180 protein-coding genes, 1 pseudogene and 1 riboswitch (1 of these 182 running past the window's edge) are annotated in these 217530 nt (G+C 43.9%); of the genes and pseudogenes, 100 read left to right on the top strand and 81 right to left on the bottom strand.

Annotated features, from left to right (window positions below):
* Positions 1-281: 281 nt before the first annotated feature.
* From KI742_RS10175 to KI742_RS10105, 15 genes are all read right to left on the bottom strand, one after another.
* Positions 282-512: a hypothetical protein gene (locus KI742_RS10175; protein ID WP_017820907.1), complete on the bottom strand. Its 231-nt coding sequence runs from the start codon at positions 510-512 to the stop codon at positions 282-284.
* Positions 513-641: 129 nt separating this feature from the next.
* Positions 642-1280 (bottom strand): DJ-1/PfpI family protein, encoded by a 639-nt coding sequence (locus tag KI742_RS10170; protein WP_206959177.1) that lies wholly within the window; start codon positions 1278-1280, stop codon positions 642-644.
* Between the two features lie 165 nt (positions 1281-1445).
* On the bottom strand, positions 1446-1844 hold the full coding sequence (locus KI742_RS10165; RefSeq protein ID WP_213907226.1) for a VOC family protein: 399 nt from the start codon (positions 1842-1844) through the stop codon (positions 1446-1448).
* 205 nt (positions 1845-2049) lie between these two features.
* Complete coding sequence (locus tag KI742_RS10160) at positions 2050-2688, bottom strand: hypothetical protein (protein ID WP_054865570.1); 639 nt, start codon at positions 2686-2688, stop codon at positions 2050-2052.
* A gap of 126 nt (positions 2689-2814) precedes the next feature.
* Positions 2815-3264: a nuclear transport factor 2 family protein gene (locus KI742_RS10155; protein ID WP_005377826.1), complete on the bottom strand. Its 450-nt coding sequence runs from the start codon at positions 3262-3264 to the stop codon at positions 2815-2817.
* A gap of 163 nt (positions 3265-3427) precedes the next feature.
* Positions 3428-3817, bottom strand: coding sequence for a lysozyme inhibitor LprI family protein (locus KI742_RS10150; protein WP_213907259.1), 390 nt, complete (start codon positions 3815-3817; stop codon positions 3428-3430).
* A 405-nt stretch (positions 3818-4222) separates the two neighbouring features.
* Entirely contained in the window at positions 4223-4474 is a 252-nt protein-coding gene (locus tag KI742_RS10145) for a TIGR03643 family protein (RefSeq protein ID WP_005377824.1), read from the bottom strand.
* A 98-nt stretch (positions 4475-4572) separates the two neighbouring features.
* On the bottom strand, positions 4573-5073 hold the full coding sequence (locus KI742_RS10140; protein ID WP_137281925.1) for a GNAT family N-acetyltransferase: 501 nt from the start codon (positions 5071-5073) through the stop codon (positions 4573-4575).
* A gap of 150 nt (positions 5074-5223) precedes the next feature.
* The gene (locus KI742_RS10135) at positions 5224-5604 is read right to left on the bottom strand and encodes a hypothetical protein (protein WP_258659223.1); all 381 of its coding nucleotides are present in this window, start codon (positions 5602-5604) and stop codon (positions 5224-5226) included.
* Positions 5605-5757: 153 nt separating this feature from the next.
* Positions 5758-6162 carry a DUF1801 domain-containing protein gene (locus KI742_RS10130; RefSeq protein WP_285385913.1) on the bottom strand — a complete coding sequence of 135 codons (405 nt, stop codon included), beginning with the start codon at positions 6160-6162 and terminating at the stop codon, positions 5758-5760.
* Positions 6163-6303: 141 nt separating this feature from the next.
* Complete coding sequence (locus tag KI742_RS10125) at positions 6304-6636, bottom strand: YnfA family protein (RefSeq protein ID WP_005377819.1); 333 nt, start codon at positions 6634-6636, stop codon at positions 6304-6306.
* Positions 6637-6700: 64 nt separating this feature from the next.
* The gene (locus KI742_RS10120; protein WP_005385757.1) at positions 6701-7168 is read right to left on the bottom strand and encodes an Sbal_3080 family lipoprotein; all 468 of its coding nucleotides are present in this window, start codon (positions 7166-7168) and stop codon (positions 6701-6703) included.
* 419 nt (positions 7169-7587) lie between these two features.
* Positions 7588-8271 carry a DUF4336 domain-containing protein gene (locus tag KI742_RS10115; protein WP_086046699.1) on the bottom strand — a complete coding sequence of 228 codons (684 nt, stop codon included), beginning with the start codon at positions 8269-8271 and terminating at the stop codon, positions 7588-7590.
* Between the two features lie 248 nt (positions 8272-8519).
* A complete protein-coding gene (locus tag KI742_RS10110) occupies positions 8520-9995 on the bottom strand; it encodes a Na+/H+ antiporter NhaC family protein (RefSeq protein ID WP_005377816.1) in 1476 nt (491 codons plus the stop codon).
* An 18-nt stretch (positions 9996-10013) separates the two neighbouring features.
* On the bottom strand, positions 10014-11357 hold the full coding sequence (locus KI742_RS10105; RefSeq protein WP_017820915.1) for a glutamine synthetase family protein: 1344 nt from the start codon (positions 11355-11357) through the stop codon (positions 10014-10016).
* Positions 11358-11697: 340 nt separating this feature from the next.
* On the opposite strand from KI742_RS10105, the gene KI742_RS10100 reads away from it, so the two are divergent.
* From KI742_RS10100 to KI742_RS10060, 9 genes are all read left to right on the top strand, one after another.
* On the top strand, positions 11698-12444 hold the full coding sequence (locus KI742_RS10100) for a gamma-glutamyl-gamma-aminobutyrate hydrolase family protein (RefSeq protein ID WP_169628436.1): 747 nt from the start codon (positions 11698-11700) through the stop codon (positions 12442-12444).
* Positions 12445-12462: 18 nt separating this feature from the next.
* Complete coding sequence (gene puuR / locus KI742_RS10095) at positions 12463-13020, top strand: HTH-type transcriptional regulator PuuR (RefSeq protein WP_005377813.1); 558 nt, start codon at positions 12463-12465, stop codon at positions 13018-13020.
* Between the two features lie 35 nt (positions 13021-13055).
* Positions 13056-14540, top strand: a complete 1485-nt coding sequence (locus tag KI742_RS10090; protein WP_285385910.1) for an aldehyde dehydrogenase — start codon at positions 13056-13058, stop codon at positions 14538-14540.
* A gap of 37 nt (positions 14541-14577) precedes the next feature.
* Complete coding sequence (locus KI742_RS10085; protein WP_025766732.1) at positions 14578-15855, top strand: FAD-binding oxidoreductase; 1278 nt, start codon at positions 14578-14580, stop codon at positions 15853-15855.
* Between the two features lie 17 nt (positions 15856-15872).
* The gene (gene aguB / locus KI742_RS10080; protein ID WP_132936616.1) at positions 15873-16739 is read left to right on the top strand and encodes an N-carbamoylputrescine amidase; all 867 of its coding nucleotides are present in this window, start codon (positions 15873-15875) and stop codon (positions 16737-16739) included.
* A 12-nt stretch (positions 16740-16751) separates the two neighbouring features.
* Positions 16752-17834, top strand: a complete 1083-nt coding sequence (gene aguA / locus KI742_RS10075) for an agmatine deiminase (RefSeq protein WP_213966575.1) — start codon at positions 16752-16754, stop codon at positions 17832-17834.
* A 54-nt stretch (positions 17835-17888) separates the two neighbouring features.
* Positions 17889-19316 carry an NAD-dependent succinate-semialdehyde dehydrogenase gene (locus KI742_RS10070; RefSeq protein ID WP_285385909.1) on the top strand — a complete coding sequence of 476 codons (1428 nt, stop codon included), beginning with the start codon at positions 17889-17891 and terminating at the stop codon, positions 19314-19316.
* 14 nt (positions 19317-19330) lie between these two features.
* Complete coding sequence (gene gabT, locus KI742_RS10065) at positions 19331-20602, top strand: 4-aminobutyrate--2-oxoglutarate transaminase (protein WP_154204640.1); 1272 nt, start codon at positions 19331-19333, stop codon at positions 20600-20602.
* 345 nt (positions 20603-20947) lie between these two features.
* On the top strand, positions 20948-22444 hold the full coding sequence (locus KI742_RS10060; protein ID WP_239938553.1) for an EAL domain-containing protein: 1497 nt from the start codon (positions 20948-20950) through the stop codon (positions 22442-22444).
* A gap of 132 nt (positions 22445-22576) precedes the next feature.
* Here the strand turns inward: KI742_RS10060 and KI742_RS10055 are convergent, their stop codons facing one another.
* Positions 22577-23464 (bottom strand): DMT family transporter, encoded by an 888-nt coding sequence (locus tag KI742_RS10055; RefSeq protein ID WP_213966577.1) that lies wholly within the window; start codon positions 23462-23464, stop codon positions 22577-22579.
* A 110-nt stretch (positions 23465-23574) separates the two neighbouring features.
* Here KI742_RS10055 and KI742_RS10050 point away from each other — a divergent pair, with 110 nt between their 5' ends.
* From KI742_RS10050 to KI742_RS10035, 4 genes are all read left to right on the top strand, one after another.
* Entirely contained in the window at positions 23575-24057 is a 483-nt protein-coding gene (locus KI742_RS10050; RefSeq protein ID WP_053350391.1) for a MarR family winged helix-turn-helix transcriptional regulator, read from the top strand.
* Positions 24058-24080: 23 nt separating this feature from the next.
* A complete protein-coding gene (locus tag KI742_RS10045) occupies positions 24081-24434 on the top strand; it encodes an MmcQ/YjbR family DNA-binding protein (RefSeq protein ID WP_017633985.1) in 354 nt (117 codons plus the stop codon).
* A gap of 119 nt (positions 24435-24553) precedes the next feature.
* Positions 24554-24988, top strand: a complete 435-nt coding sequence (locus tag KI742_RS10040) for a DUF962 domain-containing protein (RefSeq protein ID WP_005377800.1) — start codon at positions 24554-24556, stop codon at positions 24986-24988.
* Between the two features lie 202 nt (positions 24989-25190).
* The gene (locus KI742_RS10035; protein ID WP_005377799.1) at positions 25191-25502 is read left to right on the top strand and encodes a hypothetical protein; all 312 of its coding nucleotides are present in this window, start codon (positions 25191-25193) and stop codon (positions 25500-25502) included.
* Positions 25503-25648: 146 nt separating this feature from the next.
* On the opposite strand, the gene KI742_RS10030 is transcribed toward KI742_RS10035, so the two are convergent.
* The 7 genes from KI742_RS10030 to metA form a co-directional block, all read right to left on the bottom strand.
* Positions 25649-26740 carry a sulfate ABC transporter permease gene (locus KI742_RS10030; protein ID WP_213876487.1) on the bottom strand — a complete coding sequence of 364 codons (1092 nt, stop codon included), beginning with the start codon at positions 26738-26740 and terminating at the stop codon, positions 25649-25651.
* 1 nt (position 26741) lies between these two features.
* Positions 26742-27218: a hypothetical protein gene (locus tag KI742_RS10025; protein WP_017633987.1), complete on the bottom strand. Its 477-nt coding sequence runs from the start codon at positions 27216-27218 to the stop codon at positions 26742-26744.
* Between the two features lie 9 nt (positions 27219-27227).
* On the bottom strand, positions 27228-30404 hold the full coding sequence (locus KI742_RS10020; RefSeq protein WP_080276910.1) for a response regulator: 3177 nt from the start codon (positions 30402-30404) through the stop codon (positions 27228-27230).
* Positions 30405-30560: 156 nt separating this feature from the next.
* A complete protein-coding gene (locus KI742_RS10015) occupies positions 30561-32717 on the bottom strand; it encodes a GGDEF domain-containing phosphodiesterase (RefSeq protein WP_285385905.1) in 2157 nt (718 codons plus the stop codon).
* Positions 32717-33646, bottom strand: a complete 930-nt coding sequence (locus KI742_RS10010; RefSeq protein ID WP_137281932.1) for a phosphate/phosphite/phosphonate ABC transporter substrate-binding protein — start codon at positions 33644-33646, stop codon at positions 32717-32719. The genes KI742_RS10015 and KI742_RS10010 overlap by 1 nt, the downstream gene beginning before the upstream one ends.
* 267 nt (positions 33647-33913) lie before the next feature.
* On the bottom strand, positions 33914-34639 hold the full coding sequence (gene pilW / locus KI742_RS10005; protein ID WP_017820928.1) for a type IV pilus biogenesis/stability protein PilW: 726 nt from the start codon (positions 34637-34639) through the stop codon (positions 33914-33916).
* 179 nt (positions 34640-34818) lie between these two features.
* The gene (metA, locus tag KI742_RS10000) at positions 34819-35760 is read right to left on the bottom strand and encodes a homoserine O-succinyltransferase (protein ID WP_005377792.1); all 942 of its coding nucleotides are present in this window, start codon (positions 35758-35760) and stop codon (positions 34819-34821) included.
* A 340-nt stretch (positions 35761-36100) separates the two neighbouring features.
* Between metA and KI742_RS09995 the strand changes: the two genes are divergently transcribed.
* The 3 genes from KI742_RS09995 to KI742_RS09985 all read left to right on the top strand — a co-directional run bounded on the left by KI742_RS09995 (position 36101) and on the right by KI742_RS09985 (position 38317).
* Complete coding sequence (locus KI742_RS09995) at positions 36101-36487, top strand: DUF6559 family protein (RefSeq protein ID WP_005377791.1); 387 nt, start codon at positions 36101-36103, stop codon at positions 36485-36487.
* A gap of 123 nt (positions 36488-36610) precedes the next feature.
* Positions 36611-36946, top strand: a complete 336-nt coding sequence (locus KI742_RS09990; RefSeq protein WP_069593657.1) for a multidrug efflux SMR transporter — start codon at positions 36611-36613, stop codon at positions 36944-36946.
* A gap of 420 nt (positions 36947-37366) precedes the next feature.
* The gene (locus tag KI742_RS09985) at positions 37367-38317 is read left to right on the top strand and encodes an LpxL/LpxP family Kdo(2)-lipid IV(A) lauroyl/palmitoleoyl acyltransferase (RefSeq protein WP_258496407.1); all 951 of its coding nucleotides are present in this window, start codon (positions 37367-37369) and stop codon (positions 38315-38317) included.
* 70 nt (positions 38318-38387) lie between these two features.
* Here the strand turns inward: KI742_RS09985 and KI742_RS09980 are convergent, their stop codons facing one another.
* Positions 38388-39860, bottom strand: coding sequence for a carboxypeptidase M32 (locus KI742_RS09980; protein WP_285385902.1), 1473 nt, complete (start codon positions 39858-39860; stop codon positions 38388-38390).
* A gap of 216 nt (positions 39861-40076) precedes the next feature.
* Here KI742_RS09980 and KI742_RS09975 point away from each other — a divergent pair, with 216 nt between their 5' ends.
* Together KI742_RS09975 and KI742_RS09970 are read left to right on the top strand one after the other, a co-directional pair.
* The gene (locus KI742_RS09975) at positions 40077-40712 is read left to right on the top strand and encodes a LysE family translocator (protein ID WP_017820932.1); all 636 of its coding nucleotides are present in this window, start codon (positions 40077-40079) and stop codon (positions 40710-40712) included.
* Positions 40712-41278, top strand: coding sequence for a hypothetical protein (locus KI742_RS09970; RefSeq protein WP_005385713.1), 567 nt, complete (start codon positions 40712-40714; stop codon positions 41276-41278). The genes KI742_RS09975 and KI742_RS09970 overlap by 1 nt, the downstream gene beginning before the upstream one ends.
* Before the next feature lie 117 nt (positions 41279-41395).
* Here the strand turns inward: KI742_RS09970 and KI742_RS09965 are convergent, their stop codons facing one another.
* A complete protein-coding gene (locus KI742_RS09965) occupies positions 41396-42772 on the bottom strand; it encodes a sodium:alanine symporter family protein (protein WP_005377785.1) in 1377 nt (458 codons plus the stop codon).
* A 122-nt stretch (positions 42773-42894) separates the two neighbouring features.
* A riboswitch (glycine riboswitch) is annotated at positions 42895-42994 on the bottom strand.
* Positions 42995-43521: 527 nt separating this feature from the next.
* On the opposite strand from KI742_RS09965, the gene KI742_RS09960 reads away from it, so the two are divergent.
* Complete coding sequence (locus tag KI742_RS09960; RefSeq protein ID WP_005377784.1) at positions 43522-43680, top strand: hypothetical protein; 159 nt, start codon at positions 43522-43524, stop codon at positions 43678-43680.
* A 31-nt stretch (positions 43681-43711) separates the two neighbouring features.
* Positions 43712-44446, top strand: a complete 735-nt coding sequence (locus KI742_RS09955; RefSeq protein WP_025998562.1) for a chromosome partitioning protein ParA — start codon at positions 43712-43714, stop codon at positions 44444-44446.
* A gap of 89 nt (positions 44447-44535) precedes the next feature.
* Here the strand turns inward: KI742_RS09955 and KI742_RS09950 are convergent, their stop codons facing one another.
* From KI742_RS09950 to proV, 6 genes are all read right to left on the bottom strand, one after another.
* Entirely contained in the window at positions 44536-44919 is a 384-nt protein-coding gene (locus tag KI742_RS09950; protein WP_005377782.1) for a hypothetical protein, read from the bottom strand.
* 99 nt (positions 44920-45018) lie between these two features.
* Entirely contained in the window at positions 45019-45384 is a 366-nt protein-coding gene (locus tag KI742_RS09945) for a VOC family protein (protein WP_005377781.1), read from the bottom strand.
* Positions 45385-45530: 146 nt separating this feature from the next.
* Entirely contained in the window at positions 45531-47480 is a 1950-nt protein-coding gene (locus KI742_RS09940; RefSeq protein WP_213905930.1) for an LTA synthase family protein, read from the bottom strand.
* 194 nt (positions 47481-47674) lie between these two features.
* The gene (gene proX / locus KI742_RS09935) at positions 47675-48682 is read right to left on the bottom strand and encodes a glycine betaine/L-proline ABC transporter substrate-binding protein ProX (protein ID WP_054865582.1); all 1008 of its coding nucleotides are present in this window, start codon (positions 48680-48682) and stop codon (positions 47675-47677) included.
* Entirely contained in the window at positions 48675-49760 is a 1086-nt protein-coding gene (gene proW / locus KI742_RS09930) for a glycine betaine/L-proline ABC transporter permease ProW (protein ID WP_005377778.1), read from the bottom strand. Before proW ends, proX begins: the two co-directional genes overlap by 8 nt.
* 4 nt (positions 49761-49764) lie before the next feature.
* The gene (gene proV / locus KI742_RS09925) at positions 49765-50952 is read right to left on the bottom strand and encodes a glycine betaine/L-proline ABC transporter ATP-binding protein ProV (protein WP_005377777.1); all 1188 of its coding nucleotides are present in this window, start codon (positions 50950-50952) and stop codon (positions 49765-49767) included.
* A gap of 438 nt (positions 50953-51390) precedes the next feature.
* On the opposite strand from proV, the gene KI742_RS09920 reads away from it, so the two are divergent.
* The 7 genes from KI742_RS09920 (at position 51391) to KI742_RS09890 (ending at position 59926) form a co-directional block, all read left to right on the top strand.
* Positions 51391-53271 (top strand): DUF294 nucleotidyltransferase-like domain-containing protein, encoded by a 1881-nt coding sequence (locus KI742_RS09920; protein ID WP_222712222.1) that lies wholly within the window; start codon positions 51391-51393, stop codon positions 53269-53271.
* On the top strand, positions 53268-54017 hold the full coding sequence (locus KI742_RS09915; protein WP_137281941.1) for a 3'-5' exonuclease: 750 nt from the start codon (positions 53268-53270) through the stop codon (positions 54015-54017). Before KI742_RS09920 ends, KI742_RS09915 begins: the two co-directional genes overlap by 4 nt.
* A 192-nt stretch (positions 54018-54209) precedes the next feature.
* On the top strand, positions 54210-55868 hold the full coding sequence (locus KI742_RS09910) for a BCCT family transporter (protein WP_005377772.1): 1659 nt from the start codon (positions 54210-54212) through the stop codon (positions 55866-55868).
* Between the two features lie 315 nt (positions 55869-56183).
* On the top strand, positions 56184-56717 hold the full coding sequence (gene ectA, locus KI742_RS09905) for a diaminobutyrate acetyltransferase (RefSeq protein WP_005393379.1): 534 nt from the start codon (positions 56184-56186) through the stop codon (positions 56715-56717).
* Positions 56718-56751: 34 nt separating this feature from the next.
* Entirely contained in the window at positions 56752-58017 is a 1266-nt protein-coding gene (gene ectB / locus KI742_RS09900; RefSeq protein WP_025766718.1) for a diaminobutyrate--2-oxoglutarate transaminase, read from the top strand.
* Positions 58018-58031: 14 nt separating this feature from the next.
* On the top strand, positions 58032-58418 hold the full coding sequence (locus tag KI742_RS09895; RefSeq protein WP_005377769.1) for an ectoine synthase: 387 nt from the start codon (positions 58032-58034) through the stop codon (positions 58416-58418).
* Positions 58419-58504: 86 nt separating this feature from the next.
* Positions 58505-59926: an aspartate kinase gene (locus KI742_RS09890; RefSeq protein WP_005377768.1), complete on the top strand. Its 1422-nt coding sequence runs from the start codon at positions 58505-58507 to the stop codon at positions 59924-59926.
* A 187-nt stretch (positions 59927-60113) separates the two neighbouring features.
* Here the strand turns inward: KI742_RS09890 and KI742_RS09885 are convergent, their stop codons facing one another.
* A complete protein-coding gene (locus KI742_RS09885) occupies positions 60114-61679 on the bottom strand; it encodes an arylsulfatase (RefSeq protein ID WP_005377767.1) in 1566 nt (521 codons plus the stop codon).
* 388 nt (positions 61680-62067) lie between these two features.
* On the opposite strand from KI742_RS09885, the gene KI742_RS09880 reads away from it, so the two are divergent.
* Positions 62068-64398, top strand: a complete 2331-nt coding sequence (locus KI742_RS09880; protein WP_285385900.1) for a tetratricopeptide repeat protein — start codon at positions 62068-62070, stop codon at positions 64396-64398.
* Between the two features lie 35 nt (positions 64399-64433).
* On the opposite strand, the gene KI742_RS09875 is transcribed toward KI742_RS09880, so the two are convergent.
* Positions 64434-65222 carry an SUMF1/EgtB/PvdO family nonheme iron enzyme gene (locus KI742_RS09875; RefSeq protein ID WP_033905216.1) on the bottom strand — a complete coding sequence of 263 codons (789 nt, stop codon included), beginning with the start codon at positions 65220-65222 and terminating at the stop codon, positions 64434-64436.
* Between the two features lie 178 nt (positions 65223-65400).
* Here KI742_RS09875 and KI742_RS09870 point away from each other — a divergent pair, with 178 nt between their 5' ends.
* The 3 genes from KI742_RS09870 to KI742_RS09860 all read left to right on the top strand — a co-directional run bounded on the left by KI742_RS09870 (position 65401) and on the right by KI742_RS09860 (position 69038).
* The gene (locus KI742_RS09870; protein ID WP_285385895.1) at positions 65401-66726 is read left to right on the top strand and encodes an anaerobic sulfatase maturase; all 1326 of its coding nucleotides are present in this window, start codon (positions 65401-65403) and stop codon (positions 66724-66726) included.
* A gap of 53 nt (positions 66727-66779) precedes the next feature.
* Positions 66780-67877, top strand: a complete 1098-nt coding sequence (locus KI742_RS09865) for a hypothetical protein (protein ID WP_213966586.1) — start codon at positions 66780-66782, stop codon at positions 67875-67877.
* Between the two features lie 162 nt (positions 67878-68039).
* Entirely contained in the window at positions 68040-69038 is a 999-nt protein-coding gene (locus KI742_RS09860; RefSeq protein ID WP_285385894.1) for an HAD family phosphatase, read from the top strand.
* Between the two features lie 107 nt (positions 69039-69145).
* Here the strand turns inward: KI742_RS09860 and KI742_RS09855 are convergent, their stop codons facing one another.
* A complete protein-coding gene (locus tag KI742_RS09855; RefSeq protein WP_285385893.1) occupies positions 69146-70663 on the bottom strand; it encodes an arylsulfatase in 1518 nt (505 codons plus the stop codon).
* Between the two features lie 247 nt (positions 70664-70910).
* Between KI742_RS09855 and KI742_RS09850 the strand changes: the two genes are divergently transcribed.
* The 11 genes from KI742_RS09850 to KI742_RS09800 all read left to right on the top strand — a co-directional run bounded on the left by KI742_RS09850 (position 70911) and on the right by KI742_RS09800 (position 95125).
* Complete coding sequence (locus tag KI742_RS09850) at positions 70911-72347, top strand: arylsulfatase (RefSeq protein ID WP_250156075.1); 1437 nt, start codon at positions 70911-70913, stop codon at positions 72345-72347.
* A 152-nt stretch (positions 72348-72499) separates the two neighbouring features.
* Positions 72500-84640, top strand: a complete 12141-nt coding sequence (locus KI742_RS09845) for an Ig-like domain-containing protein (RefSeq protein ID WP_285445298.1) — start codon at positions 72500-72502, stop codon at positions 84638-84640.
* A complete protein-coding gene (locus KI742_RS09840; protein WP_285460356.1) occupies positions 84637-86808 on the top strand; it encodes a type I secretion system permease/ATPase in 2172 nt (723 codons plus the stop codon). Before KI742_RS09845 ends, KI742_RS09840 begins: the two co-directional genes overlap by 4 nt.
* Positions 86805-88118, top strand: a complete 1314-nt coding sequence (locus KI742_RS09835) for an HlyD family type I secretion periplasmic adaptor subunit (protein ID WP_285386045.1) — start codon at positions 86805-86807, stop codon at positions 88116-88118. Before KI742_RS09840 ends, KI742_RS09835 begins: the two co-directional genes overlap by 4 nt.
* 15 nt (positions 88119-88133) lie before the next feature.
* Complete coding sequence (locus tag KI742_RS09830; protein WP_285386043.1) at positions 88134-89447, top strand: TolC family outer membrane protein; 1314 nt, start codon at positions 88134-88136, stop codon at positions 89445-89447.
* Positions 89440-90060, top strand: coding sequence for an OmpA family protein (locus KI742_RS09825; protein ID WP_054574113.1), 621 nt, complete (start codon positions 89440-89442; stop codon positions 90058-90060). The genes KI742_RS09830 and KI742_RS09825 overlap by 8 nt, the downstream gene beginning before the upstream one ends.
* Positions 90050-90892, top strand: a complete 843-nt coding sequence (locus KI742_RS09820) for a phosphate ABC transporter substrate-binding protein (RefSeq protein WP_285386042.1) — start codon at positions 90050-90052, stop codon at positions 90890-90892. The genes KI742_RS09825 and KI742_RS09820 overlap by 11 nt, the downstream gene beginning before the upstream one ends.
* Before the next feature lie 217 nt (positions 90893-91109).
* Positions 91110-91844: a DeoR/GlpR family DNA-binding transcription regulator gene (locus KI742_RS09815; protein WP_285386048.1), complete on the top strand. Its 735-nt coding sequence runs from the start codon at positions 91110-91112 to the stop codon at positions 91842-91844.
* An 11-nt stretch (positions 91845-91855) separates the two neighbouring features.
* Entirely contained in the window at positions 91856-92896 is a 1041-nt protein-coding gene (locus KI742_RS09810) for an oxidoreductase (RefSeq protein ID WP_285386041.1), read from the top strand.
* Complete coding sequence (locus KI742_RS09805; protein ID WP_005389124.1) at positions 92893-93363, top strand: heme-degrading domain-containing protein; 471 nt, start codon at positions 92893-92895, stop codon at positions 93361-93363. Before KI742_RS09810 ends, KI742_RS09805 begins: the two co-directional genes overlap by 4 nt.
* A 184-nt stretch (positions 93364-93547) precedes the next feature.
* Entirely contained in the window at positions 93548-95125 is a 1578-nt protein-coding gene (locus tag KI742_RS09800) for a sensor domain-containing diguanylate cyclase (RefSeq protein WP_005389121.1), read from the top strand.
* A 51-nt stretch (positions 95126-95176) separates the two neighbouring features.
* Here the strand turns inward: KI742_RS09800 and KI742_RS09795 are convergent, their stop codons facing one another.
* The gene (locus tag KI742_RS09795; protein WP_031781286.1) at positions 95177-95734 is read right to left on the bottom strand and encodes a DUF3750 domain-containing protein; all 558 of its coding nucleotides are present in this window, start codon (positions 95732-95734) and stop codon (positions 95177-95179) included.
* 480 nt (positions 95735-96214) lie between these two features.
* Between KI742_RS09795 and KI742_RS09790 the strand changes: the two genes are divergently transcribed.
* The 5 genes from KI742_RS09790 to KI742_RS09770 all read left to right on the top strand — a co-directional run bounded on the left by KI742_RS09790 (position 96215) and on the right by KI742_RS09770 (position 100546).
* Positions 96215-96577, top strand: coding sequence for a hypothetical protein (locus KI742_RS09790; protein ID WP_017634013.1), 363 nt, complete (start codon positions 96215-96217; stop codon positions 96575-96577).
* A gap of 35 nt (positions 96578-96612) precedes the next feature.
* The gene (locus KI742_RS09785; RefSeq protein ID WP_017820619.1) at positions 96613-97077 is read left to right on the top strand and encodes a GNAT family N-acetyltransferase; all 465 of its coding nucleotides are present in this window, start codon (positions 96613-96615) and stop codon (positions 97075-97077) included.
* Between the two features lie 249 nt (positions 97078-97326).
* Positions 97327-98745: a DASS family sodium-coupled anion symporter gene (locus tag KI742_RS09780; RefSeq protein WP_017634015.1), complete on the top strand. Its 1419-nt coding sequence runs from the start codon at positions 97327-97329 to the stop codon at positions 98743-98745.
* Positions 98746-98748: 3 nt separating this feature from the next.
* Positions 98749-100086, top strand: a complete 1338-nt coding sequence (locus KI742_RS09775; RefSeq protein ID WP_285386039.1) for an ATP-binding protein — start codon at positions 98749-98751, stop codon at positions 100084-100086.
* Positions 100073-100546, top strand: coding sequence for a response regulator (locus tag KI742_RS09770; protein ID WP_285386038.1), 474 nt, complete (start codon positions 100073-100075; stop codon positions 100544-100546). Before KI742_RS09775 ends, KI742_RS09770 begins: the two co-directional genes overlap by 14 nt.
* A gap of 107 nt (positions 100547-100653) precedes the next feature.
* Here KI742_RS09770 and KI742_RS09765 read toward each other — a convergent pair whose 3' ends face one another.
* Positions 100654-102357 (bottom strand): bifunctional diguanylate cyclase/phosphodiesterase, encoded by a 1704-nt coding sequence (locus KI742_RS09765; protein ID WP_258470154.1) that lies wholly within the window; start codon positions 102355-102357, stop codon positions 100654-100656.
* Between the two features lie 487 nt (positions 102358-102844).
* Between KI742_RS09765 and KI742_RS09760 the strand changes: the two genes are divergently transcribed.
* The 4 genes and pseudogenes from KI742_RS09760 (at position 102845) to KI742_RS09745 (ending at position 107548) form a co-directional block, all read left to right on the top strand.
* Positions 102845-104062, top strand: coding sequence for an HD-GYP domain-containing protein (locus tag KI742_RS09760; RefSeq protein WP_025766705.1), 1218 nt, complete (start codon positions 102845-102847; stop codon positions 104060-104062).
* Positions 104063-104264: 202 nt separating this feature from the next.
* A complete protein-coding gene (locus KI742_RS09755; RefSeq protein ID WP_005377741.1) occupies positions 104265-104888 on the top strand; it encodes a LysE family translocator in 624 nt (207 codons plus the stop codon).
* A 212-nt stretch (positions 104889-105100) separates the two neighbouring features.
* The gene (locus KI742_RS09750) at positions 105101-106645 is read left to right on the top strand and encodes a YjjI family glycine radical enzyme (RefSeq protein WP_213901120.1); all 1545 of its coding nucleotides are present in this window, start codon (positions 105101-105103) and stop codon (positions 106643-106645) included.
* A gap of 22 nt (positions 106646-106667) precedes the next feature.
* A pseudogene (locus tag KI742_RS09745) lies at positions 106668-107548 on the top strand (YjjW family glycine radical enzyme activase).
* Positions 107549-107567: 19 nt separating this feature from the next.
* On the opposite strand, the gene KI742_RS09740 reads toward KI742_RS09745, so the two are convergent.
* Complete coding sequence (locus tag KI742_RS09740; protein WP_005377737.1) at positions 107568-108506, bottom strand: LysR family transcriptional regulator; 939 nt, start codon at positions 108504-108506, stop codon at positions 107568-107570.
* A 411-nt stretch (positions 108507-108917) separates the two neighbouring features.
* Here KI742_RS09740 and KI742_RS09735 point away from each other — a divergent pair, with 411 nt between their 5' ends.
* Both KI742_RS09735 and KI742_RS09730 read left to right on the top strand, forming a co-directional pair.
* Positions 108918-109688 (top strand): TerC family protein, encoded by a 771-nt coding sequence (locus tag KI742_RS09735; protein ID WP_262658925.1) that lies wholly within the window; start codon positions 108918-108920, stop codon positions 109686-109688.
* Between the two features lie 160 nt (positions 109689-109848).
* Positions 109849-110451, top strand: coding sequence for a 2OG-Fe(II) oxygenase (locus tag KI742_RS09730; protein ID WP_005377733.1), 603 nt, complete (start codon positions 109849-109851; stop codon positions 110449-110451).
* A 54-nt stretch (positions 110452-110505) separates the two neighbouring features.
* On the opposite strand, the gene KI742_RS09725 is transcribed toward KI742_RS09730, so the two are convergent.
* Entirely contained in the window at positions 110506-111771 is a 1266-nt protein-coding gene (locus KI742_RS09725) for an HD domain-containing phosphohydrolase (RefSeq protein ID WP_262658924.1), read from the bottom strand.
* Between the two features lie 659 nt (positions 111772-112430).
* On the opposite strand from KI742_RS09725, the gene KI742_RS09720 reads away from it, so the two are divergent.
* The 8 genes from KI742_RS09720 to KI742_RS09685 all read left to right on the top strand — a co-directional run bounded on the left by KI742_RS09720 (position 112431) and on the right by KI742_RS09685 (position 123077).
* Positions 112431-113624, top strand: coding sequence for an iron-containing alcohol dehydrogenase (locus KI742_RS09720; RefSeq protein WP_248487578.1), 1194 nt, complete (start codon positions 112431-112433; stop codon positions 113622-113624).
* A 161-nt stretch (positions 113625-113785) separates the two neighbouring features.
* A complete protein-coding gene (locus tag KI742_RS09715) occupies positions 113786-114991 on the top strand; it encodes an aromatic amino acid transport family protein (protein WP_248487580.1) in 1206 nt (401 codons plus the stop codon).
* 274 nt (positions 114992-115265) lie between these two features.
* Entirely contained in the window at positions 115266-116390 is a 1125-nt protein-coding gene (locus KI742_RS09710; protein WP_054574122.1) for an HD-GYP domain-containing protein, read from the top strand.
* A gap of 87 nt (positions 116391-116477) precedes the next feature.
* Positions 116478-116696 (top strand): hypothetical protein, encoded by a 219-nt coding sequence (locus tag KI742_RS09705; protein ID WP_005377723.1) that lies wholly within the window; start codon positions 116478-116480, stop codon positions 116694-116696.
* 324 nt (positions 116697-117020) lie between these two features.
* On the top strand, positions 117021-117785 hold the full coding sequence (locus KI742_RS09700) for an ABC transporter ATP-binding protein (protein WP_005389081.1): 765 nt from the start codon (positions 117021-117023) through the stop codon (positions 117783-117785).
* Positions 117786-117796: 11 nt separating this feature from the next.
* Positions 117797-118681, top strand: a complete 885-nt coding sequence (locus tag KI742_RS09695; RefSeq protein WP_005377718.1) for an iron-siderophore ABC transporter substrate-binding protein — start codon at positions 117797-117799, stop codon at positions 118679-118681.
* Positions 118678-120654, top strand: coding sequence for a Fe(3+)-hydroxamate ABC transporter permease FhuB (gene fhuB, locus KI742_RS09690; RefSeq protein WP_005377716.1), 1977 nt, complete (start codon positions 118678-118680; stop codon positions 120652-120654). The genes KI742_RS09695 and fhuB overlap by 4 nt, the downstream gene beginning before the upstream one ends.
* A gap of 200 nt (positions 120655-120854) precedes the next feature.
* A complete protein-coding gene (locus tag KI742_RS09685) occupies positions 120855-123077 on the top strand; it encodes a TonB-dependent siderophore receptor (protein ID WP_262596313.1) in 2223 nt (740 codons plus the stop codon).
* A 42-nt stretch (positions 123078-123119) separates the two neighbouring features.
* Here KI742_RS09685 and KI742_RS09680 read toward each other — a convergent pair whose 3' ends face one another.
* The 6 genes from KI742_RS09680 to KI742_RS09655 all read right to left on the bottom strand — a co-directional run bounded on the left by KI742_RS09680 (position 123120) and on the right by KI742_RS09655 (position 131054).
* A complete protein-coding gene (locus KI742_RS09680; RefSeq protein ID WP_005377712.1) occupies positions 123120-123668 on the bottom strand; it encodes a hypothetical protein in 549 nt (182 codons plus the stop codon).
* A 251-nt stretch (positions 123669-123919) separates the two neighbouring features.
* Entirely contained in the window at positions 123920-125695 is a 1776-nt protein-coding gene (locus tag KI742_RS09675) for an ABC transporter transmembrane domain-containing protein (protein WP_005377709.1), read from the bottom strand.
* A gap of 3 nt (positions 125696-125698) precedes the next feature.
* Positions 125699-127438 carry an ABC transporter transmembrane domain-containing protein gene (locus KI742_RS09670; protein ID WP_285386033.1) on the bottom strand — a complete coding sequence of 580 codons (1740 nt, stop codon included), beginning with the start codon at positions 127436-127438 and terminating at the stop codon, positions 125699-125701.
* A 271-nt stretch (positions 127439-127709) separates the two neighbouring features.
* Complete coding sequence (locus tag KI742_RS09665) at positions 127710-128201, bottom strand: type II secretion system protein (protein WP_005377704.1); 492 nt, start codon at positions 128199-128201, stop codon at positions 127710-127712.
* A 204-nt stretch (positions 128202-128405) separates the two neighbouring features.
* Positions 128406-129749, bottom strand: coding sequence for a sodium/glutamate symporter (locus KI742_RS09660; protein WP_222712238.1), 1344 nt, complete (start codon positions 129747-129749; stop codon positions 128406-128408).
* A 426-nt stretch (positions 129750-130175) separates the two neighbouring features.
* A complete protein-coding gene (locus KI742_RS09655; protein WP_025998568.1) occupies positions 130176-131054 on the bottom strand; it encodes a LysR family transcriptional regulator in 879 nt (292 codons plus the stop codon).
* 103 nt (positions 131055-131157) lie between these two features.
* On the opposite strand from KI742_RS09655, the gene KI742_RS09650 reads away from it, so the two are divergent.
* Positions 131158-131445: a putative quinol monooxygenase gene (locus KI742_RS09650; RefSeq protein WP_025766691.1), complete on the top strand. Its 288-nt coding sequence runs from the start codon at positions 131158-131160 to the stop codon at positions 131443-131445.
* Positions 131446-131456: 11 nt separating this feature from the next.
* Positions 131457-132434 carry a Gfo/Idh/MocA family protein gene (locus KI742_RS09645; protein WP_285386030.1) on the top strand — a complete coding sequence of 326 codons (978 nt, stop codon included), beginning with the start codon at positions 131457-131459 and terminating at the stop codon, positions 132432-132434.
* Between the two features lie 83 nt (positions 132435-132517).
* On the opposite strand, the gene KI742_RS09640 is transcribed toward KI742_RS09645, so the two are convergent.
* Positions 132518-133204, bottom strand: coding sequence for a DNA-3-methyladenine glycosylase I (locus KI742_RS09640; RefSeq protein ID WP_005377694.1), 687 nt, complete (start codon positions 133202-133204; stop codon positions 132518-132520).
* Positions 133205-133290: 86 nt separating this feature from the next.
* On the opposite strand from KI742_RS09640, the gene KI742_RS09635 reads away from it, so the two are divergent.
* Positions 133291-133485, top strand: coding sequence for a hypothetical protein (locus KI742_RS09635; RefSeq protein ID WP_005377692.1), 195 nt, complete (start codon positions 133291-133293; stop codon positions 133483-133485).
* 85 nt (positions 133486-133570) lie between these two features.
* On the opposite strand, the gene KI742_RS09630 is transcribed toward KI742_RS09635, so the two are convergent.
* From KI742_RS09630 to KI742_RS09620, 3 genes are read right to left on the bottom strand one after another with little or no spacing between them, the layout of a single operon-like run.
* Positions 133571-136381: an Hsp70 family protein gene (locus KI742_RS09630; protein ID WP_176310951.1), complete on the bottom strand. Its 2811-nt coding sequence runs from the start codon at positions 136379-136381 to the stop codon at positions 133571-133573.
* A gap of 55 nt (positions 136382-136436) precedes the next feature.
* A complete protein-coding gene (locus tag KI742_RS09625) occupies positions 136437-138401 on the bottom strand; it encodes an Hsp70 family protein (RefSeq protein WP_239932149.1) in 1965 nt (654 codons plus the stop codon).
* Complete coding sequence (locus tag KI742_RS09620; protein ID WP_149191808.1) at positions 138401-139033, bottom strand: DUF2760 domain-containing protein; 633 nt, start codon at positions 139031-139033, stop codon at positions 138401-138403. The genes KI742_RS09625 and KI742_RS09620 overlap by 1 nt, the downstream gene beginning before the upstream one ends.
* A 291-nt stretch (positions 139034-139324) precedes the next feature.
* Here KI742_RS09620 and KI742_RS09615 point away from each other — a divergent pair, with 291 nt between their 5' ends.
* Positions 139325-140866: a sensor domain-containing diguanylate cyclase gene (locus KI742_RS09615; RefSeq protein WP_005377686.1), complete on the top strand. Its 1542-nt coding sequence runs from the start codon at positions 139325-139327 to the stop codon at positions 140864-140866.
* 83 nt (positions 140867-140949) lie between these two features.
* Complete coding sequence (locus tag KI742_RS09610; protein WP_005377684.1) at positions 140950-141480, top strand: 3'-5' exonuclease; 531 nt, start codon at positions 140950-140952, stop codon at positions 141478-141480.
* A 238-nt stretch (positions 141481-141718) separates the two neighbouring features.
* Here KI742_RS09610 and KI742_RS09605 read toward each other — a convergent pair whose 3' ends face one another.
* The 3 genes from KI742_RS09605 to KI742_RS09595 all read right to left on the bottom strand — a co-directional run bounded on the left by KI742_RS09605 (position 141719) and on the right by KI742_RS09595 (position 144643).
* Complete coding sequence (locus KI742_RS09605; RefSeq protein WP_276441759.1) at positions 141719-142159, bottom strand: TerB family tellurite resistance protein; 441 nt, start codon at positions 142157-142159, stop codon at positions 141719-141721.
* 189 nt (positions 142160-142348) lie between these two features.
* Positions 142349-144289, bottom strand: a complete 1941-nt coding sequence (locus tag KI742_RS09600; RefSeq protein ID WP_285386025.1) for an alkaline phosphatase D family protein — start codon at positions 144287-144289, stop codon at positions 142349-142351.
* A gap of 9 nt (positions 144290-144298) precedes the next feature.
* A complete protein-coding gene (locus KI742_RS09595) occupies positions 144299-144643 on the bottom strand; it encodes a hypothetical protein (RefSeq protein ID WP_017820645.1) in 345 nt (114 codons plus the stop codon).
* A gap of 235 nt (positions 144644-144878) precedes the next feature.
* On the opposite strand from KI742_RS09595, the gene KI742_RS09590 reads away from it, so the two are divergent.
* Positions 144879-146183, top strand: coding sequence for a MipA/OmpV family protein (locus KI742_RS09590; RefSeq protein WP_154204608.1), 1305 nt, complete (start codon positions 144879-144881; stop codon positions 146181-146183).
* Positions 146184-146245: 62 nt separating this feature from the next.
* On the top strand, positions 146246-146635 hold the full coding sequence (locus KI742_RS09585) for a hypothetical protein (RefSeq protein ID WP_236147214.1): 390 nt from the start codon (positions 146246-146248) through the stop codon (positions 146633-146635).
* 94 nt (positions 146636-146729) lie between these two features.
* Here KI742_RS09585 and KI742_RS09580 read toward each other — a convergent pair whose 3' ends face one another.
* Complete coding sequence (locus KI742_RS09580) at positions 146730-147314, bottom strand: FMN-dependent NADH-azoreductase (protein ID WP_115385963.1); 585 nt, start codon at positions 147312-147314, stop codon at positions 146730-146732.
* 185 nt (positions 147315-147499) lie between these two features.
* On the opposite strand from KI742_RS09580, the gene hrpA reads away from it, so the two are divergent.
* The 5 genes from hrpA to KI742_RS09555 all read left to right on the top strand — a co-directional run bounded on the left by hrpA (position 147500) and on the right by KI742_RS09555 (position 155322).
* Positions 147500-151486, top strand: coding sequence for an ATP-dependent RNA helicase HrpA (gene hrpA / locus KI742_RS09575; protein WP_285386020.1), 3987 nt, complete (start codon positions 147500-147502; stop codon positions 151484-151486).
* A 182-nt stretch (positions 151487-151668) separates the two neighbouring features.
* Entirely contained in the window at positions 151669-152148 is a 480-nt protein-coding gene (locus tag KI742_RS09570; RefSeq protein WP_021033871.1) for an outer membrane beta-barrel protein, read from the top strand.
* 199 nt (positions 152149-152347) lie between these two features.
* The gene (locus KI742_RS09565; RefSeq protein ID WP_213966940.1) at positions 152348-152863 is read left to right on the top strand and encodes an outer membrane beta-barrel protein; all 516 of its coding nucleotides are present in this window, start codon (positions 152348-152350) and stop codon (positions 152861-152863) included.
* Positions 152864-153225: 362 nt separating this feature from the next.
* Positions 153226-154806, top strand: a complete 1581-nt coding sequence (locus KI742_RS09560) for a BCCT family transporter (protein WP_285386019.1) — start codon at positions 153226-153228, stop codon at positions 154804-154806.
* A gap of 126 nt (positions 154807-154932) precedes the next feature.
* A complete protein-coding gene (locus tag KI742_RS09555; protein ID WP_005377656.1) occupies positions 154933-155322 on the top strand; it encodes an ATP-binding protein in 390 nt (129 codons plus the stop codon).
* A 19-nt stretch (positions 155323-155341) separates the two neighbouring features.
* Here the strand turns inward: KI742_RS09555 and KI742_RS09550 are convergent, their stop codons facing one another.
* From KI742_RS09550 to KI742_RS09475, 16 genes are all read right to left on the bottom strand, one after another.
* Positions 155342-155980: a sugar transferase gene (locus KI742_RS09550; RefSeq protein WP_005377654.1), complete on the bottom strand. Its 639-nt coding sequence runs from the start codon at positions 155978-155980 to the stop codon at positions 155342-155344.
* Positions 155981-155990: 10 nt separating this feature from the next.
* Positions 155991-157181, bottom strand: coding sequence for a glycosyltransferase family 2 protein (locus KI742_RS09545; RefSeq protein ID WP_285386018.1), 1191 nt, complete (start codon positions 157179-157181; stop codon positions 155991-155993).
* On the bottom strand, positions 157174-158292 hold the full coding sequence (locus tag KI742_RS09540; RefSeq protein WP_285386017.1) for a glycosyltransferase: 1119 nt from the start codon (positions 158290-158292) through the stop codon (positions 157174-157176). Before KI742_RS09540 ends, KI742_RS09545 begins: the two co-directional genes overlap by 8 nt.
* A gap of 221 nt (positions 158293-158513) precedes the next feature.
* Positions 158514-159947 carry a chain-length determining protein gene (locus KI742_RS09535; protein WP_285386015.1) on the bottom strand — a complete coding sequence of 478 codons (1434 nt, stop codon included), beginning with the start codon at positions 159945-159947 and terminating at the stop codon, positions 158514-158516.
* Positions 159944-161068 (bottom strand): glycosyltransferase, encoded by a 1125-nt coding sequence (locus KI742_RS09530; protein WP_285386013.1) that lies wholly within the window; start codon positions 161066-161068, stop codon positions 159944-159946. Before KI742_RS09530 ends, KI742_RS09535 begins: the two co-directional genes overlap by 4 nt.
* A 115-nt stretch (positions 161069-161183) precedes the next feature.
* Entirely contained in the window at positions 161184-162548 is a 1365-nt protein-coding gene (locus KI742_RS09525) for an O-antigen ligase (RefSeq protein WP_005377645.1), read from the bottom strand.
* Entirely contained in the window at positions 162545-163975 is a 1431-nt protein-coding gene (locus KI742_RS09520; protein WP_285386011.1) for a lipopolysaccharide biosynthesis protein, read from the bottom strand. The genes KI742_RS09525 and KI742_RS09520 overlap by 4 nt, the downstream gene beginning before the upstream one ends.
* A complete protein-coding gene (locus KI742_RS09515) occupies positions 163968-165140 on the bottom strand; it encodes a glycosyltransferase (RefSeq protein WP_213877484.1) in 1173 nt (390 codons plus the stop codon). Before KI742_RS09515 ends, KI742_RS09520 begins: the two co-directional genes overlap by 8 nt.
* Positions 165141-165151: 11 nt before the next feature.
* Positions 165152-166336: a glycosyltransferase gene (locus tag KI742_RS09510; protein WP_285386009.1), complete on the bottom strand. Its 1185-nt coding sequence runs from the start codon at positions 166334-166336 to the stop codon at positions 165152-165154.
* A gap of 144 nt (positions 166337-166480) precedes the next feature.
* On the bottom strand, positions 166481-167551 hold the full coding sequence (locus tag KI742_RS09505; RefSeq protein ID WP_285386007.1) for a glycosyltransferase family 4 protein: 1071 nt from the start codon (positions 167549-167551) through the stop codon (positions 166481-166483).
* The gene (locus tag KI742_RS09500) at positions 167526-169052 is read right to left on the bottom strand and encodes a sigma-54 dependent transcriptional regulator (RefSeq protein ID WP_213866531.1); all 1527 of its coding nucleotides are present in this window, start codon (positions 169050-169052) and stop codon (positions 167526-167528) included. Before KI742_RS09500 ends, KI742_RS09505 begins: the two co-directional genes overlap by 26 nt.
* Positions 169053-169360: 308 nt before the next feature.
* Positions 169361-169741 carry an Hpt domain-containing protein gene (locus tag KI742_RS09495; protein ID WP_005377636.1) on the bottom strand — a complete coding sequence of 127 codons (381 nt, stop codon included), beginning with the start codon at positions 169739-169741 and terminating at the stop codon, positions 169361-169363.
* 11 nt (positions 169742-169752) lie between these two features.
* Entirely contained in the window at positions 169753-170439 is a 687-nt protein-coding gene (locus tag KI742_RS09490) for an AAA family ATPase (protein WP_017820661.1), read from the bottom strand.
* A complete protein-coding gene (locus tag KI742_RS09485; protein ID WP_258500886.1) occupies positions 170439-172541 on the bottom strand; it encodes an SLBB domain-containing protein in 2103 nt (700 codons plus the stop codon). The genes KI742_RS09490 and KI742_RS09485 overlap by 1 nt, the downstream gene beginning before the upstream one ends.
* The gene (locus tag KI742_RS09480; protein WP_017634930.1) at positions 172538-173404 is read right to left on the bottom strand and encodes an OmpA family protein; all 867 of its coding nucleotides are present in this window, start codon (positions 173402-173404) and stop codon (positions 172538-172540) included. The genes KI742_RS09485 and KI742_RS09480 overlap by 4 nt, the downstream gene beginning before the upstream one ends.
* Positions 173405-173430: 26 nt before the next feature.
* Positions 173431-173751, bottom strand: a complete 321-nt coding sequence (locus tag KI742_RS09475) for an STAS domain-containing protein (RefSeq protein ID WP_017634929.1) — start codon at positions 173749-173751, stop codon at positions 173431-173433.
* A 422-nt stretch (positions 173752-174173) separates the two neighbouring features.
* Here KI742_RS09475 and KI742_RS09470 point away from each other — a divergent pair, with 422 nt between their 5' ends.
* Entirely contained in the window at positions 174174-175019 is an 846-nt protein-coding gene (locus tag KI742_RS09470) for a DNA ligase (protein ID WP_086046755.1), read from the top strand.
* A gap of 15 nt (positions 175020-175034) precedes the next feature.
* On the opposite strand, the gene KI742_RS09465 is transcribed toward KI742_RS09470, so the two are convergent.
* Together KI742_RS09465 and KI742_RS09460 are read right to left on the bottom strand one after the other, a co-directional pair.
* Positions 175035-176033: a DUF3080 domain-containing protein gene (locus tag KI742_RS09465; RefSeq protein WP_285386005.1), complete on the bottom strand. Its 999-nt coding sequence runs from the start codon at positions 176031-176033 to the stop codon at positions 175035-175037.
* Positions 176034-176167: 134 nt separating this feature from the next.
* Positions 176168-177538: an MATE family efflux transporter gene (locus KI742_RS09460; RefSeq protein WP_005377626.1), complete on the bottom strand. Its 1371-nt coding sequence runs from the start codon at positions 177536-177538 to the stop codon at positions 176168-176170.
* A 392-nt stretch (positions 177539-177930) separates the two neighbouring features.
* Between KI742_RS09460 and KI742_RS09455 the strand changes: the two genes are divergently transcribed.
* On the top strand, positions 177931-178542 hold the full coding sequence (locus tag KI742_RS09455) for a riboflavin synthase subunit alpha (protein WP_205460947.1): 612 nt from the start codon (positions 177931-177933) through the stop codon (positions 178540-178542).
* 75 nt (positions 178543-178617) lie between these two features.
* Here the strand turns inward: KI742_RS09455 and KI742_RS09450 are convergent, their stop codons facing one another.
* The gene (locus KI742_RS09450; protein ID WP_017634925.1) at positions 178618-178812 is read right to left on the bottom strand and encodes a CPXCG motif-containing cysteine-rich protein; all 195 of its coding nucleotides are present in this window, start codon (positions 178810-178812) and stop codon (positions 178618-178620) included.
* A 253-nt stretch (positions 178813-179065) separates the two neighbouring features.
* Positions 179066-179932, bottom strand: a complete 867-nt coding sequence (locus tag KI742_RS09445) for a fructosamine kinase family protein (RefSeq protein ID WP_005377623.1) — start codon at positions 179930-179932, stop codon at positions 179066-179068.
* 224 nt (positions 179933-180156) lie between these two features.
* On the opposite strand from KI742_RS09445, the gene KI742_RS09440 reads away from it, so the two are divergent.
* The 3 genes from KI742_RS09440 (at position 180157) to KI742_RS09430 (ending at position 182628) form a co-directional block, all read left to right on the top strand.
* On the top strand, positions 180157-181131 hold the full coding sequence (locus KI742_RS09440) for a response regulator (RefSeq protein ID WP_021033872.1): 975 nt from the start codon (positions 180157-180159) through the stop codon (positions 181129-181131).
* Positions 181131-182093 carry a GGDEF domain-containing protein gene (locus KI742_RS09435; protein WP_005389546.1) on the top strand — a complete coding sequence of 321 codons (963 nt, stop codon included), beginning with the start codon at positions 181131-181133 and terminating at the stop codon, positions 182091-182093. Before KI742_RS09440 ends, KI742_RS09435 begins: the two co-directional genes overlap by 1 nt.
* A gap of 190 nt (positions 182094-182283) precedes the next feature.
* Positions 182284-182628 (top strand): DUF3802 family protein, encoded by a 345-nt coding sequence (locus KI742_RS09430; RefSeq protein WP_005377620.1) that lies wholly within the window; start codon positions 182284-182286, stop codon positions 182626-182628.
* 45 nt (positions 182629-182673) lie between these two features.
* On the opposite strand, the gene KI742_RS09425 is transcribed toward KI742_RS09430, so the two are convergent.
* Positions 182674-183168, bottom strand: coding sequence for an NlpC/P60 family protein (locus KI742_RS09425; protein ID WP_025998640.1), 495 nt, complete (start codon positions 183166-183168; stop codon positions 182674-182676).
* Between the two features lie 134 nt (positions 183169-183302).
* On the opposite strand from KI742_RS09425, the gene KI742_RS09420 reads away from it, so the two are divergent.
* From KI742_RS09420 to KI742_RS09400, 5 genes are all read left to right on the top strand, one after another.
* Positions 183303-185321 (top strand): methyl-accepting chemotaxis protein, encoded by a 2019-nt coding sequence (locus KI742_RS09420; RefSeq protein ID WP_005389543.1) that lies wholly within the window; start codon positions 183303-183305, stop codon positions 185319-185321.
* A gap of 207 nt (positions 185322-185528) precedes the next feature.
* On the top strand, positions 185529-185948 hold the full coding sequence (locus tag KI742_RS09415) for an NUDIX domain-containing protein (protein WP_031781346.1): 420 nt from the start codon (positions 185529-185531) through the stop codon (positions 185946-185948).
* The gene (locus KI742_RS09410) at positions 185938-186351 is read left to right on the top strand and encodes an NUDIX domain-containing protein (protein WP_005389540.1); all 414 of its coding nucleotides are present in this window, start codon (positions 185938-185940) and stop codon (positions 186349-186351) included. Before KI742_RS09415 ends, KI742_RS09410 begins: the two co-directional genes overlap by 11 nt.
* A gap of 211 nt (positions 186352-186562) precedes the next feature.
* Positions 186563-186943 (top strand): hypothetical protein, encoded by a 381-nt coding sequence (locus KI742_RS09405; protein ID WP_005377611.1) that lies wholly within the window; start codon positions 186563-186565, stop codon positions 186941-186943.
* Positions 186944-186991: 48 nt separating this feature from the next.
* Complete coding sequence (locus tag KI742_RS09400) at positions 186992-187210, top strand: hypothetical protein (RefSeq protein ID WP_005389537.1); 219 nt, start codon at positions 186992-186994, stop codon at positions 187208-187210.
* Between the two features lie 103 nt (positions 187211-187313).
* Here KI742_RS09400 and KI742_RS09395 read toward each other — a convergent pair whose 3' ends face one another.
* Positions 187314-188129, bottom strand: a complete 816-nt coding sequence (locus KI742_RS09395; protein WP_031781345.1) for a sterol desaturase family protein — start codon at positions 188127-188129, stop codon at positions 187314-187316.
* A 140-nt stretch (positions 188130-188269) separates the two neighbouring features.
* Between KI742_RS09395 and KI742_RS09390 the strand changes: the two genes are divergently transcribed.
* Both KI742_RS09390 and nagK read left to right on the top strand, forming a co-directional pair.
* Complete coding sequence (locus KI742_RS09390) at positions 188270-189019, top strand: tRNA-uridine aminocarboxypropyltransferase (protein ID WP_005389532.1); 750 nt, start codon at positions 188270-188272, stop codon at positions 189017-189019.
* 175 nt (positions 189020-189194) lie between these two features.
* Positions 189195-190103, top strand: a complete 909-nt coding sequence (gene nagK, locus KI742_RS09385; protein ID WP_005377586.1) for an N-acetylglucosamine kinase — start codon at positions 189195-189197, stop codon at positions 190101-190103.
* A 185-nt stretch (positions 190104-190288) separates the two neighbouring features.
* Here nagK and KI742_RS09380 read toward each other — a convergent pair whose 3' ends face one another.
* From KI742_RS09380 to KI742_RS09355, 6 genes are all read right to left on the bottom strand, one after another.
* Complete coding sequence (locus KI742_RS09380) at positions 190289-190555, bottom strand: DUF2960 domain-containing protein (protein WP_005377584.1); 267 nt, start codon at positions 190553-190555, stop codon at positions 190289-190291.
* A gap of 74 nt (positions 190556-190629) precedes the next feature.
* Positions 190630-192408 (bottom strand): bifunctional molybdopterin-guanine dinucleotide biosynthesis adaptor protein MobB/molybdopterin molybdotransferase MoeA, encoded by a 1779-nt coding sequence (locus KI742_RS09375; protein ID WP_285386001.1) that lies wholly within the window; start codon positions 192406-192408, stop codon positions 190630-190632.
* Positions 192405-192992 carry a molybdenum cofactor guanylyltransferase MobA gene (gene mobA / locus KI742_RS09370; RefSeq protein WP_005453897.1) on the bottom strand — a complete coding sequence of 196 codons (588 nt, stop codon included), beginning with the start codon at positions 192990-192992 and terminating at the stop codon, positions 192405-192407. Before mobA ends, KI742_RS09375 begins: the two co-directional genes overlap by 4 nt.
* The gene (locus KI742_RS09365; RefSeq protein ID WP_017820675.1) at positions 192970-193689 is read right to left on the bottom strand and encodes an energy-coupling factor ABC transporter ATP-binding protein; all 720 of its coding nucleotides are present in this window, start codon (positions 193687-193689) and stop codon (positions 192970-192972) included. The genes mobA and KI742_RS09365 overlap by 23 nt, the downstream gene beginning before the upstream one ends.
* 50 nt (positions 193690-193739) lie before the next feature.
* The gene (locus KI742_RS09360) at positions 193740-194438 is read right to left on the bottom strand and encodes an ABC transporter permease (protein WP_005389524.1); all 699 of its coding nucleotides are present in this window, start codon (positions 194436-194438) and stop codon (positions 193740-193742) included.
* Between the two features lie 6 nt (positions 194439-194444).
* The gene (locus KI742_RS09355) at positions 194445-195263 is read right to left on the bottom strand and encodes a substrate-binding domain-containing protein (RefSeq protein WP_005389522.1); all 819 of its coding nucleotides are present in this window, start codon (positions 195261-195263) and stop codon (positions 194445-194447) included.
* A gap of 334 nt (positions 195264-195597) precedes the next feature.
* Between KI742_RS09355 and KI742_RS09350 the strand changes: the two genes are divergently transcribed.
* The 3 genes from KI742_RS09350 to KI742_RS09340 all read left to right on the top strand — a co-directional run bounded on the left by KI742_RS09350 (position 195598) and on the right by KI742_RS09340 (position 200887).
* Complete coding sequence (locus tag KI742_RS09350) at positions 195598-197049, top strand: sigma-54 dependent transcriptional regulator (RefSeq protein WP_239945473.1); 1452 nt, start codon at positions 195598-195600, stop codon at positions 197047-197049.
* A complete protein-coding gene (locus tag KI742_RS09345; RefSeq protein WP_182038956.1) occupies positions 197039-199078 on the top strand; it encodes a cache domain-containing protein in 2040 nt (679 codons plus the stop codon). The genes KI742_RS09350 and KI742_RS09345 overlap by 11 nt, the downstream gene beginning before the upstream one ends.
* A gap of 216 nt (positions 199079-199294) precedes the next feature.
* Positions 199295-200887, top strand: coding sequence for an ABC-F family ATPase (locus KI742_RS09340; RefSeq protein ID WP_285385998.1), 1593 nt, complete (start codon positions 199295-199297; stop codon positions 200885-200887).
* Positions 200888-201127: 240 nt separating this feature from the next.
* Here KI742_RS09340 and KI742_RS09335 read toward each other — a convergent pair whose 3' ends face one another.
* The gene (locus tag KI742_RS09335; RefSeq protein ID WP_285385997.1) at positions 201128-201952 is read right to left on the bottom strand and encodes a formate dehydrogenase accessory sulfurtransferase FdhD; all 825 of its coding nucleotides are present in this window, start codon (positions 201950-201952) and stop codon (positions 201128-201130) included.
* Positions 201953-202275: 323 nt separating this feature from the next.
* On the opposite strand from KI742_RS09335, the gene KI742_RS09330 reads away from it, so the two are divergent.
* The 12 genes from KI742_RS09330 to KI742_RS09275 form a co-directional block, all read left to right on the top strand.
* Entirely contained in the window at positions 202276-202740 is a 465-nt protein-coding gene (locus tag KI742_RS09330) for a DUF3305 domain-containing protein (protein ID WP_005389514.1), read from the top strand.
* Positions 202730-203359 (top strand): DUF3306 domain-containing protein, encoded by a 630-nt coding sequence (locus KI742_RS09325; RefSeq protein WP_005389513.1) that lies wholly within the window; start codon positions 202730-202732, stop codon positions 203357-203359. The genes KI742_RS09330 and KI742_RS09325 overlap by 11 nt, the downstream gene beginning before the upstream one ends.
* A 308-nt stretch (positions 203360-203667) precedes the next feature.
* Positions 203668-205329: a 4Fe-4S dicluster domain-containing protein gene (locus tag KI742_RS09320; RefSeq protein ID WP_005389512.1), complete on the top strand. Its 1662-nt coding sequence runs from the start codon at positions 203668-203670 to the stop codon at positions 205327-205329.
* A gap of 9 nt (positions 205330-205338) precedes the next feature.
* Complete coding sequence (locus KI742_RS09315; protein ID WP_017820684.1) at positions 205339-205965, top strand: molecular chaperone; 627 nt, start codon at positions 205339-205341, stop codon at positions 205963-205965.
* Positions 205966-206038: 73 nt separating this feature from the next.
* Complete coding sequence (locus KI742_RS09310) at positions 206039-206239, top strand: twin-arginine translocation signal domain-containing protein (RefSeq protein ID WP_005377542.1); 201 nt, start codon at positions 206039-206041, stop codon at positions 206237-206239.
* A 10-nt stretch (positions 206240-206249) separates the two neighbouring features.
* Positions 206250-209105: a formate dehydrogenase subunit alpha gene (locus tag KI742_RS09305; RefSeq protein ID WP_285385995.1), complete on the top strand. Its 2856-nt coding sequence runs from the start codon at positions 206250-206252 to the stop codon at positions 209103-209105.
* Positions 209106-209116: 11 nt separating this feature from the next.
* A complete protein-coding gene (gene fdh3B / locus KI742_RS09300; protein ID WP_005377536.1) occupies positions 209117-209725 on the top strand; it encodes a formate dehydrogenase FDH3 subunit beta in 609 nt (202 codons plus the stop codon).
* A gap of 14 nt (positions 209726-209739) precedes the next feature.
* On the top strand, positions 209740-210792 hold the full coding sequence (locus KI742_RS09295) for a formate dehydrogenase subunit gamma (protein ID WP_285385993.1): 1053 nt from the start codon (positions 209740-209742) through the stop codon (positions 210790-210792).
* On the top strand, positions 210776-211192 hold the full coding sequence (locus tag KI742_RS09290; RefSeq protein ID WP_005377532.1) for a membrane protein: 417 nt from the start codon (positions 210776-210778) through the stop codon (positions 211190-211192). Before KI742_RS09295 ends, KI742_RS09290 begins: the two co-directional genes overlap by 17 nt.
* 423 nt (positions 211193-211615) lie before the next feature.
* Positions 211616-215791 carry an RHS repeat-associated core domain-containing protein gene (locus KI742_RS09285; RefSeq protein ID WP_285385991.1) on the top strand — a complete coding sequence of 1392 codons (4176 nt, stop codon included), beginning with the start codon at positions 211616-211618 and terminating at the stop codon, positions 215789-215791.
* A 2-nt stretch (positions 215792-215793) separates the two neighbouring features.
* The gene (locus KI742_RS09280; RefSeq protein WP_213973174.1) at positions 215794-216300 is read left to right on the top strand and encodes an ankyrin repeat domain-containing protein; all 507 of its coding nucleotides are present in this window, start codon (positions 215794-215796) and stop codon (positions 216298-216300) included.
* 462 nt (positions 216301-216762) lie between these two features.
* Positions 216763-217530, top strand: partial view of an ammonium transporter gene (locus KI742_RS09275; RefSeq protein WP_130544947.1) — the 5' portion only. The gene runs 453 nt beyond the window's last position; 768 of the gene's 1221 nt are visible here — the first part of the coding sequence; the start codon lies at positions 216763-216765; the stop codon falls past the right edge of the window.

Genomic DNA, 217530 nt, shown 5'->3' with positions numbered 1-217530 from the left:
ACCTTATTTAGGACGGCACACAAATTTTAGAAAAAGCCCACCTTTTGGTGGGCTTTTTTGTGTCTGTAATTCATTGATACTCAAGTAAAACTACTTCTTTTCTTGTCCCTTGTTTTTGCTCTGCGTTAGCCCCTTGTCAGAGATAAAAGTGCACTACCTGATCCGCAACACAACCTCAAGACCCTAAATGCAAAGCATAAGGTGCATACGCTTCAAACCCACTAGAGCCGTCTATAAATTATGTTGCGTGCCACTTGCTGTGGCTTTAGAGGCACTGACTACTAATCTAAATTATCTGGCGTGTGAAGATTAGTGCCGCATATTGTACATTTGTAGTCACCAGTCGCTTCGCCTTCCATTAATGAGCTAATTATTGCTGCAAATAGACCAGAGAAGAAACCTTTAGCTTTTTTCTCGGTCTTTTCCTGCGCTTTAGAGAAGCTTTCGTACCGATGTAGCGTTACTTCTTTACAATTACAGCAAAACGCTCTTGTCTCTTCAGAACCGTACATTTTTACCAATTGATTTACTCCCTGTAAGTTAATTTCCCCAAGTGGCGTTATGTTCAAGGGTAAGTCACACAAGACTGATGTGTGACTTACCCTAAACACTAAAACGAACGTAATGTAAAACACCACATGTTATGAATGATTATTTAACGCCTTGTGATCCGAGCTTGCTAACTCTGCTGATTGAATAGTTGTGGCAATAAGCTCTTCAAACAGCTCTAATTGCCCAGCAGGTATCAATTGATTTTGTATAGCTTTTCGTTTGTTTGAGTCAAATAGCCGCTCTGTTAACCAACCAATTAGATACATCAGTGAAAGGCAGCCACCGGCCGTCGCTACATTACCGTCTATCACGAGAGGCAGATCCTGAACATCTCCTCCCATACTTTGTAGAACATCCTTTGCATCTGGGTTTGTTGTTAATCGCTTGCCTTTTAGTAAACCGAGTTCATGGAGGATGAATGATCCCGCACAAATCGAACCTATTAGCTGCCTATTTGGATCAAGATTCAACGCTGACATAAATTCAGCATCTTTTAAAGCGGCTGGAATACCCCGTTTGCCGCTTGTAATAAGAACGACATCTTGATTCGTCACCTCAGAAAGGTGTCCGTCTGTTTTAACTTTCATACCGAGGTGGGAATGATGTTCAGATTTAGTTCCAAGTATACTTACCGTCCAACTGTCGGTTGTGCGCCCTAGCAAGTCATACATAAGAAAGAAATCGACATCCGTGAAATCATCAAATAAAACAACGCCGATTTTATACATAACATTTATCCTTTTGGACTTACTCGTAAGTCGCAAAATGTGTAGTAGGAGGGGAGGGGCATTCAATACGCAAGCTTCTGCTGAGCACCTTAAATACCAAAGGCGGTGCAAACTAACAATGCCATGTGTACCAAATCCCTATTATAAAATTTTGTTATGTTTGTTTTACGAGCCCGCCCAGAAAAACTCAACCCTAATACCACTTGGGTCGTAACACATTAAATGTTTTGCGGGTTCTGTCTTAACAAGCTCGGGACCAAACTCAATTTCGATTCCCGACGCCATAAATTGATCACGCAACTCATAGAGTTGCTTCTCAGTCTCTACGAGTAAAGCTAAGTGATGCAAACCAATATTCGTTTTTCTGTCAAATGGAGTGGCGGCATCAGCCTTAGCCGCCCATAGTGTAAGCATGATATGCCCATCACTCACAAATATTGCCGGGTAGTCTGGATTTCTTTTTACTTCACTCCAACCTAATTGTTCAGTGAAAAACTTCGCGCTTGCTTCTAGGTTAGATACGGTTAAACCTACGTGGTGTATGCCTTTTGTTAACACAGTCACTTTGTTTCCTTACTCGTTTTAATGGCTATCAAACAAAGATAACTCGATAAAAAGTAAGCATCAATACACATATATTGATTAACTTCGTCAATCTATTCGAATACGGTAATCCAACTGGAAACATAACATTGTAAACACGAAACCCAACCTTGAACTAAAAATTAAACTTTGAGTTCATTCTTAAGGGCTTTATTAATCAAATGCATTAATAGCCATAATATTTAAGCCAGCCTATAGGGCATATCATTCCATTAAACGTTTGAATGTTCTTATTCAAGCTAACGTCTTCCAATTTGTAACAGTGAACAACATTACTAGTCGAAGTAGATGCTGGTGTTGAATAGGTCACAGGTTTAGAAGCGTTTGCTTTATGTATTTCATGTGCTCGCTGCTGGTTTATCGCCACTTGATTCTTGTGATTGTTAACTTCTCGCAATCCAGATTCTAAGGGTAGGTGCCAATCCTTACATGTTGTTCCTAAACCATCATTCTGAGACTGATATTCTGATAACGCTACACGAGCTTCATTTACCGACTGATCGATATCGGACTGATCGACTAGCCAAGTAGAAAAAGAATAGTTAATGGCCTCTCGATAGTTTACCGATTGCTCTAAGCTATAAGCATCGGAATGAAAACAGGCCTCTACCACTGCCCATTGAGTCGATAGGTTTGATAATACGTTTTCAGGTATAGGCTGTAGCTGGCTTTGCGTAGATTGGCAACCGGTTAGAAGAAAAGGGACAGGGAGTAGTTTTAGAAAAAATTTTTGGTTCATTTTAATTTTAAAATTAGTGCAATCTTTTTCATTATCATAATACAGGACGATTGAAGAAAGTAGCATTTCTATCAGTAAGGGAATGTGGCTAACGCACTGATAAGGTGTGAGTAAAGCGATATCAAAGCCCTCAACACACCTTAACTACGAATACTACCGCATAACAAAGATGCTATGCGGTAACGGTAGTATTCAGGCTTGAACAGTTTGTCGCACGTTGCTCTCGCCTGACAGCACGGAAATTCTCTCAAAATCTCGACTCGGGAAGTCAGGATCTACGTACACAAACATACGACTTATCATTTTTCCTTCAAACTCAAATACACTACAAAAACGCCCTGTGGAAACTTTGTTGTCCGGCCAAGAGGTACCATCACTCATTACGCCGCCTTCCTGTCCTTCAACAATGACCTTGTTTCCAGCAGTCGTTATTTGAAAGCCGTCTATGTCGTGCCAGATACTAATCAACGAGCTACCAATCCTATTGCCAAACTCCACTAAGGCACTCTTTCCTTTCGCTTGCCCAAATTTAGGAAAGAAAAAATCAACATCCTCTGAGAATAGATCCAGATAGCTAGGATCACCGGCATCTATTTTCTCGAAATACTTAACTACTAGCCCAACTAAATCGTCTTTTTCCATAATTATTTCACACCCATATTAGCTTTACGCACAACGCAGGGTTAAGTAGTAAGCGGAGCGACCACTCAACCTGAACGTTTGCATCTTAAACACCGAGTACATTTAAACTGAAATTGCCAAGAGTTGCGAATCTTATTGAAGTGCTTTGTTAGATGTAATCCGTTTAGCCTGCGTATACTCCATTGAAGTACTCGACGCGTTCTAACGTCATTCTTAACTTACACTCTTCAATCTGGACACCTTGCCAGGGTGAGGGTGTGGAAGACAGGCCCGTAAATTCACATTCGGCGTCTCTGTATTTTAGCCAAGCTCTTTGGGCCTTTCGAAATGGCTCTACCAGTTCGGTCTGAGACCATGTTTCCCTTAGTGCTTTTTCTTCCTCACCTATTCTAGCGATTGCTTCCTTGTAACTTTCGTTAAGCTCTTTATCTGCAGATTCCATCTTCTTTTCTACACACTGATAACCAGCCATAACGCCACCGCCTTTTACTTTGCAGGGATCTTCAACATCATCAGAGGCCAAGCAAGGTAAAGAAACCAACGCAAATATCATAAGTAATTTGTTCAAAATTGCCTCCAAGCTCCGAGTGCTTGTTAAACCGTTATCCGCTATTTTTCCTTTTTAATCATGCAGCTTTTTGTCTGTGCCTTCAAAGATAAAATAGAAGGTTAGTGATTCTAGTGCCTAAACAGAAGGTCAAAGAAGATTGATACACGGGTTAAATGACGCCTTAATCTGACTTACTTTTAGTGGGCGTTTTGTGTCAATCTTTTCTGTGGAATCATTAGTTTGATGGCGTCTGAGGATGTTAATATGACTCCCATTGAATTTATTATCGCCCTGAAACACCTAGGTTGAATTAAGTGGTGACTATTCCCCTCCAATCATGAAGTTGGTTCAAAGGTAGGGCGATAAATGTTGCGATTCGTAATAAAAATTTATGCCAAGTGCAGTTCGCTATCGCGGCTTATATTGAGTCGGGCAATAACCTCTAATGATGTCTGAGTTTCGTAGCTTGTTGTGTTTTGTATTGCGCCCCGAAACCCTTTTACGCCACAATTTAAAGCTACTTGATTTGAGCCGGCTACGCATAAACTGAATCACGTCGGATTCATTCAAACCAAATTGAAATTCGATAGCCTCAAATGGGGTGCGGTCTTCCCATGCCATTTCTATTATTCTTGACTCAGTTTCCGAGGTCAGTTTCATTTCAAATAACCTATTTAAGAAAAGACATTGTTACGACGGAAATTGAGTCTTGGTTCAAATGTTCTTATATGCGTGCTTAGTGTTTAGCGACTTAACACCTACAAAAACTTCTCAATGAGGACTTCGTCTACGTATTTCCCACGAACTTTTGCATGCTTCTTCGCGGTCCCTACGATTTCGAAGCCTTGTTTGAGATAGGCTGATAACGCTCGGTCATTATCGCTGCGGACGTACGCAAATAGTTTTTCGTAACCCTTTTGTTTGGCTACTTCGAATGTCGATTTGAAAAGCTGTTTAGACACACCTTGGCCACGAGCACCGTCACTAACAAACGTACCAATTATGCCAACATGGTCAAAAGCTTTTGTATATTGTGCAAAGGGCTCGATATTTTGGAAACCAATGACTTGTGAGCTATTTTCGGATAAAGCGACTGTAAACACGCCCCGTTCTGGGAAATGAGTAATGAACTCTTTTTCTTCTTCAGGTGTGAAAGGCGTATCTAATACAGTGTATAAACCTTCAATAATGATGGGATTGAGGACGTTTGTAATGCCTTCAGCATCACCTAAAGTTACCTGACGTACAATTAAATTCATGCCACTTAGCTCCTATTAAAATTAGGGCTGTTTTGTACATGAGTTGGAGACTTGCGGCAACAAGTAACGTCATTAAGTCGTAAAGAATATACCTATTACACTTAAGCGGCGGTTAATAGTGCTGATTGTTACTTTAGTATTTCTGATATATCACTTTTTAAGTGACGGCTTAACTTCTACAGAATATTTCCACATCACGACCCCGTTTTCTACAAGATCATAACTCGCGCTTTGACCCTCGGAGTTGAGTACAAATACCGGCATTTCCATCCTTGACGTAGCGCCATCTCGGTTGCATGACATGGTAGCTTCAAGCTGTATGCTATTTTTGCTCGGTTCTGAAAGGGTTCCTAAGTACGTGCAGCCGTCGACAAAACTGGTTTTGCTTTTTCCTTTAGAGGATATTTCAAAAGTCGGAAAAATGAATGTGGATTGAGGCTCTGTTACTACCACATTGACTTGATAGTTCGTCGCTGAAAAAGCTTTGAAATGAGCTCCAAGCATTAGTAAGAACAAAATTTTTGATTTCATAAACTCTTCTTTATTTCGATATTACTAGTTTGGTTACGGCGCTATTAACGTGACCACTTAATCTAAAACTTTACTGCGTAAGCATTAAAAAGAATACAAAGGTAGAGTAGTTGAATATGGTTAATCGGCCGTAAATAGTTTTATTAAGCGAGCTTACATACCTAAAAGAGGTAAGTTCTTTCGCTTTTGATAGGTTAATGCTAATTCTAAACAGGTCTTGATTGAAGCTTCTGGCAAAGGTGCTGATAAAGATAGAATTATTGCTCGATTACCCTGAAACTCAAGTGAGTCACTATACAGTTCGCGGAATGTGTCGACGAGCTTAGTTTGGCAATTAAAGAATAGATAATAACGACTAGGCGTTTTCTGTTTCCAATCCATCCTTACCGGGCTACCTGTTTTCACACTGTAGCTTGGCTCTCCCCATTTTAGAGATTCTTCAACTTCCCCCAGTTTTAATTCAGAAGCGACAGTTAAGACGGTATTTCGTAGCTCTTCTATCCGAATACGCACATGTTTTGGATACTCATCAAATCTTGCCTTCACTGCATGGTTCATTAGTATCTCCCATAAATAGCGCCGTTTTGGGGTGAAGCCCAAGCGTACTTTGGCTATGTAGCAATTACGTCATAATGTTATTAATCAATAAATCTAGCACATAGCCAAAATACTAAGCGTAAGGGTTTCCCTCGGTTACGCTTAGGATGCTCTGGGTGAAAACATGATGATTGACATGCCAAGCATAGCGACAGAAACCCCCACTATGTCCCAGAGCGTTGGCCGAACGCCGTCGATACACCACAACCATAGAATTGCGACAAAAATATAGACACCACCGTAAGCAGCATAAACTCTGCCAGTAGCGGTAGGATGTAAAGATAGAAGCCAAGCAAACATGGCAAGGCATAGCGCTGCCGGTACCAAAAGCCAAACTGACTTATCTTCCTTTAACCAGAGATAAGGTAAGTAGCAGCCTAATATTTCTGCAATGGCGGTTATAAAGAAAAGCCCAATGGTTTTGACTTCAGTCACTTAAACATTCCTATCTTTATCTACAAATATATGATGCTGGTTAAATGGGCAATTGCTCGGCTCATTACATTTCGCCCAGCTTAATCTTGGATTGAGCCTCACTCACGGTTTGTTTACCGAATAACAAATCCATCATCGAAATGATTCGTTTGTTGTCTTTACCCCATTTATCTGGATTCGCGCTGTTTGGTGCTTTAAATTCAACTTGTCCTACTTTTTCGTTATTTTTGTAGGCTTTGATCTGAGCATCAGCGATAAATGTTCTAAAATCCCAGCTCCAGCGTGATACGTAAGTAAGTGTTAGCTCAGAGCTAACAGGAGGCGTGCCGTCGCTTACGACTGTGCATTTATGGGCGGTATCCAAACACCAGTCTTGCATCGAATCTAAGAAAACATCTCGCGTGGCGTTGTCTTTTACGATGGTGATTTCCTTGCTCTGATTTTCTTTCGAGATTGTTTCTACCGTATACTTTGGTGCCGCACATGCAGCTAATAGAATAGGCAAGCTTAGAATGATGAGTTTTTTGTGCATCTTATGTCTCTTTTTTTTAAAATTTATATATTCAAACAACTTCAAGATACTGAGTTCAACGAGAATAACTAACAAGCATGGCAACTGTTATTAACAAAACCTTTAGAGTAGAAGGGTTTGTTTCGGGAGTATGCCAATGTCTCGATGCAAAATAATTAGTAAGAGATTGCTATTGCGTTATGTTAACTCTTGAACTTATGTCCGTATCAATGTCCAGAATTCTTCGCATTGAAGTTTTTGAAGTGCAATTCTAACGGAATTTTAAATTGCTGCATAATGCTCAATTAAGAGGAATAGGGGAGCTTATCGTTAAACATAACGTGTAGTGCTGTAAATTGGTCCCTAAGACTAAGCTAAAAGGGCCTAATGTTTTAAAATAGCTTCTTGTCTATTCTGTTGTGTGAGTTTTCAATGTTGTCTCATACTAGCCACTTAAAAGAGCGCTGTAAGAACTCGTCTGCATTATCAAGGACGATTTCACCGTGAGCCATAACCAATATATTAGGTTTCCAAGACAGCAATTTATTTAAGTGTTTTCGAGCCTCTTGTTTGCTAAACATAAAACTTAGGCGCCAATCCAAAGGCATTTTTCCATTCGGAGCAAGAATACCGGCCCCTTTAGCCACAAACCGCTGCCAGTAGTTAAAGTCCTGGCCAGAAAAATTCTCGACGAGGTCAGTAACAATTAAGGTCTTTGAAAGTCGATGATAAAACACACACTCTTCCATTAATGGAGAGCCAGAAAATAGTTCTTGTTCAATCTCAGAGTTCCAAGCATTACCGCCTTGGTTAAGTGAAGCGTGAAAGTGTATATCACGGCACTTCTTAATGACTTCATCTGTGCCATAAATTTCTGCGCTAGGATAGGCAAATACCCATTCAGATAAGAACAAGTGGTGTAAATGATTAGGAGCGATTAAGTATTTCACTTGGCCTAGATTGTTGATTTGCTCTTTAATCGAATTTGATAACTGAATTGGACTATGAACCCAAAGGCCACCATCAGAAAGCCTAACAATAGTCATACGAGTGGTGTATGGGAGTCCTAAGAATTGGACGGGATCTCCGTCAAATATCCATATCTCATGGGCTAACTTTTTCATGTCTCTCCAACCGTTAACACTGTATTAAGGCGGCATTTAAGTTACTCAAAAGCTGCCTTGCTGCACAATAAACGCTTCGCTAAGCGTAAACCAAAAATATTAGGTTTACCAAACCCTTATTGAGTGCAGCTGTATGTCTTTGAGTATTTTTATACTGAACGGCGTAAAGTAGTTTTAAGAGGATCATTTGACTTGATAGAACAAAACCCCGCTATTTTTGAGCAGGGCTTTGCAATTAGATAAAGGGGCTAACCGATAATGAAGAAGAAAATCGCGGTTGCAACAATACCAATCAACGCATAAGGAAACTGTGTGGTTGCGTGTTGCATTGCTGTACAGCCTGAGCCTTGTGCAGATAACACGGTTGAGTCACTAAAGAAACAAGAGTGGCTCCCTGCCGCTGATGCTGAAAGCAGCGCTGCAACGGTTAAGTGTAGAGGCACACCAAGCTGTTCGCCCAAAGGTAGAACAATTGGCATCGCTACTGCAAACGTTCCCCAAGACGATGCCGTTGCAAATACCAACGCGCCCGTAATCATAAAGATAATCGCCGGGAAGTAAGACGCTGACAGGTAAGGGCTGACGGTCTCAATGACATATTGTGTGACGCCCAATGAGTCGTTGACCGATTTCAACATGAAACCACCAATAACGGTCGCAAGCGGCAGTAGCATAACCTTAATGCCATCATAAACAGCTTCGAACATGTCGTTCATCGAGATCAGTTTTTGTGCGCCGTAAAAGCTAATAGTAAAGATTAACGCGACGAAAACACCAGCAAGTAGATCGATACCAAAATACCAACTTGCGGCAACAAGTACGATCATTGGTAACAAGAAGTTGACAAGGCCCATGGTTGGGTTGGTATGTGCAGATACATCGGGACCAAAGTCGACATCTGTTGCACCGTCTGGACGAACTTGACCATTCTTCGCACGCTTTTCTGCCTTTTTCATCGCACCTAGATCTGGGATCTTTTCCATTGCAACCAGCAAAACAATCACCAGCGTTACCCAGCCGTAAGCCATGTATGGAATAGCTTCAATGTATGCTTTGATACCATCTCCCGCTTCTGCTACTCCGTTTGCTTCTAGCAACGAACTGAAGAAAATTGCCCAAGTGGAAATCGGTACGAGGATACAGATAGGCGCGGCGGTTGAATCCACAAGATATGAGAGCTTTTCACGCGAGATTTGGTAGCCGTCCGTAACTTTTTTCATTGAGGAAGAAATTGCAATCGCATTCAAATAATCGTCGATAAAGATCAGAATACCTAAAGCAAAGGTCATCAGCATCGATTGCTTACGGCTTTTTACTTTCGTGACCAGCATGTCGGAGAAGCTTAAGATACTGCCGCCTTTCTCCAAAATAGCAATTAGGCCGCCCATCAAACCACAAACGAGGATGATCCAAGCAATAGTTTCATCCATCATTACACTCATGGAAATATCAACAATCTGTTCCACCGCTTCAGTTGGGTTAAGCAGAAGAACACCGGCAATAGCGCCGCTAAAGAGGGCTTCCACAGTTCGGTGTGTTGTCAGCGCAAAGACCAATACCAACGCCGTTGGTAAAAGACTCATCCATCCGTAGGCTTCGCCTTCCTCATGGTTCAAACCGATTGTGGTAAAAAAGACAAACGTCGCAACCGAGATTAAAGAAACAATAATGTGTTGAGAGTTGATTTTAAGAGGCGCATCCAGCGCCTTGGTCTGCGTAGTCATAAAGTTCATTTCCTTTGTTTATGCCGAGTGCAACATCCAGTCGATTTCCAATGGAGTAATAGCTCGCTCAAATTCTGCGAGTTCACTCTGTTTGCAAGCTAGATACAAATCGATAAAGTCTCTTGAGATGTATTGAGCCAGCTCACTGTGCTCCAGTCGCTCTAGAGCTTCTGACATACGCAGAGGTAACTCAATTGCATCATCACTGAGAGTCGGTGGACATTGATCTTTGGTGTAGCTTTCACTCGCTAATACTGCGGAAAGTACTACTGCAGCGAGAATGTATGGGTTAACGTCAGCGCCTGCTATACGATGCTCTATACGGCGATTTTTGCTATCGCTGATAGGCACACGCAACGCAACACCGCGGTGGTTTTCTCCCCAATCGGCTTTGGTTGGGACGTAAGCGCCAGGAACAAAGCGACGGTAAGAGTTAACGTTAGGACAGATTAGGGCCATGGCATCGGATGTTTGTGACAGCATCGCTGCCATGGTTTGATAGAAGAAGGCGCTCGCTTGACCGTCTGGCTGGCTAAAGTGGTTGTTACCATCTGTATCAACCAAGCTGAGGTGAATGTGCATGCCATTACCCGCTTGCTCACTAAAAGGTTTCGCCATAAATGTGGCGTCAAATCCGTGCTGATGAGCGACTTGGCGAATCAAGCGTTTTGCGATGATGATTTCATCACATGCTCGAAGTACATCTTTAGAATGGTTGAAGTTGATTTCGAACTGCCCTGGTGCCGATTCAGATAGGGCTCCGGAAGTGTTTAAACCTTGTTCTAATGCAATTCGATTAAGGTCGGCCAAGAAATCAGCGTAGTCATCTAGTCCATCAAGGTCGTAAACCTCGGTATCTTTTTCTCGAGTTTTTTTCGTGGGGTTAATTGCCGTTAATGGTTCGCCATTTTCGCCGCGGGTTTTGTCTATTAAATAGAACTCCAGCTCGAGCGCGACACAAGGATATTGGTCTTTAGCATGCAGTGTTTGCAATATAGAAGCGAGAATGTTTCGGATGAACAGTGGGTTAGGGTGCTGCCCGGTTTCATCCATCATACTAAGCAGTAGCTGACCAACTTGTTCTTTTGCCGTCGGCATTAAGGTGCCGCTGATTGGATAGCAGAGATTATCTGGCTCTCCGAGATCTTCTCCCAACCCGGCCGTTTCAACGACGTTACCTTTGGTATCTAGGGTGATGGTCGAAAGGGGGAGGGCAACACCTTTATTTAGTTTTTCTAGAGCATCTATCGGGATGCGTTTTCCTCTTGGGGTGGCATTTATATCGGTAAAGATGAGATCGATAAATTCAATATCGGGCCATTTTTGTTTAAAATTTTGTACTTCCTGTAGATACGATTCCATTTTCTTCTCCAAATAGCCTGACGAGTAGAAATTAGAAATAACCAAATTAACAAATAAATTACAGCACTCTGAACGAGTTGTTTGTTTTTCAGGTTATTTTTAATTTAAACATGCACTTACACTGTGCTTTTGATGTTTAACGGCTGGTTTTTATGTCTTTCTGTTAACTATTTTGTAACAGTTGGTTTTGTTTTGTTCAATATAATGAGCATAAATATTCAGTTTTGAAGCCTAAAAAGTGCGTCAGATCACGTTGTGACGATAATAATGGTCATCTGTGTTGATAATTTTGTACATGGTTTGTAGGGTTTGTGTTAAATAAATTGAACATGGACATATCATGGCAGATACACACAAACCCATCATTGGTGTGGTTAGCTGCGCTAAAGAGTTGGGTGGCTATCAGATACAAGCGGTCAACGACTTTTACCTTCGCGCCATAAAGGATTTTGGAGGGCTACCGATTATGTTGGCTCCCGACATGTCGGGCAATGACGTAACCACCATCCTAGACATATGTGATGGTTTTCTTTTTCCTGGCAGCCACTCTAACGTTGCGCCACATCGATACAATGCAACGCACGAAGAGAGCTACAAAGATGAAGCTCGTGATGAGCTCTCATTCACGTTAATTCGTCATGCGGTTGACCAAAACATTCCGTGCCTTGGTATTTGCCGTGGCTTTCAAGAGATGAATGTCGCACTCGGTGGCTCGTTAAACCCAGCCGTTCATGACTCCGGCTTCAATGACCATCGTGAAGCGCCTGTTGAAGATTTCGAACAAAAATACGCGCCAGCACACGCTGTGCTAGTTCAAAAACAGAGCTTATTTGAACAATGGCTGGTGCAAAATCATTGGGAAAACACCACCTTCTTTGAAGTGAACACACTACACAACCAAGGCGTCGATCAGCTTGCTCCTCTATTACAAGTAGAAGCTAAAGCCCCGGATGGCTTGGTAGAAGCATTTAGTCTTCCTAATCAAAAATTTTTCGTTGGCGTGCAGTGGCACCCAGAATGGGAAGCAAAAACCAATCATTTCTCTCAAATTTTGTTCAATGAATTTATGATGGCTACCTCTCGTTAAACGTTTGGAGCTGTATGAATGGACAATCAAGAGATTGGTAAAAATATTGTTCAGTTACGAAAAAAACATGGATTGTCACAAAGGGAACTAGCCGAGCGCGCTGGTATTACCCACAGTGCAATCTCATCCATTGAAAATGGCAAAGTGAGCCCGTCGGTCAGCTCACTACAAAAAATCGTTAATGTATTTTCTTTATCGTTATCAGAGTTTTTCACTTTTGAACAACCTTCGAACGATGAAGTGAAAGTAGTCATCAAGCCGTCAGATCTTGTGGAAATCGGAAGCGAGACGGTGTCCATGAAACTGGTCACGAATGGCGACAAAGATCAAGTCATCGGATTCTTGATCGAGGAATACGCACCTTATGGAACCACTGGTGCGGCAGAAATCAAACACGAAGGCGAAGAGATTGGCACCGTATTAGAGGGCGAAATCACTCTGGAATATAAAGGGCAATCTCATGTCATAACAGCGGGCGAGTCGTACATTATTGATACGACGAAGCCCCATCGATTTACAAATCACACAGACAAGGCTTGTCGAATGATAAGTGCGCATACGCCAACCACATTTTAGTGGGGGCTTGCCTTGTGTGATCACAAGGAGAGCGTATGAAAACCCAAGAGCAATGGATTGAACTAAAAAACAATCTAAACATCGAAAACAGGGCGTACATTAACGGTGAATACAGTGCCGCTTTAACAGGGCAAACCATCCCGGTAGTTAACCCAGCAACAGATGAGATATTCACCGAAATCGCCCGTTGCCAAAATGAAGATGTTGATCTCGCAGTTTCATACGCTCGCCAAGCATTTCAATCCGGTCAGTGGAGCGAGAGCAGCCCAGCTCATCGCAAAGCAGTGCTTAAACAGTTTGCTGACTTGATTGATCAAAACCAAGAAGAGTTGGCTCTGCTAGAAACGCTTGATACCGGTAAGCCTATCTCTCACAGCTTCTCTACCGATATTCCTGGCGCGGCGAGTGCATTACGCTGGTACGCAGAAGCAATCGACAAAGTATACGGCGAAGTTGCCCCAACCGAAAAAGATGTACATGCCTTTATTTCCCATCAGCCAATTGGCGTGGTCGCTGCGGTTGTGCCGTGGAACTTCCCCCTTTGGCTTGCGTGCTGGAAGCTTGGCCCTGCTTTAGCCGCTGGTAACAGCGTGATTCTAAAACCGTCAGAAAAATCTTCTCTCACCGCGATATTCCTAGGTCAACTTGCTTCTCGAGCGGGCTTGCCAACAGGCGTTTTCCAAGTCGTTACGGGTTTTGGTCATGAAGCTGGCGACGCGCTGGCGAAACACCAAGACGTAGACTGCATCGCCTTCACAGGCTCGACGCGCATTGCAGGTCAACTGATGGTCAGATCGGGTGAGGGCAACCTAAAGCGTGTGTTTGCAGAAGCGGGCGGCAAGAACGCGAACATCGTGTTTGAAGATTGTGATGATTTAGACCGCGCAGCAGCAGACACCGCTGCAGGGTGTTTTTACAACCAAGGTGAGGTGTGCGTCGCGGCAACCCGCCTGCTTGTTCACGAAAGCATCAAAGAGCAGTTTATAGAAAAAGTTATTCAAGCGTCGAAAGCGTTCACGCCAAAAGACCCAATGGACCCAAGTTCATCAATGGGTGCGCTCATCGACCAAGATCATAAATCAAAAGTATTGGAATACATCTCGTTAGGTGAATCAGAAGGTGCAAACGTACGTTGTGGCGGCGATGTCGATGGGCAAGGTGCATTTGTTTCCCCAACCATTTTAGACAACGTCGACAACAAGATGCGTGTCGCTCAAGAGGAAATTTTTGGTCCGGTGCTGTGTGTCATTCCATTCAAAGACGAAGCGCAAGCAATTGAGATCGCTAACGATTCGAAGTACGGCTTAGGCGCGGCACTCTGGAGTAGCAATATCAACCGCGTTCATCGCGTAGCAAAACGACTGCAAGCCGGCTCGGTTTGGGTCAACAACTATAACGAAGGTGACATGACGGTTCCATTTGGTGGATTCAAAATGAGCGGAAACGGTCGAGACAAGTCTCTCCACGCGATTGAAAAATTCACCGAAACCAAAACCACTTGGATTCGCCTCCATCCTTAAGCCTGCTGACGATTACGATAAATAAAGGAATAGTTCTATGAACAAGCATACGGATTCGTTCTACGCGCACTCTGTGCCAAACATGCCGGAATACCCACAATTGCAAGACAACATCGAGTGCGATGTGTGTGTAGTCGGTGCGGGATTCTCTGGTCTTTCTTCTGCGCTGCACCTTGCGGAAAAAGGTTTTAAAGTCGTTGTGTTAGAGAGCGCAAAAGTGGGCTTTGGAGCAACTGGTCGTAACGGTGGCCAAATCGTTAACAGCTACAGCCGAGATGTTGACGTGATTGAAAGCCGTTACGACCAAAACCAAGCCAAAGCTCTGTGCGATATGATTTTTGAAGGCGGCGATATCATCCGTGGCCTGATCGACAAATACGACATCAACTGTGATTACAAGCAAGGCGGCTTGTTCACGGCACTGAACAGTAAACAACTCAAAGGGCTAGAAGAACATAAGAAGAACTGGGAGCGTTACGGCAACGACCAACTGACTCTGCTTGACGCAGGAGAGGTAGAACAAGCGGTAGGCACTAAAGTATACACTGGCGGCTTACTGGATATGCGCGGTGGTCACATTCACCCGCTTAAACTGGCATTGGGTGAAGCTGCTGCGTTTACGTCTCTAGGTGGTCAAATCTTTGAGCAGTCGGCGGTCGTGTCGATTGATAAAGGGATTAACCCAGTAGTGAAAACGGCGAAAGGCAGCGTGAAGAGCAAGTACGTGGTACTGGCAGGTAACGCCTACCTTGGTGGTTTGGCACCAAACATCAGCAACAAAGCGATTCCGTGTGGCACACAAGTGGTGGCGACTCAGCCTTTGAGTGATGAGCAGCTAAAACAAGTGCTGACCAGTGACTACTGCGTTGAGGACTGTAACTACTTGCTGGACTACTTCCGCTTAACCGCCGATAAGCGTTTGTTGTTCGGAGGTGGTGTGGTTTACGGAGCACGTGACCCAGAAAACATTGAAGCACTGATCCGTCCGAAGATGGAAAAAGTCTTCCCACAATTGAAAGGCATCAAGATTGATTACACCTGGACAGGTAACTTCTTGCTGACTTACTCACGCATGCCGCAATTTGGCTCGTTTGCAGACAACATTTACTACCTACAAGGCTACAGCGGTCACGGTGTAACGTGTACTCACCTAGCAGGTAAGTTGCTGGCCGAAGCTCTGACCGGACACGCAGAACGCTTTGACGCGTTTGCTGCACTGAAACATTACTCCTTCCCGGGGGGCCGCCACTTCCAAATTCCGTTTACGGCAATGGGCGCGGCTTACTATAACCTACGTGACAAACTGGCGATTTAAGAGATAAGGAATATCCAATGAGTAAAGTAGTGAAATTTGCAGCCCTTCAACTGACGAAAAGCTGGGATCTGGAGGATAACTTAGCCAAAGCAAAAAAGGCGATTCGTGAAGCAGCACAAAACGGTGCAAACGTGATTCTTCCGCAAGAGCTGTTCGCTGCGCCTTACTTCTGCAAAAAACAAGAAGCAAAGTATTTCGAGCTTGCAGAAGAAACGGAGAATTGTCGTCTTATTAAAGAGATGAGTGCGTTGGCTAAAGAGCTCGGCGTGGTGATTCCTGTCAGCTACTTTGAAAAAGCGGGCAATACGTTTTTTAACTCGCTAGTGATGATTGATGCCGATGGTACGGTACTAGATAACTACCGCAAGTCACACATTCCTGACGGCCCGGGCTACAGCGAGAAGTATTACTTTAGCCCTGGCGATACCGGTTTCAAAGTGTGGCAAACCAAGTTCGGTAAGTTCGGTGCTGGCATTTGCTGGGACCAATGGTTTCCAGAGCTTGCACGCAGCTTGGCTCTGCACGGCGCGGAAGCGATTTTTTACCCAACTGCAATCGGTTCTGAGCCTCAAGATCCGACACTGGATTCACGTGACCACTGGCAACGTACAATGCAAGGTCACTCGGCAGCAAACCTCGTTCCAGTGATTGCGTCAAACCGAGTGGGCACTGAAGTCGATGATGGTATCGAGACCACGTTCTACGGCTCTTCTTTTATCACTGACCACACTGGTGCAAAAATTGCCGAAGCACCGCGTGAAGGTGAAACCATCATTTACGCAGAAATCGACCTCACTACGACAGCGAAAGCGCGTCACGCGTGGGGCTTGTTCCGCGACCGTCGTCCAGACCTTTACACCAGCGTTGGCAAACTAGCCGTTTAAAGAGGCGTTAAAATGAAGTTATCGACAACACCAGCGCAGGATGGCTTCTATTTTCCGGCTGAGTTTCAGCCGGTTAGTGAAGTTTGGCTAGCGTGGCCAGAAAGGAAAGACAATTGGCGTGATGACGCATTACCCGCGCAAGAAACCTTTGCCAGAATCGCGAACTTAATCGCGGAAGTGACCAAGGTGTGCGTGGCGGTATGCTCGCACAACTTTGACCGAGCGCGTCAAATGCTCCACTCAGACGTACGTTTGGTGGAAATCCCATTTAACGATGCGTGGATGCGCGATATTGGACCGACCGTGCTTGTGAATCAGGCGGGCGAGCGCCGTGGGATTAGTTGGCAATTCAACGCGTGGGGCGGCGAATACAACGGGCTTTACGATAACTGGCAGCAGGACGATCTTGTCGCTGGCTCGGTATGCGACATCATTGGTATTGATCATTACCGTGCTCCGTTTGTACTTGAAGGAGGGGCGATTCACACCGATGGTGAAGGCACCCTTTACACCACAGAAGAGTGCTTACTCAGTCCGGGGCGAAATCCGCAATTGAGTAAAGCGCAAATCGAAGAGCAGTTAAAGGCGTACCTCGGTATCGAAAAAGTCATTTGGTTGCCAAATGGTTTATTCAATGACGAAACAGACGGCCATATCGACAACCTGATGCACGTTATCGCACCGGGTAAAGTGGTACTAAGTTGGACCGACGACCCAAGCGATCCGCAATACGCGTTGTCTCGTCAAGCGGAACAAGTACTGAAATCTCAGCACGATGCGAGAGGGCGCGAGATTGAAATTGTCCGTTTGCCATTACCGGGTCCGTTGCATTACAGCGAGCGCGAAGCCAATGGCATTGACGCCAGTTCAGGAATGAGTCGACAAGCTGGCGAACGCCTAAGTGCCTCTTATGCGAACTTTCTTATCGTCAACGAGCATGTGTTCTTGCCGATGCTGGACGAAGAGACCGACGCTATGGCGATCGATATTTTGCAAAACGCGATGCCGGAGTACCAAATCATCGCGATACCGTCGAGAGAGGTTTTACTTGGCGGAGGGAACATTCACTGCATTACGCAGCAGATCCCTGCTTAAACATAAACTCGCCGCTAGCTTAGCGGCGATGATGAGTTGTCAAAAGGAATGACCATGCAACAGATACAAAACCAAACCCTTGTTTCGTTTATGGTAGCGAACCCACAACAGGGCATTGCAGTGACTAATCCGGCGACCGGAGAACTCCTCGGGTACGCACCAGTCTCAACCGAAAACGACATTTTAAATGGCATTGAACGTGCCAGTGTGGCGCAGAAAGAGTGGACGGCACTGCCAGCAAAAATGCGTGCTGGCATGCTCAATCGTTGGTTCCAACTCCTGTTAGAAAACAAAGCCGACCTTGGCCGTTTGATGACGTTAGAGCAAGGTAAGCCGCTAGCGGAAGCTCAAGGTGAAGTGCTTTACGGTGCGAGCTTTATCGAATGGTTTGCTGAAGAAGCGAAACGTACCTACGGTGAGACGGTTCCTGCCCCAAGTGCTGACAAGCGTTTGGTGACCATCAAACAGCCAATTGGTGTCGCCTGTGCGATTACGCCTTGGAACTTCCCAATTGCGATGATCACGCGCAAAGCAGGTCCAGCTTTAGCGGCAGGCTGTAGCTTTGTCGTAAAACCATCTGAATCTACGCCGCTGTCTGCGTTTGCGGTCGCAGAGCTTGCCTATCAAGCGGGTATCCCTCGCGATGTGCTGCAAGTGGTATTGGGGGAAAACTCCCGTCAGGTCGGTGCTATCTTCACTTCGCATCCGTTGATTCGCAAGTTGTCTTTCACTGGCTCTACCCAAGTTGGTAGTGTGTTGATGCAGCAAAGCGCGGCGGACATTAAACGTACCTCAATGGAGCTCGGTGGCAACGCGCCATTTATCGTATTCGATGATGCCGACATTGATGCAGCCGTGGCGGGTGCGATGGCGTCGAAGTTCCGTAACGCAGGCCAAACGTGTGTTTGTGCGAACCGTTTCTATGTACACAGCAAAGTGTATGACGAGTTTGTTGCTAAGTTTGATGCTGCGGTTCAGCAGCTCAAAGTTGGTAACGGATTGGAAGAGGGGGTCAACATTGGTCCAGTGATCAGCGAGTCAGCGAAGCAAGGCATTCAAGCGTTGATCGATGGTGCTATCGAGCAAGGCGCGAAGCCGGTTTCAGAACTTAAAAAGCTCGATGGTCTATTTATGCAGCCAGTGGTTCTCAAAGACGTTACTCACGACATGAAGATTGTTTCCGAGGAAATCTTTGGCCCTGTCGCGCCAGTGATTCGTTTTGACAGTGACGCACAGCTGATCGACATGGCGAACGACACCATTTACGGTCTTGCGTCGTACTTCTACAGCCAAAACATCCACCGTGTTTGGAAAATCGCAGAAGCGCTCGAATACGGCATGGTCGGCATTAACGAAGGTATGATCTCTACTGAAGTGGCTCCTTTCGGTGGTGTTAAGCAGTCCGGTATCGGACGTGAAGGTGCAAAACAAGGTATCGATGAATACATGGACGTGAAATATCTCTGCTTTGGCGGCAACTAATTAAGGACAAAACAATGACAAACCAACAACTACACGAAAGAAGAAGCCAAGTTATCGCTCAAGGTATGGGCGCATTGTACCCACTTTACGTCGAGAAAGCAGAAAACGCTTACGTATGGGATATCGAAGGCAACAAATACATAGACTTTGCAGCGGGTATCGCGGTAACTAACACCGGGCATTCTCACAAACGTATCAGTGAAGCGGTAAAAGCTCAGTTGGATAACTTCTCGCACACGTGTGCGATGGTTACGCCGTATGCGTCATTCGTTGAGCTGGCAGAAAAGCTGACAGAACTTGTACCAGGTGAGACTAAGAAGAAAGCGATCTTTCTAACCACTGGCGCCGAGGCGGTCGAAAACGCAGTGAAAGTAGCGCGCGCTCATACGGGTCGTAGCGGCGTGATAGCATTTAAAGGCGGCTTTCACGGTCGTACTAACATGACGATGGGGTTAACTGGTAAAGTTGCGCCGTACAAAGCGGGCTTTGGTCCTTTCCCGAACGAAATCTACCACGCGCCGTACCCAAATGCGTTCCACGGCATCAGTGTGGAGCAAAGCTTACAAGCGATCGACGATCTATTTGCTTGCGATATCGAACCTTCACGCGTTGCGGCGATCATCTTCGAGCCAGTGCAAGGTGAGGGCGGCTTCTACAAAGCACCTGAAGCGTTTGCACAAGGCTTGCGTCAGCTGTGTGATAAGCACGGTATTATGCTGATTGCCGATGAAATCCAAACGGGTTTTGCTCGTACCGGTAAAATGTTTGCAACAGAGTACCTAGGCATTGAACCAGACCTAATGACAATGGCGAAAGGCATTGCTGGTGGTTTCCCAATCTCAGCGGTAGTTGGTAAAGCGGATGTAATGGACTCCGCACTGCCTGGTGGTTTAGGTGGCACTTATGCGGGCTCGCCACTTGGTTGTGTTGCTGGTCTTGAAGTGCTGAAAATCATCGAAGAAGAAGATTTGTGTGCTAAAGCGATGGGCATCGGTGAAGTGGTCAATGCACGTATGACCAAACTGCAACAATCTGTGCCTGCTATTGGTGAAATCCGTACTACGGGTGCGATGATGGCGATTGAATTTACTGACCCAGAATCAGGTAAGCCGCTACAAGAGATGACCAAATCGGTGATTTCTAAAGCGCAAGAAAACGGCCTTATCCTGCTTTCTTGTGGAGTAAAAGCGAACGTGATTCGTCTGTTACCTCCACTGACCATCGAATCTGACGTGCTAAATGAAGGCCTAGATAAGTTGGAAAAAGTGATTCTTGAAGTGGCGTAATTCACGCGCTTTTAAATAGCAATAACAAATCAAGGAAGCGGTTGGCATCAATCGTTTCCTTTTTGTTTTTTAGCGTATCTGCTGCCTATCTAAAGAGCATTGCTCAAGCTCCAAGTCGTCACTTTTATTACGGATGACTTAATAATTGTGCTCGTTCTTACTTTCCACTTAGTCGCTACTTTGTTCTCCTCGAATGTGGTTTGGTGCTCACATTCTAAATCCCGACATCTGAAAGCCACTTGAGTCTATAATTTTATTGAGCGTCATTCCTCACTTTTTGGACTATAAAAATGAGATAGTATTCATATCCCACTTAGGTTGCTTGACAGATTAGCAGGACGAACTTTGATAACAAAGAATACAAGATATGCCATTTTACTCGGCTTAGTTCCCATCGCCATATTTGTAGTGGCCTTTCATTCGATAACCAACTTTTACGTCAACTCGGTAAAAGCGTCGAAAATAGATGCTTACGTAGATTATTTAAATCAAAGGTCTGCCTATTTGGACGGAGCAATAGTGAAGCAGATTGCTCAGTTAGATTTTACTTGTAGTGATAGTGATGTAAGAACTTTACGCGACCCACGTTTTTATAACCGTTACATTCGTTTTATTGCGATGACCACAGAAGGCGGAAAAACGTGTTCCACGGTTGGTAGTGAAGTGTCTCGCCCATCTAGTAGTGAACGATTTCAGATGGATGAGAACTTTTTCGCATCACTTATTTTGCCGCAACAGAATGACCAAATAGAGTGGATGGTCATTTATGATAATGAACACGTTGAAGTCTTCTGGGTGCTTGATAACAGTTGGGTTAACGAGGTAATAAAAACGCCTTGCAAAGACTGCCTATTTGTAGAGTTTAAGTATGATGAACCAATATTTGGTGATTTAACGATAAGCCGTGGCAAAGCGAATATTGCAGGAGAAGAAAACGCACTCTCAAAAGAGTTTTTCTTTTCAGGAGAGTCTCAAGCCAACATGCTCATCAAGATATACAGCGGTGAAAAACTTAAAAATTATGCTCAGGAAAGAGTACTTTTGTGGGGCGGTCTTGTAAGTGTGCTTGCTGGTCTTGCGACTGCCTTTGCATACATATCTGGTAAAAGCTTGAGAAAATCCATTACTGGTCTAATTGAAAATGGGATTAGTAATGCAGAATTTATTCCTTACTACCAGGCGATTGTCGATAGTCGCGATGGTAAGACAGTAGGATACGAAGCTCTGATTCGATGGTCGCGGCGTGATGGAATGGTGCCACCAAATATGTTTATTGGTGCTGCAGAAGAAAGTGGCCTGATTATCCCGATGACCAATCAGCTTATTCGTAAAATCATACAAGACTTAAGTGACTTGCCCGAGCATACGTGGGTCAGCATCAATATTGTTTCCTCCCATTTAGAGTCAGGCGTATTAACGAAGTTGCTGTCGGAGTTAAATTGGCCAATCTCGAATAGAATTCATTTTGAGTTGACCGAGAGAATACCAGTAAAAGACACTGAGGCCGCGAAAAAAGAGATTTTGTATTTAACGAATAAAGGCTACAAGTTCAAAATTGACGATTTTGGTACCGGATATGGTGGCTTTTCTTACCTACAAGATTTGGGCATCCGATGTTTAAAAGTGGATAAGATGTTTATTGATCCAATAGGATCTGACGACCAAAAATTGAAAGTGCTGGACTCAATTGTGTCTGCAGCGAACAAAGCGGAATGTGAGATGATTGCAGAAGGCGTAGAGAGCCAGGCTCAAGTCGAATACCTGGCTCAGCATGCGATTTACCTTATTCAAGGTTATGTTTACGCTAAACCTGAGCCCCTGACTAACCTTGCAAGCGCTTAACAGCCATAATGTCATAACATCCCGCTTTAAAGGTGCCAGTTTCCTAGGTTAGCGCTGAATTCTGCTGATGGGCTCACACTTGAGGATTCCTAACACTCTCATTACTCCTAGAGTGTTAGGAATTAACGTTACCTAGGAGGAGAGTGCGGCTCTTTTCGTTTTGATTGACGTAATGAGCTGAGGTAGTAATGACATTACGATCATTCCCAGCATTAAGCTGTATTGCAGAGGAGTGAACGTTTCCCCCAATAGCAGTAGGCCCGAAACAATGCCTGCGACTGGGTTTGCAATACCACCAAAGGTAAAATCTACGACCGACATCCGCTGTAATAACCATACATACATGCCATACCCTAATGCGGTGTTCAGAATAATTACCCACAGTAACCCTAGAATATTCGTCATGGATACGTCCTGAACGACCGTAACATATGGCTCTGGATTGTTTATCGCCAGCACACTTGTTGCGATAGACATAATCACACCACCCAAAATGAGCTGCCATGTTAGCACTGTCCACCAGTGCATTTTTGTACCTAGTGACTTTGTTACGCTACTTCCTATCACGATGCACATAATGGCGGAGATCATCGCAAGTAAGCCCACGGGTTCGAGAGAAATAGAGCTAGGAGCAAATAAGAACCAAGCTAAAGCAATCAAAGTTGCGCCGCTTATCGCTTGAATGCCACTAGGCTGACGTTTGTAGACCGCCCAACCAAACAGCATCGCAAAAACGGGGACCGAAACCATACCAACACCAGAGATGGCAGAAGGAAGCGTCAACGCCATGACAAAAATGAGGCCAAAGAAGCAAGCGATGTTGATGGTTCCTAAAACAAGCAGCACCTTCCACTCACTTCTTTTTGGAAACGAGGGCTTTATTGCCAGCAACAAAAGACCCGCAGGCAGTGCCCTTAGAGCGCCAAGTAAAACGGGAGGCCAGTCCGGTAGAGTAAACTGAGTAACAGCGTAAGTCGTCCCCCAAAAAAAGGCAGGAATCATCGCAAGTAAAATGTTCATGTTAAATATCTTTATGTAGAGATAATTAAATGTAACGATATCGGCAAGGTGGCTTTTTGTAAAGTATCTTTATGTTAAAATAAAAAATATATGATGTTTGGAGAGAAATAATGGATGCAATTGATAGAGTGGTAGAGCAGTGGGCTAGGGAGAAGCCAGACCTCGACACTGAACCGATGGCAATAATGGGTCGACTAATGCGAATTGCAAAACACATGGAATCTAGGGTCGCCGAGCTACATAAGAAGTACGATCTGAAAATGGGTGAATTTGATGTGTTAGCGACACTGCGTCGAGCTGGTTCACCATATTGTCTTACTCCCTCAGCGTTAATAGAGTCGATGATGCTCACTTCGGGTGCGATGACTAATCGCTTAGATAAACTAGAGAAGAAAGGGTTTATTACCAGAACCCATAGTAAAGAAGACCGACGTAGCGTCACCGTTGAACTAACAGAGCAAGGCTTAACCTTAATTGACAAGCTAATTTTGGAGCATGTAGACGTTCAGCAATCGTTATTGCATGGTTTAGAAGGCAATGAAAAAGCGCAGGTTAACCAGGCGTTAAAATTGCTATTGCCACAATTTGAATGAGAACGCAGAAGGAGGTAGGGGATATGAAAAGCAAAGAACTAGAACAATACTTAAGTACCTTCATGTGTGCAGAAAGCGATTTCCCATTTGGGCCTGAAGCGCTTGTATACAAAATCAAAGGCAAGATGTTTGCCATCATTGCAGAGAGAAACGGTCGGGAGTATGTCAGCGTAAAAGTAAAACCAGAAGATGGAGAAGTCTTAACGTCGCAGTTTACGGATATTATCCCGGGTTATCACTTAAATAAGCGTCATTGGATAACGGTTTATTTTAACGGTGATGTCGAGGATGGGTTGATTCAAGACTTGTGTGAACGCTCTTATGCTCTTGTCGTTGCCAAGCTGCCGAAAGCACAACGAGCGTTGCTTGGTGAGTAATCGGCAACGCACTGGCCTCTGTTGTTTTGTCGCTCGTTGCTCCTAGCCTTTACGGAAAAATTCGCACCTTTTTCATCCTCGGGCTATATAAGAATAAGAAGGTGGAAAAGGTGAATGATATGCGAGCATTATCTGAATGGCTAAAAGAATACGGGGAGAGTCACCAAAACCCTATCAACCAAAAGATTCACACAATCGCAGTTCCAGGTATTTACCTTTCTGTGGTTGGACTTATTTGGTCGATTCCCCAGATTTCATTATTAGGCTTCGAACTTAATTGGGTTTGGGTAGCGGTGATCCCCACTTGGGTTTTCTATTTTCGTTTGTCTCTGAGCGTATTCATGATGATGATCGGCTACACATTAGCGTGCATTGGACTTATTTGGTCTCTAGAGGTATTGATGTTGCCCGTTCTGCATATTTCTATGCTTTTGTTTGGCGTATTGTGGATATTGCAATTTATCGGTCACAAGATTGAAGGTAAAAAACCGTCGTTTTTTGAGGATTTACAGTTTCTACTCATCGGCCCGATTTGGGTGTTCAGAAAACACTAGCGATAAGCAAAATCAGGCATCATCCGAATGACACAAGACATATAACGTTCAGAGATTATGTAGCTCTTACTACATAATACCTCTCCTTCTTACTGCCACGACAAGCATTCACTTTAGATACGCACTATGATTAAAGAGGTGCCAACGCACTTTACGCTATCGAGATACTTAAACTTACGGCAAGTTTACTTTAGGGGGATGAATGTACGACCGACAATATAAATATGCCTATTGGAGAGAAGAGCGTAAAAAAGGCAAATGGCACTATATATTAAAGTCCTTCTTTATGATTTGTTGTGCATTACTGCTTGGTAAAGTCATCGGTTTGTTCATTTTTGGAGAGCTGCATTCTTTAAGCGACATTTGGGAACAACTCCCTGCGGATGTTTTTATTATGATGCTCGTGGGCTTCCCAATTAGTGTCCTTGGTTGGTACCATGAAGAGTCAAAGTTTTTCCGGGCACTGCGACGCAAAGAAAAGCGGTTAAAAGGCAATCAAAACAAACCGAAATAGAGTAACCTTTGTCTCTGTTTGGATTGCCACTTACCTATCTGATCGATTCTATCCCTTCCAGTCGTTTAGCGTCTAGTTACGTGTTGCAAAAAGCCTTCTTAATACAACAGCCCCCAGTGTTGTGGAAATTGGTACTGTAAGAAACATTAAAAAACGAAGTTGAGCATTAGCGTATAAAGGCTCGCACTGTCATCCTTTGGGGCTGATGAAAACGCGCCAGAGCTATTATTGTAGGCGTTGAACCTTTGCCATTCTGCGTTCAGGGAAACGTTGTAATCTAGGTCGTATCTCAACCCGAGTAAGAAACTGTCTCCACTTTTTTTATCCCGACTATTAAACTGCTGACCGTAAACAATATAAGGAGTCAGCTTGTTTACATTATAACTTGTTGTCGCGTACCAAGATGAGGAAAGATTGCTGGTCTGTCCTTCTGCCATAATCACAATGTTATCGAGCTCGTATCTTAACCCTAGAGAAAACAGATCGATCGTGTTGTTTTTTTCTGTTTCAACTAGACGGTCAATGATTGTGGTTCCGCCACCGGGAGTGGACTGCTCAATGTTAGAGAGCGTCGTTGTTTGATCATAATCGCCGTGGAGGTAGGAAAAATTCCAACGATAGCTCTCTCCGCTTAGCGTTAAGTTCATCCCTGCAGTATTGTTTGACTCAATTTCCAATTCAGTACGTTCATTGATGGTTACGTCACTATTGTCTTTAAACCCGACAAACGGCATGGCGGTAAGTACGACTTGCTCATTGAGGTCATGAATCCAGCGTGCAGATAGGCCGTTATAAGCCGTGATACCTAGAATGCTGTCATATACCTCATTCGGTGGGCGGGCTTGGGTAAAAGCGTGGCCGACATAGTTGTACTCAGACATCAAAAACAGTGGCAGTCTTAAGCGTCCTCCTCGTATTTCTATGTTTTGATAGGTATAAGCCAAATACGCCCACTCGAGCTGAGGCGAGCTCCAATGGTCTTGCGGGCGCTTTACGACTTGTGCGGATGCCCGAAATGCCTTGTGAAAATAATCGAGCTGCATGCCGAAAGTGGTATCGCAATCGAAACAAGATTCATCGCCAATAAAGCGGTTAACTAGTAACGTAGTTGGGTTATCGGATTTTACCCACGAAGTAGAGCCAAAACCACTTAAAGAAAGTTGTTCTGTTAGTTCAATCGTGGCTGAGCTCGGAAAGGTCGCGATACTCAGCGATAACATGGTTAAATATTTTTTCATATCAATTCTCCGAGCTAACCACACATAAAACATGAGCATTACTAGGGACGCTCGATGTTGGGGCATAACCAATTCTATTCGGCTTCTCTTGCATCCATGCTATGAGGTCATCAATGCTGGAGCGTGCAATCACTTTTGGCGGTCTAGCTTTACCTGAAAAAGACAAGCTTGCCCAATGCGCGTTCATTTGCGCTAAATTTTTGTTGAGAAGATAACGATAGAACTCAGCTCTTTCTGTTGATGTCGCAGGCCAGTCAGAGAGTTCAATTCGCTGGCCTTGTAAAAGTTGCGTCTTCCCTCTGTACAACTTTCGCGCTTTATTGACAGTGAGCGGAGAGAATTCGTCATTAAATGAGAAAACGGCGTAGCTCTCTGCAGCGAGAGCTTGGCAATTTAATGAAAGAAGGGCAATCAGAATAAACAGATAGCGTTTTATGTAACGCAAAGGAAAAGCAACGCGAGAATGATTTCTACTCATAGAATCCACCTACATTGCTTGTTCAATTTGATACAACAGTTTTTCTTTGCGCACAGGCTTTGGTACGTAGGCATCCATTCCTGAATCAAAGCAGCGTTGAATGTCATCATCTACGACGCTTGCTGTTAATGCGATAATGGGCGTCTTAGCTAATCCTTTACTCGCTTCATAAGCTCTAATTTGCCTAGAAGCTTCAAACCCATCCATTATGGGCATCATGCAATCCATCAAAATAACATCAAACTTTCCATCTTTTTGGAACATTTCGACTGCAATTTGTCCGTTTTCTGCGACTTCGAATTGATAGCCTGCTTTAGATAGCAATAGAGAAGCCACTTTCTGGTTCACTCTATTATCTTCGACAAGCAAGATGCGTTCGGAGCGAATAGGCGTTACCGTTGCTTCTGGTTGCTCAGAACTTGCAGGTAGTTCATGAGTTTTATCGGGGGTGGTGTTCTCTTGGTGTGGTTCAGCAGGCGTCGTGTTGGAAACACGTAACCCAATTGCCTTATCTAACTTCTCTTTAAGCAACCCTGCTTTAAACGGTTTGGGCACATAGTCATCCATTCCAACGTCAAAGCATTTTTGTATATCGTCATCGACCACACTTGCCGTTAGAGCAATAATCGGAATTCTGAAAGCGCGTTTTTCTTTTACTTCTATTTGACGAATTATTTGGGTGGCTTCAAATCCATCCATTACGGGCATCATGCAGTCCATTAAAATTAGGCTGTATTGATTCTGTTGAAATTTCTCAACCGCTTCTTGTCCGTTTACAGCGACATCAAAGTCGAAGCCAGCTTTTGTGACGTGTAGCCCCGCGATTTTTTGATTGACCGTATTGTCATCAACGACCAAAATTTTCGGCAGAGATTTAACATGTTGCGCTGAAGTGCTCTCTTGTTGTGCGTGCGAGAAATTTGCCGCACAACTTTCAAGTGCTTTAATTAAGCGCTGCCCTAGTAGTGGCTGAGTGACCAAGGCGCTGATACTGTTTCTAAAGTCGAATTGTGGGCTATGAAGGTGCTTGATGAGGCAGACACGAATGTTTCGTTTACAAAGGCTTTCTATCTCATCGATATGCATCGCCGCTGCATTTGGTGATGCTTCTACATGAATAACGATAACGCGCTCGTTATCAATCCACGTTGGCAACGCACTTAAGGTATCTACTGACTGCGTTATATTGATGTTGAAAAAACTTAACTCGTTACGCAGTTTTTGTTCTAGTTGAGTACTGCTGCATACAATCCATATATCGTTGTGATTCAGAGCGTGATAAGCGTTAAACTCTTGCGTCACAACAGGTGCAGTTAGTTCAAAGAAGAAGCGACTGCCTTTACCTTTCTCGGATTCAAGTTGAATTTCTCCACCCATTAGCTCAACTAATTGCGTGCTAATGGCAAGCCCAAGTCCAGTTCCCCCAAATTGTCGGGTAGTAGAGTTATCCTCTTGGGCAAATGGAGCAAATATTTTCTTTTGCTGCTGGGCATCAATACCAATCCCAGAATCTTTAACGGAAAACTCGATGACCGCTTCACCATTTTTTATTTCGCGGGTGATGACCGATAGCTCTACACTGCCTTGTTCGGTAAATTTTACCGCGTTAGACATGAAGTTCATGACAACTTGGCGTATACGATGGTCATCCAACATTACGTGGTAAGGCGTGTTACGGCTAATGTTGACTTGCACATCGATGCCTTTTTCCTTTGCTTTCGGTGAAATGATAGAAGCAATGTCATAGATAGACTCTCGAACACAAGTTGAATGTGGGCTAATGAGCAACATCCCAGATTCAATTTTTGAGAAGTCTAGAACGTCATTAATTAAACTCAAAAGCAGTTGGGAGGAGGTTTCAATCGTGTCGACGTAATCGCGTTGTGTGGCAGTCAGGGAAGTATCGGATAAGACTTCAGAGATACCAATAACGCCATTTAGCGGCGTGCGGATCTCGTGGGACATGTTGGCCAAAAAGCTACTTTTGGCTTTACTCGCCTTAATTGCATCATCTTTTGCTTGTTCTGCATCTTCTTTAGCTTGTGTGAGCTTTAGTCTGGACAACATCCGCTCATCACTAAGCTTTTTTACCTCTCGAGCAAACTTACTCAGCTCGTCTTTACCCTTTATTAGTTGAGCAAGAGGTGAATTTTCAGTGTTACTTTGTTCATTGCTTTCGTTACTGAGAAATTTGAGGACTAGATTCAAGTTTCCAGTAACTTTTCGCACCAATCTTAGCGTTAAACTTACGACCAACAGCGTTAAAAGGCTCATCATTGCGATAAAGGTAAAGCGGTGCTGTGTCGTCGTGTTGATTGTCTTTGATATATCATCACTCAGCTGTTGTTCCATTTTGTCGTCAACACTTTGTAATAACGATAAGCGTTTGTTGAGTGCAGATAACCCCGCATCAATCTCATCCGGGGTTAATGATTTGAGTTGAGCTGGTTGCAATAAATAAGCACGAAACTCTTGGCTTTTGATAAAGACTTCACCCGTAAACGTCTCAATGAGCAGATCTACTTGTTGTTGATTGGCATTTAGCGTCACAAAACGCTCTAGAAATAGTTGTTGGTTCTGGATTAAAGATTGGATAGAAGCCTGTGTTGTGAGGTCATACTCGTTATTTTCCTCTGAAGATCGAATCAAATATTCGCTTAATCTATGCTCTTCAGTGGACCAAAACATCAACCATTCAAGTTGCATCAAAGAAGAAAGGTGAGTGTTTGTTTCATAACTCACATTTCTAAAATAGACTTTGTCTAAGCTCATGAGGATTTCTTTGAACGTATCAGCGCGCCACTCTGCCGCATCTAACTTTTCTTCTTGATTTTGCGAAGAGAGCATCGAGAGGGTTGCTTCCTCAAAGCTTGTCAACTGGTTTAGTATCTCAGCGTTTTCACCGAATACTGGTGCAGCGGTGTCGCGTAACAATTGAGATATCTGCTGAGTTTTTAGTTGCTTATCTATTACATCAGGGTTATTCGGTAGGTGATAAAGCGAAGATACGCGGTCGATGTAGACAGAGAATAACTGTGCTTTTTGTAGTTCCTGAGCCTGGATAGAAAGGCTTTGTACATGTTTACCCGCGAGGACAAGCAACAATAAAATTGGCAGCAAAACCAACCCAAATAGCTTTTGTTTTACCGACAGGTTGTTCCAAGAAAAGATTCCTACCACGCGCATTTCCATATCCAAGAAGTTGATATGAAAAGTGTAGTTTATTTATCTCAGATGTTAGATTTTAAGAGAAAATTCATATTAATGAGGTGGGGGAAGTGTGACCGATATTGCATTACGAGTACTAACGCGCTAAGCGGCAATAGTTAACAAAACGGCGTTCTAAGCAAAGTGATTGACGCTTTGAGCGCCACTCCCTCGTTGGTATTCAAATGCAATCAATTCCTCGGCAGGTACAGGTCTACCTAAGAAAAAACCTTGTACGACGTCACAGTGGAGAGATTCCATTCGTTTGAGCTGAGTTTGAGTTTCTACGCCTTCGGCTACTACTTTCATTTTTAGGTTGTGAGCCATGGATACAATCGCGCGAACTAATGAATCGTCTTGATCGCTTTTTCGGATTTGAGCGATAAATGAACGATCAATCTTGAGCCCGTCAAAAGCCATATGTTGTAGGTAGGCAAGGGCTGAATACCCCGTACCAAAGTCATCTAGCCAAACTTCCACTCCGATACTTTGTAGTTTTTTAAGCACATATTGAGCTTTCTCTGTATCATCAATAAAAAGTGACTCTGTCACTTCAACATGAATGGTTTGAGGGGCAACATCATGTCGTCGTAAATACTTAGAAAATAATTGACTTAAATCTTGGCGATAGATTTGCCTTGGGGATAAGTTTAATGCGATGTGAAAATCAGTACCGAAATGTTCTGCCCACATTGCCCGCTGAGCAACTGCCGTCTCAATGATATGTTCTCCAAGCTCCAATATTAAATCACTTTGTTCTGCGATCGGGATAAACGATTCTGGACTGATATAACCTTTCTCGGGATGATTCCACCTAACCAATGCTTCGACCCCAATTAGGCGATAGGTTTTTAGATCAAATTGTGGTTGATACCACAGCTCGAATTGAGACAAATCACGTACTGAACGACGCAGTTCTCGTTCTATGTATAAACGTTGTTTAATCGTTTCATCAAACGTGGAATCGTATATCGTCATAATGTCTTTACCGCGTCTTTTGGATTCCTGCGCCGCAAGAGAAGAAAGCTGTAAAAGAGACTCAGCGTTTGAACCAAATTCTGGATACACAGCAATTCCGAGGCTTGCCGTAATTTGAATATCGTTCTCTTCCAAACTAAAGGGAGAGAGTAGTTGGCGATGAATATCGTGCGCTTTTTCTGTAGCTTCATGATTGTCCGAGCACGGAAAGGCCAGTACAAATTCATCCGCACCTACTCGACTTACGATGGTAGAAAGGCGGTAAAGCGGCTTAAAATAACTCGGCAAACGGCCTTGAAGCTCTGAAGCAAGATGGCCTAGCAATTTATCCCCAATGTTATGTCCGTAGTTATCGTTAATGTGCTTAAAGTCATCCAAGTCAATAAACACAACCGCAAGTGAGGGGGATTTGTGGTCAGTTATTTGCGTTTGAATATCAATGAGTAACTTTTCTCGGTTTGGCAGGGAAGTCAGAATATCGTGGTACGCCATGAACTCAACTCGGCTGGTGTATCGGTTCACTTTGTTTGACATTTTGTTGTACGCCGAAATAAGTTCTCCCACTTCATCTTTGCTTTGTATGTCGGTGACTGGCAGCGCTTGGGTATTTGACTCTGAAAATTGATCTTTTAGTTGCTTGAGTGGCTTAGTTAACGACCGCCCCAAAGCATAAGCGATGATGCTACCGAATAGAACGGATATCCCACTGATCGTTAGCAGCAAGTTAAACATCTTCTGTTTATCGTTTGAGGTAATCGCTTGGACTTGTTCAATGTTCTGTTCTTTCTCTTCCAGTAGGTGTATCAAGTTAAGCTCAAGATACACCGCCCCAAGAGTAATGTTTGATTGCTGAATCGGCGCTGCGATCTCCAACTGATGCTTGGAAAAGGAAACGAGAGTTCTAGATTCTTCTATTGCTTTCAAAATAAAAGGAGAGCGGTAATGAGGTTGGGCAAACATCCTTAGCTGAGTAGTGCCGTCGTGAAAGATTAGCCCTTCATTGTCAACAACATGTATTTTCGAGACATCTGGCTGGCTCAATGTTGCCTTAATTTGCTCATACGCTTGACTGATATTGTCTGTATAGAGTGGATCAAAAAGCTGTTTTGATAATAGCTCTGCATAAACCAACCCTTTTTGCTTAACGTAAGATTCTGTTTTTTCTTGAGAGTTGTTCGTGATTTGTTGAGTTAAGCTATTTGAATATGCATCGTAACCGTGCATGTATAACGCAAGATTTATCACCACAACAAACAAGACAACGAACATTGTCGAGCAAATGTATTTGGTTTCGAGTGAGAGCTTTTGAAACATCAATCCACCTTCGGTAATAAGTGAACTGACTTGCGCACTGTACTTAAGGAGGCTCGCATTTCTGGAGTAAGCGCGCTGAATTTTTTGGTGTTCTGAAACTTTTTAAGTGCGAGAGAGCCTTCGTGAGTTGTATCCATATCAAGCAGTATGGACGTGATTTTACGCTGTTGCTCTAGGCTCATGCTTGGAGAAGCGAGAATCAAATCCCTGGGTATTTCAACAGAACGAGAAAAAATCGCTAGTTTGTCTTTCATGTTCTCTGGCAAATCTTTGGGATTGTTCCAGTTGAAGTTACTGAATGCTCCTGCTGCAACTCTCTGTTTATATACCCATACAGATAGGTTGATTTCATTTGACTGAGCGAGTTGCTCATCAAGGAATAAATAACCAATGCTGTCTTTGGCCGGTTTGTCATCAGGAGAGGGAAGGTATTGCAGTTTTTCTCCGTGATTCAGCAATGTAATCGCAGGTAGGTAATAGCTGCTGGTAGACGTGCGCTTTTCGAAAACAAGCGTTTTTCCGCGCAGGTCAGAAAGTGACTCAATGCCACTCTCTTTATTAGTAAAGAACACCGTATGATATTTTTGCAGGCCTTTTTTCCATCGTATAGCAAGGATTTGGCTATTAGACTCCTTTTCTAAGGTCATCGCATTAAAGGGGGTCGCCGTTGCAATTTGAACGGTGCCATTTTCAAGCGCAACCGCGAGCTGACGATAATTTTTAAATACCTTTACCGCCCCTTTTGCGTAACCATATTCAGTCATATTTTCAGTTACATACTGAGTAAGGGGCGTCGCTTTTTTGATTTTGCTTTGGGCTTTATTGGACACAATGCCAAATGTGAATGTTTTCTCAATATTTTCTTGTGCACTGACGACAAAAGGTGAACTCAGCAAAGTGAGTAATAACAGAGTGCAGGCAGGTTTCATCCGGCTTCAACTTCCTTCTGGTGCATGTCAGTAATATTTAGTATTTATCAATGTGCCGAAATCAATCTTAAAAACAGTATGATGTACAAATTTCGTTGTGTGCGCAATTTTTATAATGTGACTTGGTCACTTATTCCGTTCAAATAGTACCGAATTTGACGTTTATGTACAGGATGAATGTATCACCGTGAGTCTGAATTCACTGGATTCTTGGTCAAGCGCTGTATTGGCTGTGAGCTAATGCGCCTTATGTATCGCTATTTTGTACTAAGAAAATTTTTCCAATTGTTTTTGATACTTTTTCTCGAGAGCTTCATTGCCTGCTGCACGTTCAAGTTGAATCATGAGTTGCAAAGAGGGCTTCTTCACGCCATACATTTGATTGAATCTCATTAATCGAATTCTAGCTTCAGTATAATCACCGCTATCAATTTCTATTTTAGCGAGTTGCAAAATCGATTTTGGTCTATGAGGGTCATGATCGATAGCTCTAGTAAAGTAGTATCTCGCTTTGTCTTTATCTTGTGATTTTAGCGCACAAAAAGCTGCATTCTCATAGCTCGCTGGAATAAGGTAGTAATAAGGCTGCTCAATGGCTCGATTAAACATCTGATCGGCTTTTTCGAAGTCACCTCGCTTGCAAAGAAAAGTACCGTAGTTATTGAGCACATTTCCGTTTTTAGTGTGTTGGCGTAGAGAGCGTTTATACATCTGTTCGGCTTTAATATCTTCACCAACCGTTTCGTAGTAGTGAGCCATAGATAATTGCGCGCGATAGTATTGAGGTGCGTGGTTTAAGGCTTGTTGTAAGTTATCATGCGCGCGAATCATGTTACCGCCGTCTAAATAACCTAAGCCAAGTGCGATACGTGATTCTGCCATTGCCACAGGATCGGCTTTAACGACAGGGCTTCCATCTTCTTTCACCGTCACGCAACCCACGAGTGCAAACTGAGACAATAATATTAGTGCACCGAGCTTTGCTGTTTTCATTCTTTATCCCTACATCCTTGAATCTTTCTGCATGATATGAATTACTTAGCAAAAACCTATTGAGGAAAAAACACTATGCGATCAGGTTTGCAAACTGTTATGAAAAAGCCGCCATATGGCGGCTTGGTTCACATATTACATTTCGGTAATGATGAGTGCTTTGTTTGCTTATTTTGAAGCTAATCGTCTTTAGTGAAAGCATCTTCACTGAAGTGATCGAGATCGTACGGTGTTTGCTGATAAACACAGTAGTTCAGCCAGTTTAAAAAGAGGAGGTGTCCATGGCTTCTCCAGCTTGCAATTGGTGGGTTATCTGGGTTGTTGTTTGGGTAATAGTTGACAGGAATAGCGGGCTCCATACCTTCGCTTAAATCTCGGATATATTCATTATGTAAAGTGTGAGAATCATACTCAGGGTGTCCTGTGACAAAGACATTTCGTTTGTCTTTTGTGGTGGCCAAGTACACACCTGCGACATCCGATGTCGCTAAAATGTCTAAGTCAGTATGCTCTTCTAGAAAGTGAGGCGAAAAATCTGCGTAACGCGAGTGAGGAGCCAAAAACGTGTCATCAAATCCGCGTAAGATAGGGTGAAACTGATGATGGATTTGATGATGATAAACACCTGAAAGTTTTTCTTTACGCGTTTTTTTAGGTAGATCGTAGAGTAGCTTTAACCCTGCTTGCGCAGCCCAGCAAACATAAAGAGTAGATGTCACATGATCTTTTGCCCACTCCATGATGGTTTTGAGATGATCCCAATAAATGACATCTTCAAATTGCACCAAACCTAATGGAGCTCCAGTAATGATCATGCCATCGAAGTTTTTATCTCTCACCATTTCAAATTGGCGATAAAACGTGTCTAAATGTTCAGTTGGCGTATTTTTACTCGGGCGGTTATCAATGCGCAGTAATTCGACGTTAACCTGTAGTGGGCTGTTTGAGAGTAGACGCAGAAACTGAGTTTCAGTCTCTATTTTTTTTGGCATCAGATTAAGGATCAGCACTCTTAAAGGACGTATTTCCTGACTCGCTGCACGCGTTTCACTCATCACGAAGATGTTTTCTGTCCTTAATACATCGGTAGCTGGTAATTGATCTGGAATTCTAATTGGCACGACTTTCTCTCCCTAAGTATAGTCAATCTAGACGTCTATACTTCTAAAGCTAACTTAATTAAGTTTAGATGTCGATACGAAATCCGACTTTTCAATCTACTCTTTACATTATGGTAAACCGTACTCGGGGTTGTCACACAATTGTGACTAAAGCAGAGTTTCTGATGAGATAGGTTTGAAACGCAGTGTGTACTATTTGCTGGTAATTATGCGATCACGTTAATATGTGAAGGTGACTTCGTAGTAAGGAAGTCTCAAATTAATGAGCCATACTAAAAACAATCAGCTCACCATTTTGCATTAATGTGCATATTTGGAAACATCGTCAGTGGAGGACATTATGTTCGGTATTTTCAAGAGAAAGACAAAGATTCAGAGCATAGCTCAAGAAGTTCCTTGCGTGCTACTGCATTCGTTTGGTGATAAAGACATTTATACGCCGGAAGAGATTGATCAAGCTCTTCAAAAGCTGGGTTATGATAAGAGCAAGGATATCAGTCATTATCAGTATGCGTATGGAATGTTTGCCGATGAAGCCTCTTACGAGCTCCTAGAACTAACGGATGAGCTAGGTAATTATGGTCATTTCCAACGTGAAGTAGGTAAGATGCTACTCAATACACCTGAGCCGATTGATATGCATATCTACTTTGAAATTTCTCGTCAGCACCAAAACGTCAGCCTTTCACCTGGTCATCAAAAAGTAAGCGAAAGTGATGGTGTGTAAACATCGTTAGTGGTATTCCATCGTGAGATGAGTTGGGTATAATGCGCGGCCTAATTATCCGGACATGTTGTCGGTTACATTTCTGTTGAGCGTTAATGCCTTATGTTCAAAATGCTTGTCTCTATGCCACCAATGTTGGCGCTGTCGATAGCGATTGTATGTGAAGTGATTGCCACTTCTTATATTCCCAAAACAGAGCAATTTACGAAAGTAATGCCGAGCACAGTCGTTTTGATTGGTTACGGCATCGCTTTCTTCTTGCTTTCCGTCACAGTGCAAACAATGCCTGTCGGGGTTGTTTATGCCATATGGAGTGGTGCTGGGATCGTTTTGGTTGCGACGGTTGGTTACTTTGTTTACGGACAGCGTCTAGACTTACCAGCCCTAGTTGGTATTGGGTTTATCATCGCTGGTGTGTTGATCGTAAATTTATTATCCAAAACAGTAGGGCACGAATAACGCCACTCTACTTGTTAAGTGAATAAGAAGCCGCAGCGAGAAATTGCTGCGGCTTTTTAGTACAAATTCAATCGCTAATGGCGAGTATTGATATGACGTCTTATTGTTGTATTCATCACGGTCGCATTATGTGATTGAAAAACAGGCATTATTTAGCGCATTGAAAATACAAAGTTATGTTTCTTCAAACTTTAGGAGAGGGCAGTAGATAAATCACTCCGATAGATGTTAACGTGGCGACTCATCTTTACTGCTTTTTCATTCCCTACATATTTCTGCAAAGTTCTTATTGTGTAGTGTGTCGAAGAACCATAGAATCCGCGCGCTTTAATTTATGTTATTAGCGTTATCAATGATAAAAGTGCAGTCCATTATCATTGTTTTTATCACTTATAGATGGGCACATCTGACAATACTTACATGAACAAATACAAAAAGCCTGCATTCAAGGCCGAATTTCTTTTGCCTCGTTACTGGGGAACGTTAATTATCATTAGCGTGATGTACTTACTTAGCCTCCTTCCTTTTAAAGTTCAACTAGCTTTGGGACGCAACATTGGTCGTTTAGCTATGCGATTCATGAGAAAACGTCAAGTTACGATCAGACGCAATCTTGAGCTTTGCTTCCCTCATATGGAAGAATGCCAACGCGAAGCAATTCTAAAAGACAACATCGACAATACTGGCATCGCACTTTTTGAGACCGCAATGGCATGGTTTTGGTCAGATAAACGGGTAAACAAACACGTCACGATAAAAGGCATGGAGCATCTAGAGGCTTTAGAGAAGTCAGGCAAAGGTGCATTAATGTTGGCCGTACACTCAATGAATCTAGAGTTAGGTGCTCGAGCTTTTGGCATTAAAAAGTCTGGAACCGGTGTTTATCGCCCAAACAATAATCCGTGCTTTGATTATTTTCAGTATAAGGGACGCTCTCGCTCTAATCGTACACTGATTGATCGTAAAAACGTCAAAGCCATGCTTGAAGCACTTAAAACGGGTGAGCGGGTTTGGTATGCACCGGACCACGATTATGGTAACCGACGCTCGACATTTGCACCGTTATTTGCCGTTAAAAATGCTTGTACTACGACAGGCACAAGTTTGTTGGTTGATTCTACAGATTGCGCCATTGTGCCTTTTACGATGGTAAGAGGAAAAGACGGACACTATACCCTAACCATTAGTGCGCCCGTCGAAGGTTTCCCGAAAGAGGATCATCAACGCGCCGCCGCATTCGTGAATCAAATAGTTGAAACATCAATCATGGCAAGTCCGAGCCAGTATATGTGGCTTCATCGTCGGTTTAAAACTAGACCAGAGGGTGAGGACTGTTTGTACAAGCCTAGGCTCATCCCTAGCTTGGCATAGCACATAGAGAGTCTAAAAAAAGCCCAAGGAACGTACGAACCTTGGGCTTTTACTTTCTATTCTTTTCGCTTTATAAGTAGCGATCTTTTAGGTGAGCTTGAAAGTGTTTAGCATTCAGTGTTTCACCCGTGGCTTGTTTTAGCAACTCATCAGTGGTGAATAAGCTACCTTTACTCCAGATGTTTTCCGAGAGCCAATTGAATATCGGAGCTAAGTCGCCAGAACGAATAACCGCATCTACATCGATGGTTTGTTTCATTGCTGCCATAAATTGTGCAGCGTACATCGCACCGAGCGTGTAGGACGGGAAATAGCCAAAACTTCCGTCTGTCCAATGGATATCTTGCATACAGCCATTTTTGAAGTTTCCTTCGGTTGATAGCCCCAAGTACGCTTTCATCTTTTCGTTCCAGAGTTCTGGTACATCTGTATGTTTGATGACGCCGTTCATGAGATCTCGCTCAATTTCATATCGAAGAATAACGTGAGCAGGATATGTTAGTTCGTCAGCATCTACGCGAATAAAGCCTTTTTCTACGCGAGTGTAAATTTTGGCTAAATTGTCTTTTTCGAATTCACTACCAGAAAAATGGTTAGAAGTCAGTCGAGCGAGGTGATCGATAAACGCGCTGCTTCGTCCTATTTGCATTTCAAAGAAGAGTGATTGTGATTCATGAATACCCATAGAGCGAGCTTCTCCCGCGGGTGTTCCTGATAAATCTTTTGGTAGCCCTTGCTCGTATCGAGCATGGCCAGTTTCGTGGACAATTCCCATCAATGATTGGACAAACTCGTTTTCATTATAACGTGTCGTAATACGCACATCTGTCGGTACACCGCCACAAAATGGGTGGGTACTCTCATCAAGTCGACCGTGTTCAAAATCGAATTGAAGTAGCTTCATGACTTCCAAACCGAGCGCTTTTTGCTTTTCCGCAGGGTAGTGTGCAGTTGGCAATAAGATGTTGTCTGATTGTTGTTTTTCAAGCGCTTCATCGATCAAAGTAGGAAGCCAGGTTTTCACGTCAGCAAAAAGAATGTCTAACGACGCAGACGTTGTGCCAGGTTCATAAACATCGAGCATGGCATCATAAGGAGTCGTGCCATTTGCTTCGGCTCTAATTTGCGCTTCTTCCTGCGATAGCTTTACTACTTCAGCCCAGTTCTTTTCAAAACCAGCCCAGTCATTTTCTCCACGTTGCGTACGCCATGCATGTTCACATTTGGAGCCAGCAAGAGATTGAGCTTGAACTAATGATTCTGGTAGTAAGTTAGCTTGCTGCCACCCACGCTTCATTTCTCTTAGGATAGATTTTTCTTTTGTAGACAGCGTCTCTTCTTCTGCCTGAGCGAAAAGCTCTCCCAAGTGCGGTTGAGTCATTAAAGAATGGATATGTACATCGAGCTCTGCCGTGGCATTCGATCGTGCTTCAGCGCCACCAGGTGGCATGACCGCTGCTTGATCCCAATCTATGATGGCAGATAGATGCTCAAAATTTGCCACTTTTTTGGAATGTTCAACGAGTTTTGTAAATGCGTTCATGTGACTACTCTTATTCTTTTGTTCTTTCCCTAAACACCCGATAACGGGTCCTTCATATGGTGTTGCACTAAGCAACCTACGTTAATTTATTAATAATTAACTCCAACCCATTGTCCATAAACTCACCCAGTTGTATAGCTCTCTTAAAAAAGAAGCTTGCGAATCTTGTGGATTGGCGGTATTGATGAAGGATTGACAATTAATTATCACGATAATATGGATATTTTGAATTTCGAGGCATTTATTATTGCCATTACGATTTTAACGTTAACGCCAGGTTTAGATACTGCACTTGTTATCCGTAACACTAGCCGCTCGGGCCTAAAAGATGGATGTACAACCAGTCTAGGGATTTGCTTTGGCTTATTCGTACATGCTTTTTTTTCTGCGGTTGGTATCTCGGCGATTCTTGCGCAATCAGCAGAGTTGTTCCAAATCGTAAAAATGATTGGCGCGGCTTATCTTATCTGGCTTGGTTTGAGCAGTTTAAAAGCGCTAATGTCGTCGAAAGATGGATTGACCGTGACCGAGCAGATTCACGAAGTGTTTAATGGTAAGCGCTCTTTTAGAGAGGGCTTTCTTTCTAACGTCTTGAACCCGAAAACGGCGGTCTTCTATTTGGCTTTCTTGCCACAGTTTGTGAATCCAGAAGGTTCACCCTTGCTTCAATCAATGATGATGGCATCTGTACACTTTGCTATTGCGATGGTTTGGCAGTGTGGTTTAGCTGGCGCGCTTAACTCGGCTAAAAATCTACTAAAGAATGCGAGCTTTATGAAGTGGATGGAAGGCGCGACGGGCGCAGTATTAGTCGCACTTGGTGTGAAGTTATTAATTGAAAAACCCGTTTAATGCGTAATATTTATCGATTGTTGATACTACTCGCTGTATTTATTGTGGGGATAGGTGCCGCTGTAGCTTGGCATACGTGGCCACAAGTACAGTTTGCGCAACGCGGCATGATCTGGTCTTGGCACTGGGGCTACTTCGAGCCTTTTGCTAATGGAATACAACAAACGCGAACTCAAGACACTAAACAGTTATTGCTCAGGCGTGTGTATTTGCATGACGCTATTGTCGTTTTTGTTTCGACAACTATGGACAATAAATTTGAGGTCGACGTTGTAAAAGAGCAAACCTGTGAACCTAAAACGACGACTTGGGCTTCGGTCTCTGTCAATCATCAACGTGTCAGGCATGTACCTATGGTGTGCGATGCGTTTGGGCAAGGCTACTTTTATCGCTACATCGGGAAACATCTGGAATCGATTGAGGTTGGTGTCGGCGACTCGTTTGTAACAGAAGCATTTTTAGACTGGCCGCTATCAGAGTTGAAAGCGGATCAATTCAAGCAAAAAAATGCGAAGTTTTTTGAAGAACGTGGAGAAAACGTTGAGCATCAATGGTTGAGAGATTAACCATTTAACCGAAGATAAATAAAGCCCGCTAAATAATAGCGGGCTTTGTGTTTTACCATTTCTAATGTGTTTTGCTCTCTGTGACTGACAGTTTGTGACCGCAAACCTGCCGTTTCACTAAGCTTTCACTGCTTCAACTTCACCTGATTGCGATGTTGAGCTAAAGAACAGTTTGGTTTCTGCCAGTACGACGTGACGCAGTGCGATCAAACCAATTAAGTTAGGAATTGCCATCAGACCGTTTACGATATCAGCCAGTAGCCAAATCATATCGAGGTGAAGGAATGCACCAGATGCCACCAAGCCGACGAAAATCAGTTTGTATGGAAGCACAGCTTTAGTTCCGAACAGGAACACAACGCAACGCTCACCGTAGTAGTTCCAACCAAGAATGGTGGTAAAAGCGAAGAACATCAAACCGATTGAGACGAGCATAGGGCCAAATGTATCTGCATTTAAACCCACCGCAAAAGCATGAGTCGTCATCGCGGCACCTGCAAGGTCACTTTGCCATGCACCGGTCAGGATTAGAGCAAGGCCTGTCATGGTACAAATAATGATGGTATCGAAAAAGGTACCCGTCATTGAAATTAGGCCTTGCTTAACACAAGAGTCTGTCTTCGCTGCTGCTGCTGCCATAGGCGCGCTACCCAAACCAGATTCATTTGAGAACACACCGCGAGCGATACCTGATTGGATTGCCAACATGATGCTTGCACCTAGAAAACCACCAGTCGCTGCTGTTGATGTAAAGGCTGAAACCAGCACTAATTCAACGGCATTGAACAATTGGTCTGCATTCATGATGATCACGCTTAAACACGCCAACACATAAAATACAGCCATGGTAGGAACCACTTTTCCTGCAACGTTAGCAATGGATTTGATGCCACCCAAAGTTACGAAAGCAACCAAAAGAGTTAGTACAAAGGCAGATAGCTCACGGTTAACACCAAGAGATATCTCACTTGCATCCAGAATCGCGTTTACTTGTGGAAACGTACCGATACCAAAACAAGCAACACCTAAAGCAAACACTGCAAACATGATCGCGAGAGCTTTTGAGCCAACACCGTATTGCAAGTAATACATTGGGCCACCAATCATTTGGCCTTTATCATCGACTCTTCGGTACTTAACCGCCAACAAACATTCGGCGTATTTAGTCGCCATTCCGAAAAGGGCAGCGAGCCACATCCAGAATAGAGCGCCTGGTCCACCGAGTTTGATTGCTGTGGCAACACCAACAATGTTACCAGTACCAATTGTTGCTGAGAGTGCAGTACAAAGAGCTGCAAAGCTAGAAACGTCACCTTGAGTATTAGATGACTTATCTTTACTGAATACCATCGCTAGCGCTGTTGGGAGGTGTTTAAACTGGATCAAGCCAAGGCTAAAAGTGAAGTAAACCCCTGTACCTACTAGCAAAATAAGCAGCGGTGGACCCCAGACAAAATTATCGATGGTTTGTAATAAAGATTGTAGGTTGTTCATGATTTCCCCTTAATAAAACAACTAATAAGGAGAAGAGGGAAAGGACGAGATCAACGATCTCTAAAAGAACTAAGCTATTGGTTGTAGGCGGGAAGGCCAAGCAAAATAGTTAGGTTGTAACTTTCCACTCCTCTGTCCTTTTGCCTGAGAGTTTCACCTTGCGTGAGTGCAAGACTTGCTCCTTCGGCGACCGATTTAACGGTTCTCTCCAGAGGTTCCTCCAACTACAGTCCCCGCTACCTAGGTAGCACCTGAAATAGTTAATTCTTCGGCGAGTTATGCTAATCAAATGTTAAAATTTGATTAATAACCACTCTCCTGCAGTCTTCATCGGAACAATTACTCAATTAAATGAGTAAAGGTTAGTTAATGATGCTGGTCATCATTAACGTGTGAACTCTATCATGTTTTTGGTCTATTTCAACACCCTATGTCAATTTATTTTTAATGAAATAACCTCATCAATTTTCATGAAGGTATGTTTGCCAATCTTTTTGTGCGAGTCACGGCATAAATAAAATTTATTGGGTTAGGGAATGGAACCCCAAAACACTTCAGAACGATAAATGTGTTTCGATTGTTACGACATAAGTTATTCAATTAAGGACACAAAATTGATTAAAATCGGAGCACTTATTTTAAAATCTACGCTAAGTTGACCTTATGGTACGTATAAATGGGTTACAATGAACCTTTGTGAAACAGTCTACGGACCTAGGCAGTTTTTCATGAGTGGACAAGGAGGCGGTATGACCAGATTATTAGCCATTGCGGTGTTGATTGCAGTAGCATTTGTGCTGTTTCGTTATCGAACCAATGAAAAAGTCCAAAAAGCGACCGTTATAACATTAATTGGCGCATTTCTGATTTATACAGCATCAATTATGTTTGCGGAATTGATCCGCTAGCAAAGTAAAAGAGTCCTTGGAGTAGTATACGGTGAGTTCTCAGAACAAAATGGAAGAGCAAGACGACGTAGTTGTCATTGAAGAGCGTGACAAACGTACGCATATCTATATCGCAATCGCTGCGGTGTTAGGCTTGGCATTTGGTGGCCTTGTTGGATCGGTTGTCACTGCGAACAAGTGGGAATCGACTTACCACGTATTAGAAGAAAAGTATCAAGCACTAACGCAAGATAAAACCCAGTTGGCATCTCAAGTAAAAGTGCGTGAAGAGGCGATCGACCAAGAAATACAAAACCAAGTTAGTGAGTTACTCGCCGCGAAAGATGAAGCTCATCAGAAAGCACTTAAGAAGTTGCAAAAGCAGTTGACTGAGGTCGAGAAGGTCAACTTGTCACTAGAGTCTCAATTGAAGCAGCAGGCAGATAAGATCAACACGACGAAGTCAGAAAATGAGAAGTTGAGTCGTCAAGCGGATATGCAAGCGACTATGTTTGAGCGGTCCCGCGAAGTATTCCAGAAAGAGCTAAAAATTTCGCAAGAATTAGAGTCTCTCGAGAAAGAACGGTCGAAATTATTACCTAAGATTGAGAAACTCAAGAAAGAGTGTGACGTATTTTTAGAAGGCAAATCTTGGGACGTGAAGTCGGACGCGTGTGATAAACATGATGAAGCTAATTCACGACTAAGTCAGGTCGATCAAATGATTGAAGTCTATAAAATGGACCTCAAACAAATCAAAGCAATAACGGAAGATATCGGCCTTTAAGTCTTTTGTATCCGGTTTTGAAAAGCAAAAGGAGCTCTTTAAGAGCTCCTTTTTCGTTGTTAGCTATGACTTTTAGCCTGTCGCGTATATTAGATTCGTGAGGCGTCATAGCCTGAGGCGAGCAGGAGCTCTCGTTCGTGTTTAATCAGCTGAGCTCGATCTTCAATTAGTTCATTGAGTGCTTGAGATGGCTTACCTGCTAATGCTTTGAACGAAGCAAAAGATTCCGCGGTGTCGATTTTATCAATCATCTGACTGATGACATTACGAGCCTCACACGGGTTACTCGTCGTTGTAAAGTATTCTACTTGCTTTGCTGCCGATTTCATCTCAGTTAATAGCTCAAGCGGGCTACTTTCTTTGGCTACTGCCATGTAGTTATCCAGCACGCGCTTTGCATAAAGCAGTTCTTTGAGGGGGATATCTCTTCCGCTCTCGATTAGGGATTCGCTAAGGATCATACTTGAGCTCATGGGCATTCCTTCTTATTACTACGCCGCTTTTGATGTTTCCTTGAGTCTAATTTATTGAAGTCACATTGGGAATGGGTAAAAAGCATTTTTAACGCATTTTTATTCATTTATGAAAACACGAATGCGATGCTTATCTGGATCGATAGCCATAAAATTTAACCCATACACTGATGTCGCTGGTGGTTGAACAAACTCAACACCTAGGTCTTTCCAGCGCTTGTAAATGCGCTCTAGCATATGACTATTGGGCACCGATAAAGACAACTCGGTGCCACCACCTCTAATTCCGCTGTAGGGTGAAAGATTATCTCTTTGCTTGAGTGTCAACGTTAAGCCTTCGGTCAGTGGAATAGCGGCGAAGGTTGGAGACAACTGCGTGACTTTGCGTTCGAACAGTTTCGAATAAAAAACTTGGCTTATGTGGATGTCCTCAACGTAGAGAACGAATGAATTGATAGTCAGCATGGTTTGTTCCTTAATCAATTAGAAATAGTAGGGGCAATCTAACGGAAAGGAACGACAGGAGTTGTCAGTAGAACATTCTCGAAGGTAAGTGACAGAATAAGAAAAAGGAGCCGTTTAGCTCCTTTTTATCAGCGGAATCATTGGTATTAATGAGTGTGTTTGGAAGAATACCAGTTGTTTTGATACGCTTTAGATGCAAATAATGCGTTTGCTTTTGCACGCTCGATAATAGACTCGTCCACCTCTAGCGGCTTCATGGTTTGGTCTTTAAAGTCGTACGCCAGGGTCGATATCTTTTCACCAGGGGAAAGCACAACGAGATTGTCGCGCGTTAAATAACCAAAGTTTTTGTCGTACTGCATCATTGCGCGTTCATCTTCGCGAGCCAGTGGCTTCGTTAAATCACGACCAATCATCGGTGTTTTAGCATCTACCCCAATCAGAGATAACAGTGTAGGCGGCATGTCTATGTTGTTTGCTATGCGGTCATCTTTACGTGGTTGAATGCCTTTACCAAGGATCAATGCTGGAATGTGAAAGTGCTTAACTGGAACAAGGTTAGCGCCAGAAACACGTGCATCATGATCTGCAATTACAATGAAAATGGTATCATCCCAATAAGATGACTTTTTCGCCTTTTCAAAGAAAGTGCCCAAAGCGTAATCGGAATATTTAACGGCGTTGTTACGCGTCATATATTCTGAATCGTATGGCTCAATTTTGCCTTTTGGATACTCATAAGGGCTATGATTACTTGACGTAAAAACTAAGCTAAAAAAAGGTTTGTCGCTTTTTGAAAGGCGTTCAAACTCTTCGTTTGCTTTGTTATATAGATCTTCATCACTAACACCCCAAGAGCCAACAAAGCTTGGGTTGTTATAATCGTCTTCTTCTACTATTTGATCAAAACCGTTACCAAAGAAGAAAGTTTTCATGTTGTCAAAGTTGGCTTCACCGCCGTAAATAAATTGCGTGTGATAGCCTTGAGCTTTCAGTAAGTCCGCGATGGTAAAGAAACCCGTTTGGCTTTTACTCAGCTTCACTACCGCGCGAGACGGAGATGGAGGAAAGCCCGTGGTTACGGCTTCAATTCCACGAACAGAACGAGTACCAGTGGCGTACATTTGTGTGAACTGCCAACCTTCCTTCATGAGTTCATCAAGGTTTGGTGTTAGAGGCAAACCACCCAAAGCACCGACAAATTGGGCGCCTAAGCTTTCTTGTAGCAAAATCACTAAGTTTTTATGTTTACCCTGGTAAGTCGCGGGGTTACTGTTCATGGTTGGGAGTAATGAAGGGGTGAAGTCGGACTTTGTTGATGAAGTGCGAACTAATTCCAACATCTTTTGAGTGTCCATTTTTCCGTAGAACTGCTCAGCATTCTTTTCTGACTTCATGCTATTAACCGCAAACAACAATGAGTAAGATGAGTTCAGTGCTAAGTCGTTAAGCAGTGGATCGTTAGAAAAGGCGACCATAGCAGGATTTAGCGGGCGGTGCCCTAAAGATGAGCGAGCACCTGCAACCCCAAAAAGAACAACGAAAAGTGCCAATAGTGGTCGCCATTTCCAGTTGACCTGCTGCGCCTTATCGGTCAGTTTCTTACTCCACTTCCAACCTAAAGTGATGGTTAAAACTGTACCTAACGCACCAATAAACAGTTCTAATTTGTAGCCAGTCCAGAGCATACTCAAGACTTCTTTTGGGTAGATTAAGTATTCCACAAACAGGCGGTTTGGACGTAGGTCGTATTCCTGAATGAATGGCGCTGTTGCTAGCTCCATGTATACAAGCACCCAAAGCCCTAAAACCATCCATATGCGTAATATTCGCTTCCAACACTCTCCCATCTTACCGGTTAATGGCATGAAGGTTGAAAACAGTGCTGGAAGAATAAATAACCAGCAAAGCGTTGCAATATCTACGCGCAAACCTTGACCTAGGATGTAAATTAAGTCGTTTAGAGAGTCAATACGGTCAATCTGCCAAAAAGCTAGCAAAACTCTTGAGATAGACAGAAATAGAAGCGAAAACAAAGAAAAGGCAGCAATTGGCTGCAAAGGCCCCCACACAGAGCTCTTTGATAAGTTTTTCATATTTATTCGAATAGTTTAATTGTTATGTTGTGTTGTTTTTAGCAAAGCAAGCGTGAAATAAACGTGAATTATAATGTGGGTTTATGGTCGAGTAGTGTAAGTGTTGGTATGTCTATGTAAGGGGGAGGGGCGTTTGTGTAAAAAAAGAGCCAGTTGATAACACCAACTGGCTCTAGAGGTTGATAAAGGCATGATTACATTGCGGCTTTCTTCGCTTCTTCGACCCATGCGTCGAACTTTTTCTGGTTCGCTTTGATCCAACCATTTACATGAGACTCGATGTCCGCTGAGCTGTTCTTACCTTGGCTCATCATCATATTCTGAGCACTAACATCATTGATATTTAGTTTGATGATTTCAAATAGCTTCGCAGCAGCAGGGTTTTTTTCCGTAAACTCTTTATTGGCAACGATGCGCATAGAGTTCATCTCGAAGCCGTAGTTCTTACCGTTCTCTAGTGTCGTATCAATGTCCTTACGCTCACCAGGAAGTGAAGAGAATGGCACTTCTAACCACACAACATCTTTCCCTGGAACTAAAACGCCACTTACCCAGTACGGTGTCCAAGTGTAGTAAAGAATCGGATCGCCTTTTTTGTAACGTGAGATCGTATCAGCGATAATCGCCGCGTAGTTACCTTGGTTGTGTGTTACTGTGTCACGAAGTTTGAAAGCATCCAACTGATGCTCAACAACCATTTCACACCCCCAACCTGGGTTACAACCAGTTAAGTCCGCTTTGCCATCGCCGTTTGCATCGAATAGCTTCGCCAATTTTGGATCTTTTAACTGACCAATGTTAGTGATGTTATATTTTTCCGCGGTTTTCTTATCGATCAAATAACCTTGCGCAGCACCACTTACGTATTGGCCTTTACGGAAGAACTTATCATCACCGCCCGACATCGTGTACTTATCGGCGTGAAGAGGGAACCAACCAACCGCTAAGAAAGTAGCATCACCTTTAGCAATAGAGGTGTAGCCTACGTTGTAGTCCACTTCTTTGGTCGGTTTAACATCGTAACCAAGCTCTTCAAGTGCGCGGTTTACGATCAACGTTTGAAATGTTTCTTCTGCAACGGTTGATTGAACAGGCTGAACAGTGACACCTTCACCCGGTAGTTCACTTGCCACACCATAAGTTGAAAATGCGATAGTACTTAGAGCTCCAACAGAGAGCGCTTTCTTCCATGAATTATTCATTGATGTTTCTCCTAAGTTTTAGATCGTCTTGGTTCGTCTTTGTTTTCAGTTTTAATAGGTATGAAACAGGACCTGTGTGATACCAGCGAAGTTTAGTGTTGCCCGCATTAACCCCTAACACCTGGGTGATACGGTCTAACAAAATCGCAAGAATAACGATGCCTAAGCCACCAACGGCAGCAAGACCCATATCAAGTCGGCCAATACCACGAAGTACCATTTGGCCTAAGCCGCCAACAGCAATCATTGAAGCAATCACTACCATAGAAAGTGACAGCATTAAGGTTTGGTTTACACCTGCCATGATGGTTGGTAACGCCAACGGTAACTGGATGCGATAAAGCATCTGTTTTTTGTTTGCCCCGAAAGAGTGGCCAGCTTCGATAAGCTCTTCAGGTACTTGCTGAATACCCAAAATAGTCAGGCGCACAACGGGAGGCAGGGCGAAAATGATCGTTACTACTACGCCAGGAACGTTACCAATACCAAACAACATAACAATTGGCACAAGGTAAACGAACGCGGGAGTCGTTTGCATTGCATCTAATATTGGCCTAACAAATTTGGCAGCGGTTTGGCTCCTTGCCAACCATATCCCCATTGGTAGCCCTATAAGCAAACAGAAGAAAACGGCGGTTAACACCAGTGCTAGCGTTGTCATCGCTTGTGACCACGCACCAATTAGGCCGATGAAAACAAGGGATACAAGAGTAGAAAAACCAAGTTTTACATTGGAAAACTGCCACGCTAGCAAAAATAAAATGAGTACCATTATAGGCGCAGGTGTAGACACCAAAGCAGTTTCAAACGACGTTAGAATAAAGTCGATTGGAACTCGTATTGCTTGGAAAACAGGTCGACCATGTTCCACCAGCCAGTTCAAACCGGATTCTACCCAGCTATCGAGAGGTAAAACCGCATCTTGGAATGGGTTCATAATATCGAATGGCGCTTGCTCTACAGTTTCTGAGTTGAGCCAATCATTACTTGGCGCGGCCTCTGTACCTTGCGACCAAGGATCATCTTGCGCAGGAGCAGTATTTGACCAGGGATCATTGTTAGTTTGCTCTGAAGACATCGTGTTAATCCTTATCTAGTGTTTGTAGAAGACGTGATTTAGTCACGACACCAAAGTAAGTTCCTTTCTCATCTACGACAGGCACGGCATAAGGAACACCAGCAACCAGACCCAAAATGTCATTAATTGACTGATCAGGCTGAAGAGTAACTTCATCCGGTAATTGAGCACTGGCTAACGAACGGTTTTCTTTATGAGCCAAACGTAGTGAATCAAGAGATACGATGCCGGAATATCGGCTAGATTTATCGACGACAATGCCGTAATCACGGTCGTGATCCATCAGAATCTGCATCGCAGAGCCTGGACCGTCATTTTCCGATTTCTTAAAAACAGCCGCTGGCTTCTTGCGCGCGATATCTTTTGCTGTCAAGACACTTGCGATGTTTACGCCGCGGAAAAACGCTTCGACATAATCATTTGCTGGACTGTGTAATATTTCATCAGGTGTACCAACCTGAACAACCTCACCGTTTTGCATGATGGCGATACGGTCGCCAATGCGCATTGCTTCATCCAAATCATGAGAAATGAAGACAATTGTGCGTTTGTCATCGTTCTGTAGACGAATAAGCTCATCTTGCATCTCAGAACGGATCAATGGGTCTAAAGCGGAAAACGCCTCATCCATTAATAGGATGTCTGGATCACAAGCTAACGCTCTCGCTAAACCAACGCGCTGTTTCATACCTCCGGATAATTCGTCAGGGAAAGATTCTGCATAAGGGTCTAAACCCACTCTTTCTAAGGCGGAAAGGGCACTTTTCTGACGCTCATTAACGTCGATGCCGGCAAGTTCTAAACCAAAGGCGGCATTTTCAATCACCGTCATGTGTGGCATGAGTGCGAAACTTTGAAACACCATTGAGATATTGTTACGACGAACTTCTCGAAGTTCATTTTCGGAGATGTGGGCGATATCTCTTCCTTTGAGATAAACACTACCTTTAGTCGGCTCAATGAGCCGGTTAAGAAGTCGAACAAGGGTGGATTTCCCGGAGCCAGAAAGGCCCATGATTACGAAAATTTCCCCTTCATTTATGGTGAGAGATACATCGTTTACGCCGACTGTTAAACCTGTCTGTTCAAAAATACCGTCTTTATCGACGCCTTTGTCGATAAGCGAGAAGGCTCTCTCTGGGTCTTCTCCAAACACTTTATACAGTCCCTTAACTTCCAGTATGGGATCCATGTTATCTGTCCTTTTTCGTGTGTTTATAACTGTTTAACGATTTGTACTCTAATTAATTTTAGTTCAACTTTCAACGAAAGGGGGTTGGTTAACTAGTTCTGCCGTGCATAGAGAATTCGTTGAGCAAGGTATGTTCAATTCTTGTTTTTTATATTTAAAACAATTGCTTGTGATGTGTTTTTATCCACCATAACGTTGCCCTGACGTAGGGTTGAATTTATTTTGAATTTTTTTGTACATTTCAACTCAACTCGCTTGCATAGATATAAGCTGTGATAGCTTAGAACTCTACATGTAAAAAGGTTAGAGCTCTAATTTTTGGTTAAGGCTTGGTCCTGTGAAATCGGTTAGGTACTGTTATCCTTAGATTTATTTATTGCTTGATTTCACTCAGGGTGATATTTATCGCTGTAGTTTAGGCAACGTATGGAATAAAAAATGGAAGCCGAACAGTTAGAAGTGCTCAATTTCATTAGCCAGTACCCACCTTTTGATGACCTACCTGAAGAGCAGCTTAGAAAAATTGCTCTCAATACCGAGGTTGCATACTTTCGGCAAGGAACAAAAATCCTTAACTTCGGAGATACGATCCGCGACTTGTATATGGTGAGAAGTGGGGCGGTAGAGATTTATCGACGTAAAGGTGAACTCTATAACAGGATTGATGCTGGTGGACTGTTTGGTCAGATGGGGTTGTTGATGAACAACCGCGTACGGATGCCAGCCAAAGCGATAGAAGACACTCTCGTTTACTGTATTCCGGAAAACATCTTCAATGAACTTTGTGATGAGTTTGAAAACTTTGCGGACTACATGGAACTGGAAGATAGCGCGCGTTTGCGAAGCGCAATATCTAGCCGCTCCGAAAGCAATGACTTTACCACCGCTAAGGCACGTAAAATCTTAGCAAGAGAGCCAGTAACTCTGGAGGCAACGGCTTCAATTCAGGAAGCTGCGATACTAATGGCAGAGGAAAATGTCACCTCTCTGCTCATTATTCGCCCGACAGAGGAGCTCACAGAAGAAGATGACGAACAGCTGCTTGGAATTTTGACTGATCGCGATCTTTGCATTCGCGTACTAGCTCAAGGTATTGATACCAATATTCCAGTGAGTGAGGTCATGAGTTATGACGTGGTTTCATTGGATTATAACGCCTATGTGTTTGAGGCCATGTTAACCATGTTGCGTTACAACGTGCATCATTTACCAATTTTAAAAGATAAAAAGCCGATAGGAATTATTGGCATGACGGACATCGTTCGTTACGAATCTCAGAACAGCCTATTGCTAGTGAGCTCTATTTTTCAGCAAACCAGTGTCGAGGATCTCAAGCAGGTTTCTGAACAAGTAAAAGACTGTTTCGTAAGAATGGTCAATGAAGATGCCAACGCGCACATGATTGGTCGAGCCATGTCGGTTATAGGCAGTAGTTTCAAACAACGCCTCGCTGAATTAGCTGAGCAAGAGTTCGGCCCAGCGCCCATTCCTTATTGTTTAGTCGCAATGGGTTCAATGGCGAGGGATGAGCAGCTAATTGTAACGGATCAAGATAACGCGCTTATTCTCGACAACAGTTATGACGTTGAGATTCACGGAGAGTACTTTGAAAAGTTTGCTAAATTTGTTTGTGATGGTTTAGCGGCATGCGGCTATGCTTATTGTACTGGAGACATTATGGCTACCAACCCAGAATGGCGAAAAACTCGTGCAGAATGGGAAGAATGCTTTGGAAACTGGATAGACAATCCAACCCCTGAGAGGTTGTTAAATAGTAATATCTTTTTTGATCTCCTCGGTGTGCATGGGCGAGTGAAATGGGCGGAGCAATTAAGCAGCTTTATTGTGAGACGAGCGAAAAGAAATAACCGCTTTCTTGCTTGTATGGCGTACAACGCAATACGTAGGACGCCTCCACTGGGCTTTTTCAAAGACTTTGTGATGGAGAAAGATGGTCGTCATCGCAACTCGATTAACTTGAAGCGAAGGGGGACGGCTCCGTTGGCCGATTTAATACGGGTGCATTCTTTGGCAATCGGTTCGCGATCGCAAAACTCTTTCGACCGTTTAGATGACATTAATGATGCTGGCATTTTACCGAAAGGTCGAGGTTTGGATTTAAGGGATGCGATGGAGCTAATCTACATGGTTCGAATTCGTCACCAAGCCCTTGATATAGAAAATGGAGAAGAGCCAGACAACAATATTGAGCCGGAGAACATGTCTGAATTTGAACGTCGAAACTTAAAAGCAGCATTTCAAATTCTAAGTAACGCACAGAACTTCATTAAGTTTCGATACCAGAGAAGTAGCAAATGATGTGGTTCTCAAAAAAGGCAGAAAAAGAACATCCGTTGTTGGATACATCCCAGACGCCAGAGTGGTCAATGTTGTTCAAACAACTCGCTAAAGAAGCGAAAGACCAGAGGCTCAAACGCTATTATTCGACACCGATGGTTAATGGGGAAACACCAATTGAACAAGTGCCATTTGTCTCGGTAGACTTTGAGACAACAGGATTGAACTCGGAAGAGGATGTCATTCTCACGATCGGACTTGTGCCGTTTACTATTGATCGTGTTCAATGTAATGGCTCTGCTCATTGGGTCGTTAACCCAAACAGAGAGTTAAACCACGAGTCTGTCATTATTCACGGTATCACTGACTCTGAGGTTAAAAACGCGCCGCAGCTGTCTCAGATCTTGGGTGAAATATTGGATGCGTTGTCAGGCAAAGTGGTACTTGTTCACTACAAGAACATTGAAAGGCAGTTCTTTAATAACGCCTTGCTAAATAGCATCGGAGAGGGGATACAGTTTCCTGTTGTTGATACGTTAGATATTGAGTATGCGATACAACGCCGTGAATGCAGAGGTTTTATCAATAAGTTGAAAGGCAAGAAACCCGGTTCTGTACGATTAGGGCACGCTCGTGAAAGATATGGCCTCCCTGCTTATCAACCTCACCATGCCCTGACGGATGCGTTAGCAACTGCGGAGCTGTTTCAAGCACAACTGCAGTATCACTTTAATCGAAACATGCCAATATCTTCGGTTTGGCAATAGGCGTTATTTATGGTGAAAACAATAAAATGCAATGAGAGATAGGGGGCTTTAAGATTATGATGGCGGATTGAGTAACCGCTTATAAGAACAATGTTTTATGAACATGTGCTTGGTAGTGATGAAGACGTTTCATTACTCGAACTCCGACGAAAGTAATTTAAACTTGGTCACGTATTTTTAAGGAGATTATCCGTGAGCACCGATAATAACGGTGGCATTCAACGCCCCGATGGAAAAGTAAACGCAATAGATACTGACTATCAAATTGGTCAGGATAACGTTGCGCTAAAGGTAGGCCCATTTGGCCTTGATATTCACAACCGTGTTTTTGCAATTTCTGGCTTAGCAATCGTCATGTTTGTTGTGATAACACTATTATTCCGAGAACAGGTAGAGCCGTTTTTTGCAGACCTACGAGCGGGTTTGTTACACAATTTAGACTGGTTTTTTCTCGCTTCAGGTAATATTTTTGTCATTGTCTGTGTCGGATTGATCTTCACACCATTAGGCCGTGTACGAATCGGTGGTACTGAAGCAACACCGGATTACTCCTATGCCGGATGGTTGGCAATGCTATTTGCTGCGGGTATGGGTATTGGTCTTGTGTTCTTCGGTGTATCAGAGCCGATGTCCCATTTTAGTTCTGCGATTGGTGGCGTGAGCGTTGAGAATGGTGTACGTACTGACTGGGCACCGCTAGGTGGTGCAGAGGGCGATGCAACTGCAGCTTCGGCATTAGGGATGGCTGCGACGATTTACCACTGGGCACTTCATCCGTGGTCAATATACGCGCTCTTGGCTCTTGGGCTGGCTATCTTTTCATTTAACAAAGGTTTGCCACTCACCATGCGCTCAATTTTTTACCCTTTGTTTGGTGAGCGTGTATGGGGTTGGACTGGTCATATTATCGATATTCTTGCAGTGGTAGCGACGGTTTTTGGTTTAGCAACATCGCTAGGCTACGGTGCATCTCAAGCCGCAACGGGTTTGAACTTCCTGTTTGATGTCCCAATGACCAATACCACGCAGGTTATATTGATTATTGGTATCACTGCGCTCGCTTTAATCTCTGTTGTGGCTGGACTCGATAAGGGCGTGAAAATCTTATCTGAAATCAATATGGGTCTTGCAGCGCTGCTATTGCTATTTGTTATTGTTGTTGGCCCGACGATTGCGATTTTAACTGGTTTCTTCGAGAACATCGTTTCCTATGTGGCTAATATCCCTGCCTTATCTATGCCATTTGGACGAGAGGATGTGAATTACTCTCAAGGCTGGACGGCGTTTTACTGGGCGTGGTGGATTTCTTGGTCACCATTTGTGGGTATGTTCATCGCACGTGTGTCTCGCGGTCGTTCGGTTCGTGAGTTTATTATTTGCGTTATTCTTATCCCATCTTCAGTTTGTGTGTTATGGATGACGGCTTTTGGCGGTAACGCAATTAGCCAATACGTTAATGATGGCTATGAGGCGGTGTTTAACGCAGAACTGCCTTTAAAACTTTTTGCCATGTTAGATGTTATGCCATTGGCTGAGATAACATCTTTTGTCGGCATTATCTTAGTCGTGGTGTTCTTCATTACCTCTTCTGACTCAGGATCACTGGTTATTGATACTATTGCTGCGGGCGGTAAGGTCGATGCACCAACGCCACAACGCGTGTTCTGGTGTACGTTTGAAGGTTTGGTTGCGATTGCATTGATGTTGGGTGGTGGTCTAGCTGCTGCTCAAGCAATGGCGGTGACGACTGGTTTACCATTTACTATTGTTTTGCTTGTTGCAACGGTATCTTTGATAAAAGGTTTGATGGATGAACCTCGTCCAAAGGCGGTTTCTAAGAAATCAAAATAACTAGTATCAGCAGTTAAATTATTGATAAAAGCGGTATGCGAAAGCATGCCGCTTTTTTTTTGGATTTCTATTTTTTTCTGAGAAATGAACAGCATGGAAAACGGTCTTATTCTGGTTGTTTTTTGTACTGCGCATTTAGGTGACTATTTAATAAATTAGACCTCAAACTATTTTAACTTTTGGTTAATAGGTTTATTTTTGTGATCTAAATCACAAAAATACCGATAAAAAGGCGGATTATTTGATTTTTAGTCGCGAGGGATGCCCATAATAAAAAGGAAATTTAATTAGACCTCAAAGGATATGTATTTTCATATGATCACATCAGCACCTTGGGTCCTTTATCCAGAGATTGGAGAAGACTCAAGTAAAAAATGGATTTTTCGTGAGCCTAAAATCTCTGATGGTGACGACATTTACAGCTTGATTGCAGACTGTCCTCCATTGGACATGAACTCATCTTATTGCAATTTCCTACAGTCTACGCATTTCAGCAAAACCAGTATTTTGGTTGAGCAAAAAGGCGAAATCGCAGGTTTCATTTCCGGTTATCAGAAACCAGACGAGCAAGACGTTTTATTTGTCTGGCAAGTTGCAGTCTCACCTCGCTTTAGAGGTCATGGTTTAGCATTCCGCATGTTGAAAGAACTTCTCACCCGAGAGGAATTAGGCGGTGTTAAATCGGTAGAAACTACCATCACGGAAGATAATAAAGCCTCTTGGGCACTGTTCAAAAAGTTAGATGCGATGAACGGCAATTCTGGCCAAGTAAGCACATTTTTGGATGAAGAAGCCCACTTTAAAGGCAAACACGATACAGAATATTTGTATCGCATTCCTCTCAAATAATCCTCAAACAATAGGAATTAAAAACGGTCTCATCATGGATATTTTCAAAAAGCAGGAATCCAACGTACGCTCATATTCAAACAATTTCCCGGTCGTTTTTCGTAAAGCGAAAGGCTGCTGGCTAGAAACAGAACAAGGTGAACGATACTTAGACTTCCTTGCTGGAGCGGGATCTCTAAATTACGGCCATAACAATCCAGTACTAAAACAAGCGTTGCTTGAGTACATTGAAATGGACGGTATTACTCACGGTTTGGATATGCACTCAGAAGCGAAAGCATCGTTTCTGGAAGCGTTGGATACTTACATCCTTAAACCAAGAAACTTGGATTACAAGGTTCAGTTTACGGGCCCAACAGGTACTAACGCTGTTGAGGCGGCATTGAAGCTGGCTAAAAAAGTAAAAGGCCGCGACAGCGTCGTTGCGTTTACTAACGGCTTCCATGGTTGTACTGCTGGCGCACTGGCTGCAACGGGTAACCAGCATCACAGACAAGGTAACGGTTCTAGTCTAAGTAACGTCACTCGTATTCCATTTGAAGGTTACGCTGGCGTAGATGGTCTCGCGCTGTTCGAAACCATGCTAAATGACAACTCTGCAGGTATGGATAAACCAGCCGCTGTACTTCTTGAAACTGTGCAGGGTGAAGGTGGTTTAAATGCTGCTTCAAACGAGTGGTTACAACGTTTGAGCAAAATCTGTAAAGCCAATGACATTCTTGTGATTGTCGATGACATTCAAGCAGGTTGCGGACGTACCGGTACTTTCTTTAGTTTCGAGCCGTCTGGTATCCAACCGGATATCGTGACGCTATCGAAGTCGATCGGTGGTTACGGTTTGCCGATGGCTGTCGTATTACTTAAGCCTGAGCTTGACCAGTGGAAGCCAGGCGAGCATAACGGTACGTTCCGTGGCAATAATCACGCCTTTATTACTGCTGCAAAAGCACTAGAAATTTACTGGGCAAACGATGATTTTGAAACACACATCAAGCAGTGTTCAGACAAGGTAAGTGCAGTGATTGACCGTTGTGTTCGTCGCTTTCCTCAAATGTTTGTGCAGAAAAAAGGCCGCGGCATGATGGTTGGTATTGAATGTATCAATGGTGACATGGCATCTGAAATTGCGAAAAACTGTTTCGAGAATGGAATGGTGATAGAGACAGCGGGTCCAGAAGATGAAGTTGTGAAGTTCTTCTGTCCACTAACCATCAGCGAATCAGAGCTAGATCAAGGACTAAGCATCTTTGAAAATGCAGTAGAGACTATCGCTGCGAAACATTTCAAACAAGCATCTTAATAAGGATTTTAATTATGATCGTCAGAACTCTAGATGAATGCCGCAACAGCGAACGACGTGTTGTTTCAGATAACTGGGAAAGTGTCCGCATGTTGTTGAAAGACGACAACATGGGTTTCTCTTTCCACATCACAACGATTTATGAAGATACAGAAACTCATATTCACTATCAAAACCACCTTGAATCGGTGTTTTGTATGAGTGGTGAAGGTGAGATTGAAGTTGTAGGTGGAGAAACGTACCCAATCAAACCAGGTACATTATACATCCTTGATAAGCACGATGAGCACTACTTGAGAGCTTATAAGAATAAAGAAATGGTAATGGCGTGTGTGTTTAACCCACCGATTACTGGCGCTGAAGTGCACGATGAAAACGGTGTTTATCCTCTCGTTGACTAAAAGATGATGGTGGGGTGCTTTGCCACCCCACACTTTACTATCTCTTCTTTTTTCTTTTTAAAGTTACCAATCAAAAAAGGCTTATCATGACATTTACCGTAGAAAAAATCGGCGGTACATCAATGACAGCATTTGATGCTGTTCTCGACAATATTATTCTTCGTCCCAAAACGCCATACAATCGTATTTTTGTCGTATCTGCATACGGTGGTATGACCGATGCGCTGCTCGAGTGTAAAAAAACCAGTAAACCAGGCGTTTATCAGCTTATCGCGAAACGCGACGACAAATGGGAAGAAGCGTTAGCGTACGTTGAAAGCCGTATGTTGCTGACCAATGAAAATATTTTTGCGGACCCAATGAATCGTATCCGTGCGGATAAATTCATTCGCTCCCGCATTGCTGAAGCGAAAAACTGTATCGCGAATATTTTAGAAACCTGTCAGTACGGTCAATTTTCGTTGCGCCAGTACTTGCCTCAAATTCGAGAGTTTCTCTCGTCTATCGGTGAGGCACATAGTGCTTACAACACAGCACTAAAACTAAAAAATATGGGTATTAACGCTAAGTTCGTTGACCTGTCTGGTTGGGATAATCAAGCGCCAAGAAGCCTTGATGAGTCGATCAGTGACGCGTTTGCTGATATCGATGTATCAAAAGAACTGCCAATCGTGACAGGTTATGCTTACTGTAAAGAGGGGCTAATGCACACTTATGACCGAGGTTATAGTGAGATGACATTTAGCCGAATTGCAGCAATAACAAAAGCGGATTTAGCAGTAATTCACAAAGAGTACCACTTGAGCTCAGCGGACCCACGCGTTGTTGGCCCTGAAAAAGTATTACCAATTGGTAGTACAAACTATGACGTAGCGGACCAACTTGCCAACCTTGGCATGGAAGCTATTCACCCAAATGCCGCTGCGGGTTTACGTGAAAGTGGTATTGAGCTACAGATTAAAAATACATTCGAACCTGAACACGAAGGTACTTTGATCTCTTCAAGCTACCGCCCAGAAGAAGACAAAGTCGAGATCATCGCAGGTAAAGAAAAAGTATTTGCACTGCATTTGTTTGACCAAGCAATGGTAGGAAAAGCCGATAACGTTAGTTACGAATTGATGGAAATCATCTCCGATGCTCGTGTAAGTTTGGTTGGTAAAGAGATGAACGCTAACTCTATTACTTACTATCTAGGTGGCAGTACTGATAGCTTAAACAAAGTATTGTATAAAGCCGAGAAACGTTATCCGAATGCCTCGATTAAAGGTCGTATGGTCGCGCTTATCTCAGCCATCGGTTCTCAAATTGATACCAATAAGACGTTGGCGAAAGGTGTGCTTGCATTGATGAATAATGGCGTTACGCCAGTTGCACTGCACTCATCATTGAGAAATGTAAATGTTCAATTTGTTGTCGGTGATAAGGAATACCAGCACGCGATTTGCGCATTGCATGATGAGTTTTTCCAAAGTAGCAGTTTAGCTAAATCGGTTAATGTGGCTTAGTTTATCCACGGTTAAAATACAAAGGAGAGCAGGTTAGCTCTCCTTTTTTGTTTTTCAGTCTGTACTCACAATGCCCACTTTGTATAGGCTAAACAGGCGATTTAAGTAAGTTCCTATGTGGCGATACACATAAGCCAGCAGAATGGTCTGCTGGCTTATGTTACTGATTAACTAACGTTAACTTAGTTTACTTAAACTTGCTGATTTCTTGTTCAACTTTGTCTAGTTGTTGCAGCTTCTCTTGCATTTTTAGAGAGTCGTAGTTTAGTGAAGCAGGGTTCATCGCTGTGCCACGCTGCATTGGGTATTCTGGAAGTGTTTTAAAGAACTCTCCCACAACGTCTTGTACAGGTACAAATAGCCACATGTTGTCAGCCATCCAACGCAAGTACATTTGTGATTCGCTTGGGCCTTTTTCGAATGGGTCAGCGCGTAGGTGGATGATTTTAGGCCAGTTCGGAGCAAAACGAACTGCGTTACTTAGGTTCCCTTCAAGCGTTGCAAAGTGAAGTTTCCAGTCATTCCAGCGGACAGCGTTTAATTCACCATTAGACGTAAAGTAAAGCAGCGACTCACGAGGGCCTTTTTCTTCCTTACCTTCAAAGTATGGCATGAAGTTATAACCATCTAAATGTACACGCCACTCTTTGCCATTTGCTTTGTAGCCTTCTGCCAGTTTTTCTTTTACATCAGGTACGCCAGCAGCTGCCAATAATGTAGGCAACCAGTCTTGGTGTGCCATCATTTCATTGATCTTGGTTCCTGGCTTAATTACGCCTGGCCAACGAACCAGTTGAGGAACACGCATACCGCCTTCCCAAGTTGTACCTTTTTCACCATGGAATGGTGTTGCGCCACCATCTGGCCAAGTCATGGTTTCTGCGCCGTTGTCCGTTGAGTAGATAACGATAGTGTTGTCTGCAACACCTAGCTCATCCAGCTTGTCGAGTAAAACACCTACATGGTCATCGTGTTCCAGCATACCATCGGCATAAATGCTTACACCTGATTTGCCTTGGTATTTTTCCTGCAAGCGAGTCCAAACGTGCATACGAGTGGCGTTATGCCAAATAAAGAAGGGTTTATCCGCTTTAACTGCTTTTTCCATAAATGCCAAAGAGCTTTCTAGGAACTCTTCATCTGCGTGCTCCATACGTTTTCGTGTCATCGGGCCAGTGTCTTCAATCTTACCGTCGGCATAAGACTTAATGACACCACGAGGGCCATAGTTTTTACGAAACTCTGGGTCTTTAGGGTAGTAATAAGTTTCAGGCTCTTCTTCTGCGTTTAGGTGGTATAAGTTACCGAAGAATTCGTCAAAGCCGTGTTTTGTCGGTAAGTGCTTATCTTGGTCACCTAAATGGTTTTTACCAAATTGACCCGTCATGTAACCTTGTTCTTTTAACAGGTCTGCAATGGTTGGCGCCCAATCAGGTATGCCGTGGTCAGATCCTGGCATACCAATTGTTAACAAACCCGTACGAAATGGCTCTTCACCCGTAATAAAGGCAGCGCGACCAGCAGTACAAGACTGTTGTCCGTAGTGATCTGTGAACAACGCACCTTCATTCGCGATACGGTCGATGTTTGGCGTTTTGTAACTCATCATACCTTGGTTGTATGCGCTGATATTCCAGTAGCCGATATCGTCACCAAAAATTGCCAGAATATTCGGTTTGTCGGCTGCCATAGCAGCACTGGACGCCGCTAACAGTCCTGCGCCTACAGCGATTTTGCTCAATTGATTTGCCATAAAAACTCCAGATTGTTGAGAGTAAAGATAAGCACAAGTGAGCCTTATGCTTAGTTGCTGCATAAGTTAATGATGTATATAGAAAAATCCTCTTATACTCGATATAACCATAAGTTATTGCTAGGTAGTAACCATTTGTTAATTAAGAAGAAATAGGGTTGTCCTGTTAGTTTGTAGAGATTCGTAAAGTAGATTTAGATCACTGAAGAGCCTTATTTTTATTGCGTAGTAGAAGAGGGGATGGAAATGAAAAACAATAGGATGCTCGCTTGTTTTACGGTCCTAAAGCAATACTAAAGTCGTTATGTATTGCTTGTAATTATTTGTATAACCAGTGATTTAGTGTCTATATTGATTTAGGTTGTACATTATAAATATAAGGATATCTATGAGTCAGTGGGCAGGCCGGTTTCGCATTTTATTGCTGGTCAACGTTGTTGTCAGTTTTATGGCTTTTTCTCAAGAGTTATTAATAGAGAAACCAAATATTCCTTCAGGCTTAAATCCGGAATATGCTGGCACACAAGCTTGTATAGATTGCCACCAAAACGAGGTAGCGGCCTGGAAAGGGTCACATCACGATATGGCCATGAAGCATGCAAGTACAACCTCTGTACGTGGTGATTTTGATAACCATGTTGTAACGCACAAAGGAATGACTAATCGTTTTTTTAAAAAAGGCGACGAATTTTGGGTCAATATTCAAGGTGCTGACGGGCAATGGCATGACTATAAGATCAGCTATACATTTGGCTGGGAGCCATTACAGCAGTACATGGTCGAGTTTGAAGATGGACGCGTGCAGCTTATTCCTTTTGCTTGGGACACAAGAGCTAAAGTTGAAGGGGGACAGCGTTGGTTTCATCTTTATCCAGAAACGACAACAACGGATGAATTCTATTGGACCAATACCGGGCAAAATTGGAACTTCATGTGTGCTGATTGCCATTCAACGAACCTAAAGAAGAATTACGACGCAGACAAAAACACTTACAACAGCTCATGGTCAGAGATTAATGTGGGATGCGAAGCATGCCATGGTCCCGCTAGTCAGCACATAGAACTGGCCAAGAAATACAAAAATGCTGGCACGTCTTTTGAGCATGACAGCCATTATGGCTTTGATCGAAATTTGTCTAAAGCAGTGTCGGATTGGGTGTTTGAGGAAGGCCATAGTACGTTACAGCCGAAATCAATTGAGGCAACCAATCAAGTGCAAACATGCGCTCAATGCCATAGTCGCCGAACCCAGTTAAATGAAACAGGTGATCATGTTAAAGGTTCCTTTTTTGATAAATATCGCTTAAGTCTTATAACACCTGAACTCTACTATCATGATGGACAGATTTACGACGAAGATTATGTTTATGGTTCGTTTCTTCAATCTGAAATGGCGGAGAAGGGGGTCACGTGCACTAATTGCCATGATCCACACACGGCAGAATTGACGATCCCAGAAGAGGCAGTATGTTCGCAATGCCATATTGCATCGGAATATACACCTGAAAAGCATACCTTTCATAAGGCTGGATCTGAAGCATCGCAATGTACGACTTGTCACATGCCAGAAACGACTTACATGCAAGTCGATCCTCGTAGAGACCACAGTTGGCATATTCCACGACCGGATTTGAGCAAACATATTGGAACGCCCAATGTTTGCATGTCATGCCATGAAGATAAAAGCAATCAATGGGCCGATGAACAGATAGCAGAATGGTACCCGAATTCGAAGTATCGTAATCAACAACATTTTGCTGTCGCATTTTATGCGGATTCAATTGGTCATCAAGGAGCAGCAAATGCGTTGGCATACTCTGCTCAGGATTCGTCGTTAAAAGACATTATTCGTGCTTCAGCCCTGGAGAGAATGGGGGGCAATACTGACCAAAATACAACAGTATCTTTGGCTAGGGCCGTTAAGAATGAGAATGAAATGGTTCGATTAGGGGCAATTTCAGGCTCGTCTGGTTATGAATTTCATGATCGGTGGCGGATTCTAGAGCCATTGCTTGGTGACCCGGTGCTTTCAGTGAGAGCGGAAGCTGCCTCGGTGCTGGTAGCGAACTACGCACAAATGACCCCTTTACAAAAAGATATCATTAAATCGCCTTTAGAAGAGTACATGGAAATTCAAGAGTTTAATGCCGATCGTGGTTTCGGAAGAACCAATTTGGCGAATGTGTACCGCAGCTTAGGTGAAATCGACAAAGCGGCCGAGCTGTATAAACAAGCGATCAGCATCGAACCCTATTTCGAAAATAGCTACGTTAACCTAGCAGATTTGTATCGTCACCTAGGTAAAGAAGAAGCTGCGCTCACGGTGCTACAACAAGGGATGAAAGCTCAACCTAAATCCAGCACATTACCATACAGCGCAGGTCTTTCTTTGTTACGTCAAGGCAAAGCCGATGATGCGAAAAAGCTACTTAGACGCGCCGCAGAAGTTGGTGAAACTAATGCGCATTATTGGTACGTGTACGGTCTAGCTTTAGAAAAAAGCGATGTTCTAGAAGCCAGTAAAGCGTTGCATACAGCATTTGAAGTCGGTGGCAATCCACAACACTTGTTTGCTCAATGCGAGGTTCTAGCGAGAAATCATAAAAAAGGTGCTGTCGCTTTTGCTTTCGATAGGTGCATACAAGAGCTTAGTCACTATGCACCTAAGCAAGCTATTGATCAGCTTAAAGCCTCTATTGTTGGGGTCAATAGGAGCTAATTACCTTTTATCGCTCCACTTTTTTCTTACTTAGTTTAATCAGCGTCTTTCGCTAATCTCAGCCCCATGTCGGACATGATGACTGACTGGCTAGCAAAATCGCGACGATAGTTTTCGGATTCGTCAGCATCATAGGCAAAGCTACCACCTCGTACAGACTTGTGTGCCAAGCTTTCTTTTTCATCTTTTGCGTTTACCGGATTATCACTTGGTGCCGATTTGTAATAGCCTTCATCAAACGCATCAATAACAAACTCACCAACATTACCCGTCATATCGTATAAGCCAAGCTCATTCGGTTTTTTCTGACCTACCTTGTGTGCCTTATTGTTTGAGTTACTGGCATACCAGGCAACGTCGTTAATATCATCAGACCCCGCGTAAGTGAATCCTTGACTTAGATTCCCCCCTTTCGCTGCAAACTCCCATTCTGCTTCTGTGGGTAAACGATAGTGCTCTCCCGTTTTTTCATTCAATTTCTTTATAAAATAATTGGCTTGTTGCCAGCTAATGTTATTCACGGGCGTATTTGGGTTTCTAAAATAACTCAGAGAAGAGCCTGTAACCGATTCGAATAACTCTTGGGTTACCTCAAATTTTGCCAAATAGAAATCATCCACGCGAACGGTGCGAGCCGGGCGCTCGGATTTATTTGCTGATGGATTATCCGAGCCCATCATAAATTGTCCACCTTCAATAAGAACCATATCTTGATCGATTTTTTGAGCAAGAGGGCTAGGTTGTGTTGTTGCACATCCAGTGATAATTAGCGAAATCGAAATAGTGGCACCAAGGTAAAGAGTATTACTTTTGGAATGCTTCATAGGGGAGCTCCATCAACATTTATGATCAAAAAATTTTATCAGGCAAGTCTATGAAAAACAGTTATACACACTATAACAAGCGCCACGAATAATTGAACATTATCATCACACTAGGCGATTAACTTAATGATTAGTCTTAACGCCGTTGGGCGCAGGCTAGCAACTAAGAAGGTGATGAATGCACATAACTCAAGGTCCGCAGTTCAATGGAAAAGCATCCAAGCGATTACATGTCATGGCGAAACCTATCGGTGCAGTGTGCAATATCGATTGCACCTATTGTTACTACCTAAGCAAACAAGATTTACTTGAGTACAAGCCAGGCTGCTCACCAGTCATGGATGAGGAAACGCTCGAGACCTATATCCGTCAAACTATAGCGGGACAGAATACACCTGAAATCATTTTCTCTTGGCAGGGTGGTGAGCCGACAATGCTAGGTTTGGATTATTTCAAGACAATTGTTGAGCTACAGAATAAATACCGTCCCGATGGTATTACGATCTCCAATGATCTCCAGACTAATGGCACACTGCTTAACGATGAATGGTGTGAGTTTTTAAAGGCGAACAACTTTCTCGTCGGTTTAAGCATTGATGGCCCAGAAATGATGCACAACGCTTATCGAACAAACCGAGCTGGTAGAGGCACATTCCGGCAAGTTATGAATGCGGTTGAATTATTACATAAGCACGAAGTAAAGTTTGCTACGCTCACTTGTGTTAACAACTTGACCAGCCGTAACCCACTTGAAGTTTACCGATTCTTGCGAGATGAAGTACGCTCCCCTCAAATGCAGTTTATTCCAATAGTTGAGCAGAAAACATTCAGAACAACCGCCCCTCAAACCTGGGAGCCAAACGAGCAACTAAAACAAGGAGATAAACGGTTGATCCCAGGTCATAAAGATGCTGTTGTTGAACCTTTTTGCGTTGCGGATGAAGCATGGGGAAATTTTCTGATCGCGATTTTCAATGAATGGGTTTTACACGATATCGGCAACGTGTTTGTGCAGTACTTTGAAGCCAGTATCGAAACCTGGATGGGCAGAAAAAACCCACTGTGTACGTTAGGTGAAATCTGCGGGAAAGGCTTAGCAATGGAGCCTAATGGTGATGTGTTTGCGTGTGATCATTACGTGTACCCAGAATATAAGGTTGGAAACATTCATCACGAAAAGCTCGATACGCTCGCTTATAGCTCTGAGCAGCAGAAATTTGGGTTTGCTAAAAGTCGTACGCTGCCCCAACAGTGCCTTCAATGTGATTATCAATTTGCATGTTTTGGAGAATGTCCCAAAAACCGTTTTATCCGTACTAGGCAAGGTGAGCCTGGTCTTAATTATCTCTGCGCGGGTTGGAAGAAGTTTTTTACCCATGTTGATCAGTCGATGGCGTACATCTTACGAGCGACAGGTAACCCAGTGGTTCACGGTAAATACAGTGACCAGATTCTACGCCAGCAAGCTACTCAAACACAGACTGTGTTTGAAATGAAGTTTTAAGATAGTCACTACGCCTGCTACAGGCCCGGAAATGAAAGAATATAGGTTATTGAATGCAAAAAATTAAGCTGCTCTCTAAATCATTACTCGTGATCTCGATCGGCATTGCTACGAGTCAAGCCGTGGTGGCACAAGAAACAACATTGCTAGACCCAGATCAAGTATCGCCGACAACGGTTGTCACTCCACAAGAAGCTCAAATGACACCGGCGCAACGAGTCGAAAAGCTGTCTTATGATGCGCAAAATAAAAAGTTGTCTTCAGAAAAACGTATTGATGCTTTACGTGAGTTAGCCAACTATCCAAGCCAAAATGCATTGGTTGCAGTTGCGCGTGGGTTGCAGGATGAAGATGCAGGTATTCGCGAAGCTGCGATCGTGGGAGCACAACCATATATGATTGAGCACCGTTGGCGTTTGATTTCACCATTATTGAGTGATGACGCCGCCATGGTGCGAATTACAGCAGCGATTAACCTCGTTCGAGATTACGCCAATTTGAGTTCAGAGCAACAGCAGTCACTTGAAGGGCCTGTTTCAGAGCTGACAGCACACTTGTCCAGTAAGAACGATAATGTTTCCAAGTTATTACTTGCAGACGTTTACCGTTGGCATCGTGATTGGGATAAAGCGGCGCTGATATACCCAGAGTTAACTAAGCTTGAGCCAAACAACCCTCAAGTTTGGTTAAGCTATGCAGACAACTTCCGAGCGCAACAGCTAGACCAAAAAGCTATCAACGTGCTTGACGAGGGCATCAAGCTAAATTCAGAAGATGCCTCGCTGCATTATTCTAAATCTCTCGCTTTGGTTAGATTAGACAAAAAGAAAGAAGCGGCGTTTGAAATAGACAAAGCTGCGACGATGGCAAAGACGAACAGTTACTTTTGGTACTTAAATGGTGTTCTGCAAGAAGAGTTAGACTTGAAGAAGTCTGTCAACGCTTTTGAGCAAGCGTATTTGATATCCGGTGCTCCAGAACAATTGTATGCCGTGTGTGACATCTATGTTAGATACGGCAACCCTAAAACGGATGACTGTTTAACAGAGCTAACGAAGGTCGCTCCCGACTATGTTATTGAAGAGCTCAATCAGAAAAAGGGACGTAAAAGTGCCCCTACATCAGTTGAAGCCAATGAATTTAAACTCTAATCGGTAAATTCCATGTTTCTATTTTAATAAAATAGTGGACTAGATTGGTGACATTGTCACTTTTTGGTGGCCATTGCATATTTCAGTTCAATATGCGCCTGTTTCAATTGAACTATACTTTTGATTGGATTCGCACCTAGCACCTCAATATAAGGAATTAAGATGGCTATAAAGTTAAAGGCGATTGTCTTAGCAACAGGTTTTGCTCTGTCTAGTTACGCTGTTGCTGCTGATATGCAAGATCCACTTCCGTCATGGAACAACACTGACGCTAAGCAAGCTATTGTGGCGTTTGTTACGAAAACAACGACCCAAGGTTCGGACTCCTATGTGCCTGAAAGCCAACGAATCGCGACGTTTGATAATGATGGAACACTTTGGGCAGAAAAGCCTGTTTATCTACAGTTGTTTTTTGCGATCGATAGAGTAAAAGAAATGGCCTCTGAGCATCCTGATTGGAAGACAACCGAACCCTTTGCTTCCGCATTAAAAGGTGGCATGGAGGGGATTGGTAAACAAGGACTCGAAGGTGTAATGAAGCTTGTTATGGCAACCCATTCTGGAATGTCTACTGAACAGTTTCATCAAGAAGTTAAGGAATGGTTGAAAACGGCTGTCCATCCAACAACGGGTAGACCATACACTGAAATGGTATATCAACCTATGCTCGAACTGCTCGACTATTTAAGAGCGAACGACTATCAGACCTACATCGTTTCTGGAGGCGGAATTGAATTTATGCGCGTTTGGGCGCCGGAAGTATACGGCATTCCAACGCAAAACATCGTGGGAACGACGTTAAAGGCGGAATATCAAAGTGTTGATGGAAAACCTACCATCCAACGCATGCCGGAAATAGACTTTGTCAATGACAAAGCAGTAAAGCCTGTGACGATTCAAAACTTCATTGGCAAACGTCCGGTAATGGCGTTTGGTAATTCTGATGGTGATTTACAGATGTTAGAGTGGACGAAAGCAGGTTCAGGTCCAAGATTTTCTGCGATTATCCATCACACGGATGACAAGCGTGAATGGGCGTATGATAGAGATTCTCATGTTGGTAAGTTAGATAAATCGTTTAAAGTAGGTGAAGAGCAAGGTTGGCTATTTGTCGATATGAAACAAGATTGGAATCAAGTGTTTAAAGAGAGCACTAAATGATAATCTTTGTTTGACCATAACTTGCTGCAACCAAACAATTGCAACGAAATAAAAGGCCTCACAATTGAGGCCTTAGTTAATTCCACAATAGCTTCGATACCTAGGGTCTAGTTTCTAGGTTGCTGTGTCATTGTTTCTACCACTTTTTCAATACTTAACGAGCTACCTTTCGTTGCAGGGAACTCCTTAAATGTCTCTAGGAACTTACGCACGATAGCTTGAGCAGGAACGAACATCCACATTTGATCAGCGTAAAAATGTCTGACGTAAAGTGCTGCATCTGGACCGACCTCAAATGGATCCATACGAAGGTTTACAATCAAAGGCCAACTAGGTGTTTTGCGGTATGCCTCATTAATGGCACCCTCCATAATACTGAAGTGGATCTTCCAGTCTTTATAACGAACGGCGTTTAAATTACCACCAGCATCGAAGTAAAAGATTTCTTTGCGTGCGCCGTCATCAGCTTTACCAGTCAGCAGATCAAGTTGGTTGTAGCCATCTAAATGTGCTTTAAAGGTTTTGCCCGCTGCTTTATGACCCTTCAATAGTTTTTCTTTCACATCAGGTTCGCCCACAGCTGCGAGTAGAGTTGGCATCCAGTCTTCTTGTGAAAAGATATCGTTGATAACCGTTCCTGGTTTAATGTTTCCAGGCCAGCGTACCATCATCGGAACGCGGAATCCGCCTTCCCAAGTCGTACCTTTTTCGCCCTTGAACGGTGTAGTACCACCATCTGGCCAGGTAAATTTCTCAGCGCCATTATCAGTACTAAAAACAACAATGGTGTTATCTGCTACGCCTAGCTCTTCAAGTTTATCAAGCATGACACCTACTTGATCATCTAGGTCCATCATGCCATCGGCGTATAAGCCGTAACCTGACTTCCCTTGATATTCTTCACTCAAATGTGTCCAGACGTGCATACGGGTTGAGTTATGCCAAATAAAGAATGGTTTGTCTTCTTTTACTGCTTTTTCCATAAATGCCAAGCTAGCATCCATGAACTCTCGGTCTACGTTTTCCATACGCTTACGAGTAAGGGGACCTGTGTCCTCGATTTTGCCATCCGCAGTCGCCTTCAACACGCCTCGAGGTCCGAATTTTTTACGAAACTCTGGATCTTTTGGATAAAACTCAGACTCAGGCTCTTCTTCCGCGTTTAAATGGTATAGGTTACCAAAGAACTCATCAAACCCATGGTTAGTTGGTAGGTGCTCATCTTGATCACCAAGGTGGTTTTTACCAAACTGACCAGACACATAGCCGTGATTTTTAAGTAACTCTGCGATAGTAGGATCTTTCGATTGAATACCCTCTTTTGCGCCGGGCATACCAATAGTCAATAGACCGGTACGAAACGGATGTTGACCCAGAATAAATGAGGCTCGTCCGGCAGTACAACTCTGTTGTGCGTAAGCGTCTGTGAAAATGGCACCTTCATTGGCGATTTTATCAATGTTAGGAGTCTTCCCTCCCATCATACCATTGTGATATGCACTAATGTTGTATACACCTACATCGTCACCCCAGAACACAAGGATGTTGGGCTTATCGGCAGCAAAGGCTGTGGACGCAGCTAATGTACCGACCAATGCCATTACCTTTTTAATCGAGTTTCGCATGAAAATCCTCCGCGATAAATGAATCCATTATCGTTATATAACGTTACTAATTGTGTTCATCATGGCGAAGTCGAGTGAGATGACACCAAATGAGACAATGTAGTCAGTTGAATATAGTAGAGGTTTTTTGTTGCTTCCAAGTAATCCCTGTTTTTCAAAAATGTTAACTAACATGGACTAGACTTTAGTGTGTTTTAAGTGTGATAAGACGCACTTACAGGATTGAATTTCAATGAAAGGCGACACTATGAAAAATAAACTAGCAACTATCCTGTTTCTATGTATCCCGTTAGAAGTGGTTGCGGAAGAGACACCAAATGTCGTGGTAATGTTGGTTGATAACCTTGGGTGGGGGGAACTAAGTTCCTATGGGAGTACCAGAGGTGTTGAAACTAAAAACTTAGATCAACTTGCTAGAGAAGGTGTACGCCTTACTAATTTTAATGTGGAACCGCAATGCACGCCAACTCGCTCCTCATTCATGACGGGGAGGCGAGCGCTTAGATCTGGGACAGATAAGGTTGTTTGGGGAGTGCCTTACGGTATGGTGAACTGGGAGATAACCATTGCAGAGAAGTTTAAGGAACAAGGATATAACACGAGCCTTTACGGGAAATGGCATTTGGGAGACCAAAAAGGGCGCTTTCCAACGGATCAAGGCTTTGATGAATGGTATGGCATTGCAAATACGACGGATGAGTCAGAATATAGCTCTCAACCCGGTTATAAAGCTATATTACCTAAACCTCAAATCCTTTCAGCTAGAGCAGGGCAGGATCCTAAAGGGGTCAAAGAATATAATTTGGACTCACGTAGAACGATTGATAGTGAGCTAGTTGAACATGCCACAAATTTTATAAATCGAAATGTGAAAGAGAATAAGCCATTTTTCTCTGTAATTACTTTTACTCAACCACATTTACCGACGCTACCTCATCCTGATTTTATTGGTAAAACAGGTAAAGGAAATTACTCAGATGTGTTAGCTGAGATAGATTTTCGAGCTGGGCAAGTTATTGGTGCAATAGAAAAAGCAGGAATTAAAGACAATACACTAGTGATTTGGTTTTCTGACAACGGTCCAGAGTGGCATATGCCATACCAAGGCTCTAGCGGGCCATGGCGTGGTGCATACTTTACGGCTCTTGAAGGCTCTCTCCGAACACCATTTATTGCCTCTTGGCCTAACCACATCAAACCGGGCAGAGTGAGTGATGAAATTATCCATGTTGTGGATCTATTTGCCTCACTTTCTCATGTCGGTGGATACAAATTACCAAGCGATAGAACAATAGATAGTATTGATCAGTGGGCCTTTTTAAAGGGAGATAGTGAAAAGTCTAATCGAGATGGTTTTATCGTTAACAATGGATCTGAAACCTACGCTTATAAGTGGGAAAATTACAAGATGCACTTTATTGATCAAGATATCATGCCGGAGAAAGGGCGCCCATTACAGATCCCTGAAATATACAATTTGATTGATGACCCTAAAGAGGAGTTTGATTTAAGAAATAATGCCACATGGTTATTTCCTATCATGATAGGAAAGAGAGTAAAGTTTGAATCTTCCGTTGCAACAAGCTGCGATACGATTCCTTTCCCTGCTCCATTTGGATATGAGCCCGATTGTAGCAAGGGGAATTTCAATCAATTTCCAGTGGATGGGTTACGCCAGAAGTAGTTTACCCCAATGGCTCTTTCTCGCATACATGAGGTATGTTTTTGGTTCAATATCTCATTAGAGCCATTTAGGGCCATGTTTTTTCTAGTTTCATTTGAACAGTCATATTCGTCGACCATACTTAAAGTTCGTTGTTTCATATGGGGCGAATTATGCAGCCAATACTCTACATTCAAATCGGTAATGTTCTTTGGGCGGTTTTAAGTGACGGTTCTTGGATCCAAATGTTGCCCAACGAACAATTAGTTCCAGAAGTAGAGGTGGTTGTTCTTAATACTGACATTCTCGATATTGCATTTAATGAAGATACAACAAGTGAGGATGAATCGAGTTCGAATGATCTTTTAATTGCATCTCAAAACGGTATTGAATCCACTTTTAATCAGAGCGTTCGAGATTTTAGTGAGTCTTCTGGTGGGTTAAGTTTTGTTGCCTATATTCGCGCTGTTTTACCTGAGCAACTCGTTTCTAATGGCTATGTTACTAGGCCAGCAGTGCAAGAAAGAGAGAACCCAACTTCTGAGACTCAGGCTCCTGAGCGGTTGAATCCCGATGCTATATTAACGGTGGATATTCTTGATGGCGGCGATGGATACGAAAACCAGTTTGAAGTTCCTAGTGTCACGATTCAAGGTGACGCACTCAAGATAAGCGATGAGTGGCTTGTTACTATCACCATTACCGACAGCCTCAATAATTCCATTACTGTTACAACGACCGTAGAGAATGAGGCTTATACCCTATCAGACGTTGATCTGTCTTCTCTTGCTGAAGGGCCGCTTACGGTGACTTCTGTGGTTTCTGACATTTATGGCAATAACCTGAACGCCGTCGATGAGACCATTAAAGATACGCTTGCAACGGTGAACGTCAATTTTGATGGTGGAGGGGATGAGTATTTAAATCAGTACGAAATCGCGACTACTCGCCTCGAAGGGACGATTGAAAACATTGAAGATGGCCAGCGTATCCAAGTTACGGTAACCGACTCGTTAGGAGCGGTCATAAATTTAGAAACGGTGGTGACTGGTGGAAGTTGGTCTCTGGACGACGTTGACCTTTCTGGATTGTCTGAAGGTACGCTGACCGTTGTTGCTGAGAGTATAGATATAGCGGGCAACCCTGCAACCAGTGAAAACACCATCATCAAAGATACGCTCGCAAGTGTGACGGTGGACGTTGACGATGGCGGAGACGGCTATTTAAACATTGAAGAGCGCCAATCTGTCACTTTGTCAGGGCAAGTCAGTGATGTTGAAAATGGTCAGACGGTTTCTGTCACGGTTCAAGACAGCTTGGGGGCGATGTTCTCGTTCAATGCCGTTGTCGTTGATGGTATGTGGCAAGTCGAAGGGGCGAACTTATCCACGTTAGCCGATGGGGCGTTAACCGTATCTGCCTCCGTGAATGATGTGGCGGGCAACCAAGCGAAAGCGATGGATGAGGCTACGACCATAGATGCCACTGCTCCCACCATTGATATCGATACGGATTTTTATATTAGCGGTGGTCTTGTCATTGATGATTTCCGTGAGGGTATAGTCACGGAAATGAGAGGGACAACCAGTGGTGTAGAGCAAGGTTTGGCAGTGACGATTCGGGTAAGTGACGGAGACAGCACGCTGAATTTTACTGGCCTCGTTGATGCATCAGGTTCGTGGACAGTAACCGGAATTGACGTAAACACTCTCAATCTAAACAACACGTGGACCATTGAAGCAGAAGTGTTGGATGCCGCCGGCAACCACGTGGTCGATACCATGCCGACAATAGTGCTACCCGGTTCAACGGTATTTTCTGAAAACATCGTTGGATTTTTTGGTGAGCAAAGCAGCTCGGCAGCCATCAACATAGAAAATGGTGTGCCAGCACTGCATGCAGAGCAACCAAGTTTGAGCGCGCTTACATCGGTCGGTCAATCTATAAATGTTGTTGTTGCAGAAGATGGGTTGAGCTTACAAGGAACATCGACTGACGACCGATTAGTTTTCTCTGCAGAAGTCAATGATGATGGTACGGTTCAAATTACTTTTTATGAAGCGATTGATCATGGTGTAGGTCAAGATGAGCTGGTGACTAACGTATTGGTTGAAAGCATTCAAAGTGATGCTGATGGTACACAAGAAACGGTTGTGGCCCCCCTAGAAATCGCCATCCTTGATGCCGACCCAGTGATCGCAAATGAGTCATATAGTGTAACCGAAGGCCAAGTCATTTCTGGCAATGTACTGGAGAATGACATTGATACTGATGGTGACTTGTACATTCGATATGTCAGAGCCGGAGGAGAGATCCAGTCTGTCCCTGATGGTGGCTCAGTAAGTTTTAGTCTAGAGAAGGGTGAATTAACCGTATTTTCAGATGGCTCTTGGCAGTTGAATGCCAGTCGCAACTTGGATCACACGGTTGAGCAAAGTCTCGTTTTTGATTATCTCGCAGCCGATGATTCAAAAGATTACGGTGTAGCAACCGCAACTATCGACATTATAGATGGCCAAGCGGGTTATGTAGGCAGCGCTACTATAAACGCAGCAGAAGTACCTCTGGGAGAGGCATTATTAACCACCGAAGGCAGTGTCAATGTGATTGCTGGCTCTGATAACCCTGATCCGGCTAGTTTGTATTTTGGTGGGGCATCCATTACTAAGTTAGAGGCATTAGGGCTTACAAGCTCAGTCTCTGATACTGAGCTTAGCTACACGTTAAGTTCCAGTGGGAAGCAAATCACAGCATTTGCCAATGGTGTCACTGTATTTACGTTAACATTGAGTGGCATTGAGTCGGGTAACGATGTACTAGCTTCAATTTCGCTTACTCTTGATCATCCTATCGATCAATTCAATAGTAGTGATACGGTAACCTTCCCGTTGACCATTGGAGGGACAGATCTAGACTCCACACCGCTTGTAGAGAATGAAATTGATTTCGTGTTGAAAGATGGTGTTGATCCTACGTTGAGCAACTTGACTTTTGTTGCAATGGAGGAGATTAATCTAGAAAGTGGGGCAATCTTTAAGACTGGGAGCCTTCAACTCGATATCGGGAGTGATTATGTTGACTCTCTTCGATTTAGCGAATTAAACCAGCCCACATTAGTGAGTAGTGAAAGTGAGTTGCTTTACCGTCTGTCTGATGACGGTACGACAATTACTGGCTATATCTTAGAAGGTGGGGTGGAAGTAAATATTTTTCAATCGAAACTATTATCCACATTACCTTTAGAGTCGAGTAGTGAAATAGAGTATTCCTTTGAATTATATCGCTCTTTCGATCTGTCAAAAGATCAAATCCTGGATATACCATTGTTAGTTAATGCAACAGATTCAGACGGTGACACCACCTCCGTAACATTGGATATTACCTTAGAGGCAATTGAAGGTTTGAACGATGATGCCTCTTTAACGGTGGATATTCTTGATGGCGGTGATGGATACGAAAACCAGTTTGAAGTTCCTAGTGTCACGATTCAAGGTGACGCACTCAAGATAAGCGATGAGTGGCTTGTTACTATCACCATTACCGACAGTCTCAATAATTCCATTACTGTTACAACGACCGTAGAGAACGAGGCTTATACCCTATCAGGCGTTGATCTGTCTTCTCTTGCTGAAGGGCCGCTCACGGTGACTTCTATGGTTTCTGACATTTATGGCAATAACCTGAACGCCGTCGATACGACCATTAAAGATACGCTTGCAACGGTGAACGTCAATTTTGATGGTGGAGGGGATGAGTATTTAAATCAGTACGAAATCGCGACTACTCGCCTCGAAGGGACGATTGAAAACATTGAAGATGGCCAGCGTATCCAAGTTACGGTAACCGACTCGTTAGGAGCGGTCATAAACTTAGAAACGGTGGTGACTGGTGGAAGTTGGTCTCTGGACGACGTTGACCTTTCTGGATTGTCTGAAGGTACGCTGACCGTTGTTGCTGAGAGTATAGATATAGCGGGCAACCCTGAAACCAGTGAAAACACCATCATCAAAGATACGCTCGCAAGTGTGACGGTGGACGTTGACGATGGCGGAGACGGCTATTTAAACATTGAAGAGCGCCAATCTGTCACTTTGTCAGGGCAAGTCAGTGATGTTGAAAATGGTCAGACGGTTTCTGTCACGGTTCAAGACAGCTTGGGGGCGATGCTCTCGTTCAATGCCGTTGTCGTTGATGGTATGTGGCAAGTCGAAGGGGCGAACTTATCCACGTTAGCCGATGGGGCGTTAACCGTATCTGCCTCCGTGAATGATGTGGCGGGCAACCAAGCGAAAGCAATGGATGAGGCTACGACCATAGATGCCACTGCTCCCACCATTGATATCGATACGGATTTTTATATTAGCGGTGGTCTTGCCATTGATGATTTCCGTGAGGGTATAGTCACGGAAATGAGAGGGACAACCAGTGGTGTAGAGCAAGGTTTGGCAGTGACGATTCGGGTAAGTGACGGAGACAGCACGCTGAATTTTACTGGCCTTGTTGATGCATCAGGTTCGTGGACAGTAACCGGAATTGACGTAAACACTCTCAATCTCAACAACACGTGGACCATTGAAGCAGAAGTGTTGGATACCGCCGGCAACCACGCGGTCGATACCATGCCGACAATAGTGCTACCCGGTTCAACGGTATTTTCTGAAAACATCGTTGGATTTTTTGGTGAGCAAAGCAGCTCGGCAGCCATCAACATAGAAAATGGTGTGCCAGCACTGCATACAGAACAACCAAGCTTGAGCGCGCTTACATCGGTCGGTCAATCTATTAATGTTGTTGTTGCAGAAGATGGGTTGAGCTTACAAGGAACATCGACTGACGACCGATTAGTTTTCTCAGCAGAGGTCAATGATGATGGTACGGTTCAAATTACTTTTTATGAAGCGATTGATCATGGTGTAGGTCAAGATGAGCTGGTGACTAACGTATTGGTTGAAAGCATTCAAAGTGATGCTGACGGTACACAAGAGACGGTTGTGGCACCGTTAACGATTACTATTTATGACTCTGATCCGGTGATTAGAGATGACACATACTCAGTCGTAGAAGATCAAACAATTACGGGCAATCTACTTGAAAATGATATTGATCTTGATGGCTCACTTTATGTTAAATTTGTAGAGGCTGGCGGGGAGCAGAAGTCAATTCTAGAGGGGGGCTCAGTAAGTTTTAGTCTAGAGAAGGGTGAATTAACCGTATTTTCAGATGGCTCTTGGCAGTTTGATGCAGGTCGAAACCTAGATCATTCGGTCGAGCAAAGTGTTTCTTTCAGCTATTTAGCTGCAGATGACTCCCAAGACTATGGCTTGGCTAACGCGACGATTGATATTAGTGATGGACAAGCAGGTTACGTAGGCAATGCGACTATAGACGTAACAGAAGTCCCTTTGGATGGCCCGATATTGAACTTTGAAGGAACTGTTAATATTGTCGCGGGATCTGACAATCCGGATCCGAGTAGTTTGTATTTCGGTGGGTCATCTATTACTAAGTTAGAAGCATTAGGGCTTACAAGCTCAGTCTCTGATAATGAGCTTAGCTACACGTTAAGCTCCAGTGGAAAGCAAATTACAGCATTTGCCAATGGTGTCACTGTATTTACGTTAACATTGAGTGGCGTTGAATCGGGTAACGATGTATTAGCTTCAATTTCGCTTACTCTTGAGCACCCTATCGATCAATTCAATAGCAGTGATACGGTCACTTTCCCGTTGACCATTGGTGGCGTAGATTTAGATGCCACACCGCTTGTAGAGAATGAAATTGACTATGTTCTAAAGGATGGCGCAGACCCAACTTTAAATAATTTGAATGGGGTAGAAGTAAAAGAATCTGATCTCGCAAATGGAGGTGTGTTGAGCTCAGGGAATTTTCAAGTTGAGGTTGGCAGTGATTACCTCGAATCTTTGTCGTTCATCGTCTCTGAACAACCCTTGTTGACGAGTGGTGAACAAGTTGTGCTTTATCAAGTCTCTGCGGATGGCAAAACACTTGATGGTTATATTCTTGACGAAGATGGGCAAACTCAGATTCCCATCTTTCAAGCTACCCTCAATGCTTCATTACCTATTGATGCAAATAGCGACATTACCTACTCCTTTGAGCTTTTTCAGGCTCTCGACCAACAAGAAAATACTGATCCAAACGTGCCTCTCGTTGTTACTGCAATGGACTCAGACCAAGATAACACGTCGGTCGTTTTAGACATTAATGTGATAGATAACGACAATGGACAAGCGCTAATCAATAGTGGCAATGTCGAGTTGACCGAAACACCTGTCGATACAAACATTGCTCCTGATGGGGTTTCAGCCATAGCGAATACGGATGTGATAGTTACGTCATCATTCGATCCGATTGTGTATCTGGGTGTTGACATAAATGATGGAGATACTGTCAAAACTACGCTTGGTGATGCTGTTACTTATAACGGAGAGGCTGTCACTTGGTACGATAACAATGATGGAAGCTTTGACGCAATTTCAGACACTGGAGACGTTGTATTTAGGGTCACGTTACCTAGTGACTTCTCTTTGCCATCAAATGATACATCTACCGTTAATGTAACTGTAGAGCTTTATCACTCGCTTGACCATGTTTTAGGTGATGGGACGCAATTGTCGATCTCTATGCCCATCGTGGCGAGAGATTCTGATGGAAGCGAGATCTCTACGGAGTCCAACATACTGGTCTATGATGGCTTGTTTCCGGAACTAGTAATTACAGAGGGAATCACAGTCAATGAAAGCGGGTTGAATGATGATTCGCTTGATTCTGGCATCGAGGGCTCGTCACTATCCATTACGCTATTACAAGGTTCAGACTCTATCGCCAGTGTGAGCGTGAATATCGATATGTTCAATGCGCTCGGCTATAAAACAAGTAGTGGCAGCCTGGTTGCGCTTGATTCACCGGACTCGAATGGTTGGTTATATGCAAGAGATGAAAGCGAGCAAGACGTCTTTAGAATTAGATTTAATACCGATGGGACTGTCGAGTTTGATCTATACCGTGCACTTGAACACGATGAACCTGACGGTGTTCCAGCGGACGAGAACACATTAGAACTCAGTTTTTCAATTTATGCCGTTGATAAGGATGGCGACCAGTCTGAAGCTGAGACATATACCGTTAGTGTAGTAGATGATATCCCTGAAGACACAAGCTCACCAATAGAAATTGAACTTACCGAGGGGGATGAGTTTTCGGGAAACTGGTTTAGCAATAATGCCGACTTAATCAGTTCAGATGGCACGTTGATTTCAAGTTTGACCTATGCAGGTGAAACATACGATACGGCGAGTTCGGTATTTAGCGATGATGCTTGGACCATCGATTTAATCAATAGTAGTGATGGTAACTTAAAATATGGAACGCTGACTATTGCTCAAGATGGGACATTTACGCTAACTACCGAGCTTATTGTTAATACGCCTGTAGGTGGTTTGCTTGATGATCTAACGATAACTGTGACGGATGCAGACGGTGACCAAGCAAGCAGTGAAGCTCAATTAATTCTTGATGATGCTAGGGGCTTTATTCGAACCGTTAATGTAGATACGTTAGAAGATAATGGCGCGAATAATAGTGGAGACCCTACGCCAGTCGCGTTACCGATTAGAGTTTCTCCTGGGGATACGGAGAATAATGAGCGTGTTGAAGCGATAAGGATCTCTGTTGAATCTCTACAAGGAGGGGCTCTGTTTTTAGACGGAGCGCGCCTTGAAGATGATGATAATGACGGATTTATTAGTCTTTCTGGTACAGAGCTAATGGGGGTGGGTATATTCACTGTTCCAAATGGTGATCTCACTTATCAACCAGCACTAAACCTGTCGGGCAACACTATCAAAGTTTCGTTAGCAGTGTCTGCATTAATCGTATCTGATGTCGAACCAGATGGTTTTGTATTACAAGGCAATAACACGTTAAATGTTAACGTTTTACCGGTTGCAGATTTGCCAGAGTGGTCTAATGATTCGGACTTTTCTTATCAAAGTGTTGAAGATTCCGCTGAATCACTTTCACTCAATATTGTTGCTGAAAAGTTTGACCAAGACGGTTCTGAAACGCTCCACTACCAAATTTCGAATATTCCAGATGGACTTATATTAACACTTAACGGAAGTGCTATTGAGGAAGGGAAAGCGTATAGCCAATCCGAGTTAGATCAAATTGAAATCACATCTAACGAAAACTTAGCCGGAAGATTTACTTTTGATGTAACGGCAGTAACGACTGAATCGGGTAGTGTGTTTGCCGATGAGCAAGATAAAACAGCGGAGATCACTGAGCAAGTTGTTATCGATATATCTCCAGATGCCGATGTGCCTACGCTGACCGTTAAAAACATTCAGTGGCTTGAAGACCAAGCGATTGACTTAAAAGATTACATCCTAGGGCGGCTCACTGACACAGATGGCTCGGAGTCTCTTTCTTATCGCATAGAAGTTCAAGATGGTTGGACATTGCCTGTCGGAGCTGGGATTACGCTTATCGGTATTAATACCTACCTAGTGACCTCCAATGCTCTAGCCAATTCAGAGGCGTTACTTCAACCAAAATCGGATATCAGCTCATTTACTGAATCTCTATCCCTTCAAGTAACCGCCATTTCAACAGAGTCGACTATTGATGGCTTAGCACCTCTTAATGAAACCGCCGAGAGCCAATCTGCAACCATTGACATTAAGCTAAAAGGCGTGGTCGATGAACCAATTGTCCTAGATGGTGGACAGGGGAATTGGCAATATGATCAAGCGACTAAAGTAATTAGTAATCTCTCTACGTTAGACGAAGATAACCTGATACAACTGGATTTTATCATCCAGACATCAGACGACGATCTATCAGAAGAAATTAATATCTTGCTTCAGAACATCCCTGTGGGAACACAACTGACAGATGTAAATGGTGACCCTATTGCTCTTCCAATTGCATACGTGGACCCAATAACGGGGCCAGTTTATCAGGTCTCGAACGCTGTTCTTGAAAACACTTACCTCAAAACAGAGCAAGATTTTAGTGGAACACTGAGCATGGATGTTATCGTCGTTTCAACAGAGCCGGATGGTGATTCTGCTGAAACCCCTCTTAAAGTGGAAATGGAAATCTCACCTATTGTTGATCAAACTGACGGCCAAGAATTACAAAGCAATGGTATTGAGGACAATTTCATCACACTAAATCTTGAGCCTGTCGTTAATCAAGATATAGATTCTAGTGAGTCCTTGACAGGATACACCATTGTATCCATTCCAGATGGCTTAACGCTTTACTTTGATGGTAATGCAGTAGAGGAAAGTAACTTACCGTTAGAACTCAATGAACTACTTGATGGTAGCTCGGCAACATTATCTGAGTTGTTAAACAGTGGACGAATCACTGTAAAAGCTAATGAAGACCTAAGTGGGACATTTAGCCTGGAAGTTCAGTACGAAGTGACAGACACGTCTTCGACGATGGAGACTGATGTAAAGGCAATCAATGGCTCTTTGAGCGTCGTGGTTTCTGGCAAAGTGGATATTGGTAATGAAGATATTGACAAAACACGTTTAGAAGGTGCGACTGAAGTATTCACAAGTACCGATGGGTCTGCTGTCGACGTGAGTGGAGGCATTACATTTACAGAAGCGGATATTGATGGTTCAGAGTATCTCGATTACATCGTTTTACAGATACCGCAGGGTCAAGACCTCATTGTTACTCATCCGAACGGTGCTTCTCAAGATGCCGATGGGAACTGGCTGATTCCAATGGAAGGAATCACAAGTGATAGCGTGTTGGAAACCGCTCAAGATTTGCTTGCTAGCGCATCGATTTATAGCCCATCTAACACAGAGATACTTGATGTGAATGTGTTAGCGTATGTTCGAGATGGAACGGATGCTCAATACATCACTGGTCAGTTCCAAATTCAAATTACTGGCCATGAAGGAGATGGAGACCAGTGTGCTGATCCTGGTGAACCAGGAAGCGTTCAAAGTGGGGATATTGTAGGTAAAGAAGGTGAAGATGTCTCAATTGGGGCGTTTTTAAACCCTGATGTAGCGAGTAGTGACGGTAACTTAGTTTCCTTCTTTGTCGCCGCAGATTCTTTACCTGAAGGAGTCGAGCTTACTGGCGAAGGTGTGATACCTGCTTATGATAATGCGGGCAATCTGTTGGGTTATTCAATTTCTAGCGCTGGATTGTCTTCCTTGACGCTTACTGGCGTGGATGAGGACTTTGCTGGTTGCATTACTTTCAATTTAGAAGTGACAGAAACGGCCCCATGCGATGGTGACTCGAAAACAACCGCTCAGACCATTACGGTACAAATCTCTCCTGTTGTCGATGATATCGCGATAGCACCAAGCCAAGTTACGGTTCAAGAAGATACTATAACCAACCTGAATCTTGCTCTTGTATTGGGCGATAGTGAAGGACCAATGCAGTCCATTACTGGAGAAGGTGACGCAGCGACTGGCCTTGAAAGTGTCAATTGGGTTTCTTTATCGGTGTCTGACGAGAATGCGCGGTTTACTGCCGTGGACCCGAGCCTACTCATTGACAACGGTGATGGAACATGGGTAGTGACAGATGTTACGCGTCTAAACGAAATTCAGTTAATCCCACCTGAAAACTACAGTGGAGAGCTTGTTATTTCCGTTGACGCAAACATTACTGATGAAGTCACGGGAAGTTGTTTAAGTACTGACAGTGCGAAAGATACTCAAACTAAATCAACAGAAGTTACCGTTACCATTGCCCCAGTGGTTGATAAAGCGGTTCTGGAAACAGAAGACGTAGTTGGTAATGAAGATAATTATATTTATTTAGGAAACTTATCTGCATCATTAATCGATCAAGATGGTTCTGAGTCGATGTCTTTGGTCATGACAGGAGTGCCAGACGGAGCCGTGTTGGTTTGGGACAATAATGGGACGTTCGAATTACTCCCTGATAACGGTTCAACGGATGGTGAGAGCAAGGAGTGGCAGCTAACTCAAGCGCAACTTGATAAGGTTTACTTTCTACCGCCACTAGATTTTAGTGGGGATATTTCATTAACACTGCAAGCTATTACCCAAGAGTCTGGATCAAACGACTATAACTATACCACTTCTCAGTTCAACGTCGGCGTAAAACCGATTGGCGATGATGTATCGTTGAATACAACCTCTAACACGTTCACTGGAGATGAAGGTGATTCCATTTCGATTGACTTTTTAGCGAGCGGTTTTGAAACAAATAGCAACGAATATATAGAAGTGTCGATGTTGATCAAAGCAAGCTCTGAACCCTCTGCATTGGAAGGCTTAGGTAGGATTCGTATTGGAACTCAATTCTCATCCTTTACCTTCGATGACGCGGGCAATGCCGTGGCGACGGTATTAGTGCGAGCAAATGAAGTGTCAGGTTTGGAGTTCATTCCGAAGGATGCATTTGGAACGATGGATGTTGCTCTCAATGTTAGAACGTTTGATCAAGCGATAGTGTCAGAGACACTCGAAACCGATTTTGGAGATGTGCAAACTACCGATCTAACCATTGTTGTTACCCCTGAAGCTGATGAGCCAACACTAACGGCCGATTATCAGTCTATTGTGTCTGAAGCGTCTGGGAGTATTCCTTTGGGGTTGAGCATGAATTTAGTCAATCCTGCACCCGAAGAGTTTGGAAGTGTGGAGATTCGCGGATTACCAACAGATCTAGAGTTGAGTCATGGTGAAAGATTGAACGGCATTTACACTGTTGATCAAGAGGATGTCGCTGATCTTTCCATCGTTGGTGGGTTTAGCGGTGCAAGTGATTTTACGTTGTCGATAAAACCGATTGCAACACTGGGTGCTACTGTCGCAGAAGGTGCTGCTCAGGTAGTCAATGTTGCCTTAGTGGAAGAGGGTGACCAAACATTACTTGCGACAGATGCTAATGATTTGCTTATTGGAGGAAGTGGCAGCGATGTATTCCAGTTTGATAGTTCAGGGCTCGGTAACGAGTTAAAGCCCTCGTACGATGTGATCAACGATTTCCAAATATCCGCTATTGGTGATGATAATGACACAATTGACATTGCCTCTATAATCACCGCTACCTCGATAACAGAAGTCGATAATAAGCTCGATTTAACAGAGAATGATGATGGCGTAACGCTTCACATAAAACCAGAAGAGACGGGGACAAAACAACAGATTCTTATGCAGGGCGTCACTCTCGATCAGCTTTACAAAGGTGACTCGACTGGCGTAGCCGAAGAAAATGTCTTACAGAAGATGATTGATGACAACAACTTGCTAGTAGGTGGTATGTCATGAAGCATCACTCATCCTCATCAAGTGAGCAGACTAACGATCCTTGGGTGCAATCGTTAACTTGGTTGATGCGTTATTTTGAGGTTAGACACCATACAAAAAAGGTGCTTTCTGGATTACCTCTTGTTGAGGGTAGATTGGATAGTGACTTATTCATCAGAGCCGCTGAGCGAGCCGATCTTGAACTCACATTAATCGATTTAAAATCCACCGCAATGTTGAGCTTTCCATTGGTGGTAATCAATAGGAAGACGTTACAACCCGCTATTATATCTGAGCGACATAACAGCGATTATCAAGTCACGTTATTTAGTGAAGATCAAGGTGAAACGCAATATGTCACGAGCGAGGAACTGCATAATCAATTCCAGCCTCAAGCATGGCAAGTTTCTATGCGTCCAGAGCTGGACAAACGGATAAGTTCTATTCAAGCGGATTATAATGAACATTGGCTTTTCGCAGTAGTGAAAGAAATGTCTTCGTGGTATCGAGATCTTTTGATTGCCTCTTTCCTTATCAATACGCTAGCGCTAGTTATTCCGCTTTTCACTATGAACGTTTACGATCGTGTAGTGCCTAATCAAGCTTTCAGTACATTATGGGTTTTGGTCGCTGGTGTCTCCGTCATCATTATTTTTGATTGGCTATTGCGTAAAGCAAGGGGAGTTGTCACTGATACCGCGGGTAAGTACATCGATAACAAGCTTTCTTCGATACTTTTTTCTAAAGTTATGGGGATGAAACTTGAACACCGTCCTGCATCAGTCGGTGCATTCGCTCGACAACTACAAGATTTTGATAGTGTTCGCGATTTTTTTACTTCTGCATCTCTTGTGACCTTAGTTGATCTCCCATTTACGTTGTTATTTTTAGTCTTAATAGGTTGGCTAGGTGGGGCAATGATGTTCATACCTATTGCCGTCATGTTTACCCTGCTGATCCTTGGCTTTGCGGTAAAAGCAAAAATAGAACAATCACATACGGAAAGTGCTGCACTATCCATGAAGCGACAAGCTCACTTGTTTGATTCATTGTCCTCTTTAAAAGAGATTAAGCAAAATAACGCTACGGGAGAAGCACAAAAGCGTTGGGAGCAAACGGTATCCATGCTTTCTGATTGGCAAAATCAATCGCGAAACTATTCGAATATCGTTGCTTACTCCATTCAATCTAGCCAGCAGATAATTACCGTAATGTTACTTGTAACAGGCGTGTACAGAATTTCTGAGGGATTGCTAAGCATGGGGGGGCTCATTGCTATTGTCATGCTTAGCGGTCGTGCTGCAGGGGCGATTAACCAGTTAGCTATGCTGTTACTTCGCTATCAACAGACAAAAACAGCGGTTGAAGGCTTAAATTCTATCATGTCTTTACCTCAGGAGGCGCAACGCAGTCAGGTCATTACGTCTGCCGAATTTACAGGGAATATACGTTTAGAAAACGTGAGCTTCCAATACCCAGATGTTGATATGCCATGTTTGAGAGATATTAATCTTACTATCAAGCAAGGCGAACGCGTTGGCGTTATTGGTAGTGCAGGAGCCGGAAAGTCTACACTCCTTTCTATTATTACCAATCAACTCAGTACCTTACAGGGTAGCGTTTATTTTGATGACATTGACAGCCAGCTTTGGCCCGCCGAATTGATAAGAGAGAAAACGGGTTGGGTTGGCCAAGATTCGCATCTTATATACGGCAGCATTATGGAAAACATAGTATTAGGACATCATGTTATTGATCAAGAACGTTTACGCCGTGCGATAGAATTATCGGGTTTGAACCAGTACATGAGTCGCCTTCCTCATGGTCTAGAAACGCAAGTCGGAGAAGGAGGGCGTTATTTGTCGGGGGGGCAAAGGCAAGCTGTAGCGATTTCAAGAGCTTTTTATCGAAACCCAGCAGCATTAATTTTAGACGAGCCAACCAGTTCCTTAGACCAGCCTGCTGAGAATGCATTGTTTAATGCTCTCAAATCGTTGCCGCACTCGACGACGATGATTATTAGCTCTCATAAACATTCCTTATTATCGCTTTGTGATCGAATTGTTGTGCTTGATAAAGGCACAATTTTGAGGGAAGGATCGCCCCAAGAAATTTTTGCTAAACAACAGTCTAACGCGAAAACGAACAGAGTACGCGCAGTATCAATTGTACGCGAAGGAGGTCAATGATGAGCACAGTTCGTTGGAGTAATGCTCATTTAGCAAACCGTTCGAGAACGTTGATTTGGTTGTCTGCCGCGTTAGTGCTAAGTGTGATTATTTGGGCCTCGTGGGCGAGGTTAGACGAAGTGGTTGTCGGCGAAGGAAAGGTTGTTCCTACTTTGTCTGTTCAGACGATTCAGAGCTTAGAGGGAGGCATTCTAAAGGAGTTACTTGTCATGCCTGGTGAAAGCGTCACTAAGGGGCAAACCATCGCCATTCTGGATGATACAAGGTTTAAGTCGACCTATTCGGAGACCTCTGAACAAGTTGAATCTTTGCTCGCCAGAAAGCAGAGGCTTCAAATTGAATTAGAAACGGTAAAAGTGAATAGCCTCCAACTGGATTGGAAACAACAAGTGAGTATCGAGCCTCAGCCATTTGATATTTCGATGACCGGCCACTCTGCCTATCTGAATGCCAAAGCAAACTATCTTGAGCGGTTGAGCCAACTGGAGTCTGAGCTGGAGGAGGCTAAATTGCGAATTGAGCAACAATCGCAAGCTTATCTAGATACCTTGAATACCATTCAAACACTAAAAAGCAGTCTGGTTATTGTCTCGAAAGAGCGAGATATGTTGAGAGAGGTGGTTTCTAGTGGCGCGGTGGCTGAAGTGGAATTATTAAAACTGAATAGAGACGTTATAAAGCTCAAAGGAGACATCGCGAGTTCACAAGCTGCTGCCCAAAAGCAAAGGGCTGTGTATTCTGAATCCATCGCAGATTATCGTGGTACTGCGCTTGCTTTTAGGGCAGAGGCACAAGGGCAGCTCAATGAAGTTGTGACGCAACTAGCGCTGCTCAATGAAAGTCGTCAGGCGATTGCGGATCAGTTGAATCGAACGCAGTTACTTTCCCCGGTCGATGGAACCATCAAAGATGTTTTTGTCAGAACCATCGGAGGTGTGGTTAAGCCGGGTGAGCCTATTTTAGAAATAGTCCCTCGTAATAGCACGTTAATCGTTGAAGCGAGAATTTCTCCTCAGAATATCGCCTTCATAAGGCCTGGCCTGCCGGCAACGGTAAAGTTGTCTGCCTATGACTTTGTCATTTACGGAGGTCTAGAAGGAGAAGTGACCTACGTAAGCGCCGATGCACTTCAAAATGAAGAGGGCAATGCCTACTACCGTGCCAACGTTACTTTCAAGGTTGATGATAAGTTTACGATCATCCCGGGAATGCAGGTTGTGGTAGACATTCTTACAGGAGAAAAAACAGTACTGAATTATTGGTTAAAACCTATATTACGTGCGAAAGAGAATTCGCTCAGAGAAAGATAGACATAAGGATATAAGATGCGGCTTAAATCAACGTTATTGGTCTTGTTTGCAGTATCATCGTCGCCAAACGCTTTGACTTTAGAAGAGTCAGTTACGTTATCTCTCGATAGCTCCCCCAGTTTGCTTGCTCGCTATTCTCGCTATGAGTCGATGGTACGAGACCGAAATGCCATAAATGGTTCATTTCTTCCTCAGGTTAATTTGTATGCAGCAGCAGGGTACGAAGGTACTCGATATAACAACGGAAACTACATCGACAGTGAAGATAGAACATTAGAAAGAACGGAGATGGGCGTAAGAATCTCCCAACTGTTATTTGATGGATTTAAAACAAGTGCTGATGTTGATCGCCTATCTTACGAGGCTGAAGCTGAACGCTTGGACTTATTGGCATCTGCGGAAAATGTTGCATTAGATACTGTCAGAGCGTATGTGGATGTTTTACATGCCCGAGAGTTGATGAAACTGACAGAAAGAAACCTAAATGAACACCAAGAGATCTACCGTTTCATTCTAGATAAAAAAGAAAAAGGTTTAACCAGCAACTCCGACTTAGCGCAGGTTTCTTCGCGTGTCGCGACAACACAGTCCTCATTGATTGCCGCCCAAAACAATCTTTCCGATGCTAGAACAAGATTTGTACGTTTGGTTGGTCGAGCGCCGCAAAACTTAGTTGAGCCTGTTTACCCGCAGGAATTGCTTCCGAATAAGCTTGACGAAGCACTCAAACAAGCGGTTAGGTTGCACCCATCCATACAGTCGGCGATGAAAGATTTAGAGGCGGCTCGACATGAAGTAAAAAGAGAAAAGGGGGATTACTACCCAGAGCTCAAGCTTGAGCTGTCAGCCAACAAAACAGACAACGTGGATAATATTGAAGGCATTAACGAAGATGCAAAGGTTATGCTGACGGTCAACTACGATCTTTTTAACGGCTTTTCTACAGACTCCCGAGTGGAGTCATCTGCCTGGCGAGTAGAGGAGGCGAGGGCTATTCGAGCAAATGCAGAACTAGATGCGAATGAAGGTGTAAGGCTGGCATGGGACGCACATACATTGCTTCAACAGCAAATGGAGTTTTTAAAAGTCAACGTTGATGCGGCGAAAGTAACTGAATTAGGGTACATCCAGCAGTTCAATGTAGGGCGACGTAGTTTGTTAGATCTATTAGATGCCAAAGTTGAAACGTTTGTTGCGAGACGGAACTACACCCGAACAAAGTACGATCATTTGGTTGCCACTTACCGTTTATTCAACTCGATGGGGATTCTGACTTATGCGTTGCGAGTTGAGTATCCAGAGAACTGGAAGGAGAACAATAATGGATAAATTCGCAGTGACGAGTCTTCTAGTTTTCATGTTAGCAGGCTGTGCTGAATCACCGAATACGACGTTGACCACTTACCAGTACAACGACCTTAAAGACAACGATAGTGATGGCGTGATAAACCAACGAGATAACTGCGCAGATACGCCCAAAGGTGTGGTTGTTGACAGTGAGGGCTGTGCGAATTGGGTCAACGACTCGCAGACACACCTGATCAGTTTTTTCTTTGCGATGGATGAGCATCAGGTAACGTCATCTCATGATATGCCGCTAAGCGAGTTGAAAGCATTGCTTCAGAGTAACCCAAATGCGCAAGTCATACTGATAGGAGACACAAGCCCTGAAGCGTCACTCGAATACAACAAAGCGTTGGCAAAGAAAAGGACGGCAGCTATACGAGAATTGCTAGTGAGAAACGGCATTCAAGATAATCGAATTGAAGAGCAAGAGTTTTATCAGAATACGGCATTGACGGTACAACTAAAAAAACGGGAAAGGCGCACAATTGCTGTTGTAAACACGAAAGCTGAAAGTACTGAACAAGCGTGGACTATATTTAGTTCGGACAGCGAGTTGACACCTAATTCGAAGTTGGAGTTGAATTATGAAAATTAAAGTATTGCCTTTCTTTACTCTAGCTTCATGTTTGATTTCACCGCTGGCATTTGCTGACTCTGAGGCTCGAACATCGATTTTTGTCGAACCAGAAATATTAGAAACGATAGAAACATTGATAGATGAGCCACGTGTAAATGTAGCGCTTGCATCTCAGTCTGGTGGTTTTAACGACATGCTAAATGACGGAGCCTCTATTGCGATCACATCTAAGAAATGGTCAGATGAAAACATCTCCCGATTTCAACGAGAAAGAGGCCACAGGCCTACACGTTTGTTTTTAATGGCAAACGCTATTGTCGTAATCAATAGTCAAAAGAGTACGGTAGATAGTGTTTCCGTTAGTGAATTGAAACGCTGTGATGCAAATACGTATGCTTTCGGGGAGATGCGTTTAAGTAACCCAGATGTGAGCTCTAATGGTTGTCAATCATCGATTCAAATGCTTGATGAAGACCGATTGAAACGGGCTTTAAGCGACGACTTGTCAGCCAAAGCTTATATGCGATACTCCGATTTTAAATACTCAGAACAGTGGTCGAGCTACAAGGCTCTCTCTGTTCATCATAATGATGACTCATGCTCTTTGAGCACAGATTGCATCTATTCTCTTCGCTATCCATTTTCCGTGGTCTATTACGTTTATATAAATAAACAATTCGACACTAATCAGAAGATCAAAAAATCAAAGCTATTTGAACTCCTTACAACCGACAACAATACACAACAGATACGAAATGCTGGGTTTATTCCACTACCAAAAGCGCTTATTAAAAGAAATAGAGTGAAGTTAGGGCTAGATGAGCCAGTTGTTTTAAACGGGTATAAATAAACTTCATACGCCTAACTATGTGGGCTTGAGTGAACGTACCGTCCTAGGAAGTTTTGCCTTGCTGCTCATTTATCTTTGGTTAACCTTTGGTCAATTGAGTTGGTTGTAAGTGGTTTTGTTGGTAATTTTTCTATTATTGTGGCAAGTTTGCTTAAAACCACTTAAGTGAATTTAAGTCATGACATAAGAAGAAAGACTCGTAGCGCTCAGAGCGAAGCTGGATCAGCAAAATAAAGTAACGTTGTCTGAAGTTTGTGAGTACTTTGGTATCTCGCGAGATTCAGCTCGTCGAGACTTAGTTAAGTTGAGTCAGCAACCTGGGTTACAAAGAATACGAGGTGGTGTCATGCTTGCGCCGATCTCTTCCCATACCGAGGCATACGCGAGTCGACCCGTGAGTGACGTTAAACATCGACTGGCTCAATCTGCCGCAGCGTTGTTGGATGAGCGCGACCATCTTGTTATTGATACCAGCACCATTTTATCTCTGCTCCCACTCTATGCAGGAAAAGCGCGTTGTGGAGAAAACAAGCTCAACGTCGTTACTAACAGCATTGATGTGCTGACCGCTGCTGAGACAAACGACACAATGGACGTTTATTTCTTAGGCGGACACTTTGACCCTTATGCCAGAGCAGTTTTAGGGGCGCAAGCAGAGCAGCAAATGCAGCATTATCACGTGAACAAAGCGTTCATTGGCGTGTGTGCATTGTCATCCCGAGGGCTGACAACAAATAGTTTGTTAGAAGCAACAATGAAACAAGCGATGATTGCTCAAGCTCAGCAGGTCATCGTCGTTTGTGAATCCCGAAAAATTGGTAGCGACAATTTCCACCACGTATGTGATTTGTCAAAGATCGACATCATTATTACCGATCATCCCCCTCAATCAGATTTTCAACAACTCCTCGATCACAATGATATTGAATGTATTGTTGTATCACCGAAATAAGGAATCTTACAATGGCTTACGATCCCGTAAAAACCGCTGTGATTGGTTACGGATATTCAGCAAAAACGTTTCATTTACCCTTCATTAAAGCGCTACCAAATTTAACGCTGAGCGCGATAAGCTCTCGTCAACAGGAGGCGGTTCAAAGTGATTGGCCAGATGCTAAGTGGTTTTCTGATGCGAATACTTTACTCGATGATAGTGATGCAGAGCTCGTAATCATTACTGCGCCAAATGACGTACATTACGAACTTGCAAAGCGTGCGTTGAACAATGGGAAACACGTCATCGTCGAGAAACCGTTTGTTACTCGTATAGAAGACGGTAATGAACTTATCGCCTTGGCGGAAGAGAAAGGTCTGGTGCTGAGCGTTTTTCACAATAGACGTTGGGATGGAGATTTTCTCACGGTTAAATCTCTTATCGAACAAGGTAAGTTAGGTGATATAAAGCTATTCGAGTCACACTTTGACCGTTACCGCCCTGAAGTTCGTCAACGATGGCGAGAGCTAGCTCAAGATGGTGGTGGTATTCTATTCGACCTTGCTCCTCATCTTCTCGATCAAGCATTGGTGTTGTTTGGCTTGCCAGATGCGATAGACGCACAATGTCGAATGATGCGTCCGGGCGCGACGACGATTGATTATTACAACTTGATACTTCATTACCCTGAGCATATTGTGCACTTGCATTCAAACTTGTATAGCCCAGAGCCGAATCTCCGATACAAAGTATTGGGTACGGAAGCTAAATATGAAAAGTTCGGATTAGATCCTCAAGAGGGCTACTTAAAAGAAGGCCGTTTGCCGGAAAACGATGCTTGGTCGGAAGAAGATGAGGCGTTATACGGAGTCCGTTACGACGAAGACGGTGCGCAAACTATCAAAACGGAGAGAGGCGCGTACCAAGCTTACTTTGTTGGTGTGGCAGACGCCATTCGTTTGGGCACTGATAACCCGGTCCCTGCCGCTCAAGCAGTACAGAATATCGCTCTGATTGAGATGGCATTGGAAAGCAGTAAAACGGGTAAAACGATTCAGGTGAAACCATGAGTTTGACGCTTGAACTCGTGGCCCGGCAAGAGCATGAACTTCAGTTGGCGGAATTTAATCATCATATTGCGTGGTCTATCGGCCTCGCTCTAAAAGAAGAGGCTGAAGCTCGCGGCGCGGCTGTTGCTATTGAGGTTTACGGCTTTGGACAAACGCTATTTCAATACGCGATGGCAGGAACCTGTGCTGATCATTTAGATTGGGTCCGTAGGAAGCGAAACTCAGTATTAAGGTATGGCCACAGCTCTTACTATCTTTCTCTGTACAACAAGCAAAAGCAACGTGATTTCGAAAATCAGCCTCATCTCGATGCTCGTGAGTACTGTGCTCATGGTGGCGCGTTCCCAATTCGGCTTTCTGGGTCTGGTTTGGTTGGGGTTGTGACGGTATCGGGTTTACCGCAGTTAGATGATCATCAGCTAGTTGTGGATATATTAAAAACGATGACAGAGACAAAACCCTCTTAAACGCCAAATATGAAAGTAGCACGGTTCTTTATCGTGCTACTGAATTCTCTTTTTAGCTCATAAAGTGTTCTTTAATGTGAGCAAATATTAACATTGATCCCAACTTACTACCTGAAAATCAAATCAATTTCATATAACCTATACGCTCATTCATATAGAAAGCCTTCAAAGTTGGCCATTGGCAATGTCTTTTAGAAGAAAAGAAAAACTCAATCTTAGAAATCTTATTGTCACCCTATGTGTGTTCAGTGTGCTTGTCACTTTGATCAACGCATTCTACTCGATTTATCGTGTTCAAAGGGATCTCATCATCAATAACACGTTAGAATCAAACCGTGTTTACGCCCAAAAAATGTCTGAAATGACAGACTCTTTCATAGAAAGCTCAATGTCGCAGCTAAAATACAGTGCGAACGTGCTAAAAGACAAGATGCATGACGCTCAGCTTCTTGATAAAGAGGCTGAGAGATTAAGAACGCAAACCAAATCATTTAACTCTGTGGTTGTCGTTAATGCAAAAGGGGTTATTATTTCTGTATCCCCTGAAACACTTCAGGTGAAAGGTGTAAGGTTAGTGGGTGAAAGAAAACGCCAGTCTTTAAACGCTCAAGCACCGGTTGTTACTGAACCATTTATATCGCCAGCTGGAAATTACTTGTTAACCATCTCATACCCTATATTTTCTCAATCTAATGAATATTTAGGTTATATCGGCGGCACTATTTATCTAGAAAAAGAAAATATTCTTGCAGAGTTACTCAGCCAGCACGCATACAAAGATGGTTCTTTCCTTTACGTTGTCGATGAGAGTAACACTCTGATTTATCACCCAGATCAATCGAGAGTTGGTGAAGTAATCGACGATAATGAGGCAATCAAAGCGGTGACGATGGGGCAGAGCGGTAACAAAGAAATTGTTAACTCTCGCGGCGTCGAAATGCTTGCTGGTTATGCACCAGTAAAGTCATCAGGATGGGGAATTGTTGCTCAGCGCCCGAAATCGATGACGTTATCTGTGCTAGATGAACAGATGTGGAATGTTTTCCTTAAGTCGATTCCAATTGGTTTATTAACTTTGTTGCTAATTTGGTTCTTGTCCCTTCTTATTTCTAGACCACTTTGGCAGTTAGCGGGTGCTGTGCGAGGTGTCGAAGAACATTCATCCTCTATCGATGATCTCAAACTGGTTAAGTCTTGGTATTTTGAGGTCTCACATTTGAAGCTTAGCTTTCTTAAAGCATTTGGTATCGTGTCAAAAACCATTGATAAGCTGCAACTGGATACATTAACAGATTCGATGACTGGATTATTGAATCGACGTGGATTAGATAAAGTTCTTGGTTTGTTTAAGCAGGAAAATACCGCGTTCTCTGTTTTGGCGCTAGATATTGACCACTTTAAGAGCGTAAACGATAACTATGGCCATGACGTGGGTGACAATTTACTTAGAGAGTTTGCGCAGTTAATGAAAGACCAAGCTCGCTCTAATGATCACCTGTGTCGTTCTGGCGGTGAAGAATTTATGATGTTTTTGGAAAAAACAGACGTAAACCACGCTATGGATGTTGCAGAGCGTATTAGACACAACGTGGAACAACATGACTTTCAGGTGGTTGGTAAGGTCACGGTTTCGTTGGGTGTTTCTCATTGGAAAGGCAATGACACACCAATTGAAGCGGTAATGAAAGACGCCGATAATGCACTGTATAAAGCGAAACATAATGGAAGAAATAGAACGGAGTTGGGTGACGACGCACAATAGATATTGTGCTTTATGCTGAACATAAAACGAGCCAGTGACTAATCTTTGCTGTTAATCGCTGGCGTAACCGCTACCAATTGCGCGAAACGGCAAGTTCAGCTCTAATTCTGGTATTTGTTTACCCACCCAAGCCGGAAATGTATTGCTATTTGGCCCTGGAAACAGCGTATATTCTTCAGCCCAAGGGTATTGGTTAATAACACTTTGTATTTTAGGGATAAGCTGGTGGGCCTTTTCACCTTGTATGGAGAGGATCTTTTCTGGTTTTGCACCATACCAATATCGATCTGGCGTCCCAGTTTGGTACTGATATAGAGCGGGTTGTCCGCGATTCACTCTCCAGCCGACTACTTCATACACTGTATATTCGTTCGCATTTTCAGGCTTTATTGCAAACCATGTATGAACGGCAAACCAGCCTCGCCAACCAAACGCGTCTGCGGCGTAAAACTCAATCACAGCATGCTTGACATTGGAAGGATCGGGTGCGATACCCGCAGGTTCTCTGCTTGCGGTACGCCAATCTCCTTGAGTGCATCCACCCAGCATAACCGCGATTGACATGAGCCAAATTTTTACAAGGTGAGTAAAGTTGAGAGGGTCTTTCATTTATTGCTCCTAGACCAACCGATGCTGGTAACGCTCTATTGATTTTAGCTATAAAAACGTGGCAAGTCTGATAGTTGAAATCCTCTCCTTATTAAAAGAGAGAGGGAAGTTAGTGCCATAATTCCAGTTCATACGTAATAATAAGGTAAGCCGATTTGTAACATGTGGCATAGACGATGCCGTATTTCTCGAACGATTCGTCTAGTTGCGTATGAAAAAGTAAGAGGTTGTATGTATTCCTTACACGGCCACATGAATTAAAAACATTGAAAAAACAGAGGTTTACAGTGGATTTTGACTGATTGAGTGAGTTTGGGACCCTCACATTGTCTCGCATTTGCTTGTTTTGGGCGGAATTTTCATCGCTCATCTTTTTGCGCGTTTAGAGTCAGCGCTCAGCTATGGCACAATAGGCGCTCACAGAACAAGTGCTGTTTGGTCATGCAAATAGCAGAAAAATAACTAGAAATAGAATAATTAATGTTTAAATCAAAAAGTATACTCGCATTAAGCATGTTCGCATTTGGCTGTTTTGCCAATCAAGATAGCGAACCAACGTCCGTTGTGCTGAACTATGGTGACTCCTCCATCAGTACTGATATTCAAGCCAATCGAAAATTTCATGTTGTCCGAGACAATGAAAGTGAGCACGTAGAATTTTCCGGCGGAATCACAAAGGAGTATTCCGATTATATTGTGAATATTCATATCATAAGAAAAAGCAATATACGCAGATCAAGCCGAGAGCTGAATACAACCGTATTGATGAACAGTGATCAGATTGGGAAGCCTTTAGTGATTGGCATTGAAAATGATGAGTTCACTAGTATCACTTTGCGTTAATGCTTAGTATTTATTGAATAGGAATGAGGAAATTGATGCTCTCAATACGCTGCTATCGCACCGAGGATGCCCCAACACTGTGGGCACTCTTTTACCATACTGTGCGAATCATTAATCGTCGCGATTATACGGAATCACAAGTTTCCGCTTGGGCACCATCAGATTTTGACCTCGATGTGTGGCAACGAAAAATGGACGATATTCAACCGTACGTCGCGGAGATAGAAGGGCAGGTCGTTGGCTATTGTGATTTGCAAGGTGACGGCTTGATTGATCATTTCTTTTGCCATCATGAATACCAAGGACAAGGTGTTGGTCGTGATTTGATGTCTTTTCTTTTTTCACAGGCGAAAGTACAGGGGATAAAACGACTGTATTCTGAAGTGAGTATTACCGCCCGACCTTTTTACGAGAAAATGGGTTTCACAGTTAAGTCTCGACAACGTGTTGAGGTTAGGGGAGAAACCTTAACTAACTTTATGATGGAAAAGTATATTTAACTTAAATAGTGAGCATTTAGTGAGCTTGAACACAGATATAAAATGTTTTCCAATGTGAAAGCGAGTTCATTGATCTCGCACCAACGTTTTGTTTGAAAACAGTGTACATAATCTTCTCTGGAACGCCATTACCGCATTTCGTCTCTGAAGGCTTAAAAAACAGTCTGAAAGTTTTGGTTTTGCGGCGGGTAATAGCGTTCCAAACGCCAAATGTGTCTGGCTAACCATCTCAGGAAGAGAAGTAGTACTATGCGCCCTTATCTCAAATACGTTGTTCCAACATTGATACCATTGCTTGTTTGGTTAATGCCTCTCTCTGCGTTCCCATTTGATGGCATTACTATCGTCCAGCAAAGAGTGATTGCAATCTTCTTGCTTGCCGCACTTTGCTGGGTATTCGAGCCAATTCCAATCTACGCCACTTCGGTTGTGATCATTGTCCTAGAGCTATTGCTTGTATCAAATAAAGGTATTGTGCTCTTTCGTTTGCAAGAGGGGCAGCCACATTTTGGTGAACTATTACAATACAACGAGATAATGGCGACCTTCGCTAGTCCGATTATTATGCTCTTCCTCGGCGGTTTCTTTTTGGCTATGGCGGCGACAAAGTACAGGTTAGATGTCAACTTAGCCCGAGTGTTACTCAAACCATTTGGACAAAAACCAAAGTTCGTTATGCTGGGGTTGATGCTGATCACAGCTGTTTTTTCCATGTTTATGTCAAACACCGCAACAACAGCGATGATGTTGTCCATTTTAACCCCTGTGATAGCAGTTTTCGGGCCTAAAGACCCAGGTCGAATTGCATTCGCTTTGTGTATTCCTGTTGCGGCCAACATTGGTGGCATTGGTACTCCAATCGGCACGCCACCGAATGCCATCGCCCTAAAATATTTGGTTGGTGACAACTTAATTACGTTTGGTGAATGGATGGTATTTGGTGTGCCATTCGTTATTGTGATGATGGCGTTAGCCTGGTTTCTGATTGGCTTTTTGTATAAAGCCGAACAAACCACCATCGATCTGAACATTAAAAGCAAGTTTTTGAAAACACCCAAAGCAATAATGGTTTACGTCACCTTTGCCGGCACGATTATTCTTTGGTTGATGGGTTCTGCACATGGAATGAATTCTTACACAGTAGCATTAATTCCGGTCGCAGTGTTCTCATTGACGGGCATCATCAACAAAGAAGACTTGAAGAAAATCTCTTGGGATGTGCTTTGGTTGGTGTCAGGCGGTATTGCTCTGGGCCTTGCTCTAGATAAAACCGGGCTTGCGAAGCTGGTGGTACACAGCATACCGTTTGATCAGTTCTCGCCATATGTTGTCTTGTTTGGTGCGGCTTTCTTGTGCTTGTTAATGGCAAACTTTATGTCGCATACAGCCACCGCAAACTTGCTGATGCCGATTATGGCTGCGCTGGGTACTTCTATGGCTTCGCTAACGCCTCTCGGCGGTGAAGTTACTCTAATCTTGGTCGTGACATTTGCCGCTTCACTCGGTATGTCGTTACCAATCAGTACGCCACCAAACGCGTTAGCTCATGCAACAGGGCATGTCGAGAGCGGCCAAATGGCTCGTATCGGTGCCGTGCTAGGCGTGATTGGCGTATTACTCAGTTTTGTGATGGTGTGGATTTTACATACTGTTGGGCATATTGGATAACCCATGTACGAAACGAAGTTAGACGCGTTAGTACAACGCTACTTTAATCACCTTGAACGCCGATTAACGGTTTTATCCGGGTCGGTGCTTATTGAGCAAGCAGGCTACAACGATCGCTTGTACTATGTGCTTTCGGGAGAGCTGGCGGGCTATTACGCGGAAGATGACAAGAAACCGATCCAGGTATTTTCTGCGTCTCAAGGTGCGTTTATTGGCGTACACAGTTTCTTTTCTGGTACGTGGACTGCCTCTTCGACAGTGATTGCTCAAACCGATGTTGAATTGGCTTGGATACAGCGCGATACGCCCGCCGTGGAAGAGGCGACATACGGACCATTGACGACACAATTTATGCCTGTGATGGTTAACGAATTATCTCGTCGTCAACGGCGCGCAATGCAAGAGGCATTGGCTAAAGAAAAAGCACTACAAAAGCTTCATACCGCAGAGAAAATGACAACGTTGGGGCAGCTTGCAGCGGGTATTGCTCATGAGTTGAACAATGCGATAGGCGTTGTAAGCAGTAAATCAGAACGGCTAGAGACAGTTATCATGGAACTGCTTGAAGAAGTTCATCCGGAAGCGAGTCAATTTTTTGATTTTGGTTTAATGCAAGGGCAGAAAGTCTCTTCTAGCGAAGCGAGAAAGCGGGGGCGCCACTTCGAAAAATACTACGGTTTAACCAAGGAGGTTGCTCGTGATCTTGCACGTGCCGTTCCAAATAATTTCCTTTCGGAACATTGGCTAAAAAGACCAGAAGAAGCGATACGTTTCTGGCAAATGGGACGAGATCTCCATGACTTACGCATTGCCTCTAAACATACCGTTGGCATTGTACGATCCGTAAAACAATTGGGGCGCACGGATATCGACTTGGATGAAGCGATTAACATCAATGATTCAATCAATCGCGCCTTGGCTCTATTGCAAAGTGACTTAAGACGAGTGAGTGTTCGTTTTAGCCCTGCGGATTTACCTGCTTTTATTGGTTCTCAAACCGAACTCGTCCAAGTTTGGGTAAATATATTAAAGAATGCGTGCGATGCACTTGGTGAAACGGAGAAACCCGGTATCGAAATACATACTCGGGAGAGTAAGGGTAAAATTTTGGTCACGATTGCTAACAACGGACCAGAAATTGATGAAGCGACACGTAGAAAAATTTTCCGGCCAAACTTCACCACTAAAAAGGGGGGATTGTCGTTTGGTTTAGGGTTAGGTCTGTCGATTGTGAAGCGCATTATCGCCGGATATAACGGTTCTATTGTAGTAAAGAGCGACAGTGAAAAAACGATTTTTAGAATCAAGTTACCAGTAGAGGGTGAACATGGAGAAGCTTAATATAATTTGCGTTGATGACCAACGAGAGGTACTAAGCGCGGTTCTACAAGATTTAGAGCCGTTAAATCAGTGGTTGAATGTCGAAGACTGCGAATCAGCAGGTGAGGCTCTAGAACTGATGGATGAATTTGATGCAGAAGGCGAGATGATCGCATTGATTATTTCCGATCATGTGATGCCAGGTAAAACGGGAGTAGAGCTGCTGACCGATGTATCAAAGGACGGTCGTTTTGGCTTTACGAGGAAAGTGCTTCTTACCGGGCAAGCGACGCACACCGATACGATTAATGCGATCAACTCCGCAGGCATTGACCGCTACTTTGAAAAACCATGGCAAGCAAGCCAATTAATAGAGTGCGTTAGAAACCTGGTGACCCAATATATCTTTGATGTGGGCTTAGATTACACTCAGTATCACGAACATTTAGATCAGAGTGTGGTGTTTGAACGTCTACGTTAATCGGGGGACATTAAGCTTGTTTTCGTCACGGCCAGTTAGTGTCTGAAATCTATAGTGAATAGTTCAGCATGTTTAACGTGGCCGTGCGGAATATTGCTCTAGTATGCTTAACTCAACGAATAGCGGCTTGCACTGGCAACAGAAAGTGGCTTAGAGAACCAATAACCTTGCAGATAATCGACGCCCATTTCGGTAAAAAATTCACACATTTTGGCGTCTTCAATTCCCTCAATCACTACTTCAATATTATTTTCCTGGCACATAGTGATAAGAAACTTCAGATATTCTTGTGAAGAGCGGTTGGTTAGTGTTTTCCACGCCATCGACCTATCAATTTTGATTTGTGTCATCGGGAGGTCGAAGAAGCTATTTAATGAACTGTAACCAGATCCAAAGTCATCCAGAGAGAGTGCAAATCCTAGTTCCCTGAGGGTATTCAGAGGGGCAATGGCTGTCTGATTATTATCCAAAATAAACGTTTCTGTTAGTTCCAACACAATAGACTCAGGATCGACACCAACCTCATCCGCCATGGCTTTAATTCGCGCAGGGAATTCACTGTTCATTAACTGAAGTACAGAAACATTCACGTTGACGCGAACTTGGTTTTGGTAACGATCACGGTAGTTTTTGATAAATTCACACGCTTTGGCAAAGACTTGATATCCGAGCTCGACAATCAAACCTTTGTTCTCTGCGACGGGGATGAATTCGTCTGGGTAAATTTCGCCAAACTCTTTGCTACGCCAGCGAACCAGAGATTCGAAGCTCACCACTTTTGAGCTTTTGGCGTCAATAATTGGCTGAAACTTAACGCTTAATGTCTGTTTTTCTAGTGCACTTTTTAGACCTTGTTCAATAAAGAAATAACGGTCTACGGCATGCTGAGTTTTCTCACTGTAAACCGCAACACGGTCTTTATTCTGCTCGCTTGCGTACTGACAAGTTCGTGCTGCTTTACGTAATATTTCCTCTGCTGAGTGACTTGGATCTATGCAAGGATACAAACCAATACTAATGTTACTTCCTAAGTATTGGCCCTCTTCAATCACTGCCTCGTGGTAGGTTTCCTTTAAACTTTCGGCATAACTTTGCAGCGTTTCTACCGAGCATTCATCGTGAATCAAAATCGCAAAGTCATCATCATGTACGCGATATACAGAACTATTTGGAGAAGGTAGGTGACTGAGAGTTTGTAGCAATTTTTCCACTAACCCATCGACCAACTCGCTGCCATATTGATTTAAGTAAGATTTAATCTCTTCTATCTGAATGTAACAGATAGATGCACAAGAATCGGTGGCTCGCACACTATCTTCAATATCCAGCAAGAGATGGGCGCGATTAGCCATACCTGACGCATTGTCATGAAATGCGACTTGATGAATGTAGCTTTCCATCAGCTTGCGTTCAGAAATATCACGGTGGCTACCAACCATATAATGACCATGTTCTGTTTCTTTGGTCATGGCTACGCCTTCAATCCAGACGTACTGTCCATTCGGTTTACGCACGCGGTAGGTCGTTGTGACCCTCGTGTTGTTGGTAATGATGTGAGCATCGACCCGAGTGGAGAGTCTTTCTCGATCGAGAGGGTGAACAAGGTCTAACCATTGCTCTAAGCTGATTCGACCAGCGTTGATACCAAGCTGCTCATAAAAGCCCTTGTTATAAAATACCATGGTGCCAAACTCATCCATGTAAAAGAGGCCTTCGTTAAATACATCGAAGATATGAATGAATCGTTCTTCGACGATTTTTAGGAACTCTCGGTCACTATCTGAGACTTGTTGGTCAAATATGGTGGTCAAGATATTTCCTCCTCGAGCCTTTTAGCATCAGAGATGAGTGTTGGGGTTGATAACATAGAGTTGATCTGCTGGCGTACATTACAATCACAAAAGTGTCAGTTCAAATTGTTTGGCTATCATTTTATGCGCTACTAGGTTAATAACATACTAAGATTAGGCGGCTAATCATCGACATTTATAAAAAATAGTCAACAGTAAAAATCATTTATAAAATACAGTTATTGATGCCGTCCGCAATCTATAAATATTTATGAATAATTATCCTAAAGTTATTTTCAGTTGTGTCGGTATCAATGTGCTGTTTTCTAACGTCATTTGTATATATGTTATCTTGGATAAAACCATAATAACAAAAAGGACTTAATGAGCGCGACCGATTATTAATTGACAGGATGCTCATTAATTGTAATCAATTCAAATTTATTATCACGCCAAGTAATCAAATCTCTTATAATGCGGACGTTAATATCGAGTAAGCCTTCTTTATATGCAGTACGATCCGAAAAATTCAATCAAAATTGCGCTCGCTGATATCGGCGTTGGTATGTTTGTTACCGCGATAGAGCACAACAAGCGCGTCAATTTAGCCAATGCAGGGCGGATATCTAGCCCTGAAGGCATTAAGAAGCTTGCTACAAGTGGCGTAAAGTATGTTTGGGTAGATCAAACATTATCTTCGCAGCAGTGTGTCTTCAAGCCTGTAGATGAATCAACTGATGCCACTAAAGAGACGCGAGAGCAGAAACACTCCGATTTTAAGAGGGGTCAACGAACTTATCGTTCGAGAGACATCCAACACAAGCGAGCCAAAAAGCTGATCGCCGAAGCAAAAGATTTGGCGCAGAAACTATTGAATCAAACTTTTGAAGGAAAAATCATTGAAGTTGATGAAGTAGAAGCTTGGGCTGACGATGTCATTGAAAGTGTTTTGATTGACTCAGATGCGTTGCAGTGTGTCTCTGCACTCCGAAAAAAAGACTCTTACTTATTGGAACACTCCGTCAATGTCGCTTGTCTTTTAGTGTCATTCGGTAAGTACTTGGGCTTGGATAAGCCAACGCTAAAACAGCTTGCTGTTGGTGGCATTATTCATGATGTAGGTAAAATTAAAGTCGATGATAAGATCTTGCACAAGCCAGCGAAGCTAACGCCTGAAGAATTTGAACATATGAAGCTACATCAAGTGTTCGCAGGTGAGATAATCCTTCACGTAAAAGGACTTAGTGACGTAAGCCGTGATGTTTGTTTGATGCACCACGAGAAGTTAGATGGCAATGGTTATCCTAGAGGCTTGAAGGGGGAGGAGATTCCAATTCACGGCCGTATGAGCTGTATTGTAGATATCTACGATGCGCTAACGGCTGATCGCTGTTACAAAAAAGGCATGAGTTCTGCGGAAGCGTTTAAAATCTTGTTGAGTCTAACGCCATTTCATTTAGACGCCGACTTAGTTTACAAATTCATTAATTGCATTGGGATGTACCCCGTCGGCTCCATTGTCGAGTTGAACGATGGGCGTGTTGGTATTGTTTGGTCTTCAAATGAATCTCAAGCATTAAAGCCAGAAGTGAAATGTTTCTACTCCCGCAAGTATAAACGATACATTGATGTCACGATGGTGGATTTAAAAACGAGTGCGTACAAAATTGAAAGAGCGATCGCGCCTTCATCGTTAGAGATCGATCCTAAGCCTTTTTATGATTAAGAGAAATAGATAAGCTTATACAACAGGCTTTACATCCTTGCATGTAGATCGTATTTTATTTGCATAACTATCTATTAATTTTTTCTAAGTTATTTAGATGCAAGATGGTTATTAAGACCTCGGCTTCATGGATAGAAACCGGGCGATAAAATAGTTCTATACACAATGGGCTATAAACCTCATTTTGCTGGAAGGGATGCCAATGCAAATAGATACATGGATTTTTTACACTCTTGCTATTCTCGTGCTCACAGCTTCACCAGGACCAAGCTCACTGTTGTGTTTAAGTAAAGGAGTGAGTAGTGGGTTTCGTATTGCTTTCATGACTGCGCTTGGCAGTTTGTCTGCGATTACGATCATCCTTACGCTCTCATTTACCGGGCTGGGAGTTGTCATTGCTTCATCTGAGTTAGTTTTTAATATTATCAAATGGTGTGGCGCCGCTTATTTAATCTGGTTAGGTATTCAAGCGTTGCGCTCATCTCAGACAGATTTTAATAAAACGGCAACGACTCAAAGTTCCGCGACAGCGTTCAGCGCGTTCACTAGTGGTTTCATTGTTGGCGCTAGTAACCCCAAAGCGATAGTCTTTTTCACCGCTTTGTTTCCTCAATTCATTGAACCTTCCGCACCGCTACTGGCTCAATACGCGATTTTCGCGTCTACATTTGTGGTTTTTGAGCTTAGCTGGCTAACATTTTATGCATTGTTAGGGGTAAAAGCCTCCGATTGGTTGTTTGTCGCTGGAAGGGCGAAGTTGTTCAATCGTTTGACTGGTGGAGTATTTATTGGTGCAGGCGTGATGTTGTCGACGGCAAACCGATAAATAAGACAGATTTCGGTACGCAGTTAGGTTTTCCCATATAGTAAGTTGGAATGCGCTAATTTAGCTTTGTCTTATTTCCAGAATGGAAATAGACGTTTTGTTTATTTTCATTAGTGGCAACAGCCAAGCAGGAGTAAAATCACGTTACTCTTTAGGGGTAGAGCTCGTATTTTGTCTTGTGGGCTTGTGGTTACTTTGTAGGAATATCTTAGATGACAAGCCTTTCTAAACTACAACAACGTTTTCTAGATATCGCGACCGACGTCCGTCTTTCTCCAAAACAGAAGTCGAGTTTTTTAGCTTTAGAGGCGGAAGCGTGCATTCCTTACATGACCGTATCTCCATCACTGAGACAAGCAATGGATGAAGGCATCATCTGCGATATGTTTGAAGGTCATGCACCGTTTAAACCTCGCTATGTGTTGCCTGATTACGCTAAATTTCTATCGCAAGGCTCAGACTATTTAGAGTTGTCTCCGGCTGATGATTTCGATGATGCGTTGAACATGCTGACCATCATTTACCATCATGTTCCTTCGGTAACGAACATTCCGGTTTACTTAGGCCAGTTAGATGATGTCTTGTTGCCTTACATAGGCGACCTAACAGAGAGCCAGATTTACAAAAAGTTAAAACATTTTTGGATCATGCTGGATCGCACATTGCCAGATGCGTTTATGCATGTGAATGTCGGACCGACAGACAACATTATTTGTCGCACTGTTTTAAAAGTAGATGCGGAGCTCAAGCAGATCGCACCGAATCTCACCTTTATGTACGATGAGACAGTTACACCTGATGATTTACTTCGTCAAGCGACACAGAACATTTGTGAATGCAGTAAACCGCATATCGCCAATTACCCAATGCACGCGAAAGCCTACAACGGCTCACGCTTTGGTGTTGTAAGTTGCTACAACTCGCTTCCATTAGCAGGTGGCTCGAACACATTGGTGCGAATGAATTTAAAAGAAGTTGCAAAACGAGCATCAGACTGTAACGACTTCTTAAACAGTGCGTTGCCTTCTTACCATCGATTAATGGTCGAGCTCATAAACGCAAGAAGCACGCACTTGCATGAAAAATCGAACTTCTTTCAAGGCTTTTTGACGCAAGAAGGGTTGATAAAAGAGTCCTATTTCGCGCCAATGTATGGCGTTTACGGCATGGCCGAAGCGGTAAACCTTCTATTTGAAAAAGAAGGGCAAATAGGGCGATACGGAAAAAATGATCGAGCAAATACTTTTGCTCATGATGTTTCAGCAACACTGGCTAAACTGGTGGACTCAACCCCGGTGAAATATGGTTTAGATGGCAAAGCGCTCTTACATGCACAAGGCGGCATTAGCTTAGATCATGATGTTACGCCAGGTGTACGTCTGCCTTATGGTGCAGAGCCAGACCCTGTCACTTATGTACAAGCAACGGCGAAGCATCATCAGTATTATCGTGCGGGTATCAGCGATATTTTGACGATTGATGAAACGGTGAAATCTAACCCAGAAGCGATGTTCAATTTATGTAAAGGGGCACTAAATGCTGGTTATCGTGAGTTTACCGCGAATGTCACTTCAAATGACTTAATTCGCGTGACAGGCTACATGATCAAACTTTCAGATGTCGCGAAATATGATAAAGAAGGTTCGAGAACCAACACGACGTGTCTAGGTGCAGAAGCAGCAAAAAATACCAAAATTTTAGAACGCTCGCCACGTGTGGTGAGTCATGAAGTAACACCGACTTACACGCAGGCATAAGTTCGGTTTAGGAAAGAACAAGATGTCTAGACGAAGTGGAAGCCTTTTGGCAAAAGTCACTCGTATCCTTCCTTTCTCTTGTGTTGATGGGCCAGGAAATCGTCTAGTCATCTTTCTACAGGGTTGTAACTATCAGTGTTTGAACTGCCACAATCCTCACACGATAAACCATTGTAATCATTGTGGTGAGTGTGTGAGTGAATGTTCAGCAGGCGCATTGAAGTTCGACGAAAACAACAACGTTGTTTGGCTTAAAGAGGAGTGCACCCACTGCGATCATTGTATAGAGATATGTCAGAACCAATCTAATCCAAAAATTACTGACTACTCTGTAGTAACAATGCTCGATTTGATACGCAAGCATCGCTTTTTCATCAGTGGTGTTACAGTATCCGGTGGGGAATCTACCTTACAACTTCCTTTCATTATTGAGCTGTTTAAAGGGATAAAACAAGATCCTGAATTACGGCACCTCTCTTGTTTCATCGACAGTAACGGTTCTTTAGCGGTTGCTGGTTGGCAGCGTATTCTACCTTTTCTGGATGGCGCAATGATCGATTTGAAAGCGTGGCAGACGGAGACGCATCAGTGGCTAACTGGGCGTGATAATCATCGTGTATTTAAAACCCTTCAGTACCTTGTTGAGCACGAAAAATTGTACGAGGTCCGCTTACTGCATATTCCCCAAAAAGTGATTTAGATATAGAAATCGTAGCAATTGGACGTTACTTGAGTACTCTTCCTGAATCGGTGCTTATCCGTTTAAATGCCTTTCAGCATCACGGAGTAGTGGGGGAGGCGTTAACTTGGGATATGTGCTCTCATCATGATATCGAACGCTTAAAATCAGAGCTTCGATGCTACGTGAGTAACCCTATCACAGTGCCGACAGTACTTACGTAGTACCGTTGTTTATCTATGCTTACGCATCACAGGCATCTAACATGGCGCAGGCGTCGAGTAATTGTTGCTGTAACCATTTTAAAGCGGGATCGTTTAAGCTCGCTTTGTTCCAAACGAGGCTGTAGGCTACCTGTCCGTAATCGAATGGAAGAGCTTGTTCAACCAAACCTTTTGCTTGCATTGCCGCTCTTGCCCAAAGCTTGGAGCATGTGAACAAGTAATCCGAGTGCTGACACATCACCGCAGCTGAACCAAAGTCGGCTACACGCATGGCCAAGTTTCGTTTTGAATGCCTTTGGGTGAGATTTTGCTCAAAATAAGGTTGTGACAGATCTTTATCATGAATACCGATGTGTCTTGCACAAAGGTAACTTTCAACAGATAAGGGTTGCTCAGCGAGTGGGTTCGATGCTCTCATTAAGCAAACCATTTCGTCTTTCAAAATGGTTTTCCAGACCAAGTCTTTATTTTGTGTGGGTGGTTGGCTGAGATCGTGAGGAAGCAACAAAAAATCTACTTGACCTCTTGCTAATGCATCGAAGCTCATTTCCTCTTTCGCATGGACATTCAAGTGCGCGTGGTTACTCAGTTGTTGGGACAGATGCTGTAGAACTGGCGCAAAGAGCTCAAACGAACTTTCACGCATTGCTAATGAAAAACTACCTTGATAGTAAGCCGGATTAAAAGAGCCTTGATGTAATAACCCATTCATACTGGAGAGTATGCCATGGATTGACGGGCCTATATGCAGCGCAAATGCTGTCGGCACTAAGCGAGTGCCATCACGGTAAAAAAGGTCATCCTTTAGCGTTTCGCGTAACTGTCCGAGCGTTTTACTGACGCTCGATGGTGTTACACACAAGCGTTCTGCCGCAAGTGTGACGCTGTGAGTGGTTAACAACATATGTAAAACAGTTAGATGTTTAAGGCTTATACGCGAAAGAGCAATGTAGTCCATAAATAGCATGGTTTCTTATGATTTTTGGCAGTATATCAGCATGAAACAAATTTTTACTATTGTTTATCTCGGAAATACACCTGTTTCTCTTTGAGCTCAATGAATTTAATGGGTTGCATAAGGATTGATGGTGCTTATAAGTCTAGAAATTTATCTTAGTTTTGTTGGACTTTAATGCTTTCATTTATTCAATTCTAAAGCTTCTATGTAATTTTAATCAATTTGGAGGAGTTGATTGATTTGTACACGAATTAAACTTGTTCCTTGTTAATTAAAATAGATATTGTTTTGTTGATTGTTTGGTGATTTACTCATGATCCCTCAGTAACAAAGGTATAAATAATTAATGGACGACCCCTTTAGTCGACAAAACCCTTCACCATATGTCTTCTTATTATTGGAGACATGCTCATGCTAGAACTTTTTATGCAACCAGAAGCTTGGGCTATTTTCGCCACTTTGTTTGCGCTTGAAGTTGTCTTAGGCGTTGATAACGTCGTTTTTATCTCTGTCTTATGTGAAAGACTGCCGCTGCACCAACGTAAGCTGGCAAGAAACCTTGGTATTGGTCTTGCTGTTATTGCTCGTATTGGTTTAGTGTTTTCAATTTCTTGGATCATGCAATTGACTCAACCGCTATTTTCTTTGGCGAACCAAGCGTTTACCGGAAGAGACGTCATCATGATTGCGGGTGGTGCATTCCTCTTGGCTAAAAGCCTGAAAGAGTTGTGGAGTTGGTTAAATCACAACGAGTCTGCTCACTCAACTCACGCCCGTACTGGTTTAGCGGTAGTTCTGTTGCAGATTGTTGCCGTGGATGCTGTATTCTCGATGGACTCGGTGATAACCGCCGTTGGTTTGACAAGTGATGTCCCACTTATGGTCGCAGCGATTGTTTCTTCTGCTATCGTGATGGTCATGACAGCAGAAAAAATCAATAACCTGGTGTCGTGTTACCCTGGTTTTAAGACACTTGCTTTGTTATTCCTCGTTTTGTTAGGTGGTTTATTGATAGCAGAAGGCTTCGAAATTCATATCAACAAAGGTTATGTGTATTTTGCGATGGCATTCGGCTTAATTCTGGAACTTTGTCATATCCAGTTAAAAAACAAACAACGCCCGACTATTAAACGTCTTAGTCCGTTGCGAGTTCATCCAACCAGATTAGAAGCTCGTCAATAATAAAAGATATTGCCGCTCATATGAGCGGCATTTTTATATTCGTCATCACCTATTTTTACTCTCTTTTTATTTTGTTGTCGTTTCGACAAAAAATCGCATTTGTTGTGGGGTTGAAGATTTTTTATATAGACCGCCCAACTAATATGAGTGAACGACAATAATGGATAAAATGATCGATGCGTTAGCAACCCATGGCTACTACATCTGGGATGATTTTCTTTCTGAACAAGAAGTGGCTCAATTACGAGACTGCATTCCAAGTAACTGGAAAAAAGCGCGTATTGGTCGTAATGATGATGTGACACGTATCGAGTCAATTCGAAGTGACAAAATTCAATGGTTATCGCCCAATATGGGGCACGCGGTTACTTCTTACTTAGATAAGATGGAAGAAATACGCCAAGAAGTGAACCGTCACTTGTTTCTGGGGCTTTTTGAGTATGAAGCTCACTTTGCCAAGTACGAGGAAGGGGATTTCTACCAAAAGCATCTAGATTGTTTTAAGGGCAATGAAAACCGTCGATTGACAACCGTTTTTTACATGAACGAATCTTGGACGGAAAAGGATGCAGGTGAATTGGTGGTTTACGATCTAAATGATAATAAGATAGCAACCATCCCTCCTCAATCGGGACGCTTACTTTTATTCTTATCTGAGCAATTCCCGCATGAGGTTTTACCGACCAATGCTGAGCGTTTCAGTATTGCAGGTTGGTTCAGAATCAATGGTGTGCGAGACAATGTACTTGATATTGCAAAATGATTGGTTTGCAACCTGCAAAAAATCAGCAAAGGGCGTAGATACGCCCTTTATCGATTAAACATTAGTTGATAGCTCGTAACACTCGGTCATGTTTCGCTCTAGCACTGCATAGACGTCAGAACAAAGTTCTTGTTTAGCGACTTGCTCGCCCATAATCGCGGCGATTTGTGCTTGAGCCATTCGTCCTCGGTAGGGACGGTCCTGAGACAGAGCTTGAAAAACATCGGCAACCGCGACAATACGCGATGGTACATCGAGTTCGTCTCCTGTTTTATGATAAGGATAGCCAGAACCGTCCAAACGCTCGTGATGATTAGAGGCCCACTCCGCTATTTTAGCGTTGGGAAACACTTTGTGTAATGCGAGCTGAGTATCAATTGTATGGCGTTTAATACGCGTATACTCTTGTTTATTAAGAGAACCTTCTTTATGAAGAATCTCATCTGGTGTTTTTAACTTTCCGATATCATGCACCAACCCAGCAATAAATAACATCTCTTGGTCGTGCTCACAGAGCCCAAGCTTGATGGCTAGATACCGAGATAACTCCGCCACTTTTTGCGAATGTTGATAAGTAAATGGGCTTTTTGCGTCAACAATTCGAGCGATAAATATTCCCAAACTATTCATATCTTGGATGGTGAGCTGTTTTTGAAGCCAATCAATGCTTTTAAAGTTTAATCCGATGGTTTCTATATTTTCAGACTCCATCGCGAACCAAAATGCGTCGGTCATAACGAGCTTAACCATTGCCTTAGCCATGTCTGGATTAAACAAAGTTCCAGCGTTTGCCATGATGCATTCTGCAATTAGTTCTTCATGAAGTGTGACAATGTCACAGTGGCAGTTCATGACGTATTTGGAACGCATAAAATCGAGACGGTCGGCTAAATAGAGTAGGGCAGCGACCTCTTTTTCAAAAGGCGGTAAATCAAGATATTTTAGTTCACTCCAATGTGTATGGTGGTAAAGAACAGGTGTAGCAAACTGACGTAACAAACGACACTGCTTGAGGCTTCGGTATCCTCTTAAGCAATGTGTTTTTACATCTTGTGGCACCAACTCCTCAAGTAACATTTTATGTTCTTGTGTTTCGGAGACCCCACAATCGTGGATCATCCCTGCGAAGTAGCAAAACTCCGCTTTTTCTGGTTCCCAGTTCATGACCCGAGCACATTGGTAAGCGATGTAAGCGACACGGTGGCTATGGTGCGTATCATCAACACCTACATAGTCGAGTGCTCGAGCAACCCAGATAAGTGCTTGTTTCAGATCGACTTCAAAGCCCATGTCCGTATGGGAATGGCAAGAATGATTCATGGTTTATACCGACATTGCTAATTAGCCCACGCTAAACCCAAATCAGAAGGTGATAGGAAAAATTGGGTACGACAGCGAATAGACCCCAAAAAGGTGGGCGTTTAGACATAGTTTTGATTATGGGCGGGATAATAATCCTAGTTGCATAATAATATCACCTGAAGCTCATGGTTAAGAGTCAGATATTTGAACTAAGTATAAGTTTTGAAAGATTATTGTTGCTCTTGTTGACTTATTTGAAAACGACAATAAATCATGATGTAACACATTCTTATTTTTATTTTTGTAAATCGTGTTCGGGCTTAACCAGAGACACACGGTATTGATGTGTGATTAACAGAATTCATATTGTTGCTTTTGAAGGCAAAAAATAAGAGGACTTCTTCGAGGCTTGCTCTGTAACTAACAGAGTAATAGGGAAAGCAGCTTGTTAACTACATGACAATAGAGCGTCGTTGAAAACATTTTCTCTGTAGCTCATGTCGTTGAAAACATTTTCTCTGTAGCTCATGTCGTTGAGGAAAGATAATAAAATGGTACGGTTTCCCAGCGATGCTAGCCCTTTTAGTGAGATAAGTTTATTGAAAATGTGTGATTGCAAAGTAAGCATAGGTAGTAAAAGTAGCTAGAATGATAGCTCTAAATGAAAAGGATTTCGTATGTTGAAGCATCGTTTATATCGGACTTACACCGCAGGGTTAAAAATAGCAGCCCTTATCCTTCCTATGCCGAGACCAACCTTGTTTTCCGGCCCTGGTTCGATGAATGAGCTATTAGAATCGATGACCGAGCTGGGATTTAAACGCGTCTTGTTAGTTACCGACGAAGGGTTAGTCCAAGTCGGTATTGTAGATAAGGTGCTTGAGGCAGCAGCACAACTCGATTTACAGTTAGATGTTTTCTCGCAAGTTAAGCCCGATCCTACCTATGATCAGGTTGAGAGCGGTCTAGAGGCTTATCATCGTTTTCATTGTGAGGGCATATTAGCTTTGGGTGGCGGCTCTGCAATGGATTGTGCAAAAGTCATCGCTGCGAAAGTTACCAATAAACGGCCAATAAAAAAATTAGCTGGACTATTGAAGGTATGGCGAATGCCAGCGCCGCTTTTTGCTATTCCAACAACGGCTGGAACCGGAAGTGAAGTTACTATCGCTGCGGTCGTGTCAGATCCCTCCTCACACATTAAAACACCTTTAATGGATCCAAAGTTGGTGCCACTAATGGCAGCTGTAGATGCGAATTTAATGATTGGTTTACCTCCTAAGATCACGGCTGATACTGGCGTTGATGCATTAACCCACGCTATTGAGGCCTATGTATCGAAAAACGCTACTCAAGAAACGATGGCTTATTCGGTTGCCGCTATTAAACTCATTTTTAAATATCTTCCTAGGGCTGTGATGCAAGGGGATGATGTCGAAGCTCGGCATAAAATGGCTATGGCATCCTATTACGCGGGTTTAGCATTTACCAAAGCGAGTTTGGGTTATGTTCATGCCTTTGCTCACACATTCGGTGCGAGATATGGAATACCTCATGGTATGGCAAACGGATTAGCCTTGTTGCCTGTGCTGCGCTTTTCATTATCAGAGATTGAGCCTCAACTAAGAAAGCTCGATGAGTTGACGGCCGAGGGGCAGTTAGGTAACGCAAGTGCTCAGCATTTTTTGGCGAATCTGGAGTCCTTGTTTTCAACTATTGATATTGAGCAAACCAGTGCGCTCATTCAACGTGAAGATGCTGATGCGCTTGTTGATTTAATTCTGAAAGAGGCGCACTGGAATTACCCTGTTCCCAAGTTCATGAACAGGGAAGAATGCACACAGTTATTGTTAAATATCAGTAAGGTGTAAATTATAGTTTACATGTGTGGTTTTTTATCCTTACACTTTGCTTGATCTTCTGCTAAAGATCCTACAATATCGACGGCAATACAAATATGGTGTTGGTTTCGGTCCGCCGTTGCCCGATCTAATACTGATAATTTCTAATAAAGTGTAAAGATTAATATACAATGAGTCGTTCTAAAGTATTCGGTAGTACGCTAATTATTGCGGGCACTACAATAGGCGCTGGTATGCTAGCGCTTCCACTTGCCTCTGCCGGCATTGGTTTTTCAACTTCTATTATCATCATGCTAGGCTTATGGGCTCTGATGGCTTTCACTGCCTTGCTTATGCTTGAGCTTCATCAACATGCGGAGAGTAGTGCTACACTTCATACTTTGGCGAAACAGATCCTAGGTCAAAAAGGCAAGTGGGTGGCAAGTTTTGCGATGTTGTTTCTTTTCTACTCATTATGTGCAGCGTATATCGCTGGCGGTGGTGCTCAGTTCGGAGACCGCCTTGCACAATGGTTTGACCTCGATATTTCAGGGCCTACATCAACGATAATCTTTACCTTGATTGTGACTTTAGTTGTGACAGTGGGTACCGGTACGGTCGATAAAGTAAACCGAGTCCTGTTCGCGATGAAGCTCATTGCGATGGTTGCGGTGCTTTCTTTTCTTGCTCCAAACGTTACGGAATCTTACTTGTTAAGTATGCCAATCGAACAAGGCCTTGTTGTAGCGGCGATTCCGGTGATCTTTACTTCGTTTGGTTTCCACGGAAGTATACCTGCAATTGTGAATTACTTAGACGGTGACACTTCTTCTTTACGCAAAGCCGTTATTATTGGTTCGACGATTCCACTCGTTATTTATATCTTTTGGCAAATCGTGACGTTGGGTGTGGTTAGCCAAAGTACGCTTGTTGAGAACGGAGGGTTGAGCGCACTGATTGGTCAACTATCTCAGACAGTACACCAATCAAATTTGGGTAGCATTGTTGGTGTGTTTGCTGACTTGGCATTGTTGACATCGTTCCTTGGCGTGAGTTTGGGTCTATTCGAATTTTTGGGTGATACCATCAAAGGAACTAACGATAAGCCTAATCGTTTGATTGCGGCACTAGTGACGTTTACTCCACCGCTAGGCTTCGCACTTTTCTATCCTCAAGGCTTTATTATGGCTTTGGGCTATGCAGCGATTGCCTTAGCGATTTTAGCCATCTTTTTGCCTTTGGTTATGGTGATCAAGGTTCGTAAATCGGATGATTTTACTGGGGAGTACCGCGTCGCTGGTGGTCAAGGTGCGCTAGTGATAACGGGCATCGCTGGCACTGGCATCGTATTCGCTCAGGTGTTAATTACGCTGGGTGTGCTTCCTGCTCTAGGCTAGTTGTTTAGAACGTTCTTTGAATAACCTCTAGTTACTGAATCCATCGTAATCAATCTGTATTGTTAGGCCAACGAGTTTCGCTCGTTGGCTTTTTTAATCTGGATCAAATTACCGTAAGATATCCGGTGAAAAAATTGGTAGAAATGTGCTTTTATTTCGTACACTTAAGTTGTGGTATATCGATAATTTAAGTGGAGAAAACCGCTCAAAATACCATTGAATTTGCAACACAATGAGCTTTTCTTGTTTCTCTGCTTTGGTGTGGAGGTGAAGCATGGCGCACCGGAGTTTTTACCCGTTTGCAAAACCGCTTAACGAGCAACTGCAAACGCTAAAAGGCAGGATGCAGGCGCACTTGCCATGTATTGATAGGGTGTCATTTGCAAAATATCACCCAGACCAAGATGTGCTCAAATCATTTGCAGAAAGTGAGTTTGACACTTGGTGTTTAGCCCATCACGAATCAGCATTCCGTAAACTCCACCACCTCAATATTGCCTCTAAAAACGCGGTTCCTCGTATCGTCGAAGACCTTCATGATATTAATCACTGTCCTCGGGTTCAAATTTTACTCAAACACGGATATCAGTCGTCGGCTGCTATTCCTTGTTATGACAACAAAGCTTTTACTGGTTTTGTATTTTTGAACTCCACTCAACGTGATGCGTTTAGTTTAGAAGCGCTGAATGGTCTTAAACCTTATTTCGAAATGATTCGATTTGCGGTTGAATCAGAGACTCAAGTAGTCAATGCGATAGAAACGCTAGCGAACCGAATGCAATGTATGATGCCAGGCTATTCACCTGAGTATTACGCGCATACCAAACGCATGAAGTACTACAGTCAAATTATCGCAACGCAGTTAGCGGATCGTTATCACCTGAATGACGAAATGGTCGAAGATATTGGTATTTTTGCTCAGTTCCATGCGCTCGGTGATAGTCAGCTGCCAGTTGAAATTGCTAGCCGCCGAACAAATTACTCTCAAGAACAAGAGGCGATATTGATTCAACATATTGAGCGTTGTATCGATTCAGCGGATGACATAGTTGCCCGTATCGGAAATCCGGTTCACCCGAGTGTGACTTTGTTTTTGCAGATGGTTACTTATCAGTACGAAAACTTAAATGGCACTGGTTATCCTTATGGTTTAACCAATGATGATATACCAATCGCCGCGCAAATTACGGCTGTCGCGAATGCCTTTGATTTTATGACAACGCACCATCCGTACAGACAAGCGTGGTCCATCCCATACGCATTGTTAGAACTTGAAAAATGGGTATATCAGGGATGGTTATCTCGAGAATGTGTTGATGCTCTGCGAGAGCATCAAGGTTATATAAAGCAAATCATCCACAAATATCCCGAGCACTATACAGGCTTGGGGTTAATGTGAAGAGCAGTAACAAAGTTGAAATATTGACGAGGAGGAATATTTAAACAATACTGTTTTTATATACAGTAACAAGTTTGGAGGTGAAGTATGTTGTGGGAAACCCTTGAAAGAGTAAACCGCTTACGCCAACAAGCACTTGCAAATCCTGAGTTTGTTGAGTCAGCAAAAGAGCACGAACAAGCACTTCAGGAGCAAGAATACCATTATCAAACTAAGAAAAAGCGTTCAGCCAAAGACAAACAAGGTAAAAAGTCGCTGGCCGATATCTATAAAGAAGTAGAGTTTGGCGCTGACGCTCGTCATTAATGTATTCACTGCGGCATTTTTCATTTCTTCATACGCTGCAGTATTCGTTCAAATTTATTCGAGAGCAGTGTGAGACCGCTGCTCTCGTTGACCTGCCTATAATTTACTAATGAAGTTCAGCTGAGCAAATTATCACTAACACTTAGCAATTCTCTCAATGATCTTGTTGATGTAATGATAATGACAACGGTTTGCATTTGTATCTTTGTTGTTATATAAAACCTCCCTTATTAATCGTTCTGTTGAATAAGAACGGCAAACGTGATCAACGAATGAGAGCTTTGAATAACTGTTATTCGTAAATGGCTATTAGGTGAAGTAGGGATGTTGGAAGCTAAAGCACTCCAGTTTGAGATTGAAGGCAAGTCATTGCTAAAAGCGTTTGATGTGACATTTGAACCCGGAAAAACATACGCCCTTGTTGGACACAATGGTTCAGGAAAATCCACATTGTTAAAGTTGCTGGCACAGCAACAGCAATACACAGCTGGTGACGTGGTTCTGCATGGAACGAGCATTAACGATCTCTCAGCGAAAAAATTCGCCCAACACATTGCCTACTTGCCTCAGCATCTTCCGGTGACCGACAGTATTTTAGGTCGAGATTTAGTCGGTTTTGGTCGTTATCCATGGCATGGTTTACTTGGACGTTTGAGTAAGAAAGATCACGACATTGTTGAAGAAGCAATGGCGATGACAGGCACACTAAAATACGCAGATCGCTTAGTGGACACGTTATCTGGAGGAGAGCGTCAACGTGTGTGGCTAGCTATGCTGTTAGCCCAAAAAACCGAGTATTTGCTTCTTGATGAGCCTTTGTCTGCGCTAGATATCAGCCATCAAGTCGATATGTTGAAGCTTATCTCTAAACTCAGTCAAGAACTGGGCTTGGGCGTTATCATCGTATTACACGACATCAACTTGGCTGCACGATTTTGCGACTACATCGTTGCATTACATCAAGGTGATTTGATTGCACAAGGCAATGTTGAACAGGTGTTTACTGAACCTAAGTTGAGGGACATATATGGGATAGAGATGATGATCTCTGACCACCCTGCGGGTTATCCGGTGGCGATGCCAAGCTAAAGGTTGGAATAATGAGCAGTACAAACACTCGACTTAAACATTTCTCTTTCGCTCTCTCACTTAGTGCGCTTTTGGTCAGTTCTTTTCAAGCACTAGCTGACGCATCACCTCGGGTGATGTCGGTTGATTGGACACAAACTGAAACGATGTTGGCTTTAGGGGTCGTACCTGTAGGCGTTGCTCAAGGGCAAGATTACGATGCTTGGGTAAAATCGCCACCGTTACCACCTCAAACGAAGGATGTAGGGTTAAGAACTCAACCCAATATAGAGCGCATTTACGAGCTCAGACCTGATCGTATTTTTATTGCCCCGTACTTTTCCTCAATGAAGCATCGCTTAGTTGATATCGCCCCGGTTACCACCATTGACTTATATGAAAGCGGAATTACGGATTGGTCGGTACTTACCAGTTTCACTCGGAGGTTTGGTGAAGAGCTGGGAAGAGAGGCGGAAGCAGAGGCGCTTATCCAACAATATGAAAAACGTTTGTCTTTATTAAAACAGCGTATAAATAAAGGCCAGCCGCCACTTCTAATGATTCAGTTTATGGATACAAAGCACGTACGTGTTTTTGGTCAAAATAGTCTTTACTCCCAGGCTATCGAAAAGATTGGGCTGAGTAATGCATGGAATGAAAAGACGAATAGCTGGGGCTTCAGCCTAGTTGGCATCGACAAGTTAGCTGGCATAAAAGCTCAAATCGTTATCGTAGAGCCATTACCTTATGGTGGAGCGGAGCAGCTCTCTCAAGACCCATTTTGGCAATATGTTGTTCAACAATCTGGTGAAAAGGTCATGCAAGTCGCGCCCGTTTGGAGTTTTGGTTCTATGCCTTCAGCCCTCCGTTTCGCAGAGTTAGTTACGGCGAGTAAGGTCGAGGAGTTAACACAATGAAAACGATGCCTTTAAGCTTTGTGGTGTTACTTTCGGCATTTACCTTTTCTATTGGTGCTTTCCAATTGTACCAAGTAAGCTCATTTTCGTTAGCTCTAAGCAGTTTATGGGAGCCTAACTTTCAATCTATCGATTCTGTTTTACTTCACTTTAGCTGGTGGCCTCGAGTCTTCACCACGATTATATCTGGTGCTGGATTAGCGGTTGCTGGGGTATTGATGCAGCAAGTGCTGCGTAACCCTCTCGCTTCACCCACGACACTTGGTGTGGCGAGCGGTTCAAGTTTTGCTTTGATGTTAGCTACGCTATTCGCACCTTGGATGTTGGATATCGCGCCTAATTTGGTTGCTCTCATCGGCGGTGTGATATCGATGGGGTTGGTGATGCTGTTGTCATGGCGACGAGCGTTATCTCCAACGGTTGTCGTCGTTTCTGGGTTAGTGATAAACCTGTACTTTGCATCATTAAGTACGGTTATTCTGATGATGAATACCGAAAAGCTGAATGGGTTAATGATATGGGGAGCCGGTTCGCTTGTTCAGAGTGGATGGGGAGATTTCTCGTATCTTGCCCCTCGAATCGCACTTGCTACGGTCGTTGCATTTGTGATTGCAAAGCCGTTAAGTCTGTTGGAACTCTCCGAGCAAGGTGCCAAGAGTTTAGGTGTCTCGCTAGCTAAGTTGCGTTTTGTCTGTCTTGGGCTTGCGGTGTTAATCACTTCTTGGGTGGTTTCTGCCGTAGGAATCATCGGTTTCATCGGGTTAGCGGCGCCAGCGATTACTCGATTGATAGGTATCAATAAAATCCAGCATAAGCTTTGGGTATCAATGCTGATTGGTGCCATGTTATTGACTTTAACCGATTTGGTTATTCAGCAACTGCCGGGGCTAATGGCGAGTTTTATACCAACGGGAGCAGCAACCGCTGCACTGGGCGCTCCGCTACTGTTATGGCTGTTACCTCGCTTATCACAAAAGACGCAGGGCCATACTCAAACAGTGTTAACTCGACATCGTGAACATGTTTACAAGCTAAACCCTAAAGCGATCTCATTGGCGTTGATCGGCACGTTAATTTCTGTTGTTCTTTTTGCCACGGTTGCTGTGCAAAATGAAGGGTGGGCAAACTTATTTGCTAGCCAAAATTGGATTTTTTTGGAGTGGCGCGCACCTAGATTATTTGCAGCAGCAATTGCGGGGGCAATGTTAGCGATTGCTGGAACCATGATTCAACGCCTAAGTGGAAACCCAATGGCAAGTCCTGAAGTGATCGGTATCAGTTCAGGGACAGCGATGGGATTGATCATCGCGATGTTTACTGGGTTTGGTTCGTCAATTTTCACTCTTTCTCTAGGCGGGCTCGTAGGTGCATTAGCGACGGTATTAGTCATTGTGCTGCTAAACCGTAAGTCAGGCTTTCAGCCGGAGCGTATTTTATTGACTGGTATTGCGATAACCGCACTGATGAATGCAATACAGAGCTTTATTCTAGCCACTGGTGACCCAAGAAGTTATCAAGCATTGGCTTGGTTGTCTGGGTCTACCTACTATGTCTCGGTTGAAACGTTACTCCCATTGTCTTTATCTGCGCTTGTCTTTATAGGGTTGAGTTTTCTCTGCGTAAGATGGCTAGATATTCTTCCTGTCGGTGCCGCTTCCTCTAAAGCACTTGGAATTCGAGTTGATCGTTCACGCGCAATACTGCTTCTTTTAGTTGCTTGTCTCACGGTCAGTGCGACATTGGTTGTTGGCCCGATTAGCTTTGTTGGGTTGTTGGCTCCGCATTTAGCTCGCTTATTTGGTTTTAACAAAGCGTCACAACACATGTTATGCGCCGCGATACTGGGGGCAGGGGTGATGTTGTTGGCTGATTGGTTGGGACGACAGGTCCTTTACCCGCAAGAAATACCAACAGGGCTTATGGCCTCTCTCATTGGCGGTTTGTATTTAATGTGGGGTTTACGCCGCTTATAGAGATGAGCTAAGCCTCAACCAAGAAAGTACTTATACAAATAAGCACTCGTAGTGGCATTCGGAACCTATGCGAGTGCTTTATGCAAAACCTCTGGTTTGTCTTTTACGGAAACAACTGGCGATGCCGTAACTCGCTTTTCTTTCAGCGGTCGCTGAATTCACGAAGGGTTGGTTTGGCTGCCGACAAAAAGGAGAAGAATATGACTCGGCAGTTTATGCTGACACCAACGTCAATGGCGATTGTATTAGCTTTATCAACGCCAAATGTCTTGGCTCAGGAAGATGAAAATATAGTTGTGATTGGACAGCAGCAAGACAGTGCAGTTGGTCCTGATTTTAGTTATCTTGGAGCGAAGAGTCGGGCAGCGACAAAAACTGATATTGCCATCAATGAGACTCCAAGAGCGGTGTCTGTTGTTACGCGAGAGCAAATGGATGATCGTGCCTCTATTAGCGTTTCTGACGCGCTACAGTACACACCAAGCATTCAAACTAACTATTTTGGCGAAGATAACAAGCAAGATTGGTTTATTATTCGTGGTTTTAAACAAGCGAACAGCGGGTTGTATCAAGATGGTACCCGTTTATATTCTTCTGGCTTCTATAGTTGGCAAATAGATCCGTTTGCGTTAGAGAGGGTTGAAGTTTTACGTGGTGCAGCGTCTGTTCTTTATGGGCAAAACCCTCCAGGTGGGGTTATCAATGTTGTCAGTAAGCGACCTCAATTTGATGGGGGGTCAGGACTTGTATCTTTGGAGTACGGTTCTGAAGACCGTAAACAACTTTCTCTTGACGTAAACTCTGAGGTGAGTGAGCAGCTAGCTTTCCGCTTTCAAGGGTTAGCGAGAAAAAATGGGACAAGAATTAGTGGGGTAGAAGCAGAGCGCATTCTTCTCTCTCCATCGATGACGTACAAATTTAATGAGATGTCTGAAATTACCTTTCTAACGAGCTATCAAAAAGACGACTCAGATCCTTATCTGCAATTTTTGCCAGTTGAAGGAACGTTAACGCCAAACAAAAATGGAAAGATCAGTGATAGTTTAGCGATAGGCAATCCTAACTGGGAGACGTTTGAGCGTGAGCAGGTGTCTTTAGGCTATGAGTTTTCTCATGCATTTAATGATACCACTTCATTTGTTCAAGCAGCTCGTTACAGCGAAATGGATGTTAAGCTAAGACAAATGTATTCGTACGTTTACTCGGCTGACGTGCCTGCGTTGGGGCCGGCTTTGGACCCATCAAATGAACGCAAAACCATACTTCGGGGTGCTTCAACAGAAGATGGGTCATCTGATGCTTTTAATATCGATAATCGTTTGATGCACCAAGTAAATTGGGGAAGTGTTGAGCATAACTTGATGTTGGGCATAGATTTTCAAATGATCAGTATCGATGGTAAAGATTTTGCCAATGACCCTATCGTTGCTAATGGTAGTGCATTATTAAACACACCAATGGGAGCTTTGCCCGATCCTAGGTTTAATGTATTTAATCCTACTTATTCGGATAACATAATGTTACTCGATCCGAATACGCTACAACCATTGAGCGAAACCGATAAGCAAAGAACGAAAATCGATAATCAGCAGCTCGGCGTCTACTTTCAAGATCATATGCTGATCAACGATAAATGGGCGATGTTATTGGGCGCACGTTACGACGATACAAGTAATGAAGTACATAATGTTACCACGGGTGCTCGCACGAAAGTCGATAATGGAGAGTGGACGTTTAGCGTGGGAACGGCTTATATTTCTGATTCTGGCTTCACGCCATACTTTAGTTACTCTCAGTACTTTGATCCAATTATTCAAGAAGACAGCAATGGTAAGCCAGCGAAGCCTGAAAGCGGTGATCAATTTGAAATCGGTATGAAATACCAACCGGATTCGTTTGATGGTTATTTCAATATTGCAACGTATCGGGCAACAAAAGAAAACTTGGCTCGTATCTACTTGAGTGAATTAACGCAAATAGGAAAAATAGAAAATAACGGCGTTGAGTTTGAAGCTGTAGCTAATGTGACACCATCCTTAACATTGATCGGGAACATTGCGTACGTTGATGCAGAGATAAAAGAAGACATCAATAAGGCATGGGTTGGCAAAACACCTTCCCAAGTGGCTAATACCGTATCATCAGCTTGGGCACATTATCGTTTCTTTGATGGACCTCTTGATGGCTTTGCTGTTGGCTTAGGCGCGCGCTATACAGGTGAGTCATACGGAGACAACGAAGAGAGACTAAAAGTACCAAGTTATTTCTTAATGGATGCGACGGTCAGTTATCGAATCGGCGATTACAAGCTACAAGTCGCAGCTAAAAACATCGCGGATAAAAAGTACATAGCGACATGTGATGGCTTTTGTTGGTATGGCGACCGACAAAATGTTATTGCAAGTTTAACTTACGACTGGTGAGTTAACGTATAAATAAACACCCCTAACTTTAAGGGTGTTTATTTAGAAATCGGCTTTACGGACAAAGTGCGGGTTTTTGTACTTTTTCTGCGGACCAAACGATGATACGACAAGTTTGTTCCATAATGTTTTGTCAAACTCACCCTTTGGAATCGAAGGGTAGAGGGTTTCCTCTTCTTCTCTTGCAAAATTCATATATTGTTTCTTTTTAATTTGATTGTACTTTTTGGCGATCTGGTTATGTTTTCTTACCCATTCCAGCTTGTAATTGTGGAGCACTTTTTCACCATCTTCGAGACTCATTCGAGATAGGAACAGTCGCTTGTATGAGACCTTTCTGTCCAGCATTGTGCGCATAACGGTTTGGATATATTTACCGTGATGCGTAATGGTAATGTCGTTTTCATCAATAGGAGTGACACACCAGCCTTTAGGTAAAAAGTCTGGCTTCTTAAATTGCTTATTACGCTCCATTAGCGCCTGATGTAAAACTAAATCAGAGGTGCCGCGGAACGTCTTTTGCCATTTACCGATACGAATTTGAATCGAACCAGGCAAGCGATAGATGTTAGTAAACTTATCTTTGTCCATGGACTTGTGTCATGAGATTAATGTGCATAATTAGAAAGCGGAATTCGGCCCAATGCCACAGGCAGTAGACTTAAGTACCGTACGATTTTACAACGACCTTGCGTGATATAGCGAGGGGTTATGTCAATAATAGGTAAGAAATAGAAAATTAGTTCACATTATGAAGAAATTGGAAGCTAACAAGGCTAAATTTTGAAGTTACACCAATTATGCCCATACCAACTAAATAAAAAGAAGGCACGGGCATAAAATCACACCGCTTCTTCGAGTTGCTTGGTGTCTTCTTCAATCTGTTGTAGATGTCGGTTTGCTTGCTGTAACTGATACATTTGAGCATAACGACCATTTTGCGTTAAGAGTGCTTTGTGTGTGCCTTTCTCGACTAACTCCCCATGATGAAGAACAATGATTTGGTCTGCATCTAGGATAGTTGAAAGCCGATGAGCAATAACAACGAGCGTCATGTCTTGTCTGAGTACCGCCAAGCTCTTTTGGATTAAAGCCTCTGTTCCTGAGTCAATATTTGCGGTTGCTTCATCTAATATCAATATCTTAGGTTTTACCACAAGCACACGTGCTAACGCCAAAAGCTGTTTCTGACCTGCAGATAAATTAGTTTCGCCTTGACCTAATTGCGTGTCTAGCCCGTTAGGGTAACGATGAATTTGTTCTGCCAAACCTACCTTGTCTAACGCATCCCATATTTGATTGTCATCAACCGCCCGACTGAGAGAGATGTTTTCTCTGACTGAAGCAGGGAGAATATGTGGATCTTGTTGAACCATTGCCACATCTTTGCGAAGTACGTCTTTCCCTAATGTTTTAAGTGGACGACTATCTATGAGCAGTTCACCACATTGCGTTGGATAAAAGCCCATTAACAGTGACGCTAATGTGCTTTTACCGCTTCCTGTATGCCCGACAAGCGCGATAAAGTCTTGGTGGTTGGCCTTCAACGAAATGTCTTTTAGGACGTCCTGTTTACCATCGTAGCTAAATGTGAGGTCTTTAAGTTCGATAGCACCTGACCTTAATGGTTGATGATCGTCCCCGTAAGTTTGTTCTTTCGCGTCAATCAATTCAAAAACACGTTCGCTTGACACTAACGCCTGCTGAAGTAGAGCAAGTTGCTGAGTCATCTCAATTAGTGGTTCAGTAACTCGCGCAAGATAACTGATAAATGCATACAGTACCCCCACACCAATCAACTCAATACCATTAAAACCAAAGATCGCAACCAAGCAAAGCAACGCAAGACCAGCGAGTAAGTCCATTAATGGTCTTAGCAGATAGCCGTTTAGCCGAATCACTCGTTTAGATGCCACCAGATGCTCTGCGGTTAGCTCGTTGAACTGTTTATTAAAACGCTCTTCTTGTTGCATTAATTGAATGACACTCATCCCTTGAATGGATTCACTCAGATTCGCATTTATATCGGTCAATAGGTCACGCATCTTTCGGTAGCTTTCTGTACTTAGCTGCTTAAACAAGTACATAAAGCCGATGACGATCGGCAGCAATACAAGCACAACGAGTGTGAGCTTCCAGCTCATGAAAAACATAACGCCAAGCATTACGACAATCATGACCACGTTTTTCACCACGGTCGCGATCAAAAGCTCATAAAATTGCTGTAAAGATTCCGTATCGTTGGTGATTCGCGACACCAATTTTCCAGCAGGAGTGTAATCAAACGCAGATAACGGCTGCTTAATCACGCCAGAAAATACTTGCTTACGAATCGCTTTGATCGTGTTAGCCGCGACAATGCTAAATTGCAATGACTGAAAATACTGGAATGTTGCCGATACGATCTGAAGAGCGATATAACCTACTGCTAGCGAAATCAGAACACTTTGTGAATAGTCACCTTTAGCGATGTGCTCATCAATGAAATATTGAATCAACCAAGGGCCGCCGGCGCTAGCTAACGCTGCAATAAACAGCAAGGCGAGTCCTTTAATCATTGGCTTTGGTTGAGATAATGGGTAAGACATTAACCGTTTAAACGTGCTGGTCTGGTTCATTCATTATTCCTCCATCGCCTGCTCTAGTTTCTGATACTCGAACATCTCGGCGTACCAGCCTTTATGCGCTAATAACGCGCTATGTTGCCCACGTTCAGTAATGTGTCCGTGATTCAATACAATGATCTCGTCTGCTGCTTCCAAAGCGGTGAGGCGGTGCGCAATAACGATTAGGGCCTGATTACGGTAGTATGTTTCCAAATTCTTAAGGATTTGATGTTCGGTCCGTCCATCAACAGCGGAAAGTGCATCGTCCAAAACCAACACTTGAGCATTCAGCAGCATAGCGCGTGCTATCGCAATACGTTGTTTTTGCCCGCCGGAGAGTGTAATGCCTTTTTCACCAACTTCTGTTTGATAGCCTTCAGGAAACTTTTCAATATCGTCATGTATACAGGCTAACTTTGCTGCTCTATAGACTTCTTCTTTCTCTGCATTAGGGTTGCCTAAGGCAATATTTTCGAAGATAGATTTGGAGAATAGAAACGGACTTTGGTTAACGACAGCAAAACGGTTGCGCCACTGCGGTAGTAGGGCATCCTTGATCTCGACATCCCCGAATTTAATTGAGCCGTTTTCTAAATCATGTTGACGCAAAAGTAGTGTTAACAGGGTCGATTTTCCGCTTCCTACCGGCCCTGCAACTCCCAACATTTTTCCGGGTTCAAGTTCGATGTTTACTTCCGTCAAAGCGGGCGGTAAATCACTAGACCAGTGGAAATCGTCGATATCAATTTTTAACGGAAGTGGTTTATTTTCTATTGGCTTATTACCACTGATAATTTCTGGCTTTTCATCAAAGATCTCTTGTAGTCGGTTCCATGCAGCTGAGCCTCTTTCTAAAATGTTAAATAGGAATGCGAATGCCAGCATCGGCCATATCATCAACCCTAAATACATCGTAAATGCGGTCAGATCACCAAGCGTGATCTCACCTTTATCAACAAGGTAAGCACCAGCAGCGACACTAAGAAGGAAAGAAAGACCGATGGTTAACTGAATTGCCGGGTCAAATCTAGCATCGACTCTTGCAACAGCGATGTTCTTTTCGCCAGTCTCATCCACAACCTCTTCAAAACGTTGCTGCTCTTGGTTTTCTAATCCGAAAGCACGCAGCATTCGCACGCCATTAAGTGACTCTTGTGTCATGTCTGACATGGTAGAAAAGGCTTCCTGAGCGACACGAAAGCGTTGATGTAGGATGCGCACAATAAAGAAGATGATGATGGCAAGAAATGGCATTGGAAGAAGCGCCATTACGGTGAGCTTCCAGCTTACTTGCGTTACCATAATGATTAAAACCGCAATACCAGTGATCAAAGAGTCTGCGGCGGTTAAAACCCCTTCGCCGGCTGTCATAACGATATTACGCACATCATTAGTGCCACGAGCCATCAGATCCCCCGTCTTGTAACGTTCAAAAAAACGAGGTGGCTGTGTCGATAAATGCCTATATAGACGGTTACGTAGAATGGTCCCGAGCTCCCAGCTTGCGCCGAAAAGCCAAATTCGCCATAAGATGCGACACCCATAAATGGTAAAGATCAGTACAGTTAACCCTGACAGCCATAGAATCAGCGTATTTGTATCTAAAGTGTTGTCTACGACGCCGTCAACTATGATGCCAACTGCTTTGGGCGGAACAAGCTGTAGTGCTGATATCACAGCGAAAAGCAGAATGGATCCGACATAGTGCCTCCACTTTTGTTGGAAATACCAACGTAGCTGCCAGAATATTCTCATTACGCCTCCCGCTTTAAATTATTGAATTTGTTATAGAACTATTATTGAGCGAAATGATGAGTTTACAAGCACAAGTTATAGGCGGGTTTAAAAACGATAGATTGTTTCAATTATAGCCATGTGTCGGCGCAAATTACTGGTTTTATCTCTATGAGCTAACTGTGCGACGACATTATGTGAAATAGTTGTTAATGGTTGTTTTGGAGCCATTACCTTGCAATAACGATGAAGACACCAAAAGTAAAAGTGTTACTGCCACTCTATATGGGAATTAGCAATCGTCAGTTTGTATTTTGTATTTCACTTGGCCACCTGGAGTTTCTGGGTAGTAAACTTCGACATAGCACATATGTTCTGGACCAACAGGCTTGTTTGCAAAACCAATAAGGAAGTAGGGCTCGTCTGGGCTGTCTACCCCATACCAAGTGTTGATAGTGAGTTGCGGATCAAAGCCTGCTAGCTCTTTTGCTGGAATAACATTTTTGATAAATCCAAAGTAACCAATTAGGTCGTTATGGCCGTCATTATCTAGATCAATGTTATATTGTATGCCGCCATCTACTGTCTCTTGAGATTGAATCACTGCTTTGGTGTAGACAAAGTTGTTGGCGGTCATGAGTGCTTCTCTGGCTCCATATAGAACCGCAACTCTGGCATCTTTTTGTAAGCCAAGAAATTTAGGAAATGCAACGACGCTTACAATACCAAGAATGATGATGCACACAATGAGTTCAATAAGAGTAAATCCTTGAGAGCGACGCACAGCCTTTCTCCATGTTTTAGAAACGAATAGGCGGCTATTCTGATATAGAAACTTTCAGGTCAAGTATTAAAAAAGAATGATAGTAAGAGATCGGGATTGCAAATCTCAAATATAAAACAAGTTGCTTATTTTCGAGATGAGGAGTGATTTTGATAAAAACCAAGGAATGAACTCGAGAGGATAAAATCCTCCCGAGTAAAGCGACTAAGATTCGTGTGTCAGAGCACTGCGGTTACGTTTAAAAATGAATCGCCAAATAAATAAGACAATTGCGATGTAACCTAATCCTACACCAAGCGCTTGCCAGTGCATGCCGTTATACATCGCGATTGGCATCAAAGAGATGATGAAGATGTCAGTGATTGAGCCAGGGACATAAGCGATGGCGTAATCATCAAGCACCTTGCTACGCATTTTTGGATCAACAATACGAAGCAACGCAATACCCATGGCAACCGTACCGGTTAACCAACCCCAAGAGAAAATGCCTTTCTCGAACCAATCTTCTCCCATGATACGTGGGGCAACCCAGAAGATTAGCCATAGTGTGAAGGCGATACCGCCGATTGCAAGCACTACCATCGGCATTAAATACTGGGCTAAGACGGTAATCTTGATGGCTGAGATACCAAAGATAATCAAATAATCGGTACTGATGCCCGCAGCGTGTTTGAATGCACCGTCACAAAGATAGCGTGAAGCTTTCGTTTGTTTCGCGATGATTCGCACAAGCATGCCGCCAAGGAAGCCAGTTACAAACGTCGGGATCTGCACCTTATCGTGGAAAGAAGACAAGTAGTTGGCGGCGACATAAGAGAAAGCGGTTACGACAACCACTAACGCAGCGTGAATCGCGAAAGAATCAACCGACAGGGAAGACATGGTGTCTTTCATTACCGGTTCTTGATCATCAGGCTTAACAAGGCCTTTGCGTTCGTGTTCGTCCATGCTGTCGAAGGTCGTAAAGCTACGAATCCAACCCATCTTCAATGCGAATTGCAGCATGAGCATGCCGACAGAAATCGAGATGAAAATACCCACGGTTGCGAACGTTAAGCCAAGTGTGAAGCCATCTTCCCAGCCAAGCCCCGTGAAGATTTCACCAACAACAGATGCTGAGCCATGTCCGCCCATAAAGCCCGCAGACATTGTCACACCAAAGCCAGGATTAATCTCTGGCCAGAAGAAGGTTGTGAGAACTAGACCAAACATTGCTGCAAACAACCACTGAGAAACAGAAGCGATTTGGTTAAACGCCCACAATGAGCCAGCACGCTGTGCGACGGTTTTAGGTGATGGAACATCCGTTGCCAGACCTAACGCAGAAAAAAGTGCAGCAGTTAATAGGCTTGCGTTAGCGGTAAACGTATCGGTCCAAGGCAGTACGTCTAACAGGGCTGGTCCAAAAATTAGACCGAATAATCCTGCGAGAACCGCCGATGGAATGTACATACGCTGTAGTAATGGCGCGTGAACGCGAATGACTTTTGCCAAAATCAATAGTAAGCCAGCGATGGCTAAGTCAGTCAGCATTAGACCTTTAGGCATCTTATCCTCCAGTAAATGCAGTCAAGGGGTAGCGTCCTTGTGACCTACCTTGAATAAAAATCTCCCTCAAGCCAAAAAGCCACATATGTGACTAGAAGCGTTGAGAAATCAATGTCGTTTTCATAAGCAAAGGAATGTGCTTATGCAATTTGAAATGAGTGTAAATGTTGTGATTGCACACGAACAGGAAGAGAAATTAGATTAAATTTCTCGATATTTTTTTGATAGTTCACTCAGGAAAGGCGGCAATCCTAGTCACTTTGTCAGAGCAATGCAATTGGTGTGAATCAATAAATTATGCCTAGTTAATGGGTGTCTCTGACTAACAACATGAAAAATAAAGACAATTAACAAGCAATAATATTTGTCATATCGACAATAAAAGTTAATTAAATGGTTAAATTGTCGCCGCTTTATGGTGTGGCGTTACGGATTCACATGCGAAAGAACAAAATCGACTAAGGTGCGATTTTTAAGGGAAAGCTGTTTTGAACGGTAAAGCAGGTGGATCGGTTTTGGCTTGGGAATGTGTGAATGGAGAATTTCTACCAAGGCGCCAGATTGGATTTCCTGCTCAACTAAGATCTTTGGTTGCAGAAGAACACCAGAGCCTTTTAACGCGGCAAACTTAAGTACATCGCCATTATTAGACGTTAATCGGGTGTTGCTGTTTCCAAAGGTATTAGATGGCATGTTCACCACTTGTTGGCTTTCTCCTTGGTGATACTGAAACCCCAAACAATGATGCTGTGCTAAGTCATCAAGTGATTGGATAGGGGCATGTTGCTCAAGGTAAGAGGGTGAGGCGCAGTAAGTCATGTGGTATTCACCCAGTTTTCTCGCGACTAACGACGAATCGACCAACTCACCGATTCGAATAATCACGTCAGCTTCGCTTCGATATGGGTCAATCAAATTGTTGTCCAACATTAGCTCAACGTTCAAATCGGGAAATTCAGCTAAGAAGTCAGCCACGATAGGAGCAATGACCTTTTTGCCATACGTGACAGGGCAGTTAACTTTTACAGTTCCGGTTGGACGGTTGATCAGCGTCTGGATCAGGTTCTCTGCGTTGGTGATGTCTTCAATAATGCGGTGGCACTCTTGATAGTAGAGTCTGCCAGCTTCGGTCAGGGACTGTTTGCGCGTGGTGCGATGAATTAGCTGTGTACCTAAGCTTTGCTCAAGAAAGCTCACGTGCTTGCCAACCATGGTCGGTGAAATATCAAAGTGGTGTGCTGCATTACGAAAGCTGCCGTGTTCGACCACGTAAGCGAAAACTTTCATGCTTGTTAATTTATCCATTGCACACCCAGAGTTGATAAAGAAATAACTAAAGCAGAGTTTATCAATCAAATGAGGTTAATTACAGTGGGCGTATGATTAAGAATGGAGAAAGAGAGCCATCATGAGCGAGACGATTTTTGTTACCGCCGAACTGAAAATGAATGCCGATAAGCCAAGACAACAAGTGGTTGAAGCCATTGAACAATTTTGCCTTGATATGCAAAGCGAAGCGGGGTGCTTGCAAGCGAATGCGACCTACGATTCTAAAGCTCCACAACGTGTGATTCTTTGGGAGCGATATGAAAACCGCGCCGCGATTGAAGCGCATTTTGCTATGCCGCATACACAAGCGTTTATTGCGGCTGAAATGGCAGAGTTAGTTCAAGCATTCGAAACCCAAGCTCAATAGGAGAGGCGAACATGAAATGGGGTATTTTAGGCACAAGCTTTATCTCAGGTGTCATGGCTGAGGCAATCCAAGGCGATGACAAGAGTGAACTGTACGCGGTTGCTGGGCGTTCGGAGCAGAACTTAAAGACATTCGCTGAGCAATATGGCATCGAGAATACGTTCAACGATTACGATGCGTTGATTGCCGATGAGCAAGTCGACATTATTTACATAGCATTGCCAAATCACCTTCATCATGAATTTATCGTTAAAGCGGCAGAGCAGGGAAAAGCGATCCTGTGTGAAAAGTCACTGTCGGTAGATATGGAAAAAACCGAGTTGGCACTAAAAGCAGTCGAAACGCACAAGGTATTCTTTACTGAGGGTTTGATGTACTTACATCACCCGTTGATTAGCGAGTTGGTTTCTGTGCTTAAATCGGGAGAGATTGGTGAACTTCGCTCCATCCACACGTCTTATATTGCGTCGATTGCGCAGTTTGTTAATCCAGACAGTAAAGGTGCTTTGTATAACTTAGGTTGCTACCCAATGTCATTGGTGCATTTGGTGGTGAAAACCATGTTGGGTGAACAAGCCGTTGGAAACCGCTCTATGACGGCGATTGGTCGACGAGGTAACGATGGGAATATCTGTGAATCGAGTTTGATGATGCAATTCGGTGAGCAACAAACGGCGAGCGTACACACCGCCGAAGATCATGGATTGAAACACCAATTCACTATTCTGGGTAGTAAAGGCAGTATTACGTTAGACTCGAATCCATGGCTACCAACGCAAGACAGCCAGTTTAGTGTGGAAATTTACGAGACGTCGAAGCGCGAGGTGTCTGTATCGGCAGCTGGAGACGCTTTCTTCTATCAAGTGCGCAATATTCGCCAAGCGGTTGAAGCAGGGCGTACATCGTTAGAGAACCCTTGTGCAACATGGGAAGATTCTCACCGTATCATGCAGCTACTGACGGAGTGGGAATCACTGGCTTCAAAGTAAGTCTGTACTTGAACCAATGAACATAAAAACGGCGCACTAAATCCAATATTTGGTGCGCCGTTTTGTTTTGGGTTCAGTCTCTGTTAAATGCGATTATCGCCGGTGCTGAACGCAATGATTTGGCTGATTTCAGACAGGCTTCTGCCACTTTCTTGCTGCCATTGAACAAACGCTTTGTTGGTTGCATCGAGCGATTTTTTCGTATCTTTGCCACCTTCAATGATCTTGCAATTACGCAGGTAAGCTTCAACGTCGCTAGACAAGATGAAGGTATCAACGCCCATTTGACGAAGTGTGTAAGGACCGGTATTGCCACCTAGGCGATTACCGCGTTTCTTCAAATACGCCCATAGGTCGGTGATTTTCTCTTGCGGCCAATCGGCAACCATTTTGCCAAACGAGCCGTATTCGATTTTTGCTTCGTGGATCATACGTGCGTTGGCAGGGATCGACATGACTTTAGTGAGGTGGCGAATAATGCGTTTATCTGTTGCTTTGGTTTCCCATTGCTCATCCGACAGCATTAATAGCGGCTCAATCTTAAACCCAAAGAACACTTCTTCGAAGTTCGGCCACTTGTTGCGAACCACACTCCACGAAATCCCACTTTGGAATACTTTCATCGAAAAAGCGGCCAGCCAACGGTCGTCGGGAATCGCTGCCAATTCTTCTTTACTTAATGGATGAGACAAAAGCGCTTCAAGTTGATCTTCACCACCTTTACGCTCAGCAGCACGCTGATAAATCGCGTCAAATTTTTCGATACTCATAAAAGAAGTTAGTCCTAGTTTATGTCGATATTTGCGAAACATACTACGCTTAAGTGGCTGAATCGTAAATTGATGGAGTGTCACAAATGAAGAAGGTCACATTAACGTTTGTCGGGGAAGGTTCGGATCGTATTGCAGAAAAATTCTATGCGTGGATGACGGACGGTGGGTTAGAAGACAGCATGATTGAGAATTTATCTGACCGTGAAATCTCAGTTGTCGGCATTAGTGATATGGATAATGAAACGCGTGATGTGGTAATCAATACGGAAATGAACTAACGAGTCGTTTTTCGTCAGCTATTAGAATCAGATAAAACAAAGCCCTTCACGAGAAGGGCTTTGTTGCGTTTATGAGCATGGGAGCTTAGTTATTTACCAGCGTCAGGCCGCTTGGGAGTGCATCACCGAAGATACGCTTCGATTCGCTCTCAGATAGCTCTTTGACTTCTTCAACCAGTGATACCCAAGATTCAGGCACCTTGCTTTGCTTCAACTTAGCCAGTACCTGCTCACGGTAGTCGTCAGAGATATCGAATAGTCGGTCGCCTGTTTTACGACAAATCATTACGGCTGCGAAAGCGATCATTGGTTCTTTCTGCCAGTTCTGCTCTAACAGCTTAGGTAACCATTGTTCCGCTTGTTCGCGAGGAATGACATTGTGCTGGCTGCCATACAAAGGTGTACGCGATGCCAAGCGACCCATTGCCCACCAGTGCGCTTGTTCAAACTGGTTTTGGTTGATGGCTTTGCTCAAGAACCACGTTGCCAATAGAACTTTGTCTTCGACTTCTAGGTGTTCAAGCGACGCCGCCAATCGAACCATGGATTCATAACCCATGTCTTGTGCCGCTTTAGCTGACTGTGGGTTTTTCATCGCGCCAGGGTGTAGGTATTTCGCGATGTCTGCCAAAATGGTTTCTTGTTGTTCTTGGCTTAGACCGCCCGCGATACGTCGCCAGAATACCCACCAGTCTGTCCAGCCTTGATGGTTTTTGAACTGAATATTTTGTTGATACAGTCCCCAAACTTGCTCAATACGCCAAGAGTCTGTTGGATCGCCAAAGCCCGGACGCAGTGCAAAGCCAGCCAAACGAAGCCAGTTTTTCTCGTGCTGTTCAGAGCGGCGGCGACGCTTACGACCTTGTGCAAAGGTATCAAAAAGTTGACGTAGGGTAGTGAAATCCCACTCGTCACGTTTGCCGAGCTTCTTCTCAAGGTCTTTGGCTAAGGTTTTGATCTCTTTGCTTTCCGCGCTTTTCTTGTTACCGCTGTAAAGGCGAGCGATCAGCTCCTTACATTCGTTCAACTTAGGGTGAAGTTTAACTTGTTCACTGTCGTCGGTTTGCTTGTTACGAACTTCGAACTCCAGCTCCCAACGTTTGCTATCGTCTTCGGCACTGACACACTCCATCTTAAGAGTACCGACTTCGGTTAACTGACACGCCAGTTGCACTTCTACGCGCTCTTTCTGGTTGGCTTGTAGCTCTGCGCCTTCACCTTCAAGTGTGGTGATGTAAGGCGGTAGCGGAGCAAACAAATCTGGGTCAACGTCAACCATCACACCGTTTTGAATCGCCGTGTTGTTGGTTAAGGTATCGTGTGTAGAAGTCAGCAGGTTAAAGCGAACAGGTTCACCTAGAGTAAGCGAGAAACGACGACCACTTAAGCGGATCTCGTGTCCTTCTTCTGTACCTTTTGCGAGCAAACAGAGCGCTTTGCCCATCTTGTTCTTTTCTTGAAGATGCAAGAAGTAAGAACGCGCTGCACCACCACCAATTTTTAGTTGTGCACCACGACGTGCTTTACCAAACGCAACAGCGCCTAGTGCAACAGACCAATCTGGATGTGGGTTATCTAATACCGTAACCGGAGCGCCGCGCCAATCGGAAAGTAGGGTAGTGACACGTTCAGTCACCAGAGCACTGTTGAACACGCCACCGTTCAGCAACAAGCCAACTGGGATCGCGTTTTGTTTGTCGTCTTCAATGCCAAGAGCGGCGCGAGACACTTGCTGATGCTGAGTTAAGAACTCGGCAACGTGCTTGCTCACCGCTGGGTCAGCAACGTATGGAAGACCAAACTCGACAACCGCGCTGCGGCGTTTGTCTGGCACTTCACTGAAATCAGAAAGCGGGAAGAAGCCATCCAATGCGATTTGGTGAACTTCTTGTTTGCTTAGAGCAATACTCTTGGTTCCACCAAGCAGCTTAGAACCACTGCCTAGCATGGTGATCTTTACTTCGTTAGGCGCGCTTGTTGAGAGCAGGTTTTCTTTGGCTTTACGAGTTTGTTGAATCAGCTTAGTCAGGCTTGCTGCAGTGAGTTTTTTGTTTTGACTGAAGCGACTTTCAGCAAGGTGTGCTAATGCTAAGTCGAGGTTGTCACCGCCCAGCATCAAGTGCTCGCCAACACCAATACGATCAAGGGCTAGTTCATCTTGAGAAGAGAAACTGGCTTCAATCAAGCTCAAGTCGGTAGTACCACCGCCCACATCACACACCAGAATCAGCGGTAACTCTTTGAGCTCATCAGCTGCGGTTTGCTGGTGGCGTGCGTACCAGTCGTAACATACGGCTTGTGGCTCTTCGAGCAGGACGATTTTTTTCAAACCAGCCAGCTGTGCAGCTTCAAGTGTGAGCTTACGAGCGGTTTCATCGAACGAAGCTGGAACGGTCACAACCACATCTTGGTCTTCTAGCTTATTGCTAGGGTGACGGTAGTTCCATGCTTGACGAATGTGGTTGAGGTAGCTTGCGCTGGCAATAACGGGTGAGACTTTGTCCACGTCTTGCGCGCCAGCCCAAGGAAGAATATCAGAACTACGATCCACTGCTTGGTGCGATAGCCAGCTTTTAGCGCTGGATACCTGACGTCCTTCCACCTTTGCGCCTAGTTCACGAGCCCATTCACCCACGATTACATTGCTAATGTCGCCAGAGACAGGTTCGTTTTCCCAAGGTAGTGTTAGGTCAGAAGGGGAAATTTGACCAACCGCAGGGTGATAGCGGAAAGAGGGCAGCAATGGTTTACGAACCACTTCACCCGGACCAATCAATTGGTCGATGTCGAATAGGGATACTTCGGATTGTTCAAGGTTGTCGGTGATTTCACAATACGCCACCACAGTGTTTGTGGTGCCAAGGTCAATACCAACAAGAAAACGAGGAGATGCCATACAAACCTTCGTGTATTTAAAAACGGCACCCGATTGGATGCCGTTTGATTTCTATTTATTCTTCTTCGTTTGAGTTGCTTTTCGCGTCTTCGCGCACATCGAACTCAACATGCCATTTTTGACCGTTATCAGCGGCAATGGCTTCTAAGTAAAGCGTACCAAGTTCTGTCACGCGAGAGGCTAGGGTTACCGGAACCACTTCACCTTCACGGCGGCCTTCAGATACAGGCAGCGTTACTTGGATTTCTGGAAGCTCTTCAAGCTCTTCTGGTGCCCAGTAGTCTAGGTGAGTACCTGCTAGGTCATCACGACGAACGGTTGAACCGAAGAATTGGAAGTTAACCGGCTGACCGATGATCAAACCAAACTCTTGGCTTGGTACGTCAACGCTTGAGCCTTCTTCCATACCAAATGGTGCGACACAAAGTGCTTCCATTGGCGGCGCCATGCCCGGAATCGCTGGCATCGCACTTTCGATACCCACGTAGTATGCCGAAGCAATACCACCACGGATACGAACGCCCTGACCACGACGCACAGAACCGTAGTAAGCCGCACCGCTAGCAACTGCAAGGTCTAGATCCACACCTGTTAGGCGTTTTGCCATTTCTGCATCTGCTTCAATTAGCCATTCGTTGATCGTGTCTTCTAGACGAGTTGCTAGAAGTTTTGATTTCAGAACACCACCGTTGAATAGGATGGCGGTTGGCTTGATGAAGTCAGCTGATTGCGCTACATCCGCACCTGGCATACCAGGCATGTTCGCGAATGGGTTGAAATCTTGAGCTGCTGCTTCTGCGCCATTTCCTGAAGTAGAAAGAGCATTGGCTTGTTTAGACAAGAACGCAGCAATGTGACGAGTAATGCCTGCATCTTGTGCGTAAGGCAGACCCATTTGCGTTAGTGCACCACGGTTACGTTGAACAGGGTGGTCCGTAATCGCAACTTGAGGGAAGAAGCCGTCAACCAGTGTTTGTTGTACTTCTTCTTGAGTCAGTTCTGTTTTCAGCGTTGCGCCAAGCAGTTTAGAACCACGGCTTGGTACTACGATTGGTACTGACTGAAGTTCGCTGTCGTTCAATAGCGCTTCTTTCGCGTCACGACATGCGTGCGTCATCGCCTGAACTTGCCATGGCTGTAGCTCTTTGCCTTCTTGCGCTAGCTTCATCTTTAAGCGGTACGCAAGTGCAAGGTCCATGTTGTCACCGCCAAGTAGGATGTGTTCACCTACCGCGATGCGGTTCAGAGTTAGGTTGCCGTCGTCTTCAGTTACTTCAACCAAAGAAAGGTCGGTTGTACCACCACCGATATCGACCACAAGCACGATGTCGCCAACTTCAACTTCGTCGCGCCATTTGTCGTTGCTGTTATCGATCCAGTTGTAAAGTGCAGCTTGTGGCTCTTCTAGAAGCGTTAGGTGCACAAAACCAACGTTGCGTGCTGCTTCTGCAGTTAGATCGCGAGCAGCAGGATCAAAAGAAGCAGGAACCGTAATGGTTACGTCTTGATCGGCAAGGTTGTGATTTGGGTTCGCGTGATTCCAAGCGTCTTTTAGGTGCTCTAGGTAAAGCTCTGTCGCACGAAGAGGGGATACTTTTTCCACTTCTTCTGGGCTACCTGCTGGTAGGAAGGCATCACGACGATTCACACCAGCGTGGCAAAGCCAAGATTTCGCACTTGCAACAAGGCGAATTGGCGTTTTCGAACCTAGGTTACGTGCAATTGCACCAACTAGAGCTTTTGGCTCGCTCGACCACGGAAGAACGCGTGATTGCGGGTTCATTTCGTGTTCGTGTGGTTGGTAAAGGAAGGAGCCTAATTGGCTACGAGTCTCTACCGTACCCGGCGCAGTTAACTGCGGGATTGGCATCACTTCAACGCGAGCGTCTTCGTTGTGTGTATCAACAAAAGACATGACACAGTGTGTTGTACCTAAGTCGATACCAACACTGAATTTAGGTGTCTGTTGAGTTTCAACAGACGCTTCTTGAGAATGGTTTTCTTGGTTCATGTGTTCCATTACAGCTCAACCTCAGCTGGAGCGATCATAGAAGCATCGTAGTTCTCAGCCAGTTTAGGCAACGTCATTGATGTTGCTTTCCAGCCTTTGTGAACTAGCGTGCCGTTGAATGGCGCGCTGCCTGTTACGTTGCCAGTTAGGCGGATTTCTTGTGGGTTGAAGCCTTCTTCAACCGTAATGCGAGTTTCTTCGTCTTCGTTACGAACGTGCGCTAGCGTCACGTAGTCGTTCAGTACTTTCTGACCGCCAGTGTGGATTACGCGAGCGGCTGCGCCTACTTCTTCATCAGAGAATGACGTTAGGTCTTCTTTTAGGAAGTCAATCAGGCGAGCTTCTTGTTGCATGATAGAAAGCAGCTGCATTGCAGAGTCCGTTGACGCGGTTGCAAGTTTTGATTCAACTTCCACCACTTTTTCGACGACTTTCTCTACTTCCACTACTTTTTCTACTTCAACGATCTTCTCAACTGGTTTCTCAACCTCGACGATTTTCTCGACTGGTTTTTCTACCACTTTCTCGACCACTTTTGATTTGCGCGACACTGCAACTAGAAGAAGCAAAACGCTCGATGCGGTTAGGCCAGCGTGAAGCATATCGAACGTTTGAGGAATTAGGTTCAAATCAATGTTCATGACGTTTTTTCTCTTTCTATTGATTTATTGGTGCTCAGTATTGGCTCATATTTGTTCACTAAAACGATCGTCTTTGCGATCTTGCACCAAGTTTAGACATTAAAATGATGACGGATGGTAGCATATTCAAGGCTTAAGGCTGTAATAATTCGTGACTATACCGTACGAACAGCGTGAAAAATCGACGATCAGACTCCCCAATATAGGTTGTTGCTTGATGTTTGTGCATTGCTAACGCAGTATTTCAATAGATCCCGAAGTTTAACTTACGGAAGTATCAAAAATTACGATATGACACAAAGCACCGCTCATAAGAGCTTTATAAAACGACATTCAGACTCTATTTTAGCTTTTTTGGCGACTTTATGTGTCACTGCTGGTGTAGTTGGTGCTGCTTATACAATGCAGCAACGGTATACACAGACGACGTTTGATACTTTAGCCGACCGACAAGCAGAATCACTTAAAGCAAACGTCGAGAATGATCTAAAGTTCATTGGTGCGGGCGCAAACTTTTTCCATTCGATTGAGCGAAGCTATTGGCCATCGTTTCCCATGTATGCGGAACAAGTGATTAATAGCTCACGAAGTCTTATTGGACTTCAATGGATGCAAAAGGTCGAATTCGAAGATCTTGATGAACATATTTTAAAGACCCGTCAAAAATTTCCAAACTTCCAACCGTTTACCGTTCCTAAAGATGGTCCCAAAACCTACGGGTACATTTTTGAACACAATGAGCCAATTTTTATCGCGTCGGATATCTACCCAAGAACACCGGAAAACCTTTCTCTATTGGGTTTCTATTTTTCGCGCAAACGCTTCGATTTAATCTTGGATGATATTTCCGAAAATGGGCGAGCGAATGTCTCGGATAAAGTTCGCTTACTGCAAGATGGTTATGACAAGTCCATACCTAAGACTGGGTTGCTGGTGTTCCATCCAGTGTTCGACTTCGAGAACAAATATTTATTAGGAGTAGTGACCGGCGTTATCCGAAGTACGGTTTACTTTGAGGATTTGATTACGAAAACCGCGACGGAGCTCGATATGTCGGTGCGCGTAGAAGACTTGGGATTCGACGCAGCAGATGACCCTGTTCTCTTTCAAAGTGCTAGCTGGGATAACATTCGAGGAACCGTTATAAGCCGAACCATTCAACTGCCTAACCGTGAATGGCGTATTGACTTTAAGCTTTCTGACGCAGTCTCTGCTTGGGAGCGTTCTATTTTAGCGGGCACGACGCTAGCCGGATTGGTAATCGCCTTTTTGATCAGTTGGATTGTGAATTTACAGTCTCGAGAAAAAGAGCGCTTAGCGGTCATGTTGGAGCTCAAAACCGTTGAATTAAAAAGAATGGCAGAGCGAGACCCTCTAACTCAACTACTTAATCGCCGAGCATTCAACGATCATTTGCTCAATCAGATAAACAAAGGTGTTAACTTCGCCTTGGTTGGTTTTGATATCGACCACTTCAAAGTGATTAATGACAAACACGGCCATTTAGGTGGAGATGAAGCGTTGCAACATGTCACTAAGCTGGTCAGTGCTAATTTAAAACCGGGAGATAAGTTTTACCGCGCTGGTGGTGACGAGTTTTGTATTATTTCTAAAGTCATTGATAGAGCGGTGCTAGAAGCTTACCTAGAAAAGTTACGGAGTGTTGTGGCAAGTACGGCTTTTGATTATGGTGATGCGTCAATCATCTGTACGTTGAGTATCGGTGCGGTTATCCATAAAGAAGAAGATCCTGAGAGCTTGTATCACAAAATGGACAGTCAACTCTATTTGAGTAAAAAAAACGGCCGTAATAATGTGTCGATCGGCGATTAAATGGGCGCACAAATTCGAGTTTTACGCCGTGTTACGATAGAATCGCACGCTTTAAATTTTTATGTTAGGAACCAAGGCAAACTATGAACCATAACCGTATTGTATGCTTCGATTTAGAAATGTGTTGCTGGAACGAAAATGGCGTCGGCAGCACGGGTGAAATTATCGAAGTGGGGTTAGCTGAAATAGATTTGTCTAAAGGTGAGATAGTCAAGCGTGCTCAATACTACGTGAAACCAGAACACGATGAAGTGTCTCTGTTTTGCGCTGAGTTAACGGGCATCACACCACGTAAGATTGAAAAACAAGGACGCCCACTAGAAGAAGTGCTTAAATCCATGGTTAAGAACTTCGGTGGTCGCAACAAAATCTTTGCATCTTGGGGGCGAGATGACCTCATTCTTCTAGAAGAGTGTAAGCAAAAAGGTATTGAAGCACCGTTCACAGAGTTCATCAACTTAGCGACACTCTACCGTATTCAAAATCGTCTTAAAGATAAACGTATAGGCCATCGAGCCGCTCAAGAAGCAAAAGGAATAGACTGGGAAGGGCGTCAACACTCTGGCTATGTAGATGCATACAACTTAGCTAAGCTTGCTTTGACCATGTTTTAGTTATTCGAACCTAGCTAGCTTGTAATTAAATCATCATCCAACCATTGTTTTGTCATGCAGTCTGTTTAGTGTGGAAAGAGCTAAACACATACCTTGACCAGTATTTTAATAACAATGTCGTTGGCTTATTGAAAAACGCGCAGAGTGCGCGTTTTTTTATGGCTACAGAAGCGATATCTGTTGTCATGCTAGGGGTAGCTTAGAGTTAGCCAGCGACTTATATACTCATCTCGTTACTTTACTGAGACTGTAACTTTGCTCGAATGAAATCGCTGTGATCAACATAGAGTAGCTCTGCTGTTTTACGGATCACCGCGTCTTCTAGCGGGTCAATTTCGCCGTCTGCGTAAGCGACTTCCCACATGCTTTTGATTAAGTTGTAACGAGTTTCTTGAGTCAGTTCTCTTAGTTGAGAGGTAAAGTCGTACAGCGAAGCGGAATCTTTTATTTTCTGTTGCGCTTGCTCTAACAAAGTATTTGATTCTTCTTCATTTAACGAAAGCAGTTTCATCAATAAAGAGCGCTTTGTTTCTTGTTCTCTATCATCGACACTATGGTCTGCGCCAGAAACTTCACAAAGCAAACACGCGATAGCCATGTTAGGGGAAAGTGTGTTGGTTTGGCTTAAATCAGAGCCATCAATGAGTTGTTTAAATAATGATGTGAGAGAATTAAACATAATGAACACCGAGCTATTGTTTATTTGGTTAACATGGTAATAAATACGGAAGATCTCAAGGTGCGATACCAAATTTAGCACGCCGTTGACATTTAAGAACGGCCACTTTCTCCCCAAAAAACCTAAACTCCTGAGTTAGTTCAAGGTGACTTGCCTCTTACAAAGGGCAAGTCATTTTGGGATTGATACTCAGCTTTCAGCACGTGTCGGTGGAAAATGAACTTCGTCACCATCACTCGTCAGAATACTAATTTGACTTGGTTTGCCTTCATCATCAAGACGTAGCTCACCAATGGCACTATGGTTAACCAAGCGATAAAAGTTGTGCGTACTTGGTGCGCGTTTGTAAATCTTGAGTCGTTTACGTTTTGTGAACCAGTTTAAAGGTGAGCGAGGGCTGTATAGCAGTCTATCTAGGCCATCACAAATATTGAGCAGTTGTGTAGGGAACTGATTTTTAATTCCACTACAGGTGATTTGATAGATATTCGGACTGTTTTTTCGATAGCGGAGCTTAATATCGTATGCAAAAGAGTAGTGTACGTCGCCAGAGAGAATAACAAAGTTAGTTGGTGTCTTTGTGTGTGTGAAAATACTAATAAGAGTATTCGCACTTCCGGGGTGAGCCATCCAGTTTTCAGCATCAACCATCAATGGTTTACCAAGCATGGTCACCACACGTTGTAGTGCTTCGATAAATTTCACACCAAACATTGGCGCGGCAGAAACAATAACAACTTTGTCTTGGTGCACGAGTTCTTGGTGGAACTCAATCATAGCTTCCCAGTCCATTAAGCCAGAAGGTTTGTTCATTTTAGACTCAGAACGCCAGCGTCTGGTTCGTGTATCTAGCACGACAACTTTTGGTGTCGTAGGAATGGTGTAGTGCCAATTCTCAAAGCGATACAAATATTGAATAAATGCATCTTGGGTTTGCGAGGTTCGCTCATCGATAAAGCGTTGAGCGAGGCTCATAAATTCATCATTGAATTTTTCTGGCGCATTTCCCCAACCTTGGCAAAGCCAGTAAGCTATCAAGCTATTACCGATAATGCGTTTTGCAAACGTGTTGCTGTATGCGGCTTGTTCCCAGCCTATGGTGAGATTCCAATCGTCGGTGACATCGTGATCATCAAAAATCATATAGGTTGGAATGTGAGCGAGTAAGCGTTGAACCTTGTCCAGACCTGCGACGAATTTATCAATTTGTTTTTTTTCTTCGCGCCATTGCTGCTGCCATTTGGGTTCAAGAGCTTCTCCGCCGACAGTAAATTCGTTTTCTAATAAACGATCCGTTCGAACAAGCTTCCACAAGGTCGGAGACCAAACCAATAAGTACATTGCAAAGCACTCAGCAAAGCTTATTAGGTGATTCTCACACTCTTTGGCGCTGAATATTGGTGTCCCTCGGTGTGGAAAAAACTTACTTAGTAAACTGTCATCACTCACATAATGAGGCAACAATTTATCTCGACCATAATAGCAAGCAGGGTGTTGGTAGAGGTCATTGGTATTTTTTATCGGAGCTTGATCGAATTCTTCGCCTGGCAAACCCAATAAAGCTATGACTTGCTCAATGGCATCGAGAGTGGGGCCTGCAACATGGTCTGCATAGATTTGATCACCACTCATGATGAGCATATCTGGTCTTTCTTCAATGGATTGAGACGCGATTTTATGATCCGCAGCGACCAATGTATCATCACTGAAGTGATGGGGATTACGGCAAGAGCCATGTAAGAGATAATCCGCTTTTTCACTAACGAGGAACTCAATACCCAAGTTTGGCGTATTATCTCGCTCATAAGTCAGGTGAGGGAGCAGTTCCGTCACTAAGCCATATTGCGTTTTTATTTGATAGCGTAACGCTTGATGGGTTGGAAACTCGCCTTCTAATTTAAGTAAGCAACACCACGCATTGAGGCCGATTTGAAGCTGTTCTTTTTGTTCACTTAAAGGGGCTTGATAAAGGATGGAGGCATTTTCATCCGTAATTTGCACCATACCCTCCAAGCGTTGGGTGGTGACTAGCCAAATATTGATTTCAGTTGCGGTCACTTTACGTAGGATCGGACCTGCAACGACAAGAGGAAGTGAAGAAATTTCAGTCGTGTTCATCAATGCTGGCAAAACGGCTCCTTATGTGTCAGCTTCTTCTTCTAATATTTCGATAACTTGCGAGCTACTAAGTTCATGTCCCATAAGGAACAAACCAAGCATCGCATCGGCTTTTGACGCGTTATCACTGTCTTCATCCAAAATTTGCTGAAGCCGAGTTCTAATTAGGTCGATTTCGTGTTCGACGAAGCCACGCCCTTCTTCGTCACCTTGACCATCTTCTGGTGCATTATCAAAGTGCAAAAACAACATGTCACCATCGAGTTGAGTCCCTATCAACCTCTCTGGCAGCCATGCTTCTCCCATCACAATGTCTGTGTCTGCGGGTAAATGATTCAAGGTAGAGATGAGTTCTGATGCTTTCACTTTTTACTTCATTATGTTTGATTTAGAACTAAGCTAGAGTTTAAGCGCTTGTTGTAATGGTAAAATATTCGCAAACAAGCTCACCTAGTCGTGCAATATTAATATGATCTTGGGACTCAAACTGTCACGAGGATGACAACATTTGCCATTGTAACGGCTATCATCAGCAGAACATAAGCTTTTAATGGCAAATCATTGATGTTTGCCTGCTTCTCAACCAACATTTTTCGAACTCATGAAGAGATTAATTCTAACAACACTCGCTTTACCTTTAGCTGCGGCAGTTTCTTCTGCGCATGGTGCAGAAGAACAAACGTGGGGGATTGCTGCGATGTATCGCACAGCATCGATTCCGTTTTATACCGCCGATAATGACTCTACGGTGAGTACATTTGTACCAATGATGTTCTTTGAAAACGAACATGTGTATATCAATGGCATTGAAGGTGGCGCTTTTTTGCATAACGAGAGTGATTCCGACTGGCGCGCGAGCGCACTCATGCGATTGAGATTTGTCGATATTCCCATGTCGCTACAAAATGCTAATGAAGGGGACAGAGTCGATTTCGGTGGGCAAGTGCGTTATAGCATTAACGACACTTGGCGCGCAGAAGTAGAGTTGATGACGGACGACGAACTCCAGTTTCACTCTAATTACCGCCTTGCTGCCAATTATGTATTTGGTGATTGGGAATTAGAGCCATCGATTACGATTCGATACAAAGACGCTGATTTCAATAGTGAATATTATTCCTTTAAGGATATTACTGGCGAGAGAATTGGAGCTGGGCTTGACACCAATCTTGGTATTAAAGCGCGTTACCATGTAACTTCAAATTTGTATTTATTGGGTGAGACGAGTGTTACTCGCTTAGATGATAACGCCTACAACAGTCAGCTTGTAGAAGATCGATATCAGGGAGAAGTGTTTGTCGGTTTTGGCTTTTTCAACGATAAAAGCAAAGTTCCGAAACCGACACTGAGCAATAAAGCATATCTACGTATTGCGCATGGTTGGGCGACGCCTTCGAACATCGGTGAAATATTTAGCTTTGAGAGAGAAAAAGACCCATACGACAATCAACTTACTTCATTGTTTTATGGGCATCCATTAACGGATGAGCTGTTTGGTTTTCCCCTTGATATTTATTTAACGCCAGGGTTGGTTCATCACTGGTCGTCCAGTGTTCAGTCTGCGAGCACAGAATACGTCATGGCGATTAAGGCTTATTATACGGTTAATTGGCCTACGACTTGGCGATTTGGTGTAGCGGAAGGTGTGTCATATATTGATAGCATTACCTATATTGAAGGCACAGAAATGGAAGACAAGGGTTATACACCAAGCAAGTTGCTCAACTACCTAGATTTCTCGTTTGATGTCAATGTAGGCGATCTCTTCAACCAAAAGAGCTGGAACAATATGTGGGTGGGCTATTCATTGCATCACCGCTCGGCGATTTTTGAAAGCGCTTCCCAGTTTGGGCGAATTAAAGGTGGGAGCAACTACAATACTATTTATTTCCAGTTCGAGTTTTAGCGCATCGCGAGATGCATATAGGTCGGATTTGCAACTGACTTATTTATCGCCCATTATGAGTAATGATGAATAATACTATGCTGCTTTCAACGAGAAATTTCGTATATCGTGCCAGAGTTAAGGCTGTTTGTGATGCATCTGATGAATCGGATGGCATGAGCACCATGAGTATCGACTCCTCATTCAATCTTCAAATTGAAGCGATAAATTGTACCAACGCTGAATTTGCTAAACGCTTTTTTGCCATTCACGGAGAAGGGCATTTGGAGGGCGATGAATGGTTGGTGTTGTACGTCAACTCTCTTGACGTTAAGGCGGGAGACAATATAGAAATCCGTAGCGATGTCGCGTTTAATGCGATGATCGAGAATATGATAAGCGAAGCTGAGCGGTCTTTAGAAAAAGTCTACCTCGATGCAATACGCAACTTGGAGAAAGTGAATCGTTTTTGACGATGTAAGAGACCCTATAAATACGATCAAGGCATCAGGATCCAAAAAGGGATTGGCGCGAACCAATCCCTTTTGTATTCTGGTTTATTCTAACTTACGCCATTGTTGCAAGTTGGCTTTGCGCTTCTGAAATGCCTTTTTCAGCCGCATCTTCACCCATGTTTAGCGCTTCTGCGTAAACAAATTCCACATCAGTGATTCCTACAAAACCCAGCACAGTGCGTAGGTATGGCGTAACGTTGTCAGTTGGTGAATCTTTATGAATACCACCACGAGTCGTTACTACAATCGCCTTTTTACCTTCAATCAAACCTTGAACGCCGTTTTCTGTGTATTTGAATGTCACGCCTGCACGAGCAATCAAATCAATCCAGTTTTTAAGCTGAGTCGGGATGGTGAAGTTGTACATTGGAGCGGCAATAACCAAAGTGTCTGCGGCCTTTACTTCTTCAATAAGGGTGTCAGACAAGTCGACCACCGCTTGCTGTTCTTGTGAAAGATCTTCCGTAGCGCGCAGTGCAGTCGCAACGGCGAAGTCCAAAACAGGTAGCGGGTTTGCAGCCAAATCACGAACAGTAAGCTTGTCTTGGTCTACATTTTTGATGAAGTTTTCAACCAATTTGTTTGATTGAGAGTAATCGCCAAGGATGCTTGATTTTAGAGCTAGTACACGAGACATAATGGTTATTCCTTAAATAAGTGCTTTCGACTATGGGAGCCATTATAAGCAACGTAAGTGAGTTCAAAAGCCTAGCGATTCGCTGAACATGTTCGAAAAAATTGAATGAGCTTTCGGTTATCTTGTTACAGATCTTGTGTGATACAATCCGCGCAGTTTTTGTAATGAAAAGAATAGGAAACGCTTTGACTTCGTCACAGCCCCCAAAAAAGAATTTAGCTGAAGAGCAAGCGACACCGTCAAATGGTGCGCAAAAAGCGACAGCGAAACAAGCTCAAACACCTCAGGCTCAAGTGAATAGTGCTGCATCTCTGCGTAAAGCGCTGAATCAGTGCATGATGCGCGACCGTTTCCGCTTGAGTAAACGTATTTCTGGTGCAAGCAAAATTAAGAAGGACGCAGCGCGTAATGCTGTGTTCGACGAAATCGCATTAGACATCGCAAAATCCATGATGGTTGCAGAGCAGCGCAGCAACTACAAACCAACGATTGAATACCCAGAAATCCTGCCTGTAAGCCAAAAACGCGACGATATTGCGAAAGCGATCGAAGAAAACCAAGTGGTTATCGTCGCGGGTGAAACCGGTTCTGGTAAAACCACTCAGCTACCAAAAATCTGTGCTGAGCTTGGTCGCGGTAAATTTGGTCTGATTGGCCATACTCAGCCTCGTCGTCTTGCAGCGCGTTCGGTTGCTAACCGTATTGCCGAAGAGATGGAAACCAAGCTTGGTGAGTTTGTTGGTTACAAGGTTCGATTCAACGATCAGATCTCTGAAAATACCCAAATCAAATTGATGACGGACGGTATCTTGTTGGCTGAAATTCAGCATGACCGTTTCTTGAATCAATACGACACCATCATTATCGATGAAGCGCACGAGCGCAGCCTCAACATCGATTTCATCTTGGGTTACTTGAAAGAGTTGCTGCCACGTCGTCCTGACTTGAAAGTGATCATCACGTCGGCAACCATCGACCCAGAACGCTTCTCAAAACACTTCAACAATGCACCAATCATTGAAGTATCGGGTCGTACTTACCCGGTAGAAACACGTTACCGCCCACTAAGCGGTGATGACGACAATGATCGTGACCAGCTTGAAGGCATCTTCGAAGCGGTAGATGAACTGTGCGATGAAGGTTTAGGTGACATCCTGATTTTCATGAACGGTGAACGTGAAATCCGTGATACCGCAGATGCATTGTCCAAACGTAATCTGAAGAGCACGGAAATTGTGCCGCTTTACGCGCGTTTGTCGGCAGGTGAGCAGAATAAGATTTTCCAACCTCACACTGGTCGCCGAATTGTACTGGCAACCAACGTGGCAGAAACCTCGCTAACTGTTCCGGGCATTAAGTACGTTATCGACCCGGGTACGGCGCGTATCAGTCGATACAGTTACCGTACTAAGGTTCAGCGTCTTCCAATCGAGCCAGTTTCTCAGGCGAGTGCGAACCAGCGTAAAGGTCGTTGTGGTCGTGTGGAAGAGGGTATCTGTATTCGTCTGTACTCAGAGGAAGATTTTGAGTCACGCCCAGAGTTTACTGATCCTGAAATCCTACGTACCAATCTAGCGTCGGTTATCTTGCAAATGACGGCACTTGGTTTGGGTGATATTCAAGCGTTTCCGTTTGTGGAAGCACCGGATAAACGTAACATCCAAGACGGCGTGCGTTTGCTGGAAGAGCTTGGTGCGATTAACTCTGAGGTAAAAGACCCGAAAAAACGCCTGACTTCCATTGGTCGCCAATTAGCGCGTTTGCCAATCGATCCGCGCTTGGCGCGTATGGTATTGGAAGCGCCAAAATATGGTGCGCTTAAAGAAGTGATGATCATCGCAGCTGCCTTGTCGATTCAAGATCCACGCGAACGTCCTTCAGACAAACAACAATCGTCAGACGATAAACATCGTCGCTTCTTCCATGAAGAGTCGGACTTCCTGACATTTGTGAATTTGTGGGAATACATCCAAAAGCAGCAAAAAGCCTTGTCTAGCAATCAGTTCCGCAAACAGTGTAAGCAAGACTATTTGAACTACTTGCGCGTTCGCGAGTGGCAAGATGTGTACTTCCAAATTCATCAGTCGATGCGTGAGATGGAATTCAAGCTTAACGATGAGCCCGCTTCTTACCATGGCGTACACAGTGCCATTTTGGTTGGTTTGCTGTCGCACATCGGCATGAAAGACCAAGAAAAGAATGAATATCAAGGCGCGCGTAATGCTCGTTTCCATATCTTCCCTGCATCGGGTCTATTTAAGAAACAACCTAAGTGGATCATGTCTGCTGAGTTGGTGGAAACCTCAAAACTTTGGGGTCGTATCATCGCAAAGATTCAGCCAGAATGGATTGAGCCGTTAGCTAAACACCTTATTAAACGCAGTTACAGCGAACCACATTGGTCGAAGAAACGCGCTGCGGTGATGGCGCACGAAAAAGTGATGCTTTACGGCGTACCAATCGTACCGAAACGCTTGGTCAACTACGGCAGTATCGATTCGACCGTAAGTCGCGAAATCTTCATTCGTAGTGCATTGGTTGAGGGTGAATGGGAAACCAAACACGCGTTCTTTAAGCAAAACCGTAAGCTTTTACAAGAAGTGGAAGAGCTTGAGCATAAATCTCGTCGTCGAGACATCTTAGTGGATGATGATGAGCTGTTTGATTTCTATGACCAACGCGTTGGCACCGAAGTGGTGTCTGGTAAGCATTTCGATACGTGGTGGAAAAAGGCATCTAAAGAAAATCCGGAACTGCTGAACTTTGAAAAAGAGATGCTGTTCAAGGGTGATGCTAGCCATGTGACCGATTTGGATTACCCGAACTTCTGGCATCAAAATGGTTTGAAGCTCAAATTGAGTTACCAATTTGAACCAGGCGATGATAGTGACGGTGTCACAGTGCATTTGCCGTTGCCGATTTTAAACCAAGTTGAACCAGCGGGCTTTGACTGGCAGATCCCAGGTTTACGCCATGAGCTTGTGGTTAGCTTGATTAAATCGTTGCCAAAGACAATTCGTAAGAACTTTGTGCCTGCGCCGAACTATGCCGATGCATTCTTAGCGCGCGTTACGCCAATGGAAGCGCCGCTGTTAGATTCATTGGAGAAAGAGTTGCGACGCATGACGGGCGTAGAAGTGTTGCGTGAAGACTGGAACTTGGAACAAGTACCTGAGCACTTGAAAGTCACGTTTCGTGCGGTTGATCACCGAAATCGTAAACTGAAGGAAAACAAAGACCTTCATGAACTGAAAGAAAGTTTGAAAGACAAAGTTCAAGAAACGCTTTCCAAAGTTGCGGATGACGATATCGAACAGCAAGGTCTGCATACGTGGAGTTTTGGAGAATTGCCGAAAGTGTATCAACAAAAACGTGGCGGCTACGATGTAAAAGCGTATCCGGCGCTTGTTGATACCAAAGACAGCGTTGAAATCAAACTCTACGAAACCGAATTTGAGCAGATCACCGCAATGCGTGCTGGCCAGCGCCGCCTAATTTTATTGAACGTACCGTCGCCAATTAAATATTTGCACGCCAACTTACCGAACAAATCGAAGCTGGGTCTGTACTTTAATCCATACGGCAAAGTGCTTGATCTGATAGATGACTGCATTGCCTGTGGTGTCGATAAGCTTATTGAAGAGCAGGGTGGTTTAGTTTGGGAGCCAGAGAAGTTCGAAGCGTTGAAAGAACACGTTCGTGCTGAATTGGGTGACACCGTTGTAGAGATTGCTCAACAGGTTGAGACTATTCTGACCACGGCGTTTAGCATCAATAAGAAGCTAAAAGGCAAGATCGACTTCACAATGGCGTTTGCTCTGTCCGATATCAAAGCACAAATTGAAGGCTTGATCTTCAAAGGCTTTGCAACGGAATGTGGCTGGAAGCGCTTGCCGGATATTCTTCGCTACATGCGCGCGATAGAGCGCCGTATGGAGAAGTTGCCTATCGATCCAAACAAAGATCGTTTACATATGCTGAAGATTGAATCTGTGACTCAAGACTATAAAGAGTTGCTGAACAAGATCCCGAAAGGTGTGGCCATTCCTGAAAATGTAAAAGAAGTGCGTTGGATGATTGAAGAACTTCGCGTGAGTTACTTTGCTCAACAATTAGGCACTCCTTATCCTGTTTCTGATAAACGAGTCAAAAACGCGATTGATGCTTGCTAATCAACCAGTAAAATAGTGTCAGATTTGTAATTATCGCTTAAGAAGTTGCTGGTACACTAATTGCTAGTAACTCAATAAGCATTATTTTTTAGTTCTGGGAGGCAATAGTTCGCCTCCCTTTATTTGTAGTACCAACGACTGAGTTATGCAGACGTGGGAATAATAAAGAGTAAAGGTAGATGATGAAAAAAACTCTATTAGCAGTGGCGCTACTTGGCGCATCTTCTGCGGCAATGGCGGATTCTTGGATTTACGGTGGTGCAACAGTAGGTCAGTCTGACTACAAAGGTGAGACGGACACATCATACTCTGTTCACGTTGGTACAGGCATTCTACCTATCATTGGTGTTGAAGCTGGTGTAACACAACACGGTGAGTTCAACGTAAATGGTCAAGACACTAAGCTAACTTCTTACTACGCAGCACTTAAGCCAAGTATCGACTTCGGTCCGCTACACGTGTACGCAAAAGGTGGTTTCCATCAGTGGGACAAAAAAGTGAAAGGCGGCAAAGACGATGACGATTTGGACCTAATGTACGGTGTGGGTGCTGAGTACTTCATTTTTGGCCCAATGTCTGTTGGTGCTAGCTACATGAACTACACTGCTGGTAAAGACGATATCAGCACGTTCTCTGTTAACGCAACACTACATTTCCTATAAGCGTCAAGCTTTCTAACACCATATGAAACACACCGGCTTTATGTCGGTGTTTTTTTGTCTGGAAGTCACAAAACAAAAGTTGAACATAAATTATTCACTTTTAGAGTCTTAAAATGCCTATGCTTTCCAATATATAGTGGCGATTAAATGCGCATATTTGCGTAATGTTTCGCTTAGGAATCGATCAGGAAGGGATAGTATGAAAAAAACACTCTCGTTATTCGCTCTAACGTTGTGCTCAACGTCAGCAATGGCTGACTCTTGGATTTACGCTGGTGGCCAAATTGGTCAGTCCGATATCGACAGCGAAAATGATACAACTTATGGTATTCATGTCGGTACTGGTATTTTGCCATTCATTGGCATTGAGGCAGGCTACTTTAACCACGGCAAAGTGGATTTATCTTTGAGTGGCAGCAGGGGGAGTGCTGATTTTGATTCATTCTATTTAGCGGCGAAACCTAGTATCGACTTCGGCCCGTTACACGTTTACGCAAAAGGCGGCATCAATGCATTCAACGTTGATTATGACGGTGGACTTGGAAACTTAGACAAAGATGATGGCGTCTCTTATATGTATGGTGTTGGTGCCGAATACTTCTTGCTTGACAATGTGTCTGTGGGCGCGAGTTATCAAGCGTTTGGCGTGGATATTGAAGGCGATAGCGATACCGTTAGCAGCGTAACAGGGAACATCACCTTCCATTTCTTATAACGCTCGCTGGATGAAAGGTTTGCTGATTTGGTTTCGTCGTTAATTGTGAAACCAAATCAGCGCAGGTCTTCTCTATTTGCGCAGTGACTGGCTATGAACTTAAGTATTTCTTGTGTCTTTTCTAGTCTACAACCTACGACAAAATCAATCGTTAGACCTCGTAATTTTTGTGTTGATATTATTTCCCCTTCATTTGTCTCGAATTGAGCCTAAAATGCAATAAACCACGACTTTTTGCAAAAATATGTGATTGCTGCTAAAATTCGTCCCGCTTTAAAACTTTAGAGTTCAAATTAATGGAGGGCGGTATTGGAGTTCTTCTCACCTGAGGGGCGTTTCAAATTCACGTTAAATTTGTATTTATGGATAATGCATTTAAAAAATATAGTATTGATACAACCGATTATCAGGTTGGACAGGATAACGTTCAAAAGTGGGGATTCGATATACATAACCCGGTTTTTGGCATTAGTGCGGGGCTCGTTGTTTTCTGTCTGATTTCACTTCTTCTTGTTGAGCCAACCACTGCTCGTGACGTATTAAACGGTCTAAAAAACGGAATTATCGAACAGTTTGATGCGTTCTTTATGTGGTCGACAAACTTCTTCTTATTGTTCGCCGTTGCTCTTCTTTTTTCTCCGCTAGGTAAAATCCGCTTAGGTGGCAAAGAAGCAACGCCGGATCACTCAACCGTTTCTTGGTTGTCGATGCTTTTCGCCGCGGGTATGGGTATTGGTCTTCTGTTCTGGAGTGTGGCTGAGCCGACCGCGTATTTCACTGATTGGTGGGGAATGCCACTGAACGCAGTACCATACACCGAAGAAGCAAAATCCCTCGCGATGGGTGCCACTATGTTCCACTGGGGTGTGCATGGTTGGAGTATTTACGCCCTTGTTGCGTTGGCGCTTGCTTTTTTCGCCTTTAACAAAGGTTTACCGCTTTCATTGCGCGCGGCGTTTTACCCAATTTTTGGTGACCGTGCATGGGGCTGGTTAGGTCACGTTATTGATATCCTTGCTGTACTTTCGACGTTGTTCGGTCTTGCGACTTCTCTTGGTTTGGGTGCTCAGCAGGCAACCAGTGGTATTAACCATGTATTTGGTTTAAACGGCGGCATCGGTACACAAATGGTGGTGATTGCGTTTGTAACCTTTATTGCTGTGCTTTCTGTTGTTCGTGGTATTGACGGCGGTGTCAAACTCCTAAGTAACGTCAATATGATCGTTGCGTTCGCTCTGCTTATTTTTATTACGTTCATTACCTTTGATACTGCGATGGGTTCATTAGTCGACACGACAATGGCATACATCCAAAACATCATTCCGTTGAGTAACCCGCATGGTCGTGAAGACGAAACGTGGATGCACGGTTGGACAGTGTTCTACTGGGCTTGGTGGGTATCTTGGTCTCCGTTTGTGGGTATGTTTATCGCTCGCGTATCGAAAGGCCGCACCGTTCGAGAATTCTTATTCGCAGTCATCGTTATTCCTACAGTTGTTACTTTGATTTGGATGTCTGTGTTTGGTGGTATCGCGCTTGACCAAGTGGTGAATAAAGTTGGTGAGCTAGGTGCAAATGGCCTAACTGATATTTCATTGACTCTGTTCCATGTTTACGATGCGCTTCCGTATAGCTCAGTGATTTCAATGCTTTCTATCGTGCTGATTCTGGTATTCTTTATTACATCGTCAGACTCTGGCTCGCTGGTTATCGATAGTATTACCGCCGGTGGTAAGATTGATGCACCAGTACCGCAACGCATTTTCTGGGCGTGTATTGAAGGCGCAATTGCAGCCGTAATGCTTTGGGTTGGTGGTAAAGAAGCCTTGCAAGCATTGCAATCAGGCGTTGTTGCAACAGGGTTACCGTTTACTTTTGTTCTGCTGTTGATGTGCGTAAGTTTGGTGAAAGGGTTAAGAACTGAACTGCCAGCTTACAAATAAATACAACACGATCCATGATTGAGTTTAAATGCCGAGCCTAATGTGCTCGGCATTTTTTATTTCTACTTTTCTTTTCCAATAATTTCGTTACAGTTTAGGCTTATTCCCACCTCATTAAACTGCATTATGTCACTGGCTAAACTCATTCTTATTCGTGGACTTCCGGGTTCAGGTAAAACAACCTTAGCAAAACAACTGGCAATAGAGCTTGGTGCTAAGCATTTTGAAGCTGACATGTATTTTGAAAATGATGAAGGTGATTATCACTTTGAACCAGTTCAATTACCTCAAGCGCATGAGTGGTGTTTTCAGCAAACTAGAAAGTGGTTGAACAAAGGGAGAGTCGTGATTGTGAGCAATACGTTTGTTCGACATTGGGAGATGAAGCGTTACATGGACTACTGCATGAAGAAGCGCATCGAGGTGGAAATTAAAGTGTGCCACGGAGCGTATCAAAGCATTCATGATGTGCCACCAGCGACGATAGAAAAGATGCGACGCCAGTGGCAAGAGTGACCGTTACCAGAACCGGAAGTTATTGACCTCGTCCGTCAATCATCACAACGAATGTTTTGCTCATGATTGAAAGGTCCATTGAAATCCAAGAGTAAAACGAACCTAAGCTTAGTGCGTAACTGTGGTCAAACCCAACTTTGCGTCTTACATCTTCAATGCATGCATCATAGCCTTGGTTAACCTGAGCTAAGCCTGTGATACCCGGTAACACGCCATATGTGCGCTCTACAAAATAGGGGATTTCATCTTCTAATTTCTGGTAGAAAGCTGGGCGTTCTGGGCGCGGCCCAATCATCGACATTTCACCTCTCAACACATTAAACAGTTGAGGTAGTTCATCTAAACGCGTTTTGCGTAAAAAGCGTCCTACTGGCGTGATGCGGGGATCATTTTCAGTTGCCCATACTGCGCCAGAGCGTTGCTCTGCATCAATATACATGGTGCGAAACTTCATGATTTGAAAAAGATCCATTTTTTCTGGTGTGCAGCGTCCTACTCGCAATTGGCGATAAATCACAGGGCCTTTCGATGTGGTTTTGATCGCTAGCGCGATAAATGGGAATAGTGGTGCAGTGACGACCAAAATAAGCATTGCAACCAGTACATCAAACGTTCTTTTTGCGTGGCATACATTTGAATCGTAGCGTGAGTTTTTCATGATGCTTTCCTTATTGGTTGACGCGTTTCCAACGTCCATTTTCCATTCCGAGCAAATACTTCATACCGCCGATAAAGTTGGCGAGATGACCAATGACGATGTAGCTAATCAGCTTAAAAGGTTTAATAGTGTTAAGTGCTGGCATTAAGTAAGTAATAAGCGCGATGCTGTAAATACCAACTTGTGCGAACAGCATTACTTGAAACAGCGGATTGTGTGCCAGTAGTAGTGAGCAAATAAAGCAAACAATCATCAAATAGGGTGTTGCTAAGCGCAGAACCTTTCCCGATAGAAATGCAAAGGCAGTGCCACGATAACGAGGTAGCAGTAATTTCTTTAATTGCATGAGCTGCTGCATGTTACCCGCTGAAATTCTTAGGCGTCGTTTGAAATCTGCGTCGTCTGAGCTTTGTTCGAGCTCAAGAGCCAGCATGTTTGGCTCGTAAATAGCGCTATAGCCTCGCAAAACGATTCTCATAGGGAGAATAAAGTCGTCATTAATGGTGCTAACTTCCAGTGGTTCAAATAAGTGAGTTCTGAAAGTGTAAAACGCACCGTGGGAACCAATCGTTGAACCTAACAAGGATTCTTGGTGCTTTACTCGAGACTGGTATTGCCAATACGCCGCTTCACCTTGGTTATTAGTGCTCATTATTTGATATGTTGCGTTAACCACTCCAACGTTCTCATTTTGATAATGCTGACTAGCTAGCAACAGAGAATCGCAAGAAATCAATGCCGACGTGTCACTCAGTGCGGTAATGTCCGAGCTAACATGACGCATTTCTTCGTTGAGTAGGGCAACTTTACCGTGATTGATTTGGTGATCATTAATAATGAACAGAGTATCAGAGCAGATTGCTTCTTGAATTGTCGCTTGAGCAATCTCGGCTGTGTTATCTGTGCAGCCATCACATGCGATCACTACTCTTAACTTATCCCTTGGGTAATCTAGGCTCGCAAGGTTACGGATCTTCTCTGCTATCCATTGTTCTTCATTGTAGGCGGGCACGATGACAGTAATAGAGGGTAGCTGGCTGTCTGTTTTGGAGGCTTTGTAAGCTCGCTCTACAAATGGTGCTTTGGTTTCGTCTTGCTGTTTTAAAGGAAGCCACTTAAGGAGCAGTGGATACCCAACGTGATGATAGACAATCAAAAACGCGGATAAACCAAACCCTATAATCCAAAGTAAATCATTCATAGCTAGCCTCCTTGGCCAAACGTGAGTAGCGACTCACCATGTCTCTGATATCAAAGTGTTTGAGAATAAAAGTTCGAGGAGAATGGTGTGATGATTCCAGTTGCTGTGATAACGCTTCGGCCAACGAAAACACGCGATTTGCTTCAACCAGTGTGCTGTTGTTCGGACAGAGCGTCTCTTTCACGCCGCCAACATCCGTCGCGACGCAAGGAATGTCACATGCTTGAGCCTCGAGGGTTGAGAGAGGAAAGCCCTCTTGAAGTGATGGTAAGCAAAACAAATCTAGGCTTTGGTAAAAGCTGGGCATATCGTCCACCAAACCTAAAAAGGTTACTCGATCCTCAAGTTTTAACGTTCTAACTTGTGCTTCCAATTGAGTTCGCTGAGAACCATCTCCAGCAATGGCTAGGTGTGTGTTTGGCGTAAGATGAGAGAAGGCTTCGATAAGCACTTTATGGCCTTTAACTGCTTCTAGACGCCCGGCAACGCCAATCACGATTTTGTCGGTTGGAAGTTCAAACAAGTGTCTTGTTGCCGTTTGGTCACCGCTTTTAAACTTCTGACAGTCAATCCCGTTATGGATAGTACAAACTTTGCGATACTTTAACTTAGTCTGTATTTGATGGGCGACAAAGTTAGCATCGGCAACTACTTGCGGGCGAATCATCGTTAGCAAAAGGGACTGTAGTCGAGCTGATTTTTTGTTATTAAGGTGCCATGCGTCGTGCTCGGTATGAATCACTACAGGTACGTGCGCTAAACGTGCAGCAATACCACCATACAGAAGTGGGCCGATATGATGGGTGTGGACCACATCAGGCTTAAGTCCTTTGAGCATGGAAGTCAGTGTACTGATGGTTTTTCCGCTGAATCCAGGTTTCTTATTAAGAAAGTGCAGTTGGCCTTGGTAGGGCAATAGTTTTTGCCAACCTTGTAGTGCATGTTCTTTACTTCCTTCTAAGCTCACGACAAAAACGGAATGGTTGGGCTGCGCAAAACGAAGTATTTCTAGTACGAGCGTTTCTAAACCGCCAGGAGCTAAGTGTTGCACGACGTGTAATATCACTTTTTTGCTGTGCTCAGTGTTATTGTGCTTTTGTCTGACTTCCATTTTCAAACCCTCGTTGAGTTCTTTGTTTATTTAGGAATTGCAGACAGCGTGCCAAAAAATTAATCATTTAAAAACAATAAGTTAATGTTTATACTTGTGAGGCTTTATGTTTATTCTCAATTTGAGATTCATATTAGTGGACATGCTATGAGGCTGTATAAGGCAGTAGTAAAAGAAAAGCACTCGCCGACTGAGTGCTTGTAAATGAGTTCTTATGGCGGTTAGTTTCCGTACACTACGTTAGGTAAAGTGGTGATGACAGGAACACCAAGGTGTTTTTCTAATGCTCTTTTAGAGCGGATAGAGTTATCGGCTAACTCTAGTATCGCCGCTAATCCAATGCCTAAACCAGCGCCACCAATAAATCCTAAAATGACAAATACAAAACTAGGTAAGTTAGTTGGAATCGTTGGCGTGAACGGTTCATCAATGATTTTTACGCGCTTATTCTCTTCAAACTCTCCCAAAGAACCCGTTAGTTGGGCCATCTCATAGCGTTCGACGAGTTCATCATACATTTCTCTCTTCACTGCGACGTCACGAGCTAAGCGGTTGATTTCTGTTGCTGTGCTCCCAAATTGGTGCGCATTTCGCTCTAATTCTTGGATCATGTCTCGCAAGCTGTTGGTTTCTTCCGTAAGTGCTTCAAAACGTCCGCGCATCATTTGTAATTGATGTAGTTGGGAGACAAGTAGAGGCTGTGCTTCGCCAAGACTGTTTACTGTGGTATTGCTCGCGATATCCCATAGTTGAGCACTGTTTAGTTCTGGTTGTTTAGAGTTCAAGAGTACCGAGCGTTCCTGCTCCAACCGGTTTAATTCTCGCAACTTACCTTGCACTAAACTATGCGCCTCTGTGTATTTAGCGCGAAGCAGGGTAAGTTCACTACGAATGTCGATGATTTGCTCTTCCAGTTTACCGATAACCGGGTTCGTTTTGGATAGTTGTTGATCCAAACTGCCTAGACTTCGTGAAACACCAGCAAGCTCCGCCTCCTTTTCGGCTAGCGTTTGTTTGAGGCTAGCAAGGCGAGTAAGGCTTTGAGCTTGCATTTCGGGCGTCGCGTCTGAGTAAGTATTTTTATATTCTGCAAAGGCTTGCTCTGCCTTGTCTAGTTCTTCCCTACGTTTGTTGATGTGGATAGTCAAAAAATGGCTCGAATCTTTAATCGAAGAACGCTCAGGAGCCAAAAGCTGTTCGACAAAATGCTCTCTGACAGACAGCAGCATCGACTCCATTCCTTCTGATTTACCACTTTGCAATTGAATTTGAATGAAGTCTTTACCGAGTGGCTGAACAGACAGGCGCGACGCGAGATCTTTTATGATGAACTCTTGCTCTTTTGCACTCATCTCATCATTGATCAACGATTGTTCTTTTGCGACAGAATACAAAACGTGTCGGCTTTTTAGCAGAGTACTGAGTGCGCTCAATCGGTCTTTAAGCATTGTTGAGACGGCAAGGTCTTGAAGGAACGGGTTCATTTTCGCTGTCTCTTGAATAAGCATGCTGGTGTGAGCAACATAAGTCGTCGGAACCAGCTTACTTACGATGAAACCCAGCACCGGCAAGACAAGCATTGGTATAACGATCATGTAACGACGTCGCCAAGCGCCATGTAGTAATACACTAAGGTTCTCTCTCAAATCGTTCATAGCGTCCTCACTAATTTCTCAACTTGGTTGGCTCTTGCTTCCCAGCTTTGCTGTTGAACATATTGCTTTGAGTTTGCCGGGGGGGGGATCAGGTGATCGAGACTGGCACATACGTCTTCGACATCTTGAACCACATGAAGCATATGTTTGTAGGGCATTAATGCAGGAAACGGTGTGCTGATAACAGGGGTTCCTGTTGCCAAGTACTCAAGAAGTTTAAGCGGATTACATGCCTTGATTTGAGCGTTATCAACAAAGGGCAACCAACTGGCATCCCAGTGTTGGGAGTAACGTGGCAGAGTGTGATGCGCTCTCGGGCCCAGGTAGTATACGTTGCATCTTTGTGGAAGTGGATTATCACTGAACTCGTTAGGGCCGATGAACACGAGATCCCAGTCAGGCGCTTGGTCTGCGACTTGGGCAATTAAGTCGTAGTCTAACCATTCAGACAAACTGCCATAAAAGCCCAGCACTTTGCGGCCGTTGTCAGGCAAGTCTTTGGCCTTCGGTGCTGGCTCAGAAAACAGACTAACGTTGACACCATGAGGCAAAGTGACGGTTTTATGTGATGGAAACTTGGTGGAGAGTGTTTCGCTTGCCGTAAAGATAACGCTGGCCGCATTAACAAGAGTACGTTCGTGCTTGGCCACCGTGTCGTGGTCAACACCAGCTAAAGCGCTAAAGTCATCGCCACAATAGTAAATCAGTCCACGTGGGTTCATTTCTGCGCAAAGATCAGCAGCAGTCGGGAGCGACGTCCAAAATACAGGCTTATCAAAACCAAGAGCTTGTAATTGTTTGTTGAGTTGGTGTTTCATCATCTTAGCGGCCACTTTTCTTGCTAATGCAGAACTAGGGGCAGGAATGGTGAGCAAGTTGATGATGTGAATGTTTGGGTTTGTTTCAGAGTCCAATGTTGGCTTGTGTGAGCCTACGTTATGAAATACACGAGTGAGTTTGTTTAACGCACGCTGTATGTCTTTAGAATCCAGCTTAGGTTGACGAAGGCCAATGGAGTTCACCCAAAGGATTCGATGGTTCGCTGCTAGTTGCTTGACAATATGCTGAGTGGAAGAGGGTAACCCACCAAAATCTTCTCCAAATACTACGATGTCCGTCATGTGGCTCTCCTTGAGTCTTGGTTATTTGATTACTAATTAAGTGAGTAATCACAATGCGTGCCAAGGAATTAGCCATTTTAAAACAGTGAGTTATGGGTTTTGTTTATGTTTGAAACTAGGATTTCTCATTTTGACAGTCACTTTGAACAATTCGGCTAACTACAACTGTTAATGCCGCTAGAATGTAAATTGGCCAGGTGAAACCTTGAGTCAGAAAAGTGCCTGATACGATGGTACCGATAAGCCCACTTAACACGGCGTTTGCTCCTACAGAGAGGGTGTAATCTGATTTTGGTGTCAACAATGAGATGGAATGCAAAGAGGTGCGGATCAATGACACAATTAAAGTAATGAACACCGCGAGCCCGACAAAACCCGTTTCTGCTAACACGCCAAACCAAGTGCTATGGACGGCGTGGTTGATACCATCCCAGTGTGGGCTGTAGAAATAGTAATTAAAGTAGAAGTTATCTAGACCTACTCCAGTCAACGGGTGATGCAGCGCCATTTTAAATGCCGCTTCCCACGCATAAAGTCGCCCCATCGCAGAGGCATCTATACCATCCTCAGCGGCTCCCCCCGATTCTCGTCCTGAAATACCAGCGAATGCGTAGAGTACGATCGCTGCGATAGCACCTAATACCAAGACTAATGTTTTGCTTTTGATGTGTTTAAAAGCAAAGTAGGCAAATACAGACAGTGAACCTAGTAACCCCCCGCGGCTCTGAGTCTCAATTATCGCAAAGAACAAAACCAAACAGGTGATAAGGGCAAAGAGCCTGAGATGCTTGGGGGAATGCTTCTCCATCAATTGACTAACGGTAAAGGCAAGGGGAAACATCAGCACTAGTGCCAAATCGTTAGGATCGCCAAGTACGGAACCTATGGATCGTCCTATCGACACGCGCGTTCCTTCGACTAAATCAATGCCATTCGCTGCGTTTTGTAATGCCACTAGACCAATCAATAATCCGGCGAAAATAATTGCTTTTGACATCTGAGCGAGCTGTGAAGGTTTAGTAATAAGCCAGGTGATGGCCAACGTCATAATGATGATTTTCCAATAGGTGTTTTTGAACACCGTTATTGCGATATCACGACTGGAAGCGAATATGATTCCGATGATCACCAGACCCCAAAATATACACAGCCACTTTAATGAAGGGTGCCAAAAAGCTGTAATCTGGCGGCTTATAAGAAGGTGAAAGGCGAGTGCGGCGAGTGCCCCCAGTGATAACAGTAATGGGATCTTGAAGTTATAGATAACAGGAAAGGCTTCGTGAATACGAAAGAATGAAAAAATAACGAACAGTGTGACAAGCCAAAACGTTTGATTGAGAACAAACAGTAACGCGAGTGGTGCGAAACACAACGCAACAATCAAAATGGGATGAGGCATAACAATCCAAAGCAGGCCGATACAGACTGTAATCGTCAGTGCTGCGATGGACTGTTTTGTTCTCACCTTGGTTTCATTCATAACGAGTATCTCTTCACCTGTCCACGCCGTTTCACTATGTATCGAGTGAGAGCATTGAGCGTCTCTTTACTCATGTAGCGAGTGGCTATCCCTGCCAGCAAACTGCATGTCAAAATGCAAATTGCGATGGCGATGCCTATTGATTGTGAAGAGTGAAGCAGGAACAGTGCCACACCGGATATAATCTGTAATAAAACCATCAGACTTAGGTGAAAAGGCAACGTCATACATTGTTGGCCTACTACATAAGTCAGGCCCAGCTTACACAGTTGTGCGTAATAAAGCGCAATGAACACACCATAAATACCCAGAGAAGATAAGCCAAACAGCAAAGCAATCGCAACGCACGCAGAGACGACATTTATACCCAGTAGCCAGCGAGTACGACGCTTGTACAAAATGGAGATGTTAATCAACTCACTCCATTCTTTTAACATGGCGATAGGTAGCAAGAATAAGCTGAATAATACCGCCTCATGATAGGTTTCTGGCAGTAAGTAGGTGATCATCACCATTGCTAATGTGCCAACCACTACACTCAAACCTGTAATGTAAATCATACCTAAGTGTGTGATGCGCACTGCTTCAGTGTTCTTGCGCCCTTCTAAGTAGTTAAATCGACGTGGCATCCACCACATGCCAAATGGCTGCACTAAAATACACATGCCCACTGCAAATTTTACCGCTATCGCGTAAATCCCTAACGTCGCAAGAGAAGTGTTGGCACCAATGAACCAGCGTTCAGCGCCATTGAGACAAAATGCTACTAAACCGGCCATCATCATTGGTAGGCAGTAGTTTAGGTATTGTTTTGCCAATGTCAGCTTAGGAAGGGTGACATTGTAACGGTTAACAATGTGCAGCCAAACAAATTGAGTAATAGCAGCCAACAAGCCCCCCCACAAAACAGAAATAACATGGGGCTGAACAGACAGCGCCGCGACGATAAAAATGACCTGAAAAATGGTGGTAGTGACCATGACGTTAAGCAGTGTTCTTGCTTTGTCGTCTTGTGTTCTTAACCAGGCAGTGCCGATTGCAATACTGCCTTCTAAAACGATAGCAAACATAACAATAGCGAATTCGACTCGCGTAAAAGGCGCGGGAATGGGGGCGATTAAAATGATAGTGAGCAAGCTAAGAGCGACGACGCCAGCGATGAGTAAAGCAAGTGAGTACAGCTGGTTTAGTAGGCTTGTGCGCGTATTTTGATCCTGTTCAACGCCGACGAATCGATAAAGCGCTTCATGCAAAGCGAAACTGACAAACAAGGTCGTAACAACACCAAAGGTTGTTAGAAGCTCAAGCTTGCCCATTTGTTCTGGTGAGAGAAAGTGGGGCAATACAGGCAGCATGATTAGGCTGATGCTTTTATTGATCACTAAGGCGATAGCAAATAGCGTCATGTTGGTCATTGCTTTAGACATGATCATATCCTTTGATGTCTTGCGGTGTCTTGAGTGTGCAATCATTGTTGGTAGCAATTTCGCTAGCGAGGTGCTGGGCGATTGGTAAATAACAACGTTCGGCTGTGTATAGTTGAGAAACATTGAGTGCTTCGATACCCATCGTTACTTTCATCCACGGCGATTCATTCAAAAGGCGAATTGCGTTGTGTAACGAAGCCACATTGTTAGGCGTGTATTTAATACAATTGCGGCCGTGAGTTAACACGCGGTCCCAATAACTATCATCATGTGGAATGACGACACACATACCTGCAGCGAGAGCTTCCAAAATAGATAACCCAAAAGGTTCGTTGAGACTGGTGGAAACAAACACACCACACTGTGAACGCAATTCATCTAAGTTGTTTGGGCACTCATGCCATTCAACACCTTGTGTGTTGAAGTCCGGTGTTGAATATTCCACACCTGCCACATTAGGTTTGATGTAACACACGGTGGATTTGATCTTTTTCGACTCATCAAGTGTTAAAGCATCAAGCAAAAGATCGATGTTCTTCCATTTTAGTAAGCTAGCTGCCCAGAAAACGCGGCTTGAAATCGGATTCGCTTGTTTTGGCCAGCGATCTTTAGATAATCCATTAACAAACGTAGATGTATTCAAACCACACCAATAGCGTTCGGTGGCTGGCTTCTCTGTTTTGAGGTAGACCTGTAATGCTTCTACCATTGATTCGCGGGTGTTTGCCAAGTAGTAAATTGCCGATGCTTTTACTAAGCAGTAGCCAGCAGATCTCGATCGTCCAATAGGACCATGAACCATCTGTACCACAGGCTTTTTGCTAATTAATCGTAGTAAGTACAAAGGCATATCATTACTTGGGCAAGATAGGCCCAAAAAGCTATCTATTTTTGGCAGCTTCATGCACGCGTAGAGAAGTTGGAGAAAGTAGTAAGCGTTCATCAACCAGTAGGTCAGGCCATGAGTCGAGTTAAATGGTGATGGTTTTATTTTTATAACTTGCACACGCGGTGTATCACTAAGCAGTGACGCCCAATGCTCTGGATTTGTAGTGAGTAGATAACCAATCACGTTCAGCTTATCGCACTGCTTAAGGAGCTCTGCATTCGCGATTTTGGATCCACCTTGCATTGGGATGGCGTCGAACATCAATACACGTTTCATGACCGGGCTCCTCAATTGATGCTCAACCAGCGTGAAAGAGGCTTCATGCAGTGAGTCATTGGCATTGGTGTAATGGCGTTATTATTAAGTTCACCTTCGTAAATACGTTCAATAGCGTTGATAGATGCAGTCGTCGTTAAGTGCTGGCTAGCATGTAGGTAAGCGTTTTCCGCCAGCTTGTTTCTTAATGCCGCGTCTTGCATGACTTGTTGAATCGCGTTTAACAGGCTCGCCATTCCACTGTTCTGGTACAGCAATGCAGAGTGATTATGCTCGAACAACTCAGGAATGCCTCCCGTTTTAGGAGCCACGATAGGCAGTTGAGCTAAAGCCGCTTCCCCGAGCACGAGACCAAAGGCCTCTTCATAGGCGCCGCTAATAAAAGCGTCTGCATTACCACACATCCACTCTCCGGCATTGTGTTGCTCCCCGACAAAGTGCACTCGCTCTTGGATACCAAGATCCGCGGCAAGCTGTTGCAATGCTTCTCTTTCTTCGCCGTCACCAACAATAACAAGGTGAGGGTTGTGGTGGTGGTAGTTGTGCATGCGCATTGCGCGAATAAGGCGGTCGAACCCTTTGCGCTTAATCAGCGAACCCACCGACAGAAAGGTAAAGGCCTGTGATGGGATTCCGAGGCGATCTTTAATGTCGATGGGTGTATCCACGCCTTGAAGTGACACGCCGTTGTGTACGACATGAAGTTGGTTTTGCGGGTAGCCGTCCTGAAGAATTTCGCGTCCAACATCTTTGCTAACGCAAATCAATTTTGGAGAGAGGTGAAGTCCGAGAGAGAAGCGATCGCGCAATGTATAATGGCAATGAAGTTGCGTGACAAGTGGTATATGATTCATGCGAGCAGCCAAACACATCCATTGACAAGGGCCGCCGCTATTGACGTGTACCAAGTCGATGCTGTGCTTTTCGATCAAATCTGAGCCTTGTTTGATAAGGCTATTCCACCCGCTAATATCCCAGCGTGGAGCGCTCCAACCACCAACCAAATTGAAGGCTGAATGTTCCGCTTCAATTCCGAGCGATTGGCACTTATCGATTAATGGTTGGCAGTTTGACCATACGAAAGGCTCAAACTTATTGCGGTCGATTCCTGAAATGAGATCCAGAAGCACCACTTCACTGCCGCGAATCCAATTATCACCATAATGAACATATAGAATGCGTTTTGGCGTAGTCATAAGTCACCTCTGTCTCATCATTAATCTGCGTTAACTGCTGAGCTGCAATAGAGATGCCAAAATATGCCATTAGTTTATGTGATTGAATCTTATATGATATTTATGTTTGGAAGTTATCATTCTCATATTGAGAACCAATATGGATTAGTGATCCGTTTCAATTTGATATTTTTGTAGCAATACGGGAATCACACTTTGCGCTGAGAAATCATCAATGATGGTTTGTCGAGCATTCTGGCGAATGAGTGATTGTTGCGCTTCACCAATCGACATCCAGTCATGAAGACATTTAGCAAGAGAGGGAATGTCTTCGACGATAAAACCATTTTTACCCGTTTGGATAATATCTGGAAGACGACCTACACGTAAGCTCATCACGGCAATGCCTCTCGACATGGCTTCCAGCGCCGCCATTGGAAGACCCTCATAACGAGAAGAGATGATAAGTACGCTGATATTTTCCCAAACACCTTCCATATCGGTTTGATGGCCGAAGAAAGTCACGTTTGGAGGGGCAGTTTGATTAAGCGACTCTTTTTCTGGGCCATCACCGTACACACTAAACTGTAATGTTGGACAGAGCCTCGCTACCTCAATAAATTGATCGGCGCCTTTTTCCTGACTCAATCGGCCGACAAAAGCGATCTCCTGATAGTTGAGTTGACTGTTGGGAATCGAAACAAAGTTATTCAGCAGTTCTGAAGAACAAAAAACTTTGCGCTGAATACTTGGACTGACAGCAAAGCGATAGTCAGATAGGCTGCCTGAGCTTCTATCAAGCCAATCGTATAGCCATAGCTTCCCTGAGGACGATTCACCAGCATGATAAGTTGAAATCAAACGAGGAAACGTACGGGTGAGCAGTTTGGCGCAGCGCGACAAAATCGACGCTTTATAACCATGGGAGTGAACCACTGAGGGTTGGTGATTGGCGACGGCGCTTGTTAGGTGTTTAATTTTTAAAGCTTTATTGGGCTCGCCAGACAAATAGTTTAAGTAACTCACAGGGATCGCGGCTTCTTTTGCCTTCTGTACAATCTGAGCGGCTGGCGAATACTCAGTGGTTAGCACAACTCGAGCTTTGTTTCCAAAGGCGATTAATCCCCGAGCTAGCTCGATAACGTGACTTTCAATGCCGCCGAATAGACGGCTATCAAGCAAGATCCAAATTTCACCAATGGCAGGTTTATCAAGATTGTTCGAGATTAATTTCATCCGCTTCCCACGCTTGTTTTTTTCGGTAAACCGTAGATGGGCTTAACTCCAGCATGACAGCGGCGTTGAGGACGTTGCCATCACAGTACGCAATTGCGTTTTGAATTGCTTCACGCTCTACTTGCCACATAGGGCGAATGGTTCCATCAGAGTTAAAGTACGGTGAGGTAGCAGCAGAGGACGGTGTACCAGGCTGCTCCGCTGCGGTAATCGACGGTTCGACCGCAGAAGGTGAAGGTTCCTCAGTATAACCAGGTGGTGGTGTGATTGGTGCAATGTTTGCTGACTCTTGAGCAACATGCGCAGGCGTCGTTGTTTTCGTCACTTTAGACTTTTTAGTAAGTTGAGCGGGTAGGTGGCTCACCGTGACTTTTTCGTCGTTATTAAGCACCACAATGTTACGTATGATGTTTTGTAGTTGCCTTACATTACCCGGCCATTCGTAATGCTTGATGATATGTTGAGCTTCGCTGTCGATTGTTGAGAATTTCTTTTTGTCCTGTTTGGCGTAAGTGGTCAAGAAGTGCTTGGCAAGCGTGACGATGTCACTTCCTCGTTCACGTAATGGGGGCATATCGATAGGTATAACGTGCACACGGTAGTATAAGTCTTCACGAAAACGACCTTCTTCTACTTCTGTTAATGGATCTCGGTTGGTGGCACAAATGATTCTCACATCCACTTTCATTTCTCGAGTGCCACCAAGAGGAGTGTAAGTGCCCGTTTGTAGAAAGCGGAGCAACTTCTTTTGCATCTCAAGTTCCATTTCACATAGCTCATCAAGAAAAAGCGTACCACCATGTGCCAGCGTCGCCGCACCTTTTCGATCTGTTGTTGCTCCAGTAAAGGCCCCTTTAACGTGACCAAAAATCTCACTTTCCATCAAATCTCGTGGAATAGCCCCACAGTTAATTGCAATAAAAGGCTTGTCTTTACGGTCGCTCTGGCGGTGGACGGCTTCAGCACAAACTTCTTTACCTGTGCCGCTTTCTCCCACAATAAACACACTGGCAGAAGTTGGCGCAACAGCATCAATGGTCTTGTATACCGCCTGCATCGGGAGGCTTGAACCGATGAATCCGTGATAGTTGTGGCGATCAAACTTGGACTGAATATTTTCCACCAAATCTTCCAATTTGGCGCGTTTAAGGTGCAATGCAACTGACGTTTTTAGGCGATCAGCGTTTATGGGCTTTTCTAAGAAATCTTCCGCACCTTTTTGAATTAGATTAACGGCTAAGTCGACGCTGCCGTGTGCCGTAGCAATAATAACGGACGTAGGAATGTCATTCTGGTTGATCCAATCCAGCACGTCTTCGCCAGACATGTCGGGCAGTTTCAAATCGAGAATGATGAGCTGAGGTTTGCTTCTTTCAATAAATTGAATCGCTTCGCGACCTGTCTCGACATGAAAAATGTCATAAGGTTCGTCTTTCACATACTGCTTATAAAGTATGGCTAGTGAAGTAGAGTCCTCTACCAGTAACACCCTTGGTCTCATAGTCCCATCCCAACGTAGTTTGTTTCATTTTTTATGATTTTTGTCAGCACTACTATTTGGCGTTATGAGTGGTTTATTGCTCTCTAGTGCTGAAAATTCTCAATTTGAGAAAAGCGTTATTTAAGTATTAGCACAAGGTAGGAAATTTGCGAAAAATCCATACTTTTTAATTGATTAAGTTATGCCCAAATAACTTCAAGGTGTGTGGCTTGGCGAGGGTGACTGAATTTGGAGCCTAAATTTCTGAGATGATGTAGGCATCGCGCTTTATCAAACGTGATGCTTCGCTAGGGGGTAAGACACTGATACTACTCAAACCCTTGAGCTTTTCGCTTTTCTAACGCATCAAACGATTCATTGGCGAGTTGAGGAAGTGTTTCACAAAGCTCCAATGCTTTTGGTATTTTTCCTTCGACACAGTACTTCTCAATCATTCTTGCTTGTCTTGAAAGCGTTCGATTGCCTAGAGCGAGAGCAGAACTGCCCAGTGTGTGAACCTCGAACTCTAATGTTTGAAGGTCTTTTGTGCTTAATGCTTGCTCTATTTTCTCCATGCGATCGCGTGACTCTTCGACATAGTGATCAATCAAGGTAGGGATGATTTCGGCGCACGTATCTTTGATCATTTGCTGAAGAATATGCTCATCCACTAATTCTTGCTCGATAGTCAATGTGTTATTTATCGTCATAATAGCGCTCCCTATAACATAAACAGTTCGCTTTTTTTAATTTGCTGAGACAGTTTTTCTTTCCACTTTTTTGGTAAGAAACGCAGCTTGGAAACTTGGCGGATTAACTCATCTTTCAGGCTTGGTGTATGCTTCATGTTCAAGACAGAACCAATCAAGTTCGCATCGCTAGCATCGAGTAGCTTTTTGGCTTGCTCGAGCTGGGTTGCAGTCGTAGAACCATAATGCGCTACTAACAAAGTAGCATCACATACGCCAGCAATCACTTGAGGCGCAATATTGCTTCGGTTGACACTGAGAAGTGGTGATGTATCTATCACGACGCGCTCGTACTGCGTTAACCATTGTGCAATGTTTCGTTTCAGCATTGTTGGGTCTCGGTACGCTAACTGAGTGCTGGCGAGAGATGGAGCAGGGAGGCCGACTAAAGTTTGATGTGTATTCTCTCGTGTGATCAAATGGCCAACCTTCTCGTCATCATCAAATTCGTGAACAGTGTGATAAGCGGGTTTGAATAAGTTAAGGTCTACATACAAAGTATTGTGCCCTGCTAAAACCAAGCGCTCTGCAAGAGATGACGCCACGGAAGTGACACCATCTTCAGATTTACAACCCACAACACAAATCGTTTTGTGGCCTTTCTGTTCGCTCTGAAGATAAATTTGCTCAATCTCAGCGTGAGTTGCAGGAATAGTCATTACAACGCTCCTATTAACACGATGGTTGTGGTGATTTGTAAAATATCTCTTAATCCGGCCCTCGCTTTTTCAACAAAGCTTTCGTCTTTATGGGGAATGTAAATCGTGTCGCCTGCGCGAATAACTGGCAGCTCATAAATGTTGGCTGTTTTACTAAAGTTAACCAAATCAAATGTTCGGGCTTGGCCTTGGCAGCAAGACATATTGACCACACTGATCTTTTCAAGGTAGGCATTGTCAGTTGGTCCTCCTGCTTCCGCTAACAGATCAAGCACAGTCATGTTGTCATTGAATACGTACCGCCCTGGGTCTCTTACTTCACCTAATACGCGTACCGTGGACTCTTTTGAACGATCTAACCAGTTTTTGTTTTTTTCTGGAATGTAAATGGTATCACCAGGACGAACGTGGGGCAGAATTGACTCATCGCCTGTTTCAAAGTACATCGATAAATTCAATTTACTCACTTTGGCATAACCTAGGCCTCGGTGTGTGACACGGATGTTGTGAATATCTGCATCCATTGTCGGTCCATCGGCGGCAGACAAAATATCCAGAAAATGCATATCTTCGGTGAAACGATAGCGCCCAGGTGCATTGATTTGCCCGAAAACGTATATCGATGCGTCAGAGCTTTGGCTTACCCATTGCGATTTATTATCGGATGGGTCGTCAGGCAATGCATGTACCCTTACTACTGTACCAGCGGAAACTTGAGGTAGGCTTGATGTTGGTGAGCCATCCAGAATGTATTGGTCTAAGTCAAATTGTGTCATTTGACCGTTATTGGCGACTTCAATTTTGGTGGTATCAGCTCGTCGAGTTGGGCCACCAACGTGTGCAAGCAGATCAATCAAATCCATTTCGTCTGACCACTCGATACGTCCAGGGCGAACAACTTCTCCCATCACTGCGACCGCTCGACTAGGTGCTACTTTTAACCAAGACTTCTCATTGAAATCGGTTTTCTCCGGCACGAAAATCGCGTCTCCCGGTCCAACATTTGGTGGTCTGGTTGAAGATAGTCCTTCTGTATGCGCGGTAAGATCGAATTTGATGACTTTGCCATCGGCTTTTATAACGCGAATTTGGCGAGATTCCGCGTATCGAGTGGGCCCGCCAGCGTTGGCGAGGATATCCATGAAGCTAGCGCCTTGCTTGCCTTCGTATGCCCCAGGATGGGCGACTTCACCCATCACGTAAACCACATTTGCACCTGCTTTGATTTCTTCTTCCTGTTTTGGGACAAAGATGGTGGCACCTGGCAGGATCTCCGGCAGTAGGCTTTGGTCTCCAGTATCAAGGTACTTTTTCAGGTTAAACATGGTTGGGTTATTGTTTGTTATCACGCGAATTTGCTCAACACTGGCATATCGTGTCACGCCGCCAGCTCGCATTACGACATCAACTAGCGTGGTGTTTGGCTTGTATGAGAACGAGCCAGGTGCGTTGACTTCACCAAAGACTTTGATTGCACGAGCAGAATCTGCGCTGTCACCTGAATTCGCGAGTTTTGCTGCATCAAACTCTTGCTCAATATTCCCTACGAGTGGGGAAGCGGGGACAAACAAGACATCCAGTGATTCTAGTTTTGGCAGCTGGCTATTGTCACCCGTATCAAGGAAGCGTTTGTAGTCAAATTCAATGTTTTTATTTCCACGTTTCACGATCATTTTATCAAGCTGAGCCCCAGCGCGCAGGCCGCCAGCTTCGTACACAAACATTTGAATGTTGGACCCAGAAGGTAAGGTATATTCACCGGGTTTGACCACGTAGCCTTGAACGGACACTAACAACTGTTGCTGTTTAATAAAAACTCGAGCGTTGTTAACGTCACGATACACGGTCTTTAGCCTGTCGATAATCACGTCTTGGAGTTGTTGTTCATTGTAGCCGGCCACTAATACAGGGCCGACTTCTGGTAAATTAATTCGTCCACGACGATCAACCTGAAACCCTTGGTTTAACGACGCCTCTCCAGGTAAGTTAATCTGTATTAAATCACCGACCTTAACAGTATTGCTCTCATCCGCTATGGAAGAAGGTACCCACGCGACCAGACACAACAACATTAAGAGGATAAATGGTTTCATCGTGTTCATAGCGCGCCTCCTGCCGTTGGGTTGCGGTTTATTGAGGTATCGCTATCTGAATTAGGGCTAATAACCTCGATGCTTACTCGACGATTAGTTAAACGCACGGCGGATGTTTCACCTTCATAGAGTGGCAGGTTATCTCCGACAGATTTGGTAGTGACTCTCTCTGAAGTGATACCAAATACGGTTAGGTAACGCTTTACTTGTTCCGCACGCGCTTGAGCAAGTTTCTGGTTGTAATCGGGTGTTCCAGTTGCATCCGCATGCCCCGTTACTACAAGAGATAGGTTGGGGTGGTCACGTAAAATGTAGGCTGCTTCTGCCAAATGTCCCATGTACTTCGGGTTGATTTCTGCTGAATCGACAGCAAACTGGTTGTCGATATTAAGTAGTGCATAGATATCCGAGACTATGTTTAGGTCGCTACGTAGTGCTTCAATATCATCGGGCGGTGTGCAAGTTGTTTGGCTCAGTACGTAGTCGAGTTGTTGTTCGAGCTGGTTTAAGCGTCGACGCTGAATCACAAGGTCGTTGGCAGCGTCGAGTAAAAGCCCACCTTCTAACTCGCGCGCAATTCTATTTTGTTTTTCAAGGGCCTGAACAACTGCCGCAGGAAAACACCAGCGCGCGCCCTCTTGGATTAGTGCGTCTAGATGTAACTTGGTCAATTGCCAATCAAACCTTAACCCATGTTCTGGACCTAAAGGCTCGTCAGGCATTACTGGGGAAAACTGATAATTCTCGATCGAGATATCTTGATAGCTTTCCGCCAAGCCACCTTTCCCGTGTTCTGGGTAGTCAAACGACGAACAACCAAACATGCCGACAACAAGACCGCTTACTGCATATCGTCGTAAAAGATTTACCATGCCAACCTCCGTTTAAACCGGTATTTTTAGTGTCCTTTTGAGTTAACGGGAATGGCATGGTTGATACGAAGCAAGCTCATGATTTCTAAAGGTTGGCCTGATACGTTTTCAATACTCATGCTTCTTTCACGTTCAACTAGACGCTTATATAAGTAAACAATGGCACCAATCCCTGAAGAATCAAGAAATTGGACGTGCTGTAGGTTAATTTCGACTTCTTTGTGATGATTGTTGTGAATTACTTCATCAATGTGATGTTGTGCTTGTCGACAGCCACTTGCGTCTAAGTCACCAAAAAACTCAATGGCTAACTTGTCTTGATTGATTTCTAGTTTGCGTAATTCCATGACTCTGTCTCCGTTTGTTTTTCTAATTGGATATAGAGCAGGTAACGTGCCAATTTTAAACTATTTAAAAATCAAAAGTTTAAGCGCTGTTGATGATATTGTTCAATTTGAGAAAGGACTGATTCTCAAATTGAGAATCAAAAACGCACAGAAAAATGGTTTGCTTATAAGAGGTGTTGAACCTAAAGAAGTCATTAGAGCGGGGGATCTCGTCATGATTAGATTCCAACTCGATTGACGAACCATCCGCCTTAAGTGAATAACGTGTAACGACTAAATGCAAAACCTGTCTAAAGTTTATGATTATCTTTGCAAATTATTACTAATGTTGATTGTTATGAGTCGAAGAACAACTAGTAATAAATAGGTCATCGAGAGGACTTACGTTTCAATAAAGACGATTTTTTGTACAAGGTCTTCTTATGCCATTAAAAATGACATTAATTGCGCTGGCTGTTATGGCAGCGTCTTCACAGCTTCAAGCGGATACTTCTCTCGCACCACCAGTTTCTCTTGCACAAAGCTATCAGGATGGCATTGATGTGTCTGAATATTGGTATAGCGAAAAACTTGATGGTGTTCGCGCTTATTGGACTGGGCAACATCTCGTGACGAGAAATGGTAATCGAATCTACGCCCCAGATTGGTTTACAGGACCTTTGCCTGATTATCCGTTGGACGGTGAACTTTGGGCTGGGAGAGGTAACTTCCATCTTGTTCAGCAAACGGTATTAGATAAAACTCCTGTAGAGTCTGCTTGGCGACATATCGACTTTATGATCTTTGATATGCCATATTCCGCTGGTGATTATCGGAAGCGTTATTACAACATCAAAGATTTAGTGCTTGAAGTCGACCAGCCTCATATCAAATATGTCGAGCACCGAGCCATTCAAAATGAAGCTCATCTGTTCACACAGTTGGATAAAATTTCAATATCCGACGGTGAAGGGGTGATGTTGCGGAAGGTATCAAGCCGCTATCAGGCTGGACGCGGTAGTGATTTGCTTAAACTAAAACGATACGCAGATGATGAAGCGTTAGTTGTGGGTTATAAGCCAGGAACAGGGCGCTTATTAGGTATGATGGGAGCAATGTTAGTTCGCTTACCAAATGGCATTGAGTTTTACATCGGTAGCGGATTTACCGATGAAGTGCGTCGCCAGCCTCCGAAAATTGGTTCAACCATTACATTTAGATATAACGGTTTTACACATACTGGTAAACCACGTTTTGCTCGATTCTTGCGTGAAAGGTTGAAGGAATAGAACGCTCTGCACTTACTAGTTGCCAACGGTTACGCCACATCGTTTGAAGAGACCCTGCCAAAACTGAACGTGGTTTAGGGTTTCTTGCCTAAATGTCCTATGTGCCTCAATGATGCCATACTGGTGACCATGGAGTTGCATACGGTTCTCCACCAAAGTGGCACCATCATTAAGTTGTTGATAGGTACTGTCTAAATAAGCCAAATAAGGTTGCACTTCTTCAACGTAAATGGATTGAAAGACATTTCTTAAGTAGCGGAACTGAGCGGTGTCTCTGTTCGGCCCGCACAATACATTGCTCTGGTTCTGCTCAAGTAGCTGAGTTGTCGCTTTTAACCAAAGGGATGTGTTTACCATTGAATAGTAAAGTCGTCCGAGTAAACGAGATTTCTCTAACTCTTCTTGATATTGCGTAACTTCCACATCGGGTAGACGTGAGACCGCGCGGTGGGGTAAATCATACATTTCGCTGAAAATACGATAGACATCGTTAATGCGTGCAATATCATTCGTCGTGTCTTGAGATAGCCAATCAGAGGCAGTTAGTTGCTTTTGCATGGCATCACTTACGAGTAGTAAGTTGTCGAGATGAATGTCTAAATGTTGCCACTTGGTTGAGTAAAGCTCTGTCAATGTCGCGCGTTCTTCATCGCTAAGTGGAAATTCGGATAAACATCGATTCATGACTCTTAAAAGGGCAGTTTGATAATCAAAATCATGAAAGGCATCCTGCACCTTTCCAAGTTGTGAGTTTTTCTCGGCAAGTAAATTAAAGAGTCCGCACTGTCGTAATTGATAGCTCTCTAGCAGACCAATAGATAGCCTTGGCAATGGCTCGAACAAAACGCGTTTCGCAGGAATCGTTACCGTAGACTGTAATTCTATTGGAATAGCAGGAACGTCCAATACATTGGCTACACGTTGATGATACTTATCAAACATGGCGTTCTCTGGATTGAACCAGTTATCACAACCATTAAGAATCAAGATTAAGAACAATAAAATAGACCGCACAAATATCCTTTTTTATAACTTCGTATCCGTTGTCTAGAGAGCAAAATCAACCGCTTCGCAATCTTGTTATAAGTATACTCAACCGTGTGATTATTCGATCAAAAAAGCCAGCGGATGCTGGCTTTTTTTACTTTTTATTGAACTGAAAAGTTCAATTGCACTTCTGGCTCTTGGCGATGCATCCAACGCATTCTGACGCCTAACATAAAGGCCGCTGAAGATAGGCCGATGATAAAACCAAGCCAGAAGCCTTGTGCTCCCATTGGCTCGACAATCCAGTCTGTACGGCCAAGGACGTAACCAATTGGCAGCCCAAGAATCCAATAAGCAATAAAAGTACGGTTGAAGATAGCTCGCATGTCTTTATAGCCGCGTAATGCACCAGCTGCGATCACTTGAACCGCATCCGTACATTGATAAACAGCGGCAAACACGAGCAGGTGCATCGCTAGAGTGATTACCTCTGGGTTGCTAGTGTAAAGCTCGGCGATCCACTCACGAGACAAGACGGTTAAAATCGCTGTGAGAACGGACAAAGCTAGACCAACCATAATGCCGACTCGTGACGCTACGCGCGCGCCATCGACGTTTTCTTCACCAAGTCGATGGCCGACACGAATGCTTACTGCTGCACCAATACTCATTGGTAGCATAAATACCAACGAGGAGAAGTTAATCGCGACTTGATGCGCTGCCACAATGATAGGACCCAGTGGTGAAACGAGCAGTGCAACAACAGCAAACAGTGTCACTTCAAAAAACAGCGCTGCAGCAACAGGAAAGCCGAGCTTGAATAGACGAACTTGCGCTTTCCATTGTGGGCGATGCCATTCTCCAAATAGGTTGATGCTTTTCAATCGCTCTGATGTCATCACGTACAGCAATAGCATGGCAAACATGACCCAGTAAACAATCGTGGTTGCTACACCACAGCCAACACCGCCTAATTCAGGTGCACCAAACTTGCCGTACACGAAAATCCAGTTTAGAGGAATGTTGAGCAGCAAACCGATAAAGCCAATAACCATTGCCGGTTTCGTCAATGACATACCATCCGTAAAGCTTCTAAGCGTTTGGAAAAGTAAAAAAGCGGGTACTGCTAATATAACGGCATGAATATATCCCACCGTTTTTTCAGCCATCAGTGCTTCAACATCCATCAGCCCGAGAATAAACTGGGTTTGAAGCAGGACTGCAATTATCGGCACACTGATCAGCAATGCCAAAACGACGCCTTGCTGAATTTCAAACGGGATTTTCACTCGACGACCAGAGCCATTTAACTGTGCGACAACAGGGACCAATGCCATTAATAAACCCACCCCAAACAAAATGGATGGTAGCCAAATACTTGAAGCGACAGAAACCGCAGCCATGTCGGTGGCGCTAACGCCGCCAGCCATTACGGTATCAACAAACCCCATACCAGTTTGAGCGACAGATGCGATCAATACCGGGGTCGCCAATTTGATAAGACTTGATGCTTCTTCTTTATAGCGATGCACGAAAAATACTCCAGAGCGGAACAATAAGTTGAAAGAATGAGAGTACTCGAGGGCAAAAGATGTGGTGAACGGATCTGATGGTTGATTTTAGTCACGATAAGGTGAAAAAATGCCTCGGAGAAACTCCGCGCAAATGATAAACAATTGTATGTTTATATTCCATAGCTAGGTAGTGAATAGTCGATAACACTGACTGGACGCTCTCTACGCTAAGGATACGCTTTTACTGAGAACAGCAGCGAATCATGGTAATGTTGAAACATGCATGAGAACAAACCAGTGTTCATTGAGCCATGGCTTTATCGTCTGCGGTCTTTATTTCCGGCCCGTAGCGCAGTGTTTAGGGCTTAGTCTTCGACTACAGTTGGTATTAAATCAATAGGTAAAAAGAAATGTTTACAGGAATAGTTCAGGGTACGGCGAAGGTCGTTAAAATTGATAAAAAAGAACGCTTTCAAACGCACGTTGTCGAGTTAAGCGATGAACTTTGTAAAGGGTTAGAAATTGGTGCATCCGTTGCACACAACGGATGTTGTCTAACTGTGACTAAGATCGAAGGCAACCTTATCAGTTTTGATTTAATGCAAGCGACATTGGCTCTTACTAATTTAGGTCGGCTGGTGGAAGGGGATAGCGTAAACATTGAGCGCGCGGCTAAGTTTGGTGACGAAATAGGCGGGCATAGCATGTCTGGTCATATTAGTTTAACGGCAGATATTGTCGATATCATCGATACGCCCAATAACCGCACGATTTGGTTCCAACTGCCGCAAGAATCAATGAAATATGTATTAGCGAAAGGTTACATCGGTTTAGATGGTTGCTCGCTAACTATTGGTGAAGTTGAAACGTGTCGTTTTTCAGTACATCTAATTCCAGAAACCTTGCAGCGAACGCTTTTCGGAGTGAGACAAGTAGGGGAGCGCGTTAATATTGAGTTTGATCCTCAGACTCAAGCAATTGTTGATACTGTTGAGCGCGTTCTTGCAGCAAAACAGCTTTAGAATGAGAAAAAGGAGCCTAGTGCTCCTTTTTCATTTAAGCGTTTTTATATTTCTGATGTTCACATGCTCGAGCTGCTATTCGTAATTGTCATCGATAAATAGTTCGACCTTATCTTGTAACTCATCCACTCGCATATTTAGGTGGATAGCGTGGCAACAAGCTGGGCAATCATCATAAAACTCTTGGTCACCATTACTTGCATCCAATGTAATGCCGATAGAGTGTCCGCAATGCGGGCACTTTACATACCTTTCGGTATAATTTTTCATACAACAACTCCTAATCTCGCAGGGCTTTTAAACACACTATTCATCAAGGAAGCACAGCCCTTTACTTACTTTGCCTACAAGGAAAATAGGCACAATCCAAAGTTAAGTCTCCTTTGATATTAGGTCGAGTTGTTGCTAATTGAGTCGAAATAAGTACAAAACTTGACCCCAAACTCAACCTTGAGCTTAGGGTGATTTTCTGTAGTGATGTGCCTCGAGATTTTACATCTTGAAATATGCAGTGGCTTCCAAATTAATAAGAAATGATTTTATTAATAACCAGTTGAGCCTGTTCCAAGTAATGGCCGCCAAACAAATTACAATGGTTGAGAACATGGTAAAGGTTATAGATATCTTTACGTTCCTCATAGCTTGAAGAAAGTGGCATAACCGATTCGTAGCCTTGATAAAATTCTGGTTGAAATCCACCAAAAAGCTCTGTCATCGCAATATCACACTCCCTGTCCCCCCAATAGCACGCAGGATCGTAACAGATAGGACCGAATGCAGTGAGTGCCGCATTTCCATTCCATAAATCGCCATGCAACAAAGAAGGTTCCGGAGCATGGTTTGCTAGCCGCTGTTTTACGACATCGATAAAGTCATCGATATCAACCAAGGTGACGCCTTTTTCTTTAAGGAGCTGTAATTGCCAACCTATGCGTTGCTCAGCAAAGAATACACACCATTTCTTGTGCCATTTGTTGGGCTGTAGAGTCGAACCGAGATAGTTGTCGGTATCAAAACCAAACTCTTTTTGCTCGCCCCACTGGTGTAGGTGAGCTAATTGTTGCCCAAATTTAAAGCTGTTGGGACCATCTTCTAATGGTTTCGTTGGAAGGTAGTTAAGAATTAGGAATGAGGCATTTTTGGTTTTACCAACCAATACCACCTCAGGTACAAATAGGGTGGATGTTTCACGCAAAAGATGCAGGCTTTCAGCTTCTACCTCAAACTTAGACAAAAACTCGCGATCGTTAATTTTCACAAAATAACGTTGCTCGCCATCATTGATCATGTAGCTTTCACTGATATCCCCACCAGACAGCCTTACTTTTTCCGTGATCTGGTAATCGAACAATAAAGTATCAGAAAGCTGTTGCGATATTGCTTGCCACATACAAAACCTCGCGAATCTATTTGACCACCAATAGTTTAGGATAAATAGCAGGGAGTTGGCGCTATGTTGAGCATACTTAGTAAAGAAACCTTCCTCTTAGTGTAGTCAATTTGTATAAATGTGAATCAAATCGCTTATAAGCCTCTGATTTGTTGGCTTAGCATATGGAGATGAACGTTTACAACAGGTATTATGATTTTTTTGACGTTAGTTCCATTGGTGGCATGAAAATACTGATATGTGATGACTCAGCTGTTGCAAGAAAGCTTATTGCGCGTTCTATCGTACAAGATACATCATTGCATCTTATTGAAGCGCAAGATGGTTATGAGGCGCTTAATATTCTTGCTGAGCAAAATATCGATATTTTGTTTCTCGATTTAACGATGCCCATAATGGATGGTTTTGAGGTCCTCGAATCATTACCTGTTAGCCAGTACCCGACCAAAATCGTCATTATTTCTGGAGATGTTCAACAAGAGGCAAAACAGCGCTGTCTCGATCTTGGTGCTCAAGCTTTTATCGCTAAGCCTCTGACAGAAGAGCAGGTGCTCCCACTATACGAACAATTAGGGCTGCATTATGCGTTCAAACCTAGTCATTCGGTTGATTCTAAAAACCAGGGTTGCGAAGAGCTTTCCTTACTAGCCAAATTCCGTGAAATTGCGAACATTGCCCTTGGTAAAGGGGCTGCGATTATGGCTGACCATTTACATGAGTTCATCCAACTTCCTGTTCCTCATGTTGGACCGTTGTCCTACGGCGAGCTTCATATGACACTGGTTGATGTGGTTGGGCGTGACAGTTCCGTTGCGGTAGCGCAGAGGTTTGTCGGTGGTGGTATTCACGGAGAGGCACTGGTGTGCTTACGTGGTAGGGATATCAATCAGATTGGGGAAAAATTAGGTTACCTCCTTGAGTTTACGCCTCATAATGAAATCATCTTGAATATCTCTAACCTACTGGTCTCGTCATTTCTCACATCATTGGGCGATCAACTCGACAAGCAGTTCTCACTTCGTCAGCCAGGCATTGTGGATACCTTAACACCTTATTGTGAAGAGCAAGGCGAGTTGGGTGAGCTCTTTACTATCGAATACACCTACATGGCAGAAGCGCTCGATTTCGAGTGCGAGGTACTGTTTTTAATTGATAAGCCATCCGTAGAAATAATCTATGAAATCATGGAGCTAATCTAATGTCCGATATCACGCTGGACATAGCAGACTTTCATTGGGTCACACAAATTCTCGATACGATGGATTCAGGGCTTATTGTTTTGGATCAAGAGTATAAAGTGTGTGTGTGGAACAGTTTTATGCAGTCATACAGTGGCATTCTATCACAAGAAATTCTTGGTGAATGTTTATTTGAGCATTTTGAAGAGCTGCCAAGAACTTGGCTAGAAACCAAGATAAAAGCTGCCGCCGATCTGGAAACTCGTTCTTTTTCTAGCTGGGAAAACCGACCGTACCTTTTTAAGTTCAACAATTTTTCTCCGGTTTCAAACAGCAGTGATTTTATGTATCAAGATATCGTGATCACGCCGTTAATTGGGCTTTCAGGAGAGGTCAGCCACATAGCGATTCAAGTCAATGATGTTTCTGAAACTGCGAGAAATCGCATTCATTTGAAAGAAACAAATCAACATTTGTCGGAAATCAGTCGCAAAGATGGTTTAACAGGTTTATTTAATCGCGCTTATTGGGAGCAATCATTGAAAGATGAGTTTGCTCACTTAAAAGTTATCGACGGACCATGCTCATTAGTAATATTCGATATCGACCACTTTAAGAAGGTGAATGATACTTATGGTCACCCGACAGGGGACGAAGTCATTCGTCGAACCTCTGCCTTGTTGAGAAAAACAGCAAGAAGCAGTGACATCTGCGGTCGTTTTGGTGGTGAAGAGTTTACGGTACTACTTCCTCACACAAACCAGGAGCAAGCTTGCTATTTCGCAGAGCGTTTGCGCAAAAGAATTGAGCAAGAGATCGTGAAAGTGGAAGATTTTTTGATTAATTACACGATAAGTATTGGTGTTTGCGAGTATAAGCCTTATTTTGAAACTCACACTCAATGGTTAAAGAGTGCCGATGCTGCGCTGTATCGTGCAAAAGAAAATGGTCGTAACCAAACCTGTTTGCATGAAAATGACTGAAATATAAAAAGGTTTGAAGAAACCCTGTATCCGAATTCAGTGAAGCAAAGCTCAATTGTTTGAAAATCATCCAGTTGGTTCGTGAATGTTTGTTAATATGAAATAAGTTAATGAAATTTTCTCGGCATGTCTTACTATTGAAACTATTCTGCTTTCAGCTTCGAAGGCTTGCAATAAACGGAGAAAAACAGTGGTTTTAGAAACCGATGGATATCTCGCTCTTATCGAGCACTTGTCTCTAAATCTAGATATTTTTACGACCGAAATTGGCGACACTGGATCCGAAAGCATCGAAGATGTTGTCACCGATATGGTGGCTTCAAACATCATGGCGATTTTTGAGCAAAATCCAGAACTTCACTCGAGCGTACGCTTCAAATTGTTGAAAGAGGCTGATGCAGTTGTTGAAGATCTTGGTGAGATATTGGCTGGGGTATGGCATAAAAAAGCGACCAATGAACAGATCACGTTCCTTGATGAATACATCGCTCTGGTCAAAAATCTGTTCGATAATGCTGTTGCGACTTACGACTGATATTGTTTTAACTTACAGCAATGTCCGGTTAAAGAGTGAGAGGAGTTACATTGTAACTCTTCTTATTTGCCAAAACTTAGATGCCCAGTATGGGTTGTCGATTCTTGAAATAATCACACCTCTAGACGTCGATGCATGCATGAACTGCTTGTTACCCAAGTAAATTCCGACATGATAAGTTGTACGTCTTGTTTTAAAAAACACTAGATCCCCTTGCTTGGCATCCGTCCAACTTAACTCCACACCTTGCTTTGATTGCTGCTTCGTTGTCCTTGGTAACGAGAGCTGATAAGCCTCAATAAACGCTTTTTGTACAAATGCTGAGCAATCAATTCCAGATTTCTGTGTCCCGCCTAAGCGATAAGGCGTGCCGTGCCACTCTGTGTAAAAGTCGAACAAGTCTGGGTTGTCCGACAATAGCTGATTTGTAGGTGTTGTCACCTGTGCTTGCTCACTAGGCTCAGGCCCAGAAGAGCAGGCGCTTAGTAGCACACTGATTATCAAAGGAAAATATACTCGACGCAAATCACCACCTGTCATCTCTATGACTCACAACTGAAATATTAGTGTCATAACCAATCCATAGTATGGGCTGCAAATCACGGTTTTGTCTCACAAATGTGACGGAATCACTGCAGAACCGATTCAACCTTAAGAAAGAATAAAAATTGATTATGGCAAAGCGAAAACGCTCACGCACATCACTTTCACTGATTCAGGCTGTCAGTGCAACATTTTTAACTATCATTGCTCTTGTTATAGCCCTTTCTGTCTCAAGTTTCAAAGGAATGGAACAGGTAGGGGAACAATTTGAAGACTTGTCGCAAAAAGCGTTACCAATCGCGATGGCAAACGCAAAGTTAACCAGGAATGTATTGGAGATGGTTAAGCTACTCAACCATGGTATGCAGATTACTGAGCCGAAAGAGTTGCCTCTCATAAAAGAGCAAATCGACTCTCTTGCAACTCAAAGCACGACTTTGGTTGTGGAAGCGTCTGGTGTAGCTCAGCAACTCTCGGAGGAGTTAGACACCAAACTAGCGCGTTTACATAACATCACGCAGTCCATTTTGTTGAAGCAATCTTCGGTGATACAAATTCAAATGGATATTGATGCCGCTGTTGGTGGTTTTCGCTATGGGCTTAGCTCTATCGGTCCGGAAATGAATCGAATCAGTTCATTCCTTAGTGCTGATAATCCTGAGTCGAGCGATGCCGCTAACCGTTTCATTGCTTCTGCAAGCTCAATGGAAAGTACGTTCTTAGTCATGATGATGCATTCAGAATTAAACAAAGCCGAAAAAGAATACCGAGAAATGCGAAATCGCATAGCAGGTATTAAACTCGCCTATGAAGACTTCCAATCTTTTCATCCTGAAGTAAGTGAATATGCAAGCTTAACCGCACCATATGAGATGGTGAAACAAGGCTTTAGTGAAAAGGGCGTGCTGCGTTTGATCCTCGCCAAACTAGAACAAGGGGAATTGCAACGTTCAGAGTTTAAACAGGCTTCGATGCTTGCGGATGAAACCATGCGGTTACTTGATCAAATCTCCCAAACCGCTGGTCAGTTGATCGATGAAAAAGAGCGGGTGGTCAACGAGACCATTGAATCGGTGAGCGTTGTGCTCGTGTTTGCGGCGTGTGTGATTTCTTTTATTATTCTGGTTACTTGGTTTAGTCTCAAGTCATGGACAAACCGAGGGTTAAGGAATGTACTAACGCGTCTTTCAGCACTTACCGAACATGATTTTCGTGACAAGGCAGAAGAAGTCGGCCCCTATGAGCTGAAAGAAGTAGCACGAAAGTTGAATCAAGTAATCGATTCCACACATGACTCCATTCAAACGGTGACGCGCAATTGTGAAACGCTTTATCAGACGGCAGAAGTAAGTCACAGTGCAGCCGAACAAACAAGTGATGGGTTGGCAACACAAAATGAAGCGTTGTCGAGTATGATCACGACCATAACGCAGCTTGAAGCCTCTATTCGTGAAATAGCAATGGTGACAAATGCATCTTCACAGGACTCGCTCCTTGCAACCCAACACACTGAAAAAGGGGTTCAAGTCGTGGAACAAAACCGCGAACGTTTGGAGTCATTAGAAAGCTCTTTGGATGTAAATGAACAGTCAATGTTAGAGCTAGACCAGCGTGTTAAACAGATTCGTGAAATGGTGGATATGATCAGTGGGATCGCGGACAACACCAACTTACTTGCTCTCAACGCGGCAATAGAGGCTGCCCGTGCTGGTGAGCAAGGGCGTGGATTTGCGGTTGTCGCTGATGAAGTTCGCAAACTTGCAAGTGATACCTCTCAACAAACGACGAACATCCGAGAAATGATGAGCGAGCTTATTACTGCCGCAGAGCGTTCGCGCCAAGCAGTTAATGATTCAAGAGAAGAAATGACCCACGCGCTACAGTCCAGCAATGAAGTGAAATCGACATTTTCTGATATCAACCTCGCGGTTAAGCACATTCAAGAACGTGTTGAACAAATCTCAGTTGCTACAGAAGAACAAGAACGAGCGACGGCAGATGTATCTCAATCCATCACGCATATTTCTGATCTTGGCGAACGCACAAAGCTGCAGCTTGAGTCTATGGTTGAGAGTTCTGAGCAAGTGGCGGAAATTGCCGGGCACCAGCAAGCAATGCTGCACAAGTATGAGCTTCATCAGACCAAGTAAATGAGATGTTTCCACCGACTAAAAGCAGAACCTCGGTTCTGCTTTTTTGTTACGGCTACCCATTCAATGGCTCCAATTTGCATTGCAAGAGTGAGTTACATCTCATCTCGTTCATTTCTAAAGGGTTTAGTTATCACAACGTGATGTTAATGCTTTGTTCGAGGGATTCGTTGACTAGAATGTCGCCAGAATTCAAAGGAACGAATCATGCAGTTATCACAAAGAGCCAGCCTCATACTAGTTAATCATCACCAAGAGCTTTTGCTTATCCACCGCGTTCGAAACGACAGACAGTATTGGGTTTTCCCTGGCGGCAGTGTTGAAGCAGGTGAGAAACCTGTTGAAGCTGCTAAAAGAGAAGCGCTGGAAGAAACCTCAATAGAACTTGGCTCGGTTAAGAAAGTTTTGGAACTCGAAAATCAAGGTCGCTTAGAAACCTATTTTCTTTCTTATGTAGGGAACTTAAAAGTGAAACTAGGGAGTGGGCCAGAGCAAATCAGAAAATCAGATGTTAATCAGTACCATTTGAAGTGGGTGCGTGTAGAGCAACTTCACTCGATTTCTTTATATCCAGAGAAAGCTAAAGCCTTTTACTTGAAGCATAAGGAGTGGTTTTGTGATCGATAAAGTTTGCCCCGTTGTTCTACGTAATCAAAATCAAGAGATCCTACTTTTTAAACATCCGTTGGCGGGTGTTCAGCTCGTCAAGGGCACTGTTGAAGTGTTTGATGAAAGTTACATCATAGCAGCCAAGCGGGAGCTCGCTGAGGAGTCTGGTATCACACATGTTCGTTCCGCACGATATTTATGCTCATGGGACAGTGGCTTTCAAAATCAAGTATGGCATTTTGTTTTGTGTGAGTGTGCTGGCCTCGCTAATTCATGGCTGTTTCATACGCAAGACGATGGCGGACATGATTTTGCGTTCTTCTGGCACGATGTCGAGAGCGGCCTTCCCGCGAATGCACATACTGTGTTTCAGCGCGGGCTGGAAAAGGTACGAGAGTTGATAAACCAAGGCGTGATTTAAAGGAGGATTCTGTCATTGCATTGGCGGATTTGGGCGAAACGCCACAGCAAACACTATGCTTCTACTAGAAGCAAATAAAGAAGGTAGAGCAGCCGTTACTGTTCTCATCGTGTTGATAATGGCACTGTCGATCTCAAAAATGGCGATGAGATTACAAATGTTTAAGTGACTTCTATATGCTTTGCTCATTCATTCAGATAAGGAAACGGTAATGGATAAATTCGTCGTGTTTCTCTTATGCCTTTTTATGACAGTTGGCGGAGTGGTTCATCTTTATGACAACATTGTTGGTGGCTTTTTACCTTACGATTTTGCGCCACGCTGGTTGAATATGTATTGGAGCGCTTTGGGACTATTGGACTTATTAGCAGCGTATCTATTGGTCAAGCATCGCCGCTCTGGCCTAGTCGTTATGTTATTGATTCTTATAACCAATGTTATCTTTAGTTCCCACGCTCACTATACATTAGAAATATTAGATAACAACGTCGCCCTACAAATGAAGACACTGTTTTTAGGGTTCTCATTTGGGGTATCTATCTGGTTATGGAATGCGCGAAAACATAGTCAATCGCGCCAAATATTTCGTTAATTATTATTTTCACAACACTCGATTAAGGATTGTAAACAGGGACTCGTTATGAACGATTTTAAAGACTTGGCCAGTTTTGCTGGTTTCAGCGTACTGACAGGTTTGAGCTTTGCCACCACTTTCTTCAGCCTTGCTTTTCTATATAGCTCAATAGAGGCACAGCAAGTAATGAACACCAATGCTTTGGCATGTGCAGTGCTCGGTGTTGTTGGTTTATTTGTTGGTATTACTCAGTTAAACAAAAAGCGTCAGCTAGCAGAAAACTAATCTGTTCTTACACATCATGAGGATGAAGTAGTGTTTAACAGGGGTTTAGGCTTGGTCTATTCGTTTTGTTGACATACTTCATCCAACAATATTTTTTCAACCATTACTTCTTCTCTTTATTGTAGCGAAAGGGCTGCGTTAAAAGCTTATCTAATCTTTGCTCTTCTTCGTCTCTAATTTCCGGCACACCAATAACAACATCATCATGACCCAACTTAGGCTGAGCTCGGTATGTCCCAAAAAAGCGGTCCCAAACTGAAAGGAAAAAACCAAAGTTTGAGTGGGTCTCTTTTACTATCACTGAATGGTGCACGCGATGCATGTCTGGTGTAACGATGACGTTTCGCAGTTTTTGGTCTATGGATAAAGCCAGTTTTGCATTACTGTGATTAAACATCGCGCTCGCATTAAGCACAATTTCAAATACCACAATTCCGATAGGTGAAACACCTAAGATAAACACGGCTGCAATTTTTACTCCCATTGAAATGATTATTTCGAAGGGATGAAAGCGTGCGCCTGTAGTGACGTCTATGTCGAGATCGGCGTGATGCATTCGGTGAATCTTCCACAGCGGCTTTACATGATGAAAGACAACATGCTGAGCGTAAATGACGAAATCAAGCAAAATGACGGTTAGAAAAATATTTAACCAAGCGGGGAGGGACAGAATATTGAGCAGCCCCCACTGTTGCTCCTGAGCTATGACCGCAGCTTGAAAGGCGGCGATAGGCATGATTAAAGCAATAACTAGGCTGTTAAAAGCGACCAATGACAAGTTATTGACCCAGCGAAACCTGCGCGAAGCGGTCAGTGTTTTTCTAGGCAATTTGTTTTCCCAAATGGCACAAAGCAATAATACGCCAAGGAAAAAGCCTAATCTGAGCCATGAGGGTTCTTGAAATGTCGTTTCTGTCACTGTCATTCCCTTATTTATTTCTTTATCTATGACCGAGATAAGAGTGAAATTATTTCAACACACTGCTGATGGGCTTATCTTGAGGCGAAGCCATAATATCAGTAGAATCGCGCTCTACTTTTTACTTGGCATTACTTACCATGAGAATTCACGCTTTCCACCGTTTATATCAGTACCGACAATCTATCTCAACCAAGCCTTTCAATGCGCGTGGATGTAAAGTGGTTCGTTGCCAATATTGCCAGGTTTCTGAGCAACACTGTTTGTGCGACCTTCAGCCAAACATCAAGGCCAATATTGCATGTATGTTGATTGTTTCTGAAAACGAAGTGTTTAAGCCAAGTAATACCGGTCGTCTAATCGCTGATACGATTCAAGAGACTTACGTGTATCAATGGAACCGAACAGAACCGTCTGAAGAGATGCTCGCGCTACTACAGGATGACAGTTATCAACCGGTGATTGTATTTCCTGCAGACTATGTGGATGATCCCTCTCGTTTAATTGAAGATCTAGAGCCAGGGCGATTGGTAAAAGAAGATGTCGAGAACAAAAAATGGTTGCTGATCTTTATTGATGGTAGCTGGCGTGAGGCACGAAAGATATTCCGTCGTTCTGATTTTCTTAAATCTTTGCCTGTGCTTTCCATTGAGCCGGAATCTCTGTCTGAATACATCATGCGCCGCTCCGAGAATGATCAGCATCTTTCAACCGCCGAAGTCGCGACATTAGTTTTAAAACAAGCTGGTGAGCCTAAAGCTGCGGAATGCCTTCAATTGTGGTTTGAAGCCTTCAGAGAAACTTACATGCTGAGCAAGACTCGAGTCAAAAGCGACCCTAACCAGCCACACTTGAAACGTTTCAAAGAGTGGATGAAAACCGAGAGCTGACTCTAAGGAATGAGCTTTTGTTGATGGTATGTTGTTCAACTGGCTTCGGTGAGGGGATAAATCTGCATTCGGTCACGGTTTGCAGGCGTACAGATATGGATAATGCCATCAGTTTATACTTTTGACTCTAGCCATTTTTGAGAGTCGTTTGAAGCATTTTTTAGGAGAGAAATACATGTATTACGGCTTTGATGTCGGTGGCACTAAAATTGAATTTGGTGCATTTAACGAGAAGCTTGAGCGTGTAGCGACGGAACGTGTACCTACACCAACAGACAACTACGAGCTGCTGGTTGATACCATTGCGGAATTGGTGAATAAATACGATACAGAGTTTGGCTGTGAAGGTACGATTGGTCTTGGCCTACCAGGTATGGAAGACGCCGATGATGCAACGGTACTAACAGTTAACGTTCCTGCGGCAAAAGGCAAACCACTTCGTGCTGATCTAGAAGCTAAAATCGGTCGCAGCGTAAAAATTGAAAACGATGCAAACTGTTTCGCGCTTTCTGAAGCCTGGGACGAAGATCTTCAAGATGAACCATCTGTACTAGGTTTGATCCTTGGTACTGGTTTTGGTGGCGGCTTTATCTACGAAGGCAAAGTATTCTCTGGCCGCAACCACGTAGCGGGTGAGGTGGGTCACACACGTCTTCCTATCGACGCATGGTTCCACCTAGGCGAAAACGCACCATTACTGGGTTGTGGCTGTGGCAACAAAGGCTGTTTAGATAGTTACCTATCTGGTCGTGGTTTCGAGCTTCTTTACGCGCATTACTACGGCGAAGAGAAGAAAGCGATCGACATTATTAAAGCGCACGCAGAGGGTGAGGAGAAAGCAGTAGAGCACGTCGAGCGCTTTATGGAGCTGCTAGCGATCTGCTTTGCAAACCTGTTTACTGCAACAGACCCACACACCGTTGTACTTGGTGGCGGCTTATCTAACTTCGAATTGATTTACGAAGAGATGCCAAAACGCATCCCTAAACACTTATTGTCTGTGGCTAAGTGTCCTAAGATCATCAAAGCAAAACACGGTGATTCAGGTGGTGTACGCGGCGCTGCGTTCTTAAACATCAAGTAATGACTTAAACCTTACTCGATATAAAGTAAGAAGAAATTTAAAGCCCCGTTTAGACTTTCAAGGTTAAACGGGGCTTTTACTTATATACCTAAGTAATTTCGGTATGCTCGGGTATAGATCATGAACAAAAGTAGCATGCATAAAAAACTCACGACGAATCGTGAGTTTTCTGTTTGCAGCTAAGCTTATTTGTTCTTTTTGCCTACGCCCAGGTTTTCTTTTTGAGCTAGGGTGATTTTGCTAAAGCCTAATTTTCTGAAGTAGTTGTCGCGGTAGTTTCGCACCGCTTTAGTGTCAGACACTGCTTCGATTTGTTGCTCCATCTTTAGGAACTCAGTGATATCGATACCTTCGGCTTCTGCAACTGCTTCTTGAATGTTGCGGTGCTGCTGGTATGAGAACGTCAGTTCTTTGTCTTGGTCTTTGTAAGTGTAAAGAATGGTGCGAGCCATAGCTGTCTCTCTGAAAAGGTTTCTGTATTAAACAAAAAGGCCAGACTCGCTGACCTTTGAATTTCTAGTTTGAGCTAGATTCTGCCTTGAAGTGGGATAATTGTCACGCTTTCTCCCGCTTTTACTGTATCAATAGCTGGGGAGATTTCGATCAAACAGTTCGCCTCACTCATTGAACGCAGAATACCAGAACCTTGCTTGCCTGTTGTACGAACGGTTAAACGGCCAGTTTCATCCAGCTCATAGACGCCACGGCTAAACTCGGTACGACCTTGGCGAGAGCGAAGATTCTCAGTCGCGATGGCATTCACTTTCAGAGGGTTCCAGCCTTGTTCGCCTTGCATCTTACGCAGTGCAGGCTCAACAAAGTTGATGAATGAAACCATCACTGCCACAGGGTTGCCCGGCAGACCAAAGAACGGCTTGTTGTTGATTTGACCAAACGCTAATGGACGTCCCGGACGCATGTTGATTCGCCAAAAATCGATTTGACCAAGTTTATCCAAGGCAAGTTTGATGTAATCCGCATCACCAACGGATACGCCACCAGAAGTCATAACCACGTCCGCTTGCGCCGATGCGTTTTCCAATGCTTCAATCATTAACTGTTCGTTGTCTTCCAGAATACCGAAGTCCAAGATCTCGCAGCCGAGCTTTTCAAGCATGCCCATGATGGTAAAACGGTTGGAATCGTAGATAGAATTCGCTTTTTGCTCTGTTCCCGGCGCTTGTACTTCGTCACCGGTGGAGAACACGGCAACTTTCAATTTTCGGAATACATTCGCTTCACCAAAGCCAAGCGAAGCGATCATGCCCATTTCTGGAGAGGCGAGGCGAGTGCCTGCGGTAAAGACGTCACTGCCGATAGCGAGATCTTCACCTGCTTGACGAACGTTTTGGCCTGCTTTGATATTCGCACCGTTAAAAGTGACCCTGTCACCTTCTTGAATGGCTTGCTCACGCATGACCACTGTATCGCCGTTACGTGGTGTTGGTGCGCCAGTCATGATCTTAACTGCTTGACCAACTTCCAGAGGCTGATCGTAAGCATGGCCCGCCATCACTTCAGCAACCACTTGGTAGCTATCACGGTCAACATCATCACTGCGGATGGCATAACCGTCCATCGCGGAGTTGGTGTATTGCGGCACATTTACTGGTGAAACGATATGTTCCGCAAGAACGCGGCCATAGGCGTTTTCAATCTTGCATGCTTCTATTTCCGAAACCGTGTTCACCAAAGAAAGGATTTTCTCTTGGCCTTGAACCACAGAAAGGAAAGCAGGAGAAAGTGTGTCGCAACATGCGGCTTCTTTCTCTTTGTTTTTTGGTGCTTTCGCTTCTTGAACATACTGAATAACGAACTGAGCAATCGCTTCAAGATCATTGATGTTCATTTGTGGCAGTTCAGAGTCCAACTCGCCGCCGTCTGAAGCGATAGCGATGATGTTTTCATCGTTTGGATAAAGCCAAGGCTTGCCGACTTCTTCACGGTGCAATTCGATTTTAGGAAACGCGATGTTTTTGCAGCCTTCGACCAAAACCACATCAAGCATGTCTTCATCAAAACGTGTTAATAGGAATTCAAACTCCGCTTCGGCTTCTGGCGTTTCTGTCATTAACGCAAAACGGTTGCGAGAAGCAATCAGCATTTGAGATGCGCCAGCTTTGCGTAAACGGTAGCTGTCTTTACCCGGCTTATCGACATCGAAGTTGTGGTGCGCATGTTTTAGCATGCCAATGCGTAAACCTGCTTCGGTCAGCTTTGGCAATAGGGCTTCAAGTAGCGTGGTTTTGCCTGTGCCTGAATAAGCTGCAAAACCAAGAATAGGAATGTTTAGCGTGTGTTTCATGATTCTAATTGTCCAAATTGCGCCAGTTCTTCCGGAGTGTTCAAGTTGACGAAACAGTTTGGTGAGTCGCTAAAGTCAACGTAACTGGTGTTGCACTCTTTGTAGAGCAGAATGATTTTGCGGTCGCCACGTTCTAAAAACGCGGTGAGTTTTGGCAGTACGCGCTTGTGGTAGAGCGTAAAAACAGGTTGCTGATGGTCACCATCATGCGCGACCAAAATATCGCTGTCTTCTTTGACGGCCTGGCAGAAACGCTCGACAAGGTCGGTGTTAATTTGTGGACTATCGCAAGGTACAAATCCGACCCAGTCGGTTTCAGCATGCATCAAACCCGCGTGAATACCGCCCATAGGCCCAGGGAAATCTTTGAATTGATCACTAAATACGAAACCAAATTTGCTGTACGCATCTTGGTTTCGGTTGGCATTAATTAAAATGCGTGGAGTTTGTGGAGATAAACGTTCAATAACGTGTTCGATGAGTGGCTTCTGATTTAACTCAATCAGACCTTTATCTTTTCCACCCATACGGCTGGCTTGGCCACCAGCCAAAATGACCCAACTAGTTTGTGTTGGTTGAAGCATATGCATTCTCTTGGGATGTTTCTTTTGGTATGACATACAACAGAGGAGACTCTATCAAAGTCTTGTCTTTAATCCACCACTGTTTTTTACATAAGTCGGTCAGTGCGTTTGCCTGATGGCTTGTCACCACGATACTGGAACCGCGATCCAAAAGATCTTTCGCCATCACCACCAATCGTTCAATGGATTCTTGGTCTAAAGACGCACTTGGCTCATCCATCAATAAAATCGACGGTTTTAAGATCCAAGCCCTTGCCATGGCAACGCGCTGTTTTTCACCGCCGGACAACACGGAAATATGTTCGTCCGCTAAGGTTTCTAAACCTACCATGCGCAGCGCGTGAATAACTTGAGCTCGCTTATCTTTTTGCGTGTCTTGTTGATATTTCACTCCATAGACTACGTTTTCATATACAGTGCCGTCAAAAAGGTAAGGGGATTGATGGAGATAAATCACATCGACACGACCATTGCGACACGTCAGTCTTTTCAGCCACGTATCTTTTGGCGCAACAACATCGCCAGTAGAGGGTTTGAGCAAGCCAGCAAGGATTTTGAGTAGGGTAGTTTTGCCCACACCATTGTCACCCTTGAGATAAATGGCATCATTTGGGCCGATGGCTAACTCAGGGATGTGGAAAAGCACACGCTCTTTAAAGCGCATGGATAACTGTTCGGCGGTGATTTTTATAGTCATAATTCGCCTCGACATGGGGTTAAAGGTGAGTCGTTTGTTTGCTTCATGTTCTATGTTCTGAGGTAGCCTTTGCCTCTCATACTTGATAAGAAGAAGTTTAGAGCCAACGCTAAAGATAGTAATACAATTCCTAATGCAACTCCTTGCGCAAAAGCACCTTTACTGCTTTCCATTGCAATAGCCGTGGGAATATTTCGCGTCACGCCCATAATGTTCCCACCAACCATCATTGAGCAGCCCACCTCGGTCACTATACGTGAAAACCCTGCAATGATAGCCGCAAGTAGAGGAAAGCGGGTTTCCCAAATCATCGTAGCTGCCAAGCGCGGAATGGAGACGCCCAGCGTGATGGCAGTTTCCACTGCACGACGGTCGCTAGATTGTAATGCACCATGCATCATCGATACCAAAACAGGGAAGCAGATCACCATTTGGCCGAAGATCATTGCCTTCTGAGTGAACAGCATTTGCCAGTCTCCCCAAGGGCCAGCACGCGACAGCAACATGTACAGCAACAGGCCAATCACCACGGTAGGGACCGCTTGCAGCGTATTTACGATCGACAACAAAAACCATTTACCGCGAAAGTCGGTATACGCCAGTACAAAGGACATCAAAATAGCCGGCAATACCACTAGTGATATTGCCGTGATAGAAACACTAAAGGAGACCGCAACGATCTCCCATAGGTCTGCATCAAAATTCACCAGTAAGCGAAGCGCTTCCAGTGTTGTATCAGCAAGATTCATATTGCGTTATTTGCTCTCAGCATTCGCAACAAACAGTTGTTTACCGTTTAGGCGGAAACCATTGATAAGTTCCTGTCCGCGAGGGTTTACCAACCAATCACTGAATGCCTTCGCACCTTGGTAGTTAATCGTTGGGTAACGCTCAGGGTTAACAAGAATAACTTGGTACGGGTTAAACAGTTTTTCATCGCCTTGGAACAGAATTTCTAGATCCAATTTGTTTTGGTAAGCCAGCCATGTGCCGCGATCCGTCATGGTGTAGCCTTGCATTTCAGACGCCATGTTTAGAGTTGGGCCCATACCTTGACCTACGCTACGGTAGCCACCAAAGTTCGGTTCGATTTTAGTTTGAGCCCAGAAGCCCATTTCTTTTTTGTGCGTACCAGAATCATCGCCGCGAGAGATGAACGTTGCGTTTTTGTTTGCGATCTCTTTGAATACATCTAACACGCCTTCGTCATTTTTGATTGTTGCTGGGTCAGCTTTCGGGCCTACAATCACAAAGTCGTTGTACATCAGTTTACGAGGCAAGACGCCGTAGCCTTTCTCAACAAATGCGCCTTCAGCTTTTGGTGCATGTGTCATCACCAAATCTACGTCACCGTTTTCGCCCATTTTTAAGGCTTTACCAGTACCTGCAGCAATAACATCGACTTTGTAGCCCGTGTCTTTTTCAAATTGTGGAAGTAGGTAATCAAGTAAACCTGAATGGTAAGTACTGGTTGTGGTTGCAAGGCGAACGTGTTCTCCGTCTTGAGCGGAAAACGCAGAGTAACTTACAAGCGTGATTGACGTTGCAGCCAGAGTTAGCGCAATTTTTTTCATTTTTATGTGTTCCTTTCCAATGATTCTTTGGAATCTCTCCAGGTTTTAGGGAGAAGCCTTTTTGGACGAGAGCGATTAGCGTAATACGCAAGTTGTCTCAGGGTGTTGGAATAAGCAAACATCAACATCCTGAGATCACTTAAATGCGGTCCGTATCCACCTTATAGCAAACAAGATGCCAACCTTTTACAAGCTTAAAGTGCTTGGTTTATGCACTAAATCATGGGGTTATTTGCATAAAAGTTTGCGTTGGTACAAAATGTCGCACTTTTTGTAGGGTATCTCTGTTTAAACTTGGTACACTCTGTCCCATCGAAATCCATCTGGGGTAAATATGTCTACTCAATCCCATCTTAGTACAAACCAACAATATAGCGCCTTTTCCGTACTGGTCGTCGATGATGAATTAGGCATGCAAGCCATCTTGAAAAAGGCATTGGGTAAGCTTTTTTCACATGTCGATACAGCTGGTAGCATCGAAGAAGCAGAACAACTGCGTAATTCTCGACATTATGATCTGATCTTACTGGATATTAATCTGCCAGGGCGTTCTGGAATTGAGTGGGAAGAAGCGTTTGAAGATGATGACAAACGTGCCGATGTGATTTTTATGACGGGTTATGCGGATTTAGAAATTGCCATTCGAGCGCTACAGCTCGGTGCTTCCGACTTTATCCTCAAACCATTCAACCTTGAGCAGATGTTAAAAGCGGTCAGTCGCTGTATGGATCGCCGTTTGAACGAACGCATGCAGTACGCCATGACACGCGATTACCAACGTCACAATACCTCAGAGATCATCGGCGGCTCAGAAAAAACGCGTCTGCTTAAGCAACTTATTAACCAATTTGCACCATCACGTGCTTCTGTTTTGGTGGAAGGTGAGTCGGGTACGGGTAAAGAGCTAGTTGCACGAGGTATCCACCAGGCGAGTGGGCGAACGGGCCCGTTTGTGCCAATCAACTGCGGCGCGATTGCACCAGAGCTTTTAGAAAGTGAGTTGTTTGGTCATACATCGGGCGCGTTTACCGGTGCAAAAAAATCGCGTGAAGGTTTGTTCCGTGTTGCGAACGGTGGCACCTTATTTCTTGACGAAATCGGGGAGATGCCACTTGCAATGCAGGCATCATTATTACGTGTGTTAGAGCAGCGTACGATTCGCCCTGTCGGTTCAGAAAGAGAGATCAGTATTGATGTCCGTATCGTAGCGGCAACCAACCGAAACCTGCAAGAAGAGGTCAATCAAGGTAATTTCCGCAGTGACCTCTATTACCGTTTAAACGTTCTGAAAATTGAAGTGTGTCCGCTGCGAGAGCGCAAAACCGACTTATTTGAGTTGGTGCCATTTTTCAGCAACATGCTGACGCGCGAGCTAGGTATGCCCGCGCCCAAATGGGCGCACGAGGACATGGAAGCCATGAGTGAGTACGATTGGCCGGGAAACATTCGTGAGCTGAAAAACTTGATTGAGCGTTGTATCTTGCTTGGCAAACCACCTGCACACTATTGGCGAGAGCTGAATGGCGGGCATTCACTGCCTAATGTATCGATTACTATTTCTCACTCAGCTGAGTTACCAACCTTTAAAGAAGGCAAAGAATTTACTGGCGAAGGCTATCCAAACAGCTGGACGTTAAAAGAAGTCGAGAAAGCACATATTAAACAAGTCGTTAACTTGCACGAAGGCAACAAATCAGCCGCTGCTCGCGACTTGGGCGTAGCTCGCAAGACCTTAGAACGTAAATACAAAGAATGGGATTCTGAGGATGAGGAATATGCCGACTAACGGCCCACAGCACAAAGGATTGTCAAAATGGACGCACCGTTTTAAAACCATGGTGCGTTATCGTTTGTTATTCTTAACCTCTGCGCCGATTTTCCTCACGTTGTTAGCTCTGATCGGCATTACCATTTATTGGTCTATTCATTACACGTGGCAAAATGCGCTGCTTGATGTCTCGGAACGTCTTGGTGTTGCAAATAACAGTGTAACGTTGTTACAGCAAAAGCAAGCCAATTACGTGCGGGCGTTTGCCGATTCGTACGATTTCCGTATTCGCATTAATAAAGGAACGCCACAAGGTGACCTGCAAAAGTGGGTCACAGAGCAGAAGAAAAGATATGCTTTAGATTTTCTCTCTTTCCAACGCGTTAATTCCATGGAAAACAAATTCCGCTTTATGGATCTCACCAAGCGCGAATCGTTTTTTGATGTACTCAATAAAGAAGAACTCGAACGCCTCGATCCTGAACTCGCCAAACGAGCAGAAGTGCCTATTCTTGCTGATGGTGACAGGGAGGCGCGTGGGTTAGTCAGTCGAACCGTGATTCCGGTATACAGCCAAGCGAACGATTTGATCGGCTTTCTGGATGGTGGTTTGCTCCTTAACAATAGTACAGTGCTGGTGGATCAAATCCGCGATCTCATATACTTAAGTGATAATGACCGCCTTCGCCCTGTGGGTACGTTGACGGTATTTCTCGATGATTTGCGTGTGAGCACCAACGTTCCTCTAGACAGCGATCATAGGCTAGGGCGCGCCATAGGCACTCGCGTGAGTGCAGAAGTGTATAACCAAGTACTTTCGAAGGGTGAACAGTGGGTTGATCGCGCTTATGTGTATGACGCTTGGTATATTACGGCGTATCAACCAATCAAAGACCAATACGACAATGTTATTGGTATGCTTTATACGGGTTACCTCATGTGGCCATTCGTAAAAGCCTACATGACGAACATTGCCGAAATCAGCTTGATTACGGTTATGTTATTGCTGGTTTCCGGCGTGATGGTATATCGCGGTTCTTATGATCTGTTTCGACCGATCGAACGCATTCATAAAGTGGTGAAGCAGGTCCAACAAGGTAAAGAAAAACGGATTGGCCCGTTAGGATTAGATGCCGATCATGAACTTGCGCAGTTAGCCAGACAGTTTGATGATATGTTAGACGCGCTAGAAGAGCGCAAAATTGAATTGAAAAACTCCGCAGCTCAACTTGAATGCAAAGTTCAAGAGCGTACGGCAAGCCTGAGAGAAAAAACCCAAGATCTTGAGCTGCATATTCAATTGCTTAACCAAACTCGCGACAAACTCGTTGTTCATGAAAAACTGGCAGCATTGGGAGAACTCACCGCGGGGATTGCTCACGAAATTAATAACCCAACCGCCGTGATTCTTGGCAACGTAGAATTGATCCATTTTGAATTGGGTGACGATGCAAGTCGAGTACAAGAGGAGATTGATGCGATTCACGCGCAAATTGATCGTATCCGCAATATCACGCGCAGTTTATTGCAATACAGTCGCCAAGGTGGTGTTCAAGATGAAATCACTTGGCAACATGTCAATCCTATCATTGATGAAAGTATCACCTTGGTTAAAACGGGCACCAAGAAACGCGACGTCGAGTTTGTGACTGATCTACAAGCACATACGTCAGTTGAGATAAACCGCCATCATTTGCTACAAATCTTAGTTAACCTGCAAATGAACGCCATTCACGCAATGAGCGGTAAAGGAACATTAACAGTAGTCAGTGAAGACTGGATTGAAGAGGGCGAAGTGAAAGGAGCCGCGATTCATGTTATCGATGAGGGCTGCGGTATTAAACCAGAAAACTTGAGTCGAATCTTCTCGCCATTTTACACAACGAAACGAGAAGGCACAGGGTTAGGGCTATCGGTCTCCCAAAGTATTCTCAGCCAAACGGGTGGTGAGTTAAAAGCAGAGTCTGAATGGGGAAAAGGCAGTAAATTCAGTATTTATTTACCTAAAAAAGCCGAACTGATCCTAGAGGTGACGAACATCGCTTAGTCACTTTTTTGAAGTATTAATGGAAAAAGAGCCACTGACGATAGTGGCTCTTTTTTGTATTTGATGACGCATTTATGTTTACGCTTTTGCTTCTTAGAAACCTTACAATGATTTCACTTGGAGTGAATTAATAAAAACAACACTTGCAGTATGTAGCATGAACAAGTACCGTTGCCCGGTTTTTCTAAATACACCCCAATTGCTAAGGTAAAGGTTTTGATCTCCACAGCGAATATTACTCAACAATTCGGCGCTAAGCCGCTATTCGAAAACATTTCAGTTAAGTTCGGCGAAGGCAATCGCTATGGCTTAATTGGAGCTAACGGTTGTGGTAAATCAACCTTTATGAAGATCCTCAGCGGCGAGCTTGAGCAAACCAGCGGTAACGTAAGCTACGATCCAAACGAGCGCGTTGCAAAACTGAACCAGGACCAGTTCGCTTACGAAGAATTTACGGTAATCGATACCGTCATCATGGGTCATAAAGAACTATGGGAAGTGAAGAAAGAGCGTGACCGCATCTACTCACTTGCTGAAATGAGCGAAGAAGACGGCATGAAAGTGGCTGACTTAGAAGTTCAGTTTGCTGAAATGGACGGCTACATGGCAGAAGCCAAAGCGGGCGAACTTCTTCTTGCGGTGGGTATTCCAATGGAGCAGCACTTCGGTCTAATGAGTGAAGTAGCACCAGGCTGGAAACTTCGTGTGCTTCTAGCGCAGGTTCTATTCGCAGACCCAGATGTGATGCTTCTTGACGAACCAACCAACAACTTGGATATGGACACTATCCGTTGGTTGGAAGACACGCTAAACGCACGTAACTGCACAATGATCATCATCTCGCACGACCGTCACTTCCTAAACTCAGTATGTACGCACATGGCTGATTTGGATTACGGTGAGCTACGTGTTTACCCAGGTAACTACGATGAGTACATGACTGCGGCTTCTCAAGCTCGCGAACGTCTACTAAACGACAACGCGAAGAAGAAAGCACAAATCGCTGAGCTACAAACGTTCGTTGCTCGTTTCTCTGCAAACGCATCGAAAGCAAAACAAGCGACATCTCGTGCGAAGCAAATCGACAAGATCAAATTGGACGAAGTGAAAGCGTCTAGTCGTCAAAACCCATTCATTCGTTTTGAACAGTCTAAAGAGCTGTTCCGTAACGCTCTGATTGTAGAAAACCTGAGCCAAGGTTTTGAAGAGGACTTGTTCTCAGACTTCAATGCAATTTTTGAAGTGGGAGAGCGCGTTGCGATCATCGGTGAAAATGGTGTGGGTAAAACAACACTTCTAAACACGCTTGCTGGTGTACTTGAACCGCGTGCTGGTGAGTTCAAATGGTCTGAAAATGCAAACATCGGTTACTACGCGCAAGACCACGCGCATGACTTTGCAGAAGATATGAATCTAACGGGTTGGATGGGTCAATGGCGTCAAGAAGGTGATGATGAGCAAGTCGTTCGTGGTTTCCTTGGTCGTATGCTGTTTGGTCAAGATGACATTAAGAAGTCAGTAAAAGTACTGTCTGGTGGTGAGCAAGGTCGTATGCTGCTTGGTAAGCTAATGATGCACAAGCCAAACATGCTGCTAATGGACGAACCAACCAACCACATGGACATGGAATCAATTGAATCTTTGAACACCGCGCTTGAGCAATACAAAGGCACGTTGTTCTTCGTCTCTCACGACCGTGTATTCGTAGACTCGTTAGCAACGCGTATTATCGAAATCCGCGATGGTAAAATCACAGACTTTAAAGGCACTTACTCTGAGTTCCTAAAATCTCGTGGCGTTGACGCGTAATTACTCGCAAAGCGTTTAAAAAGCAAAAGCCTCGCTATTTAGCGAGGCTTTTTTGATATTTGGCCTTAATCCTTAAACTGACCGGTTATATACGCATAGAGCCCGACCACGCCAAAGGTAATAATCATAGAAAGCATGATACCGCTGGGCGTAAGCAGAAAATTCCACAATTGGTCATTATTCATAGTCCACATCCTCTGTGAATCCGCATTATTGGTTTTAGTTTACACTGAAAAGGTGTTATTGGTTGCCTTTTACATCAAATTCAACCTTGTCGGCTCCTGTAAACACTTGGAAGCGCAAACCTTTCGCACGCGCAATGGTCGTAATACCAAATTGCTTCGCTAGATCTAACCCCATTTGAGTAACGCCAGAGCGAGAAAGCAGAACAGGAATGCCCATTTGAGCCACTTTAATCACCATCTCTGATGTAAGGCGACCAGTTGTGTAGAAAATTTTATCTTCACCTGTTTCTTCTTTGAGCCACATCTCACCTGCAAGTGTATCCACTGCGTTGTGACGGCCGACATCTTCCACAAATGACAACACTTCATTACCTTTGCAAACCGCACAGCCGTGTACTGCGCCCGCTTTTTTGTAGGTGTCGTTGTAATGAGTTAACGCTTCCAGCGCAGAATAAATTTCTGACTGCTTAAGAGAAACTTGAGGCACTTGATAATTTTCAAGCTGCTTCATCACGTTGCCATACATGGTGCCTTGGCCACAACCTGAGGTGACGGTTTTCTTTTTCAGGGCGCCTTCTAAGTGTTCAGTGTTTTCTTTAGTAATCACCGCTGCGGAATGCGTTTCCCAGTCAATAATAACGGATTCAATCGCGGCTGGATCGGACAGGAAGCTTTGGTTTTTTAAATAACCCAGTACTAGTGCTTCTGGACGCGAACCTAGCGTCATGAGCGTGACCACTTCTTTCCAGTTCAGCATGACCGTAAGAGGACGCTCGCAAGCGATTTGCTTCGTGAGCTTTTCGCCGTACTCGTTGTACACATCGACTTCAATGGTTTGCAGGGGATTTTCACTGGTTTTAATAATATTTGGTTTCAGCACAGTCGTGTCCTAGTGATTAAGAGCGTTAGGTTGCTACGCATTTTAGCTTTTTAAGTGGCTAGCAAATCTCATTCCAAAATAGCGGTTCCCATAGAAATTGCGAGGTTTTATGTCAACAATGCATTAAAACTGCGAGTTCGCAGTAATGACACATCAATACATTTGAGTTTCGTCTAGTTTGGTACTTATAGCCTGAGGGAGTATATAGACTAAGTTATATCAGCTTGGCGCGTTTATTGCTTCGAAGACAATAAAAATGGTCGAAAACGGGGGCAAAATGTCCTGTGTGTTTTCAGACCAAAAATAGAAAGACTGGGTGAGTTATGTCGGATAAGAAAGATTTCGAAAAAAATTACGAAAAGACTGAGGATACATGGCCAATCGGCGTAGAGCTTGTTGAGCATGAGATCAGTACAGGGATTTGGGTGACAACCCAATGGCAGTTGACAGGATTTGCGCTGAATCCGACGGAAGAGACTCCAGATGTTTGTCTGTTGCAATTACATAAAGACGAGCGTACAGACTACCGTTTTAACTTAAGCTCTCAGCAACCTAAACTCTTTTTAGTGATGGATAACGTCGAGTCTGGTGAAAAACCAGCGATACAGCTACTGACGGCCTCACAATCTGTTGCGGCGCAATATATGGATGGTGATAACCTTGTACTATCCAACGATATGCCGTTAGCCGTTCAGGCTTGGATGGAAGCCTTTATTGGTCGTCACGGTGAGTTGTTAGAAGTAAGACGCAAGAAACGCAAAGGAGCAGGCAGAGCAAATGGCAACTAGTTTTTTAAGCCGTTGGTCGAAACGTAAACTAGAAGAATCTTCCCAACATGATGAAGAGATTACGCCGATAGCAGAGACGGAGCAATCCGAAGATAATGTCACAGCGCTTTCAAACGCTGACGAAAGCTCAGATGCTTTGAACATCGATGAGGATAGTCAGGCTCCAGACATTACCGCGAGTGTAGAGACTGAAAAAACCGAAGAAATGTCTGTGGCGCAACTGCTGGTTTCTGAAGCTTCAGAAAGCGTTAAGAAAGCCGCGCTGCGCAAAATGTTCTTGTCCGAAGAATTTAACGTGCGTGACGGCCTAGATGATTACGATGATGATTACAGTAACTTAAAGTCACTTTCTCAAGACGTCGCTGAGACGCTGCGTGATTGGGTTAAAGACAAAGTGGAAGACGAACCAGACGCTGAAACTGCGCAAGGGTCTGAGCTTAATGTTAACGATATCGCATCTGAGGTAGTTGAAGACGCAGAGTCAAACACCGACAAAAATGCCCAAATTACTCAAGATGAAAATGAACTGTATATAAATACAGTGCTTGGCGAAAGTGATACTTTTGCTGAAGAATCACCGCCTAACGAGGTGAGACAAAATATACCACACAAAGAATAGGTACATTTTGACTAAACACTCAATGAGCCGGCTGAGACAAAATGTCTCAACCGGTTTTTTTATCCCTACTATTTGTCAGTAAAATTGATAACCTATTGATTTTTAGTTGATATTTTATTGGCATGACACTTGCTATCTGTTGCTCAATACCAATCTGGTTGAAGTTAGTACGGACGCACTGCGTAGTATTCATCGCCTATAGATGGCGGAATAAGAATGCTCATTGATAAGTTAATCAGCAGAATCTCCGGCGCTAACTACACTAAGAGATGGAAAAGACTATCCATGTTCATAAATGGAATTGAGCAATGCTGAAACAATTATTAGAACAAGCAACTTCCAATAACGGTAAAGCGAGGCTGTACGCTTTCGAAAATACCGTAGAGTTGACCAATCTTATTCCACCAACCGTAAGCTATGAAAGCGGCGGTAATACTTTGATTGTGGGCCCAACAGCAATCATCGAAAGTGCGGCAGCGCAATTGTCGCAAATGAACAGCCTAACGCTGCTTTCTACCGATGGCGAAAAGGGCACAAATCCCGAGCTTTATTACGCCAATTCGGTTCAGGTTTCAGGGTTCTTAGGTACGTTTGAAGTTCTGATTGAAAATCATGGTTCGACCAACAATCTTGCCAAGGTCGCGATCAATAGCGATTGTTTCGATATCGTACTCGATCTTTGCCTTAACAGCTGCATGTCGGAAGAAGTCCCAGTACCGGGCTACTACCCAGTAGGTCGTGGCTATCCGAAACTGGCTGAAGCGTTGGAAGAGATTCCAACCTTAATGGGGACGTTCGATAAACCGAAATTCTTCCGTTTAGATACCGATTTATGTGCACACAGCTCTCGTGGCGTAAAAGGTTGCGAACGGTGTGTGGATGCTTGTCCGGCAGGGGCACTATCGAGTGAAGGCAGCGACAAAACGGGCCATCGCATCGAGATCAACCCATACCTATGTCAAGGCGTGGGTACTTGTGCTACAGCGTGTCCGACAGAAGCGATTCATTACGCACTGCCAAACCCTGAAGATACGCAAAAGTTTATTGAACGTACGCTCGCCAACTATGAGCAAGCGGGTGGTTTAGATCCTATCGTATTGATTTGCAGTTCTCGCCACGAGAGCTACAACGTGATGGCACTAAAAGCACTGCCAGATAATGTGATTCCAATTGTGGTGGAAGAACTGCCTTCGGTTGGTATTGATACTTGGTTCGCCGCGCTTGTGAATGGTGCTACTCAGGTGCTGTTTGCGGCTTCACGTTTTATGCCTCAAACCATTATTCGTGTGCTTAATAGCGAAGTAGGTATTGCTCAAGAGCTGCTCGGTCAGCTTGGTATCGCCAAAGAAACCATCGACATTCTGTATCTAGAGTCACTACGTGAAGGTGCTCCGACACTTTGTACCGAGTCTTTTGATTTGGCATTAGGAGACTTGCAAGGCAACAAACGTCAGCGTCTATTTACGGCGTTGGATGCGTTGTCCGCATCACGTATTCCAGTTGAGAACATTGTTGAACTTCCAGCGAACGCACCTTACGGCACAGTCTCTTGTGAAAGTAAAGATTGTACGTTGTGTATGAGCTGTGTGGCGGTGTGTCCAACACGTGCATTGCATACGGACGGTCGATCTCCGTCACTTAAATTCGTCGAGCAAGACTGCATTCAATGTGGGCTGTGCGAGAAAGCGTGTCCAGAGAAAGTGCTGACGCTTACGCCTCGTATGAACTGGGTGAAAAAAGAGCGCCAAAAAGCGGTTGTGATTCACGAAGAGAAAGCAGCGGAATGTATTCGCTGTCATAAGCCATTCGCACCTCAGTCTATGATCGACATGCTACAAAACAAGTTACGCGGTCACTCTCATTTCTCTGATGAAGCGGCGATCAATCGTATCGCGATGTGTGAAGACTGCCGTGTGATCGACATGTTTGAGTCGATGGCAGAAGACCCAATGAAACAACTGAAATACTAGGAGCTAGCAGTGGACACACAACAAGAACAAACACTGAGAACAGACATTTATCTCGTTTTATCCGCACTTTTTCGTAGTGCGCCTAGTGATGAAATGCTGGCGTTCCTGAAATCGCTAGAAATTGAGCCGTCTGAGAGCGCGATGCAAAAAGCTTGGCTCGCACTGCAACAAGCCGCGAACGAAGCGCAGCGAGAAGCGTTAGAAGAAGAATATCAAGATCTGTTTATTGGCATTGGACGTGGTGAAGTTGTGCCATTCGGATCTTGGCATCGTACTGGCTCGATGATGGAAAAACCGTTAGCGGAAATTCGTCGCGATTTGGATCTTTTAGGCATCGAACGAGAAGAGAACGTGAAAGAGCCTGAAGACCATATTTCTGCACTGTGCGAAGTGATGGCAATGCTGACAGGTGAAGAGGAAGAACTTCAACAAGCGGTGTTTAACAAACACATTGCCCCTTGGTTCCAATCTTTTACGCGCCAACTAGAGAGCGCAGAAAGCGTGAACTTCTACAAGCCAGCTGCACAGCTTTGCGATGCATTTTTAACTTTAGAGCAAGTCCGCTTTAGCGTGAACACCAAAAGCAGTAAGAACAAATTAAAAATTGATGTGAAAAACGTCACTGATTACGAGTAATCGAGCAGTACTTGGTCATATCGATAGAGAGGCATGAGTCTCCAAAGATCTACCGTAAGGTAAGGAAGCAATGATGAAAGATAATAAAGAAATAAACACAAGCCGTAGGGATCTCCTAAAAGGCTTCACAACCGCTGCCGTTGCCGGTGCTGTTGTTGCGGGAACCACGAAAGTGGCCGTTGCTTCAGAAACGGTTGAGCCTTCTGAAAACGACGTGAAGAAGAAAGGGTATCGTGAAACTCAACACATTCGCGATTACTACGACACACTTTAGGAGATAACGGATGAAACTTGTCAAACGCTCCGACAGTGTGAGCAAAGAAACGAACCAGCTTGGCGTATCTCGTCGTGCATTCATGAAAAACACTTCGCTTGCCGCTGGTGGCGCAGTGGTTGGTGCTAGTCTATTCGCACCGGGAATGATGAAAAAAGCGCAAGCAAAATCAGTCGATCCAGAAGCGAAAACAGAAGTAAAACGTACTATCTGTTCTCACTGTTCAGTGGGTTGTGGTATTTACGCAGAAGTTCAAAATGGTGTTTGGACGGGTCAAGAGCCTGCATTCGACCACCCATTTAACGCCGGTGGTCACTGTGCAAAAGGCGCAGCACTGCGTGAACATGGTCACGGTGAGCGCCGTCTTAAATACCCAATGAAGCTTGAAAACGGTAAGTGGAAAAAGCTTTCTTGGGATCAAGCGATCGAAGAAATCGGTAACAAGGTGATGTACATCCGTAAAGAGTCCGGCCCTGATTCGGTTTACTTCTTGGGAAGCGCAAAGCACAGCAACGAACAAGCGTACTTGTTCCGCAAAATGGCATCACTTTGGGGTACGAACAACGTTGACCACCAAGCGCGTATTTGTCACTCAACAACCGTGGCTGGTGTAGCGAATACTTGGGGTTACGGTGCGATGACCAACTCTTTCAATGACATGCACAACTGTAAGTCGATGCTATTCATTGGTTCAAACCCAGCTGAAGCACACCCAGTAGCGATGCAGCACATTCTGATCGCAAAAGAGAAGAACAACTGTAAGATCGTCGTAGCGGATCCTCGTCGTACACGTACGGCAGCAAAATCGGATCACTATGTATCACTTCGTCCTGGTTCTGACGTAGCATTCATTTGGGGTGTGTTGTGGCACATCTTCGAAAACCAATGGGAAGATAAAGAGTTCATCCGTCAACGTGTATTCGGTATGGATGAGATCCGTGCTGAAGTGGCGAAATGGACGCCAGCAGAAGTTGAGCGCGTAACAGGCGTAAGCGAAGAAGACGTTCACCAAACAGCAAAACTGCTTTCTGAAAATCGCCCAGGCTGTATTGTTTGGTGTATGGGTGGTACTCAGCATACTACTGGTAACAACAACACACGTGCTTACTGTGTGCTTGAGCTAGCGCTTGGTAACATTGGTAAATCAGGCGGCGGTGCAAACATCTTCCGTGGTCACGATAACGTACAAGGCGCAACCGACCTTGGCGTACTTTCTGACACGCTACCTGGCTACTACGGCCTTTCTGAAGGCGCTTGGCGTCATTGGTCAAAAGTGTGGGAAATCGATTACGAATGGATCAAAGGTCGTTTCGATGACAACGCTTACAGCGGTCAGAAACCAATGCACAGTGCAGGTATTCCTGTATCTCGTTGGGTTGATGGTGTACTGGAAAACAAAGACAACATTCGTCAACGCGAAAACATCCGTGCAATGTTCTACTGGGGACACGCAGTGAACTCTCAAACACGTGGTGTTGAGATGAAAAAAGCGATGCAGAAGTTGGACATGATGGTGATTGTGGACCCTTACCCAACGGTTGCTGCGGTAATGAACGACCGTACCGACGGCGTTTACCTGCTTCCTGCAACAACACAGTTTGAAACACACGGCAGCGTTACCGCATCTAACCGCTCTCTACAATGGCGTGATCAGGTGATTGAACCTTTGTTTGAATCAAAACCAGACCACGAAATCATGTACCTGCTTTCGAAGAAACTGGGCTATTCCGATCTTCTGTTCAAAAACATCCGTGTTGAAAACAACCAGCCGGTGATTGAAGACCTGACGCGTGAATTCAACAAAGGCATGTGGACGATTGGTTACACAGGCCAAAGCCCAGAGCGTTTGAAAGCGCACCAACAAAACTGGCATACGTTCCACAAAACCACATTGGAAGCGGAAGGTGGCCCTGTCAACGGTGAAACCTACGGTCTACCTTGGCCATGTTGGGGTACACCTGAAATGAAACACCCAGGTACACACATTCTGTACGATACGTCTAAGACGGTTGCAGAAGGTGGCGGTAACTTCCGTACGCGCTTTGGTGTGGAATTCGAAGGCAAAAGCCTTCTTGCAGAAGACAGTTATTCGAAAGGCTGTGAGATCAAAGACGGTTACCCAGAGTTCACTGACAAGTTGTTGAAACAACTTGGTTGGTGGGACGATCTAACTGCTGAAGAGAAAGTGGCAGCAGAGGGTAAAAACTGGAAGACTGACCTTTCTGGCGGTATTCAGCGTGTCGCGATCAAGCACGGTTGTATTCCATTTGGTAACGCGAAAGCGCGTGCGATTGTTTGGACGTTCCCAGACCGTGTGCCACTGCATCGTGAACCACTTTACACACCACGTCGTGACCTTGTAACGGATTACCCGACTTGGGAAGACAAAGATGCCATCTTCCGTGTACCTACGTTGTATAAATCCATTCAAGAACAAGACAAATCGGGCGAGTACCCAATCGTTCTGACTTCTGGCCGTCTGGTTGAATACGAAGGTGGTGGTGAAGAGACGCGTTCAAACCCTTGGCTTGCCGAGCTTCAACAAGAAATGTTTGTTGAAGTGAACCCGAAAGACGCGAACGATCTTGGCTTCAGAGATGGTGATGATGTTTGGGTTGAAGGTGCAGAGAAGGGACGAATCAAGGTGAAAGCAATGGTAACGCGTCGTGTGAAACCTGGTTTGGCGTTCATTCCGTTCCACTTTGGCGGTAAGTTCGAAGGTGAAGACCTACGTCCTAAATACCCAGAAGGTACACAACCTTACGTTGTTGGCGAATCGGCTAACACGGCAACCACTTACGGTTACGACCCGGTTACCTTGATGCAGGAAACCAAAGTAACCCTATGTAACATTCGTAAAGCGTAAGGAGTCTGACAATGGCACGAATGAAATTTCTATGTGACACCAAACGCTGTATCGAGTGTAACGGCTGTGTTACTGCATGTAAGAACGAAAACGACGATGCGCTTGAATGGGGCATTCAACGTCGCCGCGTGGTAACACTAAACGACGGTGAAGCTGGTGAAAACTCTATCTCTGTTGCTTGTATGCACTGTACCGATGCGCCTTGTATGGCAGTTTGTCCAGCTGATTGTTTCGAACATACCGAAGACGGCATCGTTCTTCACAATAAAGATCTGTGTATCGGTTGTGGTTACTGTTTGTTTGCTTGTCCGTTTGGCGCACCTCAATTTCCTAAACAAGAGGCGTTTGGTGAACGTGGCAAAATGGATAAATGTACTTTCTGCGCGGGCGGCCCAGAAACAGAGCCTGGCTCTGAGGAAGAACGTCAAAAATACGGTGCGAACCGTATCGCAGAAGGCAAGTTACCGATGTGTGCATCGCTTTGTTCAACCAAAGCGCTGCTTGCGGGTGACGCAGAGAAAGTCTCTGACATTTTCCGTCAACGTGTGGTAGAACGCGGCGCGAAAAACGCAGGTTGGACAGACGGAAACGATCTTTCTTACGATGCGACGAAAAGCTAAGTAAGGAGAGGCACATGTTAAACACGCTTAAACGTGCATCTCTAGCAATGCTGTCAATGATGACGGCATTGCTGCTGACTTTCGCAATGCCTGCTTCAGGAGAGGAACAATCTTCTAAAGTTATTCAACAGGAGATCACGCAACTCGCCGGGGCAGACTATTGGCGCGAAGTCAGAGAGGGGCAAGAAGGCTACACCACGTCCCAATCGCCAGAACATGGCGTATTGATCAGTAAACCTGGTGAGACTTGGTACATTCTAAAAGAGAAATGGATGTCTCCTGCTGGTGCTGTCGCGATTTTCGGCAGTATCGCGATGGTTATCATGGCTTACGTATTCGTTGGTCCTTTGATGCTTAGCAAGCCGCGTACTGGTAAAAAGATGAAGCGTTGGTCTCGTTTAGACCGCGCGCTTCACTGGAGTATGGCGTTTACATTCTTAACGTTGGCATTCAGTGGTTTGATGCTGGTTTACGGTAAGCACTTCTTAAAACCGTACGTTCCTACTGAGTTCTGGGGCTTTATCGTCATGTTGGCGAAGCAGTACCACAATTACATGGGACCATTGTTCTTCATTTTGCTGATGCTCGTGCTCTTTAAATGGTGGCGCAAGTCGATTCCAAACATGACTGATGTTCGTTGGTTCATGAAAATGGGCGGTATGGTTGGTAAACACAAAGGCACACATCCGTCAGCTGGTTTCTCAAACGGTGGCGAGAAGGCAATCTATTGGTTGTTGATCTTCTTTGGTGCTATCGCGGCAGTGAGTGGCTTAGTTCTGGACTTTCCTATCTTTGGCCAAACTCGCCGTGACATGGAGCTTTCTAACTTAGTTCATGCGATTTCGGCACTGATTCTAATCTGTGGCTTTATCTTCCACATCTATATTGGTCTATTCGGTATGGAAGGTGCGTTAGAAGGCATGATGACAGGTGAAGTTGATGAAACATGGGCGAAAGAGCATCACGATCTTTGGTATGAGGAAGTGAAGTCCAAAGAAGCGATGGGTGAAACAGATACGGGACAAACGGAAGTAAAAGGAGCGAAAGCGAATGAACAAACCTCATAACGGGATTTGGGTTGCGTACATCCTGAGCTGTCTGACCCCGTTTACGTTTCTGATCTCAGGCGTTATCGCAATTATCTATGCGGGTTACCGATTAGATAAGGGAGAAGACAGCGACGTAGTGATTTCTCATTACTACGGTTTAATTCGCACCTTCTTTCTCTACCTGACGTTTTTTGTTGTGTTGATCGTCACCGTCGCGACTTCTAACGGTGTACTCGTTGGCGTGAGTGATTATTGGTTGCATAGTACTTTGCTTGAAACCATTGCTTACTTTATTCCTTGGGTAGGGATGGTGTTTGCTGCATTAGCCATCTTGGTGTGGTTTATGCGAATGTTTCAAGGGATGCAGCAACTGCTCAATAACCAACCACACAGACCATCGACAGGTCCAAACCTTTAATCAGTATTCTTTAAGCAAAACCGCCGTAATAGGCGGTTTTTTTGTTGCTGTTTTGTCTCAAATATGAAGCGTTGAGTCGCAGTGGTGATACTTGATGCAACTTATTGAGTGAATTTACGTAACTGGGCAGAAAATCATAGTTAAGTAAGAAACATGTAAAAAAATCGCGTCACGATGAGACATTAGTCTCACTCACGCTATTGTTCATTTACTCAGGATTCATCGTCCCGTTAAAGTACGCTGCGCTCAGAGATTCAAAGAGTTGCATACGTGAAAATTGCCATCAATACATTCAGTCTACGCATACAGAGGAATCTCTATCGGAGGATGTTTGATTAAGGCATCTTGCTCTCACAAATAAAAAGAGCGAAACGAGCATTAAATGATGCGGCAAGGTAAGAAAAGGACAAACACGTTACGGCTATGATCCCTCAATTCGTCATTCCTATCACGAATCGCTTTGGCGAAAGTTATCACTTCTCTGGTCAGTTACTTACTAGCGGCGAACCTAAAACATTCGTGACCAAACAAGAGGCAATAGAGTTTCTTGAGAGCTTTGGTGAGCTTGACCTTCGCTCTGTCGAGGATTTGTTCTATGCGATTGGTCAATTCAAGCCAAACATACCTGACGGTGAGCTTACTTCCCAACACTATAATTCAACGTTTGCCAATGCTTTGGTGAACGGTGACTTACATGTCGCTCGAATTGTACCTACCGGCGAAAACTACGCGCTCTCGTCAGCGGTTACGCCTCCACCGACTCAAAATACCGTCAATGCAAAACCATCGAAGGGAAAGGGGAAGTCGAATAAAAAGAGTGGCAGAAGTGCCGCATCCGCCAAGCCTCAGCAACAAAGCAGTGAAAAACATGAGAAAGCCGGTGACCCTGTATCACTTGTGACGGGTGAAGAAATTCTCGCACTCTATGATATCGAGCTACAGCAAGGCACTACTTGGCAGCGTACTTATCGCTCTTCGCAGTCGGATGTAAATCATGGAATGGGCTTTGGTTGGCGACATGCATTTCAGTTTGAATTGCACGAGAAGACGGACGAGAAAGACAACGTTATCGCTTGGGAGTTTGTTGACGATAAGGCCGATATCACAGAGTTTGAGCCAGTAGATACTGGAGCAACAAGTTACCAGATATACGCTGGTGCGAGCTGTTATTTCCTAAATTCAGCAACTCGGATCGTGACGCTCGCTAGTGGGCATCAATATCGATTTGAGCAAAAAGATGATCGTTGGCTTGTTAAACAAGTTAGAAATGGCACGTTTTCAACGTTTCAATTGCAGTATTCTCGAAACCATCGATTGATCGAGATCGCATATAACAAGCGTCCGGTTCTTGAATGTCAATATGATAAGCAAGGACGCCTTGTAGAACTGCTTAATGCAAAGTCCCAAAAAGTTCTGACAACTTATACCTATGATGAGCACGATGATTTGGTCAGTGCAACTAATCATTTGGGCTTGAAGGAACAGTATCAATACCGCGGCCATTTAATTGTTAAGCGTGTACGACCAACTGGCTTTACTCATTATTTTGAATGGGATGGCGAAGGTGCTAACGCGAAATGCATCAGGAACGTTGGGGACGCAGGAATTTATGACTATCGCTTCCATTATCAGGGAAATCATTCTTCTTATTCTGACTCGTTAGATCATCAATGGTCTTTCTTGCATGACGAGCAGGGTAACTTACTCGAGAAAATAAGCCCCACAGGTAGAACTTGGCGATGGCAATATGATGAATTAGGACGAAAAGCACAAGCTATCTATCCTGATCAGTCAACGGTCAATTATCAATATAATCAGCATGGTCAATTAGTTTCTAAGTTTCATTCCTCTGGCAAAGAAATTCAATATGGCTATGACGGCTTAGGTAAGTTAGTTAAAACGGTTTCACCTGACGGGGATATCGAGAAGGCTTACTACAATAGTCTCGGTCAAAGAGTTTGGGATACCGATCAGTTCGGCTGTGTCACGGAGTATGATTACGATAAACACGGTCAAGTCGTCAAAAAAGAGTCTGAAGATGGTAAGAAAAGTCAGTGGTGGTGGGATGAACAACAAAGACTTATCGCGAATGAAATAGACGGTACATTACTTCGTTACAGCTACAACGAAGAAGATCTAGTGAATGGCGTCGCTTATCCCGATGGGTGTATTGCTCAACTCGCTTATGATCAATTCGGCAGGCGTACATCAGTTCGTTATTTTAACGACGAAGACAAAGTCGGTTATAGCGAAGAATATTCTTACGATGAGCACAGCCGTGTTGCTCAGATTCGAACGCCAGCAGGCATTACCTCGTATCAATGGGGAGCACTCGCGCAACAAGAAGCAGTCATCTTTCCCGATGGCAGCCATATTTCTTACGAATACGATCAACAACGTAACCTGACTAAATTAGTTCGGAGTGACGGCTTAGAGTTCGAATTCCTGTATGACGATGAAGGCCAGCTGTCAGGAACTGTCGGGTTTGATAATCTACAAAGCCAATTTGATTATGACGATATGGGGCGGATCCATCGTAAGCAAGTCGCCGATAGGACGGTGCTGTACCGCTATGACGCTGTGGGTTATCTCAAGCACGTCAAAGCAGGAAATGCTAGCAGTATTGTAGAGAACCACTTCAATTATACGCTTAGTGGGCGACTTACTTTCGCATCCAATCGCCATCAAACACTGCAATACCAATACTCTTCATTCGGGCATTTAACAAAGCGCATTCAAGGTCAGTTTGAGATAGCGCAGGAGTTTAACAGAGTTGGCCAACGCGTATCTCAGGTACTGCCAGATAATACGGAGCTGAACTTCTCCTATGATCGATATGGGCGTTTTTCAGCGATTCGGTTTGGAAACCTCGATTTACCTCAAATCAAATTTCATTACGATGAAATGGGACGAGTTTCCCAAATTGAAACGGCACATTTTAATGAGCGCATCATTTATGATGGTGTTGGTCGTTTGGTCGAACAACATTGGCCTGATAGAGAGAAAAAGTACGTTTACAATGCGCAAAACCGTATTTCATCAATCATTGATAATAGGGCAGGAGCAACACACTATCAGTACGATGCCTTAGGGCAACTGAAACGAGTCAATGCTTCCGGAGAAGTGACTAAGTTTGAATACGATAGTTTTGGCAATCCTACTTTGCCAACTTCAGAGGTATTCGCTGATCGTATTGAAGTACACGATGGTGTCCGGTTCAAATATGACGCGCAAGGAAACCAGACAAAACGTGAGGGGCAAGGACATGTTCAGACTCGCGTATTTGATGCGTTAAATCAGCTCATTGAAGTTCACACCGACGATGGCATCAGTCAATATGAATATGATGCATTAGGGCGCAGGACGAAGAAAATTACACAACAAGGCGTTACGGAGTTCTTGTGGGAAGGGGAACGTTTAATTGGTGAACGCTCTTCATGCGCTTTCCGCTGGTACCTATATCAACCAGAAACCTACACGCCAGTGGCACTGCTAGAAAATGACGTTATTTATTGGTACCAGTGCGATCAAGTTGGTAAACCAGAGCGACTGATCGATTGCGAGGGGAATGTTGTATGGAGTGCCAGCTACGATGCTCATGGCTTTGCTCATGTACATATTGAAAAAGTAGTAAATCCACTGCGTTTTCAAGGGCAGTACTTCGATCAAGAAACCGACTTACACTACAACCTCGCTCGGTATTACGATTCTAAGCTAGGACGCTTTATCCAACAAGATCCGATATCTATTGCTGGTGGCATTAACCATTACCAATATGCAGTCAATCCTATCCAGTGGATTGATCCAACAGGTTTCCTTTGTGAAGAAGGGTTAAAACGCTTGGGTCAAATGTTGGCAGCGTATCAGGCGCAAAGCGATGTCCCCCAAGAGGTTTGCGATCAGATTTTAGAGGCAGCAAAAGAATCATCCGTCGGAGAAGATGGCGTTCGCTCGCAAGTCAAAATCCGAAAACCCAAAGGTAAAAATCATATTCGATATGAATACGATTTAGACCATATTGATTGCGAGAAAAATGAAATTACTTTTTATCGTCATATCAATCATTCAGATGGCAGCAGGCACGAAGTTCAGTATGTTGTTGGGATTGAGGAATTTGTAAGCGGACATGTTTTTGGCGAAAGTCAAGCTTTTGAAACCTCAAAGACCATTCATAACTCCAATGAGGGCTCTAAAATCTTTACAGATTGGTCTCTTACACGGTTAAAGTTGCGCGACTCTGATACTAACAATTTAAATAACTATGATTTTGGTTCTTATTTGAGGACTTTAGCTGGGCCTCCTCCTGCAGACATGCCGGATCCACATGCTCACCACGTACTATTTAAGAGGGGGTTGGGGCAGGATCAACAAGATCTAGTTATGGAGGGGCAGGAGCTTTTAAGAAAATATGATATCGACCCAATATTTGGTTTTGAGAACTTAGTGTGGGCTCCCAACCGTATCGCTGGACAGCATGATATTAATGCGTTGCGGCAGGTTGTTGATACTCTTAAAGCGACTGATAAAATGTTGGGTAAACGCGTTGATATGGTTAATGCTTTAAAATTACTGGGTAAAACCGCAGCTGAGAGGAGATAAAGATGGCCGGTGAGCACAGCGCAAAAGATGTAATGGCCGCGATTAGATCGGGTGACGTGAGTGAGGTTGAAAAAATTCTCTCAGGAGATGACAAATTACTTCATCTAATTACGCCTCTGGGTTCCTGGTTGCACATCGCAACGGAGCAAGGGCAAGATAAAATTGTAGAGCTTCTGGTGAATCTAGGTATTGATGTAAATATCAAGGGGGGGCCTTCAGGTGTAACTCCCTTAAATACAGCTGCATATGAAGGTCATTTAGACTTACTTACCTATTTTCTAGAAAGAAATGCAGTGATGGATATATCTGAACCAGACCGCAACCCATTGTTTGCTGCGATCCATGCTGGTCATAAAAATATTGTGGAGTTATTATTAAAAGCTGGTATAGATACAAAGGTTAAATATACTGGTAACTCTATGAAAGACATGGACGCTATAGAGTTTGCTTATGAGTGGGGACGCAAGGAAATCGCAGAAATGATTAAAGAGCACAATAGGCACGCTTAGTAGAAGTTAATATGGTACGACAAAGGCAACCGTTTATCAGTTGAAACTGGTTGGCTTCCTCCTTATCTCGTCGAGGGGCGTTGGCTAGAAGAAGTAAAAGCAGGGAAGATCACTCGATAAACTCCTTTAGTTAGCCATTCAGTATAAAAGCCACCTCTCATGAGGTGGCTTTTATGTTTATGGTGGGGAGTTTGCTGCTTGTTGAGCTATATGGTGCGCATTATGTTGGTGCACTAAAACCACATTGGTGCATTTATTAGCGTGTTAAGCACCATTTCAAGAACGCCAAATTTTATTAAAGTTAATATAAAACAAAAGATTAAAAAGTAAATGTTAGAAATATAAATTATGGAATGAGAATTGCTCTGTTAGACGCTCTATAAATTAATTTCACCAAATTGGTGATGAACCTAACTTTGATGCACAGGATAAGTGCGCTACAGATCAACGGAGACAATCATAATGAGTGTAACTGCCAATCAGGTACACGGCGCTGTACAAACTCTCACGCAAAGTTCCGACACACTTTTCTTACTACTTGGCGCAATCATGGTTTTTTTGATGCATGCTGGTTTTGCTTTTCTTGAAGTAGGAACCGTGCGCCAAAAGAACCAAGTTAATGCTTTAGTTAAAATCTTGGCCGATTTCGGTATATCCGCCATCGCGTATTTTTTCATTGGATACTGGGTCGCTTATGGCGGCACCTTCTTTGCTGATGCAGAGACATTATCTCAAGGCAATGGTTACGAGTTAGTGAAGTTCTTTTTCTTGCTGACCTTCGCTGCAGCGATTCCCGCTATTGTTTCAGGTGGTATCGCAGAACGAGCTCGTTTTTATCCGATTTTAATCGCAACATTTTTCACTGTCGGTATTGTATACCCACTATTTGAAGGAATGATCTGGAACGGAAACTTTGGCGTTCAATCTTGGTTTGAAAATACCTTTGGTTATGGCTTCCACGATTTTGCAGGTTCAGTCGTTGTGCATGGTGTTGGCGGCTGGATAGCGCTTGTTGCCGTCGTGTTTTTGGGCATGAGAAAAGGCAGAGTTCGAGCAGGAAAGCACACCAACTTTGCACCTTCGAATATTCCGTTTTTGGCTTTGGGAGCTTGGGTCTTATGTGTGGGGTGGTTTGGCTTCAACGTCATGTCAGCTCAAACTGTGTCAGGCATAAGTGGCTTGGTGGCTATGAACTCATTGATGGCAATGGTCGGGGGCATTGTCGCGTCA

It is taken from the genome of Vibrio sp. D417a (genome assembly GCF_030248595.1).
Classification (GTDB): Bacteria; Pseudomonadota; Gammaproteobacteria; order Enterobacterales; family Vibrionaceae; genus Vibrio; species Vibrio alginolyticus.
The sequence above is the reverse complement of the archived record's forward strand: the minus strand, read 5'-3'. Positions and strand labels throughout refer to the sequence as shown.

Bases quoted from the DNA above. Each gene is read 5' to 3' on its own strand.
- KI742_RS10175 (WP_017820907.1), bottom strand. From the start codon at position 512: ATGTACGGTTCTGAAGAGACAAGAGCGTTTTGCTGTAATTGTAAAGAA.
- KI742_RS10170 (WP_206959177.1), bottom strand. From the start codon at position 1,280: ATGTATAAAATCGGCGTTGTTTTATTTGATGATTTCACGGATGTCGAT.
- KI742_RS10160 (WP_054865570.1), bottom strand. From the start codon at position 2,688: ATGCTACTTTCTTCAATCGTCCTGTATTATGATAATGAAAAAGATTGC.
- KI742_RS10155 (WP_005377826.1), bottom strand. From the start codon at position 3,264: ATGGAAAAAGACGATTTAGTTGGGCTAGTAGTTAAGTATTTCGAGAAA.
- KI742_RS10150 (WP_213907259.1), bottom strand. From the start codon at position 3,817: ATGATATTTGCGTTGGTTTCTTTACCTTGCTTGGCCTCTGATGATGTT.
- KI742_RS10145 (WP_005377824.1), bottom strand. From the start codon at position 4,474: ATGAAACTGACCTCGGAAACTGAGTCAAGAATAATAGAAATGGCATGG.
- KI742_RS10140 (WP_137281925.1), bottom strand. From the start codon at position 5,073: ATGAATTTAATTGTACGTCAGGTAACTTTAGGTGATGCTGAAGGCATT.
- KI742_RS10135 (WP_258659223.1), bottom strand. From the start codon at position 5,604: ATGAAATCAAAAATTTTGTTCTTACTAATGCTTGGAGCTCATTTCAAA.
- KI742_RS10130 (WP_285385913.1), bottom strand. From the start codon at position 6,162: ATGAACCATGCAGTGAAGGCAAGATTTGATGAGTATCCAAAACATGTG.
- KI742_RS10120 (WP_005385757.1), bottom strand. From the start codon at position 7,168: ATGCACAAAAAACTCATCATTCTAAGCTTGCCTATTCTATTAGCTGCA.
- KI742_RS10115 (WP_086046699.1), bottom strand. From the start codon at position 8,271: ATGAAAAAGTTAGCCCATGAGATATGGATATTTGACGGAGATCCCGTC.
- KI742_RS10110 (WP_005377816.1), bottom strand. From the start codon at position 9,995: ATGACTACGCAGACCAAGGCGCTGGATGCGCCTCTTAAAATCAACTCT.
- KI742_RS10105 (WP_017820915.1), bottom strand. From the start codon at position 11,357: ATGGAATCGTATCTACAGGAAGTACAAAATTTTAAACAAAAATGGCCC.
- KI742_RS10100 (WP_169628436.1), top strand. From the start codon at position 11,698: ATGGCAGATACACACAAACCCATCATTGGTGTGGTTAGCTGCGCTAAA.
- puuR (WP_005377813.1), top strand. From the start codon at position 12,463: ATGGACAATCAAGAGATTGGTAAAAATATTGTTCAGTTACGAAAAAAA.
- KI742_RS10090 (WP_285385910.1), top strand. From the start codon at position 13,056: ATGAAAACCCAAGAGCAATGGATTGAACTAAAAAACAATCTAAACATC.
- KI742_RS10085 (WP_025766732.1), top strand. From the start codon at position 14,578: ATGAACAAGCATACGGATTCGTTCTACGCGCACTCTGTGCCAAACATG.
- aguB (WP_132936616.1), top strand. From the start codon at position 15,873: ATGAGTAAAGTAGTGAAATTTGCAGCCCTTCAACTGACGAAAAGCTGG.
- aguA (WP_213966575.1), top strand. From the start codon at position 16,752: ATGAAGTTATCGACAACACCAGCGCAGGATGGCTTCTATTTTCCGGCT.
- KI742_RS10070 (WP_285385909.1), top strand. From the start codon at position 17,889: ATGCAACAGATACAAAACCAAACCCTTGTTTCGTTTATGGTAGCGAAC.
- gabT (WP_154204640.1), top strand. From the start codon at position 19,331: ATGACAAACCAACAACTACACGAAAGAAGAAGCCAAGTTATCGCTCAA.
- KI742_RS10055 (WP_213966577.1), bottom strand. From the start codon at position 23,464: ATGAACATTTTACTTGCGATGATTCCTGCCTTTTTTTGGGGGACGACT.
- KI742_RS10050 (WP_053350391.1), top strand. From the start codon at position 23,575: ATGGATGCAATTGATAGAGTGGTAGAGCAGTGGGCTAGGGAGAAGCCA.
- KI742_RS10045 (WP_017633985.1), top strand. From the start codon at position 24,081: ATGAAAAGCAAAGAACTAGAACAATACTTAAGTACCTTCATGTGTGCA.
- KI742_RS10040 (WP_005377800.1), top strand. From the start codon at position 24,554: ATGCGAGCATTATCTGAATGGCTAAAAGAATACGGGGAGAGTCACCAA.
- KI742_RS10035 (WP_005377799.1), top strand. From the start codon at position 25,191: ATGTACGACCGACAATATAAATATGCCTATTGGAGAGAAGAGCGTAAA.
- KI742_RS10030 (WP_213876487.1), bottom strand. From the start codon at position 26,740: ATGAAAAAATATTTAACCATGTTATCGCTGAGTATCGCGACCTTTCCG.
- KI742_RS10025 (WP_017633987.1), bottom strand. From the start codon at position 27,218: ATGAGTAGAAATCATTCTCGCGTTGCTTTTCCTTTGCGTTACATAAAA.
- KI742_RS10020 (WP_080276910.1), bottom strand. From the start codon at position 30,404: ATGCGCGTGGTAGGAATCTTTTCTTGGAACAACCTGTCGGTAAAACAA.
- KI742_RS10015 (WP_285385905.1), bottom strand. From the start codon at position 32,717: ATGTTTCAAAAGCTCTCACTCGAAACCAAATACATTTGCTCGACAATG.
- KI742_RS10010 (WP_137281932.1), bottom strand. From the start codon at position 33,646: ATGAAACCTGCCTGCACTCTGTTATTACTCACTTTGCTGAGTTCACCT.
- pilW (WP_017820928.1), bottom strand. From the start codon at position 34,639: ATGAAAACAGCAAAGCTCGGTGCACTAATATTATTGTCTCAGTTTGCA.
- KI742_RS09995 (WP_005377791.1), top strand. From the start codon at position 36,101: ATGTTCGGTATTTTCAAGAGAAAGACAAAGATTCAGAGCATAGCTCAA.
- KI742_RS09990 (WP_069593657.1), top strand. From the start codon at position 36,611: ATGCCACCAATGTTGGCGCTGTCGATAGCGATTGTATGTGAAGTGATT.
- KI742_RS09985 (WP_258496407.1), top strand. From the start codon at position 37,367: ATGAACAAATACAAAAAGCCTGCATTCAAGGCCGAATTTCTTTTGCCT.
- KI742_RS09980 (WP_285385902.1), bottom strand. From the start codon at position 39,860: ATGAACGCATTTACAAAACTCGTTGAACATTCCAAAAAAGTGGCAAAT.
- KI742_RS09975 (WP_017820932.1), top strand. From the start codon at position 40,077: ATGGATATTTTGAATTTCGAGGCATTTATTATTGCCATTACGATTTTA.
- KI742_RS09970 (WP_005385713.1), top strand. From the start codon at position 40,712: ATGCGTAATATTTATCGATTGTTGATACTACTCGCTGTATTTATTGTG.
- KI742_RS09965 (WP_005377785.1), bottom strand. From the start codon at position 42,772: ATGAACAACCTACAATCTTTATTACAAACCATCGATAATTTTGTCTGG.
- KI742_RS09960 (WP_005377784.1), top strand. From the start codon at position 43,522: ATGACCAGATTATTAGCCATTGCGGTGTTGATTGCAGTAGCATTTGTG.
- KI742_RS09950 (WP_005377782.1), bottom strand. From the start codon at position 44,919: ATGAGCTCAAGTATGATCCTTAGCGAATCCCTAATCGAGAGCGGAAGA.
- KI742_RS09945 (WP_005377781.1), bottom strand. From the start codon at position 45,384: ATGCTGACTATCAATTCATTCGTTCTCTACGTTGAGGACATCCACATA.
- KI742_RS09940 (WP_213905930.1), bottom strand. From the start codon at position 47,480: ATGAAAAACTTATCAAAGAGCTCTGTGTGGGGGCCTTTGCAGCCAATT.
- proX (WP_054865582.1), bottom strand. From the start codon at position 48,682: ATGAATAATTCATGGAAGAAAGCGCTCTCTGTTGGAGCTCTAAGTACT.
- proW (WP_005377778.1), bottom strand. From the start codon at position 49,760: ATGTCTTCAGAGCAAACTAACAATGATCCCTGGTCAAATACTGCTCCT.
- proV (WP_005377777.1), bottom strand. From the start codon at position 50,952: ATGGATCCCATACTGGAAGTTAAGGGACTGTATAAAGTGTTTGGAGAA.
- KI742_RS09920 (WP_222712222.1), top strand. From the start codon at position 51,391: ATGGAAGCCGAACAGTTAGAAGTGCTCAATTTCATTAGCCAGTACCCA.
- KI742_RS09915 (WP_137281941.1), top strand. From the start codon at position 53,268: ATGATGTGGTTCTCAAAAAAGGCAGAAAAAGAACATCCGTTGTTGGAT.
- ectA (WP_005393379.1), top strand. From the start codon at position 56,184: ATGATCACATCAGCACCTTGGGTCCTTTATCCAGAGATTGGAGAAGAC.
- ectB (WP_025766718.1), top strand. From the start codon at position 56,752: ATGGATATTTTCAAAAAGCAGGAATCCAACGTACGCTCATATTCAAAC.
- KI742_RS09895 (WP_005377769.1), top strand. From the start codon at position 58,032: ATGATCGTCAGAACTCTAGATGAATGCCGCAACAGCGAACGACGTGTT.
- KI742_RS09890 (WP_005377768.1), top strand. From the start codon at position 58,505: ATGACATTTACCGTAGAAAAAATCGGCGGTACATCAATGACAGCATTT.
- KI742_RS09885 (WP_005377767.1), bottom strand. From the start codon at position 61,679: ATGGCAAATCAATTGAGCAAAATCGCTGTAGGCGCAGGACTGTTAGCG.
- KI742_RS09880 (WP_285385900.1), top strand. From the start codon at position 62,068: ATGAGTCAGTGGGCAGGCCGGTTTCGCATTTTATTGCTGGTCAACGTT.
- KI742_RS09875 (WP_033905216.1), bottom strand. From the start codon at position 65,222: ATGAAGCATTCCAAAAGTAATACTCTTTACCTTGGTGCCACTATTTCG.
- KI742_RS09870 (WP_285385895.1), top strand. From the start codon at position 65,401: ATGCACATAACTCAAGGTCCGCAGTTCAATGGAAAAGCATCCAAGCGA.
- KI742_RS09865 (WP_213966586.1), top strand. From the start codon at position 66,780: ATGCAAAAAATTAAGCTGCTCTCTAAATCATTACTCGTGATCTCGATC.
- KI742_RS09860 (WP_285385894.1), top strand. From the start codon at position 68,040: ATGGCTATAAAGTTAAAGGCGATTGTCTTAGCAACAGGTTTTGCTCTG.
- KI742_RS09855 (WP_285385893.1), bottom strand. From the start codon at position 70,663: ATGCGAAACTCGATTAAAAAGGTAATGGCATTGGTCGGTACATTAGCT.
- KI742_RS09850 (WP_250156075.1), top strand. From the start codon at position 70,911: ATGAAAAATAAACTAGCAACTATCCTGTTTCTATGTATCCCGTTAGAA.
- KI742_RS09845 (WP_285445298.1), top strand. From the start codon at position 72,500: ATGCAGCCAATACTCTACATTCAAATCGGTAATGTTCTTTGGGCGGTT.
- KI742_RS09840 (WP_285460356.1), top strand. From the start codon at position 84,637: ATGAAGCATCACTCATCCTCATCAAGTGAGCAGACTAACGATCCTTGG.
- KI742_RS09835 (WP_285386045.1), top strand. From the start codon at position 86,805: ATGATGAGCACAGTTCGTTGGAGTAATGCTCATTTAGCAAACCGTTCG.
- KI742_RS09830 (WP_285386043.1), top strand. From the start codon at position 88,134: ATGCGGCTTAAATCAACGTTATTGGTCTTGTTTGCAGTATCATCGTCG.
- KI742_RS09825 (WP_054574113.1), top strand. From the start codon at position 89,440: ATGGATAAATTCGCAGTGACGAGTCTTCTAGTTTTCATGTTAGCAGGC.
- KI742_RS09820 (WP_285386042.1), top strand. From the start codon at position 90,050: ATGAAAATTAAAGTATTGCCTTTCTTTACTCTAGCTTCATGTTTGATT.
- KI742_RS09810 (WP_285386041.1), top strand. From the start codon at position 91,856: ATGGCTTACGATCCCGTAAAAACCGCTGTGATTGGTTACGGATATTCA.
- KI742_RS09805 (WP_005389124.1), top strand. From the start codon at position 92,893: ATGAGTTTGACGCTTGAACTCGTGGCCCGGCAAGAGCATGAACTTCAG.
- KI742_RS09800 (WP_005389121.1), top strand. From the start codon at position 93,548: ATGTCTTTTAGAAGAAAAGAAAAACTCAATCTTAGAAATCTTATTGTC.
- KI742_RS09795 (WP_031781286.1), bottom strand. From the start codon at position 95,734: ATGAAAGACCCTCTCAACTTTACTCACCTTGTAAAAATTTGGCTCATG.
- KI742_RS09790 (WP_017634013.1), top strand. From the start codon at position 96,215: ATGTTTAAATCAAAAAGTATACTCGCATTAAGCATGTTCGCATTTGGC.
- KI742_RS09785 (WP_017820619.1), top strand. From the start codon at position 96,613: ATGCTCTCAATACGCTGCTATCGCACCGAGGATGCCCCAACACTGTGG.
- KI742_RS09780 (WP_017634015.1), top strand. From the start codon at position 97,327: ATGCGCCCTTATCTCAAATACGTTGTTCCAACATTGATACCATTGCTT.
- KI742_RS09775 (WP_285386039.1), top strand. From the start codon at position 98,749: ATGTACGAAACGAAGTTAGACGCGTTAGTACAACGCTACTTTAATCAC.
- KI742_RS09770 (WP_285386038.1), top strand. From the start codon at position 100,073: ATGGAGAAGCTTAATATAATTTGCGTTGATGACCAACGAGAGGTACTA.
- KI742_RS09760 (WP_025766705.1), top strand. From the start codon at position 102,845: ATGCAGTACGATCCGAAAAATTCAATCAAAATTGCGCTCGCTGATATC.
- KI742_RS09755 (WP_005377741.1), top strand. From the start codon at position 104,265: ATGCAAATAGATACATGGATTTTTTACACTCTTGCTATTCTCGTGCTC.
- KI742_RS09750 (WP_213901120.1), top strand. From the start codon at position 105,101: ATGACAAGCCTTTCTAAACTACAACAACGTTTTCTAGATATCGCGACC.
- KI742_RS09740 (WP_005377737.1), bottom strand. From the start codon at position 108,506: ATGGACTACATTGCTCTTTCGCGTATAAGCCTTAAACATCTAACTGTT.
- KI742_RS09735 (WP_262658925.1), top strand. From the start codon at position 108,918: ATGCTAGAACTTTTTATGCAACCAGAAGCTTGGGCTATTTTCGCCACT.
- KI742_RS09730 (WP_005377733.1), top strand. From the start codon at position 109,849: ATGGATAAAATGATCGATGCGTTAGCAACCCATGGCTACTACATCTGG.
- KI742_RS09725 (WP_262658924.1), bottom strand. From the start codon at position 111,771: ATGAATCATTCTTGCCATTCCCATACGGACATGGGCTTTGAAGTCGAT.
- KI742_RS09720 (WP_248487578.1), top strand. From the start codon at position 112,431: ATGTTGAAGCATCGTTTATATCGGACTTACACCGCAGGGTTAAAAATA.
- KI742_RS09715 (WP_248487580.1), top strand. From the start codon at position 113,786: ATGAGTCGTTCTAAAGTATTCGGTAGTACGCTAATTATTGCGGGCACT.
- KI742_RS09710 (WP_054574122.1), top strand. From the start codon at position 115,266: ATGGCGCACCGGAGTTTTTACCCGTTTGCAAAACCGCTTAACGAGCAA.
- KI742_RS09705 (WP_005377723.1), top strand. From the start codon at position 116,478: ATGTTGTGGGAAACCCTTGAAAGAGTAAACCGCTTACGCCAACAAGCA.
- KI742_RS09700 (WP_005389081.1), top strand. From the start codon at position 117,021: ATGTTGGAAGCTAAAGCACTCCAGTTTGAGATTGAAGGCAAGTCATTG.
- KI742_RS09695 (WP_005377718.1), top strand. From the start codon at position 117,797: ATGAGCAGTACAAACACTCGACTTAAACATTTCTCTTTCGCTCTCTCA.
- fhuB (WP_005377716.1), top strand. From the start codon at position 118,678: ATGAAAACGATGCCTTTAAGCTTTGTGGTGTTACTTTCGGCATTTACC.
- KI742_RS09685 (WP_262596313.1), top strand. From the start codon at position 120,855: ATGACTCGGCAGTTTATGCTGACACCAACGTCAATGGCGATTGTATTA.
- KI742_RS09680 (WP_005377712.1), bottom strand. From the start codon at position 123,668: ATGGACAAAGATAAGTTTACTAACATCTATCGCTTGCCTGGTTCGATT.
- KI742_RS09675 (WP_005377709.1), bottom strand. From the start codon at position 125,695: ATGAACCAGACCAGCACGTTTAAACGGTTAATGTCTTACCCATTATCT.
- KI742_RS09670 (WP_285386033.1), bottom strand. From the start codon at position 127,438: ATGAGAATATTCTGGCAGCTACGTTGGTATTTCCAACAAAAGTGGAGG.
- KI742_RS09660 (WP_222712238.1), bottom strand. From the start codon at position 129,749: ATGCCTAAAGGTCTAATGCTGACTGACTTAGCCATCGCTGGCTTACTA.
- KI742_RS09655 (WP_025998568.1), bottom strand. From the start codon at position 131,054: ATGGATAAATTAACAAGCATGAAAGTTTTCGCTTACGTGGTCGAACAC.
- KI742_RS09650 (WP_025766691.1), top strand. From the start codon at position 131,158: ATGAGCGAGACGATTTTTGTTACCGCCGAACTGAAAATGAATGCCGAT.
- KI742_RS09645 (WP_285386030.1), top strand. From the start codon at position 131,457: ATGAAATGGGGTATTTTAGGCACAAGCTTTATCTCAGGTGTCATGGCT.
- KI742_RS09640 (WP_005377694.1), bottom strand. From the start codon at position 133,204: ATGAGTATCGAAAAATTTGACGCGATTTATCAGCGTGCTGCTGAGCGT.
- KI742_RS09635 (WP_005377692.1), top strand. From the start codon at position 133,291: ATGAAGAAGGTCACATTAACGTTTGTCGGGGAAGGTTCGGATCGTATT.
- KI742_RS09630 (WP_176310951.1), bottom strand. From the start codon at position 136,381: ATGGCATCTCCTCGTTTTCTTGTTGGTATTGACCTTGGCACCACAAAC.
- KI742_RS09625 (WP_239932149.1), bottom strand. From the start codon at position 138,401: ATGGAACACATGAACCAAGAAAACCATTCTCAAGAAGCGTCTGTTGAA.
- KI742_RS09620 (WP_149191808.1), bottom strand. From the start codon at position 139,033: ATGAACATTGATTTGAACCTAATTCCTCAAACGTTCGATATGCTTCAC.
- KI742_RS09615 (WP_005377686.1), top strand. From the start codon at position 139,325: ATGACACAAAGCACCGCTCATAAGAGCTTTATAAAACGACATTCAGAC.
- KI742_RS09610 (WP_005377684.1), top strand. From the start codon at position 140,950: ATGAACCATAACCGTATTGTATGCTTCGATTTAGAAATGTGTTGCTGG.
- KI742_RS09605 (WP_276441759.1), bottom strand. From the start codon at position 142,159: ATGTTTAATTCTCTCACATCATTATTTAAACAACTCATTGATGGCTCT.
- KI742_RS09590 (WP_154204608.1), top strand. From the start codon at position 144,879: ATGAAGAGATTAATTCTAACAACACTCGCTTTACCTTTAGCTGCGGCA.
- KI742_RS09585 (WP_236147214.1), top strand. From the start codon at position 146,246: ATGATGAATAATACTATGCTGCTTTCAACGAGAAATTTCGTATATCGT.
- KI742_RS09580 (WP_115385963.1), bottom strand. From the start codon at position 147,314: ATGTCTCGTGTACTAGCTCTAAAATCAAGCATCCTTGGCGATTACTCT.
- KI742_RS09570 (WP_021033871.1), top strand. From the start codon at position 151,669: ATGAAAAAAACTCTATTAGCAGTGGCGCTACTTGGCGCATCTTCTGCG.
- KI742_RS09565 (WP_213966940.1), top strand. From the start codon at position 152,348: ATGAAAAAAACACTCTCGTTATTCGCTCTAACGTTGTGCTCAACGTCA.
- KI742_RS09560 (WP_285386019.1), top strand. From the start codon at position 153,226: ATGGATAATGCATTTAAAAAATATAGTATTGATACAACCGATTATCAG.
- KI742_RS09555 (WP_005377656.1), top strand. From the start codon at position 154,933: ATGTCACTGGCTAAACTCATTCTTATTCGTGGACTTCCGGGTTCAGGT.
- KI742_RS09550 (WP_005377654.1), bottom strand. From the start codon at position 155,980: ATGAAAAACTCACGCTACGATTCAAATGTATGCCACGCAAAAAGAACG.
- KI742_RS09545 (WP_285386018.1), bottom strand. From the start codon at position 157,181: ATGAATGATTTACTTTGGATTATAGGGTTTGGTTTATCCGCGTTTTTG.
- KI742_RS09540 (WP_285386017.1), bottom strand. From the start codon at position 158,292: ATGGAAGTCAGACAAAAGCACAATAACACTGAGCACAGCAAAAAAGTG.
- KI742_RS09535 (WP_285386015.1), bottom strand. From the start codon at position 159,947: ATGAACGATTTGAGAGAGAACCTTAGTGTATTACTACATGGCGCTTGG.
- KI742_RS09530 (WP_285386013.1), bottom strand. From the start codon at position 161,068: ATGACGGACATCGTAGTATTTGGAGAAGATTTTGGTGGGTTACCCTCT.
- KI742_RS09525 (WP_005377645.1), bottom strand. From the start codon at position 162,548: ATGAATGAAACCAAGGTGAGAACAAAACAGTCCATCGCAGCACTGACG.
- KI742_RS09520 (WP_285386011.1), bottom strand. From the start codon at position 163,975: ATGTCTAAAGCAATGACCAACATGACGCTATTTGCTATCGCCTTAGTG.
- KI742_RS09515 (WP_213877484.1), bottom strand. From the start codon at position 165,140: ATGAAACGTGTATTGATGTTCGACGCCATCCCAATGCAAGGTGGATCC.
- KI742_RS09510 (WP_285386009.1), bottom strand. From the start codon at position 166,336: ATGACTACGCCAAAACGCATTCTATATGTTCATTATGGTGATAATTGG.
- KI742_RS09505 (WP_285386007.1), bottom strand. From the start codon at position 167,551: ATGAAATTAATCTCGAACAATCTTGATAAACCTGCCATTGGTGAAATT.
- KI742_RS09500 (WP_213866531.1), bottom strand. From the start codon at position 169,052: ATGAGACCAAGGGTGTTACTGGTAGAGGACTCTACTTCACTAGCCATA.
- KI742_RS09495 (WP_005377636.1), bottom strand. From the start codon at position 169,741: ATGACGATAAATAACACATTGACTATCGAGCAAGAATTAGTGGATGAG.
- KI742_RS09490 (WP_017820661.1), bottom strand. From the start codon at position 170,439: ATGACTATTCCTGCAACTCACGCTGAGATTGAGCAAATTTATCTTCAG.
- KI742_RS09485 (WP_258500886.1), bottom strand. From the start codon at position 172,541: ATGAACACGATGAAACCATTTATCCTCTTAATGTTGTTGTGTCTGGTC.
- KI742_RS09480 (WP_017634930.1), bottom strand. From the start codon at position 173,404: ATGGTAAATCTTTTACGACGATATGCAGTAAGCGGTCTTGTTGTCGGC.
- KI742_RS09475 (WP_017634929.1), bottom strand. From the start codon at position 173,751: ATGGAATTACGCAAACTAGAAATCAATCAAGACAAGTTAGCCATTGAG.
- KI742_RS09470 (WP_086046755.1), top strand. From the start codon at position 174,174: ATGCCATTAAAAATGACATTAATTGCGCTGGCTGTTATGGCAGCGTCT.
- KI742_RS09455 (WP_205460947.1), top strand. From the start codon at position 177,931: ATGTTTACAGGAATAGTTCAGGGTACGGCGAAGGTCGTTAAAATTGAT.
- KI742_RS09450 (WP_017634925.1), bottom strand. From the start codon at position 178,812: ATGAAAAATTATACCGAAAGGTATGTAAAGTGCCCGCATTGCGGACAC.
- KI742_RS09445 (WP_005377623.1), bottom strand. From the start codon at position 179,932: ATGTGGCAAGCAATATCGCAACAGCTTTCTGATACTTTATTGTTCGAT.
- KI742_RS09440 (WP_021033872.1), top strand. From the start codon at position 180,157: ATGAAAATACTGATATGTGATGACTCAGCTGTTGCAAGAAAGCTTATT.
- KI742_RS09435 (WP_005389546.1), top strand. From the start codon at position 181,131: ATGTCCGATATCACGCTGGACATAGCAGACTTTCATTGGGTCACACAA.
- KI742_RS09425 (WP_025998640.1), bottom strand. From the start codon at position 183,168: ATGACAGGTGGTGATTTGCGTCGAGTATATTTTCCTTTGATAATCAGT.
- KI742_RS09420 (WP_005389543.1), top strand. From the start codon at position 183,303: ATGGCAAAGCGAAAACGCTCACGCACATCACTTTCACTGATTCAGGCT.
- KI742_RS09415 (WP_031781346.1), top strand. From the start codon at position 185,529: ATGCAGTTATCACAAAGAGCCAGCCTCATACTAGTTAATCATCACCAA.
- KI742_RS09405 (WP_005377611.1), top strand. From the start codon at position 186,563: ATGGATAAATTCGTCGTGTTTCTCTTATGCCTTTTTATGACAGTTGGC.
- KI742_RS09400 (WP_005389537.1), top strand. From the start codon at position 186,992: ATGAACGATTTTAAAGACTTGGCCAGTTTTGCTGGTTTCAGCGTACTG.
- KI742_RS09390 (WP_005389532.1), top strand. From the start codon at position 188,270: ATGAGAATTCACGCTTTCCACCGTTTATATCAGTACCGACAATCTATC.
- nagK (WP_005377586.1), top strand. From the start codon at position 189,195: ATGTATTACGGCTTTGATGTCGGTGGCACTAAAATTGAATTTGGTGCA.
- KI742_RS09380 (WP_005377584.1), bottom strand. From the start codon at position 190,555: ATGGCTCGCACCATTCTTTACACTTACAAAGACCAAGACAAAGAACTG.
- KI742_RS09375 (WP_285386001.1), bottom strand. From the start codon at position 192,408: ATGAAACACACGCTAAACATTCCTATTCTTGGTTTTGCAGCTTATTCA.
- mobA (WP_005453897.1), bottom strand. From the start codon at position 192,992: ATGCTTCAACCAACACAAACTAGTTGGGTCATTTTGGCTGGTGGCCAA.
- KI742_RS09365 (WP_017820675.1), bottom strand. From the start codon at position 193,689: ATGACTATAAAAATCACCGCCGAACAGTTATCCATGCGCTTTAAAGAG.
- KI742_RS09360 (WP_005389524.1), bottom strand. From the start codon at position 194,438: ATGAATCTTGCTGATACAACACTGGAAGCGCTTCGCTTACTGGTGAAT.
- KI742_RS09355 (WP_005389522.1), bottom strand. From the start codon at position 195,263: ATGAAAAAAATTGCGCTAACTCTGGCTGCAACGTCAATCACGCTTGTA.
- KI742_RS09350 (WP_239945473.1), top strand. From the start codon at position 195,598: ATGTCTACTCAATCCCATCTTAGTACAAACCAACAATATAGCGCCTTT.
- KI742_RS09345 (WP_182038956.1), top strand. From the start codon at position 197,039: ATGCCGACTAACGGCCCACAGCACAAAGGATTGTCAAAATGGACGCAC.
- KI742_RS09330 (WP_005389514.1), top strand. From the start codon at position 202,276: ATGTCGGATAAGAAAGATTTCGAAAAAAATTACGAAAAGACTGAGGAT.
- KI742_RS09325 (WP_005389513.1), top strand. From the start codon at position 202,730: ATGGCAACTAGTTTTTTAAGCCGTTGGTCGAAACGTAAACTAGAAGAA.
- KI742_RS09320 (WP_005389512.1), top strand. From the start codon at position 203,668: ATGCTGAAACAATTATTAGAACAAGCAACTTCCAATAACGGTAAAGCG.
- KI742_RS09310 (WP_005377542.1), top strand. From the start codon at position 206,039: ATGAAAGATAATAAAGAAATAAACACAAGCCGTAGGGATCTCCTAAAA.
- KI742_RS09305 (WP_285385995.1), top strand. From the start codon at position 206,250: ATGAAACTTGTCAAACGCTCCGACAGTGTGAGCAAAGAAACGAACCAG.
- fdh3B (WP_005377536.1), top strand. From the start codon at position 209,117: ATGGCACGAATGAAATTTCTATGTGACACCAAACGCTGTATCGAGTGT.
- KI742_RS09295 (WP_285385993.1), top strand. From the start codon at position 209,740: ATGTTAAACACGCTTAAACGTGCATCTCTAGCAATGCTGTCAATGATG.
- KI742_RS09290 (WP_005377532.1), top strand. From the start codon at position 210,776: ATGAACAAACCTCATAACGGGATTTGGGTTGCGTACATCCTGAGCTGT.
- KI742_RS09285 (WP_285385991.1), top strand. From the start codon at position 211,616: ATGATCCCTCAATTCGTCATTCCTATCACGAATCGCTTTGGCGAAAGT.
- KI742_RS09280 (WP_213973174.1), top strand. From the start codon at position 215,794: ATGGCCGGTGAGCACAGCGCAAAAGATGTAATGGCCGCGATTAGATCG.